This window comes from Phycicoccus sp. DTK01, assembly GCF_017312765.1.
Classification (GTDB): Bacteria; Actinomycetota; Actinomycetes; order Actinomycetales; family Dermatophilaceae; genus Phycicoccus; species Phycicoccus jejuensis.
This window is the reverse complement of record NZ_BOPU01000002.1, coordinates 248,742-471,949: the sequence shown is the minus strand read 5'-3', so window position 1 is coordinate 471,949 and position 223,208 is coordinate 248,742. Positions and strand designations below refer to the sequence as shown.

The 223,208-nt window shown below is 75.0% G+C and carries 221 protein-coding genes, 2 pseudogenes and 1 riboswitch (1 of these 224 only partly in view); of the genes and pseudogenes, 106 read left to right on the top strand and 117 right to left on the bottom strand.

Annotated features, from left to right (window positions below; all coding sequences use genetic code 11):
• The 3 genes in view from J3473_RS05995 to purL are tightly spaced (at most 23 nt apart) and all read right to left on the bottom strand, a layout consistent with a single transcriptional unit that may run on beyond the window.
• Nucleotides 1-715: the 5' portion of a winged helix DNA-binding domain-containing protein gene (locus tag J3473_RS05995; RefSeq protein ID WP_207022330.1), read on the bottom strand. Its footprint begins 404 nt before the window's first position; the window shows 715 of its 1,119 coding nt (coding positions 1-715); its start codon is at nucleotides 713-715; its stop codon lies beyond the left edge, outside the window.
• Nucleotides 712-1,104, bottom strand: coding sequence for a DivIVA domain-containing protein (locus J3473_RS05990; RefSeq protein ID WP_207022329.1), 393 nt, complete (start codon nucleotides 1,102-1,104; stop codon nucleotides 712-714). The genes J3473_RS05995 and J3473_RS05990 overlap by 4 nt, the downstream gene beginning before the upstream one ends.
• A gap of 23 nt (nucleotides 1,105-1,127) precedes the next feature.
• Complete coding sequence (gene purL / locus J3473_RS05985; protein ID WP_207022328.1) at nucleotides 1,128-5,027, bottom strand: phosphoribosylformylglycinamidine synthase; 3,900 nt, start codon at nucleotides 5,025-5,027, stop codon at nucleotides 1,128-1,130.
• A gap of 182 nt (nucleotides 5,028-5,209) precedes the next feature.
• Here purL and J3473_RS05980 point away from each other — a divergent pair, with 182 nt between their 5' ends.
• Nucleotides 5,210-5,980, top strand: coding sequence for an NAD-dependent epimerase/dehydratase family protein (locus J3473_RS05980; protein WP_207022327.1), 771 nt, complete (start codon nucleotides 5,210-5,212; stop codon nucleotides 5,978-5,980).
• On the opposite strand, the gene J3473_RS05975 is transcribed toward J3473_RS05980, so the two are convergent.
• On the bottom strand, nucleotides 5,961-6,872 hold the full coding sequence (locus tag J3473_RS05975) for a phosphoribosylaminoimidazolesuccinocarboxamide synthase (RefSeq protein WP_207022326.1): 912 nt from the start codon (nucleotides 6,870-6,872) through the stop codon (nucleotides 5,961-5,963). The genes J3473_RS05980 and J3473_RS05975 overlap by 20 nt on opposite strands.
• A 193-nt stretch (nucleotides 6,873-7,065) precedes the next feature.
• Between J3473_RS05975 and J3473_RS05970 the strand changes: the two genes are divergently transcribed.
• The gene (locus tag J3473_RS05970; RefSeq protein ID WP_207022325.1) at nucleotides 7,066-7,521 is read left to right on the top strand and encodes a MarR family winged helix-turn-helix transcriptional regulator; all 456 of its coding nucleotides are present in this window, start codon (nucleotides 7,066-7,068) and stop codon (nucleotides 7,519-7,521) included.
• Between the two features lie 26 nt (nucleotides 7,522-7,547).
• Nucleotides 7,548-8,759, top strand: a complete 1,212-nt coding sequence (locus tag J3473_RS05965) for an MFS transporter (RefSeq protein ID WP_207022324.1) — start codon at nucleotides 7,548-7,550, stop codon at nucleotides 8,757-8,759.
• Nucleotides 8,760-8,840: 81 nt separating this feature from the next.
• On the opposite strand, the gene soxR is transcribed toward J3473_RS05965, so the two are convergent.
• Nucleotides 8,841-9,296: a redox-sensitive transcriptional activator SoxR gene (gene soxR, locus J3473_RS05960; protein WP_207022323.1), complete on the bottom strand. Its 456-nt coding sequence runs from the start codon at nucleotides 9,294-9,296 to the stop codon at nucleotides 8,841-8,843.
• Nucleotides 9,297-9,350: 54 nt separating this feature from the next.
• On the opposite strand from soxR, the gene J3473_RS05955 reads away from it, so the two are divergent.
• Nucleotides 9,351-10,790, top strand: a complete 1,440-nt coding sequence (locus J3473_RS05955) for an MFS transporter (RefSeq protein ID WP_207022322.1) — start codon at nucleotides 9,351-9,353, stop codon at nucleotides 10,788-10,790.
• A gap of 9 nt (nucleotides 10,791-10,799) precedes the next feature.
• Nucleotides 10,800-11,720, top strand: a complete 921-nt coding sequence (locus J3473_RS05950) for an LLM class F420-dependent oxidoreductase (protein ID WP_207022321.1) — start codon at nucleotides 10,800-10,802, stop codon at nucleotides 11,718-11,720.
• 30 nt (nucleotides 11,721-11,750) lie between these two features.
• On the opposite strand, the gene purD is transcribed toward J3473_RS05950, so the two are convergent.
• The gene (purD, locus tag J3473_RS05945) at nucleotides 11,751-13,037 is read right to left on the bottom strand and encodes a phosphoribosylamine--glycine ligase (protein WP_207022320.1); all 1,287 of its coding nucleotides are present in this window, start codon (nucleotides 13,035-13,037) and stop codon (nucleotides 11,751-11,753) included.
• 138 nt (nucleotides 13,038-13,175) lie between these two features.
• Here purD and J3473_RS05940 point away from each other — a divergent pair, with 138 nt between their 5' ends.
• Complete coding sequence (locus J3473_RS05940; RefSeq protein ID WP_207022319.1) at nucleotides 13,176-15,386, top strand: UvrD-helicase domain-containing protein; 2,211 nt, start codon at nucleotides 13,176-13,178, stop codon at nucleotides 15,384-15,386.
• Nucleotides 15,387-15,875: 489 nt separating this feature from the next.
• Here the strand turns inward: J3473_RS05940 and J3473_RS05935 are convergent, their stop codons facing one another.
• The 4 genes from J3473_RS05935 to fbaA form a co-directional block, all read right to left on the bottom strand.
• Complete coding sequence (locus J3473_RS05935) at nucleotides 15,876-17,177, bottom strand: adenylosuccinate synthase (RefSeq protein WP_030526428.1); 1,302 nt, start codon at nucleotides 17,175-17,177, stop codon at nucleotides 15,876-15,878.
• Nucleotides 17,178-17,298: 121 nt separating this feature from the next.
• Nucleotides 17,299-18,075, bottom strand: a complete 777-nt coding sequence (locus J3473_RS05930; protein ID WP_207022318.1) for a hypothetical protein — start codon at nucleotides 18,073-18,075, stop codon at nucleotides 17,299-17,301.
• A gap of 289 nt (nucleotides 18,076-18,364) precedes the next feature.
• Nucleotides 18,365-18,772 carry a DUF3151 domain-containing protein gene (locus J3473_RS05925; RefSeq protein WP_207022317.1) on the bottom strand — a complete coding sequence of 136 codons (408 nt, stop codon included), beginning with the start codon at nucleotides 18,770-18,772 and terminating at the stop codon, nucleotides 18,365-18,367.
• Between the two features lie 159 nt (nucleotides 18,773-18,931).
• On the bottom strand, nucleotides 18,932-19,963 hold the full coding sequence (fbaA, locus tag J3473_RS05920) for a class II fructose-bisphosphate aldolase (RefSeq protein WP_207022316.1): 1,032 nt from the start codon (nucleotides 19,961-19,963) through the stop codon (nucleotides 18,932-18,934).
• 502 nt (nucleotides 19,964-20,465) lie between these two features.
• Here fbaA and J3473_RS05915 point away from each other — a divergent pair.
• From J3473_RS05915 to J3473_RS19715, 8 genes are all read left to right on the top strand, one after another.
• On the top strand, nucleotides 20,466-22,841 hold the full coding sequence (locus tag J3473_RS05915; protein WP_207022315.1) for a chemotaxis protein CheA: 2,376 nt from the start codon (nucleotides 20,466-20,468) through the stop codon (nucleotides 22,839-22,841).
• Nucleotides 22,838-23,260, top strand: coding sequence for a chemotaxis protein CheW (locus tag J3473_RS05910; RefSeq protein ID WP_207022314.1), 423 nt, complete (start codon nucleotides 22,838-22,840; stop codon nucleotides 23,258-23,260). Before J3473_RS05915 ends, J3473_RS05910 begins: the two co-directional genes overlap by 4 nt.
• 77 nt (nucleotides 23,261-23,337) lie before the next feature.
• On the top strand, nucleotides 23,338-24,960 hold the full coding sequence (locus J3473_RS05905; RefSeq protein WP_207022313.1) for a methyl-accepting chemotaxis protein: 1,623 nt from the start codon (nucleotides 23,338-23,340) through the stop codon (nucleotides 24,958-24,960).
• Nucleotides 24,960-25,346: a PleD family two-component system response regulator gene (locus J3473_RS05900; RefSeq protein WP_207022312.1), complete on the top strand. Its 387-nt coding sequence runs from the start codon at nucleotides 24,960-24,962 to the stop codon at nucleotides 25,344-25,346. The genes J3473_RS05905 and J3473_RS05900 overlap by 1 nt, the downstream gene beginning before the upstream one ends.
• Nucleotides 25,347-25,363: 17 nt before the next feature.
• Nucleotides 25,364-26,467, top strand: coding sequence for a chemotaxis response regulator protein-glutamate methylesterase (locus tag J3473_RS05895; RefSeq protein ID WP_242525710.1), 1,104 nt, complete (start codon nucleotides 25,364-25,366; stop codon nucleotides 26,465-26,467).
• Complete coding sequence (locus tag J3473_RS05890) at nucleotides 26,464-27,297, top strand: protein-glutamate O-methyltransferase CheR (protein ID WP_207022310.1); 834 nt, start codon at nucleotides 26,464-26,466, stop codon at nucleotides 27,295-27,297. Before J3473_RS05895 ends, J3473_RS05890 begins: the two co-directional genes overlap by 4 nt.
• Entirely contained in the window at nucleotides 27,294-27,749 is a 456-nt protein-coding gene (locus tag J3473_RS05885; protein ID WP_207022309.1) for a chemotaxis protein CheX, read from the top strand. Before J3473_RS05890 ends, J3473_RS05885 begins: the two co-directional genes overlap by 4 nt.
• Complete coding sequence (locus tag J3473_RS19715) at nucleotides 27,746-28,663, top strand: response regulator (RefSeq protein ID WP_207022308.1); 918 nt, start codon at nucleotides 27,746-27,748, stop codon at nucleotides 28,661-28,663. The genes J3473_RS05885 and J3473_RS19715 overlap by 4 nt, the downstream gene beginning before the upstream one ends.
• Nucleotides 28,664-28,753: 90 nt before the next feature.
• Here the strand turns inward: J3473_RS19715 and J3473_RS05875 are convergent, their stop codons facing one another.
• From J3473_RS05875 to J3473_RS05835, 9 genes are all read right to left on the bottom strand, one after another.
• Nucleotides 28,754-29,995 (bottom strand): RNA polymerase sigma factor, encoded by a 1,242-nt coding sequence (locus J3473_RS05875; protein ID WP_207022307.1) that lies wholly within the window; start codon nucleotides 29,993-29,995, stop codon nucleotides 28,754-28,756.
• On the bottom strand, nucleotides 29,992-30,357 hold the full coding sequence (locus J3473_RS05870; protein WP_207022306.1) for a YciI family protein: 366 nt from the start codon (nucleotides 30,355-30,357) through the stop codon (nucleotides 29,992-29,994). The genes J3473_RS05875 and J3473_RS05870 overlap by 4 nt, the downstream gene beginning before the upstream one ends.
• Complete coding sequence (locus J3473_RS05865; protein ID WP_207022305.1) at nucleotides 30,354-30,734, bottom strand: YciI family protein; 381 nt, start codon at nucleotides 30,732-30,734, stop codon at nucleotides 30,354-30,356. The genes J3473_RS05870 and J3473_RS05865 overlap by 4 nt, the downstream gene beginning before the upstream one ends.
• On the bottom strand, nucleotides 30,731-31,093 hold the full coding sequence (locus tag J3473_RS05860; protein WP_207022304.1) for a YciI family protein: 363 nt from the start codon (nucleotides 31,091-31,093) through the stop codon (nucleotides 30,731-30,733). Before J3473_RS05860 ends, J3473_RS05865 begins: the two co-directional genes overlap by 4 nt.
• A 126-nt stretch (nucleotides 31,094-31,219) precedes the next feature.
• On the bottom strand, nucleotides 31,220-32,269 hold the full coding sequence (locus J3473_RS05855) for an LLM class flavin-dependent oxidoreductase (RefSeq protein WP_207022303.1): 1,050 nt from the start codon (nucleotides 32,267-32,269) through the stop codon (nucleotides 31,220-31,222).
• A gap of 28 nt (nucleotides 32,270-32,297) precedes the next feature.
• Nucleotides 32,298-32,951 carry a TrmH family RNA methyltransferase gene (locus J3473_RS05850; protein ID WP_242525709.1) on the bottom strand — a complete coding sequence of 218 codons (654 nt, stop codon included), beginning with the start codon at nucleotides 32,949-32,951 and terminating at the stop codon, nucleotides 32,298-32,300.
• 10 nt (nucleotides 32,952-32,961) lie between these two features.
• Nucleotides 32,962-33,696 (bottom strand): amino acid ABC transporter ATP-binding protein, encoded by a 735-nt coding sequence (locus J3473_RS05845; RefSeq protein ID WP_306790178.1) that lies wholly within the window; start codon nucleotides 33,694-33,696, stop codon nucleotides 32,962-32,964.
• Nucleotides 33,693-34,568: an amino acid ABC transporter permease gene (locus J3473_RS05840; protein ID WP_030526416.1), complete on the bottom strand. Its 876-nt coding sequence runs from the start codon at nucleotides 34,566-34,568 to the stop codon at nucleotides 33,693-33,695. Before J3473_RS05840 ends, J3473_RS05845 begins: the two co-directional genes overlap by 4 nt.
• Nucleotides 34,565-35,446, bottom strand: coding sequence for an ABC transporter substrate-binding protein (locus tag J3473_RS05835; protein ID WP_207022302.1), 882 nt, complete (start codon nucleotides 35,444-35,446; stop codon nucleotides 34,565-34,567). The genes J3473_RS05840 and J3473_RS05835 overlap by 4 nt, the downstream gene beginning before the upstream one ends.
• A gap of 213 nt (nucleotides 35,447-35,659) precedes the next feature.
• Between J3473_RS05835 and J3473_RS05830 the strand changes: the two genes are divergently transcribed.
• Nucleotides 35,660-36,343 carry a DedA family protein gene (locus J3473_RS05830; protein WP_030526414.1) on the top strand — a complete coding sequence of 228 codons (684 nt, stop codon included), beginning with the start codon at nucleotides 35,660-35,662 and terminating at the stop codon, nucleotides 36,341-36,343.
• Between the two features lie 437 nt (nucleotides 36,344-36,780).
• Here J3473_RS05830 and J3473_RS05825 read toward each other — a convergent pair whose 3' ends face one another.
• From J3473_RS05825 to J3473_RS05805, 5 genes are read right to left on the bottom strand one after another with little or no spacing between them, the layout of a single operon-like run.
• A complete protein-coding gene (locus J3473_RS05825; RefSeq protein ID WP_030526413.1) occupies nucleotides 36,781-37,407 on the bottom strand; it encodes a response regulator transcription factor in 627 nt (208 codons plus the stop codon).
• On the bottom strand, nucleotides 37,404-38,648 hold the full coding sequence (locus J3473_RS05820) for a sensor histidine kinase (protein WP_207022301.1): 1,245 nt from the start codon (nucleotides 38,646-38,648) through the stop codon (nucleotides 37,404-37,406). Before J3473_RS05820 ends, J3473_RS05825 begins: the two co-directional genes overlap by 4 nt.
• Nucleotides 38,645-39,445, bottom strand: a complete 801-nt coding sequence (locus J3473_RS05815; protein ID WP_036828639.1) for an ABC transporter permease — start codon at nucleotides 39,443-39,445, stop codon at nucleotides 38,645-38,647. Before J3473_RS05815 ends, J3473_RS05820 begins: the two co-directional genes overlap by 4 nt.
• Nucleotides 39,442-40,314: an ABC transporter ATP-binding protein gene (locus J3473_RS05810; RefSeq protein WP_207022300.1), complete on the bottom strand. Its 873-nt coding sequence runs from the start codon at nucleotides 40,312-40,314 to the stop codon at nucleotides 39,442-39,444. Before J3473_RS05810 ends, J3473_RS05815 begins: the two co-directional genes overlap by 4 nt.
• Nucleotides 40,311-41,579, bottom strand: coding sequence for an MFS transporter (locus J3473_RS05805; protein ID WP_207022299.1), 1,269 nt, complete (start codon nucleotides 41,577-41,579; stop codon nucleotides 40,311-40,313). The genes J3473_RS05810 and J3473_RS05805 overlap by 4 nt, the downstream gene beginning before the upstream one ends.
• Before the next feature lie 59 nt (nucleotides 41,580-41,638).
• Between J3473_RS05805 and J3473_RS05800 the strand changes: the two genes are divergently transcribed.
• Nucleotides 41,639-42,211 (top strand): helix-turn-helix transcriptional regulator, encoded by a 573-nt coding sequence (locus tag J3473_RS05800; RefSeq protein ID WP_051750001.1) that lies wholly within the window; start codon nucleotides 41,639-41,641, stop codon nucleotides 42,209-42,211.
• 4 nt (nucleotides 42,212-42,215) lie between these two features.
• Here the strand turns inward: J3473_RS05800 and J3473_RS05795 are convergent, their stop codons facing one another.
• Nucleotides 42,216-42,821 carry a LemA family protein gene (locus J3473_RS05795; protein WP_051749999.1) on the bottom strand — a complete coding sequence of 202 codons (606 nt, stop codon included), beginning with the start codon at nucleotides 42,819-42,821 and terminating at the stop codon, nucleotides 42,216-42,218.
• A gap of 121 nt (nucleotides 42,822-42,942) precedes the next feature.
• Between J3473_RS05795 and J3473_RS05790 the strand changes: the two genes are divergently transcribed.
• Nucleotides 42,943-43,374 (top strand): universal stress protein, encoded by a 432-nt coding sequence (locus tag J3473_RS05790; protein ID WP_207022298.1) that lies wholly within the window; start codon nucleotides 42,943-42,945, stop codon nucleotides 43,372-43,374.
• A complete protein-coding gene (locus J3473_RS05785; protein WP_207022297.1) occupies nucleotides 43,374-44,825 on the top strand; it encodes a sodium:alanine symporter family protein in 1,452 nt (483 codons plus the stop codon). Before J3473_RS05790 ends, J3473_RS05785 begins: the two co-directional genes overlap by 1 nt.
• A 64-nt stretch (nucleotides 44,826-44,889) precedes the next feature.
• Here the strand turns inward: J3473_RS05785 and pyrE are convergent, their stop codons facing one another.
• The 5 genes from pyrE to J3473_RS05760 all read right to left on the bottom strand — a co-directional run bounded on the left by pyrE (nucleotide 44,890) and on the right by J3473_RS05760 (nucleotide 48,232).
• A complete protein-coding gene (gene pyrE, locus J3473_RS05780) occupies nucleotides 44,890-45,444 on the bottom strand; it encodes an orotate phosphoribosyltransferase (RefSeq protein ID WP_207022296.1) in 555 nt (184 codons plus the stop codon).
• 30 nt (nucleotides 45,445-45,474) lie between these two features.
• Complete coding sequence (locus tag J3473_RS05775) at nucleotides 45,475-45,957, bottom strand: hypothetical protein (RefSeq protein ID WP_030526404.1); 483 nt, start codon at nucleotides 45,955-45,957, stop codon at nucleotides 45,475-45,477.
• Between the two features lie 108 nt (nucleotides 45,958-46,065).
• A complete protein-coding gene (locus J3473_RS05770) occupies nucleotides 46,066-46,503 on the bottom strand; it encodes a hypothetical protein (RefSeq protein WP_030526403.1) in 438 nt (145 codons plus the stop codon).
• Between the two features lie 86 nt (nucleotides 46,504-46,589).
• A complete protein-coding gene (locus J3473_RS05765) occupies nucleotides 46,590-47,366 on the bottom strand; it encodes an SDR family oxidoreductase (RefSeq protein WP_207022295.1) in 777 nt (258 codons plus the stop codon).
• A complete protein-coding gene (locus J3473_RS05760) occupies nucleotides 47,363-48,232 on the bottom strand; it encodes an alpha/beta fold hydrolase (RefSeq protein WP_207022294.1) in 870 nt (289 codons plus the stop codon). The genes J3473_RS05765 and J3473_RS05760 overlap by 4 nt, the downstream gene beginning before the upstream one ends.
• A gap of 65 nt (nucleotides 48,233-48,297) precedes the next feature.
• Here J3473_RS05760 and J3473_RS05755 point away from each other — a divergent pair, with 65 nt between their 5' ends.
• A complete protein-coding gene (locus J3473_RS05755) occupies nucleotides 48,298-49,077 on the top strand; it encodes an exodeoxyribonuclease III (protein WP_207022293.1) in 780 nt (259 codons plus the stop codon).
• 58 nt (nucleotides 49,078-49,135) lie between these two features.
• Nucleotides 49,136-49,552: a hypothetical protein gene (locus J3473_RS05750; protein WP_051749997.1), complete on the top strand. Its 417-nt coding sequence runs from the start codon at nucleotides 49,136-49,138 to the stop codon at nucleotides 49,550-49,552.
• 118 nt (nucleotides 49,553-49,670) lie between these two features.
• Here J3473_RS05750 and J3473_RS05745 read toward each other — a convergent pair whose 3' ends face one another.
• The 6 genes from J3473_RS05745 to J3473_RS05720 all read right to left on the bottom strand — a co-directional run bounded on the left by J3473_RS05745 (nucleotide 49,671) and on the right by J3473_RS05720 (nucleotide 56,507).
• A complete protein-coding gene (locus J3473_RS05745; protein WP_207022292.1) occupies nucleotides 49,671-50,474 on the bottom strand; it encodes a DNA-formamidopyrimidine glycosylase family protein in 804 nt (267 codons plus the stop codon).
• Between the two features lie 66 nt (nucleotides 50,475-50,540).
• Nucleotides 50,541-51,050 carry a DinB family protein gene (locus J3473_RS05740; protein WP_207022291.1) on the bottom strand — a complete coding sequence of 170 codons (510 nt, stop codon included), beginning with the start codon at nucleotides 51,048-51,050 and terminating at the stop codon, nucleotides 50,541-50,543.
• Between the two features lie 10 nt (nucleotides 51,051-51,060).
• Complete coding sequence (locus J3473_RS05735) at nucleotides 51,061-52,734, bottom strand: MFS transporter (RefSeq protein ID WP_207022290.1); 1,674 nt, start codon at nucleotides 52,732-52,734, stop codon at nucleotides 51,061-51,063.
• Entirely contained in the window at nucleotides 52,715-53,407 is a 693-nt protein-coding gene (locus J3473_RS05730; RefSeq protein WP_207022289.1) for an LppX_LprAFG lipoprotein, read from the bottom strand. The genes J3473_RS05735 and J3473_RS05730 overlap by 20 nt, the downstream gene beginning before the upstream one ends.
• Nucleotides 53,408-53,551: 144 nt before the next feature.
• Nucleotides 53,552-56,122: an ATP-dependent Clp protease ATP-binding subunit gene (locus J3473_RS05725; protein ID WP_207022288.1), complete on the bottom strand. Its 2,571-nt coding sequence runs from the start codon at nucleotides 56,120-56,122 to the stop codon at nucleotides 53,552-53,554.
• A 118-nt stretch (nucleotides 56,123-56,240) separates the two neighbouring features.
• A complete protein-coding gene (locus J3473_RS05720; protein ID WP_207022287.1) occupies nucleotides 56,241-56,507 on the bottom strand; it encodes a ribonuclease E inhibitor RraB in 267 nt (88 codons plus the stop codon).
• A 78-nt stretch (nucleotides 56,508-56,585) separates the two neighbouring features.
• Between J3473_RS05720 and J3473_RS05715 the strand changes: the two genes are divergently transcribed.
• On the top strand, nucleotides 56,586-57,395 hold the full coding sequence (locus tag J3473_RS05715; protein WP_207022286.1) for a TspO/MBR family protein: 810 nt from the start codon (nucleotides 56,586-56,588) through the stop codon (nucleotides 57,393-57,395).
• Between the two features lie 181 nt (nucleotides 57,396-57,576).
• Nucleotides 57,577-58,590 carry a hypothetical protein gene (locus J3473_RS05710; RefSeq protein ID WP_207022285.1) on the top strand — a complete coding sequence of 338 codons (1,014 nt, stop codon included), beginning with the start codon at nucleotides 57,577-57,579 and terminating at the stop codon, nucleotides 58,588-58,590.
• A 98-nt stretch (nucleotides 58,591-58,688) separates the two neighbouring features.
• On the opposite strand, the gene J3473_RS05705 is transcribed toward J3473_RS05710, so the two are convergent.
• The 5 genes from J3473_RS05705 to J3473_RS05685 all read right to left on the bottom strand — a co-directional run bounded on the left by J3473_RS05705 (nucleotide 58,689) and on the right by J3473_RS05685 (nucleotide 64,273).
• Nucleotides 58,689-59,150 carry a heat shock protein transcriptional repressor HspR gene (locus tag J3473_RS05705; RefSeq protein ID WP_030526390.1) on the bottom strand — a complete coding sequence of 154 codons (462 nt, stop codon included), beginning with the start codon at nucleotides 59,148-59,150 and terminating at the stop codon, nucleotides 58,689-58,691.
• A 14-nt stretch (nucleotides 59,151-59,164) separates the two neighbouring features.
• Complete coding sequence (locus J3473_RS05700; RefSeq protein ID WP_207022284.1) at nucleotides 59,165-60,202, bottom strand: DnaJ C-terminal domain-containing protein; 1,038 nt, start codon at nucleotides 60,200-60,202, stop codon at nucleotides 59,165-59,167.
• Nucleotides 60,203-60,224: 22 nt separating this feature from the next.
• Entirely contained in the window at nucleotides 60,225-60,842 is a 618-nt protein-coding gene (gene grpE, locus J3473_RS05695; RefSeq protein WP_030526388.1) for a nucleotide exchange factor GrpE, read from the bottom strand.
• On the bottom strand, nucleotides 60,839-62,728 hold the full coding sequence (dnaK, locus tag J3473_RS05690; protein ID WP_207022283.1) for a molecular chaperone DnaK: 1,890 nt from the start codon (nucleotides 62,726-62,728) through the stop codon (nucleotides 60,839-60,841). Before dnaK ends, grpE begins: the two co-directional genes overlap by 4 nt.
• A gap of 393 nt (nucleotides 62,729-63,121) precedes the next feature.
• Nucleotides 63,122-64,273: a DUF3892 domain-containing protein gene (locus J3473_RS05685; protein WP_207022282.1), complete on the bottom strand. Its 1,152-nt coding sequence runs from the start codon at nucleotides 64,271-64,273 to the stop codon at nucleotides 63,122-63,124.
• Between the two features lie 123 nt (nucleotides 64,274-64,396).
• Here J3473_RS05685 and J3473_RS05680 point away from each other — a divergent pair, with 123 nt between their 5' ends.
• Nucleotides 64,397-64,639, top strand: coding sequence for a DUF3072 domain-containing protein (locus J3473_RS05680; RefSeq protein ID WP_030526385.1), 243 nt, complete (start codon nucleotides 64,397-64,399; stop codon nucleotides 64,637-64,639).
• 24 nt (nucleotides 64,640-64,663) lie between these two features.
• Here J3473_RS05680 and J3473_RS05675 read toward each other — a convergent pair whose 3' ends face one another.
• The 7 genes from J3473_RS05675 to J3473_RS05645 form a co-directional block, all read right to left on the bottom strand.
• A complete protein-coding gene (locus tag J3473_RS05675) occupies nucleotides 64,664-65,653 on the bottom strand; it encodes an LLM class F420-dependent oxidoreductase (RefSeq protein WP_207022281.1) in 990 nt (329 codons plus the stop codon).
• A gap of 39 nt (nucleotides 65,654-65,692) precedes the next feature.
• Nucleotides 65,693-67,303 (bottom strand): HNH endonuclease signature motif containing protein, encoded by a 1,611-nt coding sequence (locus J3473_RS05670; protein WP_207022280.1) that lies wholly within the window; start codon nucleotides 67,301-67,303, stop codon nucleotides 65,693-65,695.
• A 123-nt stretch (nucleotides 67,304-67,426) separates the two neighbouring features.
• On the bottom strand, nucleotides 67,427-68,125 hold the full coding sequence (locus tag J3473_RS05665; protein ID WP_207022279.1) for a nucleoside/nucleotide kinase family protein: 699 nt from the start codon (nucleotides 68,123-68,125) through the stop codon (nucleotides 67,427-67,429).
• Between the two features lie 7 nt (nucleotides 68,126-68,132).
• Entirely contained in the window at nucleotides 68,133-69,011 is an 879-nt protein-coding gene (locus tag J3473_RS05660; protein ID WP_207022278.1) for a sugar phosphate isomerase/epimerase, read from the bottom strand.
• Nucleotides 69,008-69,853 carry an ATP-binding cassette domain-containing protein gene (locus J3473_RS05655; protein ID WP_051749993.1) on the bottom strand — a complete coding sequence of 282 codons (846 nt, stop codon included), beginning with the start codon at nucleotides 69,851-69,853 and terminating at the stop codon, nucleotides 69,008-69,010. Before J3473_RS05655 ends, J3473_RS05660 begins: the two co-directional genes overlap by 4 nt.
• A complete protein-coding gene (locus J3473_RS05650; protein ID WP_207022277.1) occupies nucleotides 69,850-70,851 on the bottom strand; it encodes an ABC transporter permease in 1,002 nt (333 codons plus the stop codon). The genes J3473_RS05655 and J3473_RS05650 overlap by 4 nt, the downstream gene beginning before the upstream one ends.
• A gap of 11 nt (nucleotides 70,852-70,862) precedes the next feature.
• The gene (locus J3473_RS05645; RefSeq protein ID WP_207022276.1) at nucleotides 70,863-71,915 is read right to left on the bottom strand and encodes a substrate-binding domain-containing protein; all 1,053 of its coding nucleotides are present in this window, start codon (nucleotides 71,913-71,915) and stop codon (nucleotides 70,863-70,865) included.
• Nucleotides 71,916-72,101: 186 nt separating this feature from the next.
• On the opposite strand from J3473_RS05645, the gene J3473_RS05640 reads away from it, so the two are divergent.
• Nucleotides 72,102-73,337: an ROK family transcriptional regulator gene (locus J3473_RS05640; protein WP_207022275.1), complete on the top strand. Its 1,236-nt coding sequence runs from the start codon at nucleotides 72,102-72,104 to the stop codon at nucleotides 73,335-73,337.
• Between the two features lie 25 nt (nucleotides 73,338-73,362).
• On the opposite strand, the gene J3473_RS05635 is transcribed toward J3473_RS05640, so the two are convergent.
• Complete coding sequence (locus tag J3473_RS05635; RefSeq protein WP_207022274.1) at nucleotides 73,363-74,358, bottom strand: patatin-like phospholipase family protein; 996 nt, start codon at nucleotides 74,356-74,358, stop codon at nucleotides 73,363-73,365.
• An 83-nt stretch (nucleotides 74,359-74,441) separates the two neighbouring features.
• Here J3473_RS05635 and J3473_RS05630 point away from each other — a divergent pair, with 83 nt between their 5' ends.
• The 8 genes from J3473_RS05630 (at nucleotide 74,442) to J3473_RS05595 (ending at nucleotide 83,079) form a co-directional block, all read left to right on the top strand.
• Nucleotides 74,442-75,251, top strand: a complete 810-nt coding sequence (locus J3473_RS05630) for a sensor histidine kinase KdpD (protein WP_207022273.1) — start codon at nucleotides 74,442-74,444, stop codon at nucleotides 75,249-75,251.
• Nucleotides 75,248-75,982: a response regulator transcription factor gene (locus J3473_RS05625; RefSeq protein ID WP_207022272.1), complete on the top strand. Its 735-nt coding sequence runs from the start codon at nucleotides 75,248-75,250 to the stop codon at nucleotides 75,980-75,982. The genes J3473_RS05630 and J3473_RS05625 overlap by 4 nt, the downstream gene beginning before the upstream one ends.
• Before the next feature lie 88 nt (nucleotides 75,983-76,070).
• Nucleotides 76,071-77,138 (top strand): ABC transporter substrate-binding protein, encoded by a 1,068-nt coding sequence (locus J3473_RS05620; protein ID WP_207022271.1) that lies wholly within the window; start codon nucleotides 76,071-76,073, stop codon nucleotides 77,136-77,138.
• A 37-nt stretch (nucleotides 77,139-77,175) separates the two neighbouring features.
• Complete coding sequence (locus tag J3473_RS05615; RefSeq protein ID WP_207022270.1) at nucleotides 77,176-78,924, top strand: iron ABC transporter permease; 1,749 nt, start codon at nucleotides 77,176-77,178, stop codon at nucleotides 78,922-78,924.
• A gap of 17 nt (nucleotides 78,925-78,941) precedes the next feature.
• Complete coding sequence (locus J3473_RS05610; protein ID WP_207022269.1) at nucleotides 78,942-80,111, top strand: ABC transporter ATP-binding protein; 1,170 nt, start codon at nucleotides 78,942-78,944, stop codon at nucleotides 80,109-80,111.
• A complete protein-coding gene (locus J3473_RS05605; RefSeq protein WP_242525708.1) occupies nucleotides 80,108-80,977 on the top strand; it encodes an inositol monophosphatase in 870 nt (289 codons plus the stop codon). Before J3473_RS05610 ends, J3473_RS05605 begins: the two co-directional genes overlap by 4 nt.
• Before the next feature lie 26 nt (nucleotides 80,978-81,003).
• The gene (locus J3473_RS05600; protein ID WP_207022268.1) at nucleotides 81,004-82,326 is read left to right on the top strand and encodes a cytochrome P450; all 1,323 of its coding nucleotides are present in this window, start codon (nucleotides 81,004-81,006) and stop codon (nucleotides 82,324-82,326) included.
• Between the two features lie 81 nt (nucleotides 82,327-82,407).
• Nucleotides 82,408-83,079: a hypothetical protein gene (locus J3473_RS05595; RefSeq protein ID WP_207022267.1), complete on the top strand. Its 672-nt coding sequence runs from the start codon at nucleotides 82,408-82,410 to the stop codon at nucleotides 83,077-83,079.
• A 45-nt stretch (nucleotides 83,080-83,124) separates the two neighbouring features.
• Here the strand turns inward: J3473_RS05595 and J3473_RS05590 are convergent, their stop codons facing one another.
• Complete coding sequence (locus J3473_RS05590; protein WP_030526373.1) at nucleotides 83,125-84,147, bottom strand: GNAT family N-acetyltransferase; 1,023 nt, start codon at nucleotides 84,145-84,147, stop codon at nucleotides 83,125-83,127.
• 61 nt (nucleotides 84,148-84,208) lie between these two features.
• Between J3473_RS05590 and J3473_RS05585 the strand changes: the two genes are divergently transcribed.
• Nucleotides 84,209-84,757: a DUF6328 family protein gene (locus J3473_RS05585; RefSeq protein WP_207022266.1), complete on the top strand. Its 549-nt coding sequence runs from the start codon at nucleotides 84,209-84,211 to the stop codon at nucleotides 84,755-84,757.
• A 78-nt stretch (nucleotides 84,758-84,835) separates the two neighbouring features.
• Here the strand turns inward: J3473_RS05585 and J3473_RS05580 are convergent, their stop codons facing one another.
• Both J3473_RS05580 and J3473_RS05575 read right to left on the bottom strand, forming a co-directional pair.
• Nucleotides 84,836-85,915: an alpha/beta fold hydrolase gene (locus J3473_RS05580; protein WP_207022265.1), complete on the bottom strand. Its 1,080-nt coding sequence runs from the start codon at nucleotides 85,913-85,915 to the stop codon at nucleotides 84,836-84,838.
• Between the two features lie 180 nt (nucleotides 85,916-86,095).
• Complete coding sequence (locus J3473_RS05575) at nucleotides 86,096-87,367, bottom strand: ArgE/DapE family deacylase (RefSeq protein WP_207022264.1); 1,272 nt, start codon at nucleotides 87,365-87,367, stop codon at nucleotides 86,096-86,098.
• A gap of 92 nt (nucleotides 87,368-87,459) precedes the next feature.
• Here J3473_RS05575 and J3473_RS05570 point away from each other — a divergent pair, with 92 nt between their 5' ends.
• On the top strand, nucleotides 87,460-88,923 hold the full coding sequence (locus J3473_RS05570) for an MDR family MFS transporter (RefSeq protein ID WP_242525707.1): 1,464 nt from the start codon (nucleotides 87,460-87,462) through the stop codon (nucleotides 88,921-88,923).
• A gap of 131 nt (nucleotides 88,924-89,054) precedes the next feature.
• On the opposite strand, the gene J3473_RS05565 is transcribed toward J3473_RS05570, so the two are convergent.
• From J3473_RS05565 to J3473_RS05550, 4 genes are all read right to left on the bottom strand, one after another.
• The gene (locus tag J3473_RS05565; RefSeq protein ID WP_242525706.1) at nucleotides 89,055-89,750 is read right to left on the bottom strand and encodes a DUF5701 family protein; all 696 of its coding nucleotides are present in this window, start codon (nucleotides 89,748-89,750) and stop codon (nucleotides 89,055-89,057) included.
• Between the two features lie 30 nt (nucleotides 89,751-89,780).
• Nucleotides 89,781-91,040, bottom strand: a complete 1,260-nt coding sequence (locus J3473_RS05560; protein ID WP_242525705.1) for an MFS transporter — start codon at nucleotides 91,038-91,040, stop codon at nucleotides 89,781-89,783.
• A gap of 234 nt (nucleotides 91,041-91,274) precedes the next feature.
• Nucleotides 91,275-93,512, bottom strand: coding sequence for an ATP-binding cassette domain-containing protein (locus J3473_RS05555; protein ID WP_207022262.1), 2,238 nt, complete (start codon nucleotides 93,510-93,512; stop codon nucleotides 91,275-91,277).
• Nucleotides 93,513-93,516: 4 nt separating this feature from the next.
• Complete coding sequence (locus J3473_RS05550; protein WP_030526365.1) at nucleotides 93,517-94,212, bottom strand: ECF transporter S component; 696 nt, start codon at nucleotides 94,210-94,212, stop codon at nucleotides 93,517-93,519.
• A 90-nt stretch (nucleotides 94,213-94,302) separates the two neighbouring features.
• Nucleotides 94,303-94,406, bottom strand: a riboswitch (TPP riboswitch).
• 85 nt (nucleotides 94,407-94,491) lie between these two features.
• Between J3473_RS05550 and J3473_RS05545 the strand changes: the two genes are divergently transcribed.
• Nucleotides 94,492-94,770 carry a DUF4235 domain-containing protein gene (locus J3473_RS05545; protein WP_030526364.1) on the top strand — a complete coding sequence of 93 codons (279 nt, stop codon included), beginning with the start codon at nucleotides 94,492-94,494 and terminating at the stop codon, nucleotides 94,768-94,770.
• On the opposite strand, the gene hutI is transcribed toward J3473_RS05545, so the two are convergent.
• From hutI to J3473_RS05530, 3 genes are read right to left on the bottom strand one after another with little or no spacing between them, the layout of a single operon-like run.
• The gene (gene hutI, locus J3473_RS05540; RefSeq protein WP_207022261.1) at nucleotides 94,763-96,007 is read right to left on the bottom strand and encodes an imidazolonepropionase; all 1,245 of its coding nucleotides are present in this window, start codon (nucleotides 96,005-96,007) and stop codon (nucleotides 94,763-94,765) included. The two genes, J3473_RS05545 and hutI, sit on opposite strands and share 8 nt — an antisense overlap.
• Entirely contained in the window at nucleotides 96,004-97,329 is a 1,326-nt protein-coding gene (locus J3473_RS05535; RefSeq protein WP_207022260.1) for a formimidoylglutamate deiminase, read from the bottom strand. Before J3473_RS05535 ends, hutI begins: the two co-directional genes overlap by 4 nt.
• The gene (locus J3473_RS05530) at nucleotides 97,326-98,570 is read right to left on the bottom strand and encodes an allantoate amidohydrolase (RefSeq protein ID WP_242525703.1); all 1,245 of its coding nucleotides are present in this window, start codon (nucleotides 98,568-98,570) and stop codon (nucleotides 97,326-97,328) included. The genes J3473_RS05535 and J3473_RS05530 overlap by 4 nt, the downstream gene beginning before the upstream one ends.
• A 105-nt stretch (nucleotides 98,571-98,675) precedes the next feature.
• Between J3473_RS05530 and J3473_RS05525 the strand changes: the two genes are divergently transcribed.
• Nucleotides 98,676-99,155 (top strand): aminoacyl-tRNA deacylase, encoded by a 480-nt coding sequence (locus J3473_RS05525; RefSeq protein WP_207022259.1) that lies wholly within the window; start codon nucleotides 98,676-98,678, stop codon nucleotides 99,153-99,155.
• 88 nt (nucleotides 99,156-99,243) lie between these two features.
• Here J3473_RS05525 and hutU read toward each other — a convergent pair whose 3' ends face one another.
• Nucleotides 99,244-100,899, bottom strand: a complete 1,656-nt coding sequence (hutU, locus tag J3473_RS05520; RefSeq protein ID WP_207022258.1) for a urocanate hydratase — start codon at nucleotides 100,897-100,899, stop codon at nucleotides 99,244-99,246.
• A 176-nt stretch (nucleotides 100,900-101,075) separates the two neighbouring features.
• Between hutU and J3473_RS05515 the strand changes: the two genes are divergently transcribed.
• The gene (locus tag J3473_RS05515) at nucleotides 101,076-101,759 is read left to right on the top strand and encodes a bifunctional 2-polyprenyl-6-hydroxyphenol methylase/3-demethylubiquinol 3-O-methyltransferase UbiG (RefSeq protein WP_207022257.1); all 684 of its coding nucleotides are present in this window, start codon (nucleotides 101,076-101,078) and stop codon (nucleotides 101,757-101,759) included.
• A gap of 103 nt (nucleotides 101,760-101,862) precedes the next feature.
• Here J3473_RS05515 and hutH read toward each other — a convergent pair whose 3' ends face one another.
• Both hutH and J3473_RS05505 read right to left on the bottom strand, forming a co-directional pair.
• A complete protein-coding gene (gene hutH / locus J3473_RS05510) occupies nucleotides 101,863-103,437 on the bottom strand; it encodes a histidine ammonia-lyase (protein WP_207022256.1) in 1,575 nt (524 codons plus the stop codon).
• A 196-nt stretch (nucleotides 103,438-103,633) separates the two neighbouring features.
• Nucleotides 103,634-105,508: an ABC transporter ATP-binding protein gene (locus tag J3473_RS05505; protein WP_207022255.1), complete on the bottom strand. Its 1,875-nt coding sequence runs from the start codon at nucleotides 105,506-105,508 to the stop codon at nucleotides 103,634-103,636.
• 84 nt (nucleotides 105,509-105,592) lie between these two features.
• Here J3473_RS05505 and J3473_RS05500 point away from each other — a divergent pair, with 84 nt between their 5' ends.
• Nucleotides 105,593-106,033, top strand: coding sequence for a MarR family winged helix-turn-helix transcriptional regulator (locus tag J3473_RS05500; protein ID WP_242525702.1), 441 nt, complete (start codon nucleotides 105,593-105,595; stop codon nucleotides 106,031-106,033).
• A gap of 45 nt (nucleotides 106,034-106,078) precedes the next feature.
• Here the strand turns inward: J3473_RS05500 and rraA are convergent, their stop codons facing one another.
• Genes rraA through J3473_RS05475 form a run of 5 tightly spaced genes read right to left on the bottom strand, consistent with a single transcriptional unit; the run spans nucleotide 106,079 to nucleotide 110,090 of the window.
• Nucleotides 106,079-106,549, bottom strand: a complete 471-nt coding sequence (rraA, locus tag J3473_RS05495) for a ribonuclease E activity regulator RraA (protein ID WP_207022553.1) — start codon at nucleotides 106,547-106,549, stop codon at nucleotides 106,079-106,081.
• A gap of 14 nt (nucleotides 106,550-106,563) precedes the next feature.
• Nucleotides 106,564-106,959, bottom strand: coding sequence for a universal stress protein (locus J3473_RS05490; protein ID WP_207022254.1), 396 nt, complete (start codon nucleotides 106,957-106,959; stop codon nucleotides 106,564-106,566).
• The gene (locus J3473_RS05485; protein ID WP_207022253.1) at nucleotides 106,956-108,533 is read right to left on the bottom strand and encodes a tripartite tricarboxylate transporter permease; all 1,578 of its coding nucleotides are present in this window, start codon (nucleotides 108,531-108,533) and stop codon (nucleotides 106,956-106,958) included. Before J3473_RS05485 ends, J3473_RS05490 begins: the two co-directional genes overlap by 4 nt.
• A complete protein-coding gene (locus J3473_RS05480; protein ID WP_207022252.1) occupies nucleotides 108,533-109,081 on the bottom strand; it encodes a tripartite tricarboxylate transporter TctB family protein in 549 nt (182 codons plus the stop codon). Before J3473_RS05480 ends, J3473_RS05485 begins: the two co-directional genes overlap by 1 nt.
• Nucleotide 109,082: 1 nt before the next feature.
• Nucleotides 109,083-110,090 (bottom strand): tripartite tricarboxylate transporter substrate binding protein, encoded by a 1,008-nt coding sequence (locus tag J3473_RS05475; RefSeq protein ID WP_207022251.1) that lies wholly within the window; start codon nucleotides 110,088-110,090, stop codon nucleotides 109,083-109,085.
• Between the two features lie 100 nt (nucleotides 110,091-110,190).
• On the opposite strand from J3473_RS05475, the gene J3473_RS05470 reads away from it, so the two are divergent.
• From J3473_RS05470 to J3473_RS05450, 5 genes are read left to right on the top strand one after another with little or no spacing between them, the layout of a single operon-like run.
• A complete protein-coding gene (locus J3473_RS05470) occupies nucleotides 110,191-111,921 on the top strand; it encodes an ATP-binding protein (RefSeq protein WP_242525700.1) in 1,731 nt (576 codons plus the stop codon).
• Nucleotides 111,918-112,586: a response regulator gene (locus J3473_RS05465; RefSeq protein ID WP_030526348.1), complete on the top strand. Its 669-nt coding sequence runs from the start codon at nucleotides 111,918-111,920 to the stop codon at nucleotides 112,584-112,586. Before J3473_RS05470 ends, J3473_RS05465 begins: the two co-directional genes overlap by 4 nt.
• 3 nt (nucleotides 112,587-112,589) lie before the next feature.
• The gene (locus tag J3473_RS05460) at nucleotides 112,590-113,366 is read left to right on the top strand and encodes an IclR family transcriptional regulator (RefSeq protein WP_207022249.1); all 777 of its coding nucleotides are present in this window, start codon (nucleotides 112,590-112,592) and stop codon (nucleotides 113,364-113,366) included.
• A gap of 9 nt (nucleotides 113,367-113,375) precedes the next feature.
• Nucleotides 113,376-114,356, top strand: a complete 981-nt coding sequence (locus tag J3473_RS05455) for an NAD(P)H-quinone oxidoreductase (protein WP_207022248.1) — start codon at nucleotides 113,376-113,378, stop codon at nucleotides 114,354-114,356.
• Between the two features lie 52 nt (nucleotides 114,357-114,408).
• Nucleotides 114,409-114,771 (top strand): DUF1304 domain-containing protein, encoded by a 363-nt coding sequence (locus J3473_RS05450; protein WP_207022247.1) that lies wholly within the window; start codon nucleotides 114,409-114,411, stop codon nucleotides 114,769-114,771.
• A 117-nt stretch (nucleotides 114,772-114,888) separates the two neighbouring features.
• Here the strand turns inward: J3473_RS05450 and J3473_RS05445 are convergent, their stop codons facing one another.
• Nucleotides 114,889-116,409: an AMP-binding protein gene (locus tag J3473_RS05445; RefSeq protein WP_242525699.1), complete on the bottom strand. Its 1,521-nt coding sequence runs from the start codon at nucleotides 116,407-116,409 to the stop codon at nucleotides 114,889-114,891.
• A 256-nt stretch (nucleotides 116,410-116,665) separates the two neighbouring features.
• Between J3473_RS05445 and J3473_RS05440 the strand changes: the two genes are divergently transcribed.
• From J3473_RS05440 to J3473_RS05415, 6 genes are all read left to right on the top strand, one after another.
• On the top strand, nucleotides 116,666-117,316 hold the full coding sequence (locus J3473_RS05440; protein WP_207022245.1) for a PadR family transcriptional regulator: 651 nt from the start codon (nucleotides 116,666-116,668) through the stop codon (nucleotides 117,314-117,316).
• On the top strand, nucleotides 117,313-118,041 hold the full coding sequence (locus J3473_RS05435) for an ABC transporter ATP-binding protein (RefSeq protein WP_030526342.1): 729 nt from the start codon (nucleotides 117,313-117,315) through the stop codon (nucleotides 118,039-118,041). Before J3473_RS05440 ends, J3473_RS05435 begins: the two co-directional genes overlap by 4 nt.
• Nucleotides 118,038-120,914 carry an ABC transporter permease gene (locus J3473_RS05430; protein WP_207022244.1) on the top strand — a complete coding sequence of 959 codons (2,877 nt, stop codon included), beginning with the start codon at nucleotides 118,038-118,040 and terminating at the stop codon, nucleotides 120,912-120,914. Before J3473_RS05435 ends, J3473_RS05430 begins: the two co-directional genes overlap by 4 nt.
• 181 nt (nucleotides 120,915-121,095) lie before the next feature.
• On the top strand, nucleotides 121,096-122,349 hold the full coding sequence (locus J3473_RS05425) for an MFS transporter (protein ID WP_207022243.1): 1,254 nt from the start codon (nucleotides 121,096-121,098) through the stop codon (nucleotides 122,347-122,349).
• Nucleotides 122,350-122,568: 219 nt separating this feature from the next.
• Nucleotides 122,569-123,396, top strand: coding sequence for a DUF4397 domain-containing protein (locus J3473_RS05420; RefSeq protein ID WP_207022242.1), 828 nt, complete (start codon nucleotides 122,569-122,571; stop codon nucleotides 123,394-123,396).
• A gap of 83 nt (nucleotides 123,397-123,479) precedes the next feature.
• Nucleotides 123,480-124,193 carry a class F sortase gene (locus tag J3473_RS05415; protein WP_207022241.1) on the top strand — a complete coding sequence of 238 codons (714 nt, stop codon included), beginning with the start codon at nucleotides 123,480-123,482 and terminating at the stop codon, nucleotides 124,191-124,193.
• A 9-nt stretch (nucleotides 124,194-124,202) separates the two neighbouring features.
• On the opposite strand, the gene J3473_RS05410 is transcribed toward J3473_RS05415, so the two are convergent.
• On the bottom strand, nucleotides 124,203-124,427 hold the full coding sequence (locus J3473_RS05410) for a helix-turn-helix transcriptional regulator (protein ID WP_030526337.1): 225 nt from the start codon (nucleotides 124,425-124,427) through the stop codon (nucleotides 124,203-124,205).
• On the bottom strand, nucleotides 124,427-125,041 hold the full coding sequence (locus tag J3473_RS05405) for a DUF2975 domain-containing protein (RefSeq protein WP_207022240.1): 615 nt from the start codon (nucleotides 125,039-125,041) through the stop codon (nucleotides 124,427-124,429). The genes J3473_RS05410 and J3473_RS05405 overlap by 1 nt, the downstream gene beginning before the upstream one ends.
• A gap of 133 nt (nucleotides 125,042-125,174) precedes the next feature.
• On the opposite strand from J3473_RS05405, the gene J3473_RS05400 reads away from it, so the two are divergent.
• Nucleotides 125,175-125,810 carry a bacterial proteasome activator family protein gene (locus J3473_RS05400; protein ID WP_242525698.1) on the top strand — a complete coding sequence of 212 codons (636 nt, stop codon included), beginning with the start codon at nucleotides 125,175-125,177 and terminating at the stop codon, nucleotides 125,808-125,810.
• A gap of 21 nt (nucleotides 125,811-125,831) precedes the next feature.
• On the opposite strand, the gene J3473_RS05395 is transcribed toward J3473_RS05400, so the two are convergent.
• Genes J3473_RS05395 through J3473_RS05385 form a run of 3 tightly spaced genes read right to left on the bottom strand, consistent with a single transcriptional unit; the run spans nucleotide 125,832 to nucleotide 128,985 of the window.
• Nucleotides 125,832-127,019: an MFS transporter gene (locus tag J3473_RS05395; RefSeq protein WP_207022239.1), complete on the bottom strand. Its 1,188-nt coding sequence runs from the start codon at nucleotides 127,017-127,019 to the stop codon at nucleotides 125,832-125,834.
• On the bottom strand, nucleotides 127,016-128,266 hold the full coding sequence (locus tag J3473_RS05390) for an MFS transporter (RefSeq protein WP_207022238.1): 1,251 nt from the start codon (nucleotides 128,264-128,266) through the stop codon (nucleotides 127,016-127,018). Before J3473_RS05390 ends, J3473_RS05395 begins: the two co-directional genes overlap by 4 nt.
• Complete coding sequence (locus J3473_RS05385; protein ID WP_207022237.1) at nucleotides 128,263-128,985, bottom strand: DUF6498-containing protein; 723 nt, start codon at nucleotides 128,983-128,985, stop codon at nucleotides 128,263-128,265. Before J3473_RS05385 ends, J3473_RS05390 begins: the two co-directional genes overlap by 4 nt.
• Before the next feature lie 116 nt (nucleotides 128,986-129,101).
• On the opposite strand from J3473_RS05385, the gene J3473_RS05380 reads away from it, so the two are divergent.
• The 3 genes from J3473_RS05380 to J3473_RS05370 all read left to right on the top strand — a co-directional run bounded on the left by J3473_RS05380 (nucleotide 129,102) and on the right by J3473_RS05370 (nucleotide 132,403).
• A complete protein-coding gene (locus J3473_RS05380) occupies nucleotides 129,102-130,208 on the top strand; it encodes a zinc-dependent alcohol dehydrogenase family protein (protein WP_207022236.1) in 1,107 nt (368 codons plus the stop codon).
• Nucleotides 130,209-130,286: 78 nt separating this feature from the next.
• Nucleotides 130,287-131,213: a LysR family transcriptional regulator gene (locus J3473_RS05375; protein WP_207022235.1), complete on the top strand. Its 927-nt coding sequence runs from the start codon at nucleotides 130,287-130,289 to the stop codon at nucleotides 131,211-131,213.
• Nucleotides 131,214-131,263: 50 nt separating this feature from the next.
• Nucleotides 131,264-132,403, top strand: a complete 1,140-nt coding sequence (locus J3473_RS05370; RefSeq protein WP_207022234.1) for a TDT family transporter — start codon at nucleotides 131,264-131,266, stop codon at nucleotides 132,401-132,403.
• 36 nt (nucleotides 132,404-132,439) lie between these two features.
• On the opposite strand, the gene J3473_RS05365 is transcribed toward J3473_RS05370, so the two are convergent.
• Nucleotides 132,440-134,113 carry an FAD-binding dehydrogenase gene (locus J3473_RS05365; protein ID WP_207022233.1) on the bottom strand — a complete coding sequence of 558 codons (1,674 nt, stop codon included), beginning with the start codon at nucleotides 134,111-134,113 and terminating at the stop codon, nucleotides 132,440-132,442.
• 10 nt (nucleotides 134,114-134,123) lie between these two features.
• On the bottom strand, nucleotides 134,124-134,849 hold the full coding sequence (locus J3473_RS05360) for an HAD-IA family hydrolase (RefSeq protein WP_207022232.1): 726 nt from the start codon (nucleotides 134,847-134,849) through the stop codon (nucleotides 134,124-134,126).
• A 623-nt stretch (nucleotides 134,850-135,472) separates the two neighbouring features.
• Here J3473_RS05360 and J3473_RS05355 point away from each other — a divergent pair.
• Together J3473_RS05355 and J3473_RS05350 are read left to right on the top strand one after the other, a co-directional pair.
• The gene (locus tag J3473_RS05355) at nucleotides 135,473-137,683 is read left to right on the top strand and encodes a DUF998 domain-containing protein (protein ID WP_207022231.1); all 2,211 of its coding nucleotides are present in this window, start codon (nucleotides 135,473-135,475) and stop codon (nucleotides 137,681-137,683) included.
• A gap of 254 nt (nucleotides 137,684-137,937) precedes the next feature.
• Nucleotides 137,938-139,092, top strand: coding sequence for a S1 family peptidase (locus J3473_RS05350; RefSeq protein ID WP_207022230.1), 1,155 nt, complete (start codon nucleotides 137,938-137,940; stop codon nucleotides 139,090-139,092).
• A 62-nt stretch (nucleotides 139,093-139,154) separates the two neighbouring features.
• On the opposite strand, the gene J3473_RS05345 is transcribed toward J3473_RS05350, so the two are convergent.
• Nucleotides 139,155-140,048: a sucrase ferredoxin gene (locus J3473_RS05345; protein ID WP_207022229.1), complete on the bottom strand. Its 894-nt coding sequence runs from the start codon at nucleotides 140,046-140,048 to the stop codon at nucleotides 139,155-139,157.
• Nucleotides 140,049-140,183: 135 nt separating this feature from the next.
• Here J3473_RS05345 and J3473_RS05340 point away from each other — a divergent pair, with 135 nt between their 5' ends.
• Entirely contained in the window at nucleotides 140,184-141,254 is a 1,071-nt protein-coding gene (locus J3473_RS05340; RefSeq protein ID WP_207022228.1) for an SGNH/GDSL hydrolase family protein, read from the top strand.
• Between the two features lie 57 nt (nucleotides 141,255-141,311).
• Here the strand turns inward: J3473_RS05340 and J3473_RS05335 are convergent, their stop codons facing one another.
• On the bottom strand, nucleotides 141,312-142,301 hold the full coding sequence (locus tag J3473_RS05335) for a sugar-binding transcriptional regulator (RefSeq protein WP_084696510.1): 990 nt from the start codon (nucleotides 142,299-142,301) through the stop codon (nucleotides 141,312-141,314).
• An 86-nt stretch (nucleotides 142,302-142,387) separates the two neighbouring features.
• Here J3473_RS05335 and xylB point away from each other — a divergent pair, with 86 nt between their 5' ends.
• Entirely contained in the window at nucleotides 142,388-143,806 is a 1,419-nt protein-coding gene (xylB, locus tag J3473_RS05330; protein WP_207022227.1) for a xylulokinase, read from the top strand.
• Between the two features lie 14 nt (nucleotides 143,807-143,820).
• Here the strand turns inward: xylB and J3473_RS05325 are convergent, their stop codons facing one another.
• Complete coding sequence (locus tag J3473_RS05325; protein ID WP_207022226.1) at nucleotides 143,821-145,035, bottom strand: glucose-1-phosphate adenylyltransferase family protein; 1,215 nt, start codon at nucleotides 145,033-145,035, stop codon at nucleotides 143,821-143,823.
• Between the two features lie 50 nt (nucleotides 145,036-145,085).
• On the opposite strand from J3473_RS05325, the gene J3473_RS05320 reads away from it, so the two are divergent.
• A complete protein-coding gene (locus J3473_RS05320) occupies nucleotides 145,086-146,348 on the top strand; it encodes a trans-acting enoyl reductase family protein (RefSeq protein WP_207022225.1) in 1,263 nt (420 codons plus the stop codon).
• A 4-nt stretch (nucleotides 146,349-146,352) separates the two neighbouring features.
• Here J3473_RS05320 and J3473_RS05315 read toward each other — a convergent pair whose 3' ends face one another.
• Nucleotides 146,353-147,519 carry an NAD(P)/FAD-dependent oxidoreductase gene (locus tag J3473_RS05315; RefSeq protein ID WP_207022224.1) on the bottom strand — a complete coding sequence of 389 codons (1,167 nt, stop codon included), beginning with the start codon at nucleotides 147,517-147,519 and terminating at the stop codon, nucleotides 146,353-146,355.
• A 103-nt stretch (nucleotides 147,520-147,622) separates the two neighbouring features.
• Here J3473_RS05315 and J3473_RS05310 point away from each other — a divergent pair, with 103 nt between their 5' ends.
• The 6 genes from J3473_RS05310 (at nucleotide 147,623) to J3473_RS05285 (ending at nucleotide 149,922) form a co-directional block, all read left to right on the top strand.
• Complete coding sequence (locus tag J3473_RS05310; protein WP_030526318.1) at nucleotides 147,623-148,054, top strand: pyridoxamine 5'-phosphate oxidase family protein; 432 nt, start codon at nucleotides 147,623-147,625, stop codon at nucleotides 148,052-148,054.
• Between the two features lie 16 nt (nucleotides 148,055-148,070).
• Complete coding sequence (locus J3473_RS05305) at nucleotides 148,071-148,562, top strand: GNAT family N-acetyltransferase (protein WP_207022223.1); 492 nt, start codon at nucleotides 148,071-148,073, stop codon at nucleotides 148,560-148,562.
• Nucleotides 148,563-148,711: 149 nt separating this feature from the next.
• Nucleotides 148,712-148,891, top strand: a complete 180-nt coding sequence (locus J3473_RS05300; RefSeq protein WP_207022222.1) for a hypothetical protein — start codon at nucleotides 148,712-148,714, stop codon at nucleotides 148,889-148,891.
• Between the two features lie 41 nt (nucleotides 148,892-148,932).
• Nucleotides 148,933-149,397 carry an HIT family protein gene (locus tag J3473_RS05295; protein WP_207022221.1) on the top strand — a complete coding sequence of 155 codons (465 nt, stop codon included), beginning with the start codon at nucleotides 148,933-148,935 and terminating at the stop codon, nucleotides 149,395-149,397.
• Between the two features lie 115 nt (nucleotides 149,398-149,512).
• A complete protein-coding gene (locus tag J3473_RS05290; protein ID WP_207022220.1) occupies nucleotides 149,513-149,677 on the top strand; it encodes a hypothetical protein in 165 nt (54 codons plus the stop codon).
• An 80-nt stretch (nucleotides 149,678-149,757) separates the two neighbouring features.
• Nucleotides 149,758-149,922, top strand: coding sequence for a hypothetical protein (locus J3473_RS05285; RefSeq protein WP_207022219.1), 165 nt, complete (start codon nucleotides 149,758-149,760; stop codon nucleotides 149,920-149,922).
• A 32-nt stretch (nucleotides 149,923-149,954) separates the two neighbouring features.
• Here the strand turns inward: J3473_RS05285 and J3473_RS05280 are convergent, their stop codons facing one another.
• The 5 genes from J3473_RS05280 to J3473_RS05260 are packed head-to-tail and all read right to left on the bottom strand — an operon-like array spanning nucleotide 149,955 to nucleotide 154,876.
• Nucleotides 149,955-150,914 carry a D-glycerate dehydrogenase gene (locus tag J3473_RS05280; RefSeq protein WP_207022218.1) on the bottom strand — a complete coding sequence of 320 codons (960 nt, stop codon included), beginning with the start codon at nucleotides 150,912-150,914 and terminating at the stop codon, nucleotides 149,955-149,957.
• Nucleotides 150,915-150,916: 2 nt separating this feature from the next.
• Nucleotides 150,917-151,666: an SDR family oxidoreductase gene (locus J3473_RS05275; RefSeq protein ID WP_030526314.1), complete on the bottom strand. Its 750-nt coding sequence runs from the start codon at nucleotides 151,664-151,666 to the stop codon at nucleotides 150,917-150,919.
• Between the two features lie 56 nt (nucleotides 151,667-151,722).
• A complete protein-coding gene (locus J3473_RS05270) occupies nucleotides 151,723-152,799 on the bottom strand; it encodes a phosphotransferase family protein (RefSeq protein WP_207022217.1) in 1,077 nt (358 codons plus the stop codon).
• Nucleotides 152,796-153,605, bottom strand: a complete 810-nt coding sequence (locus tag J3473_RS05265) for an SDR family NAD(P)-dependent oxidoreductase (protein WP_207022216.1) — start codon at nucleotides 153,603-153,605, stop codon at nucleotides 152,796-152,798. The genes J3473_RS05270 and J3473_RS05265 overlap by 4 nt, the downstream gene beginning before the upstream one ends.
• Nucleotides 153,602-154,876, bottom strand: a complete 1,275-nt coding sequence (locus J3473_RS05260) for an acyl-CoA dehydrogenase family protein (protein WP_207022215.1) — start codon at nucleotides 154,874-154,876, stop codon at nucleotides 153,602-153,604. The genes J3473_RS05265 and J3473_RS05260 overlap by 4 nt, the downstream gene beginning before the upstream one ends.
• A gap of 40 nt (nucleotides 154,877-154,916) precedes the next feature.
• Between J3473_RS05260 and J3473_RS05255 the strand changes: the two genes are divergently transcribed.
• Nucleotides 154,917-155,522, top strand: coding sequence for a TetR/AcrR family transcriptional regulator (locus J3473_RS05255; protein WP_207022214.1), 606 nt, complete (start codon nucleotides 154,917-154,919; stop codon nucleotides 155,520-155,522).
• Between the two features lie 201 nt (nucleotides 155,523-155,723).
• Here the strand turns inward: J3473_RS05255 and J3473_RS05250 are convergent, their stop codons facing one another.
• A complete protein-coding gene (locus J3473_RS05250) occupies nucleotides 155,724-157,874 on the bottom strand; it encodes a molybdopterin-dependent oxidoreductase (protein ID WP_207022213.1) in 2,151 nt (716 codons plus the stop codon).
• Nucleotides 157,871-158,668 (bottom strand): crotonase/enoyl-CoA hydratase family protein, encoded by a 798-nt coding sequence (locus J3473_RS05245; RefSeq protein WP_207022212.1) that lies wholly within the window; start codon nucleotides 158,666-158,668, stop codon nucleotides 157,871-157,873. The genes J3473_RS05250 and J3473_RS05245 overlap by 4 nt, the downstream gene beginning before the upstream one ends.
• A gap of 108 nt (nucleotides 158,669-158,776) precedes the next feature.
• On the opposite strand from J3473_RS05245, the gene J3473_RS05240 reads away from it, so the two are divergent.
• The gene (locus tag J3473_RS05240; RefSeq protein WP_030526307.1) at nucleotides 158,777-159,169 is read left to right on the top strand and encodes a tautomerase family protein; all 393 of its coding nucleotides are present in this window, start codon (nucleotides 158,777-158,779) and stop codon (nucleotides 159,167-159,169) included.
• Between the two features lie 151 nt (nucleotides 159,170-159,320).
• Nucleotides 159,321-160,415, top strand: coding sequence for an alkene reductase (locus J3473_RS05235; RefSeq protein WP_207022211.1), 1,095 nt, complete (start codon nucleotides 159,321-159,323; stop codon nucleotides 160,413-160,415).
• A gap of 84 nt (nucleotides 160,416-160,499) precedes the next feature.
• On the opposite strand, the gene J3473_RS05230 is transcribed toward J3473_RS05235, so the two are convergent.
• A complete protein-coding gene (locus J3473_RS05230) occupies nucleotides 160,500-161,720 on the bottom strand; it encodes an MFS transporter (RefSeq protein WP_207022210.1) in 1,221 nt (406 codons plus the stop codon).
• Nucleotides 161,721-161,837: 117 nt separating this feature from the next.
• On the opposite strand from J3473_RS05230, the gene J3473_RS05225 reads away from it, so the two are divergent.
• Nucleotides 161,838-162,824 (top strand): NADPH:quinone oxidoreductase family protein, encoded by a 987-nt coding sequence (locus J3473_RS05225; RefSeq protein WP_207022209.1) that lies wholly within the window; start codon nucleotides 161,838-161,840, stop codon nucleotides 162,822-162,824.
• A gap of 139 nt (nucleotides 162,825-162,963) precedes the next feature.
• Complete coding sequence (locus J3473_RS05220) at nucleotides 162,964-163,470, top strand: DUF2231 domain-containing protein (protein ID WP_207022208.1); 507 nt, start codon at nucleotides 162,964-162,966, stop codon at nucleotides 163,468-163,470.
• An 88-nt stretch (nucleotides 163,471-163,558) separates the two neighbouring features.
• Here the strand turns inward: J3473_RS05220 and J3473_RS05215 are convergent, their stop codons facing one another.
• Complete coding sequence (locus tag J3473_RS05215) at nucleotides 163,559-165,538, bottom strand: YhgE/Pip domain-containing protein (protein ID WP_207022207.1); 1,980 nt, start codon at nucleotides 165,536-165,538, stop codon at nucleotides 163,559-163,561.
• Nucleotides 165,535-166,167, bottom strand: coding sequence for a hypothetical protein (locus J3473_RS05210; protein ID WP_207022206.1), 633 nt, complete (start codon nucleotides 166,165-166,167; stop codon nucleotides 165,535-165,537). The genes J3473_RS05215 and J3473_RS05210 overlap by 4 nt, the downstream gene beginning before the upstream one ends.
• Nucleotides 166,168-166,238: 71 nt before the next feature.
• Here J3473_RS05210 and J3473_RS05205 point away from each other — a divergent pair, with 71 nt between their 5' ends.
• The 4 genes from J3473_RS05205 to J3473_RS05190 all read left to right on the top strand — a co-directional run bounded on the left by J3473_RS05205 (nucleotide 166,239) and on the right by J3473_RS05190 (nucleotide 171,083).
• Nucleotides 166,239-166,856, top strand: coding sequence for a TetR/AcrR family transcriptional regulator (locus J3473_RS05205; RefSeq protein WP_051749975.1), 618 nt, complete (start codon nucleotides 166,239-166,241; stop codon nucleotides 166,854-166,856).
• A 40-nt stretch (nucleotides 166,857-166,896) separates the two neighbouring features.
• On the top strand, nucleotides 166,897-168,981 hold the full coding sequence (locus J3473_RS05200; RefSeq protein WP_207022205.1) for an NAD(+) synthase: 2,085 nt from the start codon (nucleotides 166,897-166,899) through the stop codon (nucleotides 168,979-168,981).
• On the top strand, nucleotides 168,978-170,480 hold the full coding sequence (locus J3473_RS05195) for a fused MFS/spermidine synthase (RefSeq protein ID WP_207022204.1): 1,503 nt from the start codon (nucleotides 168,978-168,980) through the stop codon (nucleotides 170,478-170,480). The genes J3473_RS05200 and J3473_RS05195 overlap by 4 nt, the downstream gene beginning before the upstream one ends.
• 129 nt (nucleotides 170,481-170,609) lie before the next feature.
• Nucleotides 170,610-171,083, top strand: coding sequence for a DUF2690 domain-containing protein (locus J3473_RS05190; protein ID WP_207022203.1), 474 nt, complete (start codon nucleotides 170,610-170,612; stop codon nucleotides 171,081-171,083).
• A gap of 45 nt (nucleotides 171,084-171,128) precedes the next feature.
• Here the strand turns inward: J3473_RS05190 and J3473_RS05185 are convergent, their stop codons facing one another.
• Nucleotides 171,129-171,614, bottom strand: a complete 486-nt coding sequence (locus tag J3473_RS05185; RefSeq protein WP_207022202.1) for a GNAT family N-acetyltransferase — start codon at nucleotides 171,612-171,614, stop codon at nucleotides 171,129-171,131.
• 60 nt (nucleotides 171,615-171,674) lie between these two features.
• Between J3473_RS05185 and J3473_RS05180 the strand changes: the two genes are divergently transcribed.
• Nucleotides 171,675-171,992: a DUF952 domain-containing protein gene (locus tag J3473_RS05180; protein ID WP_207022201.1), complete on the top strand. Its 318-nt coding sequence runs from the start codon at nucleotides 171,675-171,677 to the stop codon at nucleotides 171,990-171,992.
• A gap of 16 nt (nucleotides 171,993-172,008) precedes the next feature.
• Here the strand turns inward: J3473_RS05180 and J3473_RS05175 are convergent, their stop codons facing one another.
• A complete protein-coding gene (locus tag J3473_RS05175; protein ID WP_207022200.1) occupies nucleotides 172,009-173,727 on the bottom strand; it encodes an aminotransferase class V-fold PLP-dependent enzyme in 1,719 nt (572 codons plus the stop codon).
• A gap of 40 nt (nucleotides 173,728-173,767) precedes the next feature.
• Between J3473_RS05175 and J3473_RS05170 the strand changes: the two genes are divergently transcribed.
• From J3473_RS05170 to J3473_RS05120, 11 genes are all read left to right on the top strand, one after another.
• Nucleotides 173,768-174,694 carry a TIGR03619 family F420-dependent LLM class oxidoreductase gene (locus J3473_RS05170; protein ID WP_207022199.1) on the top strand — a complete coding sequence of 309 codons (927 nt, stop codon included), beginning with the start codon at nucleotides 173,768-173,770 and terminating at the stop codon, nucleotides 174,692-174,694.
• Nucleotides 174,695-174,781: 87 nt separating this feature from the next.
• Nucleotides 174,782-175,759: a catalase family peroxidase gene (locus J3473_RS05165; RefSeq protein ID WP_207022198.1), complete on the top strand. Its 978-nt coding sequence runs from the start codon at nucleotides 174,782-174,784 to the stop codon at nucleotides 175,757-175,759.
• A gap of 56 nt (nucleotides 175,760-175,815) precedes the next feature.
• Nucleotides 175,816-176,529, top strand: coding sequence for a hypothetical protein (locus J3473_RS05160; RefSeq protein ID WP_207022197.1), 714 nt, complete (start codon nucleotides 175,816-175,818; stop codon nucleotides 176,527-176,529).
• 40 nt (nucleotides 176,530-176,569) lie between these two features.
• The gene (locus J3473_RS05155) at nucleotides 176,570-177,433 is read left to right on the top strand and encodes a transposase (protein WP_207022196.1); all 864 of its coding nucleotides are present in this window, start codon (nucleotides 176,570-176,572) and stop codon (nucleotides 177,431-177,433) included.
• 184 nt (nucleotides 177,434-177,617) lie between these two features.
• Nucleotides 177,618-178,259 carry a TetR/AcrR family transcriptional regulator gene (locus tag J3473_RS05150; protein WP_207022195.1) on the top strand — a complete coding sequence of 214 codons (642 nt, stop codon included), beginning with the start codon at nucleotides 177,618-177,620 and terminating at the stop codon, nucleotides 178,257-178,259.
• Nucleotides 178,260-178,298: 39 nt separating this feature from the next.
• Nucleotides 178,299-180,896, top strand: a complete 2,598-nt coding sequence (locus tag J3473_RS05145) for an MMPL family transporter (RefSeq protein ID WP_207022194.1) — start codon at nucleotides 178,299-178,301, stop codon at nucleotides 180,894-180,896.
• A gap of 104 nt (nucleotides 180,897-181,000) precedes the next feature.
• Entirely contained in the window at nucleotides 181,001-181,309 is a 309-nt protein-coding gene (locus tag J3473_RS05140) for a hypothetical protein (protein WP_207022193.1), read from the top strand.
• A gap of 10 nt (nucleotides 181,310-181,319) precedes the next feature.
• Entirely contained in the window at nucleotides 181,320-182,270 is a 951-nt protein-coding gene (locus tag J3473_RS05135) for an FAD:protein FMN transferase (RefSeq protein ID WP_207022192.1), read from the top strand.
• Nucleotides 182,267-182,830 carry a ferric reductase-like transmembrane domain-containing protein gene (locus J3473_RS05130; protein ID WP_207022191.1) on the top strand — a complete coding sequence of 188 codons (564 nt, stop codon included), beginning with the start codon at nucleotides 182,267-182,269 and terminating at the stop codon, nucleotides 182,828-182,830. Before J3473_RS05135 ends, J3473_RS05130 begins: the two co-directional genes overlap by 4 nt.
• Nucleotides 182,827-183,924 (top strand): NADH-ubiquinone oxidoreductase-F iron-sulfur binding region domain-containing protein, encoded by a 1,098-nt coding sequence (locus J3473_RS05125; protein ID WP_207022190.1) that lies wholly within the window; start codon nucleotides 182,827-182,829, stop codon nucleotides 183,922-183,924. The genes J3473_RS05130 and J3473_RS05125 overlap by 4 nt, the downstream gene beginning before the upstream one ends.
• A complete protein-coding gene (locus J3473_RS05120) occupies nucleotides 183,908-184,120 on the top strand; it encodes a ferredoxin (protein WP_207022189.1) in 213 nt (70 codons plus the stop codon). The genes J3473_RS05125 and J3473_RS05120 overlap by 17 nt, the downstream gene beginning before the upstream one ends.
• Nucleotides 184,121-184,138: 18 nt before the next feature.
• Here J3473_RS05120 and J3473_RS05115 read toward each other — a convergent pair whose 3' ends face one another.
• Nucleotides 184,139-185,053: a LysR family transcriptional regulator gene (locus J3473_RS05115; protein ID WP_030526284.1), complete on the bottom strand. Its 915-nt coding sequence runs from the start codon at nucleotides 185,051-185,053 to the stop codon at nucleotides 184,139-184,141.
• 81 nt (nucleotides 185,054-185,134) lie between these two features.
• Between J3473_RS05115 and J3473_RS05110 the strand changes: the two genes are divergently transcribed.
• Entirely contained in the window at nucleotides 185,135-185,302 is a 168-nt protein-coding gene (locus J3473_RS05110; protein ID WP_157577255.1) for a hypothetical protein, read from the top strand.
• Between the two features lie 37 nt (nucleotides 185,303-185,339).
• On the opposite strand, the gene J3473_RS05105 is transcribed toward J3473_RS05110, so the two are convergent.
• Together J3473_RS05105 and J3473_RS05100 are read right to left on the bottom strand one after the other, a co-directional pair.
• The gene (locus J3473_RS05105) at nucleotides 185,340-186,035 is read right to left on the bottom strand and encodes an exonuclease domain-containing protein (protein ID WP_242525697.1); all 696 of its coding nucleotides are present in this window, start codon (nucleotides 186,033-186,035) and stop codon (nucleotides 185,340-185,342) included.
• 10 nt (nucleotides 186,036-186,045) lie between these two features.
• Nucleotides 186,046-187,917 carry a DUF294 nucleotidyltransferase-like domain-containing protein gene (locus tag J3473_RS05100; RefSeq protein ID WP_207022188.1) on the bottom strand — a complete coding sequence of 624 codons (1,872 nt, stop codon included), beginning with the start codon at nucleotides 187,915-187,917 and terminating at the stop codon, nucleotides 186,046-186,048.
• 106 nt (nucleotides 187,918-188,023) lie between these two features.
• Here J3473_RS05100 and J3473_RS05095 point away from each other — a divergent pair, with 106 nt between their 5' ends.
• Both J3473_RS05095 and J3473_RS05090 read left to right on the top strand, forming a co-directional pair.
• Nucleotides 188,024-188,284, top strand: coding sequence for a hypothetical protein (locus tag J3473_RS05095; RefSeq protein ID WP_030526281.1), 261 nt, complete (start codon nucleotides 188,024-188,026; stop codon nucleotides 188,282-188,284).
• Nucleotides 188,284-189,519, top strand: coding sequence for a cupin domain-containing protein (locus J3473_RS05090; protein WP_207022187.1), 1,236 nt, complete (start codon nucleotides 188,284-188,286; stop codon nucleotides 189,517-189,519). Before J3473_RS05095 ends, J3473_RS05090 begins: the two co-directional genes overlap by 1 nt.
• Here J3473_RS05090 and J3473_RS05085 read toward each other — a convergent pair.
• Nucleotides 189,497-190,582 carry a LacI family DNA-binding transcriptional regulator gene (locus tag J3473_RS05085; RefSeq protein WP_256437924.1) on the bottom strand — a complete coding sequence of 362 codons (1,086 nt, stop codon included), beginning with the start codon at nucleotides 190,580-190,582 and terminating at the stop codon, nucleotides 189,497-189,499. The genes J3473_RS05090 and J3473_RS05085 overlap by 23 nt on opposite strands.
• A gap of 318 nt (nucleotides 190,583-190,900) precedes the next feature.
• Here J3473_RS05085 and J3473_RS05080 point away from each other — a divergent pair, with 318 nt between their 5' ends.
• A complete protein-coding gene (locus J3473_RS05080; protein ID WP_207022186.1) occupies nucleotides 190,901-191,671 on the top strand; it encodes a 3-hydroxybutyrate dehydrogenase in 771 nt (256 codons plus the stop codon).
• Nucleotides 191,672-191,709: 38 nt separating this feature from the next.
• The gene (locus tag J3473_RS05075) at nucleotides 191,710-193,545 is read left to right on the top strand and encodes a GAF domain-containing protein (RefSeq protein ID WP_207022185.1); all 1,836 of its coding nucleotides are present in this window, start codon (nucleotides 191,710-191,712) and stop codon (nucleotides 193,543-193,545) included.
• Nucleotides 193,546-193,647: 102 nt separating this feature from the next.
• Here the strand turns inward: J3473_RS05075 and J3473_RS05070 are convergent, their stop codons facing one another.
• From J3473_RS05070 to J3473_RS05045, 6 genes are read right to left on the bottom strand one after another with little or no spacing between them, the layout of a single operon-like run.
• Complete coding sequence (locus J3473_RS05070) at nucleotides 193,648-194,577, bottom strand: alpha/beta hydrolase (RefSeq protein WP_207022184.1); 930 nt, start codon at nucleotides 194,575-194,577, stop codon at nucleotides 193,648-193,650.
• On the bottom strand, nucleotides 194,574-195,611 hold the full coding sequence (locus J3473_RS05065; RefSeq protein ID WP_207022183.1) for a branched-chain amino acid ABC transporter permease: 1,038 nt from the start codon (nucleotides 195,609-195,611) through the stop codon (nucleotides 194,574-194,576). The genes J3473_RS05070 and J3473_RS05065 overlap by 4 nt, the downstream gene beginning before the upstream one ends.
• Nucleotides 195,608-196,492 carry a branched-chain amino acid ABC transporter permease gene (locus J3473_RS05060; protein ID WP_207022182.1) on the bottom strand — a complete coding sequence of 295 codons (885 nt, stop codon included), beginning with the start codon at nucleotides 196,490-196,492 and terminating at the stop codon, nucleotides 195,608-195,610. The genes J3473_RS05065 and J3473_RS05060 overlap by 4 nt, the downstream gene beginning before the upstream one ends.
• Nucleotides 196,489-197,202: an ABC transporter ATP-binding protein gene (locus J3473_RS05055; RefSeq protein ID WP_207022181.1), complete on the bottom strand. Its 714-nt coding sequence runs from the start codon at nucleotides 197,200-197,202 to the stop codon at nucleotides 196,489-196,491. Before J3473_RS05055 ends, J3473_RS05060 begins: the two co-directional genes overlap by 4 nt.
• Nucleotides 197,199-197,933, bottom strand: coding sequence for an ABC transporter ATP-binding protein (locus J3473_RS05050; RefSeq protein WP_207022180.1), 735 nt, complete (start codon nucleotides 197,931-197,933; stop codon nucleotides 197,199-197,201). The genes J3473_RS05055 and J3473_RS05050 overlap by 4 nt, the downstream gene beginning before the upstream one ends.
• Nucleotides 197,930-199,141 carry a substrate-binding domain-containing protein gene (locus J3473_RS05045; protein WP_207022179.1) on the bottom strand — a complete coding sequence of 404 codons (1,212 nt, stop codon included), beginning with the start codon at nucleotides 199,139-199,141 and terminating at the stop codon, nucleotides 197,930-197,932. Before J3473_RS05045 ends, J3473_RS05050 begins: the two co-directional genes overlap by 4 nt.
• A 270-nt stretch (nucleotides 199,142-199,411) precedes the next feature.
• Here J3473_RS05045 and J3473_RS05040 point away from each other — a divergent pair, with 270 nt between their 5' ends.
• The 3 genes from J3473_RS05040 (at nucleotide 199,412) to J3473_RS05030 (ending at nucleotide 203,411) form a co-directional block, all read left to right on the top strand.
• Nucleotides 199,412-200,788, top strand: coding sequence for an MBL fold metallo-hydrolase (locus tag J3473_RS05040; protein WP_207022178.1), 1,377 nt, complete (start codon nucleotides 199,412-199,414; stop codon nucleotides 200,786-200,788).
• Between the two features lie 803 nt (nucleotides 200,789-201,591).
• Complete coding sequence (locus tag J3473_RS05035; RefSeq protein ID WP_207022177.1) at nucleotides 201,592-202,638, top strand: alcohol dehydrogenase catalytic domain-containing protein; 1,047 nt, start codon at nucleotides 201,592-201,594, stop codon at nucleotides 202,636-202,638.
• 140 nt (nucleotides 202,639-202,778) lie between these two features.
• Nucleotides 202,779-203,411, top strand: coding sequence for a class I SAM-dependent methyltransferase (locus J3473_RS05030; protein WP_207022176.1), 633 nt, complete (start codon nucleotides 202,779-202,781; stop codon nucleotides 203,409-203,411).
• Here J3473_RS05030 and J3473_RS05025 read toward each other — a convergent pair.
• From J3473_RS05025 to trxA, 6 genes are all read right to left on the bottom strand, one after another.
• The gene (locus J3473_RS05025) at nucleotides 203,386-204,105 is read right to left on the bottom strand and encodes a hypothetical protein (protein ID WP_242525696.1); all 720 of its coding nucleotides are present in this window, start codon (nucleotides 204,103-204,105) and stop codon (nucleotides 203,386-203,388) included. The two genes, J3473_RS05030 and J3473_RS05025, sit on opposite strands and share 26 nt — an antisense overlap.
• A gap of 28 nt (nucleotides 204,106-204,133) precedes the next feature.
• Nucleotides 204,134-204,967: a hypothetical protein gene (locus J3473_RS05020; RefSeq protein ID WP_207022175.1), complete on the bottom strand. Its 834-nt coding sequence runs from the start codon at nucleotides 204,965-204,967 to the stop codon at nucleotides 204,134-204,136.
• Between the two features lie 276 nt (nucleotides 204,968-205,243).
• Nucleotides 205,244-205,405, bottom strand: a complete 162-nt coding sequence (locus J3473_RS05015) for a hypothetical protein (RefSeq protein WP_207022174.1) — start codon at nucleotides 205,403-205,405, stop codon at nucleotides 205,244-205,246.
• Between the two features lie 59 nt (nucleotides 205,406-205,464).
• Nucleotides 205,465-206,088, bottom strand: a complete 624-nt coding sequence (locus tag J3473_RS05010; RefSeq protein WP_207022173.1) for a bifunctional 2-polyprenyl-6-hydroxyphenol methylase/3-demethylubiquinol 3-O-methyltransferase UbiG — start codon at nucleotides 206,086-206,088, stop codon at nucleotides 205,465-205,467.
• 13 nt (nucleotides 206,089-206,101) lie between these two features.
• Nucleotides 206,102-206,362 carry a metal-sensitive transcriptional regulator gene (locus J3473_RS05005; RefSeq protein ID WP_173027326.1) on the bottom strand — a complete coding sequence of 87 codons (261 nt, stop codon included), beginning with the start codon at nucleotides 206,360-206,362 and terminating at the stop codon, nucleotides 206,102-206,104.
• A gap of 95 nt (nucleotides 206,363-206,457) precedes the next feature.
• Nucleotides 206,458-206,826 (bottom strand): thioredoxin, encoded by a 369-nt coding sequence (gene trxA, locus J3473_RS05000; protein ID WP_030526272.1) that lies wholly within the window; start codon nucleotides 206,824-206,826, stop codon nucleotides 206,458-206,460.
• Between the two features lie 218 nt (nucleotides 206,827-207,044).
• On the opposite strand from trxA, the gene J3473_RS04995 reads away from it, so the two are divergent.
• Nucleotides 207,045-207,749 (top strand): DUF2202 domain-containing protein, encoded by a 705-nt coding sequence (locus J3473_RS04995; RefSeq protein ID WP_207022172.1) that lies wholly within the window; start codon nucleotides 207,045-207,047, stop codon nucleotides 207,747-207,749.
• A gap of 13 nt (nucleotides 207,750-207,762) precedes the next feature.
• Here J3473_RS04995 and J3473_RS04990 read toward each other — a convergent pair whose 3' ends face one another.
• Both J3473_RS04990 and J3473_RS04985 read right to left on the bottom strand, forming a co-directional pair.
• Nucleotides 207,763-208,902, bottom strand: coding sequence for a cell wall metabolism sensor histidine kinase WalK (locus J3473_RS04990; RefSeq protein WP_207022171.1), 1,140 nt, complete (start codon nucleotides 208,900-208,902; stop codon nucleotides 207,763-207,765).
• Nucleotides 208,899-209,621 carry a response regulator transcription factor gene (locus J3473_RS04985; protein ID WP_207022170.1) on the bottom strand — a complete coding sequence of 241 codons (723 nt, stop codon included), beginning with the start codon at nucleotides 209,619-209,621 and terminating at the stop codon, nucleotides 208,899-208,901. The genes J3473_RS04990 and J3473_RS04985 overlap by 4 nt, the downstream gene beginning before the upstream one ends.
• A gap of 44 nt (nucleotides 209,622-209,665) precedes the next feature.
• Here J3473_RS04985 and J3473_RS04980 point away from each other — a divergent pair, with 44 nt between their 5' ends.
• Nucleotides 209,666-210,658, top strand: a complete 993-nt coding sequence (locus J3473_RS04980) for a small ribosomal subunit Rsm22 family protein (protein ID WP_242525695.1) — start codon at nucleotides 209,666-209,668, stop codon at nucleotides 210,656-210,658.
• Between the two features lie 74 nt (nucleotides 210,659-210,732).
• The gene (locus tag J3473_RS04975; RefSeq protein WP_030526270.1) at nucleotides 210,733-211,011 is read left to right on the top strand and encodes an HU family DNA-binding protein; all 279 of its coding nucleotides are present in this window, start codon (nucleotides 210,733-210,735) and stop codon (nucleotides 211,009-211,011) included.
• 190 nt (nucleotides 211,012-211,201) lie between these two features.
• Here J3473_RS04975 and ykgO read toward each other — a convergent pair whose 3' ends face one another.
• From ykgO to J3473_RS04955, 4 genes are read right to left on the bottom strand one after another with little or no spacing between them, the layout of a single operon-like run.
• A complete protein-coding gene (gene ykgO / locus J3473_RS04970) occupies nucleotides 211,202-211,324 on the bottom strand; it encodes a type B 50S ribosomal protein L36 (RefSeq protein WP_207022169.1) in 123 nt (40 codons plus the stop codon).
• The gene (gene rpmF / locus J3473_RS04965; RefSeq protein WP_207022168.1) at nucleotides 211,321-211,488 is read right to left on the bottom strand and encodes a 50S ribosomal protein L32; all 168 of its coding nucleotides are present in this window, start codon (nucleotides 211,486-211,488) and stop codon (nucleotides 211,321-211,323) included. Before rpmF ends, ykgO begins: the two co-directional genes overlap by 4 nt.
• A gap of 37 nt (nucleotides 211,489-211,525) precedes the next feature.
• Nucleotides 211,526-212,611, bottom strand: a complete 1,086-nt coding sequence (locus tag J3473_RS04960; protein ID WP_207022167.1) for a GTP-binding protein — start codon at nucleotides 212,609-212,611, stop codon at nucleotides 211,526-211,528.
• Nucleotides 212,608-212,862, bottom strand: a complete 255-nt coding sequence (locus J3473_RS04955) for a type B 50S ribosomal protein L31 (RefSeq protein ID WP_207022166.1) — start codon at nucleotides 212,860-212,862, stop codon at nucleotides 212,608-212,610. The genes J3473_RS04960 and J3473_RS04955 overlap by 4 nt, the downstream gene beginning before the upstream one ends.
• Before the next feature lie 94 nt (nucleotides 212,863-212,956).
• Here J3473_RS04955 and rpmB point away from each other — a divergent pair, with 94 nt between their 5' ends.
• From rpmB to J3473_RS04920, 8 genes and pseudogenes are all read left to right on the top strand, one after another.
• Entirely contained in the window at nucleotides 212,957-213,193 is a 237-nt protein-coding gene (gene rpmB, locus J3473_RS04950; RefSeq protein WP_207022165.1) for a 50S ribosomal protein L28, read from the top strand.
• Nucleotides 213,193-213,363, top strand: a complete 171-nt coding sequence (gene rpmG / locus J3473_RS04945) for a 50S ribosomal protein L33 (protein ID WP_173027316.1) — start codon at nucleotides 213,193-213,195, stop codon at nucleotides 213,361-213,363. The genes rpmB and rpmG overlap by 1 nt, the downstream gene beginning before the upstream one ends.
• On the top strand, nucleotides 213,363-213,668 hold the full coding sequence (gene rpsN / locus J3473_RS04940) for a 30S ribosomal protein S14 (protein WP_207022164.1): 306 nt from the start codon (nucleotides 213,363-213,365) through the stop codon (nucleotides 213,666-213,668). The genes rpmG and rpsN overlap by 1 nt, the downstream gene beginning before the upstream one ends.
• Before the next feature lie 145 nt (nucleotides 213,669-213,813).
• Nucleotides 213,814-214,335: a YbhB/YbcL family Raf kinase inhibitor-like protein gene (locus J3473_RS04935; protein ID WP_207022163.1), complete on the top strand. Its 522-nt coding sequence runs from the start codon at nucleotides 213,814-213,816 to the stop codon at nucleotides 214,333-214,335.
• An 87-nt stretch (nucleotides 214,336-214,422) separates the two neighbouring features.
• A pseudogene (locus J3473_RS19710) lies at nucleotides 214,423-214,956 on the top strand (aldehyde dehydrogenase family protein); the annotation flags it as partial.
• A gap of 121 nt (nucleotides 214,957-215,077) precedes the next feature.
• A pseudogene (locus tag J3473_RS19705) lies at nucleotides 215,078-215,914 on the top strand (aldehyde dehydrogenase family protein); the annotation flags it as partial.
• A gap of 58 nt (nucleotides 215,915-215,972) precedes the next feature.
• Nucleotides 215,973-216,584, top strand: coding sequence for a lipocalin family protein (locus J3473_RS04925; protein ID WP_207022162.1), 612 nt, complete (start codon nucleotides 215,973-215,975; stop codon nucleotides 216,582-216,584).
• Nucleotides 216,585-216,636: 52 nt separating this feature from the next.
• Nucleotides 216,637-218,013, top strand: coding sequence for an aspartate aminotransferase family protein (locus tag J3473_RS04920; protein ID WP_207022161.1), 1,377 nt, complete (start codon nucleotides 216,637-216,639; stop codon nucleotides 218,011-218,013).
• A gap of 80 nt (nucleotides 218,014-218,093) precedes the next feature.
• Here the strand turns inward: J3473_RS04920 and J3473_RS04915 are convergent, their stop codons facing one another.
• The 4 genes from J3473_RS04915 to J3473_RS04900 all read right to left on the bottom strand — a co-directional run bounded on the left by J3473_RS04915 (nucleotide 218,094) and on the right by J3473_RS04900 (nucleotide 220,876).
• Nucleotides 218,094-219,575, bottom strand: a complete 1,482-nt coding sequence (locus J3473_RS04915; protein WP_207022160.1) for an MFS transporter — start codon at nucleotides 219,573-219,575, stop codon at nucleotides 218,094-218,096.
• Nucleotides 219,572-220,135: a TetR/AcrR family transcriptional regulator gene (locus tag J3473_RS04910; RefSeq protein WP_207022159.1), complete on the bottom strand. Its 564-nt coding sequence runs from the start codon at nucleotides 220,133-220,135 to the stop codon at nucleotides 219,572-219,574. Before J3473_RS04910 ends, J3473_RS04915 begins: the two co-directional genes overlap by 4 nt.
• Nucleotides 220,136-220,324: 189 nt before the next feature.
• Complete coding sequence (locus J3473_RS04905) at nucleotides 220,325-220,588, bottom strand: hypothetical protein (RefSeq protein WP_207022158.1); 264 nt, start codon at nucleotides 220,586-220,588, stop codon at nucleotides 220,325-220,327.
• Nucleotides 220,589-220,876 carry a hypothetical protein gene (locus J3473_RS04900; protein ID WP_207022157.1) on the bottom strand — a complete coding sequence of 96 codons (288 nt, stop codon included), beginning with the start codon at nucleotides 220,874-220,876 and terminating at the stop codon, nucleotides 220,589-220,591.
• A gap of 271 nt (nucleotides 220,877-221,147) precedes the next feature.
• Here J3473_RS04900 and J3473_RS04895 point away from each other — a divergent pair, with 271 nt between their 5' ends.
• On the top strand, nucleotides 221,148-221,843 hold the full coding sequence (locus J3473_RS04895) for a response regulator transcription factor (RefSeq protein ID WP_242525694.1): 696 nt from the start codon (nucleotides 221,148-221,150) through the stop codon (nucleotides 221,841-221,843).
• A complete protein-coding gene (locus J3473_RS04890) occupies nucleotides 221,843-223,207 on the top strand; it encodes a cell wall metabolism sensor histidine kinase WalK (RefSeq protein ID WP_207022155.1) in 1,365 nt (454 codons plus the stop codon). The genes J3473_RS04895 and J3473_RS04890 overlap by 1 nt, the downstream gene beginning before the upstream one ends.
• The last annotated feature ends 1 nt before the right edge of the window (nucleotide 223,208 follow it).

The following is a 223,208-nucleotide window of genomic DNA, read 5'->3' as shown; positions in this document are numbered from 1 at the left end:
CGGCACGCACGTCCCCGAGCGGCAGGGTCGCCCAGTACGCGAGGTCGCGCTCGGTCACCGGGCCGTGGCCCACCGCGTAGCGCCGCGCGAGCTCGCCCAGCGCCTCGACGCGGTCGAGCGGGTCGGATGCCGGGAGCCGGTCGGCCAACGGTGCGTAGGTGTGCCGGCCGACCCCGCCGTCCGGGCGGGGCCGGCCGCTGCCGACCCGCAGGCCGAGCTCGAGGTGGGCCAGCAGGACCATGAGCTGCATCCCGGTCAGCTCCTCACCCGCCGCGCGCAGGGCGTCCGCGACCTCGTCCCGCGTGCGGTCCGGGGTCTCGGTCAGCACCTGCTCGACGAGGTCGCCGAGCAGCGCGACCCGCTCCGGCGGCAGGCCGAGGTCGCGCGCCAGCTGGCGGCCGAGCTGGTGGCGCACCCGCGGGCCGGTCAGCTCGAGCAGCCACCGCACGTCGTCGCGGTGGACGAGGTGCCACGTGGGGCGCAGGACGTGCAGCCGGACGAGCCCACCCTCCCCGACCAGCCCGGCCAGCCCGGTGCGCGTCAGGCCGGTCGTGCGCGCGGCCAGCGCCCACGCCGTCTGCTCGGGGTTCTCGGCCTGGACTGCGAGCAGCGAGCGCACCGCCGAGGACGCGTCCGGCGCCGAGGCGCCGTCGAGCAGCAGCGTCCGGAACCGCCACCGGGCGATGGCGAGGTCGTCGACGCCGCGCGGGCTCATCCGCGGGGGTCGCCCCGCAGGACGCGTAGGAGCCGGGCCCCGAGCCCCTCGCGCGGTCCGGTGGCCGCCGGCGGCGTCGTGGACGCGGCAGGCGCGGGCCGCCCGCCGGCGCGCTCCCCCTCGTGCGCGGCGAGCGCCTCGGCGGCGCGCTCGAGCAGCGCGTCGACCTCGCCCATCTCGTAGCCGCGGCGCATCCGGGTGACGGAGAGCCGGGAGGCGCGGACGTCCGCGGCCGTCAGCGGGCGGCGGCGCGGTGGCCCCGCCCCCTCGTGCGCCCGCAGCGCGTCGGCCACGGCGTCGAGGAGGTCGTCGACCTCGCCCTCGTCGTACCCGTCCCGGAACTGGGTCTGGGTGAACGTGCTCCTGCGCACCTCGTCGGACGTCAGCACCGCGGTCCCCCTCCTGTCGTCGGTCAGCCCGCGAAGACGCGGGCGTTGCGGAACATCCTCAGCCACGGGCTCTCGTCGTCGACGTCGCCGCTCGTCCACGACATCTGGACGTTGCGCGACACCCGCTCGGGGTGCGGCATCATCGCGGTGAACCGGCCGTCCGTCGTCGTCACCGCCGTCAGCCCGCCGGGCGACCCGTTCGGGTTGAAGGGGTGCGTCGTCGCGGGCGCGCCGTGGTGGTCGACGAAGCGCGCCACCTGCTGCACCGCGCCGAGGTCGCCGCGGGCCGAGAAGTTCGCGAAGCCCTCGCCGTGCGCGACGGCGATGGGGATGCGGCTGCCCGCCATCCCGGCCATGAGGACCGACGGGCTCTCGAGCACCTCGACCTGCGTCAGCCGCGCCTCGTACTGCTCGGACCGGTTGCGCGTGAACCGCGGCCACGCCTCCGCCCCCGGGACGAGGTCGGCGAGCGCCGCGAACATCTGGCAGCCGTTGCAGATGCCGAGCCCGAAGGTGCCGTCGCGGTGGAAGAAGTCGTGGAACTGCTCGGTCAGCCTCTCGGAGAACAGGACCGAGCGCGCCCAGCCCTCGCCGGCGCCGAGGGTGTCGCCGTAGGAGAAGCCGCCCGCGGCGACGAGTCCCTGGACGTCGGCGAGGTCGAAGCGCCCCGACTGGAGGTCGGTCATGTGCACGTCGTAGGCGTCGAAGCCCGCGGCGTCGAGCATGAAGGCGGTCTCGACGTGGCTGTTGACGCCCTGCTCGCGCAGCACGGCGACCTTGGGGCGGACGCCGGTCGAGAGGTAGGGCAGCGCGACGTCGTCGGTCGGGTCGAAGCTCGGGGCGACGACGAGGCCGGGGTCGTCGTCGCGGCCGACGGCGGCGTGCTCCTCGTCCGCCGCACCGGGGTTGTCGCGCAGCACGGACATCCGCCACGACACCTCGTCCCACGCCTGCGCGAGGTCGCGGACGCGCTCCTCGAGCACCCGCGCGCCGTCGACGGCCACGCGGACCCGGCGCTCGCTGACGGTGCGGCCGACGACGGACGCGAGGTCGGCGAGCCCGTGGGCGCCGAGCACCTCGAGGACCTCGGGGACGGCGCGCTCGGGCACGCCGAGGACGGCGCCGAGCTCCTCGGCGAACAGCGCTGCGACCGAAGCGGTCTCGACATCGAGGCCCATGCCGCCGGCAAAGGCCATCTCGCACACCGCGGCCCACAGGCCGCCGTCCGAGCGGTCGTGGTACGCCGTGACGAGCCCGCGCTCGCGCAGCTCGGTGAGGGCCGCGGCGAGCGACACCAGGCGCCGGGGGTCGTCGAGGTCGGGGACCTCGCGGCCGAAGGCACCCGACACCTGCGCGAGGATCGAGCCGCCGAGGCGGTCGCGGCCGGCGCCGAGGTCGACGAGCACGAGGGCCGACCCGTCGCGCAGCTGCGGGGTCCAGGTGCCCCGGACGTCCTCCAGCGACGCGAAGGCCGTGACGACGAGCGACACCGGCGAGGTGACCTGCTTGGCGTCGCCCATGTGGTCGGTCCAGCGGGTGCGCATCGAGAGCGAGTCCTTGCCGACCGGCACCGAGATGCCCAGTGCCGGGCACAGCTCCATGCCGACGGCGTGGACGGTGTCGTAGAGGGCGGCGTCCTCGCCGGGCTCGCCGCACGCGGCCATCCAGTTGCAGGACAGCTTGACCCGCGAGAGCGCGGCCACCGGGGCGGCGAGCAGGTTGGTCAGCGCCTCGCCGACGGCCATCCGCCCCGAGGCGGGAGCGTCGACGGAGGCCAGCGGCATCCGCTCACCGCTCGCCATCGCCTCGCCGGCGAAGCCGACGTGGTCGGCCAGGGTGACGGCGACGTCGGCCACCGGCACCTGCCACGGGCCGACCATCTGGTCGCGGTGGGTCAGGCCGCCGACGGTGCGGTCGGCGATGGTCACGAGGAAGCGCTTGGACGCGACCGTCGGGTGCCGCAGCACCGCGTAGGCCGAGTCACGCAGGTCGAGCGCGTCGACGTCGAGGTCGTCGCCCTCGCGGTGCACGCGCGCGACGTCACGGGTCATCCGCGGCGGCTTGCCGAGCAGCGTCTCCATCGGCATGTCGATGGCCCGCTCCTCGCCCTCGACGTCGTCGGGACCGTCGGCGAGGACGAGCTGCCCGTCGTCGCGCGCGACGCCGACGACGGCGTGGGGGCAGCGCTCCCGCTCGCAGAGGGCGGCGAAGGCCGGCAGCGACTCCGGGGCGATGGCGACGACGTACCGCTCCTGGGACTCGTTGCACCACACCTCCTTCGGCGCGAGGCCCGACTCCTCGAGGGGCACGGCCGACAGGTCGAAGCGCGCCCCGAGGCCGGCGCCGTCGACGAGCTCGGGGAAGGCGTTCGAGAGCCCACCGGCCCCCACGTCGTGGATCGCGAGGATGGGGTTGCCCTCGGCGCCGAGGCTGCGGCAGTGGTTGACGACCTCCTGCGCGCGCCGCTCGATCTCGGGGTTGCCGCGCTGCACGGAGTCGAAGTCGAGGTCGGCCGCGTTGGCGCCGGCGGCCATCGACGACGCCGCGCCACCACCCATCCCGATGCGCATGCCCGGCCCGCCGAGCTGCACGAGGAGCGTGCCGGCGGGGAAGACGACCTTCTCGGTGAGGTCGGCGTCGATCGTGCCCATGCCGCCGGCGCTCATGATCGGCTTGTGGAAGCCGCGGCGCACGCCGTCGACCGTCTGCTCGTAGACACGGAAGAAGCCGCCAAGCCCCGGCCGGCCGAACTCGTTGTTGAACGCGGCCGCCCCGATCGGGCCCTCGAGCATGATGTCGAGCGGGCTCGCGATGTGCGCCGGCGCGCCGTACTCCGCGCCCTCCCAGGGCTCGTGCGTCCCGGGCAGGTTGAGGTTGGAGACCGCGAACCCGGTGAGCCCGGCCTTGGGGGCCGACCCGCGCCCGGTGGCGCCCTCGTCGCGGATCTCGCCGCCGGCGCCGGTCGCCGCGCCCGGGAACGGGCTGATCGCGGTCGGGTGGTTGTGCGTCTCGACCTTCATGAGGACGTGGACCTCGCCGTCGCGCCCGCGGTAGGCGCTCGGGGCGTCCGGCCGCTCCGGCAGCCACCGCGTGCGCGGGCCGCCCTCCATGACCGAGGCGTTGTCCTTGTAGGCCACGACGGTGCCGGCGCCGGCGACCTCCTCGGTGTGCCGGATCATCCCGAAGAGCGAACGCGGCTGGGCCTCGCCGTCGATGACGAAGTCGGCGTTGAAGATCTTGTGGCGGCAGTGCTCGGAGTTGGCCTGCGCGAACATCATCAGCTCGACGTCGGTCGGGTTGCGCCGCAGCCCGGTGAAGGCCTCGACGAGGTAGTCGACCTCGTCGTCCGACAGCGCGAGCCCGAAGTCACGGTCGGCCTCCTCGAGCGCCTCGCGGCCCCGGCCGAGGACGTCGACGTGGGCGACCGGCTCGGCCTCGCGCTCGTCGAACAGCGCCGCGGCGGCCTCGCGCGTCGGCAGGGCCGACTCCGTCATCCGGTCGTGGAGGACGTCGGCGCAGCGCACCCACTGGTCCTCGGTCAGCGGCTCGTCGGCGAGCAGGTGGTACTCGGTGACGCGCTCTACGCGGCGCACGTCGACCCCGCAGCTGTGCGCGATGTCGGTGGCCTTGGACGCCCACGGCGAGAGCGTCCCGAGGCGCGGGGCGACGACGACGAGGGCGGCGTGCGGCGCGTCGGCCACTCCGCCGAAGGGCTCGCCGTAGGTGAGGAGCCGGGTGACGGTGGCGTGGGTGGCGTCGTCGAGCGGCGCGGCGCTCGCGACCCAGTGGACATGCTGCGCCGAGACCGCCCGGATCTGCGGCGCGACGACCCGCAGCCGGGCAAGCACGCCGGCGGCCCGGAAGGTCGAGAGGGCGGCGCCCCCGGGGACGGTGGTCAGCACGGGGGCGTGCGACGGAACCATGGTGCGGGTCTCCCGAGGGGTGCGGCGCGGGTGGCGTGTGCCGGGGCTCAGGCTACCGGCGCGGGCCGGGGCGCGGCCGCACCGTCCCTCCCCACCCGTCGGCGGGAAGAGCCGGGCGCCGGCCCGGACGGGTGCGTGGCACGCTGGGCGGCGAGGACGCGGGACGAGCCCGAGGAGGGGCGATGCGGGTCGTGGTGCTGGGCGGGACCGGGGAGATGGGGTCGGCGCTGGCCGACCGGCTCGAGGGGCGGGGGCACGAGGTCCTGCGCGCGTCGCGGGCCTCGGGCGTCGACGTCACCGCCTCCGCAGGCCTCGCCGGAACGCTCCGCGGGGCCGCCTGCGTCGTCGACTGCCTCAACCTCACGACGCTCTCGCGGCGCCGCGCGGTCGGGTTCTTCCGCGCCGCCACCACCGCCGTCACGGCCGCCGCGGCCGAGGCCGGGGTCGCGCACGTCGTCGTCGTGTCCATCGTCGGGGTCACCGACCCGTCCGTGGCCCGGTCCTCCGGCTACTACGCGGGCAAGGCGGCCCAGGAGGCCGGGTACGCGGCGGCCCGGGTGCCGGTGACGGTCGTGCGCTCGACGGCCTGGTTCAGCCTCGCCCAGACCTTCCTCGGCCAGCTGCGGGTCGGACGCCTCGCGCTCGTGCCGCGGATGGGGCTGCGGCCGGTGCACCCCGACGCCGTCGCCGACCTCGTCGCCGACGTCGTCGGGGCCGGCCCCACCACGGGCGCCGCGCGTGACGACGGGCCGGCCGTCCGGCAGCTCGCCGGGCCCGACGAGACCGACGCGGCGACGATGGCCCGGGCGGTCGCGGCACGCGACGGCGGTCGGGTGCGCGTGGTCGGGCTGCCGGTGCCCGTCGCCGGTCTGCGCACGGGGCTGCTACCGGGGCCGGACGTGCCGCGCGACGGGCGCCGGTTCGCGGACTGGGTCAGAACGACCGGCCGGTGAGGCGCTCGTAGGCCTCGACGTACTTGGCGCGGGTGCGCTCCAGCACGTCGTCCGGAAGCGGCGGCGGGGCCTCGCCGGACGCCTTCTCCCAGCCGCTCGCCGGCGAGAGGAGCCACTCGCGGACGAACTCCTTGTCGAAGCTCGGCTGGGGGCGGCCCGGCTCCCACTGGTCGGCCGGCCAGAAGCGCGAGGAGTCGGGGGTGAGCACCTCGTCGGCGAGGACCAGCTCGCCGTCCTCGACCCCGAACTCGACCTTGGTGTCGGCGACGATGATGCCGCGCTCCTGCGCCAGCTCGTTGCCGCGGGCGAGGATGCGGGTGGTGAGGTCGCGCGCCTTCGCGGCGAGCGCCGGGCCGACGAGGGCCTCGACCTCGGCGTAGGACATCGGCTCGTCGTGCTGCCCGCTCGGGGCCTTGGTCGACGGCGTGAAGAGCGGTTCCGGGAAGCGCGAGCCGTCGGTCAGGCCCTCGGGCAGGCGCAGGCCGCTGACCGTCCCGTCGGTGCGGTACTCGCGCAGCCCGCCGCCGGTCAGGTAGGCGCGGGCGACGCACTCGACGGGGAGCATCCCGAGGCGGCGCACCAGGACCGCGCGGCCCTCGACGGCGGCCGGGACATCCGTGGAGACGAGGTGGTTGGGGACGAGGTCGGCCAGCTGCTCGAACCACCACAGCGACATCCGGGTGAGGACCTCGCCCTTGTCCGGCACCGGGGTCTCGAGGACGAAGTCGAAGGCCGAGATGCGGTCCGAGGCGACGAGGAGCAGGAGGTCCTCGCGCGGGGCGCCGGTGTCGTCGAGCGGCGCGTAGAGGTCGCGCACCTTGCCCGAGTAGACGTGGGCGTACCCGTCGAGGACGGGGGCGGCGTCGGGCGTGGGCGTCGAGGCGTCGGCCATGGGCCCATCCTTCCAGCCCCACGCCCAGGCCGCGTCGCCCCTCCACCGCCCTCACCCCACGCGTCACGCGCGTATCGGGTGACCCGATACGCGCGCGCCTCACCCGACAACCGTTCCCGGGTGAGGCGCAGCGTTCCCGAGGAAAGCGACCTCGCGGCTTGATTTGAATAGGTTACCTATGTAAAGTGGACGGGTGCACACGGACGACCTCGCCATCGAGCTGCTCCGCTCGGCCGCCGGGCTCTCCCGGTGGGCCAGCCGGCACGCCGACCTCGAGATCCCGTGGGCCCAGGCCCGCGTGCTGTCCCTCCTCGAGGAGCTCGGCCCGGCGCGGATCACCGCGCTCGCCGAGGCCGACGCCACGAGCCAGCCGACGATGACCACCCAGGTCCAGCGCCTGGAGGCCACCGGATGGGCCCACCGCACCCCCGACCCGGCCGACGGCCGGGCCACCCTCGTGTCCCTCACCGCCGCGGGTCACGAGGCCCTGGCCACCGCCCGGCGCGCCCGCGCCGCGGCCCTGCGCCCGGTCCTCAAGCAGCTGGACGCCGACCCCGAGCGGCTCCGCACGGCGACCGCCGTCCTCACCGAGCTGCTCGAGGCGACCCGCACCACCCCCGCCCGCGAGCCCGGCCGCGCCGGCTCCTGACCCCCGACCGAGAGGAACCCCTGCCCATGTGGCGCCAACCGAAGACCGTCTGGAGCGTGGCGTTCGCCTGCGTCGTCGCCTTCATGGGGATCGGCCTCGTCGACCCCATCCTCAAGCCGATCGCCGACGACCTGGGGGCCACCCCGTCCCAGGTCTCCCTGCTCTTCACGAGCTACATGGCCGTCATGGGCCTCGCGATGCTCATCACCGGCTTCCTCTCGAGCCGCATCGGCGCCAAGCGCACCCTGCTCATCGGCCTCGCGATCATCATCGTCGGCGCCGGCCTGGCCGGGATGCAGGACAGCGTCAACGGCATCGTCGGCTTCCGCGCCGTCTGGGGGCTCGGCAACGCCCTGTTCATCGCCACCGCGCTCGCGACGATCGTCAACGCCGCCCGCGGCTCGGTCGCGCAGGCGATCATCCTCTACGAGGCCGCGCTCGGCCTCGGCATCGCCGCCGGCCCGCTCGTCGGTGGTGCGCTGGGTGGGATCTCTTGGCGCGGACCGTTCTTCGGCGTCAGCGCGTTGATGCTCATCGCCCTCGTCGCCACGTGGGTCACCCTCCCCGCGGCGAACGAGAAGCCGCACCCGACGCCGCTCAGCGCCCCCCTGCGCGCCCTCGGCCACCGCGGGCTGCTCACCGTCGGCCTCACCGCGCTGCTCTACAACTTCGGCTTCTTCACCCTCCTGGCCTTCACGCCGTTCCCGCTCGACATGTCGGCGCACGGCACCGGCCTGGTGTTCTTCGGCTGGGGCCTGCTCCTGGCGCTGACCTCCGTCGTCGTCGCCCCGTGGGTCCAGCGCCACGTCGGCACCTTCGCCGGCATCGTCGGCGCCCTGCTCGGCTTCGCGGTCATCCTCGCCGTGATGGCCGTGTTCACCGAGAACAAGACCGTGCTCGTCGTCATGGTCGTCCTCGCCGGCGGCTTCCTCGGCGTCAACAACACCCTCATCACCGAGACGGTCATGAAGGTCTCGCCCGTCGAGCGCAGCGTCGCCTCCGCGGCCTACAGCTTCGTCCGGTTCGCCGGCGGCGCGGTGGCCCCGTGGCTGGCCGGCACGCTCGGCGAGCGCTCGGTGCACATTCCGTTCTGGGTCGGTGCCGGCGCGGTCGTCCTCGCCGTCGCGGTGCTCTCGACGGGCCACTCCTTCGTGCGCAGCGTCGACGCCGAGCCCGGCCACGGCGCCGAGCGCATCGACTCCGAGGAGGAGGCGCAGGCCGTGACGATGGGGGCCTGACCACCCCCTCCGTCCACCGACGAGGACGTGCCACGTGGCCTGCGGGCCGCACGGCACGTCCTCGTCGTTCGTGGGGGGACGTCAGTGGCCGCGGGCGGCGGCCGGCCAGCGGCGGGCCCCCGGCCCCTCGGTCGCCAGCTCGTCGTCGTGGTTGTAGACGGGGCAGGACCGCAGCGAGAGGCAGCCGCAGCCGATGCACGACGACAGCCCGTCGCGCACCCGCTCCATCGCCTCGATGCGCGCCGTCAGCTCGTCGTGCCAGCGCCGCGAGAGGCGCTCCCAGTCACGCTTGGTCGGCGCCCGGTCCGCGGGGAGGGCGGCGAGCGCCTCGCCGATCTCGGTCAGCCCCAGCCCGAACCGTTGCCCGGCGCGCACGACGGCGATGCGCCGCAGCACGTGGCGCTCGAAGCGCCGCCGGTTGGCGGTGTCGCGCACCGAGGTCAGCAGGCCCCTCTCCTCGTAGAAGCGCACCGTCGCGACGCTGACGCCGGAGCGCTCCGCCACCTCGCCGATGGCCAGCAGGTCGTGTCCGTCCACGGGTGCAGGGTAGCGACTTGACCTCAAGTGCGCTTGAGGTGTGAGGCTCCTCTGGTGACCACGACCGACGCCCACCCCGCCACCACCCCGCCCCCCGGCTCCTCCCCGCCCGAGCGGCTCCTCGACCGCCGGTACCTGCCGGTCGTCGTCGGCGTCGTGGCGCTCGTGACCCTCGCGGCCTTCGAGAACCGTGCCGTGCAGACGGTCCTCCCGGTCGTCGTCCGCGACCTCGACGGCTGGGCGCTCTTCGGCGCCTCGACCGGCGCCTCGCTCGTGACCTTCACCGTCGGGATGGCCCTCTCCGGCGGCTGGACCGACCGCTTCGGCCCCCGGCCGGTGCTCCTCGCCGGCATCGGCGTCTTCGGGGTCGCGCAGGTCGTCTCGGCGCTCGCTCCGATGATGGTCGTCTTCGTCGGTGGCCGCGCTCTGTCGGGGCTCGCCGAGGCGCTCATCGACACCACGCTCATGGTGCTCGTCGCGCAGGCGCTGCCGGAGTCGTTGCGCGCCAAGGTGTTCGCGTCGTTCGCCGCGGCCTGGATCCTGCCGTCGCTCCTCGGGCCGGGGTTCGCCGGCGGGGTCGAGTCGCTGGCCGGCTGGCGCTGGGTGTTCGCCGGTCCGCTGCTCGTCGTCCCCTTCGCCCTCTGGCTGCTGCGTCCGGCACTGCGCGGCGACCGCCCCGCACCGGCGCCGGACGTCGACGAGGGCGCGGGCGCCCGGCTCGCGGCGTCCTTCGCCCTCGCGGCCGGGCTGGCCGTCACGACCTTCGCGGCTCCGCTGCTCGAGTCCCCGAGCACGCGGGCGGCCGGGCTGGCGACCGTGCTCGCCGGCGGTCTCGTGGTCGTCCTCTCGGCCGCCCGGGCCCTCCCCCGCGGCACCGCCCGGCTGCGCGCCGGCGTGCCGGCGGTCGTCGGGCTGCGGATGCTCACCTCCGCCGCGTTCACCGGTGTCGGCTCGGTCATCCCGCTCATGCTCGTGACGACCCACGACGTCAGCGCCGCCGTCGCCGGCGTCTCGCTGTCGGTGACGGGCGTGCTGTGGGCGGCCGGGTCGTGGCTCAACAGCACGGCGTGGGTGCAGGCCCGTACGAGCGCCGCGGCGCGCATCCGGGCCGGCGGACTGCTCATCGCCGTCGGGTCGGTGGGGCCGGTGCTGCTGGCGCTCGACGTCGTCGGGGTCGCGGCCGGGATGGTCGGCTGGGCCGCGGCCGCCACCGGCATGGGCATCCTCTCGCCGGTGCTGTCGACCGAGCTGCTGGCCCTCGCGCCCGAGGCCGAGCGCGGGCGGGCGAGCGCCGCCCAGGGCCTCGGCGTCTCGACCGGCGTCGCCCTGCAGACCGCGCTCGTCGGCGGGGTCGTCGCGTGGTTCGGGCCGGGCATGGACGGCCCCCGGTTCGCCGGGCTGATGGTCGTCGGCGCGCTCGTCGCGCTCCTCGTCGCCGCCGGGGCCGGCCGGGTGCGCGGAACCCGTCGGGACGGGGCGCCCGCACCTGCGTAGCGTGGGCCCATGGACCTGCGCATCTTCACCGAGCCCCAGCAGGGCGCCACGTACGACGACCTCCTCGCGGTGGCCCGCGCGGCCGAGGACCTCGGGTACGACGCCTTCTTCCGGTCCGACCACTACCTGCACATGTCCGGCGACGGCCGCCCCGGCCCGACCGACGCCTGGACGACGCTCGCCGGCCTCGCCCGCGACACCTCGCGCATCCGGCTCGGGACACTGGTCACCTCGGCGACCTTCCGGCTCCCCGGCCCGCTGGCCGTCACGGTCGCCGGGGTCGACCAGATGAGCGGCGGCCGGGTCGAGCTCGGGCTCGGCGCCGGCTGGTTCGAGGCCGAGCACCGCGCCTTCGGCATCCCCTTCCCGCCGCTCAAGGAGCGCTTCGACCGGCTCGAGGAGCAGCTGGCCGTCATCACGGGGATGTGGTCGGCGCCGGAGGGCTCGGCGTACGACCACGACGGCTCGAACTACCCGGTGAGCGGGCACCCGGCGCTCGTGCGCACGACGCAGCCCGGCGGCGTGCCGATCGTCGTCGGCGGCGCCGGCAAGAGGCGGACGCCGTCGCTGGCCGCCCGGTACGCCGCCGAGTTCAACGTCCCGTTCTCGTCGGTCGACGACACCGCGCGGCTGTTCGAGCGCGTCGACACCGTCTGCGACGAGCACGGCCGCGACCCGCTGAGCCTCGTCCACAGCGCGGCCCAGGTCCTCTGCGTCGGCAAGGACGAGGCGACCCTGCGCCGCCGCGCCGAGGCCATCGGTCGAGACGTCGCCGAGCTGCGGGCCAACGGCGTGGCCGGCACCCCCGAGGAGGTCCGCGAGCGCGCCGGCCGGCTCGCCGAGGCCGGCGCGAGCCGCCTCTACCTCCAGGTCCTCGACCTGCGCGACCTCGACCACCTCGCGGACGCGCACGCGGCGCTCACGGCCTGAGTCGGTCCCAGGACGCGGCGCCGGGACGGATCAGGCGGGGACGGTGACCTCGCCGCGCTGCGCCTTCTCGGCGATGTCGTGGCGGTGCTGCGCGCCGTCGAGCCGCACGGTGTCGACGGCGGCGTAGACCCGCTCGCGGGCCTGCGCGAGGTCCGCTCCCCGGGCGACGACCGAGAGGACGCGCCCGCCGGCGGAGACGAGGACGCCGTCGGCGTCGCGCGCGGTGCCGGCGTGCAGGACGTAGGCGTCGGGGTCGCCGGGCACGGCGTCGAGGCCGTCCAGCGGGTCGCCGGTGCGCGGCGTGCCCGGGTAGCCGTCGGCCGCGACGACGACCGTGACGGCGTGCTCGTCCGACCAGCGCAGCGGCTCGGCCTGCGCGAGGCGGCCCTCGGCGGCGGCCAGCAGCACCTGGGCCAGCGGCGTGCGCAGGCGGTCGAGGACGACCTGCGTCTCGGGGTCGCCGAAACGGACGTTGAACTCGATGACGCGCGGCCCGCGGCGGGTCAGCGCGAGGCCGACGTACAGGACGCCGACGAACGGGGCGCCGCGGCGGGCCATCTCGTCGACGACCGGCTGCGCGATGCGGGCGACGACGTCGTCGACGAGGCCGTCCGGCGCCCAGTCGAGCGGGCTGTAGGCGCCCATCCCGCCGGTGTTCGGACCCGTGTCGCCGTCGCCGATGCGCTTGAAGTCCTGCGCGGGCGTCAGCGGGACGACGCTCTCGCCGTCGCAGAGGCAGAAGAGGGAGACCTCGGGGCCGTCGAGGAACTCCTCGACGACGACGCGGCCGTCGTCCTTGGCCAGGCAGGCGAGCCCGTGCGCGAGCGCCTCGGCCCGGTCGTCGGTGACGACCACACCCTTGCCGGCCGCGAGGCCGTCGTCCTTGACGACGTGCGGGGCGCCGAGGGCGTCGAGGGCGTCGGCGAGCTCGGCCTCGGTCGTGCAGACGTGGGCCATCGCCGTCGGGACGTCGGCGGCCGACATCACCTCCTTGGCGTACGCCTTGCTGCCCTCGAGGCGCGCGGCGGCCGCCGAGGGCCCGAAGCACGGGATGCCGGCGGCGCGGACCGCGTCGGCGACGCCGGCGACGAGGGGCGCCTCGGGACCGACGACGACGAGGCCGACCGCGTGGCGCCGGGCGACCTCGAGGATGCCGTCGACGTCCGTGACCCCGCCCGGCAGCGGTTCGCAGAGGGCCACCGCCTCGATGCCGGGGTTGCCCGGCGCGGCCACGACCGCGTCGAGCGTGGGGTCGAGCGACAGCGCGCGGACGATGGCGTGCTCGCGGGCACCGGAGCCGATGACGAGGACCTTCACGGGCAGCCAGCCTAGGGGCCGCGGGGTGCGCCGCGCACGGGCGACCGGCGCCCGGGCGGCGTGGGGCGTCCGCGCTGGTGACGCGGCTAGACTGGTGAGTTCCGTGCCCAGCCGATCCTGCGAGGAGACCGCGGCTCCGTGACCACGCACCACCCGGGCCAGCCCGAGGCCTCCCCCGACGTCGAGCGCGAGATCGCGACCGAGCAGGCGCACGTCGACCGCGTCTACGCCGAGCTCGAGAAGGCCAGCGGGCGCGCCCGCGACGTCGAGGCCGACGGGATGGCCCGCGGGCGCACCGACCGGACCGGTGACGTGCGCGACGAGGAGCTGACCGGGCTGTTCGAGCGCGACGCCCTCGTCTTCGCGGCCGCGCGCCGCCGGGCGACGATCGACACGCAGTACGAGGGCCTCGTCTTCGGCCGGCTCGACCTCGGCACCGAGGACTCGACCGCCGCCGAGCGCGAGGTCCGGCACATCGGTCGCCTCGGTGTGCGCGACGACGACTACGAGCCCCTCGTCGTCGACTGGCGCGCCCCGGCCGCCGCGGCGTTCTACCGGGCGACACCGGTCGACCCGATGGGGGTCGTGCGCCGGCGGGTGCTGCGCTGCCGCGGCGCCCAGGTCGTCGGGGTCGAGGACGACCTCATGGTCCCCGAGGCGCCGGACGACATCGTCGTCGTCGGCGACGGCGCGCTGATGGCCGCCCTGACCCGCAGCCGCGGCCGGCAGATGCGCGACATCGTCGCGACCATCCAGCGCCACCAGGACGAGGCCATCCGCGCCCCCTCCCGCGGCGTCACCGAGATCACCGGCGGCCCCGGCACGGGCAAGACCGTCGTCGCGCTGCACCGGGCGGCCTATCTGCTCTACGCCGAGCGGCGGCGCTTCGAGCACGGCGGGATCCTCGTCATCGGGCCGTCGTCCGCGTACACGGCGTACATCGAGCGGGTGCTGCCCTCCCTCGGCGAGGAGTCGGTGGCGCTGCGCGCGCTCGGCGACGTCGTCGACGGGGTGACGGCCGTGCGGCTGGACTCCCCCGAGGTCGCGGCGGTCAAGGGGTCGCTGCGCATCCGGCGGGTGCTGGGTCGGCTGGCCTCGCGGGCGCCGGTCGGGGCGCCGACCACGTTCCGCGCGTTCGCCGCCGGGCACGCCGTCCGGCTCGACGAGGAGGCCCTGCGCCGGGTGCGTTCGGAGGTGCTGCGCACCCACCAGCACAACCTCGGAGCCGCCGCCGCGCGGGCCGCGCTGGCCGAGGCCGCGTGGCGCACGGTGCGCCAGGGCGAGCGCTCGGACTTCCTCGGCGCCTTCGAGGACTCGCGCGCCGTCGACGAGTTCGTCGCCGCGTGGTGGCGCCCGCTCGACCCGCGCGAGGTGCTGCTGACGCTCACCGACACCGAGCACGCCTACCGGGTCGGGCGCGGGGTGCTGTCACAGGGCGACGCGGCCGCGCTCGCGGCGTCGTACCGCGAGGCCGTCGCGACCGGCGAGTGGTCGGTGGCCGACGTGCCGCTCGTCGACGACCTGCTCGCGCGGCTCGGGGCGGTGCCCGAGGTGACGCGCGAGGAGCAGGGGTTCTACGACATCGAGGAGCTCGACGACCTGCAGTCGTACGGCGTGCAGGACGTGCGCATCGGGCTCGGGCGGGCGCCGCGCACCGACACCCGGGCGGTACTCGCACCGGGTGACGCGCGGGCGCGGCTGATGGCCGGCCGCATCGAGCGGGCCGCGGCGTACGCGCACGTGCTCGTCGACGAAGCGCAGGACCTCTCGCCGATGCAGTGGCGGATGGTGGCGCGGCGGGGCCGTACGGCGTCGTGGACGGTGGTCGGTGACGCGGCGCAGGCGTCGTGGCCGGACCTCGCCGAGGCCGGTCGGGCGCGCGAGGAGGCCTTCGCCGGGCTCGAGCGCCGGATGTTCCACATGGACACCAACTACCGCAACGCCCGCGAGATCTTCGACCACGCGCGCGACGTCATCCTGCCGCTCGTCCCGGACGCCGACATCCCCGACGCCGTGCGCGAGACCGGGGTGCGCCCGGTTGACCGTGTGGTGACCGAGGGTCTGGTGGACGAGGCGCGCGGGGCGGTGGAGACGCTGCTCGGCGAGGTCGACGGGTCGATCGCCGTCATCACGCCGCAGCGGTGGGCGCAGCGGGCGGCGGTGCTCGACGGGGCCGGTGAGGGGCGGGTGCAGGTCATCGACCCGCTGTCGACCAAGGGCCTGGAGTGGGACGCGACCGTCGTCCTCGACCCCGACGCGATCACCGAGGAGTCGCCGGGCGGGGTGCGCGTGCTCTACGTCGTCCTGACCCGGGCGGCCCACCGGATGCACGTCCTGCGCCCCGCCTGAGGTTCGAGGCCGGGCCTGGCGGGGCGGGGCGGCATGGTGTGCTCACCCAGCCTCCATGCGCTGCGGAAGGTTTACCTCCCACTCGGCAAGGTTTCCCTTCCACGCCGCAACCACTCCTTCCACCGCGCAAGGGAAACCTTCCGGGGCGCAAGAAATCCGCGCCGCGCCGCCCTGCCCTCGCCCTGCCGACCCGCCACAGCACCCCGGCAGGACGATGGGACCACGGCACGGCGAGATCAGGTCGGCCCGGTGGCGCGCTCCAGCCAGGTGCTTGCTCGTGGAAGGGAAACCTTGCCGGGTGGAAGGGAAACCTTCCTCGGCGCATGGAGGTCGGGAGAGCACACCATGGCTCAGGCCCGCCCCTCCCCTCACCCGGCCCGCCGCTCCCCTCATCCCGGCCCGCCGCGCACCTCACCCCGGGCCACCGACGACGACGCCCCTCGGCCGCGCTCGGCAGGAGGGGGCGTCGTCGGGCAGACCCGGTGGCGCTCAGTCCAGGAGGGCGTGCCGCTGGATGATCTCGTGCCGACCGGGGCCGACGCCGATCGCCGACACCCGCGCCCCGATGAGCTCCTCGACGCGCAGCACGTAGCGCTGCGCCGCCTCCGGCAGCTCCTCGAAGGTCCGGCACCCCGAGATGTCCTCCCACCAGCCGTCGAGCATCTCGTACACCGGCTTCGCGTGGTGGAAGTCGCTCTGCGACACCGGCATCTCGTCGTGCCGCACACCGTCGACCTCGTAGGCCACGCACACCGGCACCTGCTCGAACCCGGTGAGCACGTCGAGCTTGGTGATGACGAAGTCGGTCACCCCGTTGACGCGGGTCGCGTAGCGGCCGATGACGGTGTCGACCCACCCGCAGCGCCGCGGCCGGCCGGTCGTCGTGCCGTACTCGGCGCCGGTCTTGCGCAGCGTCTCGCCGTCGTCGTCGAACAGCTCCGTCGGGAAGGGACCCTCGCCGACCCGCGTCGTGTACGCCTTGAGGATGGCGATGACGCGCGACACCCGCGTCGGCGGGATGCCGGAGCCGGTGCACGCGCCACCGGCGGTCGCCGACGACGAGGTGACGAACGGGTAGGTGCCGTGGTCGACGTCGAGCAGCGTCGCCTGACCGGCCTCGAGCAGCACGTTCGCGCCCGCGTCGAGCGCCTTCTCGAGGACGAGCGTGGTGTCGGCGACCATCGGCCGCAGCCGCTCGGCGTACCCGAGCAGCTCCTCGACGACGAGGTCGACGTCGACGGCGCGGGTGTTGTAGATCTTCACGAGCACCTGGTTCTTGAACCCCAGGGCGGCCTCGACCTTCTGACGCAGGATGCCCTCGTCGAACAGGTCCTGGACGCGGATGCCGATGCGGTTCATCTTGTCGGCGTACGTCGGGCCGATGCCGCGCCCGGTCGTGCCGATCTTCCGCTTGCCGAGGAAACGCTCGGTGACCTTGTCGAGCGTCCGGTTGTACGGCGCGATGACGTGGGCGTTGGACGACACGACGAGCTTGGAGGTGTCGACCCCGCGCGCCTCGAGCCCGTCGAGCTCCTGGAAGAGCACCTCGAGGTCGATGACGACGCCGTTGCCGATGACCGGGGTCACCGTCGGCGTGAGGATGCCCGACGGCAGGAGGTGCAGCGCGTACTTCTCGCGCGTCCCGTCCTCGCCCGCGATGACCACCGTGTGGCCCGCGTTGTTGCCCCCGTTGAACTTCACGACGTAGTCGACGTCGGTGCCCATGAGGTCGGTCGCCTTGCCCTTGCCCTCGTCGCCCCACTGGGCTCCGACCAGCACGATCGCCGGCATCCCGGCTCCTTCCGACACGTGGTGCGTCCGGGACGGCCGTGCCCCGGCGCGGAGAAGGCCCCTCGCGGATCGCGCCGGGGCCTCGTCCACCCCACCCTACCGCGACGCGGTGGCCGGACGGTCAGCGGCGCCGCTCGGCGAGCACCCACCCCAGCTGGAAGCGCGAGTCGACGCCGTTGACGGCCATGAGACGCGACACCCGGCGCCGGACCGTCCGCAGGCTCACCCCGAGGTGGCGGGCGATGGCCTCGTCCTTGATGCCCAGCCCGAGCAGCTCGACGAGCCGGGGGTCGTCGTCACCCCCCGCAGCCCCGCCCCGCGGCACCGGCGATGCGTACCGCCACGCGAGGTCGAAGTAGTCCGTGTACAGACGCACGACCAAGGGGTCGCGCAGCAGCACGTACCCCGAGTCCGGGTCGTCCCAGCCGCCGAGCGCGACGACCGCGCTCTCGCCGAAGACGGCGAACTCGGTCGCGGTCGCGGGCAGCAGCCGCTGGTCCTCGCCGGCCTCGGCCCACACCCCGAGCCAGCGCTGGCCGGCGAGCGTCGTCAGGACGTCCGCCGGGTAGATGGCCCGCTGCGTGTCCCCCCGCTCGATGCGCTCGCGGTTGGCCCGCACCGTCGACTCGTCGAGCGCCGGCCCCCGCTCCACGGTCAGCACGAAGGTGCGGACCATCCCGCGGCTCTCGCGCAGGAGGTGGTTGACCACGGCCGGCGACACCGACCCGGCGAGCGGCTCGACCCGCATGTCCAGCGCGCCGAGCGTGCGCGACGTGACCTCCGCGAGCAGCCCCGCCGCCTCGTCGAGCTCGCGCTGGCGCGACTCGGTGCGCTCGCGCTCGCGCCGCAGGTGCTCCTCGAGCAGGAGCATCATCCTGCCGTCTTCGTGGTCGACCACGGTGCCCCCCGACGATCGGCGCACACCCCTGCACGCCCCTGACGTGGCCGTTTGCTGCCACTGACCGCCTAGTGTCGCACGTCACACGAGCGACCGGGCACGATGGACGAACGCAGCCGAGGACGCAGGGGACCACCGGGCGACGAGCGTTCCGTGCGAGAGCGGAGCGCGCAGCACCCGGTGGTGCGACTCGGCGGCGGGCAGGGCCCGGGTGTCGACGACAGCCGGGCCCTCGTCCGGTTCCGCGCGTGCGGGGACGCCGCGCCGCGGGACTCGGCGCGGCGGCGGGTCAGAGCCCCAGCTCGCGCGCCCCGGTCGCGCTCGAGGCGCGGAGGAACTCGGCGCAGCGGTGCCGCTCCTCCTCCTCGCCGATGGCCCCGGCCGCCTTCGCCAGCGCGGCGAGCGCGCGCAGGAAGCCGCGGTTGGCCTCGTGCTCCCACGGCACCGGGCCCTGGCCGCGCCACCCGCTGCGCCGCAGCGCGTCGAGACCGCGGTGGTAGCCGGTGCGCGCGTACGCGTAGGCCTCGACGACGCGGTCGTCGGCGAGGGCGTCCTCGGCGAGCACCGCCCACGCGAGGGACGAGGCGGGCTGGGCGGCGGCCACCTGGTCGGGGGCGACCCCGTCCTCGAGCGGCCGGGCCGCGGGGTCGTCGGGCAGGTGGGTCGGCGGGATGCCGAGGAGGTCGCTCGTGCTCATGGCCCCACGCTAGCCGCCCCCGTCCGCCGTCAGAGGGGCCCACCCACCCGTCGAGTGAACAGGACACGCCGCCCGGACGTGGGTCCGGACGGCGTGTTCTGCTCACTCGACGGGGTGAACCGCGAGGAGGGAGGTGCGGGTGCTGCGGTGGGAGCGGGCTCAGCCCTGGTGCGTCCCGGCGGAGCGGAGGTTCTGGCAGGCCTCGACGACGCGCTGCGCCATCCCGGCCTCGGCCTCCTTGCCCCACGCACGGGGGTCGTACTGCTTCTTGTTGCCGACCTCGCCGTCGATCTTGAGGACGCCGTCGTAGTGGCGCAGCATCCAGTCGGCGACCGGGCGGGTGTACGCGTACTGCGTGTCGGTGTCGACGTTCATCTTGACGACGCCGTAGTCGACCGCGTCCGAGATCTCCTGCGGGAGCGAGCCCGAGCCGCCGTGGAAGACGAGGTGGAAGGGCTTGCTGCCGGCGTCGAGGCCGAGCTCGGAGGCGGCGGCCTCCTGGGCGGCCTTGAGGACCTCGGGGCGCAGCTTGACGTTGCCCGGCTTGTAGACGCCGTGCACGTTGCCGAAGGTCAGCGCGGTCATGTAGTAGCCGTTCTCGCCCGAGCCGAGCGCGCGCACGGTGGCGACCGCGTCGTCCGGGGTGGAGTACAGCTTGTCGTTGATGGCGTTCTCGACGCCGTCCTCCTCGCCGCCGACGACGCCGACCTCGATCTCGAGGATGACCTTCGCGGCCTTGCACTGCGCGAGGAGGTCCTCGGCGATGCGCAGGTTCTCGTCGAGCGGCACGGCCGAGCCGTCCCACATGTGGGACTGGAAGATCGGCAGGCCCCCGGCCTTGACGCGCTCGGCCGAGGCGGCGAGCAGCGGACGGACGAAGGTGTCGAGCTTGTCCTTCGGGCAGTGGTCGGTGTGCAGCGCGATGTTGACCGGGTAGTTCTTCGCGACCTCCTCGGCGTAGGCGGCGAGCGCCTTGGCGCCGGTGACCATGTCCTTGACGGTCGAGCCGGAGGCGTACTCGCCGCCGCCGGTCGAGACCTGGATGATGCCGTCGGAGCCGGCCTCGGCGAACCCGCGGATCGCGGCCGTGATCGTCGAGCTCGACGTGATGTTGATGGCCGGGTAGGCGAACGAGCCGTTCTTGGCCCGGTCGAGCATGTCGGCGTAGACCTCGGGCGTTGCGATGGGCACGGTGTTCTCCTCGTGACGTGGTGGTGGCCCTACGCCCCCGATCCTTCCACCATCCGCGCGGCGCCGCGCGAGCCTGTCCGTACCCACGGGTAGTGGTGCCGGCCACCCCGCGCACGACGAACGGGGCGGCACCGATGTCGGTGCCGCCCCGTCAGCGGTCTCGCCCGGTCCCTGCACCGGAGTCGTCCGCCAGGAGGCCGAGGCCTCCGTCGTGTCGGTTGGGAAACCCCCTGCGGTTTCCGTCCCTGCGCGTGGCCCAGTGTGCGCCGTCCGCGGCCGGATGTCCATGCCTTGTGCGGGAAATCGTCATTCCGACGACGGAATTCGTTGCTCGCCGTGCCGCACGGTGCCGATGTGGCCCGTGGGGCGGCTGGGCGAGCGGCCGGACGGTGTCTTGCGCGCTTCTTGACCGAATCTTCGTCAACCGGCGGGCGCGCGGTGTCGATGCGTCGGGTGACAGATCCCGGCACCCCGCCGGGACGACCACGCACGGAGGTGGGTCGTGGACGACGGGATGGACGAGATCATCCACGAGTTCCTCGTGGAGTCCCACGAGAACCTGGACCAGATCGATGTCGACCTGGTCGCGCTCGAGAAGGACCCGGACGCCCGCGACCGGCTGGCCCGTGTCTTCCGGGCCGTCCACACGATCAAGGGCACCTCGGGCTTCCTCGGCCTGCCCATGCTCGAGCACGTCGCCCACGCGGGCGAGACGCTGCTCGCCTCGCTGCGCGACGGGGACCTCTCCCTGACCACCGACCGTGCGAGCCTCCTCCTCGCGACCGTCGACGCCATCCGCGACGTGCTCGCCTCGGTCGAGGCCGGGCACGGCGAGGGCGGCAGCGACTTCTCCGAGCTCGTCGAGGCCCTGCACCAGTCCGTCCTCGACGACACCCCCCTGACCCTCCCCGGCCCCGCCGGGGACGGGGTCCCGGGGGCCGGCCAGGCTCTCCCCCCCGCCGGCGCCGCCCCCGAGACCGCCGGTGTCGCCGCCCCATCCCCCTCCACGGCGGCGGCACCGGCACCTCCCCCCGAGGCCCCCGCGGCCCCGGTCGCCCCGGCCTCCGCGCCCGTGGCGGCCGTCGCGACCGTGCTGGCGAGCCCGGCCCCGGTCGTCGAGGACGCCGGCGACGCCGGCGGCCGGCGCGGCGCCGCCGAGTCCTCCGTGCGCGTCGACGTCGCGGTCCTCGACTCGCTGATGCGCCTCGTCGGCGAGCTCGTCCTCACCCGCAACCAGCTCTCGGCCCACGACGGCTCGCCGGGTGGCGGCGCCGGGCGCGCCGGGTCCGCGGCGAGCGAGGACGGCCGCATCGCGATGGGCTCGATGATGCAGCGCCTCAACGTCGTGACGAGCGACCTCCAGGACGCCGTCATGAAGGCCCGGATGCAGCCCGTCGACACCGTGTGGGCCAAGTTCCCCCGCGTCGTGCGCGACCTCGCGACCGCCTGCGGCAAGGACGTCGCCCTGACGATGCTCGGCCGCGAGACCGAGCTCGACCGCGGTCTCGTCGAGGCCATCCGCGACCCCCTGACCCACCTCGTCCGCAACGCGGTCGACCACGGCATCGAGGCCCCCGAGGTCCGCACGAAGGCGGGCAAGCCGGCCACCGGCACCCTCGTCCTGCGTGCCTCGCACGAGTCCGGCCGCGTCGTCATCGAGCTCGAGGACGACGGCGCCGGCATGGACCCCGACGTCATCCTCGCGAAGGCGCTCGAGCGCGGCATCGTCTCGCCGGCGCAGGCCGCGGCGATGGCGCCCCACGAGGCCTACGCCCTCGTCTTCCGCCCCGGCTTCTCGACGGCCGCGGCGGTCACCAACGTGTCCGGCCGCGGGGTCGGGATGGACGTCGTCAAGACCAACATCGAGGCGATCGGTGGCACCGTCGAGCTCTCCTCGAGCGTCGGCCGCGGCACGACCTGCCGCCTGACCCTCCCGCTCACCCTCGCCATCGTCCCCGCGCTCATCGTCGTCGTCGGCGAGCAGCGCTACGCGGTGCCGCAGACCCTCGTCCGCGAGCTCGTCGTCGTCCACGACGGCGGCCACGCCGTCGAGAACGTCGCCGGCGTCCAGGTGCTGCGCCTGCGCGAGCGCCTCCTCACGCTCGTCGACGGCCGCACCGTCCTCGAGGCCCCCGCGGGCCCGCCCGGCGCCATCGTCGTCCTCGACGTCGACGGCAAGGTGTTCGGGCTCGTCGTCGACGAGGTCCGCGACACCGAGGAGATCGTCGTCTCCTCGCTCGGCGAGCACCTCGCCGGCACCGAGGTCTTCTCGGGCGGCACGATCCTCGGCGACGGCGCGGTCGCGCTCATCCTCGACGGCGCCGGCCTGGCCTCGCTCGCCCTGACCGGCGAGCTGCGCGAGGAGCTGCGCGACACCGGCGCCGGCGCCTTCACGAGCACCCAGGAGAGCGCGCGCCGCCTCGTCGTCGTGCGCGCCGACGGCGACCGCAACATCGCGATCCCGCTCGACGTCGTCACCCGCCTCGAGGACCTCGACGACGAGAGCGTCGAGCGGCTCGGCGAGGGCTGGGCCGCCCGCTACCGCGGCGGCATCATGCCGCTCGTCGAGGTCTCCGCCCTCGTGAGCGGCCTGCGCGTCGCCGGCCGCGGCTCGCGCTCCTCGACCAAGGACGGCCGCCGCTCGGTCGTCGTCGTCCACCACGGCGACCGGCCGGTCGGCCTCGTCGTCGACGCGATCGTCGACATCAACGTCGAGGACGGCGACGTCGCCGCCCAGGAGGGCCGGCGCGGTCCGGGAGTCGTCGGCGGCGCCGTCGTCGGCGGCCGGCTCGTCGAGATCCTCGACCTCGACGCGGCCGTCCGGGCCGCCGGCACCACCGTCGCCGCCCCCGCCCACCTCGAGGAGGTCCCGGCGTGAGCGCCGCCACCTACGTCACGTTCAGCCTCGGCGAGCACCTCGTCGGCCTGCCGGTCGAGCGCGTCCAGGAGGTCCTCGGCGCCCTGCCGATGACCCCCGTCCCGCGGGCCGACCGCCGCGTCGCCGGGCTGCTCAACCTCCGCGGCCAGGTCGTCACCGGCCTGGACCTGCGGGCCCGCTTCGCCCTGCCGCCCGCCGAGGACGACGAGAGCGCCGGCACCGTCGTCGTGCGCACGCCCGGCGGCCCGGTCGCGCTCGTCGTCGACCGGATCGGCGACGTCATCCAGGTCGACGGCATGCAGCCGCCGCCCGCGACGCTGACCGGCCCGATCCGCGACCTCGTCCGGGGCGCCTACGTCCTCGCCGACTCCCTCCTCCTCGACGTGCGCCTCGACGCGGTGCTCGCCCTCGACCGATGACCGCCACCCAGCCCACCGCGCTCCGGCACCGCCCGGGCACGACCGATCTCACCCGCCCGCCCTCCGGAGGACACGCCATGCCTTCCCGCTCCTTCCCACCCCTCGCCTGGTTCTCGGACCTCAGGCTGACGACGAAGATGCTCGTCACGCTCGGCTCGTTCGTCGTGGCCGCCGCCGTCGTCGCGACCGTCGCCATCGGCGGCCTCGGCGCGGCCTCCGACGCCGCCGAGGGCATCCGCGCGGACGGCGTCCTCGCGATGACCGCCCTCGGACGCGTCCACCAGGAGGAGATCAAGTCCCGCCTGCGCCTCACCGAGCTCGCCCTCACCGCACCCGGCTCGGCCGCGCAGCGGGCGGCCTCCGACGCGCTCGCGGAGACCGACGCCGACCTCGCCCGCTGGCGCGCCGAGTACCAGAAGCTCGAGGACGCCGGCGGTGACGGGGGCAGCAAGGGCTGGACCGGGTACAGCACCAACTGGGACGCCTTCATGAGCCTGCGCGACAAGACCCTCCTCCCGGCCCTGCAGCGCGGCGATGTCGACACCTTCCGCACGCTCATGGCCTCCCAGGGGCAGCCGCTCATCTCGGCCGCGGCCGACGCGCTCGACGCCGAGGAGGCCTCCCGGCTCGCGACCGCCAAGGCCGAGGTCGACGCCACCCAGGCGCAGACCGCGAGCACCGGTCGCACGGTGTGGCTCGTCCTTCTGCTCGGCGGACTCGTCGCCACCGCGCTCGGCGTCGGGATGATGCGCTCGGTCGGCCGCTCGGTCCGCTCGGTCTCCCGCGGCCTGCAGGCCATGCGCGACGGTGACCTCACCGTCCGGGCCGAGGTGCTGAGCGGGGACGACCTCGGCGTCATGGCCGAGACCTACAACGAGGCCGCGGCCGGCGTCCGGACGATGCTCACCGAGATCGCCCGCAACGCCAGCGCCCTCAGCCACGTCTCCTCGACGATGTCGTCGGTCACGCAGGGCATGGCCCGGGGCGCCGACAGCCAGGCGGCGAGCTCGCGCAACACCGCCGCCGCCGCCCACCAGGTCAGCGCCAACGTCCAGACGGTCGCCGCCGCGACCGAGCAGATGGCCGCCTCGGTCGGCGAGATCGCCCACTCCGCCAACGCGGCCGCCCGCGTCGGCCAGGAGGCGGTCGCCCTCGCCGCGCAGACCAGCCAGACCGTCGCGAGCCTCGGTGAGTCCTCGACCCAGATCGGCACCGTCGTCGAGACGATCGAGAAGATCGCCGAGCAGACCAACATGCTCGCCCTCAACGCCACGATCGAGGCGGCCCGGGCCGGCGAGCACGGCCGCGGCTTCGCGGTCGTCGCCAACGAGGTCAAGGAGCTGGCCCGCGAGACCCGCCGGGCCACCGCCGAGATCCAGGTCCGCGTCTCCTCCATCCAGTCCGACGCCGAGGCCGCCGTCGCGGCGATCAGCCGGATCGACGGGGTGGTCGCGCAGATCAACGACCACCAGACGACGATCGCCTCCGCCGTCGAGGAGCAGACCGCCACGACGTCCGAGATGTCGCGCAACGTCGCGGACGCCGCGACGGGCACCGGCAGCATCGCCACGAGCATCGCCGAGGACGCCGAGGTGCAGGCCCGCGCGGCCGACGGCGTCGCCACCGTGCGGACCACCGCGAGCGAGGTCGAGTCCATCTCGATGACGCTCCGCGCCGCCGTCGACCGGTTCGCCGTCTGATGCGCGCGCTCGTCGTCGACGACAGCCGCACGATGCGGACGCTGCTCTCGCGCATCCTCGTCGGGATGGGGTTCGAGGTGAGCCAGGCCGGTGACGGCCAGGAGGCCCTCGACGCCGTCGCGGCGATGGAGGCCGACGGCACGCTGCCGGACGTGTGCCTCATCGACTGGAACATGCCGGTCATGACCGGGCTCGAGTTCGTCGTCGCGGTCCGGGCCAACCCGGCCTGGCGCGACATCAACCTCATGATGGTGACGACCGAGTCCGAGCACGGCCAGATCGTCCGGGCGCTCGCGGCCGGGGCCCACGAGTACCTCATCAAGCCGTTCCCGCCGGAGGCCATCGAGGAGAAGCTCCAGCTCCTCGGCCTCGTGCCCGTGTCATGACCATCACCGTCGTCCACGTGGACGACTCCCCGACGGTGCGCCGGGTCGTCAGCGAGGCCCTGCGCGGCCTGCCGGACGTCGAGCTCGGTGGACAGGCGGTCGACGGCCGCGAGGGGCTCGCGCTCATCGACCGGGTGCGACCCGACGCGGTCGTCCTCGACATCGAGATGCCCGTGATGAACGGCATCGAGACGATGCGCGCGCTGCACAAGAGCCACCCGACCCTGCCGGTCATCATGTTCTCGACGCTCACCGAGCGCGGCGCCCGGGCGACCTTCGACGCCCTCGCCGCCGGCGCCCGCGACTACGTGACGAAGCCGAGCAGCACGGGCGGCCTCGTGGAGTCCGTCGCGACCATCCGCCGCGAGCTCGGGGAGCGCCTCGTCGCCCTCTGCCCGCCGAAGCCCGCCGCGCCGGCCGTCCCGCCCGCCCGCGTCCGGGCCCTCGCCGAGCACCCGGCCCGGCGGCGCGAGCCGGCGGCCCCGGTCGCACCCGGCTCGCTGCTCACCGAGCACGCGCAGCGGGTCGACGTCGTGGCCATCGGCTCCTCCACCGGGGGCCCGGAGGCCCTCGCCGTCGTCCTCGACGGCCTGCCCCGGACCCTGCCCGTGCCCGTCGTCGTCGTCCAGCACATGCCGCCGGTCTTCACCCGGCTGCTCGCCGAGCGCCTCGACCGGTCCTCCGCGCTGCGGGTCGTCGAGGCGACCGACGGCGAACGGCTCCGGCCCGGCGTCGTCCACATCGCCCCCGGCGACCGCCACCTCACCGTGGTCGCCTCCGCCGGCGCGGCCACCGTCGTCCTCACCGACGGCGAGAAGGAGAACCACTGCCGGCCCGCGGTCGACGTGCTCTTCCGGTCGGTCGCCCGCGTCTACGGCTCCCGCACCCTCGCCGTCGTCCTCACCGGGATGGGCGCCGACGGCGCCGCCTCGGCCGGCGACGTCGTGCGGGCCGGCGGCGTCGTCTACGCCCAGGACGAGGCGACGTCGGTCGTCTGGGGCATGCCGGGCCAGGTCGTCGCGGGCGGCCACGCCTCGCGCGTCCTCCCCCTGAGCGCCGTCGCCCACACCATCGCCCACCGCGTCACGGTGGGCCGAGCCAGCCACGGGGGTGCGGCATGACCGTCCTCGACGCCGCCGACTTCGACCTCTTCGCCCGGATCGTCCAGCAGGACAGCGCGATCGTCCTCGAGCGCGGCAAGGAGTACCTCGTGAGCGCCCGGCTGACCCCGGTCGCCACGAAGGCCGGCCTGCCGAGCCTCGCGGCCCTCGCGAGCCGCCTGCGCTCCCGGCCCACCGACCCGATCCGCTCGGACATCGTCGAGGCGATGACGACGAACGAGACCTCGTTCTTCCGCGACATCCACCCCTTCGACGCGCTCGCGAAGGTCGTCATCCCCGAGATCGTCTCGACGCCCCGCCCCGACCGGTCCCTCAACATCTGGGCGGCCGCGTGCAGCTCGGGCCAGGAGCCGTACTCCCTCGGCATCACCGCGCTGGAGTCCCTGCCCGTCGGGTGGCAGGCGCGCATCACGGCCACGGACCTCTCGCCGCAGATGGTCGAGCGGACCCGGAACGGGCGCTTCAGCCAGCTCGAGGTCGGCCGCGGGCTGTCGGCGGGCCGGCTCGTCCAGCACTTCCAGCGGACCGGGACCGAGTGGGAGGCCTCGCCGCAGCTGCGCTCGATGATCCTCGCGCGCACGCTCAACCTCGCGGCGCCGCTCCCGCTCATGCCGCGGTTCGACGTGGTCTTCCTGCGCAACGTCCTCATCTACTTCGACGTCGCCACGAAGGCCGCCGTCCTCGGCGCCGTCCGGTCGGTGCTGCGCCCCGGCGGCTACCTGTTCCTCGGCGCCGCCGAGACGACCCTCGGGCTGGACGCCGGGTTCGAGCGCAAGGCGCTCGGCCGGGCCATGGCCTACCAGCTCACCCAGAGAGGCGGTCCCCGATGACCAACGCCAGCCCCATCGAGGCCGAGTACCTCGACTCCATCGTCTCGACCGTGTGGGAGTCGCTCTTCGGCGAGCCCACCGTCGCGACCCCGGCCTCGCCGGCGCCCCCCGACTCGGTCCGGGCCCAGGTCGACATCCGCGGCTCGTGGAGCGGCTCGGTCGTCGTCAGCTGCACCCGCGACGTCGCCTCCGGCCTGACCCGCGACCTGCTCGCCCTGCCGCCGGACCTGCCGCCCGCCCCGGACGAGGTCCGCGACGCCCTCGGCGAGATCGCGAACATCGTCGCGGGCAACGTCAAGTCCCTGCTCCCCGACCACGCGACCCTCGGCCTGCCCGAGGTGCACCAGGACGGCTCCGCCGAGCCGTCCGGGCCCGACACCGTCGCCGCCACCTACCTCGCGACCGCCGGCAACCTGCGGGTCGCCGTCACCACCCTGGAGGACCCCCGATGAGGCTGCTCGTCGTCGACGACTCCCGCGTCATGCGCCAGATCGTCACCCGTACCCTGCGCCAGGCCGGCCACGGCGGCCACGAGATCGTCGAGGCCGAGAACGGCCGCGTCGGGCTCGAGCTCGTCGCGTCGCACCGGCCGGACCTCGTCCTGTCCGACTGGAACATGCCGGAGATGACGGGCATCGAGTTCCTCGAGGCGCTGCGCGCAGCGGGCGACGCGACCCCGTTCGGCTTCATCACCTCCGAGGGCTCCTCGCTCATGCGGGTCCAGGCCCTGCAGGCCGGGGCGCTCTTCCTCATCGGCAAGCCCTTCACGGCCGAGTCCTTCGCCCTCCACCTCGACCCCGTCCTCGGCCGCGGCGCGCACGCCCCCGTCGCGACGGTCGCGGTCGAGGAGCGGGTCGCCGGCCACACCGGCCTGCCGGAGCGCAAGGAGGCGCGCGACCTGCTCGAGCGCCTCCTCGCGCGCGACTGCGCGGTCGACTCCGCGGTCGGCCACCCCGTCCCCGGCGACCGGCGCACGACCACCGCGGAGCTCGTCGGCGACGACGGCCACCTCGCGGCGCTCTTCGTCGCCGACCACGAGCTCGTCGTCCGGCTCGGCGCGTGCCTGTCGCTGACGCCTGCCCCGGCGGCCGAGGGCCTCGTCAAGGACGGGGAGACCACGCCGCCCGTCGAGTCCGCCTTCTCGGAGGCGCTCAACGTCTTCACCTCGCTGTTCAACGGCGGCGGAGGACCGCACGTCAGGCTCGGCCGCGTGTGGTTCAACGCGGCCCCGCCGCCGGAGGTGCTCGCACCGATGGAGGGTTCACTGACCCGCGACGACATGGTCGTCACGGTCTCGGGGTACGGGGCCGGCCGGCTCTCGGTCGTGCTCCCGGCGACGGCCGTCGCGACGAGCGGCGCTGCCTGACGCTCGTCGACCCCGGCGCAGGCCCGTCGGGGCCGGGCACCCTCCCGCGGCGTGGGGAGGCGGTGCCCTGCCCCGGCGGGTCCTCGCGCGTCACCCGGCGGCGACGGCCTCGCGCCGGGTAAGCAGGTGGGCGCGCTCGACGTCGTTGCCGCACAGCCGGATCGCCTCGTCGAACGCGGCGAGCGCCGCGTCGTCCCCGGCGCGGGCCAGCAGCTCGGCGCGGACCGCGGCGAGCCGGTGGCTGCCGGCGAGGGCCTCGTCGAGGCCGTCGAGCGCGGCGAGCCCGGCCCTGGGACCGTCCCTCTCGGACAGGGCCACGGCCGCGGCGAGCCGGGCGCTGGGCGACGGGTTGACCTGCAGCAGAGCCGCGTAGGCCTCGCAGATGCGGTCCCAGCGCGTGGCGTCGGAGGTCGGCGCGAGGGCGTGCTCCGCAGCGACGAGGGCCTGGAGCCGGTAGGACTCGACGAGCGGGTCGGGGCTCGGCGCCACCCCGGCGAGCAGGTCGACCGCCTCGGCGACCTCGCCGTGGTGCCACAGCCCGCGGTCCTGGTCGGGCAGGAGGACGAGCCCGCCCTCCGCGTCGACCCGCGCGTCGCGCCGCGAGTGCTGGAGCAGGACGAGCGCGAGGAGCGCGCGCAGCACGGGCTCGTCGGGCACGAGTGCGTGGGTCACCCGCACGAGCCGGACGGCCTCGCCGGCGAGGTCGGCCCGCAGCAGGTCCGGGCCCGAGCCCGGGGCGTAGCCCGCCGTGAACGCGAGGTAGGCCACCTGCGCGACGACGCGCAGCCGCCCGGGGAGGTCGCCGCGGCCGGGCACCGCGTAGGGGATGCCCGCGGCGACGATCTTCTTCTTGCCGCGCGTGATCCGCGCCGCCATCGTCGGCTCCGGCACGAGGAAGAGGCGCGCGATGTCGGCCGTCGAGACGCCGACGACGAGCCGCAGCGCGAGCGCGCTCGCGACCTCGGGCCCGAGGGCCGGGTGGCAGCAGAGCAGGACCAGGCGCAGCCGGTCGTCCTCGACGAGACCTCCGGGGTCGACCATCGCCCCTCCTCCTGTCCCGCGCTCGGCCTCGACGACGAGCAACGGCTCCTTGCGGGCGGCCATCGCCTCCCCGCGCAGCCGGTCGAGCACCCGGCGCCGGGCCGCGGTGAGCAGCCAGGCGGCGGGCTTGTCGGGGGCGCCGTCGGCCGGCCACCGGCGGGCGGCCGACTCGACGGCGTCCCCGAGGGCGTCCTCGACGAGGTCGAGGCGGCGGAACTGGCCGAGGAGGAGCGCCACGAGGCGCCCCCACTCGTCCCGGACCGTCGCCGCGAGGACCTCGTCGGCCGTCACAGCGGGGTGTGGTCCGGGATCTCGACGACGGGGCGGATCTCGACGGTGTACGCGCTCGGCAGGAGCCGGGCCGCGGCGATGGCGGCGTCGAGGTCGGGGAGCTCGACGTCGTAGTAGCCGCCGACCTGCTCGGCGAGCTCGACGAACGGTCCGTCGGTGACGACCCGGTCCTCCGCAGCGCCGGGCGCCAGCGTCGTGGCGGTCTCGGCGTCGGCGAGCGGCGCCCCCGAGATGCGCCGGCCGTGGGTGTCGACGTACCGCTCGAAGGCGTGGTGCGCGTCGAAGTACGCCTGCTGCACCTCGGCGGACGCCTCGGACCAGTCACCGGGCTCGTACGCGACGAGGACGACGTAGCGGGTCACGACGCACCGCCGTGGTCGTGCTCGCCGTCCTCGACGAGGTCCCGGAACTCGAGGTGCTCGCCGCGGGTCGCGAACTCGGTGCACAGGCGCACGAGGGCGGCGCGGTCGTCGGTCTCGAGGAGGTAGAAGCCGACGACCTGCTCGGCCGACTCCGTGAACGGGCCGTCGGTGACGAGCACGCCGCCGGAGCCGTCGGGGCGCATCGAGAGCGCTCGCTCGGACGGCGTGAGCGGCGAGACCGCGAGGATGCGGTGGCCGCCGGCGGCGAGGTCGCGGTGGAACCGCTCGTGCGAGCGCATCCCCTTCTCGTGCTCCTCGGGCGGCAGCTGCGCCCACTCGGCCTCGGGCGCCGGCAGGAGGACCAGGTGGCGGCTCACGCGGGCCGGTCCTCGGGCTGCACCGTGCGACGCACCTCGACGGTGTCGCCGAGGGCCGCGATGATGCGGCAGCAGTCGAGCAGGTCGTCGAGGTCGTCGGACTCGACCTGGTAGAAGCCACCGACCTGCTCGGCGGTCTCGGTGAACGGCCCGTCGGTCACGGGGCCGCCACCCCCCGGGATGCGCTTGGCCTCGCTCGTGGCGTGCAGCTCGGCGCCGCCGGTGATGCGGTGGCCGCGCTCGGTCAGCTGCTGGGCGAAGCGGCCGTACTCGGCGTAGCCGGCGGTGCGCTGCTCGGCGTCCATGGTGGTCCACCAGCGGTCGGTGTCACCGACGATGAGGACGACGTACTCGGGCATCGGGGTCTCCTTCGGGACTGCGGGCCGCCGGGTGCGGCCTCGTCCCGATGACGCGCGGGACGGGCCGACCTCGACAGGTCTACCGGACTTTTCCCGTCGCCGCTCCGGACGCCGCGCCGCGGCCCCTCAGGCGAGGGCGTCGGCGAGCAGCCGGAGCGTCTCCTCGCGGGCCGGGGCCCGGTCGGCCGGCGTGCCGGCCACGGCGCCCGCGACCGGGTGGACCATCACCTCGTCGACCCCGAAGGTCTGCGCGAGGTCGCGCACCTGCGCGGCGGCCTCGTCCGGGGCGCCGACGACCCAGCGGCCGACCATCTCGGCGCCCAGGGCCTCGTGGGCCGGGGGCACCTCGAGCGCCTCGGCCTCCTCGACGAGCAGCTGGGCGGCGAGACGCTGGCCGGTGCGCAGCGCCACCATCGAGCGGACGTTGGGCAGGGCGAGCCGCTGCGCCTCCTCGGCGGTGGGGGCGACGACGACGTTGACGGTGAGGAGGGTCCGCGGCTCGGGGTGCGCCTCGGAGGGCTGGTACTGGGACCGGTAGAGGGCCAGCGCCTCCGCCGTGCCGCGGCCGGAGAAGTGGTGCGCGAAGACGTAGGGCAGGCCCCGGGAGGCGGCGAGCCGGGCCGAGAAGTCCGACGAGCCGAGGAGCCACACGGTGGGGACCGAGGTGGCGCGCGGGGTCGCGCGCAGGACGTGCTCGCCGCTGGGCAGGCGGATCCCGACGCCGTCGGGCGACATCATCGCGAGGACGGTGTCGACGTGGTCGGGGAAGCGCTCGGCGGCGTCCGCCTCGACGCCCCCGCCGCCGCTGCGCAGCGCCCACGCCGTCACCGGGTCGGTGCCGGGGGCGCGGCCGAGGCCGAGGTCGACACGGCCGGGGAAGGCGGCCTCGAGCAGGGCGAACTGCTCGGCGACGACGAGCGGGGCGTGGTTGGGCAGCATGACGCCACCCGACCCGACCCGGATGCGCTCGGTGGCGGCGGCGACCATCGCGGCGAGCACCGGCGGGTTGGTCGCGGCGACGGCCGGCATGTTGTGGTGCTCGGCGAGCCAGTAGCGGTGGTACCCGTGCTCGTCGGCGACCCGGGCGAGGGCGCGGGTGGCGGCGAGCGCGTCGGCGGTGCTCTGGTCGGAGCGGACCGGCGCGAGGTCGAGGACGGAGAGCGTGGGGGTGGTCACCGAGGGGTCAGCGACCTCCGCCCCGGCGCTATTCCGTGGGGCCGGTCACGGGACGCTGGTCGAAGACGTGCCGGCGCACCCACGCGTGCATCGCGACGGCGGCGGCCGCGCCGGCGTTGACCGACCGGGTCGAGCCGAACTGGGCGATGTGCAGGACGACGTCGCACACCTGCTGCATCTGCGGGGTCAGCCCGGCCCCCTCCTGACCGAGGACGAGGACGCAGGCCCGCGGCAGGTCGTACGTCTCGAGCGGCACCGACCCCGGCACGTTGTCGACGCCGACGAGCGGCAGCGGTGCGCCGCCCTCCCCCGCCGTCGCCGCCCAGGCCGCGAGCGCCGCCGCGTCGGGGTGGTGCACCTCGTGCTGGTAGCGGTCGGTGACCATCGCCCCGCGCCGGTTCCAGCGGCGCTTGCCGACGACGTGGAAGGCCGCGACGTTGGTGGCGTTCGCCGTGCGCACGACCGAGCCGATGTTGAGGTCGTGGCGCCAGTTCTCGATGGCGACGTGCAGCGGGTGCCGGCGCGTGTCGAGGTCGGCGACGACGGCGTCCATCCGCCAGTACCGGTACCGGTCGACGACGTTGCGGCGGTCACCGTCACGCAGCAGCTCGGGGTCCCAGTGGTCGCCCTCCGGCCACGGCCCCTCCCAGGGCCCGACCCCGACCTCGCGCTCGTCCTCCACGCGCAGCAGGCTAGGCGTGCACACGGGCGAGGAAGCGGCGGGTCCGCTCCTCGCGCGGGTCGCCGAGCACCTGCTCGGGCGGCCCCTGCTCGTGGACGACCCCGCCGTGGAGGAAGCACACGGTGTCGGCGACCTGCCGCGCGAACCCCATCTCGTGGGTGTTGAGGACCATCGTCATGCCCTCGTCCTTGAGCTCGCGCAGGAGGTCGAGGACCTCGCCGACGAGCTCGGGGTCGAGGGCCGAGGTGACCTCGTCGAGCAGCATGAGCCGGGGCTGGTTGACCAGGGCCCGGGCGATGGCGACGCGCTGCTGCTGGCCGCCGGAGAGGTCGTCGGGGCGGGCGGAGGCCTTCTCGGGCAGGCCGACCCGCTCGAGCATCGCCATCGCGCGCTCCCTGGCCTCGGCCTTGGCGACCTTGTGGACCCGGATCGGCGCGAGGGTGATGTTGTCGAGCACCGACAGGTGGGGGAAGAGGTTGTAGGCCTGGAAGACGACGCCCATCCGGGCGCGGACGGCGTCGGCGTCGACCCGGGGGTCGGTCACGTCCTCGCCGTCGAGGGTGATGCGCCCGTCGTCGACGACCTCGAGGAGGTTGACGCAGCGCAGCAGCGTCGACTTGCCCGAGCCGCTCGCGCCGATGAGGACGACGACCTGCCCCTCGTGCACCGAGAGGTCGAGGCCGCGCAGGACCTCGGTCTCGCCGAACGACTTCCGGACGCCCTCGAGCCGCAGCACCTCGCTCACAGCATCCCTCCCGCGCCGTGGAAGCCCTGCCGGCGCGCGACGTGGTCGGTCAGCCGGGCCATCGGGATGGTCAGGCAGACGAAGAGCGCACCGGCGACGACGTACGGGGTGAAGTTGAAGTCGAGCGCGGTCTCGATCTGCGCCGCCCGGATGGCGTCGATGACGCCGAGGACCGCGATGAGGCCGGAGTCCTTCTGGAGCGAGACGAGGTCGTTCATCAGCGGCGGCACGACCCGTCGGACGGCCTGCGGGAGGACCACGTGGCGCATCGTCTGCCCGTAGGACAGGCCCAGCGAGCGGGCGGCGGCCCGCTGCGACGGGTGCACCGACTCGATGCCGGCGCGGAAGACCTCCGCCACGTAGGCCGAGTACGACAGCACGAGCGCGCAGGCGCCCCAGAACAGCGCCGACGACGGCAGGCCGGACAGCCGCAGCGCCGGCGCGCCGAAGCCGAGGACGAAGATGACGAGGAGCAGCGGCAGGCCGCGGAAGAGGTCGACGTACGCCGTCGCGAAGAGCCTCAGCGGGAACGCGACCGGGCCGCGGACGGTGCGCATCACGGCGAGCGTCAGGCCGAGGACGGCGATGACGACGCCGCAGGCGAGCATCACGCGGATGTTGAGCCAGAGGCCGTCGACGACGGCGGGGAAGGACTCGACCGCCTTGTCCCAGTCGAGGAACGTGTCGCGGACGCGCGGCCACCCGGGCGAGGTGACCACGAGGGCGACGACGACCCCGACGAGCAGCAGCGTCGAGACCGCCGAGATGCCGGCCGACCGCACCGCCCGGCCGCGGCGGTAGCGCCGTCGCTCGAGCTCGAGGGCGGACGGCTGCGCGTCGGACCCCGTCGCCGGTGCTGCCGGGGTGGTCACTTCAGCTCGGGGGCGCCCTGCGTCGAGAGCCACTCGCCGACGAGCTTCTCGAGCGTGCCGTCGGCGCGCAGGGCGTCGACGGCGGCGGTGACGCAGGGGGTGAGGGAACTGCCCTTGTCGAGCACGGCGCCGAACTGCTCGGGCGTGCCCTGCGCGGGCAGCTGGCCGACGATGACGCCGTCGTCGAGCTGGGCCGCCGTCATGTAGAAGCCGGTCGGCAGGTCGACGACGATGCCGTCGATCTGCTGGTTCTTCAGGGCCTGGACGGCGAGGTCGTTGGTGTCGAAGACGGCGACCTGCTCGGTGGGGGCGATCTGCTGCGTGGCGGCGGTGTAGGACGTGGTCCCCACCTGGGCGCCGAGCCTGGCGCCCTTGAGGTCGGCGACCGAGGTCTTGCCGTCGATCGGGCTGCCCTTGTACGTGATGACGGTCTGGCGCACGTCGTAGTAGCCGGAGGAGAAGTCGACGGCCTTCTTGCGGTCGTCGCTGATCGAGACCTGGTTGAGGTCGAGGTCGAAGGTCTTCGGGCCGGGGGCGATGGCCGTGTTGAACGGCACGACGGCCCACTGCACCTTGTCCTCGGCGTAGCCGAGCTTGTCGGCGATCGCGTACGCGACGGCCGACTCGTAGCCCTTGCCGTTGGAGGGGTCGTCGTCGACGAACCACGGGCCGTAGGCCGGCTTGTCGGTGCCGACGGTCAGCGTGCCGGCGGTGAGGGTCTTCAGCGCGTCGGGCGTGCAGCCGGCGAGCGGGTCGGACGAGGTGCCGCTCGGCGTCGCGGAGGCGGCGGGCTGCTCGTCGACGGGGGCGCCGCAGCCGGCGAGCGCGAGGGCGGCGGCCGCGAGGGCGGGGACGACGAGGCGAGGACGTCGGGTCATGCTGGGCTCTCTTCCGGGGGCGCGCCGTGGACCTGCGCGTTCACGCGCGAGAGTAGCCGCGAGGGACGGATCGCGTCGCGGGTGTCCATCCGCGCGGGGCTTTCCGCAGGGTCGCCCGCTGCTCCGCCCGGCTCGTCCGGCGGGAAGCCACAGGTGGCGCACAGCGTCGAGCGGCCGCGCGGTCATGGCGGAGCACCTACCCTTGGGGCCGTGATGCACTCCCTCGGGCCCAACTGGATGGACCCCCAGTACCTCCTCGACACCTACGGGTCGGCGTTCTTCTGGATCTCGCTCGCCATCGTGTTCGTCGAGTGCGGGCTGTTCTTCCCGATCCTGCCGGGGGACTCGCTCCTCTTCGCCGTCGGCCTGTTCGTCGCGAGCGGCCAGCTCCAGGTCAACCTCTTCGTCGCGATGGGGGCGCTGTTCGCGGCCGCCTTCCTCGGCAACGTGGTCGGCTACGAGCTGGGCCGCAGGCTCGGGGCGCCGCTGCGCAACCGGGACGGGCGGATCATCAAGCGCCAGTACTTCGACAAGACCGAGGAGTTCTTCGACCGGTACGGCGCCAAGGCGCTGGTGCTCGGGCGGTTCGTGCCCATCGTGCGCACGTACATCACGGTCGTCGCCGGGATCGGCCGGATGGAGCGGCGCCACTTCTTCACCTGGTCCGCCGTCGGCGCCGCGCTCTGGGTGGGCGTCGTGACCCTCGCCGGGCACTTCCTCGGCAACGTCGCGTTCGTCAAGGACAACCTCGAGGTCGTCATCCTCGCGATCGTGCTCGTCTCCGTCGTGCCGGTCGTCATCGAGTGGCTGCGCCACCGCCGCGCCGCCGCGATGTCGCCGGCCGAGGCGCGCGCGGAGTCCGACGAGGTCGTCGACGAGCTCGAGCAGCGCCCCTGACCCCGGCCCCGCCCACCGGGTCGAGGTGAAACCCGACCCCCTGACGGTCTCTTGTCACCTCGACCCGCTGCTCCCCTTGCCCGGTCGAGGTATCCGGCCGCCGTCAGACGTGGGCCGGATACCTCGACCCACGCCACGCGCGGCCGGTCGAGGTGGAACCCGACCCCCTGACGGTCTCTTGTCACCTCGACCCGCCGCGCCCGACCTCAGGGCATGTCCCCCACGACCGCTGTCGTTCGCCCCTCATCCCGGAGCAACTGGGATGAGCGGCACTCCTCGGCCGCTCGTCATGGTTGCTCCAAGCCACGACGCGAGCGGGACGAGCGGTGCGCCACGACCGCTCGTCATGGTTGCTCCGGTATCGGAAGCGAACGACAGCGGCCGGTAGGGGTCGTTCCGCTCGGGCCGCGGCCCGCTCGCTCGGCGGCGGGCGGCCCTCAGCCGAGGTCGATGAGGCCGCGACGGTGGGCCTCGGTGACCGCCGCCGTGCGGTCCTGCACCCCGAGCTTGGCGAAGGCGCGCAGGAGGTGCGTCTTGACGGTGGCCTCGCCGATGAAGAGCTGCCGTCCCACCTGGGCGTTCGACAGCCCGCGGGCCACGAGCCCGAGCACCTCGACCTCGCGCGCGGTGAGGTCCGGGACCGCCGGCGCCCGCAGCCGGTCCGCCAGCCGCGCCGCGACCGGCGGCGCCAGCACCGTCTCGCCGCGCGCCGCCCGCCGGATGGCGTCCGTGAGCAGCGACGTCGGCGCGTCCTTGAGCAGGTACCCCCGCGCCCCGGCCTCCACGGCCCGGACGATGTCGGCGTCGGTGTCGTAGGTCGTGAGGACGAGCACCTGCGGCGCGGACGGCATCGAGCGCAGCCGGGCGGTCGCCTCGGCTCCGTCCATCACGGGCATCCGCAGGTCCATGAGGACGACGTCGGGCTCCAGCCGCGGGACGAGCGCGAGCGCCTCGGCGCCGTTGCCCGCCTCCCCGACGACGTCGAGGTCGGGCTCCTCGCCGAGCACGGCGACCATCCCGGCCCGGACGACGGGATGGTCGTCGACCACGAGCAGACGGATCACCGGGGTACCTCCAGTCGCAGGGTCGTGCCCGAGCCGGGCACGCTCGTCAGGTCCACCTCGCCGCCGACCTGGGCGGCGCGGGCCCGGACCCCGTCGAGGCCGAAGCCCCTGCGGTCGGCGCCCGTGTCGAACCCGCGGCCGTCGTCGCACACCGTGAGGACGACCCGCTCGGGCTCGTAGGCCAGCGACACCGCGACGTGGCCGGCGGACGCGTGGCGCCGGACGTTCGAGAGCGCCTCCTGGGCCGTACGCAGGAGGACGACCTCGGCGACCCCGCCGAGCGGCGCCGGCTCGCCGTCGACCGTCACCTCGGCGCGCATGCCGGTCTCGCTGCTCACGGCGTCCCCGAGCCGCTGCATCGCCTCGACGAGCGTGCGCGACTGCAGGTGCCCCGGGGTGAGCTCGGCGACGATGAGCCGCGCCTCCGCGAGGTTGTCGACGGCCGTCCGCTCGACGAGCGAGAGCCGCTCGCGGGCCGTCGCGACGTCGCCGCGGGCCAGCGCCGCGTCCGCCGCGCGGGTCAGCGTGACCACCGACGTGAACCCCTGCGCGAGGGTGTCGTGGATCTCGCGTGACATCCGCTCCCGCTCCTCCTGCACCCCCCGGTCCCTCTCGACGACCGCCAGCCGGGCCTGGGTGGCGCGCAGCTCGTCGATGGTCGCCGCCCGCCCCTCGGCCTCGGCCACGATCCGGTTGATGAACAGCCCGAGGGCCAGCGACAGGCTGAGCGAGATGACCGTGCTGATGAGGATGTTGACGAGGCCCTGCCCCGAGAAGTCGGACTGCACCCAGCGCAGCCCCCCGAAAAGCACGAGCGCGAGGACGGTGCCGCGCACCGCGTTCGGCACCTCGAGCATCGCCCACATCTGCGGGAAGAGCGCGAAGAAGAGCAGCCAGCTCTGGGTCTCGGGGTCGACCGCCTGGATGCCGAGCAGCGCGGCCCACGCGACCACCTGGTAGGCGACGGCCCAGCGCTCGCCCTGGTGCCGCAGCGCCCGCGTCCCGAGGACGACGTAGGCGAGGCCGACGACCACCAGCAGCGCGTACGTCGGGAACCGACCGTGCCGCGGGGCGTCATCGAGCGCCGTGACGACGACCGCCGCCACCCACACCGCGGCGAACACCCCGTGCCAGTAGGGCTCCTGCCGCCGCCACATGGCCGTGAGGTCCTGACGCGAGCTGGGCTGCACCGCCTCGTCGTCCACGTCGACCATCATGACGCCCCGGGGTCGCTCGCTCACACCGTGCCGCGCTTGAACCACGTGAACGTCGTCAGGCAGAGGACCAGACCGGCGACCGCCCACCCGGCGAGGACGAGCAGCACCCGACCGGGCTCCCACGAGCCGGCCATCTCGGCCGAGGCGAGGCCGTCCGGCAGGAACACCGCCCGCATCCCCTGCGCGATCCACTTGAGCGGGAAGACCGACGCCACCTGCTGCAGCCACTGCGGCACGTCGGTGAAGGCGATGTACACACCGCTGATGAACTGGAGGACCAGCTGCGGGCCGATGACCACCGCGCCGATGGAGCGCGACGACGCGAGCGACGAGTACGCGATGCCGAGCACCGTGCCCCCGAAGACGCCGAGCGAGAACACGCCCGCGAAGAGCAGCCACCGACCACCGGTGTCGGGCAGCGGCACGTCGAAGGCGAGCCGGGCCACGAGCAGGAGCAGCACGACCTGGACGAGCGAGGTGCACACGACGAGACCGACCTTGCCGAGGAAGTACGCGGCCGGCGGCATCGGCGTGGCGCGCAGCCGCTTGAGCGTGCCGTCGTCGCGCTCGGCGGCGACCGACATCGCCATCGTCTGGAAGCTCGTGAGGATGACGCCGGCGGCGACCATCCCCGGGAGGAAGTAGCGGGCCGCGGTCATCCCGGTGCGAGCCGAGTCCTCGAACTGGCTCGAGAAGATCACCGAGAACAGGAGCAGCAGGAGGATCGGGAAGAGGAAGGAGAAGAAGACGGCCTCCTTCTCGCGCGAGTACATCTTCAGCTCGACGGTCGTGCGGTCGACACCGAGGGCGAGGGTGTTCATGCGGGCACCTCCTGGCGCTCGGTCGTGACGTGGGGGGCGATGAGCCCGAGGTAGGTGTCCTCGAGCGAGGGACGGGTGACGGTCAGCTCGGGGACCTCGCCGCCGAACCGGGCTGCGAGGGAGGCGACCTCGGTGGTGGGCGTCCCCGTGCGGACGGTGCGCCGGGTGCCGTCCTCCTCCCACGAGACCGTCGCCTCCTGGGACTGACGGCCGCCGAGGGCGGCCGGGGTGTCGAGCGCGAGCAGCCGCCCACCGGCGATGACGCCGACCCGGTCGGCGAGGTGCTCGGCCTCGTCGAGGTAGTGCGTCGTCAGGAGGATGGTCGTGCCGCCCTGCGCGAGGCCGCGGATCAGCTCCCAGAAGTCGCGGCGGGCCTGCGGGTCGAACCCGGTCGTCGGCTCGTCGAGGAAGAGCAGCTCCGGCCGCCCGACGATCCCGAGCGCGACGTCGAGCCGGCGTCGCTGGCCCCCGGACAGGCCGGTGATGCGGTCGTCGGCCTTGGCGCCGAGACCGGTCGCCTCGATGACCTCGTCGACGTCGCGCGGCGTGGCGTAGCACCGGGCGGTGCTGCGCAGCGCCTCGCGCGGGGTGAGCAGGTCGAGGCCGCCCGAGGTCTGCAGGACGATCCCGATGCGGTCGCGCCAGGCCCGGCCGGCGCCGTGCGGGTCGGTGCCGAGGACGGAGACCTCGCCGCCGTCGCGGTCGCGGAAGCCCTCGAGGATCTCGACGGTCGTCGTCTTGCCGGCGCCGTTGGGGCCGAGGAGGGCGAAGACCTCGCCGGTGTGGACGTCGAGGTCGAGGCCCGCGACGGCCCGGTGGCTCCCGTACGTCTTGGTCAGCTCGCGGATGCGGATGGCTGTCTCGCTCATGCCTCCAGCGTGCTCGGACCGGGCGTGCTCCGGGACGCCCGGGTGGTGGACGCGCCGTCCACCGACCGGTGGACGACCCAGGCGGCGACCCCCGCCACGAGCAGGGTGCCGGCACCGGCGACGAGGTAGGCCGCGCGCGGGCCGGCGAGCGTCCCGACCGTCCCGCCGAGGACCAGCGCGAGCGCCCCGGCGGCACGCGAGAGGCCGCTGACGAGGGCGACGACGGCGCCTCGGTGGTCGGCGTCCAGCTCGTCGAGGAGGAGGCCGAAGACGAGGGCGTTGACCGCGCCGAGCAGGAGGCCGAGCCCCAGCCCGAGCGCGAGGTAGGTGAGGTAGCCGGGTGACACCGACTGCCCCGCCTGGCCGAGCCCGATGAGGGCCATCGACGCGAGGACGGCCCGGACCCGGGAGGTGCGCGAGGTCGCCGCGCCGGAGAGCACGGCGCCGACCACCGCCGCCCCACCGTGGACGGCCTCGGCGAGCCCGAACTGGGCAGCCGACGCGCCGAGGACGTCCCGGAGCAGGAACACCTCGACGGCGTTGACGGACTCGAGGGTGACCACGAGCGGGAGCAGCGCCAGGACGAGGACCCCCAGGACGGGGTCGGCGCGCAGCGCGGCCACCCCGTCCCGCGGGAGCAGGCTCGAGGTCCACCGGCGAGGACCGGCGGAGGCCTGGGCGGCGCGACGCTCACGGGCGACCCGAGGGAGCGCCACCGCGGCACCCGCCAGCACGAGGAAGGTCGCGGCGTCGAGAAGGAGCGCCGTGGACGGCCCTCGCCACTGGACGAGCACGCCGCCGAGACCGGCACCCGCCGGCCCGGCCACCCCTCGCACCGCCTGCTGGAGGGCGACGACGCGGCCCGCCGCCCCACCGGGGACGAGGCGCGGCACGACGGCGGTCCAGGAGGGGTTGCCGAGCGCGAAGCCGGTCTGGAGGACGGCGACCAGGGCGAGGGTGGCCACGAGCCCGTCGACGGTCGCGAGGGCGGCGGCCGCCCCGGCCTGGACGAGCGCCGTCACGCCGAGCACGCGACGGGGGTCGGCACGGTCGGCGAGCGCGCCGGCCGGTCCCATGAGCAGGACGACCGGGACGGCGAAGGTCCCGAGGAGCAGCGCGACGGCCCACGGCCCCTCCCCCGAGGCATGGACCCGCAGGAGCAGGGCGACCATCGCCGCCGAGTCCCCGGCGACACCGACCGCGGCCGCGAGCACCGTGGTGCGGACGGCCCGCACCGACATCACGTCGCGGTAGTTCCGAAGCATCTCTTTCACAGTTGTGAAGGTAGTCCTTCACGAATGTCGAGGTCAACTACCATCGGCCCATGCCCGCGCCCGACCGCTCCGAGCTGCGGATCACCGACCCCCGCGCGCTGCGGGCGCTCGCCCACCCGGCCCGGCAGCGCGTCATCACCGAGCTCTTCTCCGGCGAGGTCCTCACCGCGACCGAGGCGGGCCGGCTGTGCGGCCTCACGCCCTCGGCGATGAGCTACCACCTCCGCGCCCTGCAGAAGTGGGGCATCGTCGAGCGGGGCGAGAGCGGGGACGGCCGCGAACGCCCGTGGCGCGCGACCGCGGACGGGATCTCGATCACCCCGGAGGCCCATCGCGGAGCGGGCGCGGCGACGAGCCGGCTGTCCATCCACACGTGGTTCAGCGACCTCGAGGGCGACCTCGAGCGGCTCGCCGACGCCGTCGGCGACGGCGAGGAGCACGGGATGACGTCACGGGGCCGGGTCTGGCTGACCGACGCCGAGGAGCGCGAGATGCGCGAGCGCATCATCGACGTCGTGCGCGAGTACCGGGGCCGGACCCGCCGCGACCACCCCGAGGGCGCGCGTCCGTGGAACGTCTACGCGCTCGTCCTGCCCGCCGAGGAGCCCGGCCCCGGCACGTGACCCGTCAGGGCGTGGGGGAGCCGGCAGACGGCGGCGGGATGGGGGTGTCGCGCTGGCCGAAGTCGACCTTCGGCGCCTCGCGCTGCTCGCCCACGGCCTCGAAGTACTCGGCCCGCTCGATGTGGAACAGGTTCGCGACGATGTTCGTCGGCACCGTCTCGACCTTGGTGTTGAGGTCGCGGACGGTCGCGTTGTAGTAACGGCGGGCCGACGCGATGCGGTCCTCGGTCGAGCTCAGCTCGGCCTGCAGCGCGAGGAAGTTCTGGTTCGCCTTGAGGTCGGGGTAGGCCTCGGCGACGGCGATGAGCCGGCCGAGCGCGCGCCCGAGGAGGTCCTCGCTCTCGGCCTGCTGCGCCGGCGACTGGCCGGGCGACATCGCCTGTGCCCGAGCCGACATGACGTCCTCGAGCGTGCCCCGCTCGTGCGCCGCGTACCCCTTGACGGTCTCCACGAGGTTGCCGATGAGGTCGTGCCGGCGGGTCAGCTCGACGTCGATCTGCCGCCAGGCCTCCTGGACGAGGTTGCGCAGCTTGATGAGCCCGTTGTAGGCCGCGACCGCCCACAAGACGAGGGCCAGCACGATGACGACGACGACGATGGTGGCGATCACGAGGGTTCCTCCGGGGACGGGGTCGGGGCGATCCTACGGGCCGCCGGGTGTGGCGCGGGTCACACCCGAGCCGCTAGGGTCGAACGGGACCGTACCGATCGCCCTGAGACCGGGAGGCCCCATGGAAACCGTCGTCGTCGGTGTCGACAACAGCGACGCGTCCACCCGAGCGGTGGAGTTCGCCATCGAGAGAGCCCGCCACAACGACTGGAAGGTCGTGCTCGTCCACGTCGTGCCGTGGAGCCCCTACTCCTTCCAGACCGCGAGCGAGAACGAGCACCGGCACCGCGAGAAGGAGCGCGAGCTCGCGGCCGCGACCGAGCAGGTGCTCGTCCCGATGGCCCGCATCGCCGAGGACGGCGGCGTCCCGCACACCGAGGTCGTCCGCCACGGCAAGCCGTCCGACACCATCACCGACGTCGCCCGCGAGACCGGCGCCGTCCACGTCATCGTCGGTCGCACCGGCGACGGCGGCCTGCGCGAGGCCGTCTTCGGCTCGGTCGCGAGCCGGCTCGTCCAGCACGCCCATCTCCCCGTCACGGTGGTGCCCTGATGAATCCCGTCGACCTCTTCACCCGCTTCTCCGACTGGCTGACCGGCCTCGTCTTCTACTCCGTCGACGTCGGCGGCGCGACGCTGCCGCTCATCGTCGTCTGGCTCGTCGTCGCCGGCGCGTTCTTCACCGTCTGGCTCGGCTTCATGCAGGTCCGTGGCCCGAAGCTCTCCATCGACCTCGTCCGGGGTCGCTACTCCGACCCCGACGACGCCGGCGAGGTGACGCACTTCCAGGCCCTCGCCACCGCCGTCTCCGGCACCGTCGGGCTCGGCAACATCGCCGGTGTCGCCATCGCCATCTCCCTCGGCGGACCCGGCGCGACGTTCTGGATGATCCTCGCCGGCCTGCTCGGGATGGCGACGAAGATGGCCGAGTGCATGATGGGCGTGCGGTACCGCCGAGAGCACGCCGACGGCTCCGTCTCCGGAGGCCCGATGTACTACCTGCGCGACGGCCTCGCCGCGCGCGGGATGGGCGGCCTCGGCAAGGTCCTCGCGGTCCTGTTCGCGCTGTTCATGATCGGCGGCGCCGTCGGCGGCGGCAACATGTTCCAGTCCAACCAGGCGACCGCGCAGATCATCGCCGTCACCGGCGGTGAGGACTCCTACATCGCCGACGTGCCGTGGGTCGTCGGCCTGGTCTTCGCGGGCCTCGCCGGCGCCGTCATCATCGGCGGCATCAAGAGCATCGCCCGGGTGACCGAGAAGATCGTCCCCTTCATGGCCGGCCTCTACATCGTGGCCTGCCTCGTCGTCCTCGTCTGGAACATCGGCGCCGTCCCCGAGGCGTTCGGCTCGATCCTCACCGGGGCCTTCTCGCCCGAGGGCGTCGCCGGCGGCGCCGTCGGCGCGCTCATCGTCGGGTTCCAGCGGGCGGCCTTCTCCAACGAGGCCGGGCTCGGCTCGGCGTCGGTGGCGCACTCGGCGGTCAAGACCAAGGAGCCCGCCACCGAGGGCTTCGTCGCGATGCTCGAGCCGTTCATCGACACGGTCGTCATCTGCACGATGACCGCCCTGACGATCGTCATCACCGGGGCCTACACCAACCCGGACGCCTCCGAGCTCGGCGGTGTCGCGCTCACCTCGGACGCCTTTGCGACCGTGCTGCCGTGGTTCCCCAACGTGCTCGCTCTCGCGGTCGTGCTCTTCGCGTTCTCGACGATGATCAGCTGGTCGTACTACGGGATGAAGGCCACCGGCTACCTCTTCGGCGACAACGTCGTCGCCGAGAACACCTTCAAGGTCGTCTTCCTCGTCTTCACCGTCGTCGGGTCGGCGGCCGCCCTCGGGCCGGTCATCAACTTCTCCGACTCGGCGATCTTCCTCATGTCCCTGCCGAACCTCGTCGGGCTCTACCTCATGGCACCGGAGATCCGCGGCGTCATCCGGAGCTACTTCGACCGGGTCCAGAAGGGCGAGGTGACGCAGGTCCCGCAGCCGACCCGCTGAGCCACGGGTCCTCCGGGCCCGGCGCCCGCCCTGCTCGCAGGGCGGGCGCCGGGTCGGTGGGCGGTCAGGCGAGGCCGAGGTCCTCGAGGCCGTAGACGTGGCGGTACTCCAGCCCCGCGGCGGCGAACTTCTCGGCGGCGCCGGTGGAGCGGTCGGCGATCGTCGCGACGGCGACGACCGTCCCGCCGGCCTCCTGGACGGCCCGCGCGGCGTCGAGCGGGGAGGCGCCGGTCGTCGAGGTGTCCTCGACGACGACGACGCGCCGGCCCTCGACCGACGGACCCTCGATGCGCTGCTGGAGGCCGTGGGCCTTGCCGGCCTTGCGGACGACGAAGGCGTCGAGCCGGCCGCCCGCCGCGGCGCTCGCGTGGAGCATCGAGGTGGCGACCGGGTCGGCACCGAGGGTCAGGCCGCCGACGGCGTCGAAGTCGAGGTCGGCGACGAGGTCGAGCATCACCCGCCCGACGAGCGGGCTCGCCTCGCCGTCGAGGGTGACCCGGCGCAGGTCGACGTAGTAGTCGGCCTCCTTGCCGGAGGAGAGGGTGACCCGCCCGTGCACGATGGCGCGGTCGCGGATGATCTCGAGGAGGCGGGCCCGGTCGGCGGCGATGTCGGTCACGGGCACCACGGTAGGGGGTCGGTCGAGGGCTCAGCGTCGCCGGCGCGGCAGCGGGGTCGGCAGCCAGGTCGAGCCGAGGTCGACCGGCGTCACGGCGCTGCCCCACTCGCCGGACCACCCGACGCCGCCACGGACGAGCGGCTCGTCGGCGGGGCCGGCCGGGTCGGCGCCGTCCCAGATCTCCTCGCCGACGCGGAGCGTCCGCCCGGTCGGGCTCGTGACGACCGCGCGGGCCAGCAGACGGAGCAGGTCGGGGCGCATCCCGTCGAGCAGGACCCGGGGCCGGTGCCGCTCGCCGTGGACGAGGAGGCGGGCCAGGGTCGGGACGTCGTCCGGGCGGACGCGGGTCCCGGTGAGGCAGAGGCGCTGCACCTCGAGGAGCAGGGCCTGCCGGGCGGCCGCGCCGAGCCGGGTCAGCGCGTGCCGGTGCGCCGTCTCCTGCCAGTCGGCCGGGGCGGTGCGGAGGAGGTGGCGGTACTCGCGGAGCACCGCGGGCTCGACGGCCGGGCGCACCTCGCGATGCTACGTCGCGGCCGCGGCGTCGGGAAGACCCCGGCGCCGCGGCCGCCCCCGGTACCGCACGGGCCGGTCGCGGAGGGGGTGGGCCGGCCCGTGCGGAGCTCATCCGGCGCGCTCGAGCAGCCGCTCCGCCGCCGCGCCGAGGACGTCCTGCATCTCGGGGTCGTGGTCGTACTGCTCGGCGAGGGCGGCGGCCGCGAGCGCGGCGCCGGTGAAGAGCTGCCCCTCGTCCCAGTCGTGGCGCGGCTTCGGCTTCGGCCACTTCTTCGGCCAGCCGGTGCCGCACCAGTCGTCGATCTCGTCGAGCAGCGCCCGGCCCCCGCCGTCGCGCCCGCCGACGATGATGATCGAGGTCCAGAGCAGCGACTCGAGCATCCGCGCCCCGATGGCCGCCTCGCGCGGCGGGAGTGGCTGCGGGTTCAGCTCGACCTCGTCGAACCGACCCACGACGCTCCACGCGGGACCGTGCGGGACGATGGCGTCCCAGGCCTGCGGGGGGATGCGCACGACGTGCGCGAGGGCCTTCCAGCTGACGGCCATGGTGGCCTCCTTCCGTTCCCGCCGGTGCGGGTCACCGGGGAGGAGGCACGAGGTGCCGACCCTGATACCGGGTCGGCGCGGGTGGCTCAGCGACGCCCGCGCAGCCGCTCGACGAGCCGCGTGCCGGCGCCGCGCACGAGCGGGCGCGGCGCCATCCGCACGGCGAGCGACAGCGCCTTCCACTGCGGGCCCGGCACCGAGACGACGCGACCGGCCGCGGCGTCGGCCAACCCCTGGCGGGCGACCTCGTCGGCGTCGAGCCACAGCCCCCGCGGCACCCCGGGCAGCGACATGCGGGCGCGCTCGTGGAACTCGCTGCGGGTCAGCCCCGGGCAGACCACGGTGACCGTCACCCCCGTCCCCGCGAGCTGGCCGGCGAGCGCCTCGGACAGCACCGTGACGTACGACTTCGCGGCCGAGTACGGGCCGCTCGTCGTGAAGGACGCGACCGAGCTGACGTTGACGATGCGCCCGCTCCCCCGCGCGCGCATCGCCCGTCCGGCGGCGTGGCAGGTCAGCAGGACGGCCCGGACCATCACGTCGAGCGCGGCCTCCTCGCGGCGGATCTCGTTGTCCAGGAACGGGTGCTGCTGCCCCAGGCCGGCGTTGTTGACGAGCACCTCGACCGGGCGGTCCTCGTCGGCGAGGCGGCGGCAGACCTCCTGCGTCTGCGCCCGGTCCGCGAGGTCGGCGACGAGCACCTCGGTGGCGACGCCGTACCGCTCGCGCAGCTCGGCGGCCAGGCGCTCGAGGCGGGCGCGGTCGCGGGCGACGAGGACGACGTCGAGGCCGTCGTGGGCGAGCCGCTCGGCGAAGGCGCGGCCGATGCCGGCCGAGGCACCGGTGACGAGGGCGGTGCTCATGCCGCCGCCCCCTCGCCGGCCTCACCGAGGAAGGCGACGAGCGCGTCGAGCACCTCGGTGGGCGACTCCTCGGCGCAGAAGTGGCCGCCCGGGACGGCGTGCCCCTGCACGTCGTCGGCGTACCCCCGCCAGACGTCGAGGACGTCGTAGGTGCGCGCCACGAAACCCGATGCGCCCCAGAGGACGAGCAGCGGGCAGGCGAGGCGCTGCCCGCGGCTCGCGCGGTCGTCGTCGAGGTCCGGGCCGAGCGCGGCGCGGTAGTCCTCGCAGCTCGCGTGGACCGCCTCCGGGGTGGCGAAGCAGCGGATGTAGTCGCGCACGACGTCCTCGTCGAAGACGAACCCCGGCGCCGACCAGCGGCGCAGCTTCTCGCGGAGGTAGAGCTCCGGGTCGGCACCGACGAGCCGCTCGGGCAGGCCGTCCGGCTGGGCGAGGAGGAACCAGTGGTAGTAGCCGGTCGCGAAGGCGGCGTCCGCGTGCTCGACCATGTGCAGCGTCGGGGCGATGTCGAGGACGGCGAGCCGCGCGACGCGCTCCGGGTGGTCGAGCGCGAGCCGGTGGCCGACGCGCGCGCCGCGGTCGTGGCCGACGACCGCGAACCGGTCGTGGCCGAGCTCGTCCATCACCCGCACGACGTCGGCGGCCATCGTCCGCTTGGCGTACCGGCGGTGCCCGGGGTCGCCCGCCGGCTTGTCGCTGTCGCCGTAGCCGCGCAGGTCGGGGGCGACCACCTCGTGGCCGGCGGCGACGAGCCCCGGCACGACGCGATCCCACATCCGGTGGGTCTGCGGGTAGCCGTGGAGGAGGACGACGGGCGGCCCCTCCCCGCGGCGGGTGACGTGCAGCGTGGGCTCGGCGGCGTCCATCGCCCCAGCCTGCACCGCCGGCACGGCCCACGAGCGCCGTCGGTGCGCCTCGTTAGGGTGGCCGCGTGCGCATCGCCACCTGGAACGTCAACTCCATCCGCTCCCGCATCGACCGTGTCGAGGCCTGGCTGCAGCGGGCCGACGTCGACGTCCTCGCGATGCAGGAGACCAAGGCCAGGGACGAGCAGTTCCCGTACGAGCGGCTGCGCGCGCTCGGCTACGAGGTCGCGCACCACGGCCTCAACCAGTGGAACGGGGTCGCGGTGCTCTCGCGGGTCGGGCTCGACGACGTGCAGGTCGGCTTCGACGGCGACCCCGGGTGGGGCGAGCCGCTCGCGCCGGAGGCCCGGGCCATCGGCGCGACGTGCGGCGGCGTGCGCGTCTGGTCGGTCTACGTCCCCAACGGCCGCGCCCTCGACGACCCGCACATGGACTACAAGCTGACCTGGCTGCGCGGGCTGCGCGACCGCGCGGTCGAGTGGGCCGCCGACGGCACGCCCGTCGCCCTGTGCGGCGACTGGAACATCGCGCCGCAGGACGAGGACGTCTGGTCGATGGAGTACTACCTCGACAAGTCGCACGTCAGCCCGCCGGAGCGCGCCGCGTTCGCGGCCTTCCTCGACGCCGGCTTCGTCGACGTCGTCCGGCCGCACACCCCCGGGGCGTACACGTACTGGGACTACCAGCGCCTCGCCTTCCCCAAGAAGCGCGGGATGCGCATCGACTTCGTCCTCGGCTCGCCGTCGTTCGCCGCGCGCGTCGCGGGGGCCGCCATCGACCGCGAGGAGCGCAAGGGCACCGGCGCGAGCGACCACGCGCCGGTCGTCGTCCAGCTCGACGCCTGAGCGCCCGTCCCGCGGGAGGGGCGTGACGGGCGTCGGTGCCCGGGGTTACGGTGCGGTGATGACCCGCCCGCCCCACGAGAACGTCGCGACGGTCCTCGTCGACCCGGCGGTCCTCGGCGCGCTCGAGGTCGCCCTCATGCACCTCGACCTGCGCGTCTGGCCGATGGCGACCGCGCCCGTGCCGGGCGACGGCCCCCGGCGAGCGTTCCAGTACCGGCGCCGGGTCCTCATGGCGCGGCGCGGCGCCTGGGACGACGCCGAGGGCTGGGTGCCGGTGTGGGTGTCCTTCGGGGCGTCGTGGCGCTCCGGCGCCGACCCGCTGCCGTGGGCCGCGCACGCCGCGCTCTGGGACGAGCTCGCGCGCTGGGGCGACCGGGTCCGGTACCGCAAGTGGCTGACCGGCGTGGCGCCGCTGCCCGTGCCCGTCGGCGTCGACGGCGCCGGCACGAGCCCGGGCACCCGCCGCCGCGCCTGACCGGTGCGTGCCCCGCCGCGCGCGCCGCACCCCGCATCCCGCCCAGTCGCGCGCTACACCGCAGTACGTGTCGCTGGAGCGTCACGTACTGCGGTGTAGCCCGCGACCGACGAGGGGGTCAGTGCTGCTCGCGGGGGCAGAACCACGTCGTGCGCCCGCCGACGGTCGCCCGGGCCATCTCGCTGCCGCAGCGCGGGCAGTGCCCCGACGACCCGCGGTGCGCGACGACCTCGAGGGTGTGGACGCCGCCCTGCCGCACGGCGGTCCGGACGGCTGCGCGCAGGCTGCGTCGCAGGGCGTCGAGGTCGTCGGTCCCGAGCGTGTCGACGGTGCGGCGCGGGTCGACCCCGGCCTGCCAGAGCACCTCGTCGGCGAGGAGGTTGCCGACGCCGGCGACCACCGACTGGTCGAGCAGGCGGGCCTTGACGGGCGCCCGCCCCCGGCCGACGCGCTCGCGGAACTCCTCGCGCCCGATCTCGGCGGCGTCCGGGCCAAGGGCGTCGACGTCTGGGTCGAGCCGGACCCGGCCGAGGCGCCGTGGGTCGAGCAGCCGCAGCCGGCCGCCGCCCTCGAACGTCAGCGAGAAGCGGTACCACTCCTCCTTCGGGGTGCGGGCCGAGCGCCGCGGCGGCACGTAGTCGCCGCCGACGTCGTCGCCGTCCGGCCCGGTGACCACGATGCGCCCGCTCATCCCGAGGTGGATGCCGAGCGTCGGCGCGTCCCCGCCGAGCTCGCACCACATCGACTTGCCCCGACGGTGGGCGGCGGTCAGCCGGTGCCCGACCAGCGCGTCCCGGATCTCGCCGGGGCGGTGCGGCCGGCACTCCCACGTGTCGGAGTCGTCGACGTCGACAATGGTGCGGTGCAGCCCTCCCCGCTCGATGACGGCGCGGGCGGACTCGACCTCGGGCAGCTCGGGCATCTGCCGATCCTCGCCGCTCGGGAGCGCCCGACCGGCTCCCAGCGCCCGATCTCCCGCGGACGTGTGTCAGGCGCGGTCGAGCATCCCCGCGGCGTAGGAGGCCTGGCCGACGTGCTGCGTCGCGTCGTTGAGCGCACTGACGAGCCGGACGGCCAGCGTGACGGGCGGGTCCCAGTCCTCGTCGACGACGCGGTCGAGCGACTCGGGGGTCACCTCGGCGAGGGCGTCGGTGACCATCGCGTGCGTCGCGTCGAAGTAGCCGCGCAGGTCATCGGCGGAGGCGCGCACCGCGAGGACGTCGGCGTAGGACATCCCGTAGCCGTGCGCGCTGGCGGGGAAGGGCAGCCCGAAGCGTTCGAACCATCCGCCGGAGGTCCACACGACGTCGCGGTCGAAGGCGTCGGCGACGTGGGTGTCGAGGACGCGGGTCAGGTGCCACACGAGCCACGCGACGGTGTTCGCACCATCGGCGGGCGGCTGGGCGAGCCGGTCCTCGGGAACGTCGTCGAGCAGGCCGTGGACGGTGTCGCGCACCCGGTCGAGGGCGTCGGTGAGCAGGTCGTTGACGGAGGCCATGCCCCCGACGCTACGCCCGGTGCGGGGTCCCGGAGGCCGAGCGGTCCGCGGTGTCCGGACGGCTCGCGCGGCGGCCCAGCGTCAGCGCGACGGCGGCCCCCGCGAGCGCGGCGAGGGCGGCGCCCCGGAACACCGAGGTGACCTGGACGACGGCCGCGGCGCGCAGCGCGTCGGCGTCGGTCGGGTCCGGGAGCGCGGCCACCGCTCCGTAGTAGCGGTGCAGCCCGATCGCCGTGAGCAGCGCGAGCCCGACGACCATCCCGACCATCCGGGCGACGACGACGAGCGAGGAGGCGGCTCCGTGCGTGTCCTCGGACGACTCGGCGAGCGCGGCGTCGTTGACGGGGGCCAGCGCCAGGCCGATGCCGAGCCCGGTCACCGCCAGCACCGGGGTGGCGGACCATCCCGAGAGCGAGGTCGCCCCCCACGTGGACATCACCCCGAGCCCGAGCGCGGTCAGCCCCAGCCCGGTTCCGGCGACGGGTCCCGCGCCGGCGCGGCGCAGCGCCCACCCGCCGGCGAGCGCACCGACGGGGACGGCGACGAGGAAGCGGACGAGGACGAAGGCCGCCTCGGTCTCGTCGCCGCTCAGGACGACCCGCGCCATGAGCGGCACGTCGACGACGACGGCGACGAGGGCGACCCCGACGAGCAGCGAGACGACGAGCGCACGGACCAGGCGCCCGCGCACCAGCCCGCGCGGGACGAGCGGCGCGACCGCCCGGCGGTGGTGGACGAGGTAGGCGAGCGCGAAGAGGGCGGCGACGGGCAGCAGCGCGTAGCCGAGCGGGCCGACGACCTCGCGCTCGGGCTGCGCGGCGGCGAAGGTGAGGACCACGCAGCCGAGCGCGCCGCCGACGAGGGCGGCGCCGAGCAGGTCGACGCGCCGGACCGCGGCCCAGCGCCCCCGCAGCCAAGCGCCCAGCGCGGCGACGAGGAGCACGAGAGCGAGCACGCCGATCGGGGTCGCGAGGCGCGAGGTCGCGTCGCCGAAGGGGACGAACGGGGCGCCCAGCGACACGCTCGTGACGATTGCGTCCGGCGCCGCGAGGGCCAACCAGCCGACACCGCCGGCGAGCACCCCGAGGACGGTGGGGAGAAGGCGGGGACGTTGCGGCACACCGCCCCCCGTGACGACGACCGCGCCGGCCAGCACCACCCCCGCCGCCGCGCCCAACCAGAAGATGGCGCGCCAGTCGGCGACCGCGAGCACCGCGGCACCGAGCACCGGCCCGAGGACGGAGCCGAGCTCCTGCACGGCCCCGACGACCCCGAGCGGGACGCCGCGACGGCCGGGCGGCCAGAGGTCGGCGACGAGCGCGAGGGTCGCGGGGACGAGCCCCCCGCCCCCGGCCCCCTGGACGACCCGCCCGGTGACGAGCACCGGCAGCTCGGTGGCCAGCGCCGTGACGACCGACCCGACGACGAAGACGCCGAGGCAGGCGAGGAGGACCCGCCGGCGGTCGACGACGTCGGCGACCCGCCCGACGAGCGGCAGCACGGCGACGTAGCCGAGGAGGAACCCGGAGACGATGGGCGTCGCGCGCTGCAGCGAGTCGATGCCGACGCCGACCCCGCGCATCATGTCGGTGAGGGCGAGGACGACGACGTAGGTGTCGGCGGCGGCGAGCGCGACGGCGACGGACGCGGCGCCGAGCAGCGCCCTAGGGGCGGTCGATGGCAACGGGGGCGCCGTACCCGGTGAGCGTCAGCGTGTACGTCGAGTCCGAACCGCCGAAGAACGGGCCGACGAGGGTCGCGGTGCGCAGCTGGTCGGCGTCGGTCAGGCCGTAGGTGACCTCGTACGTGCCGTCGCCCTCGCCGAGGTGGAAGAGGTCCTCGACCCGTTGCGCCGGAAGGGTGCCCGTGACCTGGGTGAGGACGTCGCGGCCGGCCCGCACCTGGCCGCCGGCGGTCGGCGACGTCGTCTCGGGGAGCAGGCCGGCGATGCCCTTGGACGGGTCGAAGAAGGTCGCCGGGTTGGGGGCGTTCAGCGTCGAGAGGTCGAACGGCTCGAAGTCGGGGGTGAAGAGCTTGAGCCACGTCTCGTCGCCGATCGCGATGACCTCGACGGTGGCGCCGACGCCCTTGACGGTGCCGGTGATCGTGCCCTTGAACTTCGGCTCGGTGGGGCTGACGACGCCCTGCCCGGTCGCGGCGGTCACGCCGTTCGTGCGCGCGGGGACGTCCGTGCTCTTGAGGTCGAGCGAGAGGCTGCCGGCCTGCTCGAGCGCGGCCCGGGCGGCCTCGAGGCGCTGGGTCGGGGTCTTCGCGGGCGCCTTGTCCTCGCCGGAGCACCCGGCGGGGAGCGCGACGGCCGCGGCCAGGAGGAGGGCGGGGAGCAGGCGGCGGCGCATGGCGGTCAGGGTAACCGGCGCGCGGGTGGCGCCACGTCAGGTCCGACCGGTCCGCGACACAAGGGTTCGTCCACGAGACCCCGGCTCCGAGCCGGGGTCTCGTGGACATTTCGGGGTCACCCCGAAAACATGAGGCGGATGGGGTCAGGCGAGGGTGAGGGCGTCACCGGCGGCGTCGAGGTCGACCCGCACGGTGTCGCCGTCACGGACGCGGCCCGCGAGGAGGGCGGTGGCCAGGCGGTCGCCGACCTCCTTCTGGACGAGCCGGCGCAGCGGCCGGGCCCCGAACGCCGGGTCGTACCCCGTCGCGGCGAGCCACTCCTTGGCGTCCGCCGACACCTCGAGGGTGATCCGGCGGTCGTGCAGCCGGGTCGAGAGCGCCCGCACCTGGAGGTCGACGATGTGCGCGAGCTCGTCACGCGAGAGCGGGTCGAAGACGACGACCTCGTCGAGGCGGTTGAGGAACTCCGGCTTGAACGCGCCCCGCACCGCTGCCATCACGGCGTTGCGCCGCGCCTCGGGGTCGAGCGTCGGGTCGATGAGGTACTGCGACCCGAGGTTGCTCGTCATGACGAGGATGACGTTGCGGAAGTCGACCGTCCGGCCCTGCCCGTCGGTGAGCCGGCCGTCGTCGAGCACCTGCAGGAGGATGTCGAACGTCTCCGGGTGGGCCTTCTCGACCTCGTCGAGCAGCACGACCGAGTACGGACGCCGGCGCACGGCCTCGGTCAGCTGGCCGCCCTCCTCGTACCCGACGTAGCCGGGGGGTGCGCCGACGAGCCGGGCGACGGAGTGGCGCTCCGAGTACTCGGACATGTCGAGCCGGACCATCGCCCGCTCGTCGTCGAAGAGGAAGTCCGCCAGCGACTTCGCGAGCTCGGTCTTGCCGACACCGGTCGGGCCGAGGAAGAGGAACGAGCCGGTCGGCCGGTCGGGGTCGGCGATGCCGGCCCGGCTGCGGCGCACGGCATCCGACACCGCACGCACGGCAGAGGACTGGCCGATGAGCCGCGCACCGATGATCGACTCCATCGAGAGCAGCTTCTCGGTCTCGCCCTGGAGCAGGCGCCCCGCGGGGATGCCGGTCCACGCGGCGATGACCTCGGCGATGTCGTCGGCGCCGACGCGCTCCTTGACCATGAGGTCCGCGCCCTCGAGCGCGGTCTCGGCGGCCTGCGCGGCGTCGAGCTCCTTCTCGAGCGCGGGGATCTCGCCGTAGAGGACGCGCGAGGCACCCTCGTAGTCGCCGTCGCGCTGGAGGCGCTCGGCGCGGGTGCGCAGGTCGTCCAGACGCGCCTTGAGGTCGCCGACCCGGTTGAGGCCCTCCTTCTCGGCGGCCCAGCGGGCGTTGAGCGCGTCGAGCTGCTCGGTGGCGTCGGCGAGGTCGGCCCGCAGCCGGCCGAGCCGCTCCTGCGAGGCCTCGTCGGTCTCGCGCCCGAGGTGGAGCTCCTCCATCTTCAGCCGGTCGACCTGGCGGCGCAGGACGTCGATCTCGACGGGGCTGGAGTCGATCTCCATCCGCAGCCGCGAGGCGGCCTCGTCGACGAGGTCGATCGCCTTGTCCGGCAGCTTGCGGCCGGTGATGTACCGGTCCGAGAGCGCCGCGGCGGCGACGAGCGCGCTGTCCTCGATCTCGACCTTGTGGTGCGCCTCGTAGCGCTCCTTGAGGCCGCGGAGGATGGCGACGGTGTCCTCGACGGACGGCTCGCCGACGAACACCTGCTGGAAGCGGCGCTCGAGGGCGGGGTCCTTCTCGATGTGCTCGCGGAACTCGTCGAGCGTCGTCGCGCCGACGAGGCGCAGCTCGCCGCGCGCGAGCATCGGCTTGAGCATGTTGCCGGCGTCCATCGCCGACTCCCCGCTCGCCCCGGCGCCGACGACGGTGTGCAGCTCGTCGATGAACGTGACGACCTGGCCGTCGCTGCCCTTGATCTCCTCGAGGACGGCCTTGAGTCGCTCCTCGAACTCGCCGCGGTACTTCGCGCCGGCGACCATCGCCGCGAGGTCGAGGCTGACGAGCCGCTTGTCGCGCAGCGACTCCGGGACGTCGCCGTCGACGATGCGCTGGGCGAGGCCCTCGACGACGGCGGTCTTGCCGACACCGGGCTCGCCGATGAGCACGGGGTTGTTCTTCGTGCGCCGCGAGAGCACCTGCACGACGCGGCGGATCTCCTCGTCACGACCGATGACCGGGTCGAGCTTGCCGTCGCGCGCGGCCTGCGTGAGGTCGGTGCCGTACTGCGCGAGCGCCTCCCCCGTCTCGCTCTGCGTCTCGGAGGTGACGGTGCGCCCGCCGCGCAGCTCGTCGATGGTGCGCTCGATGTCGGCCGCGCCGCGCTTCTCGACCGCCGCGAGGTGGCCGGTCTCGGCGAGGGCGAGGAGGACGAGGTCGAGGGCGAGGAAGGTGTCGCCCTTGGCCCGCATGAGGGTGTCGGCCTGCTGGAGCACGGCGACGGCCTCGCGGCCGAAGGTCGGCGGCTGCGCGGTGGCGCCGCTCGTCGTCGGGAGGGCGCGCAGCCGGGCGTCGGCCTGGCCGAGGACGTGCTGGGCGCCGGTGCCGGCGGCGGTGAGCAGCGCGTCGGCGAGGGGGGTGTCGAGGCGCACGGCGGCGCTCGTCAGGTGGTCGGGCGTGATCTCGGCGTGGCCGGCGGTCTGCGCGGCGCGCTGGGCGAGCGCGAGCGCCTCCGCGACCTTCGTCGTCGGCTTGAGCTCCATCCGGGTCGTGTCTCCTGGTCGTGCGGTGGGGTGGTGACGTCATCCGGAGCAACGCTCACCAGTTGAGTGTATTCCACTCAAGGTACTCCCGCCAGCCGTTCGCGCCCTCCCGCTCCTCTCACCCCGCCGGGTCGGGGTCGTACCAGCCGCCGCGCTCCTCGGCGAGGGCGGCGAAGCGGTCACGCAGCCCCTGGGCGACCGGCCGACTCTCGTCGATCACCATCTCCTCCTGCACGAGCACGCCCCACTCGTGGTCCTCGGCGTCGTCCTCCCCGGCCAGCGCCTCCCGGACGACACGGACGTCGTCGAACCCGTCCTCCCGCAGCCCCTCCGCCACGTCCTCGGCGGTCTCGCGGTCCGGGAAGACGATGAGGTGCTCGGTCATCCGCCGAGTATGGACGCTCCGACGCCCGTCGCGCCGCTGTCGCGGCCGGGCGCCCGAGCGCCCCGCTAGCGTCGGTGCATGAGCGCCGCGACCGTCACCTCGACCGCCCCCACCTCGGCCGACCGCCTCCGGCAGGTGGGCGTCACCCTCGCGGAGGTGTTCTGCGTCGTCGGCACCCTCGTCGGGGTCGGCGTCATCGGCACCCGTGTCGAGGAGTCCTCGGGCGGGGCGCTGGCCGCCGACGCCACGCTCGTGGCCCCGGCCGGGCCGGCGTTCTCGATCTGGACGCCGATCTACATCGGCCTCCTCGGCTACACGGTCTGGCAGTGGCTGCCGCAGCAGGCGAGCGACCGCCGCCACCGCGCCATCGGCTGGCTCGCCGCCGTCTCGATGGTCCTCAACGCCGCGTGGCTGCTCGTGACCCAGCAGGGATGGCTCTGGGCCAGCGTCGTCGTCATCGTCGCGCTCGCGCTGACGCTCGGCCTGCTCGTGCGCCGGCTGCAGGAGAACCCGTCCTACGGGCACGCCGAGACGGTGCTCGTCGACGGCACCTTCGGCCTCTACCTCGGCTGGGTCACCGTCGCCACGGTCGCCAACGTCACGACGACGCTCATCGAGAGCGGCATCGACCCCTCCGGCCTCGTCGCGGAGGTCCTCGCTGTCGTCGTCCTCGCCGTGGCCGCGGGTCTCGGGGTCCTCTTCGCGCGTCGGCTCGGTGGCCGCTGGGCCGTCGCGGTCGCGATGGCGTGGGGGCTGGGCTGGATCGCGTGGGGCCGCCTGACCGACGAGCCGCGCTCGGCGATCGTCGGGCTCGCCGCGGTCGTCGCCGCGCTCGTGGTCCTCTCCGCGGCGGCGCGTGTCCGCCGCCCCGCCCTCACCACCGCCTGACCCTCGCCTTCCCCCCTTCCTCTCCCCTCGTCCTCCCGCGAACGCGTGTGAACCCGCCGGTCTCCTCCAGCGGTTTCACCCGCGTTCGCGACGAGGACCGGCCGCCGGACGAGGTTCGACGGCTCCGCGACCCGCCGGACTCCCCCGCGCCCTCCCCGGCACGACCGGGCCACCGTGGACCATGGACACCCTGACGCAGCCCGCCCGCCCGACGACCTCCCTCACCCGCCGCTCGGCGCTGACCGCGGGCGCGGTCGGCGTCCTCGGCGCCACCGGCCTCTCCCTCGCGCCGTCCGCGGCGGCCGACGGACGCCACCACGGCGGCCGCCTCCCGGAGACCGTCCGGCTGCCGGACGGCATCCAGCCCGAGGGCATCACCTCCGGCCCCGGCACGACCTACTACGTCGGCTCGCTCAACGACGGCCGCATCGTCACGGGCGACCTGCGCCGCGGGACGAGCCGCGTCCTCCTGCCGGGCGCCACGGGCCGGCAGCTGCGCGGCCTGCGGTGGGACGCGCGCTCCGGGCTCGTCTGGGCGGTCGGCAACGTCGGCACCGAGGCGCACGTCTGGGCCGTCGACGGCCGGCGCGGCACCGTCGTCACCGACGTCGTCGTCCCGGGCGGTGGGTTCCTCAACGACCTCGACATCACCCGTGACGCGGTGTGGGTCACCGACTCCCGCGTCGACCGGCTCACCGTGATCCGGCTCGGGCGTGACGGCCGGCCCGTCCGTGGCGCGTCCCCGCGCTTCGTGCCGCTCGGCGGTGACTGGCCGGGCTACGACGGGACGAACCTCGCGGCCAACGGCATCCGCGCCCTCGACGGGTGCAGCGCCGTGCTCGACCACAGCACGGCCGGCGGTCTCTGGGTCGTCGACACCCGCACCGGCCGCGTCCGCGAGGTCGACGTGCAGGGCGGTCCGGGCATCACCGGCGGCGACGGCATCGAGCGCTCCGGCTCGACGCTCTACGTCGTGCGCGGCTCGGGCCAGGCCGAGGTGTCGGTGCTCCGGCTCGGTCGTGACCGCCGCGGATGGGTCGCGCGCTGGCGCGGCGCCCTGACCGACGAGACGCTCGACGTCCCGTCGACCGCCACGCTCGCGGGCGGCGCGCTCTGGGCGGTCAACGCGCGCTTCGGGGTCGCGTCACCGGCGACCGCCTCCTACTGGATCACGCGCCTGCCGGCCCGCCGCTGACGCCGGTCCCCCACCCGACTTGTTGCGAGCTCACCCGCTCGACACGCCGATCCACGGCGTGTCGAGCGGCGCAGCTCGCAAGAAGTCGGGGGTGAGGATCAGTGGCGCTGCGGGCCGCGCCAGACGACCAGCGCCTGGCTGCGCGCGGCGGAGCGAGGGCGCTCACCCAGCCGCGCCGCGTAGACGTCGCCCGCCGGGCTGACGGAGAAGACCCGGGTCGTGCGCCCGCTGCCGGCCTCGAGCGCCTCGACCTGCGCGCTCAGCTCGGCGACCCGGGCGCGCAGGGCATCGACCTGGTTCTCGAGCTCGAGGATGCGGGCGATGCCGGCGAGCGAGACGCCCTCGTCCTGCGAGAGCCGCTGCACCTCGCGCAGCAGGGCGACATCGCGCTGGCTGTAGCGACGCCCGCCGCCCTTGGTGCGCGAGGGCGTGACGAGACCCATCCGGTCGTACTGCCGCAGGGTCTGCGCGTGCATCCCGGCGAGCTCGGCCGCGACCGAGATGACGAACACGGGCGTGTCGTCGTCGGGGCCGAACGCGGTGACGTCGAGACGGGCCATCGGTGCACCTCCGGTCAGGTCGCGGCCTGCTGGAACAGGGTGGCGCGGGGGTCGGCGCCGGCCTCGGCGTCGCGCAGCGTCTCGACGGCGGCGCGGGCCTCGTCGGTGAGCCGCTGCGGGACGACGACCTGGACGCGGGCCAGGAGGTCGCCGGTGCCGTGGCGCCCGGCGACGCCGCGGCCCTTGACCCGGAGCACGCGGCCGCTCGGGGTGCCCGGCGCGACCTTGACGCGCACCGGGGTGCCGTCGAGCGTCGGCACGGCGACGGTCGCCCCGAGGGCGGCCTCGGCGAAGGTGACCGGCAGGTCGACGGTCAGGTGGTCGCCGTCGCGCCCGAACACCGGGTGCTTCTCGACGCTCACCGTGAGGATGAGATCGCCCTTGGCGGCGCCGGGGTCGCCCTCGCCGCCCTTGCCGCGCACGCGGATCTTCTGGCCGTCGCGCACGCCGGCGGGGATCTTCGTCGTGACCCGCGCGCCGTCGGCGGTCGTCAGCGTCACCGTCGAGCCCTCGACGGCGTCGCGGAACCCGAGCGTCGTGCGGGCGTTGACGTCCGCACCCGGCCGGGGACCGCGCGCGCCGCGGAAGCCGCTCGCGAACGGGTCGCCGCCACGGGCACCACCGGCCCCGCCGCCGAACATCTGCGACAGCAGGTCGTTGATGTCCTCGCCGCCGGGCTGGCCCTGACCGGGCCCCCCGGAGGAGAAGCGGACCCGGCTGCCGCCGGCCCCGCCGCTCCCGAAGGCGCTGAAGATGTCCTCGAACCCGGTCGCCCCGCCGGGACCGCCGGCACCGGCACGGAAGCGCGCGCCGCCGCCGGCCATCGACCGGACGGCGTCGTACTCCTGACGCTGCTTGGGGTCGGAGAGGACGGCGTGCGCCTCCCCGACGTCCTTGAAGCGCTGCTCGGCCGCGGCGTCTCCCGCGTTGCGGTCGGGGTGGTGCTGCTTCGCGAGCTTGCGGTAGGCCTTCTTGATCGCCGCCGCGTCGGCGTCCTTCGGGACGCCGAGGATGGCGTAGAAGTCCTTCTCGAACCAGTCCTGGCTGGCCATCGGCGCCTCCTTCCGGTCGCTGTCAGTCGGGGTCGGCGACCGCGACGCGGGCAGGACGCAGGACCTGCTCACCGGCACGGTAGCCGGGCTGGAGGACGGTGACGACGGTCGTCGCGCTCGCGCCGCTCGGGAGCTCGTCGTCGCCGGCCGGCCACGGGGCGTGCATGAGCGCCTCGTGCAGCTGCGGGTCGAACTCCTCGCCCTTGGCCCCGAAACGCTCGAGGCCGTAGCGCCCGAGGGTGCCCTCGAGCTTGTCGGCGATCGCCGCGAACGGCCCGACGAGGTCGCCGTGCTCGCGTGCGGCGTGGATGTCGTCGAGGACGGCGAGCATCGACTCGAGGACGTCGTGGACCGCACGCTCCTGGACGACGGCGCGGTCCCGGTCGACGCGGCGCTTGTAGTTGACGTACTCGGCCTGGAGACGCTGGAGGTCGGCGAGGCGCTCGGCCGCGAGGACCGTGTCGGGGTGGCCCTCGCCGGCGGGCGCGGCGCCCTCGGCCGGGGCCTCGGCGGGCTCGCCCGCGGGCACCCCGCCGGGGGCGGCGGCCCCGGACTGTGCCGGGGCCGCCTCCTCACCGCGCTGCGGCTCGTCGTTGACCGCCTCGGTGTTCACCGAGTCGTCCATCGAGGAGTCGGTCACTTCTTCTCCTCGTCGTCCTCGACGACCTCGGCGTCGACGACGTCGTCGTCCGAGGCGCCGGTGGTGCTGCCGTCGGTCGCCTCGGCGCCGGGCACGTCCGCCGACTCGCCCTGGTCGGCGGCCGCGGCGTAGACGGCCGCGCCCATCTCCTGGGAGACCTTGTTCAGCTGGTCGATCTTGGCCTGGATGTCCTCGGTCGAGGCACCGCTGTCGGCCTTGATGGCGTCCTTGAGCTCGGCGAGGGCCGCGTCGACGGGGGCGCGGTGCTCGTCCGAGACCTTGTCACCGGACTCCGAGAGGAACTTCTCGGTCGAGAACACGAGGGTCTCGCCCATGTTGCGGGTCTCGGTCTCGGCGCGGCGCTTCTTGTCCTCCTCGGCGTGCGCCTCGGCGTCCTTGACCATCCGCTCGATCTCCTCCTTCGACAGCGCGGAGCCGCCGGAGATGGTGATCTTCTGCTCCTTGCCGGTGCCCCGGTCCTTCGCGGAGACGTTGACGATGCCGTTGGCGTCGATGTCGAAGGTGACCTCGACCTGCGGCACGCCGCGCGGCGCGGGTGCGATGCCGGAGAGCTCGAAGGTGCCGAGCGGCTTGTTCTGCTGCGCGATCTCGCGCTCGCCCTGGAAGACCTGGATGAGCACCGACGGCTGGTTGTCCTCGGCCGTCGAGAAGACCTCGCTGCGCTTGGTCGGGATGGCGGTGTTGCGCTCGATGAGCTTGGTGAACAGGCCACCCTTGGTCTCGATGCCGAGCGAGAGCGGCGTGACGTCGATGAGGAGGACGTCCTTGCGCTCACCCTTGAGGACACCGGCCTGGAGGGACGCGCCGAGGGCGACGACCTCGTCCGGGTTGACGCCCTTGTTGGGCTCCTTGCCGCCGGTCAGCTCCTTGACGAGGGCGCTGACGGCCGGCATGCGGGTCGAGCCACCGACGAGGACGACGTGGTCGATCTCGCCGACGGAGATGCCGGCGTCCTTGATGACGTTCTGGAACGGCTGCTTCGTGCGGTCGAGCAGGTCCTTGGTCATCTGCTCGAACTGGGCGCGGGTCAGCGTCTCGTCGAGGTGGATCGGCCCGTTCTCGGACATCGAGAGGTACTGGAGCGAGATGTTCGTCGAGCTGGCCGACGAGAGCTCCTTCTTCGCCTGCTCCGCCGCGTCACGCAGACGCTGCATCGCGATCTTGTCCTTGGACAGGTCGACGCCCGAGGTGTTCTTGACGGTCGTCAGCAGGTGCCCCACGACGCGCTCGTCCCAGTCGTCACCACCGAGCTGGTTGTCACCGGAGGTCGCCTTGACCTGGATGGTCGCGAAGCCGTCGTCGGGGTCCTTGCCGACCTCGAGGAGGGACACGTCGAAGGTGCCGCCACCGAGGTCGAAGACGAGGATGAGCTCGTCCTCCTTGCCCTTGTCGAGGCCGTAGGCGAGCGCGGCCGCGGTCGGCTCGTTGACGATGCGCAGGACGTTGAGGCCCGCGATCTCGCCGGCCTCCTTCGTGGCCTGGCGCTCGTGGTCGTCGAAGTACGCCGGCACGGTGATCACGGCGTCGGTGACGGTCTCGCCGAGGTAGGACTCGGCGTCGCGCTTGAGCTTCTGGAGGATGCGCGCGCTGATCTCCTGCGCGTTGTACGTCTTGCCGTCGACGTCGTCGGAGGCCCAGTCGGTGCCCATGTGGCGCTTGACGGAGCGGATCGTCCGGTCGGCGTTGGTCACGGCCTGGCGCTTGGCGATCTCGCCGACGAGGACCTCACCGCCCTTGGAGAAGGCGACGACGGAGGGGGTGGTGCGACCGCCCTCGGCGTTCGCGATGATGGTGGGCTCGCCACCCTCGAGGACGGCGACGGCACTGTTGGTGGTGCCGAGGTCGATGCCGACTGCACGTGCCATGTGTGGTGCTCCTTGGTGTGGTGCTGGGCCGGGGCGGTACGCCCACGGACCGGGTTGAGTCGTTGTCACTCAAGTTAGACCCGCCGACCATCCTGCACAAATCGGTGGGACGAAACTTGCGTCCATCAGGCTCAACCCTCGGGTGGGCACGGATGTTCCCCCGACCAGGACCCCAGCCGAAAAGCCCGCACGTGCGGGGTTACCGCTGGCCCAGGGCCGTCCCGACCACGAAAAGCCCGCACGTGCGGGGTTGTCGCTGGCCCAGGGCCGTCCCGACCACGGAAAGCCCGCACGTGCGGGGTTACCGCTGCCCCGGGGCCGTCCCGACGACGGAAAGCCCGCACGTGCGGGGTTGTCGCTGCCCCGGGGCCGTCCCGACCAGCCAGCCAGACGTCAGGGCGCCGGGCGGGTGTGCCGGATGGCCACCGTGCACGGCGGGAGCGTCGAGAGGTTGTTCGTCGGGTCGGCGTCCGCGACCGTCGCCAGGTAGGGGAAGTAGGGGTTGTCCTCGTTCTCGGTCGTCACGACGTCGGCCTCGGCACCGGTCTCGCCGCGCACGAAGAACGTGTGCGTGCCGGCGCGCAGCAGGTCCATCACCCGGCTCTTCGACATCGCCCACGGGCTGCCGTCGGGCAGCACCCCGCCGAGGGTGCTGATGAAGGGCTTGCGCCCGGTCCGCTGGATGCCGGTCACCTGCCACCTCCCCGGCGGCAGGGTGTCCGCCACCGGGACCCAGTACTCCTCGATCGGCTGCCAGACGTGCCCGTGGAGGGCGTAGTTGTAGGCGGAGGCCTCCCGGTGGCCCGCCCCGTGGTCGTAGATCAGCTCGTCGACGGCGAGGCGGCGGTGGGTGTCGCTCGCCGCGATCTCGTCCTGGCTCCACGAGCGGACGACGATGCCCTGGAAGTCGTCCGGGTCGGAGGCCTCGACCACCGCGGCGGGGAAGCTCAGCTCGCGCACGATGGCCGCGATCGCCACGTCCTGCGCGTAGCGGTTCAGCCGGTCGACGACGCGCTTCATCCGCTGCTGCAGGTACTCGGTGGCGACGTCCTGCGCCGTGCGGCCCTCGGCGAGGCCGCGGAGGATCTTCGCCCCGACGCCGTCGAGGTCGAGGTCGGCGACGGCCTCGGTCAGCTCGGTGCGCAGGAGGTCGACGACCTTGGCGTGCGCGGCCTCGGCCCCCTCGTCGGAGGTCATGTCGTCCTCGAGGAGGATCGCGACGAGCACGAGCCGGCCCGGCACCTCGACCCGGTGCCCGGCCGCGGTGATGACGATGGGCTCGAGCGTGGTGTCGTGGTGGCCGACCGCGGCCGGCACGGTCCGGTTCTCGCCGATGCCCACCGGCCCGCCCAGGCTGCCGTGGCTGCCCGGCGACGACCAGATGCCGGGAGCCCCGTCGAGCGAGGGCGCGTCCGGCCGGTGCGTGATGGTGCGGCCGTCGAGGGTCACGACGACGGTCCACAGGTACGGCTCGCTGTCGCTCTCGTCGGCGCCGTGGTAGCAGAAGAGCTTCTCCAGGCGGAGGCGGACGGGGATGGTGGCCATGGCGTCTCCCGGGTGCGTGGGTGGTCACGCGGCAGGAGGCGACGCCGCACCCGGGTGATACACGGACCCCGTGGGTCGGTCACGGCGGGGCGACCTGTCGGACCCGGTCCGTAGCGTGCAGGGATGAGCACCCAGGACCAGAACCCCGCCCAGACCGACCCGATCCAGGACCCCCAGGACGCCACGAAGCCGCCGGAGCAGTGGGCGACCGGTGACGAGCCCGCCACCGGCCCCCAGCTGAGCTACCTCTCGACCCTCGCCCGCGAGGCCGGGCGCGAGGTGCCGGAGAACCTGACCAAGGCGCACGCCTCCGAGCTCATCGACGAGCTGCAGGGCGCCTCCCCCCGGGTCGAGCCCGAGGCCTGACGCCTGCGGCGCCCCGCGGGCGGGTCAGCGCGACCGCACGAGGGGCGCCAGCGCCTCGGCCATCATCGAGACGACCCCCGGCTCGTGGCCGTTGGCGACCATGTTGACGATGAGCCCGTCGACCCCGTGGTCGAGCACCCGCTCCTGCAGCTGCCCGGCCACCTCCTCGGGCGTGCCGGCGAACTGCCGGTCGGTCGCGGCGCGCCGCTGGTCCTCGTCCATCGCGTCGAGGTCGACGCCGCGGGCGGCGAGGAAGTCCCGGTGCAGGCGGCGCGCCGCGTCGCCGTCCTCGTCCATCATCACGAAGGCCAGGTAGCTGGTCTCGAGCGTCGAGCGCTCGCGCCCCTCCTCCTCGCACCGGGCCGCGAGCGCCTCGAGCTTGCGGGGGATCTCGGTCGCGTTGCAGATGAGGTTGAGGTGCGCCGCGTGGCGGGCCGCGTACCTGAACGTCTTCCGCTCTCCCCCACCGCCGAGGAGGATCGGCAGGTCGTCGCGCAGCCGCGGCTCGTTCATCGCCGACTCCGTGCGGTACCACTCGCCGGAGACCGTCGGCCGCTCGCCGCGCAGCATCGGCTCGATGATGGACAGCGCCTCCTCGAGCCGCTGGAAGCGGTCGGTGAAGGTGCCGAACTCGAAGCCCAGCTGCCGGTGCTCGAGCTCGAACCAGCCGGCGCCGAGGCCCAGCACCGCGCGTCCGCCGCTCACGAGGTCGAGGGTCGTCACCTCCTTCGCGAGCAGCGTCGGGTTGCGGTAGGTGTTGCCGGTGACGAGCGTCGAGAGCTGCACCCGCTCGGTGGCCGTCGCGAGCGCGCCGAGCAGCGTGTAGGCCTCGAGCATGGGCTGGTCCGGCTCGCCGATGCCGGGCAGCTGGTAGAAGTGGTCCATCACGAGGACCGCGTCGACGCCCGCGGCGTCCGCCTCCTGCGCCTGCTGGACCACGGTCGGCACGATGCGCGCGGGGTCGCCCCCGGGGTAGCTGAAGTTCGGGATCTGGTAGCCGAGGCGGATGCTCATCCTCGGGACGCTACGCCCGTCGAGGCCCCAGCGGGCGGCTCAGAACGGGGGTGACCCGGGCGGCGTCGAGCGGCGCCGCCGGGGGTGCGGCGCGAGCTCGACGACGAGCCGCCCCGGCGGCCGACCGCGGGGGCGGTGGACCCCGACCCGGCAGCCCCGCGAGGGCTGCGGCGGCCCGCCGTGCTCGAGCAGGTGCTCGAGCACGGAGTGGGGTGCGTCGCTCGGCGCCGCACCGGCCGAGCGCGCCGGCGGGTGGGCGTCGGACCCGGTGTCGGGCAGGACGACCGGCCGGTGGTCCAGCGGATGCGTGGTCCGGCGCCGACCGGTCGGGTCCACCCAGGTCGTCGTGGCGTCCGGGTGGAGGACGACCGACCATCCCGGCCGCTGCTTGGTGCGGTGGTGCCGCCGGCACAGGCACACGAGGTTGGGTGCCGTGGTGGGCCCGACGGGCCAGGGCACGACGTGGTCGAGGTCGCAGAACCGGGCGGCGACGTGGCACCCCGGGAAGCGGCAGCGCCCGTCCCGCGCCCGCACGAGCCGGGCGAGCCCGGCCCCCGGCCGGTAGCCGTCGGCACCGGGATCGTCGACCGGGACGAGGGCACCGCTCGAGGGGTCGACGACGACCCGCCCGAGGTGGTCGGGGCGGGAGGAGGTGGCGGCCACGGCACGCTCCAGCCAGTCGCGGGCGACGAGGACGGGCTCGCCGGGCGCAGCGCCGTGCACGGTCACGAGGTCGGTCGGCCGCGTGGCAACCGCCGACCCCGCCGGCCGGACCTCGCCGTCGGGGTCGCCGTCCGGGACGACGGTCACGACGTGGACCCGGAGGTCGATGGTCGCGCTGCCCGTCACGAGGTCGGTGAGCGCCCGGGCCCGTGCCCGGTCGATGCCCTCGCAGGTGCCGTCGGCGACGAGGCGCTGCGCGAGCGCGTCGATGGCGGCCCACGCCCGACAGGCCTCCTCGGAGGGGAAGGTGCCGAGCCAGGTGTCGGTGCCCGGCTCGTCGACCCACCGACGCAGCGACGACGCCGCTCGGGCCCGGGCCGCTCTCTGCCGCAACAGGTCCGGCGAGATGCGGGCCAGCACCCGCCGCACCCGACGGCGCAGGCGCGGCGCGTCCTCGACGCCGAGGTACGCGTCGACGGCCTCGAGCACGGTGGCGGCGACCTGCGCCGGGACCTCCTCGAGCTCGCGGGCGACGACGCCCGCGCGGTACCCGTCCAGGCGCCCCTGCGCCATGGCGAGGTGGAGCGCGCCGAGGCCGGTCGCCGTGTCGGTCCCGTCAGGGCCGTCGGCGGCGCGGCGGACGGCGTCGCGCACCCAGCGCTCGGCGTGGACGGCCGTCATCCCCAGCACCCCGGAGACGATCGACGGCGCGTCGAGCGAGACGTGGCCGGGCGCACGGTGGGTCTCGACGAGCTCGCCGGTCTCGAGGACGAGCGGCTCGATGGCCGCCAGGCGCACGGCCGCTTCGGCCTCGGCCGCCTCGACGACGTCGGCCAGGGCCCGGCGCTCCCCGAGGGCGGCGGCCCACTCCTCGCTCGAGCCGCGGGCGCCGGCCGGGGAGAGGACCGCGCCCACCACCTGCCGCGCCCTGCGGGCCGCCTCGGCGACCTCGCGCGGACCCGGTCGCGCCGTGGTCTGGGACTGCATCGGCTCCCCCTCCCCTCGTGCTCCCAGCCTACCGCCGCGGGGCCGTTCGAACAAGGGTTCGAGACAGCGAATTCGCCTGTCGGTCAGAGTTTTTGCTGGCGAGAAGGCGACGATGGGGACGCCTCATGCCCCCGCCGCGAGCTCCCAGCCGCCGTCGGTGACGCGCACGACACGGTCGGCCGCCCCGGCCCGCTCGCGCACGAGCTCGGCGTTGCGGTCGTCCACCGCCGCCACCCAGGCCGCGGCCTCCTCCGGCGTCTTGCCGAACTCGACGTGCCGGGCCAGCAGCCGGCGGCGCCGGACGGCGTCGTCCCCGTCGACGAACCAGACGGCGTCGAGGGCCTCGCGCGCCTCGCGCCAGTCCCCCTCCAGCAGCAGGTAGTTGCCCTCGGTGACGACGAGCCGCGTCCCGCCGCGCACGACGACCGCGCCGGCGATCGGCTGCTCCAGCACCCGCTCGAACCCCGGCGCGTAGACGTCGCGCTCGGGGTCCTCCCGCAGGCGGCGCAGCAGCGCCGCGTACCCGAGCGCGTCGAACGTGGCCGGGGCGCCCTTGCGGTCGCGCAGGCCGAGCCGCTCGAGCTGCACGTCCGCGAGGTGGTAGCCGTCCATCGGCACCTGGGCCACCCAGCCGTCCCCGTGCCGTCGGGCGAGCTCGGCGACGAGCGCCTCCGCGAGCGTCGACTTGCCCGCCCCCGGCACGCCGGCGACGCCGAGCAGCGCGCGTCCGTCACCGGCCGACCCGACCAGGGTCTCGGCGAGGTCGGCGAGCTCGCCGAGACCCTCGGGGGCGGTGTCGGACGGTCGGGGGCCGGCGCTCATCGGCCCATCATCGCGCGACGGCGGCGTGGGCCCGGTCCAGGCCCGCCGAGAGGAAGCCGTGCGCCTCCCGCGCGAGGTCGCTGCCGTCGGACCAGAGGTTGCGCCAGATGGCCAGGTCGTTGCTCAGCCCCGGGGCGAGCACGGCCGACGAGAACGACTCGAAGGTCACCGGGCCGCGGTACCCGATGTCGGCGAGGGCCCCGAAGAAGCCCTCGAAGTCGAGGTGGCCGGAGCCGAGGTAGCCGCGGTGGTTCTCGCCGACGTGGACGTAGCCGAGGCGGTCGCCGACCTCGCGCACGGGGTCGCTCATCGAGTCCTCCTCGATGTTCATGTGGTACGTGTCCAGGTGCACCACGACGTTGTCCGCGCCGATGTCGTCGGCGAGGCGTACCGCGTCGCGTGCGGTGTTGACGACGTTGGTCTCGTAGCGGTTGCACACCTCGAGCCCGAGCGTGACGCCCCGGGCGGCCGCGTCGACGGCGAGGTCCTTGAGGACGGCGACGACGTTGGCCCGGCCCTTCGCGGTGAGCGGCGCGGCCGCCTTGCCGAAGGCGCTGTACAGCGCACCGGTCAGGACGGTGCCGCCGATGTCGGCCGTCACCGCGAGCGACTCCTGGAGCAGCTCGGCGCCGCGGGAGACGACGGCCGGGTCCTCGCTCGAGACGTCGGCATCCGGCGCGAGCCCCCGCGAGCAGGCGGCCTGCAGCCCGTGGGCCTCGAGGGCCGCCCGGGTGGCGGCGCGGTCGAGGTTGACCGAGTCGTGCAGCGAGAACTCGAGGAGGTCGAAGCCGGTCGCGGCGGTGCGCTCGACGGCGGCGGCGACGGACTCCGGGGAGGTGTCACCGACCCAGACGAGGGCGTGGATGCCGAGGGGGTTCGCGGTCACGGGGTGGGTCCTTCCGTCGGGGAGGCCGCGCCGGCGGGCACGGCCTCGTGGTCGCCCGGGCGGGCGCCGGTGATGAGGCCGACGATCTCGTCGCCGTCGGTCTGCGCGGTGCGGCGGCCGGCGACGCAGCGCCCGGCCCGCATGACCCAGACGGCGTCGCTGAGCCGCAGCACCTGGGCGAAGTTGTGGCTGATGAGGACGATCGCGTGGCCCTGCCCGCGCAGGTCCTCGACGAGCCGCTCGACCTTGGCGGTCTCCTGGACGCCGAGGGCGGCCGTCGGCTCGTCCATGATGATGAGCTTCGAGGCGAACCCGGCGGCCCGGCAGATGGCCACCGCCTGCCGCTGCCCACCGCTGAGGCGCCGCACCCGCGAGCCGACCGCGGGGACGTTGACCGCGAGACCCGAGACCTTCTCGGCCGCGCCGGCGCGCATCGCCTTCCGGTCGAGGACGCGGAACGGCCCGACGCCGCGGGTCAGCTCGCGGTTGAGGTAGAGGTTCTGCCACACCGTGAGGTCCTCGACGAGCGCGAGGTTCTGGTGGACGGTCTCGATGCCCGCCTCGCGGGCGTCCTCGGGCGAGCGGAAGCCGGTGTCCGCGCCGTCGAACCGGATGGTGCCGGCGTCGGGCCGGTGGATCCCGCTGATGCAGCGGATGAGCGTGCTCTTGCCGGCGCCGTTGTCGCCGACGATCGCGGTGACCTCGCCGCGGCGGGCGTGCATCGTCACGTCGCGCAGCGCGCGGACCTGCCCGAACGAGAGGCTGACGTCGCGGACGTCGAGGAGCGCGTCGGCGGGGACGTCGTGGGCGAGGGGCGTCCCCGCGGTCTGGGTGCTGGTCACTTCTGGAACCTCGTGAGGAAGGCCGCCGCGACGACGACGACGCCGACGGACAGGGGCTGGTAGAACTGCGAGACCCCGAGCAGGGTCAGGCCGTTGACGAGCGCCGTGAGCAGGAGCGCGCCGATGACCGGCCCGAGCACCGTGGCCCGTCCGCCGAAGAGGCTGACCCCGCCGAGGACGACCGCCGCGACGCTGTTGAGCAGGAAGGCGGTGTTGGCCGCGGGCTCGGCGGCGCCGACGCGGGCCACGAGGAGCACGGCCCCGACCCCGGCGAGCAGGCCGGCGATGACGTAGACCGCCGTCTTGACCCGGGCGGTGCGCACGCCGGTGGCGTTGGCCGCCTCGGCGTTGCCCCCGGTCGCGAGCACGTGGGTGCCGAACCGCGTGTGGAAGAGGACCACGTGCGCGACGACGGCGATCGCCGCCGCGACGACCACCGAGTAGCCGATGATCCCGACCGACCCGGTCGACAGGCGCAGCAGCGGCGCGCTGATGATCGTCGCCGGCTTGCCGTCGGAGAGGACCAGGGCCAGCCCGGAGGCCGCAGAGAGCGACCCGAGGGTGACGATGAAGTCGGTGATCTTTCCGCGGGCGACGAGCAGACCGTTCGCGAGCCCGACGAGGCCGCCGGCGACGACGGCCGCGACGACCGCGGGCAGCAGGCCGGCGCCGGAGGTGAAGACGATCCCGAGGACGACGGCCGCGAGGGTCATCGTGGACGCGATCGAGAGGTCGATGCCGCTCGTCGCGACGACGAAGGTCTGGCCCACGGCGAGGACGACGAGGATCGCGGCCGCGACGAGCATCGACTGGATGTTGCCCGCGCTGAGGAAGGTCGGGTTGAGCGCCTGGAAGACGACGACGAGCACGACGAGCCCGACGAGCGCGGCCCAGTCGGCCCAGTTCGCGACGTCGCGCCAGCCGGTGCGGGGGCGGGGGCCCGCCTCGTCCGCCGGCGGGGCGGACGAGGGGGCGGTGGACGACGGGGCGGGGGTCACGGTCGGGGCCGTCACTTGAGGAGCTCCGCGAACGGGTCGTCGTACGCCTCGCCCGGCTTGGGGGCGGCCGAGAGCGCGGCGTCGACGGTGTCCTTGGTGACGACCTGGACCGGCGCGTCGACCTTCTCGGGCAGCGTCTTGCCCTTCATCGCGGCCTCGCAGGCCTCGAGGCCCATCTTGCCGACGACGTAGGGGAACTGGGCGACGACGGCGTCGATGCCGCCGCTCTTGATCGCCTCGAACGCGTCCTTGTTGCCGTCGACGCTGATGACCTTGATCTGCCCGGTCTTGCCGGCGTTGGCGATCGCGCGGGCGATGCCCAGGCCCATGTCGTCGTTGGCGGCGAAGAAGCCCTTGAGGTCGGGGTTGGCGCGCATGATGTCGGTCGCCTTGGTCAGCGCGGTCTGGCGGTCCCAGTCGGCGGCGACGGTCTGGACGATGCTGACGTTGGCCGGCTTGCCGGCGGTGAAGCCGTCGAGCCGCGCGCCGCTCGTGACGTCACCGGAGATCCCGCCGACGAGGGCGACCGCGCCGCCGTCCGGCAGGAGGGTGCCCATCTGCTTCCCGGCGAGCTGCCCGGCGGCGTTGTTGTCGGTGCCGATGTAGGTCGCGATCTTCGCGCCGGCGGCCTTGGCGGCGTCCGCCTCGACCGGGCTGTCGATGTTGACGATCGGGACGTCCTTGGCCGCGATCTGCGCGATGCCCTGGACGAGGTTGGTGCCGGAGATCGGGTTGACGACGAAGCACTTGTAGTCCTGGCCGGCGAGCCCGGTCAGCTTGTCGGCCTGGCCGCTGGTGTCGGTGATGGCGGCGGCGGCCTGGATCGTCACGTCGGTGCCGTCGGCGCTCGCCTGGTCCCGGATGCCCTTCTCCATCGTCTGGAAGAACGGGTTGTCCAGGCCCTTGATGACCGCGGCCACCTTGCCGGTGGTGGCGGCGGACGAGCCGTCGGAGCCGGAGCCCGAGGCGGTGGAGGAGCCGCCGCACGCGGTGAGCGCGAGACCGAGGCCTCCGACCGTGGCGACGAGGACGAGCTGGCGGGCGGCGGTGCGTGCACGGGCCATGGGGGAGCCTCTCTTCGTTGAGCGGGCCGGCGTGGGGGCGTCCGGCGACTTTTGACAGTTGATCACCTATTTATGACTTGTGTCAAGCAAAAAGATCCTGCACTCTGGTAGAAATGACCACGGCGCGACGAGGCCCCTCGTCGCCGGTCCCCCGGACCGGGCCCGTGAGCGACGGCAGGAGCAGCGATGTCCACGACGACCGAGCCCGCGGGCCCCGTGGCCCTCCTCGGTCGCCCGGTGCGCCCCGCGGCCGCCCCCGGCTCCCCCGGCCAGGTCCTCGCCCTCGTCCGGGCGCACGGCGAGCTGACCCGGGCCGAGCTCGTCGAGCTGACCGGCACCTCCCGCTCCACCGTCGCCGCGCGCCTCGACGCCCTCGTCGACGCCGGCCTGCTCGCCGAGGTGACCCCCGTCGCGACGACCAGGGGACGCCCCCCGACCCGCTTCCGCTTCCGCGAGGAGGGCGGCGTCCTCGCGCTCGCCGACGCGGGGGCCACCGGGGTCCGCGTCGCCGTCACCGACCTCGGCGGGCGCATCCTCGACCAGCAGCGGCACGACCTCCCCGTCGGGATCGGCCCCGAGCCCTGGCTCACCGAGGTCCTCGGACACCTCGACGATGCCCTGCGCCGCGTGGGCGTCACCCGGGCCGAGGTGCACGGCGTGGGCCTGGCCCTGCCCGGGCCGGTCGACGGGGATGCGGGCACGGTCGTCAGCCCGCCGATCATGACCGGCTGGGACCGCTTCCCCATCCGCGACTGGTTCGCCGAGCACCTGCCCTGCCCGGTCGTGGTCGAGAACGACGCCAACGCGATGGCCGTCGGCGAGCACCGCTCCGCCCACGCCGACCGCTCGTCGATGCTCCTGCTCAAGCTGGCGACCGGTGTCGGCGCGGGCCTGGTCATCGGCGGTTCGGTGTACCGCGGCTTCGACGGCGCCGCGGGCGACATCGGCCACATCCAGGTCACCGCGCCGGACGAGGGTCCGGCGCCCGCCTGCCGCTGCGGCAACACCGGGTGCATCGAGGCCTACGCCGGCGGCTGGGCGCTCATCCGCGACCTGCGCGCGGCCGGCCACGACGTCTCGTCCGTGCCCGAGGTCGTCGCGCTCGTCAAGGCCGGGGACCCGAGCGCCACCGCGCTGTCGCGGCGGGCGGGCCGCTTCATCGGGATCGCCCTGTCCGACGCCGTCAGCCTCCTCAACCCCGAGGTCGTCGTCATCGGGGGCGACCTCGCGGCCGCCGCCGACCACCTCTTCGCCGGGATCCGCGAGTCCGTCTACGCGCGTTCCCTCCCGCTGGCCACCCGCCGCCTGACGATCCTGCCCTCGACCCAGGGCGACCTCGCCGGGCTGCACGGGCTCGCCGCGGCCGTGGCCGACCGCCTCTACGCCCCCGAGCGGGTCGACGCGATCGTCGCCGCCGGCTGACGCCGCGCGGCGCGCACCGGGTCCGTCAGTACCCGGCCTCGTCGAGGGCCCGCTCGGTCAGCTCGCGGCCGAGCGCGATCATCTCGGACGCCCGGTGGAAGTCCATCGTCCGGCAGGCGTCCGAGGGCACCGAGACGAGCACGTCCGGCGGGTTGCTGGCCATCCGGTAGCGGGTGATGAGCGCCGCCATCGTGTCGAACGAGCGGTTGAAGATCTCCATCGACGCGAGGTCCTTGGGCGCCGAGGTGTAACCGGGCGCCGAGGGCGTCGCGGGGGAGCCGCCCTCGGTGACCGGCGCGACGTCCTCGGCGACGTCCTCGGCGACGTCCTCACGGGCCGGGGCGTCGGTCGTCGTGTCGTGCGACCCGCCCCCCATGAGCGCCGACACGCGGTGGGTCAGCGACCGGACCGACCCGGCCACCGTGCTCGTGACGCCCGGCGAGCGCACCGGCGCGACCGGCATCCCGGTGCTGTGCCCAGCCTGGAGGCTGACCGCGACGGTGAGGTCGGACATCACGGCAGCGGTCGGCTCGATGGGCACCGGGTTCATCAGGCCGCCGTCGACGAGCAGCCGGCCGTCGACGACGATCGGCGTCACGAGGCTCGGGATGGCGACCGACGCGCGGATCGCCGTGGCCATCGGCCCGCGCTGGAACCACACCTCGCGGCGGTGGTTGAGGTCGGTCGCGACGGCGGTGAAGGGGATGGCGCAGTCCTCGATGAGCGTGCCGTCGAGGATCTCGCCGACCTTGGCGAAGATCCGCTCGGCCCGGATCGCCCCTCCCCCACCGAGGTTCATGTCGAGCAGCCGCCACACGTCGTACTGCGTGAGGCCGGTGACCCACTCCGTGTAGGCGTCCAGGCGCCCGGCCGCGGCGAGGCCCCCGACGAGCGCGCCCATCGAGGTGCCCGCGACGGCGACCACCTCGAACCCGCGCTCCTCGATGACCTGCAGCGCGCCGATGTGCGCGTACCCGCGTGCTCCGCCGGCGCCGAGCGCCAGGGCGACCCGTCGACCCATGGCGTCAGGGTACGTCCGCGGCCGGTGGCACACTGGCGTGCCATGGTGCTCCGCATCGCAGCGCAGCCGCGGGGGTCGACGACGTGAACCTCGTGCTCGACCTGCTCGTCGTGGGCGCCGCCCTCGTGGTCTCCGCCGGACTGGGGTGGTGGCTGGTGCGGCTGCGCCGCGAGTACGTCACCGCGCAGCGCGAGATCGCCCGGCTCAAGGAGCTCGCCGTCCGCAAGGCCGACCAGGTGTCCGTGCTCAGCCACGAGATCCGCACCCCGCTCGCCCTCATCAAGGGGTCCGCGGACCTCCTGGTCGAAGAGACACCCGGTCCCCTGACCGACGTCCAGCGGCGGTTCGCCACGACGATCTCGACGAGCGCCGAGCACGTCATCGCCCTCGCCGAGGACCTCCTCGCCCAGGCGCGTATCGAGGCCGGGCTCTTCGAGGTCCACCTGCGCCCGGTCGAGCTGCGCGCCTACCTGCGCTCCGTGGTCCGCGAGCTGCGCCTGGTCCACGACCGCGACATCGTCCTCGACACGCCCGGACCACCGGCGCGGGTGCTCCTCGACCCGCAGCTGGTGCACCAGCTCCTGAGCAACCTCGTGGCCAACAGCCTCCGGCACGACCCCGACCCGGTCAACCGCGTCACCGTCCGGGGGTACGTCGCGGACCCCGACGTCGTCATCGCCATCAGCGACCGCGGCCGTGGGATGACCGAGGAGCAGCGCGCCGTGCTCTTCGAGCGCTTCCGCAGCAGCGCCGCGCTCGGGGAGGGCACGGGCATCGGCCTCTACATCTCGCGCCACATCGTCGAGCTGCACGGCGGCTCCATCCACGTCGACACCATCGCCCAGCACGGCACGACGATGCTCGTCACCTTCCCTGCCGGCGGTGCGGCATGAGCACGGCCTCCACCGAGCGGCCGCTGGCGCTCGTCGTCGACGACGAGCCGTCGATGCGCGACATCGTCACCTTCGCGCTCGAGACCCAGGACTTCGAGACCTGCACGGCCGGCTCCGCCGAGGCCGCGTGGGCGCTGCTGCAGCGGCGATCGGTCGACCTCGTCGTGCTCGACGTCATGCTGCCGGGCCTGTCCGGGGTCGAGCTCTGCCGACGGATCGCGCAGACCACCGGCATCCCGGTCATCCTGCTCACCGCCCTCGGCGAGACCTCCCGGCGGATCGCCGGCCTCGAGGCCGGCGCCGCCGACTACGTGGCCAAGCCGTTCCACCCTCGCGAGCTCGCCCTGCGCGCGGCCGGTCTCGTCCGACGCTCCCCCCTCGGTGACGGGCAGCTGACGCACGGGCCGCTGACGGTCAACCTCCGCTCCGCCACGGCCTGGGTCGCCGGCCGCCGCGTCGACCTGACCAACCACGAGTTCCGCCTCGTCGCCGCCTTCGCGGGCAGTCCCGGTGAGACCCTGCCGTTCCGCCGGCTGCTCCTCACCGGATGGGGCGACCCCGACCTGCCGGGAGGCCGCGAGCTGCTCAAGACCGCCGTGTACCGGCTGCGGATGAAGCTCGGCACGGCCTCCCGGGGGGCCGACGCGATGATCCGCAGCGTGCGCGGGGTGGGCTACGCGTTCGACCCGGACGCAGCCGAGGGCGAGGAGGCCACGGTCACAGAACCGTGACCGAGCCGGGGCGGTCGGTGACCGATCGGCGGTGCCGCGACGCCTAGCGTCGCAGCGAACGTCCGGGAACACGACAAAGGAGCCGCACATGTCCCGCCAACGCCTCGCCCCCAGCCTGCTCGCCGTCCCCCTCGGTCTGGCGGCCGTCCTCTCCGGGTGCGCCGTCGACGACACCGCGTCCGGGTCCGGAGGTTCGGGTGGGGGCAGCGGGACCGTCGTCATCGCCTGCACCCCGCAGGAGGAGCAGTGCCAGGCGATGGCCGCGGCCTTCACGAAGAGCAGCGGCATCAAGGCGACCTACGTGCGGATGAGCTCCGGTGAGGGCGTGGCGCGGCTGGACTCGGCGAAGAGCAAGCCGGAGTTCGACGTCCTGTACGGCGGGCCCTCCGACGGGCACGTCGCGGCGTCCAAGGCCGGTCTCACGGAGAAGTACGTCTCCCCGGAGGCCGCAGCCATCCCCGACCAGTACAAGGCCGCCGACGGCACCTGGACCGGTACCTACGTGGGTGCGCTCGGGTTCTGCTCGAACAAGGACGTCCTCGCCGAGCTCGGCGTGGCGGCGCCCACCTCATGGGAGGACCTGCTCGACCCCCGGCTGAAGAAGAACGTGGCGATCGCCCACCCGTCGACCTCCGGCACGTCGTACACCGCCGTCTGGACCCAGATGGTCCTCAACGGGATGGACGAGGCCAAGACCTTCGACTACCTCACCAAGCTGCACCAGAACGTCCTGCAGTACTCCAAGAGCGGCTCGGCCCCCGGGCAGATGGCCGGACGCGGTGAGGTCGCCGTCGGTGTGGTCTTCAGCCACGACTGCGTGAAGTACCAGAAGGAGGGTTTCGACATGCTCGAGAACACCTTCCCCTCCGAGGGCACCGGCTACGAGGTCGGCGCGGTCTCCCTCGTCAAGAACGGACCGAACGCCGAGAACGGCAAGAAGTTCATCGACTGGACCCTCACCCCGGAGCACCAGGACATCGGTCCGACGGTGGGCAGCTTCCAGATCCCGACCAACCCCGACGCCAAGGTCACCGACGAGATGGTCAAGCTCGACGAGGTGACCCTGGTCGAGTACGACGCCGAGGCGGCCGGCGAGCGCAAGAAGGAGATCACGGCGAAGTTCGACGCCGAGGTCGCCCCGCAGCCGAAGGAGTGACGCCCGTGCTCCTCCCCCAGCCCGCGGGTGGCCGGCCATGACGACCACCCTCCTCCCCGGGGCCGCCACACCTGCCGACGCCCCGGCGCCCTCCGGCCGCCGCCGGCCGCGGCCCCGCTCCGGGCGCGACCTCACCCTCGTCGCGACGGTCACCGTCGTGGCCGTCGTCCTCGTGGCCATCGTCGGGCTGCCGCTGCTGCGCATCCTCCTCGCCGCGTTCTCCGAGGAGGGCTGGGGCATCGTCAGCTCGATGCTCACCGACCCGGTGAACCGCCGGATCCTGTGGAACACGGTGCAGCTCGGCGTCATCGTGTCGGTCGTCGGCACGCTCGTCGGCTTCGTCATGGCCTACGCCCAGGTGCGCCTGGACTTCCGTGGGAAACGGCTGATGCACCTGATCGCGCTCATGCCGATCGTCTCGCCGCCGTTCGCGGTCGCCACCGCGGCCATCACCCTCTTCGGGCGCAACGGGATCATCAGCAGCGACCTCCTCGGCCTCGACGTCGACATCTACGGCCTCGGCGGGCTCGTGCTGGTCCTGTCCATGTCGTTCTTCCCCGTCGCGTACATGAACCTCAAGGGGATGCTCGAGAGCCTCGACCCCTCGCTCGACGAGGCGGCCGCGCTCCTCGGCGCGAGCAAGGCCAAGGTCTTCCGCACGGTGACCCTGCCGATGCTCGTCCCCGGCATCGCCGGCTCGGTGCTGCTGCTCTTCGTCGAGTCGATCGCCGACCTGGCCAACCCGCTCGTCCTCGGCGGCGACTACACGGTGCTCGCCTCGCGGGCCTACCTCGCCGTCACCGGGGAGTACAACGTCGCCGGCGGGGCCGCGTACTCGCTCGTCCTGCTCGTCCCCGCCCTCAGCGTCTTCCTCGTGCAGCGCTACTGGGTCGGGCGACAGAACGTCGTGAGCGTCACCGGCAAGCCGACCGGCACCCCCGAGCTCGTCCGCACCCCGGTGCTGCGGGTGCCGATCCTCACCGCCGCGGTCCTCGTCTGCCTGCTCATCGTCACGATGTACTCGACGGTCGTGGTCGGCGGTTTCGTCAAGATCTTCGGGGTCAACAACGAGCCCACGCTGTCGCACTACCGCTTCGTCCTCGCGGGCATCGGGTCGGACGCGATGTTCACGACGACCCTGCTCGCCCTCGTGGCCACCCCGCTGGCGGGCATCCTCGGGATGCTCATCGCCTGGCTCGTCGTGCGCAAGCTGCGGCGGACCTCCGGGCTCATGGACTTCGTCGGCATGCTCGGGCTGTCGGTCCCGGGCACCGTGCTGGGCATCGGGTACGCCATCGCCTTCAACACGCCGACCGTCTTCGCGAACCGGCAGTGGTTCCCGGCCGTCGCCGGCGGGTCGGCGATCTTCGGCGGGGCGATGGCCATCGTCATGGTCTTCGTCGCCCGCTCGCTGCCCTCCGGCCAACGTTCGGGGATCTCGGCCCTCCAGCAGATCAACCCGGCCATCGACGAGGCCTCCACGAGCCTCGGGGCGGACAGCCTGACGACCTTCCGCAAGGTCACGCTGCCGCTCATCCGACCAGCGCTGCTCTCCGGCCTGACGTACGCGTTCGCCCGGTCGATGACCACCCTGTCGCCGATCGTCTTCATCACCACCCCGCAGACCAAGATCATGACCTCGCAGATCCTCGCCGAGGTCGACGCGGGCCGGTTCGGCAACGCCTTCGCCTACTGCGCGATCCTCATCGTCATCGTGCTGTCGGTCATCGGCCTGCTCAACCTCGCCCTCCTCCATCCGTCCCTGCGCGGCGTCGACCGCCGGTGAGCAGCACCAGGAGCCCCATGTCCCAGCACACCGAGTCCGTCGCCCTCGTCACCGACGAGCGCGCCGCGGACGCCCTTCCCGCCGCCACCCCCGGGCGCCTGGACCTGCGCCGCCTGCGCAAGGTCTACGGGACCGACCGGAGCGCCGTCCCGGCGGTCCGCGACATCGACCTCGAGATCCATCCCGGCGAGTTCCTCACGCTGCTCGGCCCCTCCGGCTGCGGGAAGACGACGACCCTGCGGATGATCGCCGGTTTCGAGACGCCGACGGCCGGCGACCTGCTCCTGGACGGCGACGCCATCACCGGCGTGGCCCCGAACCACCGTCCGATGGCCATGGTCTTCCAGTCCTACGCCCTCTTCCCGCACCTGTCGGTCTTCGACAACGTCGCGTACGGGCTGCGGCTGAAGAAGCTGCCGTCGGCGCGGGTACGGGAAGAGGTCGAGACGGTGCTGACCTCGATGAACCTCGCGCCGTACGCCGACCGGGCGCCCCACCAGCTCTCCGGCGGCCAGCAGCAGCGGGTGGCCCTCGCCCGGGCCCTCGTGATGCGGCCCAAGGTCCTGCTCTTCGACGAGCCGTTGTCCAACCTCGACGCCAAGCTCCGGGTCCAGATGCGCGGCGAGATCCGGCGCCTGCAGCGTCGGCTCGGGATCACGACGATCTTCGTGACCCACGACCAGGACGAGGCGATGACGATGTCGGACCGCATCGTCGTGATGAACGTCGGGGTCATCGAGCAGGTCGACACCCCCGGGGAGATCTATCGTCACCCCGCCTCCGTCTTCGTGGCTGACTTCATCGGCCGCGCCAACTTCCTCGACGCCGCCGTGCGCGAGGTCGGACCCGACGTCGCCCACATCACCGTCCTCGGCCGGGACTGGACCGTGCCCCGTCACCCCGGTGCCACCGGGGAGACCGTGCCGACCCTCCTCGTGCGGCCCGAGTCGGTGCGGTTGCGACCGACCGACGCCACGACCATCGGCGGCGCGGCCGGTCGGATGCTCTCCTCGATGTTCTACGGCCAGTCCGTCGAGTACGAGATCGAGACCGAGGCGGGCAACATCGTCGCCTCGGTGGCCGACCCCCACGAGGACCAGACCTTCGAGCCGGGCGAGCTCGTCGACGTGTCGTTCGAGGCGGCCCGGACGTGGCTGCTCCCCGTGCCCGGCACCGACGCCCCGTGAGCGCCCGCACCGTCGAGCCGAGCGCAGAGGCGCTGTCCGCCTCCCAGCGCCTGCGTGGCATCGCCACTCGGGCCGCGACGGCCAGCGCGCACCACCTCACGGCGGCCTTCCGGTCACCGATGCTGGTGCAGCGCAAGGGCAGCGCCCACGACCTGGTCACCGAGCACGACGTCGCGTCCGAGGCGATCATCCGCGACGCCATCCTCCGGGAGGAACCCGACAGCACGGTGCTGGGCGAGGAGGGCGGCGCGGTCGGGGACGGCCGGGTGGTGTGGCACGTCGACCCGATCGACGGCACCGTCAACTTCGCGCACGGCATCGCCTTCTGGTGCGTGTCGGTCGCAGCCGCCGTCGACGGCGAGGTCGTGGCCGGGGTGGTCCTCGACCCCGTCGGTGGGCACGAGTTCGCCGCGGACCTCGGCGGGGCGTGGCTCGACGGGGCCGCGCTCACCCCCCGGGCCTCGCGCACCGAGACGGCGGCCGCCGTCGTCAGCAGCTTCCCCGGCGCGGTGGACCTCGCCTCCCACGGCGAGGCCGCCCTCGAGGCCACCGAGGCCCTGGTGCACGGCTTCGCCACGACCCGGGCGATGGGGAGCGGGGCACTCGGCCTCGCGCACGTCGCCGCGGGCTGGGCCGACGCCACCTTCGACCTGCACACCCACCCCTGGGACGTCGCGGCGGGAAGCCTCCTCGTGCGACGCTCCGGCGGGCGGTACGTCGGGTTCGTCGACGGCCGGCCGGACGAGGATCCTTGCTCCCTGCACCTGGCGCCGGCCTACTACGCCACCGGGCCGGGTGCGGACTACCCGACGCTCGACGCCGTCGTCCGGCGGCTTTCCGCGATCGGGGCAGCGGCAGGCGGCTAGGCTCGCACGTGGGAGGAGGAACCCCCATGGACGACGCCCGCGCGGCCCGACGCACCCCACCGGCCGACCCCGCCCTCCTGCCCCCCGGCCCGCGGCTGCCCCGGCTGGTCCAGAGCGTCGGGATGATGCGCTTCCGCCACCGCTGGGTGCCCTGGCTGCACCGCCGGTACGGGGAGGTCGTGACCGTCCGGCTCTTCCCGCGTGGCCGGAACATCGTCCTCGTCAGCGAGCCCGACGCCGTCCGCGACGTCTTCGCCGGCGACCCCGCCACCTTCCGGGCCGGCGAGGCCAACGCCATCCTCGGGCCGGTCATGGGCGAGCACTCGGTCCTGCTCGTCGACGGCGAGGAGCACCGGCGCGTCCGCCGCCTCCTCACGCCGGCCTTCTCCGGGCGGGCGCTGCGCGGGTACGCCGACCTCGTGACGGGCCTGGCCAAGACCGAGGTCGGCGCGTGGGCCCCCGGCGTCCCGTTCGCCGTTCTCGACCGGATGAACGCCCTGACGCTCGAGGCCATCCTCCGGGTGGTCTTCGGGGTCACCGACGAGAGCCGGCTCGCGCGGCTGCGGCCGCTGGTCCGCGAGCTCGTCGACGTCAGCCCGCTCGTGTTCCTCGGCTGGGCGATCCCCCGGCTGCGCCGGGTCGGGATGTGGCGGAGGGCGGTCGAGCGCACCCGCGCCCTCGACGCCCTGCTCCACGAGGAGATCGCCGAGCGGCGCACGAGCCCCGACCTCGCCCTGCGCACCGACGTGCTCTCGACGCTGCTGCGCGTCGAGGTCGACGGCGAGCGCCTGACCGACGCCGAGCTGCGCGACCAGCTCGTCACCCTGCTCCTCGCCGGCCACGAGACGACGGCCACCGCGCTGGCCTGGACCCTCCACGAGATCGGCGTGCACCCGGGGCTGCGGGCGCGCGCCCGCGAGGCGGCCCGCACCGGGGACGACGACCTGCTCGAGGCCTTCGTCAAGGAGGCGATGCGGCTGCATCCGGTCATCCCGATGGTCGTCCGTGTGCTGCGCGAGCCGGCGCGCATCGGGGGCGTCGACCTGCCGGCCGGCGCGACCGTCGGCGCGTCGGTGATCCTCGCGCACCGGCGCACGGCGAGCCATCCCGACCCGGCGGCGTTCCGTCCCGACCGGTTCGTCGGCGGCCAGCCCGCGCCGCACACGTGGATCCCCTTCGGCGGCGGCGCCCGCCGGTGCATCGGGGCGTCGTTCTCGCTGATGGAGGCCGTCGCGGTGCTGCGCGAGGTGCTCGTCGCGTACGACGTCGAGTCGGTGGCCCCGGAGGGTCCGCGGGTGCGGAACATCACGAGCGTCCCGCGACACGGCGCACGGATCACGGTGCGCTGAGCCCCGCCCCGGGCCAAAGGTGCGAAGGTCCCACGCGGGGACCCTGCCGTCGAGGACGATGGGAGCGTGAAGGGAGGCGCCATGACGACACGACGCCGCACACCGACCGTCCGCACCCTCGGCGTGGGGGTGAGCGTGCTCGCGCTGGCCGCCGTCGCGGGCTGCTCCTCCGGCCCGGACGACCCGTCTCCCACGTCGTCCTCGGCCGCCCCGCCGGCGAGCACCTCGTCCTCCCCCACGGACTCCGCCTCGGCGAGCAGCTCGCCGTCCGAGAGCTCCTCGCCGAGCGCATCCGCCTCGCTTCCCGCCGGGTTCTCGCTCGACGAGCAGTCGACCGCCGACTGGCCCGCCCTCGGCGGACGGGTCGGCATCGGCATCGAGTCGCGCGTCGGCGGCCACGGCTCCTACGACCGCGTCGTCTACCAGTTCGCCCGCGACGGGGCGCCGAGCTACCGCGTCCACTACGTCGACGAGCCGATCCAGGACGGCAGCGGCGAGCGCAAGGACGTGGCCGGGGACGTCTGGCTCGAGGTGCTCGTCTCGACCGTCGACATGCCCGGCGAGTCGGCCCCGACCGCCGACGACCCCCTGCCGGAGACGTTGGAGGGCACCGGGATCGCGGCCGCGCCGGCCATCTGGGGCGGCTTCGAGGGTGTCGGGCAGTCGTTCATCGGCCTGACCGGCGGCCAGCGGCCGTTCAAGGTCTCGGTGCTGTCGAACCCGACGCGGCTCGTCGTCGACGTCGCCCGCTGAGGGGGCGGGTCACGGTGGCGCGCCGCGGCGCGCCACCCCGATGCGTCAGAGGTCGAGGTCCTGGTGCCAGGACTGCGTCCGGTAGTCGGTGACCCAGCCCATCGAGGAGTAGAGGCCGTCCGCCCCCGTCGGGCTGTCGGCGTCGACCTCGAGCCCGACCCGGTTGCGGCCCCGGCGCGCCGCGTCGCCGATGACCTGGTGCAGGAGCGCCTTGGCCACGCCGCGGCCGCGCGCGTCGCGGTGCACCCCGATGTAGTCGACGTAGCTGCCGGGGATGCCGTCGGCGTCCGGGCGCAGCACCGACGAGACGACGGCACCGGCCGGCACCGGCCCGTCCGGACCCTCGACCGTGGCGAGCCACCAGTGGTCCCAGCGGTGCCCCGGGTCCTCGCGCAGCCGCATGACGAACTCGGGGAAGCTCTCGCGGTAGGAGCTGAAGTGGTCCTGGAAGGACTCCTCGAGCACCCGGTGCACGGCCTGCAGGTCCTGGGCGAGCGGCAGGCCGTCGTCGTGGCGGTCGACCGGACGCACGGTGACGCCCTCGCGCGGCCCGGGCAGGCTGCTCGCCTCCTCGGAGGACACGGGGCGGGTCATCTGCAGCCAGGTCCGCGTGTGCCGGTAGCCGGCCGCGGCGAGCCAGCGCTGCTGGCGGGGGTCGTCGGCGTAGGCGCCGGAGTCGAGCAGCGTCGTGCGCAGCCCGCGCATCCGGCCGATGTCGCGGGCGTAGCGCTCGCCGGCGGCGAACAGGTGGCCGGCCAGCTCGTCGGCCGCGTCGTGGTCGGGCGCGACGGTGACCTCGACGAGCGTGCGACCCGCGGCCCGGTCGTGCACCGACAGCCAGGCGAGCAGCCGGCCGTCGCCGTCCTCGACGAGCACCTGGCGACGTGTCCACGAGCCGGTGCCGGCCAGCTGGACGACGACCGCCTCCGGGTCGGCGCCGGCGGAGCCCTTGGCCGCCTGCTGGTGCGCGGCGAGGAGGGCGGTGACGGCGGGCGCGTCGTCCGCCTCCGGCCGTCGGGTGAGGTAGTGCTCGGGCAGTCCGTCGATCGTCACCTCGGCGTGGCTCATCCCCCCACTCTCCCATCCCCCCGGTCCTAGGCTGAGGGGCCGCCGAGCGAGGGAGTGGTCGATGGGGAGCGGACACGGTCGTGGCGGACGCGACGCGACGCCGTCGCGGCGCACCCTGGCGCGCAACTGGGACGAGCTGCTCCAGGAGATCCGGGTCACGCAGACCGGCGTCCAGATCCTCACCGGGTTCCTGCTCACCGTCCCGTTCTCGGCGCGCTTCGACCAGCTGACGGGTTTCCAGCGCACGACGTACCTCGCCGTCCTCGCGGGGTCGGTGCTGACGACCGGGCTGGTCGTCGCCCCGGTCGCCTTCCACCGGATGCTCTTCCGGCAGCGGCGGCGCGAGCTCCTCGTCGAGTCGGCCAACCAGTTCGCCATCGCCGGGCTCGCGATGCTCGGGCTCACGGTGAGCGGGGTCGTGCTGCTCGTCGTCGACATCACGCTCGGCACCCGGCCGGCCCTGGTCGGCGGCGGGTCGGTGCTGGCCGTCCTCGTCGTCCTCTGGTTCACCCTGCCGTTCCTCGCGGCCCGGCTCGGCGACACCCCGCGCAACGCCCCACCCGACGGCGACGACGACACCGGCGACGACGACGACACCGGCGACCGCTGACCCTCACCTCACCGCGAACGTGTGTGAAACCGCCGGGGATCACCGGCGGTTTCACACACGTTCGCGAGAGAGGGCGGGTCAGACGGGGGTGTCGAGGAGCTCGCGCAGGTGGGCGTCGACCTCGTCGAGGTAGGACTGCTCGAAGCCGAACAGCCCGAAGTGGCCGGCGATGCTGTGCAGCATCCGCACCTCCGCGCCCGGCGTCATCGCGGCCTCGGGCTCGCAGTCGCGCGGCGGGAAGAACATGTCCTGCTCGATGGGCATGACGAAGACCTTGGCCGTGACGCGGGCGAGCGCCGCCGCGAGGTCGCCGTCGGCGTTGCGGGCGACGTCGCCGCGCTGCCACTTCCAGCCCATCGACAGCAGCGCGTTCGGGTCCATCATCGTGAAGAGGGTGCGCGTGAAGTTCTGCTGGAACTCCTCGTAGGTCGAGAACTCCAGTCCCTCGGCGATCGGCGGGATGCCCTTCCAGAACTCCGTCTTCCAGAAGTCGGTCGTCAGCCCCATCGTCGCCCAGATGTCGGCGTGCCGGGTCAGGCCGTCGCGCACCTCCTCGTGCGAGGCGTACTCGCCGCCGTTCCAGCCGGGGTCGGAGGTGATGGCGTCCATGAGCGTCCGGGTGAAGAGCGCGTCGTGCGGCGTGTTCTGCGCCGTCCCGGCGATCGGCGCGGCCCGCAGCACCTTGTCGGGGTAGCGGACGGCCCACTCCCACGTCTGCTGGGCGCCCATCGAGCCACCGACGACGAGGGCGAACCGCTCGACGCCGTAGTGCTCGCGCATCAGCTGCTCCTGCGCACGGACGTCGTCGCCGATGCGCACCTGCGGGAAGCGCGACATCGCGATGGACGGGTCGTCGGTGGTGTGCGGCGAGGTCGAGAGGCCGTTGCCGATCTGGTTGACGACGGCGATGAACCACTTCGTCGGGTCCAGGGCGCGGCCTTCGCCGATGTACACCTGCCACCACGTCGCGTGCGTCCCGGAGAACCACGTCGGCACGAGGATCGCGTTGTCCCTCGCCTCGTTGAGCTCGCCGAAGGTCGCGACGGCCAGCTGGAGGTCGGGGATGACGCCGCCCTCCTCGAGCTCGAAGCGGCCGATCGACCGCAGCTCGTACGGCCCCTGCATCTCGGGCGTGTAGAACGGGTTCTCCAGGGGCATGGCGGGTCCTCTCGTCGCGACGCTGCTGACCGGACCGACGCTAGGCGGCACGCGCCCCCGGCGGAACCCCCCGACCCGGCCGGTCCTGTCGCGAACGTGTGTGCAACCGCCGGGGGTCCCCGGCGGTGACACACACGTTCGCGGGGAGGTGGGGGGTCCGGGGGGCAGGGGGTCAAAGGGTCAGGGGGCGGGGGTGGTGAGGCGGCGGACGGCGAGGACGCAGAGCGCGCGGGTGACCTCGACGAGCTCGCCGAGGTCGACCGACTCCCGCGGCGAGTGCGCGAGCCGGACGTCGCCGGGGCCGTACTGGAGCGTCGGCACCCCGGCCGCGGCGTAGAGGCGCAGGTCCGAGCCGTAGGGAGCACCACCGGCCACGGGTCGCACCGCCCCGACGGCCTCGGCGGCGTCCGCCACCTCGCCGGCCAGCGGATGGCCCGCCGGCAGACGCCCGGACGCGAACGCCCCGCCGGGCCAGGTGACGACGGGAGGATGCTCCCGCAGCCACGGGTCGCCGGCGGCCGCCTCGGCCACGCACCGCTCGAAGGCGTCGCGGGCGGCCTGCGGGTCCTCGCCGAGCGCCACGCCGTAGCGGCCCTCGGCGACGAGCAGGTCGGGCACGCTGCTCGCCCAGTCGCCCGCCCGCACCGTGCCGACCGACAACGCGTACGGCAGGCGCGACCCCGCGAAGAGCGCGTCGGCGTCGCGGTTGCGCTCGGCCTCGAGGCGGCGCAGGGCGTCGTGGACGACCCCGAAGGTGTCGAGGGCCGAGACCCCCTCGAGCCGCGTGCTGCCGTGGGCCGCGAGCCCGCCGACCTCGAGCCGGAAGGTCAGCGCGCCGGCGTTCGCGGTGAGCAACCGGCCGCCGGTCGGCTCGGTGATGACGACCGCATCCCCCGTGTGCCCGCGCCGCAGCGTCGCGAAGGCGCCGAGCCCGCCGTCCTCCTCACCGACGACCGAGTGCACCGCGAGCCGGCGCTCCAGGCGGACCCCGGAGCGGTGCAGCGCCGCCGCCACCGCGAGGTTCGCGACGAGCCCGGCCTTCATGTCGCACGCGCCGCGCCCGTGCAGCCGACCGTCGCGCACGACCGCCCCGAACGGGTCGTCGCGCCAGGCGCCGGGGTCGCCGACCGGCACGACGTCGACGTGCCCGTTGAGCACGAGCCCCGGCACGCCGGTCCCGGGTGTCGTCCCGACCAGGCCCCAGGCCTCCGAGCGCGGCGCCTCGAGGCCGGGGAAGCCGGGGGCGGCGAGCAGCGCGGGCAGGTCCTCCGACCAGAGGTCGACCTCGAGCCCGGCCCGCTCGAACCATCCGGCGAGCAGGTGCTGCGCCTCGGACTCGGGCGCGCTCCCGGTGACGCTCGGGACGCGCACGAGGTCGACCAGCGAGGTGACGAGGGCGTCCTCGTCGAGGGCGTCGAGGACCCGGCGCTCGACGTCGGTCGGGGTGCTCACGGCGGCACGCTAGCCCCGCCCGCGCCGTCTCCGCAGGTGGGACCACGTCCGGACCCCGGAATGTCGCCGCCCGGCGACGGGTTGGCCCTCCGGTGACGTCCTCCTCCGCCACCCGCGTCCCCCGCTCGGCCGTCGGCCTGCGCTCCGAGCGGGGGCCGGTCCTCCTCGGCGTCATGCTCTCGACCGGCCTCGTGGCCATCGACTCGACGATCCTCGCGACCGCCGTGCCCGCCGTCGTCGGCGACCTCGGCGGCCTCTCGCAGTTCCCGTGGCTGTTCTCGATCTACGTCCTCGCGCAGGCCGTGTCGGTGCCGGTCTACGGCAAGGTCGCCGACCTCCTCGGGCGCAAGAACGTCATGCTCGTCGGGGTCGCGCTCTTCGTCGTCGGCTCGCTGCTGTGCGGCGTCGCCTGGTCGATGGGCTCGCTCGTCGCCTTCCGGGCCGTCCAGGGCCTCGGCGCCGGGGCCATCCAGCCGATCGGGATGACGATCATCGGCGACATCTACTCCGTCGCCGAGCGCGCGACCGTCCAGGGGTACGTCGCCTCGGTGTGGGCTATCAGCTCGCTCGTCGGCCCGACCCTCGGCGGGTTCTTCTCCGAGGCGCTCTCGTGGCGGTGGATCTTCTTCGTCAACCTCCCGCTCGGCGCGGCCGCCGGCTGGATGCTCTGGCGCCGCTTCAGCGAGTCGCCGCGACCCGTCACCGCGCGCCCGCGCATCGACTGGGCGGGCTCCCTGCTGCTGCTCGTCGGCACCGTGGCCCTCCTCGTCGGGCTGCTCGAGGGCGGCGTCCTCTGGCCGTGGGGCTCGCCGGTGAGCATCGGGCTGTTCGTCGGCGCCGCCGTGGTCCTCGCCGCCTTCGTCGTCGTCGAGCGCAACGCGGCCGAGCCGGTGCTCCCCCTGTGGGTCTTCCGCGACCGGGTCGTCGGCGGCGCGATGCTCGTCTCGCTCGTCGTCGGCGTCATGCTGCTCGGCCTCACCTCCTACGTCCCCCTCTACGCGCAGGGCGTTCTCGGCGCGGGCGCCATCGTCGCCGGGTTCGCGCTCGCCGCGATGACGCTCGGCTGGCCGGTCGCCGCGTCGACGTCCGGACGCCTCTACCTGCGTCTGGGCTTCCGCGCGACGATGCTCATCGGCTCGGTCCTCGCGGTCGCCGGGTCGGCGCTGCTGCTGACCGTCGGCCCGGACAGCTCGGTGTGGCAGCTGGCCGCCGCCTGCCTCGTCCTCGGCCTGGGCTTCGGCTACGTCGCGAGCCCGTCCCTCGTCGCCGCCCAGTCGGCCGTGCCGTGGCACCAGCGCGGGGTCGCCACGAGCGCGTCGATCTTCGCGCGCTCCGTCGGCAGCGCGGTCGGCGTCGCGGCCTTCGGCGCGGTGGCCAACACGGTCGTCCGCGACCGCCTCGGGGGCACCCCGAGCGACCTCGAGTCGCTGCCGTCGGGCGTCCTCGCCCCGGCGCTCGGGGCCGTCTTCGTCGCCGCCGCGGCGGTCTCGGTGACGATGCTCCTCGCGTCCTTCGTCATGCCGCGCACGGTCCACGAGGCCGGCCCCGAGGGGTGAGACGCACGCCACGCCGGTGACGCGCGCGGCCATTCCACGGCGGACGAGCCGTGCGGGAGTACGTTTGCGGTGCAGGGGAACCGGGCGCGGCGCTGGAGTAGGGACCGGCTCCGCGCCCGGCCCCTGTGTGGTCAGGCCCGCCGGCTCCCGGCGGAGGCGACCCCCAGCCACGAGTGGGGGTTGCCGTCCCAGCACCAGCCGAGCTTCGGCGCCCGCTCGCTGATCCACATCGCCGGCACCCGCCGGTCCCCGCGGCGCGAGCCGGACAGCATGAAGCAGCGGTTCTTCTCGAGCAGCCCGGGTGCGTGGGTGACGACCGCGACGCCCTCCTCGACGGTCAGCGGCGTCCGACCGCGGCCGAGGACGACCGGCAGCGCCTCCTCGGGACGCACGCCGCAGAACTCCTCGCCGCGGTCGACGTCGAGCAGCAGGTAGGCGCCCGGGGCCGGCAGGACCACCGGCTCGATCGGCCGGTAGGGCGTGAGCCCCTCGGGTCCGTGGTTGCGGTCGACGACGCCGGGCCGGGTGCCCCGCGGAGCGAGCCGCAGCAGCGGCACCGTGCGCTCGGGGTCGACGACGGCGGCGGTGACGACGAGGACGAGCGGGGCGTGCCCCGGGGCGGCGTCGGGCAGCGGGTCGAGCCGTGCGGCGACCGTGCGCAGGGGCTCGAGGCGGGCGGTGAAGTCGGCCTCGCTCTCACCGGCGAGCGCCGGGTAGCCGAGGCGGAGCAGGGTCTCGACCTGGCGGTCGAGGACGGCGAGCGCGGTGGACGGAGCGGTCTGGACGGCGATGGCGGACCTCCCGGTCGGTGAGCGGCCATCGTCCAACGCGCCCCGCCGCGGCGTGGTTCCCCGCGGTCAGGCCGCCGAGGACCCCACCCGGCGCACCGGATGGGTCTCGCGGGCGCGGACCCACGGCACGACCGCGAGCAGCGTGATGGCCCCGGTGACGCCGAAGGCCAGGCCGAAGCTGCCGTGGTCGACCAGGGTGCCGGCGAGCACCGGGCCGATGATCGCGCCGGTGTCCGAGGCCATCTGGAAGGCGGCGAGGGCCGGGCCGCCGTTGCGCTCGCGGCCGACCACGTCGGCGAGCGAGGCCTGCTGCGCCGGGTTGAGCGCCCCCGCCCCGAGCCCGGCGACGACCGAGAACGCGACGAGGAGCGGCAGGTTGGTGGCGAGGCCGGTGCCGAGGGTCGCGAGGCCGGACACGAGCAGGCCACCGATGATGAACGGCTTGCGCCCGATGCGGTCCGAGGTGCGGCCGGCGACCGTCAGCCCGACGGCGTTGCCGGCCGCGAAGACCGCGAGGGCCGTGCCCGCGACGAGCGACTGGTGGGTCTCGCGCGTGGCGGGGTCGAGGGACTGGTCGACGATGACGGCCGCGGCGAAGAGCGGGAGGATCGCGTTGCGGACGCCGAAGTTCGCCCAGCCGTTGGCGAACGCCGAGACGACCGAGGCCTTGTAGGCGCTGTCGCGCCAGCCGTCGCGCACGGTCATCATCGGCAGGACCGGCGCCCCCTCGGCCGGGCGGAGCGAGGCGTCCTTGAGGAAGACGAAGACGATGGTCGCCGCGAGCAGCAGGGCCGCCGCGTAGACGAGGAACGGCACCCGCAGCCCGAGGCCGCCGAGCAGGCCGCCGACGACCGGGCCGCCGACCCCGCCGATGAGGAAGGCCGAGGCGTACGCCGACGACACCCGCGCGCGGATCGAGGGCGGCGCCAGGCGGACGATGAGCGCCACGGCGGAGACGGTGAACATCACCGAGCCGATGCCGCCGAGACCCCGGAACAGCAGCAGCTGCCAGTACGAGCCGGCGAACGCCGTCGCGCCGGTCGACACGGCGACGACGAGGAGCCCGGTGAGGTAGATGGGGCGTTCGCCGAGCCGGCCGATGAGCCGGCCGCCCGCGGGGGCGAAGACGAGCCGGAAGAACGCGAAGGCGCTGACGACCACGCTGCTCGCCGTCGCGCCGACGCCGAAGCTCTGCGCGAACCCCGGCAGGACCGGGGTGATGAGGCCGAAGCCCAGGGCGATGACGAAGGCCGCCGCGATGAGGACCCAGATCTCACGGGGGATGCGGACACGCGCCTCGGGGGCGCTCACGGGCTCGGCGGACACGAGGGTCCAGTATGCCCGCGCCCACCGACGGTGGCGGGGCCGCGGTCGTTTCGACCGCGGCCCCGTCTGTCGTGGCCGCCGGGGCCCTCGTGGTCCCGGACGGTTCCTGCACCCGCGAGGTGGTCTCGACAGCACCTCGCGTCCCCGAGCATGCCCGGGCACCGGGCCGCTCGTCCAGACCCCGCCCGGCATCTTGACCGGTTCTTGCCGCGGCGACGACCGCGGCCCGGCCGGTCAGCGTGCGAGGACGGCGGCCACCGGCAGGGCCGCCGCCGCGAGCAGCACGGTGTCGCGCAGCCGCCAGGGCGCCGGCGCCCACCACGTCCGGCGGCGGGCCGTCGCGAAGCCGCGGGCGTCCATCGCCACGGCGAGCTCGACGGCGGCACCGAGCGTGCGCACGAGGAGTCCGGTCGTCGAGGCCGCGAGGTGGCGCGCGACATCGCCCGGGCGGGTCGGCCGCACCCCGAGCCCGCGGACCCGACGGGCCCGGCCGATCTCGGTCCAGACGGCCCCGAAGGTGTGGACACGCTGCAGCGCGGCGGCCGTGGCGACGACCGGGCGGTCGGGCAGGTGGAGGCGCTGGGCGAGGTGGTCGCCGAGGCGGTCGGGGTCGACCCACGGCAGGAGCACGGCCGACGGCACGACGATGACGAGCACCCGCAGGGCGACGGTGAGGGCGGTGTCGACGTCGTGCCCGGCCAGCCACCACGTCGACCAGCCGGTCGACAGCGCGGCCAGCGCCCCCGGCACGGTGCGCAGGAGGACCCGGCGGGCCCGGCCGGCCGGTGCCCGGCCCGGACCCGGGGCCGCGAGCGCCACGACGGCGAGCAGCACCTGCACCGCGAGCACCGCGAGGGAGGTGCTCCAGTGCGGGGAGACCACGCCCGCCGGGATGCCGAGCATCGCGCCGGCGAGGAGCGCGAGCGGGCCGCAGCGCGCGGCGAGCGGCACGCGCGTCGACGGCTCCTGCGGCGGGCGTGGCGGCGCGGCGAGGTGGTGGACCCGGTCGGCCCGGGCGACGACCTCGGCGTCGTGGGTGGCCGCGACGACCGCTCCCCCGGCGGCGCGGTGGGCGGCGACGAGGCCGACGACGGCGGCCCACGTGTGCCGGTCCTGGCCCACGGTCGGCTCGTCGGCGAGGAGCACGGGCGGGCCGTGGTGGAGCGCGGCGGCGACGGCGAGGCGGCGCTGCTCGCCGCCGGAGAGGTGGCGCGGGTCGGCCGCGGCGAGCGGTGCGAGCCCGAGGGCGTCGAGGAGGGCGAGCGCGCGGGCCTCCTCGGCGGGGCCCTGACGGCCGAGGGCGCGGGAGGTCGTGAGCACCTCGTCGAGGACGGTGCGGGCGACGAGCGTGGAGCTCGCCCACTGCGGCACCCACGCGAGGCGGGCGGCGAGGGCCGGGGCGCCGAGGCGCCGGGGGTCGGCGGCGTGCTCGCCGGCACCCAGCCGGACGGCGCCGTCGGGGACGGGGTCGAGGAAGCCGGCGAGCGCGGCGAGGACCGTCGACTTGCCCGAGCCGCTCGGGCCGACGAGGACGGTGAGGTCGCCGGGGGACGCCCCCAGCGGCCCGTCGAGCGTGGCGGCCCGGAGGGTGCGGGTCGAGCCGTCGACGAGGCGCACCGTGCGGTCCACGGCGAGCGGGTCGGCGGTGAGGGCGGCGCCGGCGGTCGAGGGGACGGCGGCGAGCAGCCCGGGGTCGACCTCGAGGGGGGCCGGCGCGGGCTCCTCGGGGACCCACAGGCCCATCGCGAGCAGCACGTCGCGCTGCGTGGCCAGCACCTCCGCGACCGGGCCGTCGGCGACGACGCGGCCGTCGGCGGACAGCACGACGAGCCGGTCGACGAGGGGGACCCACGGGCCGAGCACGTGCTCGACGACGACGAGCGTGCGGGGGTCGTCGGCCGACAGCGCGGCGACGGCGGCCCGCACCTCGGCGGCGCAGGCGGGGTCGAGCATCGCCGTCGGCTCGTCGAGGAGGACGAGGGAGGGGTCGAGGGCGAGCGTGCCGGCGAGGGCGAGCCGCTGGGTCTGCCCGCCCGACAGCGCCGACGTGGGGGTGTCGAGAGGCAGGTCGCCGAGGCCGACGGCGGTCAGCGAGCGCTCGATGACGGCGGGCATCCCGGCCGGGTCCGCGCCGACGTTCTCGAGGCCGAACGCGACGTCGCGCCCGACGCTCGCGGCGACGACGCCGCTGCCGGGCTCCTGGAGGACGAGCCCGACGGCGCCGGGGCGGTCGCCGGGGGCGACGCCGTCGAGGGTGACGTCCCCCTCCAGGTCGCCCGGCTCGAGCGAGCCGAGCATCCCCGTGAGGGCGCGCAGCAGGGTGGACTTGCCCGCCCCGGACGCCCCGGCGAGCAGGACCCGCTCGCCGGGGCGCAGGGTGAGCGTCACGTCGCGCAGCACGGGCTCGCGCCGGCCGACGGGTCGCCAGGTGAGCCCGGCCACCTCGACGTGGCCGCGGCGCGCGGTGCGCACGGTGTCAGACAGCCCGGGCCTCCCGGACCTCCTGGCCGGCCGGGAACGCCGACAGCGCCCCCGCCCGGGCCAGCTGCCGGGTGAGCAGCCACCCGACCCCGCCGGCGATGACGGCACCCGAGACCCCGAGCGCGCCGAGGTAGGCGATCTTGTCGCGCAGGACGAGCTCGGCGTACCAGCCACCACCCCCGGCGAGGGAGCCGAGGACCGGCAGGTCGGCCCACGAGGCGGGGAACTTGACGACCTCGAAGACCCACTCGAGGGGGGCCGAGAGGGCGCCGGCGAGCATCGCCGCGCCGGGACCCCACGCCTTGTAGCCGAGCAGCGCGAACGCGAGCTCGGCGCCGAGGCCCTGGAGGACGCCGCTGACGAGCGTGCTCGCGCCCCACTGGGTGCCCGGGAGCATCGAGACGAGCGCGGCGACGACCTCGCAGAAGAGGGCGGCGCCGGGCCGGCGGACGACGAGCCCGCCGACGACGCCGGCGAGGAACCAGGTGCCGGCGAACAGCCCGGTCAGCGGGACGTACGCGACGGTGACGAGCTTGCTCAGGGGCTCGTAGGCGAAGGCCCAGCCCCAGAAGACGATGCCGAACGCGGCACCGAGGAACGCGACGGTGATGATGTCGACGGTGCGCCAGGACGCCAGGCGCCCGGTCGCGGTGACGGATCGACGCGCGGGCGCGTCGGTGGTGATGGCCATGTGCAGTGCTTCTCCCGTGGTCGGTGTGCGACCTCGGGGAGGGGTGACCCGCCGGCGCGCGGACCCGGAGGGCCGGCGACGACGGAGCACACCTGAGATTTCCCGACTTCCTCCACCGGTGCTAACCGGATCAGGTTCGAGGGTCTGCGGTCGGACCGCACTCTCAGCGCCTGGGCGCTCCCCTGTCGTTGGACCCCCCGAGCATATCCCCGCGCGCACTAGAGTGGCGAGGACCGGTCGGGCAGCCGCCTGACCTGCGGATCCATCGAGAGGACCAGCATGGGAAAGCTCGCCTGGAAGATCCTCGGGACCGGCGGGCCCATCCTCGCCGGGATCGTCGCCACGAAGCTCGTCAACATCGTCTGGGCCAAGGCCGGGCAGGACGAGATCAACCCGAAGAACCCCGACGCACCGGCCGTCAAGGCGCTGGCGTACGCCGCCGCGATGGGTCTGGCCGTCGGCGCCGCCCGCACGCTCACCGAGCGCCAGGCCGCGCAGTACTACCGCCGCTCGGCCGGCCACCTGCCCACCGAGATCAAGACGCAGCCGATCAGCTGACGCCGCCCCCGGGCTGCAGCGCGCGGGCCACGGGCATCCCCGGCCGGTAGGCCAGGTGCTCGTGGCCCGGTGCGTCGAGGACCGCGAGGTCGGCGGGGCCGCCCACGGCGATGCGGCCCACATCGGTGCGGCGCAGGGCCCGCGCCCCGCCGACGGTCGCGGCGACGAGCGCCTCGGCCGCGGTCATCCGCAGCTCCCGGACGGCGAGCGCGACGACGAACGGCATCGAGGCGGTGTTGCACGTGCCCGGGTTGCAGTCCGAGGCCAGCGCCACGTCCACCCCGGCGTCCAGCAGGCGGCGCGCGTCCGGGTAGGGCATCCGGGTCGAGAACTCGACGCCCGGCAGGAGGGTCGCGACGGTCGTGGCGGCCGCGTCGGCGAGGGCGGCGACGTCGGTGTCGTCGAGGAAGGTGCAGTGGTCGACGCTCGCGGCGCCCAGCTCGACGGCCAGGCGCGCCCCCGGGCCGGGGCCGAGCTGGTTGCCGTGGACGCGCAGCCCGAGCCCGGCGTCGCGGCCGGCCACGAGGACGGCGCGGGCCTCCTCGCCGGTGAACGCGTGGGGGCTGTTCGGCTCGCAGAAGACGTCGACCCAGCGGGCGAGCGGGGCGCACGCGGCGAGCATCGGCCCGGTGACGAGGTCGAGGTACCCGGCGCGGTCGGCGCGGGCCTCCGGCGGCACGACGTGCGCGCCGAGGAAGGTCGTCTCGGGCGTGACCTCGCCGGCGAGGCGCAGCGCGCGCACCTCGTCCTCGACGGTCAGGCCGTAGCCGCTCTTGACCTCGAGGGTCGTCGTACCGAGCGCGCGGGCCTCGGCCACGCGGGCGGCGAGCAGCGCCCGCAGCTCGTCGTCGGAGGCCGCCCGGGTGGCCGCGACCGAGACGCCGATGCCGCCGCCGTCGTAGGGGGTGCCGGCCATCCGGGCGGCGAACTCGGCGGAGCGGTCGCCGGCGTGGACGAGGTGGTTGTGGCTGTCGACGAACCCTGGGACGACGGCGCGGCCGCCGAGGTCGGTCACGTGGTCGGCCGCCGGGGCGTGCGCGGCGGGCCCGAGCCACGCGACGCGGCCGTCCTCGACGACGAGGGCGGCGTCGGTGAGGATGCCGAGGCGCTGCTCGGCCGGCGTGGAGAGGTCGTCGACGGGCGTGTCGCCGTCCGGCCCGGCGCAGGTGACGAGCTGCGTGATGCCCGTGACGAGGCGCGAACCCTGTGGGCCGGCCTGTGTCGCAGCGGTACTCATCGGCGGACCGTCGAGATCGCCTCGGCGAGGAGCCGACCCACGTCGCCGAGCCGGTGCACGCCTGCGCTGACGACGTGCTCGCCGCCGACGACGACGTCGGTGACGTCGGCGGAGGTCGCTGCGTAGAGGACCTGGTCGAGCGCCGCGCCGGCCGTCCGCGGGCTGTCGGTGCGGATCGCGACGAGGTCGGCCACGTGGCCGCCGGCGACGAGCCCGCCGTCGGTCCAGCCGAGCGAGCGGTAGCCGTCGAGGGTGCCCATCGCGAGCAGGTCGAGGGGTGCGAAGCGGCCGCGCTCGAGGGTCGTCAGCCGCTCGTGCATCTCGACGCCGCGCACCTCCTCGAAGGGGTCGACGACGGCGTGCTGGTCGGAGCCGACGGCGAGGTGCGCCCCCGCGTCGGCCAGCGCGCGGGCCGGGCCGATGCCGTCGGCGAGGTCGCGCTCGGTCGTCGGGCAGAAGACGGCCGTGGCCTCCACGCCGCCGATGATGCCGATGTCGTCGTCGGTCAGGTGCGTCGCGTGGACCAGCGAGGTCTCGGCGGTCAGCAGGCCCTCCTCGGCGAGGAGGCGGGTCGGGGTGCGGCCGTAGAAGGACTCGCACGCGAGGTTCTCACCGGGCTGCTCGGACACGTGGGCGTGCAGCGGCCAGTGCTCGCGCGCCGCGACGTCACCGACGACGGCCAGGTCGTCGAGCGGCACCGCGCGCACCGAGTGCACGGCCGCCCCGACCCGCCAGTCCTCGTCGGCGTCGAGGGCGCTGACCCGCTCGAGCCATCCCTCGGCGGAGCCGTCCGAGAAGCGCTGCTGCACCTCGTCGAGCGGCACGTGGCCGGAGCCGGTCAGGCCGCCGGAGAGGTAGACGGTGTCGAGGAGGGTCAGCCGGATGCCCGCCGCCCGCGCCGCGTCGACGAGCGCGAGGCCCATCGCGTTGGGGTCGTCGTACGGGGTGCCGCCGGTTCCGTGGTGGAGGTAGTGGAACTCCCCGACGGCCGTGTAGCCGGCGAGGACCATCTCGGCGAAGACGGCCGTGGCGAGGGCGCGGTAGGAGTCGGGGTCGAGCCGGCCGGCGAGGGCGTACATGCCCTCGCGCCAGGTCCAGAAGTTGCCGCCGCCGCCGTGCGTCCGCCCGCGCAGCGCCCGGTGGAACGCGTGGCTGTGGGCGTTGGCGAGGCCGGGCAGGACGAGCCCGCGCAGGACGGTGTCGCCGGGCTGCATCGGCTGCTCGGCGAGCACCTCGAGGATGCGTCCGCGCTCGGTCGTGACCCGGACGTGGCGACGGGCACCACCGGGGAGCACCGCGTGCTCGCACCAGAACGTGCTCATGCAGCAGGCGGCCCGGCGAGGTCGGCGACGACGGTGGCGAGGGCCGCCACGCCGCTGAGGCAGTCGTCGGCCGAGGCCCACTCGTCGGGGCTGTGACTGACGCCGGTCGGGTTGCGCACGAACAACATCGTCGTCGGCACACCGGCATTCGCCAAAATCCCCGCGTCGTGGCCGGCGCCCGTCCCGATGACGGGGACGCCGCCGAGGAGCGTGGCGAGCCGGCGGGTCAGCACCGGGTCGAAGTCCGTGACGGGCGTCCACGACTCCTCGGTGACGAGCGCGTCGAAGTCCGCCACGACGTCGCGGACGTCGGCGACGACCCGGCGCACGGCGTCGGGGTCGGCGCCGCGGGCGTCGAGCCACGCGGTGGCGCAGCTGGCGATGGCGTTGACGCCGCCGGGCACGACGTCGACCTTCCCGACCGTCGCGAGGCAGGAGTGCTCCTCGGCCGAGCGGCGGGCCGAGATGATCGCGGCGGCGAGACCGAGCATCGCGTCCTCGCGCACGTCGAGGGCGGTCGTGCCGGCGTGGTTGGCCTCGCCCGGCACGTCGATGCGCCAGCGGCCGTGCGGCCAGATGTCGCTCCCGACGCCGACCGCGTGGCCGAGGTCGTCGAGGAGACGGCCCTGCTCGACGTGCAGCTCGACGAAGGTGCCGACCCGGGCGAGCGTCTCGGGATCGGGCCCGAGCTCGTGGGGGTCGCGTCCGGAGGCCCGCAGCGCCTCGGCCATCGTCACGCCGTCGGCGTCCTTGAGGCCCCGGGCGCGGTCGGGCGACAGCACACCGGTGATGACGCGGGAGCCGGCGCAGGCCACCCCGAAGCGGGCGCCCTCCTCGTCGGCGAAGTTGACGACCCCGACCGGGCGGGACGGCGTCAGGCCGCTCGCCCGCACCTCGTCGATGGCCGCCAGCGCGCTGACGACACCGAGGGGGCCGTCGAAGGCGCCGCCGTCGGGCACGGAGTCGAGGTGCGAGCCGAGGACGAGCCCGGGGTCACCGGCCGCGACGGCGGCGTCGGGGTCGCCCCACCAGGCCCACTGGTTGCCCATCCGGTCGGTCGTGAGGTCCAGCCCGCGGGCCTGCGCCTCGCCGGCGAACCACTCGCGCAGGTCGTGGTCGGTGCGCGTCCACGCGAAGCGCCGGTACCCCCCGGTGTCGGCGTCCAGCCCCACGGTCTCGAGGTCGGCCCACATCCGGCGGAAGGCGAGGGTTCCCCCCGGAGATGCCGACCTGTTGGACATGGACCCCATTGCACCAACTCGGCCGGGGGCGTGGTGGCGGAGGTGCAGGCCGATTGTCTTGGGTGCGAGACGAGCCCGCCCGGGCACCGGTCCTACGCTGGGCGGATGGATGACGGAGCCGACCGCGCACGTGCCGCCCTCGCCGAGTCGGGGCTCGCGTACGACATCACGAGCCACGGTCGCGTCGGCTCGCTCGAGGAGGCGGCCCGGCTGCGCGGGGTCGAGCCGTCGGGCATCGTCAAGACGCTCGTCGTGCGCCGCGGCGACGACGACCACCTCTTCGTCCTCGTCCCGGGCGACCGCGAGATCTCGTGGCCCAAGCTGCGGGCGCACCTCGGCGTCAACCGGCTCTCGATGCCGCCGGCCGACGTCGCCCGCGACGTCACGGGCTACGAGCGCGGAACCATCACCCCGTTCGGGGCGCTGCGGCGCCTGCCGGTCGTCGCCGACGCGACGCTGACCGGGCGCACGGTATCCATCGGCGCCGGCGCGCACGGCGTCGCGGCCACCGTCGGGGCCGACGCCCTGGTCGCCGCCCTCGACGCCGACGTCGCGGACGTCACCGACCCCGTCACCCCCCGCTGAGACCCGACTTCTTGCCCATCCGCCACCTCGCGGGGGCCGATTCGGGCTCATCGAGGTGGCAGATGGGCAATAAGTCGGCATGGGAGGCTCAGGACTCGCGCATGGGGACGCGGACGCCCCGGGCCTCGGCGGTCCGCTCGGCCTCCTCGTAGCCGGCGTCGACGTGCCGGATGACGCCCATCGCGGGGTCGTTGGTCAGCACCCGCTCGAGCTTCTGCGCGGCGAGGTCGGTGCCGTCGGCGAGGCTCACCTGGCCGGCGTGCAGCGAGCGGCCGATGCCGACGCCGCCGCCGTGGTGGATCGAGACCCAGCTCGCGCCGGACGCGGTGTTGACGAGCGCGTTGAGCAGCGGCCAGTCGGCGATCGCGTCGGAGCCGTCGAGCATCGACTCGGTCTCGCGGTAGGGGCTCGCGACCGACCCGGTGTCGAGGTGGTCGCGGCCGATGACGACGGGCGCGCTGACCTCGCCGGTGCGCACGAGGTCGTTGATGGCCAGGCCGGCCTTGTCGCGCTCGCCCTGCCCGAGCCAGCAGATGCGCGCCGGCAGGCCCTGGAACGCGATGCGCTCCTGCGCCCCACGCATCCAGCGGTGCAGGCGGTCGTCGTCGGGGAAGAGGTCGAGGACCGCGCGGTCGGTGGCCGCGATGTCCTTCGGGTCGCCCGAGAGCGCGGCCCAGCGGAACGGGCCCTTGCCCTGGCAGAACAGCGGCCGGATGTACGCCGGCACGAACCCGGGGAAGTCGAACGCGCGGTCGTAGCCGCCCTGGCGCGCCTCGTCGCGGATGCTGTTGCCGTAGTCGAAGACCTCGGCGCCGGCGTCGAGGAAGCCGACCATCGCCTCGACGTGGCGGGCCATCGACGCGCGGGCGCGGTCGGTGAACTCCTCGGGCTTCTTCTCGGCGTACTCGGCCCACTCGTCGAGGCCGATGCCCTCCGGGAGGTAGGAGAGGGGGTCGTGGGCGCTGGTCTGGTCGGTGACGACGTCGACGGGCACTCCGCGGCGCAGCAGCTCGGGGAAGACCTCGGCCGCGTTGCCCTCGACGCCGACCGACAGGGCGCGCCGCTCGTCCTTGGCGCGCAGCACCCGCTCGACGGCGTCGTCGAGCGAGTCGGCGACCTCGTCGAGGTAGCGGTGCTCGACCCGGCGGTGGAGGCGGGCGGGGTCGACGTCGACGACGAGGCAGGCGCCACCGTTCATCGTCACCGCGAGCGGCTGCGCGCCGCCCATCCCGCCGCAGCCGGCAGTCAGCGTGAGGGTGCCGGCGAGCGTGCCGCCGAAGCGCTTCTCGGCGACGGCCGCGAAGGTCTCGTAGGTGCCCTGGACGATGCCCTGGGTGCCGATGTAGATCCACGAGCCGGCCGTCATCTGGCCGTACATCGTCAGGCCGAGGTGCTCGAGGCGGCGGAACTCGGGCCAGGTCGCCCAGTCGCCGACGAGGTTGGAGTTGGCGATGAGCACGCGCGGCGCCCACTCGTGGGTCTGCATGACGCCGACCGGGCGACCGCTCTGCACGAGCATCGTCTCGTCGGCCTTGAGCGTGGTCAGCGTGCGGACCATCGCGTCGAACGAGCGCCAGTCGCGGGCGGCCCGGCCGGTGCCGCCGTAGACGACGAGGTCGTCGGGCCGCTCGGCGACCTCGGGGTCGAGGTTGTTCATGAGCATCCGCAGCGGGGCCTCGGTGCTCCACTGGCGGGCGGTCAGGGTCGTGCCGCGGGGTGCGCGGACCGGGCGGGCGCCGTCCATCTCGGGTCTCCTTCGTCGCAGTCATCCCACTGTCGCGGCGTGCCGGGCCGGCCGGGAGCGGGCGACGGGCGGTGGCGTCTGGGATGCGAGACGCGCCGGCATCGGCCGGGCACCGTCGTTGCCGGAACGGCAACGGGATGCCCACGCGGTGGCGCCTCCCGGAGCAGACTCGGGGCATGACGACGCACGAGACGCACCGGCACGGCGGCGCTGACCACCACGGACACCCCGACCCGGACCCCACGCACGGCCGGGCACTGCGCGACGACGAGTCCGTCTGGGACGCGCGGTACGCCGAGCTCGACCGGGTGTGGAGCGGTGAGCCCAACCACGCGCTGACCGTCGAGGCCGCCACGCTGACCCCGGCGCGGGCGCTCGACGTCGGCTGCGGCGAGGGCGCCGACGCCGTGTGGCTGGCGACCCGGGGCTGGACCGTGACCGCGCTCGACCCGTCCGGGGTGGCTCTGGCGCGTGCCCGGGCGGCCGCCGAGGCGTCGGGCGTGCTCGTCGACTGGGTCCACGCCGGGCTGGCCGAGGCCGACCTGCCCGCGGGCGGCTTCGACCTCGTGGCGGTGTTCTACCCCGCGCTCGACCTCGAGACCGGGCCGGTCGAGCGCCTGGCCGCGCTCGTCGCCCCCGGCGGGACGCTCGTGTTCGTCCACCACGCCGACGTCGACCGCGAGCGCGCCATCGAGCACGGCTTCGACCCCGACCTGCTGCTCTCACCGGCCGGGGTCGCGGCGGGCCTCGGCGACGGCTGGGACGTCGTCGGGCCGGAGCGCCGGCCGCGGAGCATCAGCGGCGGGTCGGGCGCCCACCACCACGACGACCTCGTCGTCCGCGCCACCCGCACCCCCTGAGACCCCTCCACCTTCCCCGAACGTGTGTGAAATCGCCGGGGGCCCCCGGCGATTTCACACGCGTTCGCGGTGAGGGAGGACAGGGAGGGAAGGTGCCGGTGGGTCAGGCGAGGGGGCCGGTGTGCTCCTCGACGACGCGGCGGACGGTGCCGTCGACGACGAGCCGGTGCGCGACCTCGATCTCGGGCGCGAGGAAGCGGTCCGGGCCGGGCTCGCCGGCCCCGGCGGCGGTGAGGGCCGCGACGACCGCCCCGGTGGCCGGCGCCGGCTCGAGCGGCGCGCGCAGCTGCAGTCCCCGGGCCGCCGTCAGCACCTCGACGGCGAGCACCCGGGCGAGGCCGTCGACGGAGCGACGCAGCTTGCGCGCCCCGGACCAGCCCATCGAGACGTGGTCCTCCTGCATCGCCGAGGACGGGATGGAGTCGACCGACGCCGGCGTGGCGAGGCGCTTCATCTCCGACACGATGGCCGCCTGCGTGTACTGCGCGATCATGTGGCCGCTGTCGACGCCCGGGTCGTCGGCGAGGAACGGCGGCAGGCCGTGGCTGCGCGCGACGTCGAGGAACCGGTCGGTCCGGCGCTCGGACATCGAGGCGACGTCCGCGGCGACGATCGCGAGGAAGTCGAGGACGTAGGCGACGGGAGCGCCGTGGAAGTTGCCGTTGGACTCGACCCGGCCGTCCGGCGTGACCACCGGGTTGTCGACGGCGGAGGCGAGCTCGTACCCGGCGACACGGGCGGCGTGGTCGAGCGTGTCGCGGGCGCCGCCGGCGACCTGCGGGGCGCAGCGCAGCGAGTAGGCGTCCTGGACGCGGGTGCACGCCTCCGTGCGGTGCGACTCGCGGATCGGGCTGTGCGCCATCACCTTGCGGATGTTCGCGGCCGACACCGCCTGTCCCGGCTGGGGGCGCAGCGCGTGGAGGTCGGCGGCGAAGACGTCGTCGGTGCCGAGCAGCCCCTCGACGGACATGGCCGCGGCGACGTCGGCGACGACGAGCAGCCCGCGCAGGTCGTGCAGGGCGAGGCAGAGCATCCCCAGCATGCCGTCGGTGCCGTTGACGAGCGCGAGCCCCTCCTTCTCCTCGAGCTCGACGGGCGCGAGGCCGGCGGCCGCCAGCGCGTCGGCGGCGGGCATCCGCTCCCCCGCGGCGTCGCGGACCTCGCCCTCTCCCATCAACGCGAGGGCGCAGTGCGACAGCGGCGCGAGGTCGCCGGAGCAGCCGAGCGAGCCGTACTCGTGGACGACCGGGGTGATGCCGGCGTCGAGCATCCCGGCGTAGGTGCGCAGCGTCTCCTCGCGGACGCCGGTGCTCCCGGTGGCCAGCGTGGCGACCCGCAGGAGCATGAGCGCGCGCACGACCTCGCGCTCGACCTCGGGCCCCGACCCCGCCGCGTGGCTGCGGATCAGGCTGCGCTGCAACCGGTGCCTCAGGTCCACGGGGATGTGCCGGGTCGCGAGCGCGCCGAAGCCGGTGGAGATGCCGTAGTGCGGCACGGTGTCGTCGGCGAGGTCCCGGATGATCCCCCGGGTGCGGCGGACCTCGGCCAGCGCGGCGTCGTCGAGGACGACCCGGGCGCCGTGGCGGGCGACCGCGACGACCTCCTCGACGGTCAGCGGACCGGCGCCGACGACGACGCGGTCGGGCAGCACGGCAGAGGCGGCGGGGGTCACGGTCATGCCTCCCATTGGAGGGCCGGTGCGCCGCGCCGGCCAGCACGCGGGGCACCATCGTGTCTCGCACCCGAGACCGACCGAGTCTCACCACACGCGTATCGGGTGACCCGACAACCCTGCGCTCCACCCGGGAACGGAACTCGGGTGGAGCGCGGCCGTATCGGGTCACCCGATACGCGTGGGGTCCGTGTGGCTGACGTCAGGCGGGGACGGTGGCGGGGGCGCCCTCCGCGGCGGCGACGAGGTCGGCGTACCGGCCACCGAGGGCGAGCAGCTCGTCGTGCGTCCCGGACTCGACGACCCGGCCGGCGTCGAGCACGGCGATGCGGTCGGCGCGCCGCACGGTCGAGAGCCGGTGGGCGATGGTCACCGTCGTGCGCCCGCGGGCCAGCTCGTCGAGCGCCGACTGCAGCGCGCGCTCGGTGGCGGTGTCGAGGGCGGAGGTCGCCTCGTCGAGGACGAGCACCGGCGGGTCGCGCAGGATGGTCCGGGCGACGGCCAGCCGCTGCTGCTCGCCGCCGCTGAACCGGTGGCCGCGCGCCCCGACGACCGTGTCGAGCCCCTCGGGCAGCGACGCGACGAGGTCGGCGACCTGGGCCGCGCCGAGCGCCCGCCAGAGCTCGGCCTCGGTCGCCTCCGGCCGGGCGAGCAGCAGGTTCTCGCGGACGGTCGCGTGGACGAGGTAGCTCTCCTGCGAGACCGTCCCGACGACGGACGCGAGCACGTCGGGATCGAGGTCGCGGACGTCGACCCCGTCGACCGTGACCCGGCCGGCGTCGGGGTCGAGCAGCCGCCCGAGGAGCCCGGCGAGCGTGGACTTGCCGGAGCCGGTCGCCCCGACGAGCGCCAGCGTCGACCCGGCGGGGACGTCCAGCGTCACGCCCGACAGCGCGTCGCGCACCGACCCGGGGTAGCGCACGGTCGCGCCCTCGACCCGCACGTGGCCGGCGACCCGCGCGGGGTCCATCGGCACGGGGTGCGTCGGCGCGGGCACGTCCGGCACGAGGTCGAGGTACTCGAAGACGCGCGAGAACAGGGCCATCGAGGCCACCCACTGCGCGGTGACGTTGAGCAGCCCCATGAGCGGGCGGAAGATGCCGCCCTGCAGCGCGGTGAAGGCGACGAGCGTGCCGATGGTCATGCCGCCGGACGTCGCCGGCAGCCCGGCTGCGAGGTAGACGAGCGCGGGGATGACCGCGAAGACGATCTGCATCGTCGCCATGCGCCAGCGCCCGGCGAGCTGCGAGCGCAGCTCCAGCCCGACGAGGTCCTCGGAGGTGTCGGCGAAGCGCCGTGCCGAGTGCGAGGTCGTGCCGAGGGTCTTCGCCAGGCGGATGCCCGAGACCGACAGCCCCTCCTCGATCTGGGCGTTGAGGTCGGCGAGCCGGCGCTGCTGGCGGGCGGTGACCTCGCGGCGCATCAGCGCGACCTTGCGGGTCAGCCAGATCGCCGGCGGCACGACGAGGAGCGAGAGCAGAGACAGGCGCCACGAGAGCGCGACCATCGCGACCGCGGTGGCGACGGCGGTCGTGACGTTCGAGGCGATGGACGTCGCGGTCGAGGTGACGACGCCCTGCATCCCGCCGACGTCGTTGACGAGGCGCGACTGCACCTCGCCGCCGCGGGTGCGGGTGAAGAAGCCGAGCGACTGGCGCTGGAGGTGGGTGAAGACGGTGGTGCGCAGGCCGTGCATGACGCGCTGGCCGACCTGGGTCGAGAGCCAGGTCTGCACGACGCCGAGCAGCTGGGTGACGGCGGCGACGGTGACCATCGCGGCGACCGCGAGCACGAGGAGCCGCACGTCCTGCTGCGGGATGGCGACGTCGACGACCTCGCGGACGAGGAACGGCTGGGCGAGCCCGACGACGCTCGTGACGACGATGATGCCGACGACGACGGCGATGCGGCCACGGTGCGGCGCGAAGAGGTCGAGGACGCGGCGCAGGCGGACCGGCGCCTCCTCGAGGCGGGCGCGGTCGCGCGGGTCGACGGAGAGGACGCCGCGTCCGCCGCGGCCTCCCGCGTCGTGGCGCGCCGCGGGGCGGGCGGGGGTCTGGGTCGGGGCCGCTGTCACGGGCACCCCTCCTTCTCGGTCGTGCTATTGCTGAGGCTACCTCACAATGAGCCCAACACACGACCTCGCGCTACCATTCCCGGCGTGCACGGACCCCGCGACGACCGCCCCGCCGCCGACCTCGACCTCGGCGACCTCGTGATGCGCGTCGCCCGCGACCTGCGCCGCCGCGGGATGGTGGCCTTCGAGCCCTACGACCTCGCGCCGCACCACGCCCGGGCGCTGCGCGTGCTCGCGCACCACGGCTCGATGCGCCTCGGCGAGCTCGCGCAGCACCTGCGGGTCGCGCCGCGCTCGGTCACGGACGTCGTCGACGCCCTCGAGGAGCGCGGCCTGGCTCGGCGCTCCCCCGACCCGGACGACCGCCGGGCGCAGGTCGTCACCGTCACCGACGAGGGTGGGGCGCTGCTCGGCCGGGTCGACACCGCCCGGCGCGAGGCCGCCGAGGCATCGTTCGCCCGGCTGCCGGCCGCCGACCGCGCGACGCTCCGCCGCATCCTCGAGCGCCTCGACGCCGACGCCTGACCCGGGAGCAGGGGTCCCGGGTCTGCGTCAGGTCAGGCGTCGGGGTCAGGGGCGGGTGACGAGGATGCCGTCCTCGTCGGCCCACAGGGTCGCGCCGGGGACGAAGTCGACCCCGCCGAACGCGACCGGCACGTCGACCTCGCCGACGCCGTCCTTGGCCGACTTGCGCGGGTTCGTCCCGAGCGCGAGCACGCCGAGCGGCAGGCCGCCGATGGCGACGGAGTCGCGCACCGCGCCGTGGACGACGACGCCCGCCCAGCCGTTCGAGACCGCCGAGCCGGCGATGAGGTCGCCGACGAGCGCCGACTCCAGCGAGCCCCCGCCGTCGACGACGAGCACCCGGCCCTCGCCGGGCGTGGCCAGCGTGGCCTTGACGAGCGCGTTGTCGCGGTGGCACCGGATGGTCGCGACGGGGCCGGTGAACTGCCGCCGCCCGCCGACGTGCCGCAGCTGCAGCGAGCAGGACTGCAGCGTGTCACCGTGCTCGTCGTAGAGGTCCGCGGTCGAGACCGCCACCTCGGGCACGCCGCTCACGACTGCGCCTTGACGGCCAGCACCGGGCACGGCGCCCCGAGCAGGACGCGCTGGGCGACCGACCCGAGGATGAGCTTGCCGACGGCGCTGCGGTGCCGCAGCCCGATGACGAGCACGGACGCACGGTGCGTCGTCGCCGCCTCGACGAGGGCCTCGGCGGCGTCGCCGCCCTCCTCGACCTGGACGACCTCGACGTCGACTCCGAGCTCGCGCACGTCGCGGTCGACGCGCTGGAGGTCGTCGGCCGGGGCGCGCCGGGCGTCGACGAGGACGTCGTCGCGCGACATGTTGAGCACGACGAGCGGCTCGGAGCGGCGCCGCGACTCCTCGACTCCGGCGCGGAGGGTGGCCTCGCCGAGGGCGTTGGGGACGTAGCCCACGAGAACGGTCATGCCGAGGGTCCTTGCCACTGGGAGACACCGGCGAGCGGGACGCCGGGGGGATGGGAGGTGCCGTCGTCGTCCGGCCCGTCGTCGTCGCCGCCACGCCGGCGGCCGAGCAGCTTCGACACGAGCGGCCAGAGCAGCACGGCGGCGATGAACGCGTAGCAGACCCAGGCGACCGGCCCGCCGACGAGACCCGAGACGTCGCCGCCGGTGATCTGCATCGACCGGCGCAGGTTCCGCTCGAACAGCGGCGTGAGGATCGTCCCCACGATCAGCGGCAGCACCGGAAGGCCGAAGCGCCGCATCGCGAACCCAAGAGCCCCGAGCACGAGGAGCAGGTAGAGGTCGAACGGCTGGCCCTGCACCGCGTAGGCCCCCATCGAGGCGAAGAAGAGGATCCCCGCGTAGAGGTAGGGCCGCGGGATGCGCAGCAGCTTCGCCCAGGTCGGCGCGAGCGGCAGGTTGAGCACGAGCAGGAAGAAGTTGCCGATGAAGAGGCTGGCCACGAGCATCCAGACGAGGTCGGGCTCCTTGGTGAGCAGCAGCGGCCCGGGCTCGATGCCGTAGGACATGAACGCGCTGATGATGATCGCCGCGGTCGCATTGGTCGGCAGGCCGAGGGCGAGCAGCGGCACCATCGTGCCGGCGGCCGAGGCGTTGTTCGCGGCCTCGGGGCCGGCGACGCCCTCGATGGCGCCCTTGCCGAACTCCTCGGGGTGCTTGGTCAGCTTGCGCTCGGTGAGGTACGAGAGGAACGTCGGGATCTCGGCGCCGCCGGCGGGGATGGCCCCGAAGGGGAAGCCCAGCGCGGTGCCGCGCAGCCACGGCTTCCACGAGCGTCCCCAGTCCTGCTTCGACATCCACGGGCGGCCGACGGGGATGACCGTGGCGGCCCTGCGGCGCAGGTGCGCCGCGACCCACAGGGCCTCGCCGACGGCGAAGATGCCGACGGCGACGACGACGACGTCGATGTTGTCGGCGAGGAAGGGGCTGCCGAAGGTCAGCCGCTGCTGGCCGGTGACGAAGTCGGTGCCGACCAGGCCGAGGGCCAGACCGATGAGCAACGCCGCGAACCCGCGCAGCCGGGAGCTGCCGAGGATGGCCGCAGTGCCGACGAAGGCGACGAGGATGATCGCGAGGAACTCGGGCGGGCCGAGGGAGATCGCGAAGTCGACGACCTGCGGCATCACGAAGACGATCGCGGCGGTGGCGATGGTGCCGGCGACGAACGAGCCGATGGCCGAGGTCGCGAGGGCCTGGGCCGCGCGCCCGGCCTTGGCCATCTTGTTGCCCTCGAGGGCGGTGACGACGGAGGCGGACTCACCGGGGGTGTTGAGGAGGATCGAGGTCGTCGACCCGCCGTACATGCCGCCGTAGAAGATGCCGCCGAAGAGGATGAGCGACTGCTCGACCGGCAGGCCGTAGGTCACCGGGAGCAGGAGGGCGACGGTCATCGCCGGCCCGATGCCGGGCAGGACGCCGACGGCTGTGCCCACGGTGACCCCGAGCAGCGCGATGAGCAGGTTCATCGGCGTGATGACGTCGGCGAAGCCGCCGAGCAGGGCGTTGACGTTGTCCATCAGAGGATCCCCTGGAGGATGCCGGCGGGCAGGTTGACCCCGAGCCCGATGGCGAAGCCGTAGAAGGTGACGAGCGACATCGCGATGCCGATCGCGAGGCCGCGGACGTGGTGGCGGTTGCCGAGCGCGAACGCCGACAGCGCGAAGAGCAGGGCGCCGCTGATCACCCAGCCGAGCGGCTCGATGAGCAGGGCGTTGAGGGCGAACGCACCCGCGAGCAGGCCGACCGTCCGCCAGTCGGCGCGCTGGCCGAGCTCGACGTCCTCGCCGGCCTCGGCCTCGCCGACCCCACCGCGCAGGACGTCGAGCGCGTAGAGGACCGAGACGAGCAGCAGGAGCCCGCCGACGATGAAGGGCAGGGCCCGCGGGCCGATCGGGTCGTTGCTGCTGGTCACGTGGCCGATTCGGCTCGCGTCGACGATCACGACGACCCCGACCAGGGCCAGGGCCGCGCACAGGCCGAGCTGCGCGCGGTCCCTGACCCGGCCGAGGGGACCCGCCCCGGAGGGCGTGGCGCCCTCCGGGACGGTGGTGGCCTCGGTGCTCATGTCAGGCCAGGCCGAGCGTCTGGAGGAGCTTGGCGACCTCGGCGTCCTGCGCCGTGAGGAAGGAGCCGAACTCGTCCCCGGTCTGGAAGGCATCGACCCAGCCGCGCTTCTCGAGCTCGGCCTTCCAGCCGGCCGAGGCGTGCATCTTCGTGAAGGCGTCGACCCAGGTGGCCTTGTCGGCGTCCGACAGGCCGGGAGGGGCGACGACGCCGCGCCAGTTGGTGAACTCGAGGTCGATGCCGCTCTCCTTGAGCGTCGGCACGTCCGGCAGGGCCGCCACGCGCTCGGCGCTGGTCACCGCGAGGATCTTGACGTCGCCGGCCTCGACCTGGTCGAGGAACTCGCCGAAACCGCTGGCGCCGAAGGCGATCTTCTTGCCGAGGATGGCCGGGAGCAGCTCGCCGCCACCGTCGTAGCTGACGTAGCTGACGGCCTTCGGGTCGATGCCCGCGGCCTGCGCGAGCTGCATCGGCAGGAGGTGGTCCGGGCCACCCGGGGACGAGCCGCCGCCGACGGCGAGGGACTTCGGGTCCGCCTTCCACGCCGCGACGAGCGAGGTGATGTCCTGGTACGGGGAGTCCTTGGGCACGACGATCGCGCCGGCCTCCTCGATGAGCTTGGCGATCGGGGTGGTCTCCGACAGCTTCGCCTGCGACTTCTGGGTGTACGCGGCGCCGACGACACCGAGGCCCATCTGCATCGCGAGCTTGCCGTTGCCCTTCTCGTTGACGACCCGCTGGAGGCCGACCGTGCCACCGGCGCCGGGGAGGTTGAAGACCTGGACGCTGCCGGTGATCTTCTCCTTCTCCATCACCTGGGCCGCGGTGCGCGCGGTCGTGTCGTAGCCGCCGCCGGGGCTGTTCGGGACCATGTACTGGAGGCCGGTCGCCGGGGCGCCACCACCGGAGGAGGACGCACCCCCGCTGGCCTGGTCCTTCGTGGCGCCGCAGCCGGTGAGGGCCAGCGTGGCCGCGACGAGCGCGCCGAGCGCGATGCGGTGGAGTCTCATCGTCGAGATCCCTTTCCTGTGGTGGAGTGGAACGCGATGATCGTGGGCGACCGGTGTGGAGCCTGTCGCGCTTTCGTCCGCAACGGAGGTTGAGTACATAGTGGTCACGCGCCGACGACGCCGGGCGACCCTCGCCGGGCAGCTCTTCGCGCTCCAGCTCGCGATCATCGTCGTCGTCCTCGTGGCGGTGGCGGCGGTCTCGCTGGCGCAGTCGGCGGCGACCTTCGAGCGCACCGAGGGGCGCCGCGTGTCGGCCCTCGGCGAGCAGCTGGCCGTCAACCCGCTCGTGCGCGCCAACCTCGACCAGCCCGAGTCCCGCACCGGCCTGGCGACGCTCGGGCTCGGGCTCGTCGCGCAGGCCAACGTCACGTCGGTGACCTTCGCCGAGCCCGACCTCGACGTCCGCGTCTCGACCGACCCCTCCCTCGAGGAGGAGCGCCTGCCCCTCGGCGACCCGCGCGTCGCCCGCGGCGGCAGCTGGTCGGGCACGCTCACCCTCGACGGGCGCGAGTACCTCGCCTCGCAGGTGCCGGTGCTCGCCGGTGACGACGACGACAAGGACCCCACGACGCCCACCCGCGCCGGTGAGCTGCTCGGCACCGTCATGGTCGCCGAGGAGGCACCGACGACGTGGGAACGGTTGCAGGGCACCAGCTCCTACCTGCTGACCTACCTCGGCATCGCGCTCGTCGTCGGCCTCGGCGGCTCGTGGCTGCTGTCGCGGCGCATCAAGCGGCAGACCCGCGGGATGGAGCCCCGTGAGATCGCGGGGCTCGCCGAGCACCGCGAGGCGATGCTCCGGGGCATCGCCGAGGGGGTCATCGCGCTCGACCCGCAGCACCGCATCACCCTCGTCAACGAGGTCGCGCGACGCCTGCTCGACCTGCCCGAGCACGCCGTCGGGACGTCGGTCGCCGACCTGCGGATCGAGGGCCGGCTGCGCGAGGTGCTCGTCGGCGAGAACCCCCGCGCGGTCAGCGACGCCTCCCCCGACGACCTCGTCACCGCGGCGCGCGACGAGGTCGTCATCCGGCGTGGGAGGGTGCTCGTCATGAGCACGATGCGGGTGGTCAGCGGCGACCGCGTGCTGGGCACGGTGACGACGATGCGCGACCGCACCGAGATGGCCGACCTCGAGCGCGAGATCGGCTCGTTCCGGTCGACGGCGCACGTGCTGCGTTCGCAGGCACACGAGTTCGCCAACCAGCTGCACACGATCAGTGGGCTCATCCAGATCGGTGAGCTCGACGAGGTCGTCCGCTACGTGGATGCCCTGAGCGAGCAGCGCACCGCCCTCGACCTCGTCGTCACGACGCTCGTCGGCGACCCCACCATCGCGGCGCTGCTCATGGCCAAGGCGGCGACCGCCAACGAGCGGCGCATCGACCTGACCATCGCCGACGACTCGCGCCTCGAGCGACTGGAGGCCCACGACGCCGCCGACGTCGCGACAGTGCTCGGCAACCTCGTCGACAACGCCTTCGAGCACGCGCCGAAGGGTTCTGCCACACCGCCGTCCGTGCGCGTGCGCATCCGGCAGGACGCGAGCACTGTCGAGATCGTCGTCGACGACTCGGGCCCGGGCGTGCCGGAGGAGCTGCGCGCCACCCTGTTCGAGCACGGCGTCACGAGCAAGCGCGTCGACCCGATGGAGCACGGCGTCGGGCTGGCCCTGACCCGGCTGGTCTGCCGGCGGCGCGGCGGCGAGATCGACGTCGAGCGCCTCGACGGCACGACCCGCTTCACCGCGCGGCTCGGGGTGTCCACGTTCGTCGACCCGTCGTCGCCGTCGGTCGTGGACCCCGTTGCGCCGCAGGGGGTCCGGCCGTGATCCGGGTGCTCGTCGTCGACGACGACTTCATGGTCGCGCGCATCCACGTGGGCTTCGTCGAGCGGACCGAGGGCTTCGAGGTGGTCGGCGTCGCGCACTCCGCCGCCGAGGCGGAGGAGGCCGTCGCGCGCCTGCGCCCCGACCTGCTGCTGCTCGACCTCTACCTGCCGGACCGCTACGGCCTGGACCTGCTCGCCGACCTGCGCGGCGGCCCGCACCCGTGCGACGCCATCGTCATCACCGCGGCCAAGGAGAGCGACTCGGTCCGGGCGGCCGTCCGCCTCGGCGTGGCCGACTACGTGCTCAAGCCCTTCGGGTTCGCCGACCTCGAGGAGCGGCTGCGCCGGTACGCCGGCCAGCGCTCGCTGCTCGCCCGGGCCGAGGTCGTCGGCCAGGAGGACGTCGACCGCGTGTTCCTCCGCGCCGCCGGCAGCGCCCAGCCGCTGCCCAAGGGCCTGAGCCCCGAGACCGCCCGGCTCGTCGAGGACGCGCTCAAGGCATCCACCGACGCCCTGTCGGCGAGCGAGGTCGCCGAGTCGGTCGGGATGTCGCGGGTCAGCGCCCGGCGCTACCTCGAGCACTTCAAGCAGGTCGGTCGGGCCGACGTCGCGCTGCGCTACGGCAGCACGGGGAGGCCCGAGCGCCGCTACCGGTGGGTCGGCTGAGCGATGGCCAACGCCCCGGCCGCCGGCCACGCCCTCGACGTCCTCGGCCTCATCGCGCGCCGTGGCGAGCCGGTGCCCGCCGCCGCCATCGCCCGCGACCTCGGCCTGCCACGCTCGAGCGTCTACCACCTGCTCGCCGTGCTCACCGAGCGCGGCTACGTCCGCCACCTGCCCGAGGAGCGCCGCTACGGCCTGGGCCTGGCCGCCTACGAGCTCGGGTCGGCCTACCAGCGGCAGGCGCCGCTCGAGCGGATGGCCCGCGGGCCGATGGACCGGCTCGTCGACGCCTGCGGGCACAACGCGCACCTCGCGGTGCTCCACGGCGGCGACGTCCTCTACGTCGTCGAGCAGCGAGCCCCCGGCCGGCCGCTGCTCGTCACCGACGTCGGCGTCCGGCTGCCGGCCCCGCTGACGGCCACCGGCCTCGCGATGCTCGCGGCGCTGCCGGCCGCCCAGGTGCGCGCCCTCTACCCCGACCGCACCGCCCTCGTGCAGCGCGACGGCCGCGGCCCGGCATCGACGACGCAGCTGCGGTCGTGGCTGCAGCAGGTGCGCCAGCGCGGCTACGCGCTCGAGGACGGCCTCGTGACACCGGGACTCGGGTCGGTGGCCGTCGCCGTCCTCGACGCCAACGACTACCCGGTGGCCGCCGTCGCCGTCACCTACCCGCAGGGCGACGTCGACGACGCCGAGCGCGAGCGCCTCGCCGCCGCCGTGCGCCGGACCGCGGCCTCGCTCGCCGCGCGGGTGGGACGCCCCCGGCCCGGTCCGCGGGCATAGCCTCGGGGGATGCGTGCCATCACCGTCCCCACCCCCGGAGGGCCCGAGGCCCTCGTCGTCTCCGACGTGCCGACGCCCGAGCCACGCGCCGGCGAGGTGCTCGTCCGCGTCGTCGCGGCCGGCGTCAACCGTGCCGACTCGATGCAGCGCCAGGGCCACTACCCGCCGCCGCCCGGCGAGTCCGAGGTCCCCGGGCTCGAGGTGAGCGGCGTCGTCGAGGCGCTCGGCGAGGGCGTCGACGGCTGGTCGGTCGGCGACGAGGTCTGCGCGCTGCTCGCCGGCGGCGGGTACGCCGAGCACGTCCGGGTGCCGGCGGGGCAGCTGCTGCCCGTGCCGGCCGGTGTCTCCCTCGAGGACGCCGCGGCGCTGCCCGAGGTCGCGTGCACCGTCTGGTCGAACGTCTTCCTCACCGCGAACCTCCAGCCCGGCGAGGTCTTCCTCGTCCACGGCGGCTCCTCCGGCATCGGCACGATGGCCATCCAGCTGGCCAAGGCCGTCGGGGCGCGCGTCGCCGTCACGGCCGGGTCGGCGGCCAAGCTCGACGCCTGCCGCGAGCTCGGCGCCGACGTGCTCGTCAGCTACCGCGACGAGGACTTCGTCGAGCGCGTCCGTGAGGCCACCGAGGGGCACGGGGCGGACGTCGTCCTCGACAACATGGGCGCGAAGTACCTCGGCCGCAACGTCGACGTCCTCGCTCCCAACGGCCGGCTCGTCGTCATCGGCCTCCAGGGCGGCCGGGTCGGCGAGCTCGACCTGGGGAAGCTCCTCGCCAAGCGCGGTGCCGTCATCGCGACGTCGCTGCGCGCCCGCCCCCACGCCGAGAAGGCGGCCATCGTCGCCGCGGTCCGCGAGCACGTCTGGCCGCTCGTCGAGGCCGGCACGGTCCGCCCGATCGTCCACTCCCGCCACCCGCTGGAGTCGGCGGCCGACGCGCACCGCGAGCTCGAGGAGAGCGGCCACATCGGCAAGATCCTCCTCACCGTCGGCTGAGCCCGGACGCCGGGGGGAGCGCGGCTCGGCCCGGGTGCGGTAGACATCGCGGATGCAGCTGACCGCCACGCTCCTCACGGCGCTCGTCGCCGCGATCCACGTCTACATCGTCGTCCTCGAGATGGCCCTGTGGACCCACCCCCGTGGGCGCGCAGCGTTCGGGCTGAGCCCGGAGCTCGCCGAGCAGACGAAGACGCTCGGGGCCAACCAGGGCCTCTACAACGGCTTCCTCGTCGCCGCGCTCGTGCTCGGGCTCGTCGGGCCGGCCGACCACAGGTTCGCGTTCGCGGTCTTCGGGCTGGCCTGCGTCGTCGTCGCCGGGCTCTACGGCGCTGCGACGGCGAGCCGGCGCATCCTGCTCGTCCAGGCCCTGCCGGGCGCGCTCGCCCTCGGCGCCACGCTCCTCGCCGGCTGACCCCGTCGGGCAGTCTCCGGCCCCCGCGACGCTCTTCTCCCGGCGACCTGCGCGGGTCCGGGTGCGGTCGCACGCGGATCCGCGCAGGTCGCGCGGAGGAGGCGGAGGGGCCCGGGGTCAGTTGACCTGGCGGTCGCGGCCCTCCCAGTAGGGCGCGCGCAGCTTGAACTTCTGCAGCTTGCCGGTGGCCGTGCGGGCGAGCTCGTCGCGGAACTCGACCGACGTCGGCGCCTTGTAGCCCGCGGCCTTCTCCTTGCACCAGGCGATGAGCTCGCCCTCGGTCACCGACTCCCCCGGCGCGAGCACGACGAGCGCCTTGATGGTCTCGCCCCACTTCTCGTCGGGCACCCCGATGACGGCGACCTCGGTGACGGCGGGGTGGCTGAAGATGACGTCCTCGACCTCGATCGAGCTGACGTTCTCGCCGCCGGTGATGATGACGTCCTTCTTGCGGTCCGAGATCGTCAGGTAGCCGTCGTCGCCGATGGTGCCGCCGTCGCCGGTGTGGAACCAGCCGTCCTCGAGCGCCCGCGCCGACTCCTCCGGCTGCTCCCAGTACCCCTCGAGGACGACGTTGGAGCGGGCGAGCACCTCGTGGTCCGGCGAGAGCGTGAGGGTCACCCCGAGCGCCGGCGCGCCGGCCCGGACGAGCCGCTCGGCGCGCTCCTCGACCGAGAGGTCGTCCCACTCGGCCCGGCGCCGGTTGATGGTCAGGAGCGGCGAGGTCTCGGTCAGCCCGTAGATCTGGATGAACTCCCACCCGAGCTCGCGCTCGACCCGCGCGACGGTCTTCGTGGGCGGCGGCGCGCCGGCGACGATGATGCGCACGCGGTCGCGCCCCGGCACCTCGCCCTCCCACGACTGGGCCGCCTCGAGCACCGCGTTGACGACGGCCGGCGCGGCACAGAGGTAGGTGACGCCGTGGTCGCGCACCCGGCGGAGGATCTCGGCGCCGTCGACCTTGCGCAGGACGACCTGCTTCACCCCGAGGCCGGTCGCGACGAACGGCATCCCCCAGCCGTTGGCGTGGAACATCGGCAGCGTGTGGAGGTAGACGTCGCGGTCCGACACGCCGGCGTGCAGGCCGAAGGTCAGCGCGTTGGTCCAGATGTTGCGGTGGGTGATCTGCACGCCCTTGGGCCGGGCGGTCGTCCCCGAGGTGTAGTTGATGGTCGCCGTCGCGTTCTCGTCCGGCTCCCACGGCCGCGGCTCGACGCCCTCCGGCGCGAAGAGCGCGTCGTCGTCGCCGAGGACGATGCGGTGCTCGGCCGTGACCGACGCGAGCGAGGCGTCGACCTCGGGGTCGACGAGGAGCACCCGGGCCCCGGAGTGCTCGACGATGTACCGCACCTCGTCGGGGCGCAGCCGGAAGTTGACGGGCACGAGGACGCGCCCCGAGCCGCACACCCCGAAGAACGAGACGAGCATCCGGGCGGCGTTGTGCGACACGATCGCCACCCGCTCGCCGACCTCGATGCCCAGCTCGTCGAGCCGCGCCGCCTGGCGGCGGGCGAGCGCCGCGACCTCCCCGTACGTGAGGTCCGGCAGCGGGTCCGCGACCTGGCTCGGCTCGTCGACGACACCGACCCGGTCGGCGTAGACCGTCCTCGCGCGGTCGATGAAGTCGGTCACGGTCATCGGGACGAGCATCGGGTCTCCTGACGTCATCGGCGGGTTGCCCCCGCCGCCCGGGGGTCGGACGGCCCGGCCATCCTCGGGGACGCGCGGCGCGCGCGCCACTGCCGGGTCGGGTGGTGGTCGCCCAGAGGTCGGGCCCGGCGCCGGACGGTCACCGCGAGCTCTCCGCATCCGCTTGACGACGCCCATGATACCCGGTATATATATCCGCATCATCCGGTAATACCCGGTATCACCAGCACGAGGGAGGCGTCGGATGTCGGTCCGGCTCGGACTCATGGCCCTGCTCGCCGAGGGCGACTCCTACGGCGCCCGGCTGCGCAGCGACTTCGAGGAGCGCACCGGCGGCACCTGGCCGCTCAACGTCGGGCAGGTCTACACGACGATCGAGCGGCTCGTGCGCGACGGCCTCGTCGAGCAGGCCGGCGAGGCCGACGCCGAGGGCCGGATCAGCTACCGGCTGACGGCCGCCGGCCGCGCCGAGCTCGACGCCTGGTGGACCACCCCGGTCGACCGCACGAGCACCCCGCGGGACGAGCTGACCATCAAGCTAGCCCTCGCCGTCACCGCCCCCGGGGTCGACGTCGCGGCGGTCGTCCAGGGCCAGCGCACCGCGACCCTGCGCCACCTGCGCGACCTGACCCGCCTCAAGCGGGACGCCCTCGACCGGGCGGAGGGGTCGGGCGAGGGCGTCCGGGAGGGCGCCGCCGAGGGCGGCGAGCAGGGTCTCGCCTGGCTGCTCGTCCTCGAGCACCTCGTCTTCGCGGCCGAGGCGGAGGTGCGCTGGCTCGACCACGTCGAGTCCGCCCTCGCCCGGCACGCCCGCAGGACCCCGGCCGGCCCCCGCCGCGCCGGCCACGACTCCGCCGGCGAGGTGCCGGCCCACCGGGAGGGGACCCACGCATGACCGCACCGCACGTCGTCATCTCCGACGTCACCCGCGTCCACGGCGAGGCCGAGACGCGCGTCGTCGCGCTCGACCACGTCTCGCTCGACATCCACGCCGGCGAGCTCGTCGCCGTCATGGGCCCGAGCGGCTCGGGCAAGTCGACGCTGCTCAACGTGGCCGGCGGCCTGGACCGCCCGACGTCGGGCACCGTGAGCATCGGCGGCGAGGAGATCGGGGGCCTCGCCCCCCGCGACCTCGCGCGGCTGCGCCGGCGTCGGATGGGCTTCGTCTTCCAGGACTACAACCTCATCCCGAGCCTCACGGCCGCCGAGAACGTCGCGCTGCCGCTCGAGCTCGACGGCGTCCGCGCCCGCCAGGCGCGCCGGCAGGCCCGCCGGACCCTCGACCTCATGGACCTCATGGCGCTCTCGGACCGCTACCCGGACCAGATGTCCGGCGGCCAGCAGCAGCGCGTCGCCATCGCCCGGGCCCTCGTCGGCAGCCGTCGCTTCGTCCTCGCCGACGAGCCGACCGGCGCCCTCGACAGCCACACCGGCGAGGACGTGCTGCGGGTCCTGCGCGAGCGCTGCGACGACGGCGTCGCCGGGCTGCTCGTCACCCACGAGGCGCGGCACGCCGCCTGGGCCGACCGTGTCGTCTTCCTCCGGGACGGCCGTGTCGTCGACTCCACGGGCGGCGCCGACGTCGCCGAGGACCTGCTGACCGGCGGCAGCGCGCGATGAGCACGCTCGCCCCCTCACGCCCGGACACCGACGGGTCCGGCTCGCCCGCGCCGGAGCCCGGCGACCCCGGCCGCCTCGCCCAGTGGCACTCGTCGTGGGCCGTCGCCCTGCGGATGGCCCGCCGCGACGTCCGCCGGCACCGCGGTCGCAGCGCGCTCGTCGTCGTCATGGTGCTCCTGCCGACGCTGCTCCTCTCGGCCGTCGTCACGCTGGCCTACACCTCCGACGTCAGCGGCGCCGAGCGCATCCCGCAGACGGTCGGCACCGGGCAGGCCCTCCTCGAGTGGCCCGACGTCAGCCGCACCGTCCAGCTGCCCGACCCCGGCGCCGGCTTCTCGTCGGTCGACCAGGACGCCCGGCCCGTCCCCGGCTTCGACCGGGAGGCCTCGACCTTCGCGAACGCCGACGCCGTGTCGCGCCTGGTCGACGCCCCCGTCACCCCGTTCGAGCGGTGGTCGGCCCGCACCACCCTCGGCGAGCGCCGCCTCTCCCTCGACGGGCTCTCGCTCGACGGCGCGGTCGGGCTCGGCGAGAAGCTCGAGCTCGTGTCCGGCCGCTGGCCGGCCGCGCCGTCGTCCGACCCGGCCACCCCGGCCGAGGTCCTCGTCACCCCGGTGGCCATCAGCCGCGGTGTGCCGCAGCAGGGCTCGTTCGAGGTGACGGTCGAGGGCACGACGCGGACGGTCACGGTCGTCGGCGTCGCCCGGGCCCAGGACCTCTACTCGCAGCCCGCCCTCGTCACCGCCGCGCCGCTCGTGCCGGCGGCCGCCGTCGGCAACGGCGGCTGGATCGTCCTCGGCACGGACCCCGTCACCTGGCCGGAGGTGCGCACCCTCGGTGAGTACGGCTTCCGCGTCACCTCCGCCGACGCGCTGCTCCACCCGCCGGCCGAGAGCGCCTACCCCGCCGAGCTGCAGGCGCAGGCCGGCGACGAGACCCAACGGATGGGTCTCCTGGTCGGTCTCGCCGCCGTCATGCTGCTCGTCTCGACGACCCTGCTCGTCGGACCGGCGTTCGCGGTGAGCGCGACCCGCCAGCGCCGGACCCTCGCCCTCGCCGCGAGCAACGGCGCCCACACGCCGGTGCTGCGCCGGACGGTCCTCGCGCAGGCCCTCGTCCTCGGGGCGGTCAGCGCCGTGGCCGGGGTCGGTCTGGGCGTCGGCGGGGCCTGGCTCGTGCGGGCCGCGACCGCGGACCAGGCCTACCCGCCGTTCGGCGGCCCGTTCGACGTCCGCTGGGGGATGCTCGCCGGCGTCGCGGCCTGCGCGGTCGCCTCGACCTTCGTCGCCGCGCTGGTGCCGGCCCGCCGGCTCGGCCGGCTCGACATCGTCGGCGTGATGCGCGGGCAGAGCGTCTCGCCGCGCCCCAGCCTCGTCGTCCTCGGCCTCGGAGTCGTCCTCGCGCTCGTCGGCGGGGTGCTGACCCTCGGCGGCACCGGCGTCGTCGACCTCTCCGGGGTCACGGGCAACCTGTTCGCCGGGTCGGGCGAGACGCTCGTCGTCGTCGGCGCGTTCGTCCTCATCGTCGGCTCGCTGCTGCTCGTGCCCGTCGTCCTCGCGGGCGTCGGCCGGCTCGGCACGCACCTGCCGACGTCGCTGCGGATGGCCGCGCGCGACCTCGCCCGGCACCGCGCCCGCAGCGCGCCGTCCGTCGCCGCCGTCCTCGCGGTCGTCGCCGGCCTGACCTTCGGCCTCACCGGGCTCGAGAGCGACACCGAGCAGCGACGGATGGAGTACCTGCCGACGACCATCCCCGGCGAGGTCGTCGTCAGCGCCTACAGCGAGACCCCCCTGACGGCAGACGCGATCCGGTCGGCCGCACCCGGCGCCGTGGTCGCGGCCAACCCCGTCTTCGTCGGCGACACCCAGCAGATGCAGGAGGTCCCGACGACCGAGCCCTACGACGCCCGCTTCGTCAGCGTCGTGCCGGCCGGGTGCGAGGTGACCGACACCCTCGGCTACCTCACCGACTCGGCGAAGGGCCCGCAGTGCTCCGTGGCCGGCTCGCTGGCCAACGGCTCGGGCACCGTCCTCACCCTCCCGGCCGACGAGCTCGTGCGCCGCACGGGGGTGACCGGCGCCGCGGCCGCACAGGTCCGGGACGGCGCCGTCGTCCTCCTCGGCGGGTCCGGTGGCACGGTCCGGGTCGCGCAGGGCACCTACCGCGTCGACCCCCAGGCCGAGACGGTGCAGGCGCCGCGGGCCACGGTCACCTCCGACGCGCAGGTCCCGGCCGTGCGCCTGCCGCTGACCAAGGAGTCGGCGGGGCGGCTGCTCGGGGCGTCGATGGCCGTCGCCGCCGGCACCCCGCTCACGCGCGGCTGGGACACGACGACGCCGTCGTGGACCGTGCGCGAGGCCGACGGCAGCGCCGTGCCCGACGCGACCGTCGACCGGCTGGCCGAGCGCCTCGGCGACGAGGTCGGCGTCCAGCGCGAGGACGGCTTCCAGCGCGAGGACCGGATGGTCGTCGCCATCCTCCTCGCGGTCTTCGGCCTGCTCATCCTCGTCGTCGTCCTCACGTCGACGGCGCTGACGCTGGCCGAGCAGCAGACCGACCAGGCGACGCTCGCCGCCCTCGGCGCGACGCGCGGCACCCGGCGGGTCATGGCGGCGGCCGAGGCCTTCGTCCTCGCCGCGGTCGGCTGCGCCCTCGGGGTCGCGGTCGGGCTCGTGCCGGGCATCGCCATCGCCCGACCGCTGACGGCGGTCGGCTGGGACCCGCTGACCCAGGCCTCGCGCGACGGCCAGAGCGTGCTCGTCATCCCGTGGGCGGACCTCGCGACGGTCGGGCTGCTCGTCCCCGTCCTCGCGGCCCTGCTCGCCGCGGCCGGCATCCGCCGGGCTCCCCAGGTCACCCGCCGGGCGACCTGAGCCACACACCCCTGGCAGGGGGACGCCCCCGCCCGCGCCTCTCCGGCGGCGGGCGGGGGCATCGTGCGCGAGGCGGTAGAATCGTGCGTTGCACAGGGTCCTCGTGCGCCGTTGGAGGCGGGTTCGGCGCACACCCGCTCCGCCCTACCCGGGCGCAGGATCCCTCGAAGGCAGAACCCCCGTGTCACCCATCGCCAGCTACCGGCGCCTGTTCTCGCTCGCCGGCCCCCTCTACGTCCTCGTCGCGTTCGTCGGGCGCCTGCCCCTCGCGATGAGCCAGATGGGCACCCTCCTCCTCGTCTCGGGGACGACCGGCTCCTACGGCCTCGGCGGCGCCGCGGCCGGCGGGCTCGCCGTGGCCAACGCCGTCGGCGCCCCGGTCGCCGGCTCGCTCGCCGACCGGATCGGCCAGCGTCCCGTCGTGCTCGTCCAGTCCCTCGCCGGCGGCGCCGGGCTGCTGCTCCTCGTGGCCCTCGCCCACGGCGGCGCCGTCCCCGGGTTCGTCGTCGCGTCGGCCGCGCTCGCCGGGCTGCTCATGCCGCAGGTGGGGCCGCTGGCCCGCGTCCGGTGGCGCCCCCTCACCCGGCACCAGGGCGCGCAGCAGCCGCGGCTCATGGAGACCGCCTTCTCGTACGAGGGCGCCGCCGACGAGGCGTCCTTCGTCATGGGCCCGGCGCTCATCGGCGTCCTCGCGGTGCTCGCCAGCCCGTCGGTGGCGCTCGTCGTCGCGGCGCTGCTGCTCCTCGGCTTCGGCACGGCGTTCGCGGTGCACCCCACCGCCGCCCTGACCCACGCGCACCGGCCCGCGGCCGGCCTCGCAGGCCGCCTCGTCACCGCGACGTTCGTCGTGCTCCTGCTCGCGCAGCTGCTCATCGGGGTCGTCTTCGGGTCGGTGCAGACCGGCACGACGGTGCTGACGACAATCGCCGGCCAGCCGGGGCTCGCCGGCCTGGTCCACGCGACGCTCGGCGTCGGGTCGGTCATCGCCGGGCTCGCGGTCGCCGGCCTCCCGGCGCGCTTCACCGTCCCCTCGCGCGTGCTCGTCGCGGCGACCGGCCTCGCGGTGCTCAGCGCGCCGCTGCTCCTCACCGACTCGGTGCCGCGGCTCTTCCTCGTCGTCCTCGTCCTCGGCTTCGTCATCGCGCCGTACATGATCAGCGTCTTCATGCTCGGCGAGCGCGCCGTGCCGCCCGCCCGCATCGGGGCGGCGATGACCCTGCTCGCGTCGACGACCGGGCTCGGCTACGCGATCGGGTCCGCCGTCGCGGGGCGGGTCGCCGACGTCCACGGCCACACCGGCGCCTTCGCCGTCACGGTCATCGCGGGCGTCCTCGCGGCCCTGCTCGCGGTGTTCGGGCAGCCGCTCCTGCGCCGGGCCACCCCGGCCCCGCCGGCCGCCACCCCGCCCGCGACGCCCTCCCCCGCCGCCGCCTGACCCCACGCGTATCGGGTGACCCGATACCGCTGCGCTCCACCCGACAACCGTTCTCGGGTACAGCGCGGTCGTATCGGGTGACCCGATACGCACGTGACTCGGGTGGCGGCCGGGGGGCTCGGTGACCGGGCGGGTTCGACGAACTCTCGACGAGGTGCATCCGTCGACGGGGTGTCGGTGGAAGAGGGGGTGTCACTACCCCTCTCCGGAAGGAACGTCATGCGACGAGCCCTCGCCGCCACCGCCGTCGTCGCGGTCGCCGCGCTCCCCCTCGCCCTCACGACCCCGGCCCACGCCGCGGACGACGCCAGCGTCGTCGTCGTGCACGGGGTTCCCGACCTCACGGTCGACGTGTACGGCAGCGCCGACACGACGTACAGCGCCGACGAGGCCCTCCTCGAGGACTTCGAGCCGGGCACGGTCACCGACCCGGTGAAGCTCCCCGCCGGCACCTACAACCTCGCGGTCTTCCCCGCCGGCGACGACCCGATCGGCGACCCGGCCATCGAGGCCACGGACGTCGAGGTCCCCGCCGGCGCCAACATCAGCGTCGTCGCCCACCTCGACGCCGACGGCAACCCGACCCTGACCCCCTTCGTCAACGACGTCGACCCCGTCGCCGCGGGCCAGGGCCGTCTCGTCGTGCGGCACACCGCCGCCGCCCCGGCCGTCGACGTGCTCGCCGGTGGCGAGGCCGTGTTCAGCGGCCTGACCAACCCGAACGAGGACAGCGCCGACCTCCCGGCCGGCACCGTCTCGGCGGCCGTCGCCCTCGCGGGCACGACCGACCCGGTCATCGGCCCGGCGGACGTCGACGTGGCCGAGGGCACCTCGACCATCGTCTACGCCTGGGGCTCGGCCGAGGACGACAACCTCGCCCTCGCCGTGCAGACGATCGGCGGCCTGCACTCCTCGCCGTCCGGCGTCCCGTCGGGCACCGCCGAGCTGCCGGCCGACAGCACCCCGGCGCTGCTGCTCGGCGCCGCCGGTCTCGCCACCCTCGCCGCGGTCGGGATGGGTCTGCGCGCGCGTCGCAGCCGCGTCTGACCGCACGGTCGACCCCACGGCGGGCGGCGCCGCACCCGGCGCCGCCCGCCCGTCCGTGACCACCCCCGACCCAGGAGTCGTCGATGTCCGGCTCGCCCTCCGGCCGCGGCTGGCGCCTCGGCGCCGTGCTCGCCGCACTGGTCGCGCTCGCCTGTGTCGTCACCCTCGCCGTCCGCGTCGTCACCGCGCCGGCCGACGTCGAGGGGGACGGCCTCGCCGCGCTGCGACCCGCGACGAGCCCGTCGGCCTCGCCCGCGACCTCCCCCACCACCGGCCCCGCCCCCACCCCGTCGCTGCGGGCCACCGCCCGCGCCGCCGACCTGGAGTCGGCGCGCTCCGGCGACCGCGCCGCCCCGCCGGTCCGGTTGCGCATCCCCGACCTCGGGGTGGCGGCCGACGTCCGGCCGGTCGGGGTCCAGGACGACGGCGCCATGGTCATCCCCGCGGCCCCGACGAGCGTCGGCTGGTACCGCTACGGCGCCGCGCCCGCGACGCCCGAGGGCCACACCGTCATCGCCGGCCACGTCGCCACCCGCGAGGACGGGCCGGGCGCGCTCGCCCCGCTCGCCGGGGCTCGGGAGGGGATGCGCGTCGAGGTCACCGACGCCGACGGCGTGGAGCACACCTACGAGGTCACCGGCCGGGAGTCGGTGCGCAAGAAGGCCCTTCCCGTCGACGAGATCTTCGCTCGGGACGGCGCCCCACGGCTCGTGCTCATCACCTGCGGCGGCGAGTACCTCCCCGAGCTGCGGGCCCACCGCGACAACGTCGTGGTCACGGCGGCCCCGGTGGGCTGAGGCGCGCCGTCAGGCCGGCTCGACCGAGAGCACGTCACCGGGCTGGCAGCCCAGGACGTCGCAGACGGCGGTCAGCGTGCTGAACCGGATGGCCTTGGCGCGGTCGTTCTTGAGGACCGAGAGGTTGACGACGGTCACGCCGACGGCCTCGGCGAGCGCGGCGAGGGTCATCCCCCGCTCCTCGAGCAGCCGGTCGAGGTGGCAGACGACGCGGTGCGGTTCCTCGACCGGCATCAGACGAGGCCCTCGACGTCGTCACGCAGCTGCGTGCCCACCCGGAACGCCTCTGCGACGAGGGCGAGCACCATGCCGCCGAGCATCGGCAGCCAGGGGACCTCGACGAGCGCCCCCGGTCCGCCGGTGCCGAGGTCCGCACCCGAGAGCAGCGCGAGGTCGGTGGTCACCCGGGCGAACCACACGACCGGCACCCCGAGCGCGAGCAGGAGGGCGAGGCCCCGCAGCCGGGAGACGTTCCTCGGGTCGAAGGCGTCACCGGCGGCCACCCCCCGCATCAGCCGCTGGACGAGGAGGCAGCCGACCGCGACGAGCACGGTGAGCGCGACCCCGGGCAGCAGGTCGAGCAGGCGCTGCCCGACCCCGGCACCCGTGAGCAGCACGTCGTACTCGCCGTCGCCGTACCGCGTCCCCACGGCATCGAGGGTCGGCACGACGACCGGGCCGACGGTGCCGACGGCCAGCGGCTCGCCCGCGACCCAGTCGAGCACCGGTCCGACGACGCCGGCGAGCGCAGCGGCGGCCGTCACGAGGACGAGCAGGGCCGTCAGGCCCCATCGGTCCGACCGGTCGAACCGCCAGAGGTTCGACGAGAGGCTGGGACGACCGGCCATGGCGGGCTCCTTCACATCGACTGTCGATCTGTTATCGACAGACGATATGCATATCGAAAGTCGATGTCAACGGCCGTCGGGTGACCGTACCCTTCGCGGACGGGAAGCGAGCCGTCCGGGGCAGGATGGGGTCATGACCGACCAGCCCCGCAGCGACCAGTCCGACGACGACCGCCGCCAGGTGCCCGCCACCGTCGTCGGCGACCCCGACCGCGTCGTCGTCGTCACGCCCGACGGGATGGGTGTCGCCGACCGCACCCCGCAGGACGACGACGCCAGCACCGCCGACGACGGCCCGCGCAACCCGGCCGACCTCGTCGAGCAGCCGGCCAAGGTGATGCGCATCGGGTCGATGGTCAAGCAGCTCCTCGAGGAGGTACGCAGCAGCCCGCTCGACGACCGCGGCCGCGCCCGCCTCGCCGAGATCCATGACCGCTCGATCGCCGAGCTCAAGGACGGCCTCGCCCCCGAGCTCGTCGCCGAGCTGGAGCGGATCGCCCTGCCGTTCAAGGACGACCAGCCCTCCGACGCCGAGCTGCGCATCGCCCAGGCCCAGCTCGTCGGCTGGCTCGAGGGCCTCTTCCACGGCATCCAGACCGCGCTCGTCGCCCAGCAGATGGCCGCCCAGGCACAGCTGCAGCAGATGCGGGCACTGCCGCCGGGGATGCAGCCCGGTCGCGGCCACGGCCCCCAGGGCCCGGGCGGCATGCCCGGGATGCCGTCCGCCCCGGGCGAGGGCCACGCCGAGGGCACGGGCCAGTACCTCTGACACCAGCCCCGGGCCGCTCGCTCAGGCCGCCTCCTCGCGGCGCGGCAACGAGAGCGCCAGCGCCGCCCCGGGGAGCGCCGCCAGCGCGATGACGGCGAGCGCGACCCGGGGCACCCCGACGAACGGCTGGACCAGCAGCACGAGCAGCACCCCGCCCAGGTTGCCGGCCAACAGCAGGACGGCGGTGGCGGTGCCCGAGCGGGCGACGCCGACGTGCGCCTCGGACCACTCGAGCGCCACGGGCAGCCCGGCGAGCAGGACGAACCCGAGCACCGCGAGCAGGACGCCGGCCACCACCGGGGCGTTGGTCACGACGAGCAGCGCGAACACCGTTGCCGTGCAAGCGGTCGCGCCGACGAGGAACGCCCGGCGACGCCGCCGGGCCGCCACCGGGCCGGGGAGCAGCGCCGCCCCGAGCACGCCGGCCACCGTCGTCACGGCGATGAGCGGCCCGCCGCTGCCCGGGCGCCCGAGACCCGTCATCACCGGGTCGAGCCAGGTCGCGAGCGCGTTGAAGACGCCGACCCCGACGAGCAGCAGGCCGGCCAGCCGCCAGAGCAGCGGCTCGTGGCGCAGCCAGGCCAGGCCGTGGCTGTCGCGCGCGCCGACCGGGGCGAGCGTGGCGACGCGCAGCATCCCGAGGACGGCGAGCGCCGCGACGACGGCGAGGCCGGCGTGCGCTCGCAGCAGCAGCGGCAGCCCGCCGGCCGCGACGAGCGGCGCCCCGCCGAGCGCGCCGACCAGCACCCCGACGAACTGCGCCGCCGACCCGACGGAGATGGCCGTCGTGCGCTGGTGCGCCGCGAAGGCCCGGGCCGCGAGCGTCGTCGTGGCCGTGAGGACGAGCGGCTGGGCCACCGACGCGAGCAGCTGCCCGGCCAGCTGCCACCCGTAGGACCCGGGGTCGACGAGCCGGACCAGCGCACCGGCCGCCGTGAGGAGCGCCCCCGCGGTGAGGGTGGGGTGGAGCGAGCGGTCGACGAACCGCCCTGCGGGGAGGGCGAGCACGACGAAGAGCAGCGGATTGACGACGGCCAGGTCGCCGACCAGTCCCTCCGAGACGCCGAGCGCCCGGGCCGACTCCACGGTGACCGGCGCGAAGGTCAGCCACAGCACCTGGGTCGTCGCGACGAGCAGCGCGAAGGCGCCGAGCAGCCCCCACCGGGTCCACCCGGCCGACGGGGCGGCCTGCGCCGCAGCGCCGCTCACGCGGGCACCGGGGTCTCACGCAGGGTGCGCAGCGGCGACAACCATCCGTAGACCGCGGCCAGGACCCCGACCGAGACGATGGCGACCATCGCCCCGCGCGTGCCGAGGACACCGGCCACCGCGCTCGCCCCCAGCGCACCGCTCGTCCAGCCGACACCGAACGAGAGCATCCGGCCGGTCGTGTTGACCCGGCCGAGGAGGTGCTCGGGGGTCGCCTGCTGGCGGTAGGTGATCGAGGTGAGGACGACCGCCTGGTAGGCGATGCCCCAGCCGACCATCGCGACGACCGCGACGACGAACGACGACGTCGTCGCGACGACGAGCCCGGCCGCCGCCGACACCAGCAGGGCGAGCAGCGTGGCGCGCGGCATCGAGAACCGCCGGTGCAGCCGTGGGGTGAGCGTCGCGGCGACGATGCCCCCGATGCCCCACGCCGCGAACACGGCCCCGAAGCGCCAGCCGCTCGTGCCCACGCCGAGCAGTCGGTCGGCGTAGGGCACCGACAGCGCCATGAAGCCGGCCCCCGACAGCGACTGGAGGAAGCCGATGACCGTCTGCGAGCGGACCCCGGGGTGGTCGAGGAGGAAGCGCAGCCCGACCCGCACCTCGTCGGCGACGGCGCGGGGGCTGATCGGCGGCAGGTCGCGGGCACCCGAGAGCCGGGCGGCGATGCCGACGACGGCCGCGGCCGAGGCGAGGAAGCTCAGCGCGTCGACGCCGAGGAGCAGCGCCGGGTGCAGGGCGGCGAGGAGGACGCCGGCGAGCATCGGCATCCCGAGGTCGAGGAGCGAGCCGAACCCCCAGATCGCGGCGTTCGCCGGGCCGAGGCGCTCGCGGCCGACGATGGCCGGCAGCGCCCCGAACGCGGCGCCGTCGAAGAAGACGAAGCAGGCCTGGGTGATAAACCCGGCGACGAGCGCGTGGCCGACGGTGAGGAGACCGAGCTCGTGGGCGAGCGGCACCGACCCGATGGCCAGCGCGCTCGCGACGTCGGCCGCGACCATGACGCGGCGGCGGTCGAGGCGGTCGGAGATGGCCCCGGAGACGAGGCCGAGGAGGAGGTAGGGCAGGCCCTCGACGAGGGTGACGAGGGCGGTGAGCGCGGGGCTGCCGCTCAGCCGGTAGACGAGCACCGGCAGGGCGACCGCCGTGACGAGCGTGCCGGCGGTCGAGACCTGCCGGGCCAGCCAGAACCGGCGGAAGTCGGGCTCGCGGTGCAGCGGCACGACGGGCACGACGGCGCTCACGAGGCCCTCCGCACCGTGACGACGACCGGGCGGCCGAGGAGGAACAGGCGCCCGTCGCGACGCTCGACGGCGAGGACGAGGAGGAGCTCGAGGACGAGCTTGACGGTGAGGACGACCAGGGCGAGGCCGCGCTCCTGGCCGGCGGTCAGCCGGGTGACGTCGTCGTTGCTGCCGACCCCCTGAGCGACGAGCGGCACGAAGAGCGCAGCGTAGGCGAGGGCCATCCGGGCGTAGGCCCGCACGAAGTCCCCGATGCCGAGGGGGCGGCGCTCGCGCAGCCGCCCGGCGCCGGCCCAGCCGGCCGCGACGAACCCGAGCCCGCCGAGGACGAGAACCGTCAGCCACGGGCTGCGCAGCGGCGCGACGGGCAGCACGGTGGCGAGCCCGACGAGGAAGGGTACGAGGGCGAAGCCGCCGTAGTGCACCGCGAAGAACAGCGTGCCGAAGGAGCGGGCGCGGCTGCGGCCGTCCGCGTCGCGCGAGAGCAGCGCGCGGGCGAGCGTCCAGACGTAGATCGTCACGACCTCGAGCGCCAGCCAGAGCCACACGTCGCCGTAGCCGATGGCGCCGGTCGCCACCGCGAGCATCGGCGCGCCGTTGACGACGACGACCGTCGCGGCGAGCAGCGCCCGGGCCGCGGCGCGCGGCATCCCGGCGGTGAGGCGCAGGACCAGCTGGAGGCCGAGCACCCGGCCAAGGCCGGTGAGGACGACGTTCACGCGCCCCCCGCCCGGCCGTCGGCCCGCGGTCGGGGCGGCGTCGTCGGCACCCGCGGAGTCTACGAGCCGTGGTCGGGCCCTGTCGCCGATCGCGCCGGACCGGTAGGAAGGTGGGCGTGCCCGACGCCGTGCGCCCCGACGCCTCCTCCGCCGCCCCCTCCGCCGATCCCTCCTCCGATCCCTCCTCCGACGGCTCGATGATGCGGGCCGTCGTCTACGACGCCCCGCGCGAGCTCGAGGTGCGCTCGGTCCCCCGGCCGGTGGCCGGCCCGGGCGAGGTCGTCGTCGACGTCGACCTCGCCGGGCTGTGCGGCACCGACCTGCACCTGCACGAGGGCGGGTTCTTCGCCGGCTTCCCGCTGACGCCGGGGCACGAGGCCACCGGCACGGTGCGCTCGGTCGGGGACGGCGTGACGCACGTGCGTCCCGGGCAGCGGGTCGCGGTCGACAACGCGTCGTCCTGCGGCCGGTGCCGGGAGTGCTCGCGCGGCAACCACCTGTTCTGCGAGCACTTCCACTCGCTCGGCGTCAACGCGCCCGGCGGGTTCGCCGAGTCGCTGCTCAGCCCGGCGCACAAGGTCTACCCGGCCGACGACCTCGACCCCGAGCTCGCCGTCCTCGCCGAGCCGCTGGCCTGCGCGGTGCACGGGATGGACGTCCTCGGGCTGCGGCCCGGGGCCGACGTGCTCGTCGTCGGGGCCGGCACGACCGGGCTGCTGCTCTCGCAGCTGCTCCTGCACGGCGGGGCCGGGCGCGTGACGGTCGCCGCGCCGACGCCGTTCAAGCTCGAGCTCGCCGACGCGTACGGCGTCGACCGGGTCGTGCGGGTGACCCGGGACGCCGACGAGACCTCGCGGACGCTGGCCCGGCTGCAGCCCGACGGGTTCGACGTGACGGTCGACGTCACCGGGGCCGCGTCGGTCGTCGGGATGCTGCCCTCGCTCACCGCGGCGAACGGCACCGTGTTCGTCTACGGGATGTGCGACGAGGACGCCCGGGTGCCGCTGCGCCCGTACGACGTCTTCCGGCGGCAGCTGACGGTCAAGGGGTCGTTCGCGCAGGTCGACTGCCTCGACCGCGCGCTGGCCCTGCTGCGCTCGGGCCGGGTGCGGACCGAGGGTCTCGTGACGCATCGGTTTCCGCTCGCCGGCTACCACGAGGCCCTCGAGACGCTCCGCTCGGACCCGACGAGCCTCAAGGTGCTGCTCGAGCCGCAGCGCTGACCCGGGCGCGGCGACGCGTTCCCGGCGCACCCGGCGGGCCCGGCGCACCCGGCGGCCCGCCGCTCGTACGGTGGGCGCATGGCACCCGATCTCGCCTCGCTGCGGCTGCTCGCCGACATCGCGCGCCTGGGCGGCATCGCGGCCGCCGGTCGCGCGCACGGCATCACGCAGCAGTCGGCGTCCGAGCGGCTGCGCGCCCTCGAGGCCGACGTCGGGCTCGACCTCGTGACGCGGGGGCGCTCCGGCTCGGCGCTGACCCCGACCGGTCGCCTCGTCGTCGAGTGGTCGGCCGACCTCCTCGCCCGCGCCGAGGACCTCGACGAGGCCCTGGCGACGCTGCGACGCGACCGCTCCCGCGAGCTGCGCGTCCACGCGAGCCTCACCGTCGCCGAGACCGTCCTGCCCCGCGTCCTCGTCCGGGCCCGCCGCGAGTCGGTCGCCGACGTCACCCTGCACGCCACGAACTCCGCCGCGGTCGTCGATGCCGTGCGCTCCGGCGCGGCGGACCTCGGGTTCGTCGAGGGGCCCGTGCCGCTCGAGGGCCTCGGGCACCGCGGCGTGGGCGTCGACGAGCTCGTCCTCGTCGCCGCGCCCGACGACCTCTGGGCCCGCCGCCGCCGGCTCCTCGTCGCCGAGGACCTGGCGACGCGCGCGCTGAGCAGCCGGGAGGAGGGCTCGGGCACCCGGCGCGTCTGGGAGGCCGCGCTCGAGGAGGCCGGCGTCGTCCCGCCCCCGCCGGAGGCGGTGTTCGACACGACGACCGCCCTGCTCGCCTCCGTCGCCGCCGGCCGGCCGCCGGCGTTCGTCAGCCGTCGCTCGGCGGCGCACCTCGTCGACGCCGGGGACCTCGTCGTCGTCACGACGACGGGGCTCGCGCTGCGCCGCGCGCTGACCGCCGTGTGGCAGGGCGGCCGGCTCCCCGCCCGGGGACCGGCGCGCGACCTCGTCACCCTGGTGGCTGCTGCGCTGCGCCCGGACCCGTCACAGGCCACGCCTGTCACCTGACAGGGACGCGGGGGCTGGCCGGGGCCCGTCCGGGCGGGGAGGCTCGGACCATGACCGCCCACGTGTCCACGAGCCCGGCGCCGGCGACCCCGGCCACGGCCGCGACGCCGCCCGCCACGACGCCTGTCACGACGACCCGGTCCCTCCCGCCGCCCGGACCCGTCTGGTACCCCGCGGTGATGGGCACCGGGATCCTCGCGACGCTGCTCCAGGCGCACGCCGGCGGTGCCCGTCCGCTGCACGACGCCGCGCTCGTCGTCCTCGTCCTCGGCTGGACGGCCCTCGTCGGGCTGACCGCGGCGTTCGCGGTCCGGTGCGCGAGGCGGCCGGGCACGCTGCGGGCGTCGGTGACCGATCTCGCGACGCTGCCGTCGTGGGGCACGGTGTCGATGGGCCTGCTGGCCGTCGGCGCGGCGACGCTCGCGGTGCTCCCCGCCGCCGGAGTCGGCTCGCTCGTCGACCCCGTCGTGGTCGACGCGGTCCTCTGGACGGCCGGGACGCTCCTCGGGCTCGTGACCGCGCTCGGCTTCGCGGCGCTGCTCGTCCGCGGGCACCCGGGTCCGCCGTCGCCGGCGTGGGGCCTGCCGGTCGTGCCGCCGATGGTGTCGGCGACGACGGGTGCGTCCCTCGTGCCGCACCTCGGAGCCGGCGGGCCGCGGCTGCTCCTCGTGCTGCTCGCGTGGACATGCTTCGCCGTCGCCCTCGTCCTCGGCTCGCTCGTCTTCGCCGTGGTCTACCACCACCACTGGCGGGTCAGCCCGCTCGACCCCGCGGTCGCGCCGTCGGCCTGGATCCCGCTCGGCATCGTCGGCCAGTCGACCGCGGCGGCCGTCTCGCTGTCGGCGGCCTCGGCGGGGCTGCTCACCCCCGAGGCCGCCGTGCTCGCGCACCGGGTGGCCGTCGGGTACGGGCTCGTCACCCTCACCGTCGGGGCGCCGCTGGCCACGTGGGCCCTCGTCGTCACGGTGCGCGCCTTTCTGTCGCGCATCGCGTTCACGCCGGGATGGTGGGCGCTCACCTTCCCCGTCGGCACGCTGTCGCTGGGCGCGCACCAGCTCGGCCGGGCCACCGGGTCGCCGGCTCTGGAGGTGGTGGGCGCCGGCTTCCTCGTCGTCCTCTGCGGCACCTGGACCCTCTGCGCGACGCTGTCGCTGCGGGCGCTCGGGGCATCCGTCCGCACGGCGGGGTGACGCCGGGGCGCGCCGGCCGACCGCCGGCCGATGGGGTCAGAGCGCGGCGGCGAGGGCGCGGCCGGCCTGTCGGCCGCTGAACAGGCAGCCGCCGACGAAGGTGCCCTCGAGCGCCCGGTAGCCGTGGACACCGCCCCCGCCGAAGCCCGAGACCTCCCCGGCGGCGTAGAGGCCGGGCACCGGGAGGCCGGTGGGGTCGAGCACCCGCCCGGCGAGGTCGGTGTGCAGGCCGCCGAGGGTCTTGCGCGACAGCACCCGCAGCCGGACGGCGACGAGCGGCCCGTACTTGGGGTCGAGGATGCGGTGCGGCGGGAAGGCGCGCTTGGTCAGGCGGTCGCCGCGGTAGCGCCGGGCGACCCGGATGGCCGCGACCTGGGCGTCCTTCGTGAACGGGTTCTCCACCTGCCGGTCGCGCTCGACGACCTGCCGCTCGAGGTGGGCCGCGTCGATGGGGGTGTCGGGCTCGAGCTCGTTCATCCGGGCGACGAGCCCGCCGATGGTGTCGGCGGTCAGCCAGTCCTCGCCGTGGTCGAGGAACGCCTGGACCGCCGGCGGCACGGGCGTGACGGGGCGGCGCAGCACGTCTCGCCAGCGCCGCTCGGTGAGGTCGAGGTTCTGCTCGGACCCCGACAGGGCGAACTCCTTGCCGACGAGCGAGCGGTTGAGGACGAACCAGGAGTGGTCGAACCCGGTGTGCCGCAGGTGGTCCAGCGTGCCGAGGGTGTCGAACCCCGGCAGGTAGGGGCTCGGCAGCCGGTCGCCGCGGGCGTCGAACCACAGCGCGCTCGGGCCCGGCAGGATGCGGATGGCGTGCCCCGGCCAGACCGGGTCCCAGTTGCGGACGCCCTCGACGTAGTGCCACATCCGGTCGCGGTTGACGACGGCCCCACCGGCCGCCTCGGTGATGCCGATCATCCGGCCGTCGACGTACGCGGGCACGCCGGTCAGGAGCGTCCCGGGCGCATCGCCGAGCCGCCGCGGCCAGTTGGCGCGGACGAGGTCGTGGTTGCCGCCGATGCCCCCGGACGAGACAAGCACCGCCTGCGCGCCGTACTCGAACGGCCCGACGACCTCCCGGCTGCTCGCGGCCCCGCGCGGCGCGTCGTCGTCGACGAGCACCGAGCCGCGCACGCCCGTGACGACGCCTCCGGTCGTCACGAGCCCGTCGACGCGGTGGCGCGGCCGGTACACGATGCGCCCGCCCGCGACGTGCTCGCGCACCCGCCGCTCGAACGGCGCGACGACCCCCGTGCCGGTGCCCCACGGGATGTGGAAGCGGGGGACCGAGTTGCCGTGTCCCCCACTCGTGCCGTCGCCGCGCTCGGCCCACCCGACGACCGGGAAGAACGAGACGCCCTGCTCGCGCAGCCACTCGCGCTTGCCGTCCGCGGCCCACTCGACGTAGGAGCGCGCCCACTCGCGGCCCCAGTGGTCGGGCCCGGGCGAGCCGTCGGGTGCGGTGAGCCGGTCCCAGCCGGCGCTGCCCTGCCAGTCCTGCCACGCGAGGTCGATGGAGTCGCGGATGCCCATCCGGCGCTGCTCGGGGCTGTCGACGAGGAACAGCCCGCCGAAGCTCCACCACGCCTGGCCCCCGAGGTTGACCGCCGACTCCTGGTCGAGCAGCACGACGGACCCCCCGGCGTCCGCGACCTCGCACGCGGCGACCAGGCCGGCGAGGCCGGCACCCACGACGACGACGTCGGCATCCACGGGATGCACCCTAGGCGGCGCCGCCCTCCTGCGGGGAGGGCTCGTCCACACCGGTCACGCCGAGCAGCCGGACGCGCCCGTCGGAGACCTCGACCCGCAGGTCGGCGATCGAGCCGACGACGAGGTCGGCGACCTCGTCGAGCTCCGCGCGGGTCATCGTCGTCGTCACGGCGACGAGCCCGCCGCAGCCGGCCTCGCGGGCGGCGCGCAGGCCGGCGACCGCGTCCTCGAGGACGAGGCAGTCGGCGGGGTCGACCCCGAGGCGCTCGGCGCCGAGCAGCCACGGGTCGGGAAACGGCTTGCCGCGCTCCACGTGGTCGGCGGTGACGACGACCTCCGGGTGCGGGAGGGCGGTGGCGGCGAGGCGTGCCTCGGCGAGCGGGTCGCTCGAGGAGGTGACGATGGCGGCGGGGACGCCGGCGTCCCGCAGCGTGGTCAGGAGGTCGAGCGCCCCGGGCAGGACCTCGATCGCGTCGACGTCGGCGACCTCGAGCGCGACGATGCGGTCGTGGGCGGCATCGCGCTCGTCCTCGGGGAGGAGCCCGGCGATGAGGTTGCGCGCGGTGACGCCGTGCGAGCCCGCGAGGCGGCGCGGGTCGACGCCGTGCTCCTCGCACCAGCGCAGCCAGCTGCGCTCGACGGCGGCGATGGAGTCGATGAGGGTGCCGTCCATGTCGAAGAGGACGGCGCCGAAGTCGCGCCGCAGCGCCTCGGGCAGCGGGGTGGAGGACGTCATGCGATCCACCCTAGGTCGGGTCGTGGCGCGGACCGACGCGCGTGCCCGGGGTCCCACCCCCGGGGAGGAGGATGCTGCCCTCGGGTGGGGCGCCGGGAGTGCGGGACCGACCTCGGGGGCGATGGTGTGCTCTCCCAGGATCCATGCGCCCCGGAAGGTTTCCCTTCCCCCCGCAACCACTGCGTGCCTCGCGCAAGGTTTCCCTTTCACCCGCAAACCACTGCGTGCGTCGCGGAAGGTTTCGCTTCCACCGCGCACGGACATGGTTGCCACCCGCACGGGAAACATCGCGCCGCGCAGGGATCGTGCGCGGTGCCGACCCGATCTCGCCCGGCCGACCTGCCCTCGCCCCGCCGCCGTGTCATGCCGCCCCGGCACGGCGAGATCGACCCGACACGGCGAGATCGGCGGGGCGAGCGGCCGGCTCCTTGCGCAGCGGAAGGGAAACCTTCCACGTGGAAGCAGCGGTTGCCCGGCGCAAGGGATTCCTTCCGCGGTGACAGGAGGTGGGGAGAGCACACCATCCGCCCGGCCGGACGGACGAGGCCGCGCCGTCGGCCGCTCGGCCCGACCCCACCCCCGGGCGCGGGGCCCGTGCAGGCGGCCGTCCTAGGCTGCCACGCATGGCCCGCCCCGCCGGACACCTCAGGACCGCCGTCGTCAGCGCGGCCCTGACGCTCGCCGCGCTCGTCGGCGGCTGGACGTGGGCCGCCGGGCTCGTCGGGCCGGGCTTCGACCCGCTCCGGGAGTCGATCAGCGCCCTCGCCTCGCTCGAGACCCCCCACCGCTGGGTGATGACCACCGCCCTCGTCGTCACCGGCCTCGGCCACTGCCTCACCGCGTGGTGCCTCGGCGCCGCCCGCCCCGCCGGCCGCGCCGCCCTCGCCCTCGGCGGCCTGGCCACCCTCGGCGTCGCCGCCCTCCCGCTCCCCTCGCGCACCGAGTCCTCCGCCGCGCACACCGCCGTGGCCACGGCGTCCTTCGTCCTGCTCGCGCTCTGGCCCGCGCTCGCCGCCCGCCGCGACGGCCCCGAGGTCCTGCGGCGCCGCGTCGCGTGGCCGGCCTCCGCCGTGCTCCTCGCCGCCGTCGCCTCCCTGGGCGTCGGCCTCGACGCGACCTTCTTCGGGTTCCACGAGCGCCTCGTCGCCACGCTCACCGCCCTCTGGCCGCTCGTCACCGCCGTCGGGGTCTGGTGGAGCGCCGGGCACCGGGTCGGCTCCCGCCGGGTGCGGCAGGGGCTGGGCACCGTCGTGCTCGTCGGCGCGTGCACGACCGCCGGGCTCGCGACCACCGCCCTCCTCCCGGCAACCGCCGAGACCCGCAGCTACCGCGCGACCGTCAGCCTCGACGCGAGCCCGGCCGCCGTGGGCCGGCTCGTCGCCGAGACGACCTTCGGCGACGTCGAGTTCTCCTTCTCCGGGCTCGCGCCGGGCGTGCGCGCCGTGCCGCAGGTCCGCGCATCCATCACGGAGGTCCTGGCCCGCCCGAACGTCAGCCTCGCCACCCTGCGCCCCGGCCCGGAGGAGCTCAACAGCGCCATCCGCGACGTCGCGCTCGAGGTCGTCGTGCGCTTCGCCGCCGGCGCCCTCCTCCTCGTCCTCGTCCTCGTCGGCGGGTGGTCGGTGATCCGGCGCCGGCGCCCGCCGCGCCCGCTCGTCGTCGCCGCGGCGGTCGCCTGGACGGTCGCCACCCTCGGCACCGGCGCGTCGATGTACACGACCTACCAGCCGAGCCGGCAGACGGCCTGGCGCGCGACCGAGGTGCTCGGCACCTTCCAGCAGAACCAGGGCCTCTTCGACGACGTCGAGTCCCGCGCCACCCAGGCGACGCCGTACGTCCGCAACCTCCTCGCGCTCTCGACCGCCCTCCAGCAGAAGTACGCCGCGGGCTCCCTGGAGTCGGCCCCGGCCCTGCGCATCCTCTTCGTCAGCGACCTCCACGGCGGCAACCAGTACGCCCTGATGCGCTCGGTCATCGAGACGGAGAGCATCGACCTCGTCGTCGACAGCGGCGACCTCGTCAACTTCGGCACCGTCGCCGAGGGCGAGGCCGCCGCAATGTTCAGGGGCATCGGCTCGCTCGGGGTGCCGTACGTCTTCGTGCGCGGCAACCACGACGCCACGAGCGCGACCGACACCGCTCTCCTGCGGCGGATGCAGCGCATCCCCAACGTGATCCTGCTCCAGCCGCCGGGGGACGACTACCAGGAGGTCACGGTCGGCGGCGTGACGATCGCCGGGTTCAACGACCCGCGGTGGTTCGGCGACTCCGGCACCGGTTCGCGCGCCAAGCAGCTGCCCGCCCGCGACGCGTTCCGGACGGCGTTCACCGGGCGCACCACCCCCGACGTCGTCGTCAGCCACGAGCCGTGGGCGGTCGCCGGCCTCGACGCGGGCGTGCTCCTCAACGGCCACATGCACTCGACCGACCTGGAGGGCAACCGGATCCAGGCCGGCACGTTCACCGGCGGCGGCCCGCTCACCCACTTCATCGGGGCCGAGGGCGGCGAGGAGCTCGTCGGCCAGCCGTCGGCGTTCGACGTCCTGACCTTCGGCACCGACTGCCGGCTCTCGTCGCTGACGCGCTACCGCTTCCGGGACGTCATCGAGGGCCGACCCGCGTACGACGACGTCTCGCTCGTCAACGGCGACCGGGTCGACACCCGCCCCGCGGACCCGGCCCGCACCTGCGAGCCGGCCGGTGTGCCGCAGGTCGTGACGGTGCCCGCCACGCCCGTCGCCGGAGCCGGTCCCGCCCCGTCGGCGACCACCTCGGCCACCACGTCCCCGAGCGCCTCGCCCACCACCTCCCCCAGCGCCTCGCCCACGCCCTGACCCGCGGCGCGGCGAGCGCACGTCCGGCGCCACCACCCCGCGGGCCGAAGGTCAGCCGAACCTTCGCGGCACCCCAGCGGGTGGTCAGGGGTTCCACCGCCACGCGGAAGGATCGCGTCAACTTTCGGTCAATCGGGCTGCCCCGGTTTGCGATCCGCGGGCGCTCCTGAGGGGGTGGACACCGGCCCCGGACATCCCGGCGGCCGAGCCGCCGCGTCCGCCGACGCGGCGACCACCCCGAAGGAGCACCCCTGATGAAGCACCGCGTCCTCGCCGTCGGGCTCGCCACGAGCGCCGCCCTGGCCGCCGCCTCCACCGCCGCCTGGGCCGCCCCGAGCGCCACCCCCCTGCCCTCCCCCGACGACGTCGTCGCCGGGTTCGTCGCGCAGCGGGACGGCATCAGCGTGGCCCAGGCCGAGCGCAAGCTCGACCGCCAGGCCACGCAGCAGCGCCGCCTCGACTCCCTCGACGTCGCGACGGACGGCGCCTACTACCGCGGCGACACGATGGTCGTCGTCGTCGACTCCGCCCGCGACCAGCAGGCCGTCGAGGCCCGCGGTCTGACCGCTCGGCAGGGCAAGGGACAGCGCGAGCTCGACGCCCTGTCGCGCACGGCCCAGCGCGCGGCGAAGGGCCACGCCGGCCTCGTCTCGCTGACGCCGGACCTCGCGAACCAGCGCGTCGTCGCGACCGTCGAGGCCGACGCCCCGGCCGCCCTCCGCGAGCGGCTGGCCGCCGTCGACGGTGTCGTCGTCGAGACCGGCGCCCCGCTGAGCACGCAGGCCGACGTCGTGCCCGGCCGGATCATGGACCTCGTCCCCGGCACCAACTGCTCGCTGGGCTTCCCCGGCACGACGTCCTCCGGCAACAACGTGCTGCTCACCGCCGGCCACTGCGTCGAGGGCCTCCCGGACATCTACGACGCCAACGGCACCCACATCGGCAAGGGCACGAACAGCCGCTTCCGGTCCGGTGCCCCGAGCGTCGACATGGGCCTCATGGACATCGACGCCGAGGACACCGGCCGTGCGTACGTCGACACCCGCGGCGCGCTGTCCGGCTACGTCCCGGTGTACGGCGTGAGCAAGAACGCCGTCGGCACCGACATCTGCAAGGCCGGCAACACGACCGGATGGACCTGCGGCCAGGTGCAGGCCTACAACGTGACGGTCAACTACTCCGGCGGGACGACGGTCACCGGCCTCGCGCGCGCCTCGGTCTGCACCGAGGGAGGCGACTCCGGCGGCGCGTACATCGGCACGAACAACTACGCGCAGGGCATGACGTCCGGCGGGCCGACGGGGGTCGACTGCGGCTTCAACGCCGGCTACGGGGCCGGGAGCTACAGCTTCTACCAGCCCGTCGTCGACGCGGCGTCGTACTACGGCGTGACGGTGGCGACCTCCTGAACCACCACCCGCCCCGCGGCGCGGCCCGTCCCCTCGTGGGGCGGGCCGCGCCGGCGGCGTCGTCAGGCGCCGATGACCTCGGTGCGGTGCACGACAGCCGGTTTCGGGCCGGCGCCGCAGCTGAGCGCGGCGTCCGTGACGGTCTCGGTCCGGACCTCGACGACGACGCGCTCGGGCACCGGCCCCGAGCCCTCGACCTCGACGCGCGTCACGTCCCCCTCGGCGTCGACCCTGCCGGGCACTGCGTCCCCGAGACCCGCGGGCCCGTGGTCGGTGACGACGCGCGCGAGCGCCGCCTGGACCGCCGGCTCCCACCGCGTGACACCCCGCAGGTGCGCGCCGTCGACACGACCGTCGAGGTGACCGCGGACGACCTCGGCCGCGCTGCGGGGGTCGAGGTAGCCGTAGCAGGCGCCCTCCGGCAGGGCGAGGAGCGTGCCGGCGAAGCGGTGCCCGCCGAGGTGCGTGCACTCCCAGACCTCGTCGGGCCACTCGCGGGCGAGGCTCGCGACGATCGGCCGGCCGCGCACCGCGCAGCAGGCGTCGCGGGTGCCCTGGGTGCAGACGAGGACCATCGGGTCGGCGTCGGTGTCGCTGGCGCTCAGCTCGGTCCCCAGCGAGCGGGCCGCGGCGAGGACGTCGTCCGCCGTGCGCCACGTGCCGCGGACCCACGTGCCGCGCACCGTGTCGACGGCCCACCAGTGCCACTGGCCGACGTCCGCCGGACGCCGCCCGGGGCGGCGCACGAGCAGGGAACGGCCGCCGAACGACGCACAGAGCGCCTCGACCTCCTCGCCGACGCGCCCCGCGAACGGCGCGGTCTCGAGCGGCTGCTTCGCCCAGGGGCCGGGGTGCTCGACGAGCAGCCACCGGCTGGCGACGGGCGCGGACCCGGCGAGCGGCTCGCCGCGGTCGCGGGCGGCGGCCGAGCAGCGGGACAGGTCGGTGAGGGCCATTCCCGCGATGCTACGCGGCGCGTCCGGCCCGGACGGGCCCCGGTCACCGGGTCCACCGCCGCCCGAGCAACCCCCACCGACCAGCACCACCCCGCACCACCGCATCCGCACCGTCCACACCCAGGAGGAAGACCCATGTCCCGACGTCGTGCCGTGGCCACCACCGCAGCCGTGTCCGCCCTGACCACCCTCGCCGCCCTCGGCGCCACCGCCCCGGCCCACGCGGCCGGCGAGGCCTACGTCGCGCTCGGCGACAGCTACTCCTCCGGCACCGGGACGCGCGACTACATCGCCGACGGCACCTCGTGCCTGCGCTCGGTCTACGCCTACCCCTCGCTCATCGCCTCGGCCCGGGGTTACGCCCTCACCTTCCGCGCGTGCTCCGGCGCCACGGTCGCCGACGTCACGAGCACCCAGCTGTCGGCGCTGTCGTCGACGACCCGCTACGTCTCGATCTCGGTCGGGGGCAACGACGCCGGCTTCGCGGACGTCCTCACCGAGTGCGCCCAGCCCGGATGGATGAGCGACTGCAACGGCGCGATCGACGGCGCGCAGGCGTTCGTCGACGGCACCCTCCCGGGCCGGCTCGCGACCCTCTACTCGGGCATCAGGTCCAAGGCGCCGAACGCGAAGGTCACCGTCGTCGGCTACCCGCGGATCTTCAACGGCGAGGACTGCAACGCCCTCACGTGGTTCTCGCCGGACGAGGAGAGCCGCCTCAACGCGATGGCCGACCGGATCAACACGGTCACGGCCCAGCGCGCCGCGGCGGCCGGCTTCTCGTTCGCGAACCCGACGAGCCGGTTCGTCGGGCACGCGGTGTGCGACAGCCCCGAGTGGCTCAACGGGCTGTCGAACCCCATCGAGAACAGCTACCACCCGAACAAGGCCGGCCACGCGAGCGGCTACACCCCGACGGTCAGCCCCCTCCTGACCGGCGCGACGGTCCGGGCGACGAGCACCGTGCGCGCCGCGGCAGCCGCCTCGGCCGACCGGCTCGCCGCCGACCAGCGCCGCTACGCGTCGGTCGACCGCACCATCCGGCCCGAGCGGTTCGTCCTGCCCGACCTGCACAGCCCGGAGGCGCTCGCCGCCGCCCGTCGCGCCGGGGTCGACGTCGACGACCGCGCGAGCGTGGACGCCGCGGACCGTCGCGTCTCCGCCCGCCAGGCGGCCGAGCACCGCGCGGCCGTCGCGGCGCGCTGACCACCGGTGCCGACGCACCGCGGATGACGGACGCCGCCGGCGCCCGGCCCACCAGGGTCAGGCGCCGGCGGCCCGCACGAGCACGGTCGCGAGCGAGCGGTCGGTGACGAGCGACCCGACCCATCCCCCGAGGAGGAAGGCCCGGACGGCAGCGGCCTTGGCGGCACCGGTCGCGAGCGCGACGACCTCCGGGACGGCCCGCAGCCGCTCGGCGTCGATCGTCACCATCCGGTCGACGAGCTCGGGGTGCACGGCGCGCCCCTCGGCGTCGACGAAGACCCCGAGCGCCTCGCCGACCGCGCCGGTGGCCGCGACGGCGTCGCGCACGCCCGGGTCGACGGCGTCGTGGATGGTCGAGTGGCCGGGGCGCCAGGCGCCGATGCTCACGACGGCGACCGAGACGCGGTCGACCTCGGCCATCGCGGCGGCCACGGCGGCCTGCCGGCGCATCGCGGCGGCACTGTCGGCGTCGTCGAGGATGAGCGGCGCGTAGAAGACGTGGGCCTCGCCGCCGGTCAGGCCGGCCGCGACGCGCACCATGTCGACGGGGCTCGTCTCGCCCGGGATGACCATCGAGCCGCTCAGCTGGACGACGGGGACGCACGGCAGCGCCGGGCGCGCCTCGAGCATCGCGCTGACGGTGCGCGCCCACGGCAGGCCGAGGACGTCGTCGGGTCCGACGAGGTCGACGAGGAGGTCGGCCCCGGCGGCACCGACGTGGTCCCGCAGCCGGGGGGCGTCGTCACCCCGGTCGACGACGACGCAGCGGCGCAGCCCGTAGGCCTGCCGCAGCCGGGCCGAGAGGTCGCCGTCGACCCCGCCCGGCTCGACGATCTCGATGCGGACGATGCCGGTGGCGCGCGCGGCGTCGAGCAGCCGGGCCACCTTGAAGCGGCTGATGCCCATCGCCCCGGCGATCTCGACCTTGCTCTCGCCGGCGAGGTAGTGGCGGCGGGCGACCTCGGCGGCGAGGACGGCCTCGGACGCGCGCAGCGGCTCGGGCGGGCGGGCCGCGGCGGCGGGCTCGCCGAGCACGGTCTCGACCACGGGGTGCCTCCTCTCGGCTCTCACGTGAGCGCATTATCGTTCACGTGAGCACGCCCGAGAAACCGCCTCGTGGAAGGTCCGACCGAATGACCCAGCGCCCCCTCGTCGCCGGGGTCGACACCTCGACCCAGTCCTGCAAGGTCGCCGTGTGCGACGCGGAGACCGGCGAGGTCGTCCGGATCGGGCGCGGGACGCACCCGGACGCGACCGAGGTCGACCCCGCCCGCTGGTGGCAGGCGTGGGAGGAGGCGACGTCCGGCGGTCTTCTCGACGGTGTGTCGGCACTCGCGGTGGGCGGCCAGCAGCACGGGATGGTCCTCCTCGACGACGCCGACGAGGTCGTGCGGCCGGCGCTGCTCTGGAACGACACCCGCTCGGCCGGCACCGCCCGCGACCTCGTCGACGAGCTCGGCGGCGCCGCCGCGTGGGCGGAGGCGGTCGGGGTCGTCCCGCTCGCCGCGATCACCGCCGCCAAGCTGCGCTGGGTCCGCGACCACGAGCCGGACGCGATGGCCCGGGCCGCGCGCGTCGTCCTCCCCCACGACTGGCTGACCGGCCGGATCCTCTCGGCGGCAGGCGGGTTCGAGGAGTGGACGACCGACGCAGGGGACGCCTCGGGCACCGGGTACTTCTCCGCCGCCACCCGCGAGTACCGGCCCGACCTGCTCCGGCTCGCCGCCGGCCGCGACCTCGCGGTGCCGCGCGTCGCCGGCCCGTCCGAGGTCGTGGGGCGCACCCGTGACGGGATGGTCGTGGCCCCGGGCACCGGCGACAACATGGGTGCCGCGCTCGGGCTGGGGCTGCGCCGCGGCGACGTCGTCGTCTCGCTGGGGACGAGCGGCACCGCCTTCGCCCGGCACGACCGCCCGACGGCCGACGCGCGCGGGTTCGTCCAGTCCTTCGCCGACGCCGAGGACGCCTTCCTCCCCCTCGTCTGCACGCTCAACGCGGCGCGCGTCCTCACCTCCGGCGCGTCGATGCTCGGCGTCGACCTCGCCGGCCTCGACGCCCTCGCCCTCGCGGCGGAGCCGGGCGCCGGGGGGCTGACGCTCCTGCCGTTCCTCGACGGCGAGCGCACGCCCAACCTGCCCGAGGCGACCGGCTCGCTCCACGGCCTGACCCGCACGAACGCCACCCCCGAGAACCTCGCCCGCGCCGTCGTCGAGGGGATGCTCCTCGGGCTCGCCGACGCCGTCGACGCCGTGCGCGACGCCGGCTGCCCGGTCGAGCGCGTGCTGCTCATCGGCGGGGCGGCGAAGTCGGCTGCGGTGCAGCGCATCGCGCCCGACCTGTTCGGCGCCCCCGTCGCCGTCCCGGCCCCCGGCGAGTACGTCGCGGTCGGTGCGGCGCGGCAGGCGGCCTGGGCGCTGGCCGGCGGGGCCGAGGCCCCGGCCTGGGACGTCCCCGTCGAGGCCACGGCCGACCCCGTCGCGCCCGAGCGCGGCGCCGAGGCGCGCGGGCGCTACGCGGACGCGCTGGCCGCCGCCCACCCCGGAGCCGTCTGACCCGCCCCTGCCGGTCAGGCCGTCGCGCCGGGCTCGAGCCGCGAGCCGGGCGGCAGCGCGGCCCCACCGGCGACGACGACCTCGCGTCCGAGCAGGGTCACGTGGTCGTCCACGAGCCGCGTCCCGCGGGGTCGCGCACCGATCTGGGCGCCCCGCCCGACGACGACCCGCTCGTCGAGCACCGCCGTCGCGACGCGGGCGTCCCGGCGCACGACGACGTCCTCGAGCAGCACGGCGTCCTCGACGACCGCGCCGGCCTCGACGACGACTCCCGGCCCCAGCACGCTGCGCCGCACCGTGCCCCGCACCCGGCACCCCGGCGCGAGGAGCGAGTCCTCCACCAGCGCACCGGCATCCACTCGCGCGGGCGCCCGCTCGGGCCATCGGGTGAGCAGCGGGACCGCCGGCTCGTCGAACGCGTCGACCCGGCCGGCCAGCAGGTCACGGTGGGCGGCGAGGTACGCGGCCGGGGTACCGCAGTCGGCCCAGTACCCGGGCAGGGGCTCGGCGAGCACCGTGCCGGACGCGACGAGGAGAGGCAGCAGCCGCTCGGAGAAGTCCCCCAGCCCGTCCTCGACGTCCTCGCGGCGCAGCGTCCCGACGGCCTCGACGAGCGCCCCCGGCCGGTAGACGAACACCTCGGCGGCGATCGTCGTCGACGCGGGGTCGTCCGGCTTCTCCTCGACCCGGCGGACGCGGCCTCCGCGCCCGGTGTGCACGAGCGTCTTCTCGCGCGCCCGGGTCCGTGTCACCTCGGTCGTGAGGACCGTGCAGTCGGCGCCGCGCTCGAGGTGGCGCTCCACGACGGGGCGCAGGTCGAGCGAGAGCACCTGGTCGGCGCTCATGACGACCACCGCGTCGGCCCCGAAGGACTCGATCGCGTCGGCGTACTGGTGCAGGTCGTCGGCGTTGCCCGCGGCGAAGCCCTCCTGCCCCGGCGACCCTCCGCCCTCCTCGGGCACGAGCCAGCGCAGCCCGCCGCGGGTGCGGTCGAGGTCCCAGGGCCGACCGCCGGCGACGTGGCCGTGCAGGCTCCCGGCGCGGTACTGCACCGACAGCCAGACGTCGGTGATGCCGCTGCCGGCCAGCGTGGACAGCGCGAAGTCGACGAGCCGGTGCGAGCCGCCGAACGGCAGCGCGGGCTTGGCCCGCTCGCGCGTCAGGACGTCCATCCGCGACCCGGCGCCGCCGGCCTGCACCACACCCAGCACCCGCGTCGTCGCCCTCATCACCCCATGCTGCCCCACCGTGGGGACCCGCTCCCCCGTACGGTGGCGCCATGACTGCGGCGCGCGAGCTCGACATCGTCCTCTTCGGCGCGACGGGCTTCGTCGGCCGGCTCACCGCCCGCCACCTCGCGGAGCACGCACCGGCCTCGGTGCGCATCGCCCTCGCCGGACGCTCCCGCGAGCGCCTCGAGGCCGTGCGGCGCGACCTGCCGGGGGCCGCCGCCGACTGGCCGCTCGTCGTCCTCGACGCCCTCGACGAGGCCGCGGTCGCCGACCTCGCCGCGCGCACCCGCGTCGTCGTGACCACCGTCGGCCCGTACGCGAAGTTCGGGATGCCGCTCGCCGCCGCCTGCGCCGAGGCCGGCACCCACTACTGCGACCTCACCGGCGAGGTGCTGTTCGTGCACCGCAGCGTCGCCCGCAACCACGAGACCGCGATGCTCTCCGGCGCCCGCGTCGTCCACGCCTGCGGGTTCGACTCCATCCCGAGCGACCTCGGCGTCATGCTCTGCGCCGACGCCGCCCGCGCCGACGGCGCCGAGCTCGGCCGCACCCGGCTGGCCGTCCGCAGCATGAAGGGCGGCTTCAGCGGCGGGACCATCGACTCCGCCCGCACCCAGGCCCTCGAGATGCGGGCCGACCCCGCGACGCGCCGCATCGCCGCCGACCCGTGGGCGCTCGCCGAGGGCGGCCGGCCCCCGCGCGGGCCGCGCCTGCCCGCCCGTGGCGGCGTCGCCGGCGTCGTCGACCGCGCCACCAAGGCCTCCCCGGTGCGCCGCGACCCCGACAACGGCCACTTCACCGGCCCGTTCGTCATGGCCGCGTTCAACACCCGCGTCGTCGCGCGGTCGGCCTCGCTGCTCGGGTACGGCGACGGCTTCCGCTACACCGAGTACTCCGACTACGGCGCCGGCCCGCGCGGCGCGGTGACGGCGTCCGTCGTCTCGGCCGGCCTGCTCGGCGCCGTCGGCGGGATGGCCTTCGCGCCGACCCGCGCCGTCCTCGACCGCGTGCTGCCCGCCCCCGGCGAGGGCCCGAGCGAGGAGGCGATGGCGAGCGGCCGCTTCCGGATGGAGGTCACCGCCGAGGCCACCAACGGGGCGCGCTACCGCTCCGTCGTCGCGGCGCCCTACGACCCCGGGTACTCCGGCACGGCCGTCATGCTCGGCCAGTCCGCGCTCGCCCTCGCCGAGGAGGACGCCGGGCTGCCCGACGCCTCGGGGGTCCTCACCCCCGCGACGGGCCTCGGCACCCCGCTCGTCGAGCGGCTGCGGGCGCACCGCTTCACGCTCGAGGTCGAGCGCCTAGCCTGACGCGTCAGCCGCGCTCGCGCGTGACGGCGCGCGCGATGCGCTCGGCGTCGATGCGCAGCTCGCGCAGCATCCCGGAGATCGGGTTGGTGAAGCCGGTGAACCACAGCCCCGGCGCGACCTCGGAGCGCACGTGCCCGTGCGTGGCGGGCAGCCCGCGCTCGCCGAGCACCCCGAGGTGGCCGACGAGCGGCTCGAGCCCGGCGCGGTACCCGGTGGCGACGACGACCGCGTCCGGCGTGACGCGCGTGCCGTCGGCGAGGACGACCTCGGGCCCGTCGAAGGACTCGACCGCGGCGACGGGCTCGACGCGGCCGGCCCGGATGGCCCCGACGACGCCGACGTCCTGGACGGGGATGCGCCCCTCGAGCACCCGGCTGTAGAGGTCCTTGCCGGCGCGGGGCAGCCCGTGCTCGGTGAGGTCGGGCTCCTGGACGGCGGCGAGGACGCCCGCCACGCGGTCGACGACCTTGGGTGGCAGGCGCCGGACGGCGATGCCCGTGGCCTGCGCCGGCACGCCGAACCGGGTGCGGGACAGGATGTGCGGCGGCGTCCGCACCGACAACAGGACGCGCAGCGCCCCGTGCTCGGCGAGGTCGGTGGCGATCTCGGTGCCGGTGTTGCCGGTGCCGACGACGAGCACCTCGCGGCCGGCCCAGCGGCGGCCGTTGCGGTAGTCGCGGGCCAGGACGACCTCGCCGGGGTAGCCGTCGAGCCCGGGCCACGAGGGCTCGACCGGGGTGTGGTTGTACCCGGTCGCGACGACCACGTCACGGGCGCTCAGGGAGGTGCCGTCGGCGAGGTCGACGCGCCAGCGCGCGGGGCGGGCGGCATCCGGACCCGTCTCCTCCGGCCGGTCGATGCGCGTGACCGCCGTCCCGAGGCGCAGCCGCAGCCGGTGGTGGGCGGCGTACTCCTCGAGGTAGCGGACGACGTCCTCGCGCGCGACCCAGCGGCCGAACCGGCGCGGGATCTGGTAGCCGGGCAGGTGCGACCAGCCGCGCGGCGTGTGCAGGTGGAGGCGGTCGTAGTGGTTGCGCCAGGAGTCGCCGACCTGCGCGGCCCGGTCGACGACGAGCGGGTCGACGCCCCGCGCCCGCAGGGCAGCGGCGACGGCGAGCCCGCCCGGGCCCGCGCCCACGACGACGACGTCCTCGGTGCCGGGGTTCTCCACGTCCGGAGCGTAACCCCGGATGCGTCACACCGGCGGCGGATCGCGGACGGCATCCACTACAGTACGTAGTAGCAGGTCGCCACCCGCCCCCGAGGAGGCCCCCATGACCGAGTCGCCCGTCGCCCGCCTCAGCACCGAGGACGCCTGGACCCTGCTGCGCACCCACGAGTTCGGCCGGCTCGCGTTCCACCTCGCCGACGAGGTCCACATCACGCCGATCAACTACGCCGTGGACGCGCAGGACCGCATCGTCGTCCGGACCGCCGAGGGCAGCAAGCTGCTCGGCCTGACGATGAACGCCGACGTCGCGTTCGAGGTCGACGAGGTCGACGAGCACGAGGCGCGCAGCGTCGTCGTCCGCGGCCGCGCGCGCACCCTCGAGGGACACGAGGCCGACGAGACCGAGGAGCTGCCGCTGCGTCCGTGGGTCGACACGGTCAAGCTCAACGTCGTCGCCATCACCGTCGACGAGCTGACCGGGCGGTCGTTCTCGCTCACGCGGCCCTGGATGCACATGCGGCCCGAGCACGCCTGAGCCGTAACCTGACCGGATGATCATCCGGCCCGTCGAGGACGCCGACTGGGCGTCCTTCCTGCCCGTCTTCCACGGCATCGTCGACGACGGCGAGAGCTACGCCTACCCGTCCGGCCTCGCCAACGACGAGGTGCGCGCGCTGTGGGACGAGGGCGCGCCGTCGGTCTGTGTGGTCGCCGTCGACGCCACGACCGGCGAGCTGCTCGGCTCGGCGAAGACCGGCCCCAACCGCCCCGGCCGGGGCGCGCACGTCGCCACCGCGTCGTTCATGGTGGCGCCGGCGGCCCGGGGTCGCGGGGTCGGGCGGGCGCTCGGCGAGTGGGTGCTCGCGTGGGCGCGCGACCGGGGGTACGCCGCGATGCAGTTCAACGCGGTCGTCGAGACCAACACCGCTGCCGTGGCGCTCTGGCAGGACCTCGGGTTCGTCGTCGTCGGCACCGTGCCCGAGGCGTTCGACTCGCGCCAGCACGGGCGCGTCGGCCTCCACGTGATGCACCGCCCCCTCTGACGCCGAGCCCCCCGTCCCTCCACTCCCCGGAGTCGAGTGCGCAAGTGATACCCCCGGCGACCACCTCCGCCCTCGACCCCGCCGGTCCGTGGGCTTCTCGCGACGCGGTCGACCTGTCAGCATGGAGGCAACCGACCGCGGAGGACACGATGGGTGCGGAACGCAGCACGGACGACGAGGACCTCGCGCGCCGGGTGCACGTCGGCGTCCCCCGGGTGGACCCGGAGTCGATGACGACGACCCAGGCCTCCGAGCTCCCCGACCCGCAGGAGGGTCGCGACACCTCGAGCGAGCTCTGGCACCGCAACACCGGCGTGCTCTGGCCCTGAGCGACTCCGCCCGGGGCGGTCGGTGTGGCAGCGTGCCCGGCATGGACGACTGGCGCGCCGACCGCATCGGGTCCGCCCTGCGCGGCGAGAACCCCACCGTGCTTCGGCGGATGCCGTCGGCTATCGCGGTCATCGGTGACGTGCAGTGGCTCCCCGGCTACTGCGTCCTGCTGACCGACGACCCGCACGCCGAGCGCCTCTCCGACCTCGCACCGGCGGCACAGGTCGAGTTCCTCACGTCGATGGCCCGCCTCGGTGAGGCCGTCGAGCGGGCCTGCGCCGAGCACGACCCCCGCTTCCGGCGGGTCAACCTCGAGATCCTCGGCAACACCGACCCCTTCCTCCACGCGCACGTGTGGCCCCGCTACGCCTGGGAGCCGTCCGAGCTCGTCACGAAACCGGTGTGGCTGTACCCGCCGGAGCGCTGGTCCGACCCGGGGACGGCGCTGTCGGCACGCCACGACGACCTCCGGGCCTGCATCACCCACCACCTGGCCACCGGCTGACCCGGGGTCGAGTGCGGACGTGGCCGCCCGAGCAACCACCCGCGCCCTCGACGCCGTCCTCTTCCCACGGCTCCGCCCGGCCCGTACCGTGGAGTCCCGACACGAGGGGGTCGTCATGAACGCACCGTCCGCCGCACCGCCGCCTCCCGGCATGATGCGCCCGCTCGCGCTCGACGATCATCCGACCCATCCGGTGCGCGACCACCTCGTCGGCGCCGCGGCCCTCGCCGCGTTCTGCCTCCTGGCCCTGCTGCCCCTCCTGCTCGGGCGTTCGTCGTGAGGTGCGAGCGATGCCGGGCGGAGGCCACGTCGACCGGGCGTCAGGGCCAGCGGTTGTGCGACCGGCACTACAACCCGACGATGGCGGCGGCCCCGGCGCTCGTCAGCACCGGGACGACGGCCGATGCCGTGGGCGCCCAGATCGTCGCAGGCGGCGTCGCCTCCCACGTGCACGGTGGGCACGCCCCGGTCCCGGCGCCACGGCGGCTGTGGCGCCGCCTGCGACGTCTCCTCGTCCGCACGTAGGCCCGTCAGGTCGAGGAGCGCCGGGCGGCGGGTCAGCGGACCGGGGTCAGCGGCTCCCGGCCGGCGAGGACGGCGAGGACGTTGTCGGCGGCGAGGCCGGCCATCGCGGTACGAGTCTCGACGGTCGCCGAGCCGATGTGCGGCAGCAGCACGACGTCCTCGCGCCCGAGCAGGTCGGGATGCACCCGCGGCTCGTCCTCGAAGACGTCGAGCCCGGCGCCGGCCAGGTGCCCGGACCCCAGCGCCGCGGCGAGGGCAGCCTCGTCCACCACCGGCCCGCGGGCGGTGTTGACGAGGTAGGAGCCGGGCTTCATCCGGGCCAGGGCCGCGGCGTCGACGAGGTGACGGGTCGCGGGTGACAACGGCACGTGGACCGACAGGACGTCGGCCCGCTCGAGCAGCTCCTCGAACCCCACGACCTCGGCGTCCAGCTCGGCCACCGCGTCGGGGTCGGGCGCCGACCGGCCGGACAGCAGGACCGACATCCCGAAGGCCCTGGCCCGACGGGCGGTCGCGAGGCCGATGGCCCCCGGCCCGAGGATGCCGATCGCCTTGCCCTGCACCGACGTCCCGAGCAGGTGGAACATCCCCCATCCGCCGCCGCCCGTACCGCCGCGGACCTCGCGCTCGGCCTCGCCCAGGCGCCGGGTCGCCATGAGGACCAGCGCGAAGGCGATGTCGGCGGTGGCGTCGGTGAGGACGCCGGGGGTGTTGGTCACGACGACCCCGCGGGCCCGGCACGCGTCGACGTCGATGTTGTCGTAGCCGACCGCGACGTTGGCGACGACCTGCAGGCCCGGCCCGGCGGCGTCGAGGAAGGCGTCGTCGACCCGGTGACCGAGCGTCACGACGACGGCCTGCGCCCCGGAGAGGAGCACGGGCAGGTCACCGACCGGCACCGGCGAGTCCTCGTCGCGGTAGCGGACCTCGTGCTCGGCGCGCAGCCGCTCGACGGCGTCACCGGGCAGGCGGCTGAGGACGACGACGCCCACGGTCACATGATCTTCCGGACGACCGGCAGCGGCAGGTGGCGCAGCGCCTTGCCGACCGGCACCCACGGCCACGCCGGCACGAGGGCGTGCGCCTTCTCCTTCTCGATGGCCTCGACCATCGCGGTGACGCCCGGCACGGTGTCGACCATGAACGGGGTGTGCGACACCTTCTCGTTCATCTCCGAGCGGATGTAGCCGGGGTAGATGACCGACACCCGGATGTCGAGGTCGGGCTCGCCGAGCATCTCGTTGCGGATGCCCTCGGCGAGCGCCGCGACGCCCGCCTTGGTCGCGGCGTACGTCGTCACGGTCTTGCGCATCCCGCGCATCGCCGAGACCGACGAGATCATCACGAGGTGGCCGCGCTTCTGCGCGCGGAAGACCTCCATCGCGGCCTCGGTCTGCGCGAGGGCGGCGACGAAGTTGACCATCGCGGTCTGCCGGTTGGCGTCGTAGCGGCCGGTGCCGAGCGGCGCGCCCTTGCCGAGGCCGGCGTTGACGACGACGCGGTCGATCGTGCCGAAGTCGTCGCGGAAGGCGCGCATCGTCTCGAAGACTGCGTCGTCGTCGGTGACGTCGAGGGCGCGGACGACGACGCGGCGCCCGGTGCGCTCGACGATCTCGTCGCGCAGCTCCTCGAGGCGCTCGGTGCGGCGGGCGCAGAGCCCGAGGTCCCAGCCGCGGGCGGCGAGCTGGCGGGCCATCTCGGCCCCGAGGCCGGAGCTGGCCCCGGTGATGATCGTCGTCGGCACGGTCGGTCCTTCGTCGTCGTCGGTGGTGGGCGTGGTCGGTCGGGTGGTGCTGCGGGTCAGGCGCGCTCGGCGAGGAGCCGGGCGCACCGCTGGTCGAGGTGGGCGACGACGTCCCGGAAGGCACCGTACGCGGGGTTGGTCGTCTGCCCGTGGTGGAAGCGGAAGTAGATCTGCTGCGCGATGACGGCGAGCCGGAACAGCCCGAACACCTCGTAGAAGAGCAGGTCGCGCGGCGAGACCTCGACGCCGCGGGCGGCGCAGTAGCGGGCCACGACCTCGTCGCGGGTCAGCATCCCGGGGGTGTGCGTCGGCTGGAGCCGCAGCGCCACGAAGGTCGGGTCGTCGTCGGCCTGCACCCAGTAGGCGAGCACCGAGCCGAGGTCCATCAGGGGGTCGCCGACGGTGGCGAGCTCCCAGTCGAGGACGCCGACGACCCGGGTGGGGTCGTCGGGGTCGAGGACGAGGTTGTCGAAGCGGAAGTCGTTGTGGATCAACGTGTGCGGCCGGTCGGCCGGGCGGTGTGCCTCCAGCCACGCCATCGTCGCCTCGTGGTCCGGGACGTCCGGGGTGTGCGCGCGCCGCATCCGGCCGGCCCAGCCGCCGACCTGTCGCTCTACGTACCCGTCGCCTCGGTCGAGGTCGCGCAGCCCCGCGGCGTCGACGTCGACGTCGTGCAGCCGCACGAGGACGTCGACCGCGTTCTCGCACAGCGCCTTCACGGCGTCGCGGTCGAGGCCGAGGGAGTCGGGGACGTCCTTGCGCAGGATGGTCCCGGCGATGCGCTCCATCACGTAGAACTCCGAGCCGATGACCGACTCGTCGCCGCAGTACCCGACCATCGTCGGCACGAGCGGGAACGACGCCGCGAGACCGGCCTGGAGGTCGTGCTCGCGCCGCATGTCGTGCGCGCCCTTGGCCTTGGTGCCCGACGGCGGCCGGCGCAGCACGAGGTCGCGCCCGGGCCAGCGCAGCAGGTAGGTGAGGTTGCTGGCCCCGCCGGCGAACTGCCGCACCTCCGGGTCACCGTCGAGACCCGCTGCGTCGGAAGCGTTCTCGCGCAACCAGTCGGCAGCGGCACCGACGTCGAAGGCGTCCTCGTCGCGCACGCGTGCGGCCCCGGCGACCTCGGTCACGGCAGGTACTCCTGCGGGTCGGCACCCGCCTTGCGCGCCAGCCGCTTGGCCTGGCCGACCATCATCCGGTCGTAGAGCGGCCGCAGGAAGCGCTTGCCGTAGTACGCCTGCTTGCCCATCCGGTCGGTGAGGATGACCGTCTTCTTCTTCTCGATGCCGTCCAGGACGATGCGAGCGATGTCGGAGGCGTCGACCGAGGCCTTCGTGATGAGCCGGATCCCGGCCTCCTGCATCGCGGTGTCCTTGCCGGCGAACGACTCGTGGAGGTTGGTCCGGAAGAACGCCGGGCAGACGACCGAGACGTCGACGCCCCACGGGCCGAGCTCGAACCCCAGCGTCTCCGAGAGGGCGACGACACCGGCCTTCGTCGCGTTGTAGCTCGACATCCCCGGGCCGTGGACGAGCCCGGCGAGCGAGGCGACGTTGACGATGTGGCCGGCGCGCTGCTCCTTGAGCAGCGGCGTGACGGTGTGGCACCCGCGCGCGACCCCGAGGAGGTTGATGGAGACGACGCGCTCCCAGTCGGCCATCGCCTCGACGTCGATGCGCCCGCCGGTCGCGATGCCGGCGTTGTTGACGAGCAGGTCGAGACCGCCCCACTCCTCGCGGACCCACGCGAGCGCGGCGTCCCAGTCCTGCTGGCTGCGCACGTCGAGGCGCCGGTACTCCGCGCCGGCCGGCACGGACGACGGACGCTCCTCGGCGAGGTCGACGGCGAGGACCCGGTCGCCGCGGGCGACGAGCAGCTCGACGAGGGCGCGGCCGAGGCCGGACGCCCCTCCGGTCACGAGGGCGCGGCGGGTCATCGGGTGGCCTCCTGGGCTCGGGTGGCGTAGGGCTTGAGCAGGTGTCGGGCGACGACGCCGAGGTGGACCTCGTCAGGGCCGTCGGCGAGGCGCAGGCTGCGCGCCCCGGCGTAGGCCGCGGCGAGCGGGAAGTCCTCGCTCATGCCGGCGCCGCCGTGCAGCTGGATCGCGAGGTCGATGACGTCGCACGCCATCTGCGGCACCGCGGCCTTGATCTCGCTGACCTCCGAGAGCGCGCCCTCGATGCCGACGGTGTCGAGCTTCCACGCGGCGTGCAGGACGAGCAGCCGGGCCTGGTTGATGGCGATGCGCGCCCGCGCGAGGCGTTCGCGGTTGCCGCCGAGGTTCGCCAGCGGCTTGCCGAAGGCGACCCGGGTGCTCGAGCGCTCGCACGCGAGCTCGAGGGCCCGCTCGGCGAGGCCGACGAGCCGCATGCAGTGGTGGACGCGCCCGGGGCCGAGGCGTCCCTGGGCGATCTCGAAGGCGCGGCCGGGGCCGAGGAGGACGTTGCCGGACGGGACGCGCACGCCGTCGAGCGACACCTCGCCGTGGCCGAGCGGCTCGTCGAAGTGACCGAGGGCGCTGAGCATCCGCTCGACGCGCACACCCGGGGCGTCCATCGGCACGAGGACCATGGAGTGCTGCCGGTGGCGGTGCGCCGACGGGTCGGTCAGGCCCATGAAGATGCCGAGCCGGCTGTCGGGGTGGCCGGCGCCGGTCGTCCACCACTTGCGGCCGTCGACGACGACCTCGTCGCCGTCGAGCGTGGCGGTGGCGGCCATCGTCGTCGCGTCGGAGCTGGCGACCCCCGGCTCGGTCATGAGGAAGACGCTGCGGATGCGGCCCTCGAGGAGCGGGACGAGCCACTGCTCCTGCTGCTCGGGGGTGCCGTAGCGCAGGAGCACCTCCATGTTGCCGGTGTCGGGGGCGTTGCAGTTGAGGACGAGCGGCGCGAGGGTGGAGCGGCCGGTCTGCTCGGCGACGGTCGCGTAGTCGAGGTTGGTCAGCCCCGTCGCCCCGTCGGTGCCGAAGCGGTCGGCCCACGCGTCGCCCTCGCCGGCCGGCAGGAACAGGTTCCAGAGGCCCTGCGCGCGGGCCTTCTCCTTGAGCTGCTCGACCTCGGCGGTCGGGGGCCACGGGTCCTCGCCGCGCGCCCGGCGGGCCGCGACGTCGGCGAGCAGGCGCTCCTCGACCGGCGCGACCTCGGTGTCGACGAAGGCTCGGACCCGGGTGGCGAGGTCGGCGGCGCGGGCGGACGGTGCGAAGTCCATGCCCTTGACCCTAGACCCCTGTTGAGCAATGCTCAATAGCGTGGGAACGGCGGCGCGCGTGCGGATGACGCCCGACGAGCGGCGCCGCCAGCTCGTCGGGATCGGGCTGCGGATGTTCGTCGAGCGACCGGTCGGGGACCTGTCGGTCGACGAGGTCGCGGCGGCCGCCGGCGTCTCGCGGGGGCTGCTCTTCCACTACTTCCCGACGAAGTCCGACTACCACCGGGCCGTCGTCGCCGCGGCCGGTCGACGGGTGCGGCGCAACGTCGCCCCCGACGAGGGCGTGCACGGCGAGGAGGCGGTGCGCCAGGTCGTCGGGCGCTTCCTCGACCAGGTCGAGCGCCGCCGCGAGTGGTACGTCGCCCTCGTCCGCGGCCGGACCGAGCTGTCGCGCGCCGCCCCCGACGACCCGATGGAGACCGTCACGAGCTTCGTCGCCGACCTCGCCCGGCGCGAGCTCGACCTCCCGGCCGCCGCCGCGCCGGCCGCGCGGGGCTGGGTCGCCTACCTCGAGGACCGCGCCCTCCAGTGGTCCGCCCTGCCAGCGGCCGAGCGAGCAGAGGGGCGCGACGCCCTCGTCGAGCACTGCGTCGCCGCCCTGCGCGCCCTCGTCACCCTCTCCCCCGACGCCCCCGCAACCCCCTGACGACTCCGCGAACGTGTGTGAGATCGCCGGGCATCACCGGCGATTTCACACACGTTCGTGATGGGTCGGGGGTTGGCGGGCGGCTGTGGGTCGGTCAGCGGCGACCGCGCCCCGTGACCCGCTGCGGGCTACGCCGCAGTACGTGCTGCTGCAGCGTCACCTACTGCGGTGTAGCCGGCGTACGTGACGTTGCAACGTCACTTACTGCGGTGTAGCCGGCGCCTGGGCGGGGGCGAGGGTGACCGGGACGCCGCTGAGGACCGCGTTGCCGCTCAGCGGGTCGACGACCCCGGGGTCGGTGAGGTCGTTGACCGACACCCCCGGCAGCGTCGTGGCGGTGCGCATCCGCACGCCCTCGCGCGCGTGCCCGTAGCCGTGCGGGAGGGAGACGACCCCGGGCATGACGTCGGCGCTGGCCGCCGCCTCGACGACCACCTCGCCGACCGCCGACGTGACCCGCACCCGCTCGCCGTCGGAGAGCCCGTGCGCCGCGAGGTCGTCGGGATGGACGAGCAGCGCGTGCCGCGGACGCCCCTTCGTGAGGACCGGCGCGTTGTGCAGCCACGAGTTGTTGTCGCGCTGGTGGCGCCGGCCGACGAGCACGAGCCCACCGTCACCGCCACCCTCGAGCGCCGCGAGCACCCCGGGCAGCGCGTCGAGCACGAGCGGCGTCGCGAGGTCCACCCGCTTGTCCCGGGTCCGCAGCCGGCCGGGCAGCCGCGGCCGCAGCGGGCCGAGGTCGAGGCCACCGGGCCCGGCCGCGCGCAGCCGGCGCACCGACAGGCCGGCACCACCGGTGCGCAGCAGGACGTCGAGCTGGCGGGTCGGTGAGGTCCGCAGACGGGCCTCGAGCGCCAGCGCGGCCCGCGACAGCCGCTGCCGCGGACCGGCGCCCCGGGCGCGGAGGTACGCGAGGCCGAGGTCGCGCGCGATCTCCCAGTCGTGGCGCCCGCCGGGGTCCTTGGGCAGGACGGCCGGCGTGAAGCGCGCGGTGTCGCGGACGGCGAGCAGGTGGAAGACGAGGTCGTAGTGGTCGCGCTCCAGCGGGCCGGTCGGCGGCAGGACGACGTCGGCGTGGCGGGTTGTCTCGTTGAGGTAGAAGTCGACGCAGACGACGGCGTCGAGCGTGCCGAGCGCGGCGTCGAGCCGGTGCCCGCCGGGGGTCGACGACACGGGGTTGCCGGCGATGGTCAGCAGCGCCCGGACGCGTCCCTCGCCGGGCGTCGCGATCTCCTCGGCGAGGGTCGACACCGGCAGCTCGCCCCCGAACCCCGGCAGCCCGCGGACGCGGGTGCGCCTGCGCGAGAACCCTCCCGGCGAGAGCACGCCACGCCCGACGAGGTCGACGGCCGGGGTCGTAAGCATCGTGCCGCCCGGCCGGTCGAGGTTGCCCGTGAGGACGTTGAGCAGCTGGACCGCCCACTGGCAGACAACCCCGTGCGCCTGCGTCGAGGCGCCCATCCGGCCGTGGACCGCGGCCGAGGGCGCGTCGAGGAGGTCGCGGGCCAGGGCGCGCACGGCCTCGACCGGCATCCCACTCACCCGCTCGGCGAGCTCCGGCGTGAACGGCTCGACGGCCGTGCGGACGGCGTCGACGCCGTCGACCCACGGCGCGGGCCGCGCCCGGCCGGAGGCCAGCACCTCCCGGACGAGGGCCAGCAGCACCGCGGCGTCCGAGCCGGGCCGGACGAAGTGGTGCGCATCCGCGACGCGGGCGGTCTCGGTGCGCCGCGGGTCGAGGACGACGAGGCGCCCTCCGCGCGACGCGAGCTCGCGCCGGCGCCCGGGGAAGTCCGGCACCGTCCACAGCGAGCCGTTGGACGCCATCGGGTTGTGGCCGACGAGCACGAGGAGGTCGGTGCGGTCGATGTCGGGCACCGGCAGGAGGAACTGGTGGCCGTAGAGCGCGTGCGCGACGACGTGGTGCGGCAGCTGGTCGACCGAGGTCGCGGAGAAGCGGGTCCGGGTGCGCAGCAGCCGCACGAGCGTCGGGTGGTGGGTCAGCGCGCCCAGGCTGTGGACGTTCGGGTTTCCGAGGTACACGGCGAGCGTGTCGTCACCGTGCTCGCGCTGGACACCGGCGAGCAGCTCGGCCGCACGCCGGAACGCTTCGTCCCACGTCGCCTCGTGCAGCTCGCCGCCGGCCCCGCGGACGAGGGGGCGCCGCAGCCGGTCCGGGTCGTCCTGCAGCTGCGGCAGCGCGAACGCCTTGGGGCACAGGTGCCCCCGCGACAGCGGGTCGGCGTCGTCGCCGCGGATGCCGGTGACCGCGCCGGAGGAGCCCTTCGTGACGACGAGGCCGCACATCGCCTCGCAGAGCGTGCAGGACGCCCGCTGCGTCGTGGCCGTCATCGCGCGCGCGGCCCGAACGAGGGCGCCTCGCGCCGGAACGCGGCCTCCCGGGCGACCTTCGTGTTGCCGCGCCCCAGCAGCCGCGCCTGCTCCAGCCGCTCGCGGGCGAAGGTCCGGCGCGGGCCGGCGCTCCACGTCCGCTCGAAGATGCGCTTGGTCGCGGCGACCGCATCGGGCGAGCGCGTCGCGACCTCCTCGAGGAAGCGGGTCGCGGCGACGAACGGCTCGTCGTGCACCTCGCTCGCGAGGCCGAGCTCGACCGCGCGCGTGCCGCTGACCACCTCGCCCGTCATCGTCAGCCGCTTGGCGACGTCGAGGCGCACCTGCTGAGACAGCGCCTGCACCCCGCTCATGTCCGGGACGAGCCCCCACCGCGCCTCGAGCACCGACCACTGCGCGTCCGGCGTCGTCATCCGCAGGTCGGCGGCGAGCGCGATCTGCAGACCCCCGCCGTAGCAGTGGCCGTGGACGGCCGCGACGACCGGCACGGGCAGCCGCCGCCAGGCCCAGCACGCCTCTTGGAAGAGGTTGGTGCCGCGCCACGGCCGGGGCACGAACGCCCGCGCGACCCGCGGGGGCTCGCGCAGCACCGTCGCGAAGTCGAGCCCCGCGCAGAAGGAGTCCCCGGCACCGCCGAGCACGACACCGCGCAGCGTGCGGTCGCGCCGCAGCGACCGGGCGGTCTCGACGAGCGCCTCGAGCGTGTCGAGGGTCAGGGCGTTGAGCTTGTCGGGGCGGTCGAGGCGGACCTGCGCGATGCCGCCGTCGACGGTGCAGGACACGGGCGCGGACATGCGGTCAGCGTACGGGCGGGCGACCGCCGGCGTCCCGGCCCGGAACACCCCGCCCACGACCCGGCGTTGTCGCCGGGGTCCCGCCCGTCGCACCCCGAGGAGAAGCCCGTGCCGCTCGTCCACCTCCACGTCATCGAGGGCCGGCGCGACGCCGCCGAGCTCCGCCGCCTCGCCGACGTCGTCCAGGAGGTGATGCGCGAGCGCTTCGCGGCCCCGCCCCGCGACCGCTACCAGCTGATCACCGAGCACAAGCCGGGCGGCATCGTCGTCGAGGACACCGGGCTGGGCTTCGAGCGCACCGACGACGTCGTCCTCGTCCAGGTCGTGCAGCAGGGCCGCAGCACCGAGCAGAAGCAGGCCCTGTACGCCGGGCTCGCCGAGCGGCTGGGGGCCGAGTGCGGCCTCGCCGGCACCGACCTCATCGTGTCGGTCGTCGAGAACACGACGGCCGACTGGTCCTTCGGCCACGGCGTCGCACAGTTCCTCACCGGCGACCTCTGACCCGGCCGGGCCCACCCCGAGGCTTCGACAGCGACCGGTCTCGGGGGAATGACCGGGCCCGCAGGTGGTTGAACCCTCAACAGGATGACGGGACGGCCCGCCCACGAGGCGGGCCGCTCGCGCCCCCCACCCCCGAGAGACAGGACACCCCGTGCCCGACCTGTTCACCCCCCTGCCCACCCCCTTCGGCGAGCTGCCGCACCGCATCGTGCTGGCGCCGCTGACCCGCAACCGCGCCGACGCGGACGGTGTCCCCACCGACCTCCAGGTCGAGTACTACCGCCAGCGCGCCTCGGCCGCCCTCGTCATCACCGAGGGCACGCAGCCGAGCGCCGTCGGCCAGGGCTACCTGACGACCCCCGGCATCCACAGCGACGCGCAGGTCGAGGGCTGGCGCAAGGTCGCCGACGCCGTGCACGGCGAGGGCGGCCGCATCGTCGTCCAGCTGATGCACGCCGGGCGGGTCGCCCACCCGGACAACAAGCACGGCCTCGAGACCGTCGCCCCGAGCCCGCTGGCCGCCCCCGGCGAGATGTTCACCGCCGACGGGATGAAGCCGCACCCGGTGCCGCGCGAGCTGGCCGAGGACGAGATCCCCTCCGTCGTCGACGAGTACGTCGACGCCTCCCGCCGCGCGGTCGAGGCCGGCCTCGACGGTGTCGAGGTCCACGGCGCCAACGGCTACCTCATCCACCAGTTCCTCGCGCCCGGCTCGAACCACCGCACCGACGGCTACGGCGGCTCCCCCGAGAACCGCGCCCGCTTCGGCGTCGAGGTCGTCCGCGCCGTCGTCGACGCGATCGGCGCCGACAAGGTCGGCCTGCGGCTCTCGCCGGCGCACAACATCCAGGGCGCCACCGAGGAGGACCCGGCCGACGTGCTCGCCACCTACACGGCGTTCATGGAGGGCATCCGCGACCTCGGCATCGCCTACGTGTCGGTGCTCGCCGACCCGCAGGCCGAGGTGACTGCCCGTATCCGCGACCTCCACGACGGCGTCTTCCTCCTCAACACCGGCTTCGCCGAGGTGACGACGAAGGAGAGCGCCGAGGAGCTCGTCTCCGGCGGGCACGCCGACGCGGTCGTCGTCGGGCGCCTCTTCCTCGCCAACCCGGACCTCCCCCGCCGCTGGAGGGAGGACGCCGAGCTCAACGAGCCCGACGCCGACACCTTCTACGGCGGTGGCGCCGAGGGCTACACCGACTACCCGTTCCTCGACGACGAGCAGGAGCAGAAGTCGGCCTGAGGCCGCCCCACCAGCAGCGAACGCGTGTGAACCCGCCGGGCCTCCCCGGCGGGTTCACACGCGTTCGGAGGATCCTGCGGGCGGTCAGGCGGAGGTCGTCGCCCCGGCCGGCACCGGGCGCTGCTCCTCGGACCGGGCGCGGACGGTGCGCCGGTGCAGGAGCACCGACACCCCGAGCACCCCGAGGCCGAGCACCGCGAGCCCCACGCCGACCCACGAGGGCGCGGTGTAGCCGTAGCCGCGGGCGATGACGACGCCGCCGAGCCAGGCGCCGAGCGCGTTCGCGAGGTTGAGCGCCGCGTGGTTGCCCGCCGCCGCGAGGGTCTGTGCCTCGCCGGCGACCTGCATCAGCCGCAGCTGGAGGTTGATGACGAGCACCGACGCGAGGACCGACGCGAGCGCGAGCACGACGAGCGCCGGCACGGCCCACTGCGCGACGAGGGCGAAGAGGCCGAGGGCGACCCCGAGCCCGACCATCCCGATGACGATCGAGCGCAGCACCGACCAGTCGCCCATCCGTCCGGCGACGAGGTTGCCGACGAACCCGGCGGCGCCGAAGACGAGGAGGAACAGCGGCACGGCGGAGGCCGGCAGCCCGGTGACGTCGGTGACCGTCGGCGCGATGTAGGAGTACATCGCGAACATGCCGCCGAAGCCGATGGCCGCGACCGCGAGGGTCAGCAGCACCTGGACGTTGGTCAGCGCCGACAGCTCGGACCGGACCGTCCGGCTGCGGTCGCCCGGCAGGTGCGGGACCTGGGCGAGGACGAGCGCGACGGTCAGGAGGCCGAGCACGACGACGAGCCAGTAGGCCGAGCGCCAGCCGAGCGTCTGCCCGAGCCACGTCGCCCCCGGCACGCCGAGGACGTTGGCGACCGGGATGCCGAGCATCACCGTGCCGACGGCCCGGCCGGCGCGGCCCGCGGGCGCGAGGTCGACGGCCACGAGCGCCGCGACCCCGAAGTAGGCACCGTGCGGCAGGCCCGCGAGGAAGCGCGCGCCGACGAGCGTCTCGTAGCCCGGGGCCAGCGCGCTGAGGGAGTTGCCCACGGCGAGCGCGACCATGAGCCCGACGAGCAGGCCCTTGCGGGGCAGCGTCGCCCCGAGCGCGGCGATGAGGGGCGCGCCGACGACGACCCCGGCCGCGTAGGCCGAGATGGCGTGCCCCGCCGTGGGGATCGAGACGCCGACGCCGTCCGCGATCTCGGGGAGCAGGCCCATCGTCACGAACTCCGTCGTGCCGATGGCGATGCCGCCGAGGATGAGGGCGAACGTGACGAGGGAGGCGTGTCGGGGCTGGGGCACGGGGAGTGCAAGGCCCCGCGGCGCCCCGGGCATTCCCGGCTCGGCGGATCCGGGCCGGATGTCACCCGGTGTTCACACGGCGGCCGCCGCGCGTCCCGTCGTTCCTAGGATGGCGGGATGCGCGCAGCCCAGGTGACCCGGCTCGACGGACCCGAGGCCGTGGAGGTGGTCGACCTGCCGGACCCGGCGGAGGCCGACGGGGCCGAGCGGAAGGTCGTCGTCGACGTCGCGGCCGCCGGGGTCTGCTTCCCCGACGTGCTCCTGACCCGCGGGCAGTACCAGATGCGCCCCGACCCGCCGTTCGTCCCGGGCTCGGAGGTCGCCGGGGTCGTGCGCTCGGCGCCGCCCGGCAGCGAGTACGCGCCCGGCGACCGGGTCGCGGCGTTCTGCGTCCTCGGGGGCTTCGCGCAGGCCGTGGCCGTCGACCCCGCGATGGTCTTCCCGCTCCCGGACGACACGACGTGGTCGCAGGGCGCCGCCCTGCCGATGAACTACCTGACCTGCGACTTCGCCCTGCGCGAGCGCGCCCGGCTGCAGCCCGGCGAGACGGTGCTCGTCCACGGCGCGGCCGGCGGCGTCGGCACCGCGGCGGTCCAGCTGGCCCGGGCGTGGGGCGCCCGGGTGCTCGCCGTCGTCTCGAGCGAGGCCAAGGGAGACGTGGCCCGGGCAGCCGGTGCGGACGAGGTGCTCCCGGTCGACGGCTTCCGGGAGGCCGTCGCCGACCTCACCGCCGGCCGGGGCGTCGACGTCGTCGTCGACCCCGTCGGCGGGGACCGGCTCACCGACTCGCTGCGCGCGCTGGCCCCCGGCGGCCGGCACCTCGTCATCGGCTTCACGGCCGGCTCCATCCCCGAGGTGAAGGTCAACCGGCTGCTGCTCAACAACCTCTCCCTCGCCGGGGTCGGGTGGGGTGCGTGGTGGACCCACCCGGCCGGTCCGGGCGCGGCCTACCTGCGCACGCAGTGGGACGCCCTGCTGCCGCTCCTGCGCGACGGCTCGGTCGACCCCGTGCTCGGCGAGGTCCGGGCCCTCGACGAGGTCGTCGCGGCGCTCGAGGCCGTCGAAGGTCGGCGGGCGACCGGCAAGGTCCTGCTCACCCCCTGACCTGCGGCGATACGACCTGCGGACACTGCCCGAAAGTCTCAGGTGGGCTTGACGCTCTCTTGACGGTTGCGGGCCCCCGCGCGCGGCAGAGTGTGTCCACACCCGTGGATCAGCCACGCCCTGCCTGGGAGGTACTCCCGTGTTCGACACCATCTTCGGCATCCCCGTGCACGCCCTGGTCGTGCACGCGGTCGTCGTCCTCGCGCCGCTGACGGCGCTCCTGCTCGTCCTCTTCGCCCTCTCCGAGAAGCTCCGGGCACGGATCGGCATCGCCCTCCCCCTGCTCGCCACCGTCACCGCGATCAGCGGCTTCGTCGCCAAGGAGTCCGGCGAGGCGCTGGAGCGGCGCGTCGGCGAGGGTGAGCTCGTCGAGGCCCATGCCGAGCTCGGCGACGTCCTCCCGATCATCGTCCTCGGTGTGGCCATCCTCAGCTGGGCGATCTACCTCCTGTGGAAGCGGACGCCGCGCGAGGTCGCGGACGGCCCGCGCAAGGCCTCGGGGGCGCTGCGCATCCTCCTCGTCGTCGGGGTGCTGGCCGCCGTCGGCCTCACCGTCGACGTCGTCCTCGTCGGCCACTCGGGGGCCAAGGCCGTCTGGAGCGGCGTGGGCTCCCAGCCGGCCCAGGGCGGCGGCGACTCCGACTGACGGACCCCCTCCCCGCGACCGCGTGTGGACCCGCCGGTGACCACCGGCGGGTCCAGCCACGTCCGGGGGCGGGCAGCAGCGGCCCGGGTCAGGCGACGAGCTCGGGCTTGACCCGGGCCGCGGTCCACGTCCCGGCGCGACGCGCGGCGAGCGCCGCGAGCGCGAGCGCGGCCAGGCCCCACCCGCCGACGACGGCGACGTCGAGCGCGAGCGGCGCCATCGGCCCGCCGTACATGAGCCGCCGGACGCCGTCGACCGCGTAGCTCATCGGCAGCACGTGGTGCAGGGGGTGCAGCGGCGCCGGCAGGGTCTGCCAGGGGAAGGTGCCGCCGGCGCTCACGAGCTGGAGCACCATGAGTACGAGGGCCATGAACTGGCCGACGACACCGAACCGCGCCATGAGCACGTGGATGACGGCGATGAAGGCCGCGGACACCCCGACCATGAACAGCCCCAGCAGGACCGGGTGCGCCACGTCGATGCCGACACCGAGCGCGACGACGCCGAAGGCCACGAGCGCCTGCGCCCCGCCGAGCAGCGCCGGCGCGAGCCAGCCCCCGAGGGCCACCCGCCACGCGGGCTGCCCGGCGGCCAGGGCCCGTGACGAGAGGGCACGCATCCGGGTGAAGAGGACGAACCCGCCGATCCACAGCGCGAGGCTCATGAAGAACGGGGCGAGGCCGGCGCCGTAGCTGGCCGCCGCGGCCTCGGCGTCGCGGTCGACCGCGACCGGGCTGCCGATGGTCTGCGCCATCGCCTTGCGCTGCTCGGCCGAGGGGTCGGGGATGTCGTCGACGCCCTTCCCGAGGCCGTCGGCGAGCTCGGTCGCGCCGGAGGACAGGTCGCCGAGACCGTCGTCGAGGTCGTGCGCGCCGGAGGCCAGGCGCGAGGTGCCCGAGACCGCCTCCCGCTCACCGGCGGCCAGCTGCTGCGCGCCCGACGAGAGCGTCGCGCTGCCGGTGGCGGCGTCGGCGATGCCCCGGCTGAGGCGCGGCGCCGCGGCGGCGAGCTGCTCGGCACCGTCGGCGACGCGGTCGGCGCCGGAGGCGAGGGCGTCGAGGTCGTCGGCGGTCGACTGGACCTTCACGTTCGCGTCGGTGACCGGCCCGGAGAGGGCGTCGACCCGCTCGAGGACGGTCTGCACCTGCTCGTCGGTGAGGCCGGCCGCGGCGAGGTCGCCGGCGAGCTGCCCCCGCGTGGCGGTGAGGTCACCGAGGAGGGTGTCGGCGGCGTCCGCGACCTGACGGCCGGCGGCGGCGACCTTCGCGTCGCCGTCGCTCACCTGCCGTGCGCCGTCGGCGAGCTGCTCGGTCTGGCTCGGCAGGGAGGAGGTGCGCGAGCGCAGCGTCTCGAGCCCGGAGCTCAGCGCGCCGGCGCCGTCGGCGAGGTCGCCCGCCCCGGCGGAGAGCTTCTTCTGGCCGGCGAGCAGCTGGTCGGCGCCGTCGGCGAGGTCGCCCGCACCGGCGGACGCCTTCTGCGCGCCGTCGGCCAGCTGCTGTGCGCCGTCGGCGGCGTCGACGACCTGGGCGTGGATGTCGGAGAAGCCCTCGAGGAAGCGGCTGGCGGCCGTGCTGCTCACCTGCTCGGCCACCGAGGCGGTGACCTGGCTGACGAGGGTGTTCGCGATGGTGCGGGCCAGGTAGTTGTTCGCGTCGTTCGTGCGGATCTCGAGCCGGGCCTGCCGCGGGTCGTTCGTCGCGCTGCTCGCGAGGTCGGTGGAGAAGTCCTCGGGGAGGACGAGCACGAGGTCGTAGTCGCCGTCGCGCAGACCGGAGTCGGCGCGCTGCCGGCTCACCCGCGACCAGTCGAAGGTGTTCTTGGAGAGGAGCTCCTCGGCGACCTGGTCGCCGACCTGGAGCCGCTCGCCCCCGGAGAGGGTCGTGCCCTCGTCCTCGACGACGAGCGCCGCGGGCACCTCGCTGAGGCGGCCGTAGGGGTCGTCGTTCGCGTAGAGGTAGAGACCGCCGTAGATCGACGGGACGAGGACCATCGCGACGAGCGCGAGGCGGCCGACCCGGCTGGCGCCGATGCGGCGCAGCTCGGTGAGGGCCAGGCGCAGGGCGGTCACGCGGCCACCTCCTCGGTCGAGCCGAGCTCGGCACGGACGGCGAGGCCGAGCTGGCGCATCGTCGCGTGGGTCAGCTGGACGACGACGGTGAGGCCGGAGGCCGCGTGCGCGGTGAGGATCGGCCACCACAGGCGGGGGTCGCCGCCGCGGCGGTCGGGGTTGGTGACGACGAGGACGCGGGTGGCCGCCCGCTCGGCGGCGGCGGAGGTGAGCACCCGCACGCGCTCCTGCGCGGCCAGCCGCTCGAAGGGCTCGTCCGCCGCGGCGAGCACGCCGTGCCGGTCGAGGAACTCCGCGACCGCCGCACGACCGGAGGGGCGCCCGGCGAAGGCGAGCTCCTCGGCGACGACGTGGTGCACGGCGAGCCCGTCCTCGGGGCTGGAGACCTCGGGGACGTCGACGAGGGCGACGTGCCGGCGCCGCAGCGCGGCGTCGTCCAGGCCGTCGAGGAGGACGCTCCCGGCCGCCACCGGCATCCGGCCGCCGAGGGCGAGGGCCAGCGCGACCTGGCCGTAGCCGGGGTCGCCGGCCACCGGGGTGACGTGGGAGGGCGGTGCGGTGAAGGACGTCGGCCGCACGAGGGGACTGCGCGTCCCGGCGACCGCGACGGCGTCGGCGGTGAGCTGCACGAGGGTGCTCCTGGGCTGGGGACGGGTGGTACCGACTGGTACCGGGTTCGTTGGTACGGTACAGTACCAGCATGAGCCGCACCTCCACCACCGCCGTCCCGGGCCTCGACCGCACCCGACCGGTGCGCGAGCGCCTCGAGGCCGGGCTCGCCGCCGCGGTCGCCGACAAGGGCCTCGCGGCGACGACGATCGCCGACGTCGCGCGCCTCGCCGGCACCTCGAAGCGCACCTTCTACGAGCACTTCGACGACAAGGAGGAGTGCTTCCTCGCGCTCTACCGCACCCGCAGCGGCGAGCTGATGGACGCCGTCGACGCCGCGCTCTCCCCCGGCGCCACCCCCGCCACGGTGCAGCTCCAGGACGCCGCGCGCGCCTTCCTCACCTACGTCACCGAGGACCGCGCGCTCGGCCGCGCGCACGTCGTCGACGTCCAGACGATCGGCGAGCGCGGGGTCGCGGCCCGGCAGGAGGTCGTCGACCGCCACGCCGACACCCTCCTGCGGATGCTCGACCAGGCCCGCGAGGCCGGCACGGCCGTCCGCCGGCTGAGCCACCTCGAGGCGGTCTGCGTCGTCGGCGGGCTCAACGAGGTCGCCCTGCGCGCCCTCGAGGCCCCCGACGACACCGCCCTCGACGAGCTCGTCGAGTCCGCCACGCGCTTCATGCAGGCGGTCGTCCTCGCCGACTGACCCGCGGCCGGCGCCGGCGCGCGCCGACTAGCCTCGGGTCATGGAGTTCCGGAACGTCTACGCCCAGGGGTTCGCCCGGGTCGCGGCGTGCACCCTGCCCGTCGCCCTCGCCGACCCCGCGGAGAACGCGCGACGCATCGGGGAGCAGGTGCGGGCCTGCCACGACGACGGCGTGGCGGTGGCGCTCTTCCCCGAGCTCTCCCTGTCCGGGTACGCCGTCGACGACCTGTTCCTCCAGGACGTCCTCCTCGACGCGGTCGACCGCGCGGTCGTGTCGCTCGCCGAGGCGACCGTCGGCCTCACCCCCGTCGTCGTCGTGGGCGCGCCGCTGCGGCACGCGAACCGGCTCTACAACTGCGCGGTCGTCATCCACCGCGGTGAGGTGCTCGGCGTCGCCCCGAAGTCCTACCTCCCGACGTACCGCGAGTTCTACGAGAAGCGCTGGTTTGCCGCGGGCACCGGGCAGGAGGGCCAGAACCTCGTCCGGCCGCAGTGGCCCGGCTCCGACGTCGACGGCGAGGTCCCCTTCGGGCCGGACCTGCTCTTCACCGCCGACGACGTGCCGGGGCTCGTCGTCCACGCCGAGGTCTGCGAGGACCTCTGGGTGCCGGTGCCGCCGAGCCACGAGGCCGCCCTCGCCGGCGCCACGGTGCTGCTCAACCTGTCGGCCTCCCCCATCACCGTCGGCCGCGCCGAGGACCGCCACCTCCTCGCCCGCAGCGCCAGCGCCCGCTGCGACGCCGCCTACCTCTACGCGGCCGCGAGTGCGGGCGAGTCGAGCACCGACCTCTCGTGGGACGGCATGACGATGGCCTACGAGCTCGGCGAGCTGCTCGGCGCGAGCGAGCGGTTCCCCGACGGCCCGCGGCGCACCGTCGTCGACGTCGACCTCGACCGGCTGCGCCAGGAGCGGATGCGCGTCGGCTCCTTCGACGACAACGCCTCCGCGTACGCCGCCGAAGAGTCCGGCTTCCGCGTCGTCCCGTTCCGGCTGCGGCCGCCCGCCGGCGACCTCGGGCTGCGCCGCGTCGTCGACCGGTTCCCGTTCGTGCCCGACGACGAGTCGCGCCTGGCCCAGGACTGCTACGAGGCGTACAACATCCAGGTCTCCGGGCTCGAGCAGCGGATGCGCTCGATCGGCGGCGGAGACCCGGCCCGGTTGCCGCGCATCGTCATCGGCGTCTCGGGCGGACTGGACTCGACGCACGCGCTCATCGTCGCGGTCAAGGCCTGCGACCGGCTCGGCCTGCCCCGCACCCACGTCCTCGGCCTGACGATGCCCGGCTTCGCGACGAGCGCCGGGACGAAGAGCAACGCGGTCGCGCTCATGGAGGCGCTCGGCATCGAGTGGGAGGAGGTCGACATCCGGCCGCTCGCCACGCAGATGCTCAAGGCCCTCGGCCACCCCGCCGGCGACGGCGAGCCCGTGTACGACGTGACCTTCGAGAACGTCCAGGCCGGGCTGCGCACCGACGTCCTCTTCCGCGCGGCCAACCAGCGCGGCGGCATCGTCCTCGGCACCGGTGACCTCAGCGAGCTCGCGCTGGGCTGGTGCACGTACGGCGTCGGCGACCAGATGTCGCACTACGGCGTCAACGCCGGCGTCCCGAAGACGTTGATCCAGCACCTCATCCGCTGGGTCGTCTCGCACGGCGAGCTCGGGGACGCCGGGGCGGACGAGACGCTGCTGGCCATCCTCGACACCGAGATCAGCCCCGAGCTCGTGCCGGCGCGCGAGGGCGAGAAGATCCAGTCGACCCAGGACACCATCGGCCCCTACGGCCTCCACGACTTCACGCTCTTCCACGTCCTGCGCTGGGGGTACCGGCCGAGCAAGATCGCCTTCCTCGCCGAGCACGCGTGGCGCGACGCCTCCGCCGGGGCCTGGCCGGCCGGCTACCCCGAGCGAGACCGCGTCGCGCACGAGCTGCCGGCGATCCGGCAGTGGATGGGCGTCTTCCTGCGCCGGTTCTTCCAGAACCAGTTCAAGCGCTCGGCGATCCCCAACGGGCCGAAGGTCGTCGCCGGCGGGTCGCTCTCGCCGCGCGGTGACTGGCGGATGCCGTCGGACGCCGTCGCCGCCGCGTGGCTGGCCGAGCTCGACGCGAACGTCCCGTCGGCGTGAGGAAGTCCGACCGGCGCGAGCCGCGGATCGGTGCGCGCACGGCCGTCGCGCTCGTGTTCGGCTGCTCCGCAGCGGTGCTCGTCGTCGAGATCGTGTCGCTGCGGCTCCTCGCACCGCACCTCGGCCTCACCCTCGAGACGAGCACCCTCGTCATCGGCCTCGCGCTCGCCGCCATCGCGGCGGGGTCGTGGCTCGGCGGGCGGTGGGCCGACGAGCACGACGGCCGGGCGGTGCTCGGGCTGCTGCTCGTCGTGTCGGGCGCCGTCGTCGCCGCGACGCCGTTCCTCGTGCGCGGCGCCGCAGGGCTGGCCGGGGGCGCGTTCCTCCTCGTGGCCGCGGGCGGGTCGATCATCGTGCCGGGGGCGCTGCTGTCGGCGGTCCATCCGGTCGTCACCGCCCTGCGCCTGTCGACGCTCGAGGAGACGGGCTCGGTCGTCGGCCGGCTGTCCGGGCTCGGCACGGCCGGCGCCATCCTCGGCACGGTCCTCACCGGCTTCGTCCTCGTCTCGCGGGTGCCGGTCACGTGGATCATGGTCGGGCTCGGCGTGCTGCTCGTCGTCGGCGGAGTCGTCGTCGAGGTGGGGTCGCGCCGCGGGCTCGCCGGCACGGCCGCCGTCGTCACGGTCGTCGGCGGGCTGGGCGCCGCGCTCGCGCCGAGCGGCTGCGACGTCGAGACGAAGTACCACTGCGCGGTCGTCACGAGCGACCCCGAGCGGCCGACCGAGCGGGTGCTCGTCCTCGACGACCTGCGCCACTCGACCGTCGACCTCGCCGACCCCACGAGGCTCGAGTTCGCCTACGTCAAGGCCCTCGCCGCCGCGACCGGGAGCCAGCTGCCCGACGGCGCCGTCCGCGCCCACCACCTCGGCGGGGGCGGCCTGACCCTGCCGCGGTTCCTCGCCGCCGAGCGCCCGGGGACGGTGAGCACGGTCTCCGAGATCGACCCCGGGGTCGTCGCCCTCGACACCGAGCGCCTCGGCCTGCGGACCGGGCCCGACCTGCGGGTGCGCGTGGAGGACGCCCGGGTCGGTCTGCGCGCCGTGGGGTCCGGCACGCTCGACCTCGTCGTCGGCGACGCGTTCGGGGGCGTCAGCGTGCCGTGGCACCTGACGACGCGCGAGGCGCTGACCGACGTCCGCCGCGTGCTGACCGACGACGGGCTCTACGCCGCCAACCTCATCGACCACGAGCCGCTGGGCTTCGCCCGGGCCGAGGTCCGCACGCTCGGCACGGTGTTCGACCACGTGGCACTCGCCGCGACGCCGGCGGCCACCCGGGGCGAGGGGGGCGGGAACCTCGTCGTGCTCGCCTCCGCCGCACCGATCGACGTCGCCGGGTGGCGGGCGGCCATCGCCGCCCGCGACCTCGACTGGGAGGTCATCGACGGCGCCGCCCTGGAGGCGTGGGTCGGCAACTCACCGGTCCTCACCGACGACCACGCACCCGTCGACCAGCTGCTCACCCCCTACCCGCCGCGGGCCCCCGCGACCGTCGGCTGAGCCCTTCCTGAAGGCCTCCCCTCGCTCCGGTCGCCGCAGCAGGGTTGCGCGAGTAGCGTCCCCGGCGCCGCCCGGTCCCGGGGGGCACCGTCGAGGGGCCCCGGCCCCACCAAGGGGGATCACACACCCATGTCCCGCACCAGGACCGGCCGCCTCGCGGCCGCCGCACTGCTCGCCGTCGGCACCGCCGTCGGAGCCGCCGCCCCGGCCTTCGCCGCCATCGGCCCCGGCGACGTCAACGGCAAGCACCCGCGCGACGTCGGCTGCCGCGCCGACCAGCAGGTCATCTACCACACGATCATCCGCGACGGCTCCGGCAACGCCCGGGGGTACGTCGACCTCATGTACTCCGTGCACTGCCACGCGGCGTGGGCCCACGTCCACGGGGTCAAGCCCGTCGCGAACCAGACGTACGTCCCCCAGGGCTACGTCGCGCGCAGCGACGGCAAGCACTCGCCCACCTGCTACACGCCCGAGGGCGGGCAGGACTGCTACACGACGATGCTCTGGGACAAGGACCCGCTCAAGGCGCGCGCCCGCGGGATCATCGACCCCAACGGTGCGACCAACACGGTCTACGCCGCGTGGACGCCCTGGTACTGAGCCCCTGAGCGACCGGCCGGGGTCGGGCGGACCGACCCCGGCCGGTCAGCCGGCGGCGAGGGCGGCCAGCGCGGCACCGTCGAGCCGGTAGGTCGTCCACTCGCCCTGCGCCACGGCGCCGAGGGACTCGTAGAAGCCGATGCTCGGGGTGTTCCAGTTGAGGACCCACCACTCCAGGCGGCGGTAGTCCCGTTCGACGCACACCTGCGCCAGCGCGGCGAGCAGCTCCTTGCCGAGCCCCGAGCCGCGGTGCGCCGGGTCGACCCAGAGGTCCTCGAGCCAGATGCCGTGGCGGCCGGTCCACGTCGAGTAGCTGAGGAACCAGACGGCCATCCCGACGACCTCGCCGTCGACCTCGGCGACGTGCGCGAAGGTCGAGGTGCCGCCGCCGTCGGGGAAGAGCGCCTCGAGGACGTGCCGCTCGGTGGACTCGACGGCGTCCGGCTCGCGCTCGTACTCGGCGAGGGCGTGGACCATCCGCTGGATGGCGGGGACGTCGTCACGGGTCGCGGGGCGCGTGCGCTGGCTCATCCGCCGGACCCTACGCCTCCCCGACGGGCCGACGCCGCCGACTCGTGGCACCCTGCTGCCGTGACCGACGACCTCTTCCACATCGCCCACGCCGAGCAGTGGGAGAAGGCCCGCGCGATCGGACGCTACGAGCAGTCGACGCACGGCCTCTCCCTCGGCGAGGTGGGCTTCATCCACCTCTCGACGAGCGAGCAGTGGCCCGGTGTCCTGGAACGGTTCTACGCCGACGTCGACGACGAGCTCGTCCTGCTGACCATCGACCCCCAGCGGCTCAGCTCACCGGTGCGGTGGGAGGCGCCCGAGGGCACCGACGAGCAGTTCCCGCACCTCTACGGCCCGCTCGACGCCGGAGCCGTCACCGCCACCCGCACCCTCTGACGAAGCGGGGTCGGGCTCAGGCCCGGACGACGACGCCGTCGGGCAGGTCGAACCAGCGCAGGTGCTCGAAGTCGGCCGAGACGTGGTGGTCCGGCCGGCCGAGGTCCGGCGCATCGGCCGCGGCCAGCACCGCGGCGGCCTCGCGCAGGTGCTCTGCGAGCATCTCCTCGCCGCCACGCGCGTCCGAGGCCGGCATCGTCACCGAGCCGTCGTCGCCGTAGACGACGTCGGCCAGGCGCACCGGCGGCTCGACGACGCCGCGGCGGTGGCGCCACATCCCGGTCTCCGGGCAGAACGTGTAGTCGCCGAGCAGGCGCCAGCCGTCGCGGGCGACCATCCGGACCGCCTCGACGACGTAGTCGGCGACCGCGTCGGACAGGAAGTAGTTGAAGTTCACCCGGACCCAGCCGGGCTTGATGCCCTCGCAGCCGCCGGTGATCTCGCGCTCGAACTCGTGGCTGCGCTCGAGGTCGATGCCGAGCAGCCGGTGGCCGTAGGGGCCGGCACAGGAGCATCCCCCGCGGGACTGGATGCCGAAGAGGTCGTTGAGCAGCGCGACGACGTAGTTGTGGTGCAGGTGGCTGCCCGAGGGGGAGCGGACGACGAACGAGACGATCGAGAGCCGCTTCAGCTCGAGGTTGCCGAGGATCTCCAGCGCCGGCTCGTCGCGCCAGGCGGTGACGGCCCGCTCGAGGAAGCGCTCCTCCCGGGCGCGGATGGTGTCGACGCCGACGGCCTCCTTGAGCTGGAAGACGAGCCCGGCGCGGATCGACTCGATGATCGCCGGGGTGCCGCCCTCCTCGCGGTGCGCGGGGTCGGGGAGGTAGGCGTGGTCCTCGGGGTTGACGTACGCGACCGTGCCGCCGCCGGGGGTCACCGGCACGCGGTTGGCGAAGAGCTCGCGGCGGGCGACGAGGACGCCGGGGGTCGAGGGGCCGCCGATGAACTTGTGCGGGGAGAGGAAGATCGCGTCCTTGTACGCCAGCGGGTCGCCGTCGGCCGGCGCGGTCATCTCGATGTCGACGTACGGGCCGGCGGCGGCGAAGTCCCAGAACGCGAGCGCGCCGTGCCGGTGCAGCAGCGCGGAGATGCCATGGGTGTCGCTGACGATGCCGGTGACGTTGCTCGCCGCGCTGAAGGACCCGATGAGCAGCGGCCGGCCGGCGTGCTCGGCGAGGCGCGCCTCGAGGTCGGTCGCGTCGATACGTCCGTCGGCGTCCTCGCGGATGGTCACGACGTCGGCGATCGTCTCGCGCCACGGGATCTCGTTGCTGTGGTGCTCGTACGGCCCGATGAACACGACCGGCCGCGCCTCGGCCGGGATCGCGTCGGTCAGGTGCCATCGGTCCTCGAGGGCGCTCGGGACGCGCAGGCCGAGGACCCCGACGAGCTTGTCGATGGCGCCGGTGCAGCCCGACCCGGCGAAGACCACGACGGTGTCGTCGTCCCCGTGGACGGCGTCGTGGATGATCCGGCGGGCATCCTCCCGCAGCCGGGTGGTCTGCAGGCCCGTGCCGCTGGACTCGGTGTGCGTGTTGGCGTATGCGGGCAGGACCTCGTCGCGCAGGAAGTCCTCGATGAACGACAGCGCGCGACCGCTCGCGGTGTAGTCGGCGTACGTCACGCGGCGCGGGCCGTACGGGGTCTGCATCACGTGGTCCTCCCCGATGACGGACTCGCGGATCCGCCGGAGGAGGGCGTCGGCGCGGCGGTCGGTGCTGGGGCTGTCGGCCATGTCCCCCAGCGTCCCACGCCCGCCGTGCGACAGTGACCCCGTGACGGCGCAGCGGCCCCTCCTCGGGTTCGGCCTCCCCATCTCGGGCGGCTGGGCCACGCCGGCCCGCATGCGTGAGGTCGCCCGCCGCGCCGAGGAGCTCGGGTACGCCTCGCTGTGGACCTTCCAGCGCACGCTCGTGCCCGTGGGCTCGGACCTCGGGCCGGGCCACGCGAGCGTCCTCGATCCCGTCGTCGCCCTGGCCCACGTCGCGGCCTGCACCGAGCGCATCGGCCTCGGCACGGCGACCGTGTGCGCCCCCTTCACCCCACCCGCGCTGCTGGCCAAGGCGATGGCCTCGCTCGACGTCCTCAGCGAGGGCCGGCTGACGGTCGGCGTCGGCAGCGGCTGGATGCCGGAGGAGCACGTCGCGGCCGGCGTGCCGACCACGGGCCGCGGCGCCCGGATGGAGGAGTACCTGCGCTGCCTCGTCGCGCTCTGGACCGAGGACCCGGTCGAGTTCGACGGCGAGCACTACCGCGTTCCCCGCTCGCACGTCGCCCCGCGGCCCGTGCAGCGGCCGCACCCGCCGGTGCTCGTCGGGGGCGCGGCCGCGCCCGCGCTGCGGCGGGCCGGTCGCCTGGCGGAGGGGTGGGTCGCCGCCAGCGGCCACGACCTCGACCGGCTCGGGCGCGACGTCGCGACGGTGCGCGCCGGGGCCGAGGAGGCCGGGCGCGACCCCGCCGCCGTCCGCGTCCTCCTGCGCGCCGTCCCCGACCTGCGGGCCACGGACCCGGGACCCGACCGGGCGCCCTTCCGGGGCACCCGCGAACAGGTGCTCGAGGACGTCGCGGCGGTCGGCGCGCAGGGCGTCACCGAGGTCCTGCTCGACCTCAACCTCTCGCCGCGGGTCGTCGCGCCGGGCGTCCGCCCGCAGGCCGCGGACGCCTACGCCGACGAGGTCCTCGAGGCCTTCGCGCCCCGCTGACGCACCGGTGCAGGCGCGCCGTCCCCCTTGCCACCGGCGCGGCCCGGGGTGACACTCGTCGGGCGAGCACTGGCATCGGAGGTCGAGATGACGACGACGCGCGACGACAGGGGCACCGGGGGGATGGGGGCGCCGACGGGGACTGACCTGCGCGCCCTCGCGCTGGAGCTGACCGACACCGTGGTCGAGGTGCTCGGCTCGCCGGACGGCCGGCGGGTGACCCACCACAAGGGGGTCGTCCTCACCGGCACCTTCGTCCCCACGCCGCGGGCCCGGGAGCTGAGCCGGGCGCCGCACCTCGAGGGCCCGCCGGTGCCCGTCACCGCCCGCTTCTCCAACGGCCTCCCCAGCGCCGACGGGCACGACGCCGCCACCGGCGACCCCCGCGGCCTGGCGGTGAAGTTCACGCTGCCCGACGGGCGCCGCACCGACCTCGTCTGCCAGGACTGGCCGGTCTTCCCGGCCGGCACCCCCGAGGACTTCCGCGACCTGCTGCGGGCGCAGCACGCCGGCGAGGAGGCCACGCTCGCCTTCCTGGCCGCGCACCCGGGCGTCGCCGCCGCGGGCGAGGTCGTGGCGACGGTGGCCGCGGCGCCACGCAGCTTCGCGACCGTGGTCTACCACTCGCTCAACGCCTTCCGTCTCGTCGCCGCCGACGGCACGAGCCACTGGGTCCGCTGGCGCCTCGACCCCGAGGCCGGCGAGCACCGGCTGCCCGAGGCCGAGCGCGCGACGGCGGGCGTCGACTACCTCGTCGACGGCATCCTCGACGAGCTGCCGGTGCGCTTCCGGGTCCTCGTCCAGCTCGCCGGCGAGGGCGACGACGTCACCGACCCCAGCCGCGCCTGGCCGGCGGAGCGCGAGTGGGTCGGGATGGGCACCCTCGAGCTGACCGGGCCCGACACCACTCGCGAGCACGACGACGACGTGCTCGTCTACGACCCGATGCGCCTCGTCGACGGCATCGAGCCCTCGGACGACCCCGTGCTGAGGATCCGGCCGTACGTGTACGCCGAGTCGGTGCGCCGCCGCAGCGGCGCGGCCTGCCCGGTGCACCTGCGCTGACGGCTCGCCCGCCGCGCCCGGCCGTCCCGGGCGGTCGGCGGCGCTACGGTCCGAGGATGGCGCACGACGACCTGGACGCCGAGCTCGAGCACCGCCGGTCGGGCGAGGGCGAGCACCGCCTGCCGCCGGCGGTGGCGGTCCTCGTCGCCATCGTCACGTACGCGCTGCTGCCGCAGCCGCTGCTCGTCGGGCCGCGCCTGGCCATCCCCGCGGTCGAGGTGCTGCTGCTCCTGTCGCTCGTCCTCGTCAACCCGGTACGCCTCGTCCGGCGGACGCGGTGGTCGCGGTGGGTGTCTGTCGGGCTGGCGTGCGTCGTCATCCTCAGCAACCTCGTCGCGCTCGGGATGCTCGTGGCGACGCTCTCGGACCCGTCGGCCGGCCCCGGAGGCCTGCTGCTCGGCGGGATGCAGGTGTGGCTCACCGGCGTCGTCGGCTACGCGCTCCTCTACTGGGAGCTCGACCGCGGCGGCCCGGTCGCCCGGCACCGGGAGCGCCGCGACCGGCTGCCGCCCGCCGACTGGCGCTTCTCGCAGGACGAGGACCACGACACCGTCGCCGAGGTCGCGGTGTCGTCGAGCCGCGCGAGCGGCTGGGTGCCCGTGTTCGTCGACTACCTCTACGTGTCGGTGACGAACTCCAGCGCCTTCAGCCCGACCGACACGATGCCGCTGAGCACCCGGGCCAAGCTCCTCATGGCCAGCCAGGCGACCGCCGCGCTGCTCGTGTCGCTGCTCATCGTCGCCCGGGCCGTCGGGTCGCTCGGCGGCTGAGCCGCGTGCCGGCCGCGGCTCCGGCTGCGACGATGGGCGGGTGAGCATCGAGGACGTCGCCGACGAGCTCTACGGCCTGCTGCCGGAGGAGTTCACCGCGGCCCGCAACGCGGCTGCGGCGGAGGCGAAGTCGTCCGGTGACGCGGAGCTGGCCGCGCGCCTGCGCACGCTGCGGAAGCCGACGGCCGGGGCGTGGGTGCTCAACCGGCTGGTCCGCGACGACCCGGAGCAGGTGGAGGGCGTGCTCGATCTCGGCGCCCGGCTGCGGGCGGCGCAAGGCACGCTGGCGGCCGCCGAGCTGCGCGCCCTCGACGCCCAGCGGCGCGAGCTGACCCGCGCCGTGGCCCGGCAGGCGGTCGACGCGGTGCGTGGTGAGGGGAAACCGGTGTCCGCCGCGGTCGTCGGGGCGGTCGAGGAGACGCTGCGCTCGGCGATGGTCGACGCCGGGGTCGGGGCGGCCCTCGCGACGGGGCGGATGGTCGACACCGTCAGCGCGAGCGGCCTCGAGCCCGTCGACCTCTCGCGGGTCGTCGCGCTGGGGGCCGACACCCCGCCGGCGCGGCGGGCGGCGACCGCCGACCGGGCGGCGCGCGACGAGGCCGCGCTCGCGGCAGCGCGCACGGCGGCCGAGCGGGCGGAGGGCGCGCTGGAGCAGGCCCGCGTGGCCGCGGAGGAGGCCCGGCGACGGGCGACCTCGGCCGCGCGCCGTCGGGAGGAGGTCGCGGCGCGCCTGGCGGAGGCCCGCGCCGCCGTGGCCGACCTCGAGGACCGGCTGGCGGCATCCACCGAGGCCGAGCACGGCGCCCGCCGGGCGCAGCTCGCGAGCACCCGCGACGAGCGCACCGCGCAGGAGGCCGCCACCGCCGCCCGCCGCGCCGTCGACCGTCTGACCGGCGCCACCTGACCCCGCCCCGCCGCTCCTCCCGTCTCTTCGCAAACGTGTGTGAACACGCCGGCCTTTCCCGGCGGTTTCACCCGCGTTCGCGGATGGGGTGACCCCGAAAAGCTGAGGCGCCGAGAGTGAGGGCTGTCGAATGCATGGGGGTGCAGATTTGCACCGGCGTGCAACGAGTGCCTACGCTGGTCCGGTGAGCCGACCGACGTGCGTGACGACCTCGCTGCGCGACCGCAAGCGCGAGCGGACCCGCCACGACCTCGCCCTCGCGGCGTACCAGATCGTCCGGGACGAGGGCGTCGACGCGGTGACCGCCGAGGCCGTCGCCGACCGCGCCGGGGTCTCGCGCCGCACCTTCTTCAACTACTTCCCCTCCGTGGAGTCGGTGCTCACCGCGAGCGTCGCGGAGTTCTTCGCCTCGCTGAGCCGCCGCCTCGAGGACCGCCCGGCCGGCGAGCCGGTCCGCGACTCGCTCCTGTCGGTCGTCGACGACCCCTCCGACCTCGAGCTCGTCCAGCGCATCGGCGCCCTCGCCGCCGCCGGCGAGGCCTCCCCGCACGCCAAGGGCCTCATCCTCGCCGAGCTGCACGCCTGGCTCGACTGGTTCGAGGCCTGGCTGCGCGAGCGCCTCGGGCCGGGGCCGACCGAGCTCGAGGTCGCCACCCTCGCGAGCACCGTCGTCGGCGCCGGCGAGGCGGCCCTGCGGGTCTGGGCCCGCCACGCCGTCACCGAGCCCACCGACACCGACGCCCCGGGCTTCCTCGCGATGTTCGCCGCCGCCCTGCACAGCCTCTCCCGTCCCGCCCTCCCGGACACCGCCGTCCGCCCCGCCTGACCCACCGCCGCCCGACCCTCTCCCGCCCCGGAGGCCCGCATGTCCACCGCCCTGTACCGCCTCGGCCGCTGGTGCGCCGCGCACGCCTGGCGCGTGCTCGCCGCCTGGGTCACCGTCCTCGCCGTCGCCGGCACGCTCGCCGGCACCGTCGGCACGCCGCTCACGAGCCAGGTGTCCATCCCCGGCACCGAGTTCGAGCGCGTGGTCCAGCGCCTGGGCACCGAGATCCCCGCGGCCGCAGGCGGTTTCGGACGGGTCGTGCTCGAGAGCGACTCCGGCTCGTTCACCGACGCGCAGAAGCAGGCCGTGACGGAGGCGATGGACGCCTGGAAGACGGTCCCCCACGTCGAGCGCGTCGTCGACCCCTTCGCCTCGCAGCAGCAGCTCGACGAGTCGGCGCAGAAGCTCGCCGACAGCAAGAAGCAGCTCGACGAGGGCCGCGCGCAGCTCGAGAGCGGCACGCAGCAGCTCGCCGACGCCAAGGGCCAGCTCGCGGGCGGCGAGTCGTTCCTCGCGCAGCTCGAGAAGACCGACCCCGAGGGCCAGGCGACCTCCGACCTGCGCGCGCAGGTCGAGGCCGGCCGGCAGCAGGTCGCCGAGGGCGAGCAGAAGCTCGCCGACGCCCGCGAGCAGCTCCTCGCCGGCGAGGCGCAGTACGCCGACGGCAAGACCGTCGCCGACGCCTCCGCCGGGACCCGGCTGCTCAGCGAGGACGGCCGCTACGCCGTCATCCAGGTGCAGTTCGACGACAACGCGCAGTCGATCCCCCCGGAGGACCGTGCGCTCATCCCCGAGAAGGGTGACCCGATCCTCGAGGCCGCCGGCATCACCCCGAGCTACAGCGTCGAGATCACCCAGGCGCTGGAGTTCATCGGCCCCGGCGAGATCCTCGGCCTCGCCGTCGCGCTCCTCGTCCTCGTGCTCGTGCTCGGCAGCCTCGTCGCGGCCGGCCTGCCTCTGCTCGTCGCGCTCCTCGGCGTCGGCGTCGGCCTCGGCGGCGCGATGGCGATGACGGCCTTCGTCGAGCTCAACACGACCACCCCGGCGCTCGCGCTCATGCTCGGCCTCGCGGTGGGCATCGACTACGCCCTCTTCATCGTCAACCGGCACCGCGCGAACATCCTCCACGGCACGCCGCTGCGCGAGTCGGTGGCCCGCTCGGTCGCGACCGCCGGCTCGGCCGTCACCTTCGCCGGCGCCACCGTCGTCATCGCGCTCGCCGCCCTCGTGCTCTCGGGCATCCCGATCCTCGCCGAGATGGGCCTCGTCGCGGCCGCCACGGTCGCCGTCTCGGTGCTCGTCGCGGTCACCGTCGCGCCGGCCGTCATGAGCCTCATGGGCACCCGCGTGGTCTCCCGACGGGCCTGGCGCAAGGCCGGGTTCGCGACGCCGGGGGATGCCACGAGCCGCGCCGACGCCGCGAGCGACCGGCCCGAGGAGCACGGCGCCTGGTACGTCTCGGCGGTCACCCGTCACCCGTGGCTCACCGTCCTCGGGGTCGTCGCGCTCGTCGGCGTCATGGCCGTGCCCGCCCTCGACATGCGCCTCGGCCTCCCCGACGGCGGCAGCGAGCCGACCGGGTCCAGCGCGTACACGGCCTACACCGCGGTCGCCGACGAGCTCGGCCCGGGGATGAACGGCCCCGTCGTCGCCGTCGCCGAGCTGCCCGCCGTCGACGGCACGCGCACCGACGCGCAGGTCCTCGACGCGCAGGCGACCATCGCCTCGGCGCTGCGCGGGGTCGACGGTGTCGTCAGCGTCGTGCCCTTCGGCGTGAGCGAGGACAAGGAGACGCTCGCGTTCCAGGTCGTCCCGAGCACCGGCCCGGCCGACGAGGGAACGCCGGCCACCATCGACGGCATCCGCCGCACCGCCTCGCTCCTCGAGCGCCACGACGGCATCGAGATCGGCCTCACCGGGCAGACGGTGGCGAACATCGAGATCTCCGACCGGCTGCAGGGGGCACTGCCCTTCTACCTGACCGTCGTCGTCGGGCTCTCCCTGCTCATCCTCATGGTCGTCTTCCGCTCGGTCGTCGTGCCGCTCGTCGCCACCGGCGGCTTCCTGCTCACGGTCGCGGCCGCCTTCGGGGCCACGGTCGCCGTCCACCAGTGGGGCTGGCTCGGGTCGTGGTTCGGTGTGACACAGCCCGGCCCGATCCTGTCGTTCATGCCGATCATCCTCATCGGCGTGCTCTTCGGCCTCGCGATGGACTACCAGATGTTCCTCGTCTCGGGCATGCACGAGGCGCACTCCCACGGCGAGGACGCCCGCACCGCGGTGCGGTCCGGCTTCGTCCACGGCGTCAAGGTCGTCACGGCGGCGGCGGTCATCATGACGTCGGTCTTCCTCGGCTTCGCCTACAGCCACCTCGTGATGGTCCGGCCGATCGGCTTCGGTCTCGCGGTCGGCGTCCTCGTCGACGCGTTCGTCGTCCGGATGACGCTGACGCCCGCCGTCATGCACCTCCTCGGCGAGCGCGCCTGGTGGATGCCGCGCTGGCTCGACCGGCTGCTGCCCGACCTCGACGTCGAGGGCGTCAGGCTGGCCGACCACCTCGCACAGGAGGACGCCCGGCACGCGCCGACCGGCACCACCGACGCCGCGGAGCGCGAGCCGGTCGCGCCCCGCGCCTGACCCGCGGCAGGGCACAGAGGAGCCATCGAGGTCGCACAGGTCCGCCACAGCGCCGGGGCGGACCGTCGAGGGGTCAGCACGTCCCGACCCCGGAGGCGACCACCATGCGCACCACCCCTCGTGCCCTGCAGCAGGCCAAGGCCTGGACGGCCGGCGCCGTCGCCGCGGCGGTCCTGACGACCGGGGTCGCCGGCTACCACCTGGCGACCGCGACGACGACCACCACCGCGAGCGCGGCGACGACCGGCTCCTCCGGCGACGGCTCGTCGGGCTCGTCCGGGTCGAGCACCTCCTCGGGCTCGAGCAGCTCCTCCGGCTCGAGCAGCAGCTCCTCCGGGACCTCCGGGTTCTCCTCCCCCGGCGGGGTCTCCGGCAGCAGCGGGTCGTCGCAGTCGACGACCCACGGGTCCTGAGGCGCCCGCCGTGCCCCCCGCCCCGTCGACCCTCACCTCACCGGCGGTGGCCGAGCTCGAGGCGATCGGGACGACCGTCCGCCTCCTCGTGACCGAGCCGGTCGCCCTCGCCGAGGCCGAGGCGATCGTGCGCGACCACCTCGCGGCGCTGGACCGCGCGGCCTCGCGCTTCCGCCCCGACTCGGAGGTGAGCCGGCTCGCCGCCGCCGCGGCCCACGGGCCGGCCGGCCTCGTCGCCTCCCCCGTCCTCGCAAGCAGCCTGCGGGCGGCCCTGCGCGCGGCCCGCCTCACCGACGGGCTCGTCGACCCGACCGTCGGCCGGGCGGTCGCCGCGTCCGGCTACGACGCCGACCTCGCCGTCGTCCGCGGCCGCACCGCGACCCTGCGGCCGGCGGCGTCCGTCCCCGGCTGGCGCAGCGTCCACCTCGACCCGGTGACCGACCGCGTCGAGGTCCCCGCCGGCTGCCTGCTCGACCTCGGGGCGACCGCGAAGGCGCACGCGGCCGACGTCCTCGCCGACCGGCTGGCGACCCGGCTGCCCGGCGGCTTCCTCGTCGACCTCGGCGGCGACCTCGCGGTCGGCGGCCCGGCCCCGGAGGGTGGCTGGCGGGTCGGCGTCGAGGACGTCGACGGCGACGTCGTCCAGGTCGTCACCCTGCGACGCGGCCAGGCGGTCGCGACGAGCTCGACCCGCCGGCGCACCTGGGCGGTCGCCGACGGCAGCACCCGCCACCACGTCCTCGACCCCCGCAACGGCGCCACGGCCCCGGCCACGTGGGCCCAGGTCACCGTCGTCGCCGCGAGCGCCCTCGAGGCCAACGCGGCCTCCACCGCCGCCGTCGTGCTCGGCGACGACGCCCCCGCCTGGCTGGCCGGCACCGGCCTGCCCGCCCGGCTCGACACCGGCCACGCCGTCGTCACGACCCGCGGCTGGCCCGACCCGACGGAGGTGACCTCGTGAACGAGGCGCTCTGGTACCTCTCGCGCGCGACCGGCGTGGCGAGCATCGCCCTGCTGACGGCCGTCGTCGTCCTCGGCGTCGTCACGGCCGGCCGGCGCCGGCCCCACGGCGGCTCCGCGACCGTCGTCATGGCCGTCCACCGCTGGCTCTCCCTCGGGATGCTCACCTTCGTCACGGTCCACGTCGCCACGGCGGTCGCCGAGACCTACGTGAGCATCGAGGCGGTGTCGGCGGTGCTGCCCTTCACGAGCGGGTACGAGCCGTTCTGGGTCGGCCTCGGCACCCTCGCGGTCGACCTCCTCGCCGTCGTCGCCGCCACGTCGTGGCTGCGGCCGCGCCTGCCCGAGCGGGTGTGGCGCTGGGTGCACCGCGCCACCTACGCCCTGTGGCCGTCGGCCCTGGTCCACGGGCTCGCCCTCGGCACCTCGGACCAGCCGGGCCTGCGGGCCGTCACCCTGGCGTGCGGCGGCATCGGCGCCGTGGCCGTCCTGTGGCGGCTGCTCGCCACCCACGCCGACCGCGCCCGCCGCGACGTCGTCCTCGGGGGTGAGTGGTCGTGAGCCTCGCCGACGACCTCCACGCCGCCGGCCTGACCGGCCGGGGCGGGGCCGCCTTCAGCACCGGCGTCAAGGTCGACGCCGCCCACGACCACGGCGCGCACCTCGTCGTCAACGCCTGCGACGGCGAGATCGGCGCCGCCAAGGACGCGTTCGTCGTCGAGCACCACCTCGAGGAGCTCGTGCGCGGCGCCCACCTCGTGGCGCCCGGCCGGCGCCGCACCATCCGCTTCGCCGCCCACCGCGGGTCGCGGACGGCCGCGCTCCTCACCGCCGCCGGGCTCGACGTCCTCGTCGTCCCCGGCCGCTACGTGTCCTCGGAGGAGAGCGCCCTCGTCTCGGCCGCGCAGGGTGGCCTGGCCCGGCCGATGACCAAGCGCCGGCCGTTCGTCACCGGCGGCCGGGACGCCGACGGCCGCCGCGTGCCGCCGACCGTCGTCCTCAACGCCGAGACGGTGTGGCGCGTCGCCCAGGTCGCCGAGCACGGCCCGGACTGGTTCCGGTCGTTCGGCACCGAGGCCGAGCCGGGCCCCCAGCTGGTCACCCTGACCGGTGCGGTCTCCTGGCCGGGCGTCCTCGAGACGCAGGCCGGCACCCCCCTCGCCGAGCTCCTCGCGGCGGCCGAGCCCGCGCGCGGCGCCGAGCACGTCGTCGTCGGGGGGCTCGGGGGCGCCCTCGTGCCGCTGCACCGGCTGCGTGCCCTGCGCTGGTCGACCGACGAGCTGGCCGGGGTCGGTGCGAGCCTCGGGCCGGGCATCCTCGACGTCCTCGACCCGGACCGCTGCCCCGTCCGCACCGTCGCCGGGTACCTCCGGTACGCGGCCGGCGAGACCGCGGGGCAGTGCGGACCGTGCATGTTCGGCGTGCCGGCGCTGGCCGCCGCCTGGGACCGGCTGCTCGCCGACCCCGGCCCGGCCGCCGCCCACGAGGTGCGCCGTCACGCCGGCCTCCTCCCCGACCGCGGCGCCTGCCGCTTCCCCGACGGCGTCTCGCGCTTCGCCGCCTCGGCGCTGCAGGTGCTCGGCCCCCACCTCGACGCGCACGCCGTCGGGACCTGCCCCACCGAAGGGAGCACCGCCCGTGCCCACCACGCCTGACCGCGCACCGGCCCTGCGGGTCGACCGGGTCGCCTGCACCGGCCACGGGGTGTGCGCCACCCTCCTCGCCGGGCGGGTCCGCCTCGACGAGTGGGGCTACCCCGTCGTCGACGACCCGCAGGTCCCCCGCCCGGACGGCGACCGCGCCCTCACGTTCTGTCCCGCCCGCGCCCTCTACTGGTCCGACCGGCCCTGACCGCGGCCGGGCCGCCGCTCAGCGGGCCGAGCGGCGCCGCGGCGACCAGGCCGGGTGCGAGATGAGCTCCTCGAGGAGCTGCACCGCGCGCTCGGCCGGGGCGCTCGAGGCCCCCAGCTGCCGGACGACCGCCGAGAGGTGGCGCACCGGCGCCGGCGGGGCGAGGTCGACGCGCACGACCGACGGCGGCAGCCCCCGCGCGGCGAGGCCGGGCATCACCGAGACGCCGACGCCGGCCGCCACGAAACCGATGGCCGTGTGGTGGTCCTGGGCCTGCACGGTGAACCGGGGCCGCAGGCCGACCGCCGCGCACGCGGCCACGAGCAGCCGGTGGCCGACGGCGTGGGGGTAGTCGCTGCTCACCCACGTCTCGCCGCGCAGGTCGGTCAGCGCGATCTGCGCCTCGCCGGCGAGCGGGTGGTCGCGCGGGAGCACGGCGACGAACGGGTCGTCGGTGAGGTCGACCCGGCGCAGGCCGGCGGGCAGCGGGGTGTCGGGCGGGTCGATCGCCAGGTCGAGGTCCGGGCGCGGCCCGCGCTGCTCGACCTCGTTGAGCCGCAGCTCGAGGACGAGGTCGGGGAACTCGGTCGTCAGCCGCCGCACGAGGCTCGGCATCCACGCCGACCCGGCGCTCGCGAAGTAGCCGATGGACAGCCGCCCCGACCGGCCGTCGCGCAGGTCCGAGACGACGTGCTCGAGGCGGCTCCACTGGCTCATCGCCTCGTCGCTCTGGGCGTCGAGGACGAGGGCGGCCTCGGTCGGCACGATGCCCCGGCCCGAGCGCTGGAAGAGGGTCAGCCCGGTCTCGCGCTGGAGCGCCGCGAGGTGCTGGCTGACCGCCGAGGAGGTGAGCCCGAGGTTGTCGGCGGCGGCCTGGACCGAGCCGCTGGCGACGACCGAGCGGAAGACCGTGAGACGGTGCGGGTCGAGCATCCACCAATGTTAAGCGATACTGCGGGATCCTGAAGCAAAGTCGCGTTGTGCTGCACGGTCAGGAGGCGGAACATAGAACCCATGAACGCCGCATCGCTCTCCGTCCAGAAGGCCCGTCACCTCGCGCAGACCCTCCGCACCAACCGCCTCTCCGGGCGCGGCTGGGACGGGCAGGTCGACCGCGACCTCGTCCGCGAGACGCACGAGATCTACCTCCTCGCGCAGTCCGCCACCCCGCGTCACATCTGAGCACCCACCGGGGGCCCAGCAGCACGCAGACCGACCCTCACGCCACGACGTGGCGGAGGGTCGTCGTCGTCTCCGGGGCCTCCTCGTCGAGGTGCGCCCGCTGGGCGAGGTAGAGCTCGGCGCAGGCGAGGGCGTCGGTCAGCGCCTCGTGGGCCCGGTAGACCGGCAGCCCGTAGCGGGCGCGGGCGGTCCACAGCCGCAGCGCCCCGGGCTCGGACGCGGCGTCCCACCCCCCGCCCCGCGCGCGGCGCTCCAGCTCGAAGGTGTCGACGACCTCGACCGGGAGCCCGGCCCCCCACCGCCGCTCGCAGGCCGCGCCGAGGAAGGTCGTCTCGATCCGCGCGAAGTGCGCGAGCAGCACCCGCCCGGCGAGCGCCCGCAGGAGCGCGCCGAGCACGTCCTCCAGCGGCAGCCCGGCGGCCAGCGCGTCGTCGGTGATGCCGTGGATGGTGGCACTGCGGCCGACCTCGCCCGCGTCGGCGACGACGTGGCCGCCGGCCCCGCCGAGGTCGACCCGGCCGCCGTCGACCGGCACCCAGCCCACCGCCAGCACGCGGTCGCGGGCCGGGTCCAGCCCGGTCGTCTCGATGTCGACCGCGAGCAGCGGCAGGCGCTCCAGCGGGGTGTCCCGCTCCGGCGACGGGGAGGCGAGCAGGTCGGCGAGCGGCCCCGGGGCGCACCGGCGCAGGGCGCGCTCGCGGCGCGCGGCGACCGGTCGGCGCAGCAGGCTCACCGGGCCCCGCTCACGAGACGAACTGCGTGAGGTGGCGGCGGCCGAGCGACTGCTGCGCGGACCGGACGATCGCGAAGGCCTCGCGCAGGTGCCGCTTCTCGAAGCTCGACAGGGTCGCGGGGTCGACGAAGTTGTCGGGCGGGCGTCCGTCCCGGACCTGCGCGGACTGGTGGCGCAGCCGCACGTAGCCGATGAACTCGAAGGCGTCGCGCAGGTCGTCGGCGAGCTCGTCGCCGATCACCCCGGCGAGCCGGGCGGCCTCGAGCCGGGCGCGGGTGTTGACGGCCGGCGACCCCGTCGCGAGGGCGTGGACCCGGGCGAGCTCGACGACGGGCAGGATGCCACCGCGCTTGATCTCGAGCCGGTCCTTGTGCTCGCCCGCCTTCTCGAGCACGAGCCCGCGGAAAAAGCCGAGCGGCGGCTCGTGCACACCGGCGTCCTTGGCGAGGTGCGCGAGGAACGTCGCCGCCCCCGGGGTCGACGCGAGGGTGTGCTGCTGGAGCCGGGCGTGGAGTGACTCGTCCCCGTGGACCGGGCGCATGTCGAAGAACACCGCCGAGTGCAGCACCGCCTCGGGCGTCGGGGAGGCGACCCACGAGGACACCTCGCGGCGCCAGGCGCGCAGGGTCCGGCGCCACTGCGGGCTCGAGGCCATGACGCCGCCGGTGCACCGGGGGTAGCCGCAGCGCACGAGCGCCTCGGTGACCCGCTCGGCGAACGTCGCGAACCACGCGAGCCCGGCGTCGTCCACGGCGTCGTCGATGACGAGCGCGGTGTCCTGGTCGGTCGCGAGCGCCTGCTCCAGCCGCGCGCGCGACCCCAGGGCCATCCAGCAGTAGGGCACGGGCGCCGGGCCCATCCCCTCCTCGACGAGCGCGATGAGCCGCCGCTCGACCGCATCGCCGACCGCGGTGACGACCCGGCCGATGTCGTCGGCGCTGGCGTCCTGGCCGACGAGGCCCTCGACGACCCGGGGCAGCCGCGACGCCGCGCGGGCCACGCCCTCGACGTCGGCCTGCCGGGCGACGTCGCCCGCGAGGTAGACGGGGTTCGCCTCCTCGAGCCGCAGGAGGTCGGTCGTCGTCACGACTCCCGCAGGCCGGCCGGCGGCGTCGACGAGCGGCAGGTGGTGGATGCGCCGGCTCGTCATCGTCAGCAGCGCCTCGAAGGCCAGCGACTCGGCCGGCGCCGTCACCGGGTCGGGCGTCATCACCGTCGTGACGGCGGCCGCGGGGTCCGCTCCGGCCGCGAGCACCCGGCTGCGCAGGTCGCGGTCGGTGAGGATGCCGACGAGGCGGTCGCCGTCGAGGACGACGAGGGAGGAGACGCGCTGCTCGGTCATCGTCGTCGCGGCCTCGCGGATGCTCGCGCTCGCCGGCACCGAGACGACGCCGCGGGCGACGAGCTCGTGCACGGGGGTCGTGAGGATGGCGTGCCCCGACCCCGAGACGCGCAGCCCGGCGACCGCCCCGCTCATCCGGCTGCGGCGCTGCGCGTCGAAGAACGCGTCGACGTCGGGGTGGTCGCGGCAGAGGGCGTGGAAGTCGTCCTCGGGCAGCAGGAGGACGAGGCAGTCCTCGATCGCGGTGACCGAGAAGGTCGACGGGTTGCCCTGCGTCAGGGTGATGGACCCGAAGGTGCTGCCGGCCTCGCCGCGGTCGACGAGCGTGCCCTGGGCGTCGCGGACGTCGGCGGCCCCGGCCCGCAGGACGTGCAGGTGGTGGTTGTCGTGCCCGCGGCCGATGATCTCGCGCCCACGGCGCACGTACTCGACCGACATCCGCGCCGGCAGCCGCTCGAGGACCTGCGGGGGCAGCCCGGCGAACGGCTCGTGGGCGGCGAGGAAGTCGCGCACCTCGGCCAGCTCGACGTCGAGGGTCATGCAGCCATCGTCCCAGCGTGCACGCGAGCCACACAACGGGGCGCTGACCTGCTGGGATGAGGTCACTCGGGTGCCGCACCGGCGCCCCGGCGAAAGGGTGGGCACGATGAGCGAGAACCCGACCGAAGGACCGGCCGACAGCGACGCCGGCGAGCCCGGCATCCCCGGCGAGCACGACGGCGGCGCCGACGGCGGCGCGGGCGCCGAGGGTCCCGCCGACAGCGGCGCGGGCCAGGAGACCGTCCCCGGCCAGGAGGACGGTGGCGCCGACGGCGACGCCGAGGGTCCGGCCGACAGCGGCGCCGGCGAGCCGGGCACGCCCGGCGAGCAGGACGGTGGCGCCGACGGCGGGGCCGACGGGTCCTGATGACCGACGCGCACCACCCCGGGCCCCCGGCCGCGCTCCCCACGGGGACCGGCCGGGGGCTCGGGCCGTTCGTCGCCCTGCCCCCGGAGCGCTTCGCGGCCGAGCACTGGGACCGCGCGCCGCTGCTGACCCGCGCGGCCGAGCTGCCCGCCCCGACGCACGGCTTCGGCCCCGACGCCGTCGACGAGCTGCTCTCCCGCCGCGGGCTGCGCACGCCGTTCCTGCGGATGGCCAAGGAGGGCTCGACCCTCGAGGCGCGCGAGCTGACCCTCGGGGGCGGGGTCGGCGCGAGCATCACCGACCAGGTGAGCGAGGACAAGGTCCTGCGGCACTTCGCCGACGGCGCGACGATCGTCCTCCAGGGGCTGCACCGCACGTGGGCCCCGGTGTCCGACACCGCCCGCGGGCTCTCGACGGCGCTGGGCCACCCGGTGCAGGTCAACGCGTACGTCACGCCGCCGCAGAACCGCGGCTTCGACGACCACTACGACGTGCACGACGTGTTCGTCGTCCAGGTGTCCGGCGAAAAGCACTGGCGCGTGCGGCCGCCCGTCCTCGAGGCGCCGTTGCGCGGCCAGCCGTGGACCGACCGCCGCGACGAGGTGCGCGCCGCCGCCGAGCAGGAGCCGGTCGTCGACGCCGTGCTCGCCCCCGGCGACTGCCTCTACCTGCCGCGCGGCTGGCTGCACTCCGCGACCGCCCTCGGCGGCACGAGCATCCACCTGACCTTCGGCGTCCACGTGTGGACCGGCCGCACCCTCGCCGACGACCTGCTGGCCGCCGCCGGGCGCGTCCTCGACGACGACCTCGCGCTGCGCCGAGCGCTGCCGCCGGGCGTCGACGTGCTCGACCCGGCGACCGCCGCCGCCGCACGGGCCGCGGTGCGCGACAGCGTCGTCGCCGCGCTCGACGCCGTGAGCGACGAGGACCTCGCGGCCGCCCTGGCCCGGCGTGCGCGGGCCGCGGAGCGCGCCGAGCCGCTCGGCGTCCTCGCCCAGCACGCCGCCGCCGACGCCGAGGTCGGCCCGCGCTGGCGGGTCCGCGGGGGGCTGGCCGCGCGGTGGGAGGGCACGACGCTCGTGACCCGGGTGGGCCGGACGTCGTTCGGGACCGACGAGGCCGACGACGTCGCCGCGGTGCTCGACGGCCGGGTGGCCCCGGATGCGCTGGCGCCGGAGCTGCGCCGGCGGCTGGCCCTCGCGGGGCTGCTCGTCAGCGGGCCGTCGAGCCCCTGACCACGAGGCGCGTCTGCAGCACGGTGTCGGGCGGCACCTCGCGCCCGGCGATGCGCCCGAGCAGCACCTCGACCATGACCCGCCCCATCCGCGCCACGGGCTGGCGGACGCTCGTCAGCTCGGGGTCGGTGTGGCGGCAGACCGCGGCGTCGTCGAAGCCGACGAGCCCGACGTCGGTGGGCACGTCGAGACCGGCCTCGCGCAGGACCCGCAGCGCGCCGACGGCCATGAGGTCCGAGGCGGCGAACACCCCGTCCGGTGGCGGCCCGGCCGCGAGCACCTCGGCCATCGCGCGGCGGCCGCTCTCCTCGGAGTAGTCGCCGACGGCGCCCGCCACCTCGGCGCGGTCGATGCCCGCGGCCTCGGCGGCGTCGAGCGCGCCCACGAGCCGGTCGCGTCCCGAGGACATGTCCTGCGGGCCGGCGAGCACGGCGAGACGTCGCCGTCCGGTCGCGACGAGGTGGTCGACGGCGCTGCGGCCGCCGGCGAGGTTGTCGATGTCGACGAGGTACGCCGGCCGGCTCGTCGCCGGGCTGCCGCCGCAGACCGTCGGCACGCCACGGGCCTCGAGCAGCGACGGCAGGGGGTCCTCGGCGTGCAGCGACAGGAGGAGCACGCCGTCGACGTGCTGCTCGGTGAGGTAGGCCGCGGCCCGCTCGTGCCCGCCGGCGGCGCCGGCCATCGTCAGGACGAGCTGGAGACCGGCCTCGGCCAGCCGCTCGCCGATGCCGCGGACGATGCCGGCGAAGTAGGGCTCCCCGAACACCCGCTCCTCGGGCTCGGAGACGACGAGGACGACGGTGTCGGTGCGCCGGGTGACGAGCGAGCGCGCCGCGCGGTTGGGGACGTAGCCGAGCTCGGCGACCGCCGCGAGCACGGCGTCCCGGGCGGCGGGGCTGACGTGCGGGGAGTCGTTGAGCACCCGCGACGCGGTGCCGCGGCCCACCCCCGCATGGGCCGCGACCTCGGCGAGGGTGGGAGGCCGTCCGGCTCCCGTGACGCGACCGGGTTCCCGGTCGGTCGCGGCACGGTCGCCGGACGGGTGCGGACGCTGACCGGGCACAGGGGGTCCCGTCAGCGTGGGAGCGCTCCCATCCGTCACCCCGCCAGTATCTCCCCGCCCGGCGGTGGCCCGTCAACGGATGCGGCCCGGTCGTGTCCGAACCGTGACCGCCCCCCGCCCCGACTTCTCGGGGTGACCCCGAAATGTCCACGAGACCCCGGCTCGGAGCCGGGGCCTCGCGGACGAACCGGGGTGACGCTGCCAGGTCGAGGGACACCGACGCCCGAGACCACCCCGCGAGCCGCACCACAGACCGTAGAGAAGTATGGGCTCCGCACACACCGGGTGCCGACGTCCTCGTCCCTACTGTCGAGAACCATGACCGCAGCCCGCAGCACCCCGGCCGTCGACCTCGACGGCCGCACCGCCCTCGTCACCGGCGCCGCGAGCGGCATCGGCGAGGCCGTCGCCGTCGCCCTCGCCGGGGCCGGCGCGAAGGTGCACGCCGTCGACCGCGACGCCGCCGGCCTGGAGCGCCTCGGCGCCGTCGCGGGGGTGCAGCCGCACGTCGTCGACCTCAGCGACCTCGACGCCCTCGCGGGCCTGCCCCCGGATGTCGACGTCCTCGTCAACAACGCCGGCATCCAGCACGTCAGCCCGCTCGAGGACTTCCCGCTCGAGCGCTTCGACCTCATCCTCGACCTGATGCTGCGGGCCCCCTTCCGGCTCGTCCGCCAGTCGCTGCCGCACATGTACGACCGCGGCTGGGGCCGGGTCGTCAACGTCTCGAGCGTCCACGGCCTGCGGGCCAGCGCGTACAAGGCGGCGTACGTGTCCGCGAAGCACGGGCTCGAGGGCCTCTCGAAGGTCGTCGCGCTCGAGGGCGGCCCGAAGGGCGTCACCTCCAACTGCCTCAACCCGGCCTACGTGCGCACGCCGCTCGTCGAGAAGCAGGTCGCCGACCAGGCCCGCTCGCACGGCATCTCGGAGGACGAGGTGCTCGAGACCGTGATGCTCGAGCCGGTCGCCGTCAAGCGTCTCGTCGAGCCGGCGGAGGTCGCCGAGCTCGCGCTCTTCCTCTGCGGCCCGGCGTCGGCCTCGGTCAACGGTTCCGCCTTCACGATGGACGGCGGCTGGACGGCGCACTGAGCGCCTCCGACACCGAGCGGTTGCCTACCATCGACGGGATGACGGACGCGGCGGGCCCCGGCGGGGAGCAGGACGGGGCGCTGCGGCTGCTCGCCCTGCTGGCCGACGACGCCACCGTCGCCGAGGTCGCGGCCGTGCCGGCGCCCGCCGCCGCCCGCGAGCTCGCCGTCCGGGTGGCCGCCGGGCGCGAGGTGCACCAGCGCCGCGAGGCCGGCCTGTCGGCCCTGCTCGAGACCGCCCGCGCCCTGGCGAGCGAGAGCGACACCGCGCAGGTCCTCGACGCCATCGTGCGGCGGGCCCGCGCGCTGCTCGGCACCGACCTCACGTACCTGACCCTGCACGACCCCGACCACGGCGACACCTACATGCGGGCCACCGACGGCTCGGTGTCGGCCGCGTTCCAGTCGGTGCGCCTCGAGCTGGGGGCCGGCCTCGGCGGGCTCGTGGCCTCGACGCGCAAGCCGTACTGGACGGCCGACTACTGGAACGACGAGCGGTTCGTGCACACCTCCGACATCGACGGCGCGGTGTCCGAGGAGGGCATCATCGCCATCTGCGGCACCCCGCTGCTCGTCGAGAACACCTTCGTCGGCGTGCTGTTCGCGGCCAACCGCACCCCGCGGCCGTTCACCCGGGAGGAGGTCGCGCTGCTCGGCAACCTCGCGACGCTCGCGGCCGTCACCCTCGTCCAGACGCGCGCGCTCGCCGACGCCGAGTCGGCGCTCGCCGCGCTCTCCGAGGCGCACGAGACGGTGCGGCAGTACGCCGACGGCATCGAGAAGGCCGCGGCGGCCCACGACCGCTTCGCCTCCCTCGTCCTCGGCGGCGGCGGCACCGAGGACCTCACGCACGCCCTCGCCGACCTCCTCGGCGGCTGGGCGGCGCTCGTCGACGAGGACGGGACGGTCCGCAGCACCACGCCGGGGGCCGTCGTCCCCGAGGAGTTCCCCGACCTGCGGGCCGGCCGGCTCGTGACGCGTGACGGCGTGCACGGCCTGGCCGTCGCGACCGGCGACGAGCACCTCGCGACGCTCTACGTCGGCGGCACGAGCGAGCTCACCGACGCCGACCGGCGCACCGTCGAGCGGGCCGGCGTCGTCACCGCCCTCGTCCTGCTCTTCGAGCGCCAGGCCGCCGACTCACGGCAGGCCGCGCGCAACCGCGTCGTCGCCGAGCTGCTCGCGGCACGTGGGCCGGCGCAGGACCGCGTCCAGCTGGTCCGGACGACGGGCGCCGACCCCGAGGCGCCGTACTGCCTCCTCGTCCTGCGCGGGGACGCGACCTCCTCCACGCGCGCGCTGGCCCTGTCGGCGTCCGCCGCCGCCGGCGAGGGCGGCCTCGTCGGCGTCCAGGACGGCGACGTCGTCGCGCTCGTCCCCGGCAGCGATGCCGGCGCCCTGGCCCGCTCGATGGCCACGCGCGTCGGCCGGCGTGGCGACGTCACCGTCGCCGGCGTCGGCCCGCTGACCGGCGTCGACGCCATCCCGGCCGCGCACGAGGAGGCGACGCGCACCGTCGCCGCGCTCGTCGCCCTCGGCCGGCGGGGCGAGGGGGCGGCCGCCACGCAGCTGGGGTTCGCCGGGCTCATCGTCGGCACCGACCCCGACGTGTCGGCCTACGTGGCGCACGAGCTCGGGGCTCTGCTCGACTACGACGCCAAGCGGGGGACCGACCTCGTCGGCACGCTCGCCGCGTGGTTCGCCGCCGGCCGCTCGCCCCGGCACGCCGCGACCCGGCTGCACGTCCACGTCAACACCGTCGCGCAGCGGCTCGACCGGGTCGGCGCGCTGCTCGGCGAAGGCTGGCAGGAGCCGGAGCGCTCGCTCGAGCTCCAGCTCGCGCTGCGGATGCGCGACCTCCTCGCCGCCGACTGACCCCCTCCCTCCCGCCTCTTCCTCCCGCGAACGTGTGTTGACTCGCCGGGGGCCCCCGGCGATTTCACACGCGTTCGCGGTGGGGGCGCGGAGGGGAAGGCGTCAGGGGGACGGCGGGAGCATCCGCTCGACGGCGTCGGCGACGGCGGTGACGCCGGCCGGCTCGAGGACGACCGAGTAGTGGTCGGCGTCGACGTCGGTGGTGCGCAGGGCGTCCGGCAGGTCGAGGGCGGCGAGGCGCTGCGGGTCGTAGAGGCCCTGCGGCTCGGCCATCAGCCCGCGGTGCGCCCACACGAGCTCGACCGGGAGGCCGCGCTCGACGGCGACGCGCGCCGCGCCGTGGGTCTCGGGGTCGGCGAGCACGTCGGCCCCGTCGGCCCGGACGGCGTCGAGGACGCACGAGCTGCGCCATCCGCCGTCGCCGTCCTCGACGAGGTCGGCCAGCACGTAGCGCCGGGCCGCGTCCCCGGCAGGACCGCGCAGCACCGGGCCGAGCGCGGGGTGGGCGTCCCAGAAGGCGAGGTACTCGTCGGCGGACGCGAAGCGCATCGACAGCCGCTGCATCGCCGGCCCGATGACCGCCTGGAGCGCGGCGTCGACGTCGAGGTCCGGCGGGGCGGGGAAGGCGAGGCCGCCGTCGACGAGCACGACCCCCGAGAACCGCTCCGGATGACGGGCCGCCGCCAGCGCCGAGACGAAGCCGCCCATCGAGTGGCCGACGAGCACGGGCGCCGCCGCGAAGGCCGACGCGATGCCGGCGAGGTCGTCGGCGTGCACGCCGAGCCCGTACGGCCCGGGGGCGCCGGCGCTCGCGGCGCGACCGCGCAGGTCGGGGGCGAGCACCCGCACGTCGCCGGGCCGGCGCCGTCCCAGCTCGTCGGCGACCCGCTGCCACGACAGCCCGTTGGCGGTGATGCCGTGCACCGCGAGGACGACCGCGGCGTCCTCGGCCACCGGGCCGGTCGTCAGGTCGTGGACGGCGAGGTGCCCTTCGGGCAGCTCGATGACGAACGCGGGGTCGACGATGCTCATGTCCGCACACCCTTCCGTACGAGGCGGCCCCCGAGGCCGGTCAGGCCGCTCGGGGCGAAGTAGACGACGACGACGAAGAACGCGCCGAGGACGAACAGCGGCTGCGACAGCACCGACTGCAGCGCACCGGGCAACGAGTCGAGGATGCCCGAGCCGCTCGCCTCGGTGAGCCGGGCGTCGGCGTAGTGGTAGAGGAAGCCGCCGACCACGGCGCCCCAGGTGCTGCCGGCGCCGCCGAGGACGACCATGACGAGGAGCGAGAGCGTGAACTCCGCGGTGGTCAGGTGCGGCCCCGAGCCGCCGAGGACGAGGGCGTGGACGACACCGCCGAGCCCGCCGAGGAAGGACCCGACGACGAGCGCGAGCAGCTTGACCCGGTAGACCGACAGGCCGAGCACCGCGGCGCGGGCCTCGTTCTCGCGCACCGCCGCCATCGCGTGCCCGGCGCGCGAGCGCACGAGCAGCCGGACGACGACGACCGCGACGACGAGGAAGCCGAGCGCCAGCCAGTAGCGGTAGGGGGCGTTGGCGACCCCGACGAGGAGGTCCGGGACGGCGTCGCGCGCGAGGGCCTTGCCCTCCTCGCCGCCGGTGACGCCGGCCGGGTCGCGCAGCACGATGATGGACGCCGCCTGCGCGAAGGCGAGGGTGACCATCGCGAAGGCGATGCCGCCGACCCGGAGCGCGACCGCCCCCACGACGAGGGCCAGCAGCGTCGTGCCGCCGAGCGCGACGAGCACCGCGAGCGGCAGCGGCATCGACCACTCGGCCAGCGAGACGGTGAGCAGGTAGCTGCCGGCGGCGATGAAGAGGGCGTGGCCGAAGCTCAGCAGGCCGGTGCGCCCGAAGACGACGTCGTAGCTGAGCGCGAACCCGGCGAAGACGAGGCAGGTCGCGAGGAGCTGCATCGAGCCGGGCCCGTTGACCCGGCCGGGCAGCAGCCCGGGCACGGACACCGACAGGTACGGCAGGTACGCGAGCAGCGCGAGGAGCAGGACCGGCGGGAGGACCCGGAGGAGCGGTCGGGCGCTCATGCGGTGGCCCCTTTCAGCGAGGACGGGCGCAGGAGGAGGACGAGCGCCAGCAGCAGGACGACCGAGAGGTCACCGATCCCGCTGGCGGCGTAGTAGTTCGCGAGCTGCTGCACGAGCCCGACCGCCACGGCGGCGACCGCGGTGCCCGTCAGCGACCCCATCCCGCCGATGACGACGACGATGAACGCGTAGATGAGCAGCGACCCGCCCTGGAGCGGCGACACCGTGCCGGCGTACTGCGAGTACAGGACCCCCGCGAGCGCCGCCACCGCGCCGCCGAGCCCGAAGACCACGGTGAAGGTGCGCCGGACGTCGATGCCGAGCGCCTGCACCATCGTGCGGTTCTCCACGCCGGCCCGGATGACGAGCCCGAGGCGAGTGTGGTTGAGGAGCGCGAGCAGGCCGCCGTAGAGGGCGAGCGCGACGGCGAGGTAGAGGAACCGGTCGACCGGCAGGCGGGCCCCGAGCACCTCCACGGTGCCGGTCAGCAGCCGCGGCTTGGCGACCGGGTGGGGGTCGGATCCCCAGATGCCCTGCACCGCAGCCACGCTCGCCAGCGACAGGCCGACGGTGACGAGCACCTGCTGGATGTGGTGCCGGTACAGCGGCCGGATGAGGACGACCTCGACGAGCACGCCGACGACGGCCCCGACGAGCACCGCCACGACCGCCGCGACGAGCAGCCGCAGTCCGACGGCCATCGAGGCGGGCAGCGCGTCCATCGTCAGCCAGGCCGCGTAGGCGCCGGCCGTCATGAACGACCCGTGGGCGAAGTTGAGGACGCCCATGAGCCCGTAGACCAGCGAGAGGCCGCTCGCGGCGAGGAAGTACAGCGCCCCGAGCCCGAGCCCGGTGACGAGGATGAGGACGAGGTCGCTCACGCCACCTCCTCCCGTCGCATCGAGACGCCGAGCAGCTCGGTCGTCAGCTCCGGGTCCTCGACGAGGGCGCGCGCCTCGCCCCGGTGCACGACGCGGCCGGCGTCGAGGACGACGACGGTGTCGGCGATGCGGCGCACGAGCGGCAGGTTCTGCTCGACGAGGAGGACGGGGGTCGTCCGGGCGACGCGCGCCAGGACGTCGGCGACCTCGGTGACGAGCTTCGGCGCGAGGCCCTTGGTCGGCTCGTCGACGAGCAGGAGGTCGTTCTCGCGCAGCAGGACCCGCGCGAGCGCGACCATCTGCTGCTGACCGCCCGAGAGCGTGCCGGCCTTCTGCGCGCGCCGCGCGAGGAGGTCGGGGAAGAGCTCCTCGACGATGGGGGCCTCGGCCCCGACGCTGCCGCCGACGAGGCGCAGGTTCTCGTCGACCGTCAGCCCGCCGAAGACCTCGCGGTCCTCGGGGACGTAGCCGATGCCACCGGCGACGATGCGGTGCACGGGGTCGCCGGTGATGTCGCGGTCGCGCAGGCGGATGCCGCCGGTGCACGGCGCGAGGCCGAGGACCGCCTTGAGCGTCGTCGTCTTGCCGACGCCGTTGCGGCCGAGCAGCGCGGTGACGCCGGTGTCGGGCACCTCGAACGAGACGCCCTGGAGGACGTGCGAGCCGCCGTAGCGGACGTGCACGTCGTCGAGGGTGAGGACGCTGGTCACAGTGCTTCTCCCAGGTAGGCCTGCTGGACGCGCTCGTCGGCGGTCACCTCGTCGGGGGCGCCGACGGCGAGGAGGCTGCCGTGGTGGAGCACCGCGACGCGGTCGGCGAGCCCGAGGACGACGTGCATGTGGTGCTCGACCATCGCGACCGCCACGCCGGAGTCGCGCACCTGGCCGATGATCTCGGTCAGCCCGTCGACGTCTTCCGCGGAGACGCCGGCCATCGGCTCGTCGAGCAGCAGCGCGCGAGGGTCGGACGCGAGGGCCATCGCGAGCTCGAGCTTGCGGCGGCCACCGTGCGACAGGTCGCGGGCGAGCGTGTCGGCGGTGCCCCCCATCCCGACCCGCTCGAGGAGGGCCTCGACCCGGTCGGCGGCGACGGACGCCGCGCGGCGGAAGGGCGACGCCGGGGACGGCCCGGAGCCCTGGACGGCCAGCCGTACGTTCTCGCCGGCGGTCAGGCCGTCGAAGAGGGCCGAGGTCTGGAACGAGCGGGCCAGCCCGAGCCGCGAGCGCTTGGTGGCCGACGCCCGGCTGACGTCGGCCCCGTCGAGGGTGACCCGGCCGGTCGTGGGCCGGGTCACCCCCGAGAGGACGTTGACGAGCGAGGACTTGCCGGCGCCGTTGGGGCCGATGATGCCGACCAGCTCGCCGGCGCCGACCGTCAGGCTGACGTCCTCGAGGATGCGGGCACCCCCGACCTGCCAACCGACGGCCTCGGCGCCGATCACTTGAAGGCGCTGACCGGCGGGGCGACGGCCTGCGGGTCGAGGGTCTTGCCGGCCGTGACGGTGTACCCGTCGCCGCTCTTCTCGAGCGAGGCGGTGAACATCGGCTGCAGCAGAGCGTGGTCCTCGGGGCGGATGGTCATCTGCCCCTTCGGCCCCTCGAAGCTCCAGCCCTCGAGGGCCGAGACCATCGCGTTGGTGTCGTCGGTGCTCTTCTCGAGCGCGTGGACGACCATCTGGGCGGCGACGAAGCCGTCGTTGGTGAAGAGGTCGACCGAGCCGCCCTGCTCCTTCATCCCGGCGTCGAGCGCCTGGTAGGCCGGGTTGTCGGCCGCGCCGTCGAAGAAGTGCGAGAGGAAGTCGATCTTCGTGGCGGACTCGCCGAAGAGGGCGTGCGTCGGCTTGATGTCGAGCCCGGTGACGACGGTCGTCACGTCGAAGACGCCCTGCTGCGAGAGCGAGGTCCACATCTGGGTGGCGTTGGCGCCGGCCCACGCGACGAAGAGCAGGTCGGGCTTCTCGCCCTTGATCTTGCTCGCGAACGGGGTGAACTCCGTGGCGGCGGCGGGGACCTCGACGGCCGAGACCGTCGCGCCCTTCGTGCCGAGGATGCTCGTGACGGCGGCGACGTTGGCCTTGCCGAACGCGCTGTCCTGGGCGAGGACGGTGACCTTCTTGCCCTCGACGTCGCCGGTCATCGTGCCGGCGGTCGCGACGTCCTGGTAGGTCTGGCGGCCGGAGCGGAAGGTGTACTCGTTGGCGCCGGTGACGGCGTCGACGGCGGCGGGGCCGGAGATGAACAGGACCTTATTGTCCTTGGCCAGCGGGGCGACCTGGAGGGCGACGCCGGACGAGGTCGAGCCGGCGAGGACCTTGACGCCCTGTCCGATGAGGTCGGTGGCGGCGGCGACGGCCTTGGCGGGGTCGCCGGCGTCGTCCTGCTCGGTGACCTCGACCTGACGGCCGTTCACGGCGTTCGTGCCCTTCGTGGCGTAGTCGAGGCCGGCCGTGAAGCCCTGCCGGTACTGCTCGCCGTACGTGGCGAGCGGGCCGGACTTGCTGTAGACGAGCCCCACCTCGACGGGGCCGCTCGACGCGGACGACCCCGAGCCGGCCCCGGTGTCGGCACCGGGCTCCCCGGGGGTGCCGCAGGCCGCGAGGGCCAGGATCAGGGCTGCGCTCGCCACGGCGAGAACTGGGCGACGGTGCACGGGTTCCTCCTCCGGGGGGCGCTCGCGCCATTGCTGCAACGAATTCCGTTGACGCCCCTGCCGATTCGGCGACCGTAATCGCCGGTCAGCGGGCACTCCGTGGGCGCACGCCCCACAACCCGCCCGTTCACCTGTGGGGCGGGCCCACCCCGGGTCGCGGGACTGCGGCGAGACGGGCTGCGGTTGCACGGCCGACAGATACCCCCTAGGGTATTAGTCGACGCCCGGGGACCCGACGGCCCGACCACCACCTTCCCGACCGGAGGACCGATGATCTTCACCCAGTACTACCTCGACTGCCTCTCGCAGGCCTCCTACCTCGTCGCCGACGAGACCACCGGGCAGGCGGTCGTCGTCGACCCCCGCCGCGACGTCGCGGAGTACGTCGAGGACGCCCGCGCCCGGGGGCTGACCGTCGTCGGGGTCGTCAACACCCACTTCCACGCCGACTTCGTCTCCGGCCACCTCGAGCTCGCCCGCGAGACGGGTGCCTGGATCGGCTACGGCGAGGCCGCGCAGGCCGACTTCGAGGTCCGCCACCTCGCCGACGGCGAGCGCATCCCGCTCGGAGACGTGACGCTGCAGGTCATGGCGACGCCCGGGCACACCCCCGAGTCGATCTCGGTGCTCGTCTTCGAGCACGCCGACGACGAGGTCGCGTACGGCGTCCTCACCGGCGACGCGCTCTTCATCGGCGACGTCGGCCGCCCGGACCTGCTCGCCTCCATCGGCGCCACCGCGGACGAGCTCGGCCGGATGCTCTACGACTCGATCCAGCACCGGCTGATGGGTCTCGACGACGCCGTGCGCGTCTTTCCCGCCCACGGCGCCGGCTCGGCGTGCGGCAAGAACCTCTCGACCGAGAAGCAGTCGACGATCGGCGAGCAGCGGCGCGTCAACTACGCCTGCCAGCCGATGACGGAGGAGCAGTTTCTCGCCGTCGTCACCGCCGGCCAGCCCGCCGCGCCGGAGTACTTCGTCTACAACGCGATCCTCAACCGCCGCGAGCGCGACGTGCGCGAGCTCGACGTCGCGGTGCCGGCCCTCGACGCGGACGCGGTCGACGCGGCCCTCGCCGACGGGGCCGTCGTCCACGACGCCCGCGACCCGCAGGAGTTCGCGGCCGCCCACCTCGACGGCGCGGTCAACGTGCCGGTCGACGGCCGGATGGCCGAGACCGTCGGGATGGTCTTCCGGCCGGAGCAGCGGATCGTCGTCATGGCCCCGGAGGGCCAGGAGCAGGAGGTCGCGACCCGCTTCTCGCGCATCGGGTTCGACCACGTCGTCGGGTACGTCGCCGACGTCGAGGGCTACCTCCTCGCGCACGCCGACCGCGTACGCCGGGCGAGCCGGCTCACGGTCACCGAGGTGGCCGAGGCCGCGGCGGCCGGCGACGTGCAGCTCGTCGACGTCCGCAACGCCGGCGAGCTCGAGAACGGCACCATCCCCGGCGCCCGCCACATCCCGCTCGCCGAGCTGGGCCGCCGCAGCGAGGAGCTCGACCCGGCCCGTCCGGTCGTCGCGTTCTGCGCGGGCGGGTGGCGCAGCTCGGTCGCGACGAGCCTGCTGCGCTCGCGCGGCTTCGCCGACGTGTCGGACGTGCTCGGCGGGTACGCCGCCTGGGACGCCGCGCACGCCAGCGCCTAATCGCCCTCCCACGACGAAGCCCCCGGGCGTCCCGCCGTCCGGGGGCTTCGTCGTGCGCGCAGAAAGCTCGCGCACGAGACCCTGCGGTCCATCCTCGGACCGATACCGTCCCGGGTGTGCACCTCGGTGCACGGGGCCCCGGACAGACGGCGGCGGAGCGGAGACACGAGTCCTGCCCGCCGCCGTCGTCCGTCCGCCGCGGGTCGAGGTGATGTCCGACCCTCTGCTGGTCGCCTTTCACCTCGATGCCCGCGGCCACGCCCGGGTCGAGGTGATGACCGACCCTCTACTGGTCGCCTTTCACCTCGATGCCCGCAGCCACGCCCGGGTCGAGGTGATGTCCGGCCCCCTGGTGGTCCCGTCTCACCTCGATGCCCGCAGCCACACCGGGGTCGAGGTATCCGGCCGGCCGCCGGTGGTGGCCGGACACCTCGACCGAGCGGCCGCTGTCGTTCGCCCCACACTTCGGAGCAATCGGGATGAGCGGTCTTCTGCGTCACTCCCCGACGCAACCGGGATCAGCGGACGGATGCGTCGACGAGCGGCCCGGAGCCACCGCTCATCCCGGCTGCTCCGAGGTGGGACGCAGCCAACCGCTCATCCCGGCTGCTCCGAGATGGGGAGCGACCAGCAGCGGCTCGACGTCCCCTCACCCCCTGGCCGTCGCGGGTCGAGGTGATGTCCGACCTTCAGGTGGTCGGGTTTCACCTCGATGCAGGCAGCCACACCCGGGTCGAGGTGAAGACCGACCCCCTGGTGGTCGCGTCTCACCTCGACCCGCCTGCCGCTGGCAGGCTGGCCTCGTGCGAGCCCTCGTCTACGACGCCTTCCGCGAGCCCCTGCGGGTCACCGAGCTCCCCGACCCGACCGCCCCGGCGGGCGGCGCCGTCGTCCGGGTCCTCAGCGCCGGCCTCTGCCGCAGCGACTGGCACGGCTGGATGGGCCACGACGACGACATCGCCACCTTCCCCCACGTGCCGGGGCACGAGCTCGCCGGCGTCGTCGAGTCGGTCGGCGACGGCGTCGACCCCGCGTGGGTCGGCCGTCCCGTTACCGCCCCCTTCGTCCAGGCCTGCGGGGCGTGCCCCACGTGCGCGGCCGGCGACGGCCAGGTCTGCCCCCACCAGCGCCAGCCGGGCTTCACCGACCCCGGGTGCTTCGCCGAGCGCGTCGTCGTCCACGCCGCCGGCACCAACCTCGTCGCCCTCCCCGACGACGTCCCGCCGCAGGTCGCCGCCGGCCTCGGCTGCCGCGTCGCCACCGCCCACCGGGCCGTTGTCGCGCGCGGTCGGGTCGCGCCCGGCGACACGGTCCTCGTGAGCGGATGCGGCGGCGTCGGGCTCGCGTCCGTCGCGATCGCCGTCGCCGCCGGGGCGCGCGTCGCCGCCACCGACCCGGACCCCGCCTCCCGCGCCCGCGCCGAGGCCCTCGGCGCCGAGCTCACCCTCGACGCGGCGCTGGACCCGGCCGAGCTCGTCGCGGCCGTCGCCGACTGGTCCGACGGCGGCGTGCGCGTCGGCATCGAGGCCGTCGGGTCACCCGCCGCCTGCCGCACCGGGATCCTCGCCCTCGGACGCCGCGCCCGACATGTCCAGGTCGGACTGCTGCCGCCCGCCGCAACCGTCCCGATGGAACGCGTCATCGGCTGGGAGCTCGACGTGCTCGGCAGCCACGGGATGGCCGCCGCCGACTACGCGGTCCTGCTCGACGACGTCGCCGGCGGACGCCTCGACCTCGGCGCGCTCCTGGCCCCCGGTGACCCGGTCGGGCTCGCCAAGGCCGGCACACTGCTCGCGAGGATGGGCGAGGCCGGCTCGCGCGGGATGGTCCTCGTCGACCCCACCCGCTGACCGAACGGCGCCGGGCAGACCACCCGGCCCGACGCCGTCCGTGATCGTCCGGACGTCTCGAGGTTATACCCCGCCGCGTATGCGACGCAGTGACCCCAGCCACACTCGCACCGTCCCGCCCGACGCGCCAGACTGGCCCCATGGGACCGCGCCGGTGGTGGGACGAGCGGGTGCTGCCGCGCCTGACGCACCGCGCCTGCCAGGGCGCGGACGTCGACCGCTGGCGGGCCCCGGTGTGCGCGCGGGCGCAGGGCGTCGTGCTCGACATCGGGTTCGGCTCCGGCCCGAACCTCGAGCACTACCCGGTCGCCGTCACCCGTGTGCTCGTCGCCGACCCCTCGGACCTCGCCTGGGAGCTCGCGTCGGCGCGCGTCGCCGCGTTCGGCCGGCCGGTCGAGCGGGTCTCCCCCGACGCCGCCGACCTCTCCGCGCTCGCCGACGGCTCCGTCGACACCGTCGTCACCGCGTGGGCCCTCTGCACGGTGCCCGAGGTCGAGCACGCCCTGGCCGAGGCCCGGCGGGTGCTGCGACCCGGCGGCGCGCTGCACTTCGTCGAGCACTCGCTCGCCCCCGACCCCGGCACGGTTCGGCTTCAGCGCCTCGTCCAGCCGGTGTGGGGGCGGATGGCCGGCGGCTGCCACGTCGACCGCGACCTGCCGCGGGTCATCGAGGCGGCGGGCTTCGAGGTCACGCTCGACCGGGCCCGCTACATCGCCCCCGGCCCGATGCGCGCCTGGGGCTGGTTCGTCACCGGCTCCGCCCGCCCCACCTGAGGAGCCGCACGCCCGTCACGACGAGCCACACGAGCCAGAGGACGAGGCCGAGGAGGCCGACGAAGAGCAGGGGCGAGCCGTCGGCGACCGCGACGGTCGCGAGGCCGGCCGGGAGCATCAACACCCCACCGGCGAGGCCGAGCCCGCGCTGCCACGACCCGGTCAACCCGCTCGCGTGCGCCGCGAGGGCCGTGGCGACGGAGGTGACGCCGAGCATCGGCAGGGCGAGGGCGAAGGCGGCGGCGTGCGCTCGCCAGACGAGCTCGGCGGCGGGCGACGGCCCGAGGGCGGCGTCCGCGGACAGCGCCAGCCCCACCTGGAGCACGTTGACGAGCACGAGGACGGCCACCGCCGACGCGCCGGCGGCGACGGCGAGGCGCGACCAGAGGGCGCCCGCCCCACCTCGCCGCTCGACGAGGTCGCGCAGGCCCGTCACGAGCAGGAGCAGCAGGGGCAGGTAGAGGGCCACGACGCCGGTGCCCACGGCGACCGGACCGCGCTGCGCGGCGTAGTAGGCGACCACCTCGCCGATCGGTGCGTCGTACCCGGGGGCACCGGCCGCTGCCAGCACGGCGTTCTCGACGACGATCCCGACCGCGACGGCGACCGCTGCGCCGCCGACCAGCCGGGTCGACCCCGAGACGCGGGCCGGCGCCGGGGCTGTTGAGAGGGCGGGGCTGGAGGTCGTGCTCATGGTGCGTCTCCTGTGTGCGTGTGCGGCGTCAGCCGCCGAGCGAGGCCACGAGGGCGGGGACGGGTCGGAGCCAGGTGCTGACGTTGGCGAGCGCGAGCAGCAGGAAGACCGCACCGGCGCCACCGAGGAGACCCGCCCGCAGGAGCCACGTCGGCTGCCCGACCGACCCCGAGCCACGCAGGCGCCACCGGCGCCACCCGGCGCGGACGGCCTGGACGCAGAGTGCCGTGCCGGTCACGGCGGCCAGGACCGCGAACACCGCGTGGTACCAGGTGAAGTCGCGCAGCAGCGCCCCGGCGACACCCCCGACCGACGACGGGGGGCCGGCCTCGAGCGCTCCGCCGAGGTCGCCCAGCACCCCACCGACGGCGCCGGTGCCGCCGGGTGGGAGGAAGGACGCCACGGACGCGAACGGCGCCGCCGCGCCCTGGAGGTTGGCGAGCAGGAGAGTGAGCGCCCCGAGCAGCCAGACCACCGCGCCGGCGTAGGCCGACCGCATCACCCAGCGCCGGCGGCCGGGCTCGGACGCCTCGGCCCGTCGGCGCACCGATGACACGAGACCCACGAGGGCGAGCACGAGCAGGCCGGCGAGCAGCGACTTGACGAGGTGGAACTCCCGCCAGGTCGCGACCAGCGCCGCGAGGTCCGACGAGCCCGCGACGGGGGCGGACAGGTCGGCGCCGACGAAGGCCGAGACGACCGCGGACCGCAGGGCCGGCTCGCCGCCGAAACCCCGCAGGGCGACCACGCCGGCCGGGACGGTGAAGACCGCGACGGTGAGGAGCACCGCCACCCACGGGCGGCGATGACGAGGCGAGGGGTCGGCGGCGGTCGGGGTGACGGGTGCGGGCGAGGCGGTCACTCGGGGGTCCTTCCACATCGGGATCGTGCGGCGTAGGGAAGCCTGCTCGACGGCTCGGGAGAAGTCACGGGCCGCGACGACGAGTCAGGGACGAACCAGGGTCGACCCGCAGGATGCGCACCGTGGTGGTCGCCGCGGCCGGCTCCGTGGCGCGGGAGGTGGGGTGATCACCCCACGTTCGGCGCCACCGTCGACACCATCGGCGGCGGGGCGGCCATCACCCCGAGCACGATGACGCCGCGCCACCCGACGGGGTGGCGCGGCGGTCGGAGCGGCTCAGCGGCCGAACAGCTTGCCGAGGAAGCCGGTGCTCGGCTCGCCCTCGTGGCCCTGGCAGCGGTCGGACGACGGCACGCCGCGCATCACCTGGTCGACGTGCTGGCCGCAGCCGGCCCACGTCGTCTTGCCGCACTTGCGGCAGCTGACGGCTCGGCACATGGGGGTCCTCCTCGGGGACAAAAGCTCGGGGTCGACCGACAACATACCCCCGGGGGTAATTAGTCGGCAACCCGACGGAGGAGGACCACCGCGTCGAGGGCCGGGCGGTCGGCGCCGTCGACGACCCGCTCACGCAGATCGGACGAGACGACCTCGACGGGCAGGTCCGCCGCCGCGGCGACGACGTCGTCCGGGTCGTGGAGCACGCCGGGGTCCTGCGGCCCGCCGACGCCGTCGGCGAGGTTGCGGGCGGCGTGGCACACGACGAGCACGGTGCCGCCGGGCCGGACGACCTCGACCCCGCGGGCCAGCGCCCGGCGCCACTGCGCGTCCGGCAGCTGCAGGTACGCGAAGAGGACGAGGTCGTAGCCGTCACCGGACGGCGCCGCGGGCGAAGCCTCGAGCGCATCGGCGACGACCGCCCGGAAGGGTCCCGCGTCGGCACCGAGGCGCCGGCCGGCGATGTCGCGGGCCCGCTCGACGGCGACCGGCGAGAAGTCGGCCGACGTGGCGTCCCATCCGCGCTCGGCGAGCCAGAGGGCGTTGCGGCCCTCGCCCGCGGCGACGTCGAGCACCGAGCCCGGCGCCATCGGCCCGACGAGCTCCTCGACGAACGTGTTCGGGCCGACCGACCAGACGAGGTCGGAGCCCGAGTACCGGGCGTCCCAGGCGAGCGAGTCCACCACCACCTCCCGGTCAGGCGAGCGAGAGGAAGAGCTTCTCCATCGACTCGACGTCCATCGAGCCGGCCTCGGGGTTGGTGATGCACTGCCTCAGCCCGAGGGCGATGACGGCGAAGCCGGCCCGGTCGAGGGCCTTCGAGACGGCGGCGAGCTGCGTGACGATGTCCTGGCAGTCACGGCCGTCCTCGATCATCTTGAGGATGCCGCCGATCTGGCCCTGCGCCCGCTTGAGCCGCTTGACGACGGCCTGCATCTCGGTGGGGTCGAGCTCCATGCTGGGGCCTCCGGGGGCGATCGACGACGAGGCGTCGAGCGTACCCCCCGCGGTACCCGACGCGGGGCGAGCGGGTGCGGACACGGAGGCGACGCTCAGTTCGCGTCGGACTGGGCCGCGACCTGGGCCCGGACCTCGTCCATGTCGAGGCCCTTGATGCCCTCGACGACCTGCTCGAGCGCGGCGGGCGGCAGCGCACCGGCCTGGCGGAAGACCAGGATGCCGTCGCGGAAGCCCATGAGCGTCGGGATCGAGGTGATCTGCGCGGCGCCGGCGAGCGCCTGCTCGGCCTCGGTGTCGACCTTGCCGAAGGTGATGTCGTCGTGCGCCTCGCTCGACTTCTCGTAGGTCGGCGCGAACTGGCGGCACGGGCCGCACCAGGACGCCCACCAGTCGACGAGCACGATGCCCTCGTCGGTGACGGTCTTCTCGAAGGTCTCGGCCGTGAGGTCCACGGTGGCCATGTCAGCTCCTCGGAGTCGGGGGAACGGGTTCGGATCGGTCAACAGGATACCCCTATGGGTATATTCCCGGACGCGCTGTCGAGAGGGAGAACGCCCCGGAGGCGCGAGTTCATCCCCGCGGGCACCTTCACGAAGGCTTCACACCGGCCGTCCGGGGCGCTTCACACGCCCGCGGTGCCATGGGTCATCACCATCCGACCGACCCCCAGGAGCACACCATGGGACGCACCCGCACCGCCACCCTCGCCGCGATCGGGGCCGGAGCCCTGCTCGCCGTCGGGATCGCCGCCGGCCAGTCCTCCGCCGCCACCCCGACCGCGGGGACCGCCACCGCCACCCCCGCCCTCACCGAGGCGCTGCGGTTCGCGAGCGACGAGGAGCGGATGGCCCGCGACCTCTACGCCGCCATCGCCGACCGCTACGACGACGCCCTGCCGTTCAGCCGCATCACGACGAGCGAGCAGCGCCACCTCGACGCGGTGTCGGGCCTGCTCGACCGCTACGGGGTCGCCGACCCCGCCGACGGCTCGGCCGCCGGGCACTACGCCGACCCGGCCGTGCAGCAGCTCTACGACACCTGGTGGGCCCAGGCCCGGCGCTCGCTCGACGACGCGTACGACGTCGGCGTCGCGCTCGAGCAGCGGGACATCGCCGACCTCGAGAAGACCATCGCCGCCGACCTCCCGAGCGACGTCGACGCCGTCCTCGGCCGCCTCGTCCGCGGGTCGCAGATGCACCTGCGGGCCTTCACGGCCGCGGCCGACGGGCAGACCGTCACGGGCATGATGTCCGGCCCCGGGGCCTCCGACGGGACCGCCGGCCGGGGTCGCGGCGGGATGATGTCCGGCCGCGGGGGCCGGGGCGCCGGGGACGGCGCCGGGACCTCCGGGACGGGCGACTGCCCGATGCTCGACGCCGGCTGACCCAGCCCCCGGATCAGGCCCCGGGCCCGGCCGGACCGCGCGTGACCCTGCCGTCTCCCTGCTGCGGCAGGGTCACCTCGAAGCGGGCACCCCGCCCGGGGCCGTCCGAGGTCGCGACGAGGTCGCCGCCGTGGGCGTGGACGATGTCGCGCGCGATCGTCAGGCCGATGCCCGACCCCGTGTCCGCACCCGCGCGGCGACGCCCGGGCACCCGGTAGAAGCGCTCGAAGACGCGCTCGAGGTCCTCGGTGGCCAGGCCCTCCCCGGTGTCCTCGACGGAGACGACGGCGCTCCCGGACGCGGCCCGCACCGCCACCTCGACGCGACCGCCGGCGGGCGTGGCGCGCACCGCGTTGCCGACGAGGTTGGTCACGACCTGGGCGACGCGGTCCGGGTCGACGACCGCCTCCACCGGTCCGCCCACGACGAGGACGAGGTCCAGGCCGGCGTCCTCCGCCTGGGGCCGCAGCCGCTCGCCCGCCGCGGTGACGAGCGCCGCGAGGTCCGTCGGGCGGGGCTCCAGCGCGAGCCGGCCCTCCTCGGCCCGCGAGAGCGCGGAGAGGTCCTCGGCCAGCCGGCGCAGCCGCCGGACCTCGTCCGCGACCTTGCCGAGCTGCTCCGGGCCGGTCGGCAGGACGCCGTCGATCATCCCCTCGACGTAGCCGTCGACGACGGTGAGCGGTGTGCGCATCTCGTGGGCGACCTCGCCGAGCAGCCGCGTCCGCCGGGCCTCGGTCTCCGAGAGCGCGCGGCCGAGGGTGTTGACGTCGTCGGCGAGCGCGGCGAGCTCCTGCTCGCGCGGCGGCTCCACGTGCACGTCGTACCGGCCCTGCGCGATGAGCCGGGTCGTCTCCCCCACCCGGCGCAGCGGGCGGACCAGGCGCGTCGCCGCGAGCGCCCCGAAGCCGGCAGCCGCGACCACGCCGACGAGCAGCCCGACGCCGATGGCCTGCGTCACCGCGTCGGCGACCTGGGTGCGCACCTGCTGCTGCGTACCGGAGCCCGGGCCGCGGCCCGTCATCATCCCGCCCATGCCGACCGTCCGGTCGAAGATGACCGGCGTCAGCGCGCGCACGACGAGCACGGTCGCGAGCCCGCCGAGCAGGGCGACGACGAGGTGGCTGAGGACGAGGCGGACGGCGACGCGGTTCACGGCTCCCCCTCCGGACGCAGCAGCAGCTTGTAGCCGACCCCGCGCACCGTGCCGATGACCCTCGGGTCGGCGGCGTCGTCGCCGAGCGCGCGGCGCATGCTGCGGACGTGCACGTCGACGACCCGGGGGTCGCCGTAGAAGTCGTAGCCCCAGACCTCCTCGAGGAGCTGGGCCCGGCTGAACACCCGTCCGGGAGAGGCGGCGAGCGCCTGCAGGAGGTCGAACTCCAGGGCGGAGAGGCGCACGTCGCGCCCGTCGACGCGCAGCTCGCGGCGGGCCGGGTCCAGCTCGAGGCCGTCGAGGCGCAGGACGCCGTCGTCGGCCGACGCGCCGGGGTCGTCGGCAGTACGGCTGCGGCGCAGCACGGTCCGGACCCGGGCGACGACCTCGCGCGGGCTGAACGGCTTGGTCACGTAGTCGTCCGCCCCGGTCGCGAGCCCGACGAGCGTGTCGACCTCCTCGGCGCGCGCAGTGACGAGGACGACGTAGACGTCCGACGAGCGACGCAGCGTCCGCAGCACGTCGAGGCCGTCGACGTCCGGCAGGCCGATGTCGAGCAGGACGAGGTCGGGGGCGCTGCCGTCCGTCGCGAGCGCCCGGCGCAGCGCCTCGGCGCCGGTGGCCGCCTCGGCGACGTGGTGGCCCTCGGCCTCGAGGTAGGCGCGCAGCACGGTGCGGATCTCGGGCTCGTCGTCGACGACGAGGATGCGACGCGACATCCGACCTCCTGCGGGGGACCGCCTCCAGCGTAGGAGGATGGGGCGTGCCCGCTCCGCTGAACCGCGCCCTCGAGGCCGTCCTCGACGGCGCCGACGCCGAGGCCCTGCGCCGGGCGACGACCCGGCTCATCGACGTGTACCGGTCCGGGAGGCCGCCGGCCGAGCAGGTGCTGGCCGACCGCGTGGCGGCCCCCGCCTACGCCGCCTACCGGATGCCGGCGACGCACGCCGCCGTCGCGCGCGTCCTGCGGTACGCGCTCGAGGTCGCCCCCGACCTCGCCCCGCGCTCGCTCGTCGACGTCGGGGGCGGCACGGGCGCCGCGGCGTGGGCGGTGGCGGAGGCGTTCGAGGGGCTGGCGTCGGTGGAGGTCGTCGACGGCTCCGCCGACGCGCTGGCGGTGGGGCAGGCGGTGGGGCGCCACGGGCCGCCCGCGGTGATCGGCGCCCGCTGGACGCGGCGGGACCTCAGGGACGGCGCCGCGCTGCCGGCGGCCGACCTCGCGACCGTCGCCTACCTGCTGGGCGAGCTCGACGCCGGGCTGCAGGAGCGGGTCGTCGACGCGGCCGCGGCCGCCGCGGACGTCGTGGCGGTCGTCGAGCCCGGGACGCCGCGGGGGTTCGCGGCCGTCGTCGCGGCGCGCGACCGGCTGCTCGCGGTCGGCTGGCACGTCGTCGCCCCGTGCCCGCACGAGCTCGCCTGCCCCCTCGCGGCGGCCGGTGACTGGTGCCACCTGGCCGTCCGGCTCGACCGTACGGCGCTGCACCGCCGGCTCAAGGGGGCGGCGCTCGGCCACGAGGACGAGAAGGTGTCGTACGTCGTCGCCCGACGTGGACCGGCTCCCGCCGACCTGCCCGCGGGACGTGTGCTGCGGCATCCGCAGACGCGCAAGGGACTGGTCCGGCTGGAGCTGTGCCGGGCCGACGGGAGCGCCTCCGCGGAGGTCGTCAGCAGGCGTCAGGGCCCGCGGTACCGGGCCGCGCGCCACGCCGGGTGGGGGGACCAGTGGCCCGATGGGGGAACGGACCCGGCAGACTGACCGTTGACGCCGCCGGACACACCCCGGCGGTAGCGTCGGAACTTCAGCACCACACGACAACGAGGAAAGGTCCCATGTCGACCAAGAAGGACATCGCCCAGGCCGTCTCGCAGCGCACGGACGTCTCCGCGTCCGCCGCCGAGGAGATCATCAACGCGGCCCTCGACGTGGTCGTCGAGCACCTCGCCAAGGGCGAGGACGTCAAGCTGGCCGGTTTCGGCAGCTTCGAGACCCGCGAGCGCGCCGCCCGCACCGGCCGCAACCCGCAGACCGGCGACGAGATCCAGATCGCCGCGTCGACGTCGGTCGGCTTCAAGGCCGCCGCGCAGCTCAAGCGCGCCGTCAACGGCTGACGCAGCAGCACACGCCCGAACGGGGCGCCGACCACCCGGTCGGCGCCCCGTTCGCGTCCCCGCCCCACGAGCCCCTCGCGTCTCCCCTTTTCGGGGTCACCCCGAAATGTCCGCGAGACCCCGGCTCGGAGCCGGGGTCTCGCGGACGAAATCCTGTGTCGGGCGACGCGCGGGCCGCCGCCGAGGGCCCTCAGCCCTGGCGCGCCTTGAAGCGCGGGTTCTGGCGGTTGATGACGTAGACCCGGCCGCGCCGACGCACGACCTGGGACCCGGGCGCGTTCTTGAGCGACCGGATGCTCGCGCGCACCTTCATCGCACCTCCACCCGCCCCTCGGCGACGGCCCGGACGAGGCGACGGGGGACGACGACCTCGCGGCCGTCGACCGTGACGGGGACGAGGTCGGGCACGGCGGCCTTCCAGCTCGCCCGGCGGTGACGGGTGTTGCTGCGCGACGTGCGGCGCTTGGGGACGGCCACGGCGGGCCTCCTTCTCTCGGGTGGGTGGTCGACCGGGTCAGGCGACCCGGCGGATGGGTCCGAGCCAGGGCTCGAGACCGTCGTCGGCGACGTCCCAGTACGGGCCGCGCGCCGCGAGCTCGGCATCGGTGAGCAGGCACTCGACGAAGACGCGGCGCAGCTCCTCGCGCGCGTCGTCTTCCCGCAGGCCCGTGACGAGCAGGCGCGTCATCGGCCGGGAGCGCCCCCACTCCCCCTGGAGGCCGACGCTCAGCTGCCCGCCCGCGCCGTCCCAGACGCCGATGGCGCCCGGCCGGCTGGCCAGCCAGAAGCACCCGCGCGAACGGAACGGGCCGCCGCCGAGGACGTCGACGCGGTCGTGGAGGCGCTGCGGGTGGAAGGGCCGGTCGGCGATGAGCTCGAGGCTCCACACGTGGTGCCCCTCGGCGGCGCGGCTCGGGCCGTCGTGGACCTCGCCGACCCACGCCTCGGTGGCGTCGTGGTCGTGCAGGCCCGGCAGCAGCTGCTCGGCCCGCAGCCCGGGCCAGTCGCGGGTCACGAGGGCGCCGGGGCGCACGAGGTGGGTGACCAGCTGGACCCCGGCATCGGGCGTCTCGCCGAAGAGGGCCACGAGGTCGGCGTACTCGACCATCCCGCCGAGCACCTCGCCCACCCCACGCCGGTCGGTCCCGAGCGTCCCGAGGTCGCGCTCGGGGAGGATCTCGTCGCCGAGGACGTCGTCGAGGACGCGGGCACCGTCGAGGGCCGCGACGACCCCGGCGATGCGCACGCTCGGGGCGACCGCGGGGTCCCAGCCGAGGACGCGGCAGACCGAGAGCCCGTCCGCGGCCACCGGCAGGTGGGCGACGACGGCGCCCCAGCGCCCGAGGGAGCCGAGGCGCTCCAGGGTCGGCAGGACGTCCTCGCGCACGGCGCAGCTGGAGCAGGCGTGCTCGAGCGGCACGACCTCGCGCTCGAGCAGCCCGGTGAGGTCCGAGACGGTCCGCACGAGGTGCCCGGCCGCGGCGTCGAGGTCGTGCCGGACGACGACGGCATCCGGCAGGTCGAACTGCAGGCCGATGGTCGCGGCGGCCATCGAGTCGGCGTCGAGGCCGGTGACGAGGAAGACCGGGACGCGGCTCACGACGCGCTCCCGCGCCGGCCGTAGCGACGGTTGAACCGCTCTACACGGCCCTCGCTGTCGAGGGTTCGGGCCCGTCCGGTCCAGAACGGGTGGGAGTCGGCCGAGACCTCGACGTCGATGACCGGGTAGGTCGCGCCGTCGAGCTCGACCGTCGCCTCGGGCACGCGGGTCGAGCGGGTGAGGAACACCGCGCCGGTCGAGCGGTCGCGGAAGACGACCTGCTCGTAGCGCGGGTGGATGCCGGGACGCACGCGCCCCTCCTTCCGGGTCGGGAATAGTTTGATAACGGTTCTCATTCTATGTCATGGTGGCCGCGCCACCGCAACCACCCAGGAGGTCCCACCCGTGTCCCGCACGTGCATGGTCACCGGAGCCACCCCCGGCTTCGGCCACCGCATCTCGCACTCGCACCGCCGCACGAAGCGCCGGTTCGACGTCAACGTCCAGCACAAGCGCTACTGGGTGCCGAGCCTGGGCCGGTTCGTGCGGCTCACGGTGTCCGCCCGGGGCATCAAGACCATCGACGCCCGCGGCATCGACGCGGTCGTCACCGACCTGCTCCGGAAGGGAGTGAAGCTCTGATGGCGAAGAAGTCCGCCGACGTCCGCCCGAAGGTGATCCTGCGCTCGAGCGCGGGGACGGGCACGAGCTACGTCACCGAGAAGAACCGGCGCAACGACCCCGAGCGGCTCGTCCTGCGCAAGTACGACCCGAAGGTCCGCCGGCACGTCGAGTTCCGCGAGTCGCGCTGATGGCCAAGCGGAGCCTGCGCGTCGCCGACGAGCGGCGGCGCGCGGTCGTCGCCCGGTTCGCGGAGCGACGGGCCGCCCTCAAGCGGGCGGCCACCGATCCGCGCGCCAGCGAGGAGGAGCGCGCTGCGGCCCGGCTCGGGCTGCAGCGCCTCCCCCGCGACGCCTCCCCGACCCGGCTCGTGAGCCGCGACGTCGTCGACGGCCGGCCGCGGGCGGTGTACCGCCGGTTCGGGCTCTCGCGGGTCCGGCTGCGCGAGATGGCCCACCGTGGCGAGCTGCCGGGGGTCACCAAGAGCTCTTGGTGACCCGCCTCCCTCTCGACGTGTTGCGAGCTCGGCCGCTCGACACGCCGCCAAGAGGCGTGTCGAGCGGCCGAGCTCGCAATAAGTGGGAGCGTCGCGGGGTTGGCCCGAAGGACCACACTCCCCCGACGTCGCAGGAGATGACCGCATGAGCCTCGAGCGCCCCACCGCCCCGAACCCGTACGAGATGCTGCCCGCCGTCCCGTCCTTCACGGTGACGAGCGAGGACGTGACCGACGGCGCGCCCCTCAAGGACGACCAGGTCGCCGACCAGGGGAACACCTCGCCGCAGGTCTCCTGGAGCGGCGCCCCCGAGGGCACGCAGAGCTACGTCATCACCGTCTTCGACCCGGACGCCCCCACCCCGTCCGGCTTCTGGCACTGGGTCCTCGTCGACGTGCCCGCCGACGTCACGTCGCTGCCGGCCGGCGCCGCGGCGGGGGAGCTGCCCGGGAAGGCCTTCCACGTCCGCAACGACGGCGGCGAGCACGGCTTCACGGGCGCCGCCCCGCCCGAGGGCGACGTGCCGCACCGCTACTACCTCGTCGTGCACGCCGTCTCCGAGCCCACGCTCGGGGTCGACGCCGACGCCTCGCCGGCCGTCGTCTCGTTCAACCTCGCCTTCAAGACCCTCGGCCGAGCCGTCATCCACGGGACCTACCAGCACTGATGCGACCAGCCGTCGCGCCCCGTCGCGACGGAATCCGTCGTCCCATCGCGCCCCCGCTGCCCTTTCCGGCAGCGGGGGCGCACCCGTATGCTCGCCGGCATGCACCAGTACATCGCCGGTGAGCGGCGGACCGGCAGCACCGGCGAGCGCTTCGACGTCCTCGACCCCGGCACCGACGAGGTGGTCGAGTCCGTCGTCCTCGCCGGCACCGACGACGTCGACGCCGCGGTCGACGCCGCGACCGCCGCCTACGCCGACTGGTCGCGCGCGACCCCGGCCGAGCGCTCGGCCGTCCTGCTCAAGGCTGCGGCCCTCCTCGACGAGCGCACGGAGGAGCTCGCGCAGCTCGAGTCGCGCCAGGCCGGCAAGCCGATCCGCCTCGCGCGCGAGTTCGACGTGCCGGGCACCGTCGACAACACCGCGTTCTTCGGCGCCGCAGCCCGCCGCCTCGACGGGATGGCCACCGGCGAGTACTCCGCCGACCACACGAGCACGATCCGTCGCGAGCCGATCGGCGTCGTCGGCTCGATCGCCCCGTGGAACTACCCCCTCCAGATGGCCGCCTGGAAGGTGCTGCCGGCGATCGCCGCGGGCAACACGATCGTCCTCAAGCCGGCCGAGATCACGCCGCTGACCTCGCTCCCCTTCGCCGAGGCCTTCACGGAGGCCGGCGCGCCCCCCCGGGGTCGTCAACGTCGTCACCGGCACCGGGCCGGTCGCCGGCGAGCACCTCGTCGCCCACCCCGGTGTCGCGATGACGTCGTTCACCGGCTCGACCGCCGTCGGCCGCCGGGTCATGGCCACGGCCGCGGCCACCGGCAAGCGCGTCCACCTCGAGCTCGGGGGCAAGGCGCCGTTCGTCGTGTTCGATGACGCCGACCTCGAGGCCGCGGTCCACGGCGCCGTCGCCGGCAACCTCATCAACGCCGGGCAGGACTGCACCGCCGCAGCGCGGGCCATCGTCCACCGCTCCGTCTACGACGAGTTCGTCCGGGGCGTCGCCGACCTCTACGGCTCCGTGCGGATGGGCCCGACGGCCGACCCGGCCACCGACCTCGGCCCGCTGTCGTCGCGCGCACACCTCGACAAGGTCGCCGGGATGGTCGAGCGCGCCCGCGGGTACGCCCGCGTCGTCCGCGGCGGCGCCACCCCCGGCGGCGACCTCGCCCGGGGCTGCTACTACGCGCCGACCGTCGTCGCCGACGTGCCGCTCGACTCCGAGATCTGGCGCGACGAGGTCTTCGGCCCGGTGCTCGTCGTCGTCCCGTTCGACGACGACGACGAGGCCATCCGGCTCGCCAACGACACCGAGTTCGGGCTGGCCGCCTCGGCCTGGACCCGCGACACCTACCGCGCCGGCCGCGCGACCCGCGAGATCGCCGCCGGCTGCGTGTGGGTCAACGACCACATCCCGATCATCAGCGAGATGCCGCACGGCGGGTACAAGTCCTCCGGCTTCGGCAAGGACATGTCGGCGTACTCGTTCGACGAGTACACGAACGTCAAGCACGTCATGCACGACATCACCGGCGAGGCGCACAAGCCGTGGCACCGCACGATCTTCACGCTGCCGGGCTGACGTGGCGCCGTCCGCTCCGGGCGGGCGCGCGCCGGGCCTCCTCGCCTACCGTGAGGGGATGAGCGAGCTGCTGCCCGGCGACCCCCTGCGCACCGCCGCGAACATCGTCACCGGCGCGGTCGACCGCGTCGTCGGCCTCGTCCGCGGCGACGACCGCCCGCCGCCGCCCACGGCCGGGTCCGTCGACCTCGCCCGGTACGCCGGCCGCTGGTACGAGCTCGCCCGCCTGCCGATGACCTTCCAGGACGACGCGACGGTGAGCATCGCCGAGTACACGCTGCGTGACGACGGCTCGGTCGGGGTGCACAACGAGAGCCACCGCGGCGACGAGCTCGAGCACTCCATCGACGGCTCGGCCACCCCGGCGGAGGGCGCCGAGGAGAGCAAGGACCGGCTGCGGGTGCGCTTCGGCGGCCTCGTCCGCTTCGTGCCGGTGTCGTCCGAGGGCAACTACTGGGTGATGCGCCTCGCCGACGACTACTCCACCGCGCTCGTCGGCACACCCGACCGCTCCGCCCTCTGGATGCTCGCCCGCGACGAGCACGCCTGGGGCTCACCGGCGGTCGGGGCGCACCTCGCCTGGGCCGAGGAGCAGGGCTTCGACCTCGACCCGCTGCTCGTCGCCGACTGGACCACCCGCACGACACGTCCGTACCGCCGCACCGCCTGACGCACACCGACCCCGACCAGTTCGCCTCAGCCCGACCCCGAAAGGCCGCCCGATGACCGAGTTCGCCTCCCCCGACGTCCAGCCCGACAGCGAGAAGGGCGCCCAGGTCGCGCGCGACGACCGCGCGCACGTCTTCCACTCGTGGTCCGCGCAGGCGCAGATCGCGCCGCTGCCGATCGCCGGCGCGTCGGGCTCGTACTTCTGGGACTTCGAGGGCAAGCGCTACCTCGACTTCTCGAGCCAGCTCGTCAACGTCAACATCGGCTACCAGCACCCGAAGCTCGTCGCCGCCATCCAGGAGGCCGCGGCCCGGCAGTGCACCATCGCGCCGAGCTTCGCCGACGAGTCGCGCTCCGAGGCCGCGCGGATGATCGCCGAGCGCGCCCCCGAGGGCCTCGACAAGGTCTTCTTCACCAACGGCGGCGCGGAGGCCACCGAGAACGCGATGCGGATGGCGCGCATCCACACCGGCCGCCACAAGATCCTCACGACCTACCGCAGCTACCACGGCGCGACGAGCGGCTCCATCCTCGCGACCGGCGAGCCGCGCCGCTGGGGCTCCGAGCCGGGTGCACCGGGGTTCGTGCACTTCTGGGGCCCCTACCCCTTCCGGTCGGCGTTCCACTCGACCTCCCCGGAGCAGGAGTGCGAGCGCGCGCTGCAGCACCTGCGCGACACGATCATGGTCGAGGGGCCCCAGACGATCGCGGCGATCATGCTCGAGACCGTCGTCGGCACCAACGGCATCCTCGTGCCGCCGGACGGCTACCTCGCCGGCGTCCGCGAGCTGTGCGACGAGTTCGGCATCCTCTGGATCGCCGACGAGGTGATGGCCGGCTTCGGGCGCTGCGGCGAGTGGTTCGCCGTCGACCACTGGGACCTCGCGCCCGACCTCATCTGCTTCGCGAAGGGCGTCAACAGCGGCTACGTGCCGCTCGGTGGCGTCGTCATGTCCAGCAAGGTCGCGGCGACGTTCGACGACCGCCCCTACCCCGGCGGCCTCACCTACTCGGGCCACCCGCTGGCCTGCGCCTCGGCCGTCGCGTCGATGCGGATCTTCGAGGAGGAGGGCATCCTCGAGCACGTCCGGAAGATGGCCGACACCGTCATCGGACCGCGCCTGGAGGAGATCCGCGCCGCGCACCCCTCGGTCGGCGAGGTCCGCGGCCTCGGGATGTTCTGGGCGCTCGACCTCGTCAAGGACGCGACGACGAACGAGGCGCTCGTGCCCTACAACGCCTCGGGCGAGTCCGCGAAGCCGATGGGCGAGCTGATGGCCGCGTGCAAGGCCGAGGGCCTGTGGCCGATGACCCACTTCAACCGGCTGCACGTCGTGCCGCCGTGCACGACGACCGCCGAGGAGCTCACCGAGGGCCTCGACATCCTCGACCGCGCCCTCGCCGTCGCGGACGCCCACGTCACGGCCTGACCCCGAGGGCTCGCAGCGCGGGCTACACCGCAGTACGTGTCGTTGTGGCGACACGTACTGCGGTGTAGCCCGCGTCGGCGTCAGTGGTGGGCGTCGTCGAGCGTCAGCCCCGCCGGCACGAGGCGCCACACCGCGAGCGCCGCGAGCGCGGTGAGCACCGCCCCGACGGCGCCGACCGCCGCGAAGGCGGTGACGAACGCGTCGGAGGCGACGCCGAAGGACGGCCCACCCACCGCTCCGGCCACGGACTCCCGCGCGGCGCCGCCCACGTCGGCGGGCAGGCCCGCGCGGTACACCGCACCGACCAGGCTCCCGAGGAAGGTGATGCCGAGCACCGCTCCGAGCTCGTAGGTGATCTCCTCGACGGCCGCCGCGGAGCCGGCCTGGGCGTCCGTGGCCGCGCCCATGATGAGGGCCGAGCCGAGGCCGAGCGCGGAGGTGCCGAGGCCGACCACGGCGAAAGCGACCGCGACCCAGGGGTAGGTCGCGGGGACGACCGCCAGCAGCGCCAGCCCCGTGGCGAGCACCCCGAGACCGCCCGTCAGCACGAGTCGCGGGCTCGTCCGCGCGGCCAGGGCCGGGGCGAACGGCGAGGCGACCATCGCGCCCACGGCCAGTGGCAGGAGCGCGACACCCGACTCCAGCGGGCTCCACCCCTCGACGAGCTGGAGCCACTGGCTGCCGACGAAGAGCACCGAGGCCATCGCGGCGCTGCTCGCGAGCGCAGCGACGACGCCGGCCCGCAGCGTCGGCCGGGCGAACAGGCGCACGTCGAGCATCGGCCGGTCGGAGGCCAGCGACCTCCGGGCGAAGGTGGCCAGCGCGAGCACCCCGACCACGAGCAGGACGAGCGTCGGCAGGGTCGGGCCGTGCTTGCCGAGCTGCTTGGCCGCGTAGACGGCGGCGGTCATCCCGCCCGCCGAGAGGAGGACCCCGGCCGCGTCGATGCGGCCCGGGCGCCCCGAGCGGTCCTCGCGGAGCAGCCGGACGGCAGCGACGATCGCGAGGAGCATGAGCGGGACGTTGAGGAGGAAGGCGGAGTGCCAGCTGAAGGCCTCGAGCAGCGCGCCCCCGACGACGGGCCCGACCGCGGCACCGAGCGCCGCGGTCGCACCCCAGATGCTCAGCGCGAGCGTCCGCTCGCGGGCGTCGGGGAAGTGCGCACGGATGAGCGACAGGGTCGAGGGCATGACCATCGCCCCGCCGAGCCCGAGCACCGCGCGGATCGCGACGACCGCCGACGCGCTGTCGGCCCAGAGCACCGCGACCGAGCCGGCCGCGAAGACGCCGTAGCCCGCGACGAGCATCCGCTTGCGCCCCCACCGGTCGCCGAGGGCGGTGACCGGCACGAGCAGGCCGGCGAGCGCCAGCGCGTAGGCGTCGACCACCCACAGCTGGGCGACCGAGCCGAGGCCGAGCTCCTCGGTCATGCCGGGCAGCGCGACGTTGAGGATGGTCATGTCCATGACGACGACGAGCAGGCTCGCCGCGAGGACGGCCAGCGCCCACCAGCGGCGGGGGTCGGCGGTGGTGCGGGCGCGGGGCGGGACGAGGACGGTCATGGCGCGACCACCCCCGAGAAGAGGGTCGACAGGACGAGCCGGCCGGCGTCGCGACGGGCGACGTCACCGACGCGCACGGACTCGCGCGCGGCGACGAGCAGGCCGTAGATGGCGGCCCCGAACCAGCGCAGCGGCAGGTCGGCCCGCAGCACACCGGCCCGCTGCGCGGCGGCGAGGAGGACCGACTCGCGGTCCTCGAGCAGGCGGGTGCGCTCGACCAGCTCCCCGGTGGCGAGGATGACCTGGTCGGTCAGGGCGAACCCGAACCGGTCGGAGTCCTCGACGTAGCCGAGCACGAGCGTCTCGAGCGTGGCGCGCAGGCGGTCGGCGTCGCCCGTGGCGGCCACCCCCTCGACGTCGGCGTCGTCGAGGCGCCGCTCCCACTGGTCGAGGGACCGGGTGCCGAGCTCGACGAGGAGGGCCTCGCGGGAGTCGAAGTGGCGGTGCATCGTGGCCCGGCTGATGCCGGCGGCCTCGGCGACGGCGCCCATCGACGCCGAGGCGTCGGTGTTGAGCACCCGCTGGGCGGCGGCCAGCACGTGGTGGCGGTCGGCGGCCATCGGTCGGTTCCTCTCGTCGTCGTGATGAGACATCACTGTCTCATGTGCGACACGAGAATCTCAAACCGCCCTGGGTCCTGCGACCGCTTCCGACGCCATCGGCACCCGACCGCCGCGCCCCGGATGCGGGCTACACCGCAGTACGTGCCGCTGTGGCGACCGTTACTGCGGTGTAGCCCGCGCCGTGCGTCAGGAGGCCGACGGCGCCGGGGTGGGGGAGGAGGCCGGCGCACGGTTGGCCGGCTTCTGGGGCAGCTCGACGCCGCACTTCTCCGCGGCCGCGCGCAGGTCGGACCGGACGGCGCGACGCTGCTCCTTCGTCATCGGCCCCCAGGGGCGGGTGACCTTCGCGTCGTCGAGGCACTGCTTCTGGGTGTCGCTCAGGCCGTCCCAGAAGGCGCGCGCCCTCGGGAAGGGCAGCTCGACACCGCACGTCTGCGCGGCGGCGGTCACCTACTCGCGCAGCGCGGCCTTCTCGGCGTCGTCGAGCGGACCGACCGGTCGGCTGACCTTCGCGTCCTCGAGGCACTGGCGCTGGGTGTCGCTCAGCTTCTTCCACCACGCGCGGCCCGGGTGGATGCGCGCCTGCGGTCCGGCGTCTTCGGAGCTCGCGGCGCTGACGGCATCGACGGCGGCCACCGGGGCGGGGGCGGCGGACGCGGCGGTCGTCGCGACGACACCGGTCGTCACGGCGGCGCCGCCGACGGCGAGCGCGACGAGGGAGGTGCGGAGGGCGGGCATCGGGGGCTCCTTGCGGGATGGGTCCTGTGCTGACGGTGACGACGATGCGCGCCGACCCTCGCGGCCACCGCAGGCCGACCTCGCGACTTCCTGAAGACCACGTCCCGACAACCGCACTGACTGCGAGTTCCGCCGCTCGACCCGCCGCGGCGCGGCGTGTCGAGCGGCGGAACTCGCAAGAAGTCGGGGAGGGGGCGAGGGACGAGCGTCTTCAGGAAGTCCCGAGGTTTCCTCCAGACGGGCGCGACCCCGCCGTGGGACCGTGGGCCCCGTGGCCGACCCCACCCCCGCCCCGCGCGTCCTCGTCGTCGACGACGAGGAGAACATCGCCTACCTCGTCACCTCGGCCCTGCGCCTGGCCGGGATGGACGTGACCGCCGCGGCGAGCGGCGAGGAGGCGCTGGCCGCGGCCGCCCGCACCAGCCCCGACGTCGTCGTCCTCGACGTGATGCTCCCCGACCTCGACGGCTTCGAGGTGCTGCGGCGGCTGCGCGCGACGGGCAGCACGACCCCGGTCCTCTTCCTCACCGCCCGCAGCGACACCGCCGACCGGGTGCGCGGCCTGACCAGCGGCGGCGACGACTACGTGACCAAGCCGTTCGCCCTCGAGGAGCTCGTGGCCCGGGTCCACGTCGCGCTGCGCCGCGCCGGCACCGCGGCCGCTCCGAGCGCGCGCCACCGGGTCCACGACCTCGTCCTCGACGAGGACCAGCATCGCGTCTGGCGCGGCGACACCGAGGTCCACCTCACGGCGACCGAGTTCAGCCTGCTGCGGCTCCTGCTCGTCAACGCCGGCCGGGTCGTCACCCGGGCGCAGATCCTCGACCACGTGTGGCAGTACGACTTCGCGGGCGAGAGCGCCATCATCGAGTCCTTCGTCTCGACGCTGCGCAAGAAGGTCGACACGGTCGAGCCCAAGCTCCTGCACACCGTCCGCGGGGTCGGCTACACCGTCCGGGAGCCCTGATGACGCTGCGCCGCCGGCTGCTCGTCGCCGCGGCCGTGCTGGCGGTCGTCGCGGTCGTCGCCGGCAGCGCGGTCGTCGTCGTGCAGCGCGCCTTCCTCGTCGGGCGGCTCGACGCCGAGATCGCGGCCCTCGCGCAGAACCCCCGTGCCGTCCTCCTCGCGTCGCAGCGCGCCGAGGGAGCCGTCGCGACCGCGGCCCTCAGCGACGTCTACGTCGGCCGGATGACCGCCGACGGGCGGCTCACCACCGTGCTCGCCCCCCAGGACGACCCCGACCTCGTCCCCGCGCTCGGCCCCGGCGAGCAGGTGCCCACGCCCGAGGGCCGTGCGACGGAGGCCGGCACCGCCCAGCACGTGCGCGTGGTGACGGTGACGCTGCCCAACGGCCGCGCGCAGGCCGTCATCGCCGTGCCGACCACGCCGGCCGACGTCGCGACGCGCCGCCTCGCCGTCACGCTCGGGCTGACCGGCCTCGTCGCGGCGGTGCTCGTCGGCCTGCTGCTCTGGTGGGTCGACCGGCTCGGGCTGCGGCCCATCGCCGCGATGACCGAGGCCGCCGGCGCCATCACCGCCGGTGACACCGCCCGCCGCGTCCCGCCGGGGCCGCCCGGCACCGAGGCCGCCCGGCTCGGCGAGGCGCTCAACACGATGATCGACACGACGACGGCCACCAACGAGCGGATGCGCCGCTTCGTCGCCGACGCCTCGCACGAGCTGCGCACCCCGCTGACGACCGTCGGGGGCTACGCCGCGCTGCACGCCGCCCGCCCGGCCGGCCCGCTCGACGCGGCGGGCCGCGCCGAGGTCGACGACGCGATGCGGCGCATCGGCGACGAGGCCGGCCGGATGCGCCGGCTCGTCGACGGCCTGCTCGACCTCACCGGGCTGGAGTCGCCGGACGCGCTCCGACGCGAGCCGGTCGACCTCGCGGCCGTGCTGCGCGACGTCGCCTCGGACCTGCGGGTCGTCGCGCCGGACCGCGTCGTCACCCTCGAGGCACCCGATCGGCTCGTCGTCGCCGCGGACCGCGACCGCGTCACCCAGGCCGTGGTGGGGCTGACGTCGAACGCCGTCCGGCACACGCCGGCGGGCACCCCGGTCGCGCTGCGGCTGCACGCCGTGCCGGGGTGGGTGCGCATCGAGGTCTCGGACGCGGGGCCCGGCATCCCCGCCGAGCACCTGCCGCACCTGCTCGAGCGGTTCTACCGGGTCGACCGCTCCCGCAGCTCCGGCAGCGGGGGGTCCGGGCTCGGGCTCGCCGTCGTCGACGCGGTGGCGCGCGCGCACGGCGGCACGGTGTCGGTCGCGTCGACGCCGGGGGTGGGCACGACGTTCGTCCTGGACCTCCCCGACCGACCGGCCTGAC

Coding starts and splice junctions, on each gene's coding strand:
- J3473_RS05295 (WP_207022221.1), top strand. CDS start 148,933: ATGGACGACTGGCGCGCCGACCGCATCGGGTCCGCCCTGCGCGGCGAG.
- J3473_RS05260 (WP_207022215.1), bottom strand. CDS start 154,876: ATGGACTTCGCACCGTCCGCCCGCGCCGCCGACCTCGCCACCCGGGTC.
- J3473_RS05935 (WP_030526428.1), bottom strand. CDS start 17,177: ATGCCGGCGATCGTGCTGGTCGGAGCCCAGTGGGGCGACGAGGGCAAG.
- trxA (WP_030526272.1), bottom strand. CDS start 206,826: ATGGCCACCGTGGACCTCACGGCCGAGACCTTCGAGAAGACCGTCACC.
- J3473_RS05720 (WP_207022287.1), bottom strand. CDS start 56,507: ATGACCGAGCACCTCATCGTCTTCCCGGACCGCGAGACCGCCGAGGAC.
- J3473_RS05445 (WP_242525699.1), bottom strand. CDS start 116,409: ATGACCGTGACCGACTTCATCGACCGCGCGAGGACGGTCTACGCCGAC.
- J3473_RS04985 (WP_207022170.1), bottom strand. CDS start 209,621: ATGTCGCGTCGCATCCTCGTCGTCGACGACGAGCCCGAGATCCGCACC.
- J3473_RS05005 (WP_173027326.1), bottom strand. CDS start 206,362: ATGGAGCTCGACCCCACCGAGATGCAGGCCGTCGTCAAGCGGCTCAAG.
- J3473_RS05680 (WP_030526385.1), top strand. CDS start 64,397: ATGAGCACCCAGGACCAGAACCCCGCCCAGACCGACCCGATCCAGGAC.
- J3473_RS05715 (WP_207022286.1), top strand. CDS start 56,586: ATGAGCGCCGCGACCGTCACCTCGACCGCCCCCACCTCGGCCGACCGC.
- J3473_RS05890 (WP_207022310.1), top strand. CDS start 26,464: ATGACCGTCCTCGACGCCGCCGACTTCGACCTCTTCGCCCGGATCGTC.
- J3473_RS05545 (WP_030526364.1), top strand. CDS start 94,492: ATGGGAAAGCTCGCCTGGAAGATCCTCGGGACCGGCGGGCCCATCCTC.
- J3473_RS05190 (WP_207022203.1), top strand. CDS start 170,610: ATGTCCCGCACCAGGACCGGCCGCCTCGCGGCCGCCGCACTGCTCGCC.
- J3473_RS05765 (WP_207022295.1), bottom strand. CDS start 47,366: ATGAGCACCGCCCTCGTCACCGGTGCCTCGGCCGGCATCGGCCGCGCC.
- J3473_RS05685 (WP_207022282.1), bottom strand. CDS start 64,273: ATGGCCACCATCCCCGTCCGCCTCCGCCTGGAGAAGCTCTTCTGCTAC.
- J3473_RS05325 (WP_207022226.1), bottom strand. CDS start 145,035: ATGAGGGCGACGACGCGGGTGCTGGGTGTGGTGCAGGCCGGCGGCGCC.
- J3473_RS05450 (WP_207022247.1), top strand. CDS start 114,409: ATGCAGCTGACCGCCACGCTCCTCACGGCGCTCGTCGCCGCGATCCAC.
- J3473_RS05075 (WP_207022185.1), top strand. CDS start 191,710: ATGACGGACGCGGCGGGCCCCGGCGGGGAGCAGGACGGGGCGCTGCGG.
- J3473_RS05310 (WP_030526318.1), top strand. CDS start 147,623: ATGACCGAGTCGCCCGTCGCCCGCCTCAGCACCGAGGACGCCTGGACC.
- J3473_RS05625 (WP_207022272.1), top strand. CDS start 75,248: ATGAGCACGGCCTCCACCGAGCGGCCGCTGGCGCTCGTCGTCGACGAC.
- J3473_RS05710 (WP_207022285.1), top strand. CDS start 57,577: ATGGACACCCTGACGCAGCCCGCCCGCCCGACGACCTCCCTCACCCGC.
- J3473_RS05405 (WP_207022240.1), bottom strand. CDS start 125,041: ATGGCCGGTCGTCCCAGCCTCTCGTCGAACCTCTGGCGGTTCGACCGG.
- J3473_RS04975 (WP_030526270.1), top strand. CDS start 210,733: ATGTCGACCAAGAAGGACATCGCCCAGGCCGTCTCGCAGCGCACGGAC.
- J3473_RS05350 (WP_207022230.1), top strand. CDS start 137,938: ATGAAGCACCGCGTCCTCGCCGTCGGGCTCGCCACGAGCGCCGCCCTG.
- J3473_RS05345 (WP_207022229.1), bottom strand. CDS start 140,048: ATGGCCCTCACCGACCTGTCCCGCTGCTCGGCCGCCGCCCGCGACCGC.
- J3473_RS05810 (WP_207022300.1), bottom strand. CDS start 40,314: ATGAGCGAGACAGCCATCCGCATCCGCGAGCTGACCAAGACGTACGGG.
- J3473_RS05705 (WP_030526390.1), bottom strand. CDS start 59,150: ATGGCCCGTCTCGACGTCACCGCGTTCGGCCCCGACGACGACACGCCC.
- J3473_RS05140 (WP_207022193.1), top strand. CDS start 181,001: ATGCGCACCACCCCTCGTGCCCTGCAGCAGGCCAAGGCCTGGACGGCC.
- J3473_RS05320 (WP_207022225.1), top strand. CDS start 145,086: ATGACTGCGGCGCGCGAGCTCGACATCGTCCTCTTCGGCGCGACGGGC.
- J3473_RS05785 (WP_207022297.1), top strand. CDS start 43,374: ATGAATCCCGTCGACCTCTTCACCCGCTTCTCCGACTGGCTGACCGGC.
- J3473_RS05515 (WP_207022257.1), top strand. CDS start 101,076: ATGACGACGCACGAGACGCACCGGCACGGCGGCGCTGACCACCACGGA.
- J3473_RS04890 (WP_207022155.1), top strand. CDS start 221,843: ATGACGCTGCGCCGCCGGCTGCTCGTCGCCGCGGCCGTGCTGGCGGTC.
- J3473_RS05815 (WP_036828639.1), bottom strand. CDS start 39,445: ATGAACACCCTCGCCCTCGGTGTCGACCGCACGACCGTCGAGCTGAAG.
- J3473_RS05620 (WP_207022271.1), top strand. CDS start 76,071: ATGTCCCGCCAACGCCTCGCCCCCAGCCTGCTCGCCGTCCCCCTCGGT.
- J3473_RS05600 (WP_207022268.1), top strand. CDS start 81,004: ATGGACGACGCCCGCGCGGCCCGACGCACCCCACCGGCCGACCCCGCC.
- J3473_RS05700 (WP_207022284.1), bottom strand. CDS start 60,202: ATGGCCAGCCAGGACTGGTTCGAGAAGGACTTCTACGCCATCCTCGGC.
- J3473_RS05225 (WP_207022209.1), top strand. CDS start 161,838: ATGCGCGCAGCCCAGGTGACCCGGCTCGACGGACCCGAGGCCGTGGAG.
- J3473_RS05480 (WP_207022252.1), bottom strand. CDS start 109,081: ATGAGCACCGAGGCCACCACCGTCCCGGAGGGCGCCACGCCCTCCGGG.
- J3473_RS05490 (WP_207022254.1), bottom strand. CDS start 106,959: ATGACCGTTCTCGTGGGCTACGTCCCCAACGCCCTCGGCGAGGCCACC.
- J3473_RS05080 (WP_207022186.1), top strand. CDS start 190,901: ATGACCGCAGCCCGCAGCACCCCGGCCGTCGACCTCGACGGCCGCACC.
- J3473_RS05750 (WP_051749997.1), top strand. CDS start 49,136: ATGACCCGCCCGCCCCACGAGAACGTCGCGACGGTCCTCGTCGACCCG.
- J3473_RS05525 (WP_207022259.1), top strand. CDS start 98,676: ATGGATGACGGAGCCGACCGCGCACGTGCCGCCCTCGCCGAGTCGGGG.
- purL (WP_207022328.1), bottom strand. CDS start 5,027: ATGGTTCCGTCGCACGCCCCCGTGCTGACCACCGTCCCCGGGGGCGCC.
- J3473_RS05015 (WP_207022174.1), bottom strand. CDS start 205,405: ATGTGCCGAGCCGTCAGCTGCCGCAAGTGCGGCAAGACGACGTGGGCC.
- J3473_RS05800 (WP_051750001.1), top strand. CDS start 41,639: ATGCCCGCGCCCGACCGCTCCGAGCTGCGGATCACCGACCCCCGCGCG.
- rpmG (WP_173027316.1), top strand. CDS start 213,193: ATGGCGAAGAAGTCCGCCGACGTCCGCCCGAAGGTGATCCTGCGCTCG.
- J3473_RS05070 (WP_207022184.1), bottom strand. CDS start 194,577: ATGAGCATCGTCGACCCCGCGTTCGTCATCGAGCTGCCCGAAGGGCAC.
- hutU (WP_207022258.1), bottom strand. CDS start 100,899: ATGGACGGCGCCCGCCCGGTCCGCGCACCCCGCGGCACGACCCTGACC.
- J3473_RS04935 (WP_207022163.1), top strand. CDS start 213,814: ATGAGCCTCGAGCGCCCCACCGCCCCGAACCCGTACGAGATGCTGCCC.
- J3473_RS05725 (WP_207022288.1), bottom strand. CDS start 56,122: ATGGAGCTCAAGCCGACGACGAAGGTCGCGGAGGCGCTCGCGCTCGCC.
- xylB (WP_207022227.1), top strand. CDS start 142,388: ATGACCCAGCGCCCCCTCGTCGCCGGGGTCGACACCTCGACCCAGTCC.
- J3473_RS05455 (WP_207022248.1), top strand. CDS start 113,376: ATGCGTGCCATCACCGTCCCCACCCCCGGAGGGCCCGAGGCCCTCGTC.
- J3473_RS05670 (WP_207022280.1), bottom strand. CDS start 67,303: ATGCAGTCCCAGACCACGGCGCGACCGGGTCCGCGCGAGGTCGCCGAG.
- J3473_RS05415 (WP_207022241.1), top strand. CDS start 123,480: ATGTCCGGCTCGCCCTCCGGCCGCGGCTGGCGCCTCGGCGCCGTGCTC.
- J3473_RS05835 (WP_207022302.1), bottom strand. CDS start 35,446: ATGACCCGACGTCCTCGCCTCGTCGTCCCCGCCCTCGCGGCCGCCGCC.
- J3473_RS05585 (WP_207022266.1), top strand. CDS start 84,209: ATGGGGAGCGGACACGGTCGTGGCGGACGCGACGCGACGCCGTCGCGG.
- J3473_RS05595 (WP_207022267.1), top strand. CDS start 82,408: ATGACGACACGACGCCGCACACCGACCGTCCGCACCCTCGGCGTGGGG.
- J3473_RS05965 (WP_207022324.1), top strand. CDS start 7,548: ATGTGGCGCCAACCGAAGACCGTCTGGAGCGTGGCGTTCGCCTGCGTC.
- J3473_RS05410 (WP_030526337.1), bottom strand. CDS start 124,427: ATGCCGGTCGAGGAACCGCACCGCGTCGTCTGCCACCTCGACCGGCTG.
- J3473_RS05145 (WP_207022194.1), top strand. CDS start 178,299: ATGTCCACCGCCCTGTACCGCCTCGGCCGCTGGTGCGCCGCGCACGCC.
- J3473_RS19715 (WP_207022308.1), top strand. CDS start 27,746: ATGAGGCTGCTCGTCGTCGACGACTCCCGCGTCATGCGCCAGATCGTC.
- J3473_RS05245 (WP_207022212.1), bottom strand. CDS start 158,668: ATGTCCGCGCCCGTGTCCTGCACCGTCGACGGCGGCATCGCGCAGGTC.
- J3473_RS05065 (WP_207022183.1), bottom strand. CDS start 195,611: ATGAGCGCCCGACCGCTCCTCCGGGTCCTCCCGCCGGTCCTGCTCCTC.
- J3473_RS05420 (WP_207022242.1), top strand. CDS start 122,569: ATGCGACGAGCCCTCGCCGCCACCGCCGTCGTCGCGGTCGCCGCGCTC.
- J3473_RS05375 (WP_207022235.1), top strand. CDS start 130,287: ATGGCACCCGATCTCGCCTCGCTGCGGCTGCTCGCCGACATCGCGCGC.
- hutI (WP_207022261.1), bottom strand. CDS start 96,007: ATGAGTACCGCTGCGACACAGGCCGGCCCACAGGGTTCGCGCCTCGTC.
- dnaK (WP_207022283.1), bottom strand. CDS start 62,728: ATGGCACGTGCAGTCGGCATCGACCTCGGCACCACCAACAGTGCCGTC.
- J3473_RS05615 (WP_207022270.1), top strand. CDS start 77,176: ATGACGACCACCCTCCTCCCCGGGGCCGCCACACCTGCCGACGCCCCG.
- J3473_RS05185 (WP_207022202.1), bottom strand. CDS start 171,614: ATGAGCCAGCGCACGCGCCCCGCGACCCGTGACGACGTCCCCGCCATC.
- J3473_RS05265 (WP_207022216.1), bottom strand. CDS start 153,605: ATGACCCGCCGCGCCCTCGTGACCGGAGGGGCGTCCGGCCTCGGCCGC.
- J3473_RS05900 (WP_207022312.1), top strand. CDS start 24,960: ATGCGCGCGCTCGTCGTCGACGACAGCCGCACGATGCGGACGCTGCTC.
- J3473_RS05115 (WP_030526284.1), bottom strand. CDS start 185,053: ATGCTCGACCCGCACCGTCTCACGGTCTTCCGCTCGGTCGTCGCCAGC.
- J3473_RS05175 (WP_207022200.1), bottom strand. CDS start 173,727: ATGGCCGACAGCCCCAGCACCGACCGCCGCGCCGACGCCCTCCTCCGG.
- J3473_RS05790 (WP_207022298.1), top strand. CDS start 42,943: ATGGAAACCGTCGTCGTCGGTGTCGACAACAGCGACGCGTCCACCCGA.
- J3473_RS05460 (WP_207022249.1), top strand. CDS start 112,590: ATGGCCAACGCCCCGGCCGCCGGCCACGCCCTCGACGTCCTCGGCCTC.
- J3473_RS05905 (WP_207022313.1), top strand. CDS start 23,338: ATGCCTTCCCGCTCCTTCCCACCCCTCGCCTGGTTCTCGGACCTCAGG.
- J3473_RS05770 (WP_030526403.1), bottom strand. CDS start 46,503: ATGGCCGTCAGCTGGAAGGCCCTCGCGCACGTCGTGCGCATCCCCCCG.
- J3473_RS05590 (WP_030526373.1), bottom strand. CDS start 84,147: ATGAGCCACGCCGAGGTGACGATCGACGGACTGCCCGAGCACTACCTC.
- J3473_RS05435 (WP_030526342.1), top strand. CDS start 117,313: ATGACCGCACCGCACGTCGTCATCTCCGACGTCACCCGCGTCCACGGC.
- J3473_RS05760 (WP_207022294.1), bottom strand. CDS start 48,232: ATGGACGCCGCCGAGCCCACGCTGCACGTCACCCGCCGCGGGGAGGGG.
- J3473_RS05885 (WP_207022309.1), top strand. CDS start 27,294: ATGACCAACGCCAGCCCCATCGAGGCCGAGTACCTCGACTCCATCGTC.
- J3473_RS05635 (WP_207022274.1), bottom strand. CDS start 74,358: ATGGGTCGACGGGTCGCCCTGGCGCTCGGCGCCGGCGGAGCACGCGGG.
- J3473_RS05610 (WP_207022269.1), top strand. CDS start 78,942: ATGTCCCAGCACACCGAGTCCGTCGCCCTCGTCACCGACGAGCGCGCC.
- J3473_RS05805 (WP_207022299.1), bottom strand. CDS start 41,579: ATGCTTCGGAACTACCGCGACGTGATGTCGGTGCGGGCCGTCCGCACC.
- J3473_RS05730 (WP_207022289.1), bottom strand. CDS start 53,407: ATGCGCCGCCGCCTGCTCCCCGCCCTCCTCCTGGCCGCGGCCGTCGCG.
- J3473_RS05665 (WP_207022279.1), bottom strand. CDS start 68,125: ATGAGCGCCGGCCCCCGACCGTCCGACACCGCCCCCGAGGGTCTCGGC.
- J3473_RS05550 (WP_030526365.1), bottom strand. CDS start 94,212: ATGGCCATCACCACCGACGCGCCCGCGCGTCGATCCGTCACCGCGACC.
- J3473_RS05860 (WP_207022304.1), bottom strand. CDS start 31,093: ATGCCCGAGTACGTCGTCCTCATCGTCGGTGACACCGACCGCTGGTGG.
- J3473_RS05400 (WP_242525698.1), top strand. CDS start 125,175: ATGACCGACCAGCCCCGCAGCGACCAGTCCGACGACGACCGCCGCCAG.
- J3473_RS05200 (WP_207022205.1), top strand. CDS start 166,897: ATGGAGTTCCGGAACGTCTACGCCCAGGGGTTCGCCCGGGTCGCGGCG.
- J3473_RS05160 (WP_207022197.1), top strand. CDS start 175,816: ATGGCGCACGACGACCTGGACGCCGAGCTCGAGCACCGCCGGTCGGGC.
- J3473_RS05025 (WP_242525696.1), bottom strand. CDS start 204,105: ATGAGCACGACCTCCAGCCCCGCCCTCTCAACAGCCCCGGCGCCGGCC.
- J3473_RS05250 (WP_207022213.1), bottom strand. CDS start 157,874: ATGACGGCCACGACGCAGCGGGCGTCCTGCACGCTCTGCGAGGCGATG.
- J3473_RS05740 (WP_207022291.1), bottom strand. CDS start 51,050: ATGGCCTCCGTCAACGACCTGCTCACCGACGCCCTCGACCGGGTGCGC.
- rpsN (WP_207022164.1), top strand. CDS start 213,363: ATGGCCAAGCGGAGCCTGCGCGTCGCCGACGAGCGGCGGCGCGCGGTC.
- J3473_RS05370 (WP_207022234.1), top strand. CDS start 131,264: ATGACCGCCCACGTGTCCACGAGCCCGGCGCCGGCGACCCCGGCCACG.
- J3473_RS05165 (WP_207022198.1), top strand. CDS start 174,782: ATGACGACGACGCGCGACGACAGGGGCACCGGGGGGATGGGGGCGCCG.
- J3473_RS05975 (WP_207022326.1), bottom strand. CDS start 6,872: ATGGCCGACGCCTCGACGCCCACGCCCGACGCCGCCCCCGTCCTCGAC.
- J3473_RS05355 (WP_207022231.1), top strand. CDS start 135,473: ATGGCCCGCCCCGCCGGACACCTCAGGACCGCCGTCGTCAGCGCGGCC.
- J3473_RS05535 (WP_207022260.1), bottom strand. CDS start 97,329: ATGAGCACGTTCTGGTGCGAGCACGCGGTGCTCCCCGGTGGTGCCCGT.
- J3473_RS05090 (WP_207022187.1), top strand. CDS start 188,284: ATGACCGACGCGCACCACCCCGGGCCCCCGGCCGCGCTCCCCACGGGG.
- J3473_RS05950 (WP_207022321.1), top strand. CDS start 10,800: ATGGACCTGCGCATCTTCACCGAGCCCCAGCAGGGCGCCACGTACGAC.
- J3473_RS05305 (WP_207022223.1), top strand. CDS start 148,071: ATGATCATCCGGCCCGTCGAGGACGCCGACTGGGCGTCCTTCCTGCCC.
- J3473_RS05095 (WP_030526281.1), top strand. CDS start 188,024: ATGAGCGAGAACCCGACCGAAGGACCGGCCGACAGCGACGCCGGCGAG.
- J3473_RS04915 (WP_207022160.1), bottom strand. CDS start 219,575: ATGACCGTCCTCGTCCCGCCCCGCGCCCGCACCACCGCCGACCCCCGC.
- ykgO (WP_207022169.1), bottom strand. CDS start 211,324: ATGAAGGTGCGCGCGAGCATCCGGTCGCTCAAGAACGCGCCCGGGTCC.
- J3473_RS05675 (WP_207022281.1), bottom strand. CDS start 65,653: ATGAGCATCCGCCTCGGCTACCAGATCCCGAACTTCAGCTACCCCGGG.
- J3473_RS05475 (WP_207022251.1), bottom strand. CDS start 110,090: ATGAGACTCCACCGCATCGCGCTCGGCGCGCTCGTCGCGGCCACGCTG.
- J3473_RS05290 (WP_207022220.1), top strand. CDS start 149,513: ATGAACGCACCGTCCGCCGCACCGCCGCCTCCCGGCATGATGCGCCCG.
- J3473_RS04920 (WP_207022161.1), top strand. CDS start 216,637: ATGACCGAGTTCGCCTCCCCCGACGTCCAGCCCGACAGCGAGAAGGGC.
- J3473_RS05980 (WP_207022327.1), top strand. CDS start 5,210: ATGCGGGTCGTGGTGCTGGGCGGGACCGGGGAGATGGGGTCGGCGCTG.
- J3473_RS04995 (WP_207022172.1), top strand. CDS start 207,045: ATGGGACGCACCCGCACCGCCACCCTCGCCGCGATCGGGGCCGGAGCC.
- J3473_RS05925 (WP_207022317.1), bottom strand. CDS start 18,772: ATGAGCACGAGCGACCTCCTCGGCATCCCGCCGACCCACCTGCCCGAC.
- J3473_RS05040 (WP_207022178.1), top strand. CDS start 199,412: ATGATCTTCACCCAGTACTACCTCGACTGCCTCTCGCAGGCCTCCTAC.
- J3473_RS04925 (WP_207022162.1), top strand. CDS start 215,973: ATGAGCGAGCTGCTGCCCGGCGACCCCCTGCGCACCGCCGCGAACATC.
- J3473_RS05300 (WP_207022222.1), top strand. CDS start 148,712: ATGGGTGCGGAACGCAGCACGGACGACGAGGACCTCGCGCGCCGGGTG.
- J3473_RS04900 (WP_207022157.1), bottom strand. CDS start 220,876: ATGCCCGCCCTCCGCACCTCCCTCGTCGCGCTCGCCGTCGGCGGCGCC.
- J3473_RS05340 (WP_207022228.1), top strand. CDS start 140,184: ATGTCCCGACGTCGTGCCGTGGCCACCACCGCAGCCGTGTCCGCCCTG.
- J3473_RS05100 (WP_207022188.1), bottom strand. CDS start 187,917: ATGACCCTCGACGTCGAGCTGGCCGAGGTGCGCGACTTCCTCGCCGCC.
- J3473_RS05360 (WP_207022232.1), bottom strand. CDS start 134,849: ATGACGTCCTCCACCCCGCTGCCCGAGGCGCTGCGGCGCGACTTCGGC.
- J3473_RS05640 (WP_207022275.1), top strand. CDS start 72,102: ATGTCCACGACGACCGAGCCCGCGGGCCCCGTGGCCCTCCTCGGTCGC.
- J3473_RS05110 (WP_157577255.1), top strand. CDS start 185,135: ATGAACGCCGCATCGCTCTCCGTCCAGAAGGCCCGTCACCTCGCGCAG.
- J3473_RS05645 (WP_207022276.1), bottom strand. CDS start 71,915: ATGGCCCGTGCACGCACCGCCGCCCGCCAGCTCGTCCTCGTCGCCACG.
- J3473_RS05430 (WP_207022244.1), top strand. CDS start 118,038: ATGAGCACGCTCGCCCCCTCACGCCCGGACACCGACGGGTCCGGCTCG.
- J3473_RS04910 (WP_207022159.1), bottom strand. CDS start 220,135: ATGGCCGCCGACCGCCACCACGTGCTGGCCGCCGCCCAGCGGGTGCTC.
- hutH (WP_207022256.1), bottom strand. CDS start 103,437: ATGACCGTGACCCCCGCCGCCTCTGCCGTGCTGCCCGACCGCGTCGTC.
- J3473_RS05530 (WP_242525703.1), bottom strand. CDS start 98,570: ATGTCCAACAGGTCGGCATCTCCGGGGGGAACCCTCGCCTTCCGCCGG.
- J3473_RS05580 (WP_207022265.1), bottom strand. CDS start 85,915: ATGCCCCTGGAGAACCCGTTCTACACGCCCGAGATGCAGGGGCCGTAC.
- J3473_RS05285 (WP_207022219.1), top strand. CDS start 149,758: ATGGCGGCGGCCCCGGCGCTCGTCAGCACCGGGACGACGGCCGATGCC.
- J3473_RS05205 (WP_051749975.1), top strand. CDS start 166,239: ATGAGCCGCACCTCCACCACCGCCGTCCCGGGCCTCGACCGCACCCGA.
- J3473_RS05440 (WP_207022245.1), top strand. CDS start 116,666: ATGTCGGTCCGGCTCGGACTCATGGCCCTGCTCGCCGAGGGCGACTCC.
- J3473_RS05485 (WP_207022253.1), bottom strand. CDS start 108,533: ATGGACAACGTCAACGCCCTGCTCGGCGGCTTCGCCGACGTCATCACG.
- J3473_RS05830 (WP_030526414.1), top strand. CDS start 35,660: ATGCACTCCCTCGGGCCCAACTGGATGGACCCCCAGTACCTCCTCGAC.
- J3473_RS05745 (WP_207022292.1), bottom strand. CDS start 50,474: ATGCCCGAGCTGCCCGAGGTCGAGTCCGCCCGCGCCGTCATCGAGCGG.
- J3473_RS05030 (WP_207022176.1), top strand. CDS start 202,779: ATGGGACCGCGCCGGTGGTGGGACGAGCGGGTGCTGCCGCGCCTGACG.